The following is a 222,477-nucleotide window of genomic DNA, read 5'->3' as shown; positions in this document are numbered from 1 at the left end:
CGATCCGCAGGCGCTGAAGGAGTATCGCCAACAGATCGGCGCCCGCAAGACCTGGGCGGCGATCTCGACCTTCGACGGCGAGGAGGCCGCCGCCGGCGTCGTGCACCGCGCGCTCAAGGAGCGAACCGGCCTTCTGACGATCATCGTTCCGCGCCATCCCGATCGCAGCGACGCCATCGAGGCGGCGCTGACGGCCAAGGGGCTGAAGGTCGCCCGGCGCACGCGCCGCGATCCGCTGACGCCGGACGTCGATATCTTCCTTGGCGATACGATCGGCGAAATGGGCCTCTATCTTCGCCTGACCGAGGTTGCCTTCGTCGGCCGTTCGCTGTTTGCCGAAGGCGGCCAGAACCCGCTGGAGCCGGCGATGCTCGGCTGCGCCATCCTTTCCGGCGGCAACGTCCAGAACTTTCGCGAGACCTATCAGACGCTGGCCAAGAACGGCAGCGCCAAGATCGTGCGCGATGTCGAGATGCTGGCCAAGGGCGTCAACTATCTGCTCGCCAACGACGACATGCGTCGCTCGATGATCGATGCCGGCCTTGAAACCGTGCAAGAGATGCGCGGTGCCCTGTCGGCGACGATGAAGGGGCTCGAGCCCTATATCAATCCGCTCGTCGTCAAGGCGCGCCTCAACCCGCCGACCGACAACTGATCCACTAGGAGACGAAGCCTCGTCATGACCGCAGCCAAAGCCATCGCCGGCATCCTGTTCGACAAGGACGGAACTCTGCTCGACTACGCAAAGAGCTGGGTGCCGGTGAACTACGAACTGGCGCGGATCGCGGCAAAGGGTGACGTGACCCTGGCCCGAACGCTGCTTGCAGCCGGCGGCATGGATGCTGACACCGGTCACGTGCTGCCCGACAGCCTGCTGGCCGCCGGCAACACGGTCGAGATCGCGACCGGCTTCGTCGGCGCGGGCGCGCCCTTCACGATTGCCGAACTGACGTCCCTGCTTGACGGCCTGTTTGCGCGCTCGGCGGAATATGCGGTGCCTGTGACCGATCTCGGTGCTTTCTTCGCCGGGCTGCACGCCAAGGGCTACCGCCTTGGTGTCGCCTCCAGCGACAACGAGCGCTCGATCCGCGAAACCGCAAAGCGCTTCGGCTTCGAGAACTACCTGCACTATGTGGCGGGCTACGACAGCGGTTACGGCGTCAAGCCCGAGCCGGGCATGGTGCTTGGCTTTTGTGCGGCGACCGGCCTTGAGCCGCAGCAGGTGGTCGTCGTCGGCGACAACAATCACGACATGCACATGGGCCGCAGCGCCGGCGTCGGCATGACGGTCGCGGTCCTTACGGGCACCGGCTCGCGCCAGTCGCTTGCGGCGGCCTCGGACCATTGCCTCGCCGACATCACCGAACTGGAAGCTGTCCTCTAGATCGGGTTGTGGCAGCGGCTTGCCGCGATTGCCTTCGGTTGCGCACCGCGATCGGTCCGGTTCAGCGCCCCTGCCGTGGCTGCATCGGTCTCCATAGCTTGCGTTTTTTCCCGTTCTGACGTTTTTTGTCGCAATCCGCCGGTTTCGACCTGCGAACAAACCGTCCCTCCCGGAGAAGGAAGGACCTGAGCGGCCGGGAGGCCACGGAACGAAGATGGTATCGGAAGCGCCGCCATTCTGGTGGACCAAGGCGGATTGGCGTGCGCGCGCGTTGTGGCCGTTGTCATGGGTTTACGGACGGATCGCCGGCATGCGAATGGATCGCGCGCAGCGCGCCTCGGTGCCGGTCCCGGTCATCTGCGTCGGCAACTTCACCGTCGGCGGCGCCGGCAAGACGCCGACCTCCATCGCGCTTGCCCGCGTCATCCGCGAGAAGGGGCTGAAGCCCGGGTTCTTGAGCCGCGGTTATGGCGGCTCGCTCGACGTGACGACAGTCGTCGACCTGGAACATCACCGCGCCCGCGATGTCGGCGACGAACCGCTGCTGTTGGCGAAGGAAGCCTTGACCGTCGTCTGCCGCCGTCGCGTCGATGGGGCTCGTCGGCTGGTGAAGGAAGGCGTCGACATCATCATCATGGACGACGGTTTCCAGAGCGCGCGGTTGGCCTTCGACTTCGCGCTTTTGGTAATCGATTCCCGCCGCGGCATCGGCAACGGCTATCTGGTGCCGGCCGGTCCGGTGCGCGCGCCGCTGTCGAACCAGCTCCGCCATGCTACGGCCCTGCTCAAGATCGGCGACGGCACCGAAGCCGACGCCCTGATCCGTCGCGCCGCCCGCGCCGGCAAACAGATCTACGAAGCCGAGGTCATAAGGCACGACGACGGTTCGCTGAATGGCGTCAAGGTGCTTGCCTGGGCGGGCATTGCCGATCCGGAGAAGTTCTACCGCACCGTCCGGGAGACGGGCGCCGTCATCGAGGAAACCCGCAGTTTTCCCGACCATCACCATTTTTCCGAGGACGAGATCGCCGATCTGCTCGACCGGGCTGCAGCGCTCGGATGCCAGCTTGTCACCACCGCCAAGGATCTTGTGCGCCTGGAGCCCGGCCACGGCCGCGCCGCGGAGCTTGCCGCAGCGAGCAGGGTGATCGAGATCGACGTACGCTTCGACGACCCGATGGCGCCAAAAAAGATCATCGAGACGGCGCTTGCCGCGGCGCGTGCCCGCAAGCTGCGCGAAGGCGCGGCTAAGTAACGGCGCCTTTCGGGCCTTGGTGTGCCGGCGCTCGGGCTTGGTTAGCGGCGTTGGTTGGGCAGCGCGCCTGCGCGCTTTTCCGCCTCGAGCGAAGCTTCCGCGTCGACATAGGGCTCCTGCCGGGCGACGCTCCAGTAACGCAGTTCATCGACGGGGATGGTCTTGCCGGTCATCGCGCAGATCACGTGCGAGCCCGCAAGCACGATCTGAAAGTCGCCGTCGAGATAACGGATCTTCGCTTCGCGCGAAGCGCTTCCTTCAAACCGGTTCATCATGCTCGGCGCCTGTTTCCGTCTTCGTTATGGGTTCTCTGGTCTAGCTCGCCGCCCGGAAAAATGCCAGTCGCATTTCGCCGGACGGGAAGATCAGCTCCGGCCGAACAGCCGTTCGATGTCGGAGAGCTTGAGTTCGATATAGGTGGGGCGGCCGTGGTTGCACTGGCCGGAGCCGGGCGTCGCCTCCATTTGCCTCAAAAGCGCGTTCATCTCCTCTATTCGCATGCGCCGGCCTGAACGCACCGAACCGTGGCAGGCCATGGTCGCGGCGAGATATTCGAGCCGACTCGTCAGCCCGCTTGCCGTATCCCATTCGGCAAGCTCGTCGGCGAGCTGGCGCACGAGGCCGACGGCATCCATTTCGCCGAGCATGGCCGGCGTTTCGCGCACCGCGATCGCGCCCGGGCCGAAGCGCTCGATCGCAAGGCCCAGGCGGGAGAACTCCTCCGCATGGGTCATCAACCGGTCGCAGTCGTCTTCGGGCAGATCGACGATCTCCGGGATCAGCAGCGCCTGGGCGGCGACCGGCCGCGAATGCAGTGCCGTACGCATGGCCTCGAACACCAGCCGCTCGTGGGCGGCATGCTGGTCGACAATGACGAGGCCGTCATCGGTCTGGGCGACGATGTAGTTTTCGTGCAGCTGGGCGCGCACGGCGCCGAGCGGGAAGGACTGCGGCTGCGGCGGTTGCTGGACCTCCGGCGCCGGCACGGGCATTTCCCGCTCGAACGGGGTGGCAACACGCGCCGATGGGGCGGAAAACGCCGCAAAGCTAGCCTGCGGCTGCTCGCCGAGATGGCGCAGCATGGAGTCGAATTGTGTCGGCCGGGAAGGCGACATCTCGGCGCTCCAGGGCTGCGGGCGATAATCGCCGGAGCGGAACGCCTGCATCATGCCGCGGGCGCCCGTCGTTGCGGCGCGGTCGCCGTCGCGCGTCAGCGCCTGGCGGATCGCGCCGATGATCAGCCCGCGGATGAGGCCGGGGTCGCGGAAGCGCACGTCGGACTTTGCCGGATGCACGTTGACATCGACGAGCGCCGGGTCGAGCGTGATCGACAGCACGGCGACCGGATAGCGGCCGCTCGGGATCGTCTCGGAATAGGCGGCACGGATCGCCGACAGCAGCAACTTGTCCTGCACCGGACGGCCGTTGACGAAGACATATTGCTGCAGCGAGTTGCCGCGATTGTAGGTCGGCACGCCGGCAAAGCCGGTCAGTTCCACGTCTTCCCGCGCTGCATTGATCTCGATCGCGTTGTCGCGGAAATCCTTGCCGAGCACCTGCGCCATGCGCGCCAGCCGGTCGTCGCCGGTTGCCGGGAATTCGAGCGTCGAGCGGTCGCTGCCGGAGAGCACGAAACGGACCGCCGGAAACGCGATCGCCATGCGGCGCACCACTTCCGAAATGGCGGCCGCTTCTGCCTTCTCGGTCTTCATGAACTTCAGCCGGGCCGGGGTGGCGAAGAACAGGTCGCGTACCTCGACCACCGTGCCGGTATTGGCGGGCGATGGGCGCACCGGATCGGTCTTCCCTCCGGCAATGGCGATGATCGCTCCTTCGCTCGCGCCGGCCTTGCGTGTCGTGATCGACAGCCGGGCGACCGAACCGATCGACGGTAGGGCCTCGCCGCGGAAGCCGAGGGTGCGAATGTCGAACAGGCTGTCGTCGAGTTTCGACGTGCAGTGCCTTCGCACCGCCAATTCAAGGTCGCCAGGCGTCATGCCCGAGCCGTTGTCGGTGACGCGCAGCAGCGTCTTGCCACCGCCGGCGGTTGCGATCTCGATGCGGGTCGCGCCGGCGTCGAGCGCATTCTCGATCAGCTCCTTGGCGGCGCTGGCGGGACGTTCGATCACTTCGCCGGCGGCGATCTGGTTGATGAGGGTTTCTGAAAGCTGCTTGATGGCCATGCCCCATTTTCCGGGATTCGCCACGGAAACGGAAGGGGGGAACGATATCTCGTCCCCGGTCACGAGCGTCTGGTGCGGTTACCCTTGAAAAATGAGCGAGGGTTTAATGGGCCCTTAACACTCTGCTGCGATTTTCCACAACAACCTGAATGATCACGGGTTTTGTCTTTTGAGCCTTGCGGCGTAGCTGGACGCCGCACTCCCGCCGCTCGAAGAGACGCCTGCCAAGGCCACCCCAGCATGTCCCGAAATGAAACCGCCGTTGCAGCGCCGCGCGTCTTTGGAAAGACGCGGCAGGTCGTTGTGGCACTTTGAATGGCCGCCTGTTCTGCCTTGATCCAAAGGTGATCCAGGGACACATGCGGTAGGCGAGTGAGGACAGTGCGATGAGCGATGGGGCGCCCAACGGCGCGGACATCAACAGGGTCATTCTTGAGTCGAGTTGCGACGCACTCGGCATCGCTGTGCTTGTCTGCAGCCGGGACGATACCATTCTCTTTGCCAGCCGCACGATGCTGCAATTTTTCCCGGTGCCGGCGGAAGCCCTGATGCCGGGCACGCGGCTCCGCGATTTCCTCGGCGCCGTTTACGACACCGGCGTCCGTCCGGGCACCGTTCCGGAAAACAGCCGCCGGCGCACCAACCGCGAGGAATGGATTGCCGAGCATATGGCGCTGCATTGGCGCGAGCGCTACGAGAGCGTCGAGCGCGCCGGCCGCACCCGCTGGGTTTCCATGCGCAAGCGCCGTCTGTCGAGCGGCATGGGCATCCTGTCGATCAGCGACGTCTCCGACCAGAAGAAGCGCGACGAACAGCTCCAGACCGACCTGGAGCGGGTGGAGCTGACCGAGCAGATCCTCGACGCCCAGCCCAATCCCATCTGCGTCAAGGACCGCAATCTCAATTACATCGCGGTCAACAAGGCCTTCTGCCTGATCCATGACCTGGCGCAGGACGCCATTCTCGGCCGCTCGGCATGGGACCTGGTCGAGAGCGACCTGGCGGAGCGCTTCGAACAGTCCGATCGCATGGTGCTCGAAACCGGCAAGCCGTTTTCGCAGGCCGAGCACATCGTGCGTGCCGATGGCAGCGATCTCTGGGTGCTGACCCGCAAGTACCGCGTCGGCATGCCCGGTCGCCACTTCGTCGTCACCTGCATGAACGACGTGACCGATATTGCCGTCTGGTACCAGGGCGGCGAGGAGCCTTCGAGCGAGGCCACGCTGCAGATCCGCGATTACAGCATCTTCACTGCGGCGCAGAATTTCTACGATCCTTTCCGGGCGCTGAATGTCCAGCAGCTCGTCGAGGCGGGGTCGATGATCGAGACCTTGCCGGCGCGGGGCCTGCGGGTGCTTCTCGCCACCGACGACCGATCGCTGGAGGAGCGGCTTGTCGCCCGGCTGCGCGGCTCCGGGCTCGACGCCTGCGCGGTTCGCGATGCCGACGAATTGCACGCCTTCTGCGCGGCCGTCGACGAGGCGGGGCTGAAACTCGACATCCTCTTGCTCGACGCGGCTTTCCCGGAGCGGCGGAAGGTCGCCGCCGGCTGGCGCGACAGCCCGATCCTCCCGGTGTCTGAGGATCAGGACGGGGCGGCGGTGCTTGCGGAAGTCTTTCGCGTCTGCTCCGAGCGGGCTGGCGCCGCGCCGCAACAGGAATGGTCGCTGTCGTTCGAGGCCGAGGAGATCGCGCCGCCGCCGCCGGCGCCGCAGGTCGATGTGCTCGTTGCCGAGGACAACCAGATCAACCAGTTCGTCTTCACCCAGATCCTCGAAGGGCTCGGCGTTTCTCATCGGATCGCCGCCAACGGCCGCGAGGCCGTCGAACTCTGGCACGAACTGCAACCGGCCCTTGTGCTGATGGATGTGTCGATGCCGGTCATGAACGGCTTCGACGCCACCGTCGCGATCCGGTCGGCGGAGAAGGGACGCACACAGAAAACGCCGATCATCGGCGTTACCGCCCAGGCCCTGGATATCGACCTGCAGCAATGCAAGGCATCCGGCATGGACGACCACATCATGAAGCCGGTGAGCCCCGACATGATCGAGGCGGTGCTGAGAAAATTCATGCCGGTGAAGGCAGTACGAACGGCAGGTTGAGTAAAAAGGCGTGTCAACTCGCTAGAATTGGGGAGGCCAATGGCAAATCTTGGAGCGGCGCGATATCGGATTGTTAACCGCCGATTGCGATCGTCTGCACCGAATTGCCGCTAAAGTGTAGAGCCCCATCCGTATGCCTCGCATCCACCTCGTTGCCCAAGCCCCGGTCGTGTCGGAAGGACACAGCCGGTCTGCGTCGTGGCGCGGGCTGGCGGTACGGTCTATTGGGCATCGCCCCTGCCAGATGAATGGGGGACGGCGATGATGACGGCTGAAACGCCCTACCACCGCGTTGGCCGCGAGGTGTCTGCCACCTGGGGCGACGTCGATCCGCTGACCGGTCTCGGCAACGCCCGTTGCCTGCGCCAGAGCGTGCTTGACCTCGCTGAGGAGCGGGCCAGCGACCCGGCCCCGTTCACCATCGGCCTTGCCAATATCGACGGCTTCAAGCCGATCAATGACCTGTTCGGACCCGAGGCAGGCGACGAGATCCTCTGCCAGGTGGCCTATCGGCTGAAGGCCTGCGCGCCTGAAGGCGCCACCATCACCCGTTTCGACAGCGACGAATTCGCCTTCGTGTTGCCGCTGATCTTCGAGCGCAAGGGCGCCGAGAAGATCGGGCAGATGCTGAAGGAAGTGCTGTCTGCCCCCTTCGATCTCGGCGACCGCCATGTTCGTCTGTCCGCCTCGTTCGGCTTCGCCGTCTATCCCTTTGCGGGCGAGGTGTTCGAGGACCTCCTGAAAAGCGCCGACACTGCGCTTTATCGCTCGAAGCGCCGCGGTCGCGGGCAGATCACCGTCTATTCGCAGGAGATCGCCCAGGAGATGAAGCGCGCGACGCAGCTCGAACAGGCGCTGCGCAATGCCATCATCGCCAACGAGGTCGACGTGCACTTCCAGCCGATCGTCGATCTGCGCAACGACGCGGTTGTCGGCTTCGAGGCCCTGGCGCGCTGGTGCGATGCCGATCTCGGTTATGTCTCGCCGGCAGTGTTCGTGCCGCTCGCAGAAGAGCGCGGCTTCATCGATTCGCTCGCCGAGGTGCTGCTGCGCAAGGCGGCCCATGCCGCCCTTTCCTGGCCGAAAGAGCTCTTCCTCTCCTTCAATCTTTCCTCGGCGCAGCTGACGGATCCGACCACCAGCCGGCGCCTGTTGTCGATCATCAGCCAGATCGGCCTCGACCCGCGGCGGCTGGAGCTGGAGATCACCGAGACGGCCGTCATGGCCGATGCGGATATCGCCCAGAAGATCGTTGCCGAACTGCGCGCCGCCGGTGTCCGCGTCTCGCTCGACGACTTCGGCACCGGCCAGTCGAGCCTCGGCCGGCTGCGCGACTTTTCGTTCGACAAGGTGAAGATCGACCGGGCCTTCGTCTCGCGCATCTCGGCCGATCGCGCCTCGGAGCATATCATCAAGGCGATCGTGTCGATGTGCGAGGGGCTCGAGCTCGAAGTCGTCGCCGAAGGTATCGAGGATTTTTCCGAGGCCCTGAAGCTGAAGGCGCTCGGTTGCGGCCTGGGGCAGGGCTATTTCTACGGAAAACCTGCCGATGCGGTGGCAACGATGCGCTATCTTGCCGATCGCTACCGCGATCTTCCCGTCCAGGCCTGATCCGGGTTAGTCCTCGGTCCCGGACATCTCAGCGCGGTCGCGCCGTCCTTCATCCAGCAGCCAGTCACGCACCCTTTTGGCCTGCGCATTCAGTTCGCGCGATCGCGGCCAGACGACGTAGAAGGCAAGGCCGGTCTTCAGCACGTGCCCGGCGACCGGGACCAGCGCGCCCGAGCGGATCTGCGGATAGATCAGGTGTTCCCAGCCGAGCGCCACGCCTTCGCCGGACAGTACCGCCTGGATCACCAGGACATAGTCGTTGATCGAAAGCCGCCGAGCCTGCTTGGGATAGGCATGGCCGGCGCTCGCAAACCACTCGGTCCAATCGCAGGCGCGGCGCACCGGCTCTTCCAGGTGGATGAGATTGTGGTTGGGCAGGTCGGCGGCCGTCTTCGGCAGGCCATGCCGCTCGATGTAGGCGGGTGTGGCGACCGCGTTGACCACCTCGTCGGCGAGCAGGGCGGCATGGTAGCGCGGCCAATGGCTGGGGTCGCCGCCGCGGATGCCGAGCGGGATCGGCTCTTCTTCTAGGTCGAGGTCGCGCACGCTGGTCTGGATCCGGAGGTCGATTTCCGGCAGGTCCTCGCGCATGCGGTTGAGGCGGGGCAGCATCCACATCGAGGCAAAGGCGGTCGACGCCGCCAGCGTCACGTTGGTCTCGCGGCCCTTGGCGCGAATGTCTTCGGCCGACTTCTGGATGCGCGACAGGCCGACCGACACGTCGGCATGGAATTTTTCCCCCGCCTCGGTGAGTTCCACGGCGCGGTGCACGCGGTGAAACAGCGGCACGCCCAGCTGTTCCTCAAGTCCGCGCACGGCGTAGGAGACCGCAGCCTGGGTCATGCCGAGCTCGTTGGCAGCACGGGTGAAGTTCTGGTGGCGGCCGGCCGCCTCGAACACGATGAGGCTTGCGGCTGACGGAAGCAGGCGGCGCAGGTTTTCCATAAACCATGCTTATAGCATGGATCGAATTTTTCCAGCGTTACAATGGAATTTTTCGCCCATAGCATCACCTGAGATGATGGGAGGATACGCGCATGGATACGGCATTGGCAACGGATGCGGCGGCACCGAGACGGACGCGCGGCACACGGCCGAACCGGCGCGAGGGCGCGGGGCGCAGCCTTGGCGTTCCCTACATTATCCGCAACATTCCTACCTATGATATCCTTGGCGAGGAAAGCCTGCTTCGGATCGAGGCGGTCGCCGATCGCATTCTCGCCGAGGTGGGTATCGAGTTCCGCGACGACCCCGAAGCGCTCGACCACTGGAAGCGGGCCGGTGCGAAGGTCGATGGCGTCCGGGTGACCTTCGAGCCGGGCATGCTCAAGGAAATCGTCTCCTCGGCGCCGCGCCAGTTCACCCAGCATGCCCGCAATCCGGCCCGCAATGTCGAGATCGGCGGCAACAGCGTCGTCTTTTCGCCTGCCTATGGTTCGCCCTTCGTCATGGATCTCGACAAGGGGCGGCGCTACGGCACGATCGAGGACTTCCGCAACCTGATCAAGCTGGCTCAGTCGAGCCCCTGGCTGCACCATTCGGGCGGCACGATCTGCGAGCCGGTCGACGTGCCGGTCAACAAGCGCCACCTCGACATGGTCTACAGCCATATCAAATATTCCGACCGCGCTTTCATGGGCTCGATCACAGCGGAAGAGCGGGCCGAGGACTCGATCGAGATGGCGCGCATTCTCTTCGGGCGCGATTTCGTCGATCGCAACTGCGTCATCCTCGGCAACGTCAACGTCAATTCGCCGCTCGTCTGGGACGGCACGATGACGAGGTCTCTGCGCGCCTATGCGCGGGCAAACCAGGCCGCGGTGATCGTGCCGTTCATCCTCGGTGGCGCCATGGGGCCGGTCACCAATGCCGGCGCCATTGCCCAGTCCTATGCCGAGACGCTGGCCGGCTGTGCGCTGACCCAGCTCGAGCGCAAGGGTGCCCCGGTCATCTTCGGCAATTTCCTGTCGTCCATGTCGCTGCGTTCAGGCTCGCCCACCTTCGGCACGCCGGAGCCGGCGATCGGCAGCATGGTCGTTGGCCAGCTTGCGCGCCGGCTCGGCCTGCCGCTGCGCTGTGCCGGCAACTTCTCCAATTCCAAGCTGCCGGATGCGCAGGCGATGCAGGAAGGCGCGATGTCGATGCTGTCGGCGGTGCATTGCGGCGCCAACTTCATCCTGCACTCGGCCGGTTTCGTCGATGGGCTGCTCGCCATGTCCTACGAGAAGTTCGTCATGGACACGGACTTCTGCGGCGCGCTGCATTCCTATCTCGCCGGCGTCGTCGTCGACGACAACACGCTCGCCATGGACGCCTTCCTGCAGGTCGGTCCCGGTAGCCATTTCCTCGGCTGCGACCACACGATGCGCAACTACCAGACCGCCTTCTGGGACTCGGCCCTTTCGGACAACGAACCCTTCGAGAAATGGGTCGAGGAGGGCGAGACCGACATGGCGACACGCGCCAACCGCGCCTGGAAGAAGACGCTTGCCGAATATGAAGCGCCGCCGCTTGATGTGGCGCTCGACGAGGCGCTGATCGATTATGTCACGCGTCGCAAGGACAGCATGGCGGATGCTTGGTACTGACGAAGCCGGCATGCTCGGTCGCCTTTCAAGGAACAGGAAATGACATCGTCGAAAGACCCGCTGCTACAGCCTTACCGCCTGAAACACCTGACGCTCAAGAATCGGATCATGTCGACGTCCCATGAGCCGGCCTATTCCGAAGATGGCATGCCGAAGGACCGCTACCGGCTCTATCACCTGGAAAAGGCCAAGGGCGGCATGGCGCTGACGATGACCGCCGGCTCGGCGATCGTGTCGGAGGATTCGCCGCCGGCCTTCGGCAATCTCCACGCCTACTCAGACGAGATCGTGCCATGGCTGAAGAAGATCGCCGACGACTGTCATGAGCATGACTGCGCCGTGATGATCCAGCTTACCCATCTCGGCCGCCGGACCGGCTGGAACAAGGGTGACTGGCTGCCGGTGCTCTCCGCCTCGCCGGTGCGCGAGGCGGCGCATCGTTCTTTTCCGAAGGAGATCGAGGACTGGGACATCGAGCGCATCGTTAGCGACTATGCAGCGGCGGCAAGCCGCATGCAGGCCGCCGGTCTCGACGGTATCGAGCTGGAGGCCTACGGCCATCTGATGGACGGTTTCTGGTCGCCGGCAACCAACCAGCGCGACGATGCCTTCGGCGGCTCGCTCGACAACCGCCTGCGGTTCACCGACATGGTGCTCGACGCCATCCGCGCCTCCGTGGGCAAGGACTTCATCGTCGGCATCCGCATGGTCGCCGACGAGGATTGGGACAAGGGGCTTTCGAAGGAGGAGGGCGTCGAGATCGCCCGGCGGCTCGCGGGGTCCGGCAAGGTCGATTTCCTCAACGTCATCCGCGGCCATATCGATCACGACGCGCCGCTCACCAAGGTCATCCCGATCCAGGGCATGGCCGCGTCGCCGCATCTCGATTTCGCCGGAGAGGTGAGGGCGGCGACGAAGTTCCCGGTCTTCCATGCCGCCCGCATCGCCGATGTGGCCACCGCCCGCCACGCGATTGCCGAAGGCAAGCTCGACATGGTCGGCATGACCCGCGCCCATATCGCCGACCCGCACATCGTCAGGAAGATCGAGGAGGGCCGGGAGGCCCAAATCCGCCCCTGCGTCGGCGCCACCTACTGCCTCGATCGCATCTATGAAGGCGGCGGTGCGCTCTGCATCCACAATGCCGCTACCGGGCGCGAGGCGATCGTGCCGCATGTCATCCGCAAAAGCGAAGGGCCGAAGCGCAAGGCCGTGGTCGTCGGCGCCGGCCCGGCTGGGCTCGAGGCGGCCCGGGTGCTTGCCGAGCGCGGGCATCAGGTCGAGGTGCTGGAGGCGACCGGCGAGGCAGGTGGCCAGATCCTGCTCGCCCAGCGCAATCCACGCCGCCGCGAGCTGATCGGCATCGTCGACTGGCGGCTCTCCGAACTGGAGCGGCTCGGTGTGCCGATCCACTACAATGTCTTTGCCGGCGTGGACGACATTCAAGAGCGCGTCCCGGATCTCGTCGTCGTCGCGACCGGCGGCATTGCCCAAAATCCCACACTCGACAAAGGCGACGACCTCGTCGTGTCGAGTTGGGACATCATCGCCGGAACAGTGAAGCCGGAGGGGCCGGTGCTGCTCTATGACGACAACGGTGCCCACAGCGGCATGACGGCGGCCGAGCTGATCGCGCGTGCCGGCGTCGAACTCGAAATCGTCTCGCCCGAGCGGATGTTCGCGCCCGAGGTCGGGGGCATGAACCATGTGCCCTATGCCGCTGCCTTTGCCGAACACAATGTGCGGGTGACGATCAACACACGGCTGAAAACCGTGCGGCGGGAGGGCAACGGCCTGGTGGCGACGCTCGGTTCCGATTTTTCGGACAAGGCCACGGTCGAGAGACGTGTGGCGCAAGTGGTGGTCGAGCATGGCACGATGCCGATGGACGACCTCTATCGTGAACTGAAGCCGCTTTCGCGCAATCTGGGCGCCGTCGACTACAAGGCGCTGCTTCGCGGCGAGAACCCCATCCCGCAGAAAAACCCGGATGCCGGCTTCGACATGTTCCGCATCGGCGATGCGGTTTCGAGCCGCAACATCCATGCGGGGATCTACGATGCCTTGCGTTACGGCGTGCTCGTCTAAACACGGCAAGAGCGGCGGTGTGAACCGCCGCTCCCTGTGCACTCAACAACAACCTGATACCAATTACTGCTGCGGCTGAGCCGGTGCCGTGCTCGTCGAAGAGGTCGTCGATGTGTCAACCGGCTGGTTGGCGTTCTGCTCGGCGATCTTCTGCGACTTGGTCTTGAATTCCGGAGCCGCCTTCAGCGTATCGGCGGTTTCCGTCGTCGTCAGCTTCAGCTTGTCCGTGTTGGGCTGCTCGGCAATCGTGATGCGATCAAACGGAACCGCTACGTCCTTTTCACCGAGGCCCAGGAAGCCGCCGACACCGATCACGGCCGCTTCCACGCCGCCATCCTTCTTCATGATCAGGTCGTTGATCTCGCCGATGCTTTCGTCTCCGGCATTGTAGACGCTCTGGCCGATATAGGTGCTGGCCGCGATCTGGTCGCTCTCCTGCTCGGTCAGATAGGTAGCGTTCGATTGCGCCATATCAGCGGGCTTTGTTTCCGTGATCGGCGGCTTCGTTTCAGCCTGGTCGGCCGGGGCCGTGGCGTCCGGGGCAGGCTGCGCCGGCTGCATCGTCTGCGGCTGATCCATCGGCTTGGTTGCGTCCTGCGCGAAAGCCACCGGGGCGACAGTAAGACCCGCGAAGAGCGCGCCGGCTGCGACGGTTGTTACGAGTTTCTTGATCATCTCAAACTGCCTTTCCTTGACGTTTCGATCAGGGCGCGGGCCTGGCTTCTGCCGCCAGGTCCACCGCGCCGGTGATATGGTGTCAACGCCCGGGGGCGCGAACGGTTCCGGAAAAATACTCAAAGTTTCAGGGATGAAAGATCCGTTGCCGGTGAGCGTGGCCTTGGATCGCGATTTTCCAAGGATTGCCGGCAATCTCCTGCGGACATGTATTTCAGTCTTCGAATATATGTATTTTAGTGATCAATTACGTACTTCGCGCCATTCATGAATTCTTGAGTGTTCTTGCTGATACTTGTCCCATGGCAGGAAATAGCGCGCAGCGTCGTCACCCTGTTATCTCGGGATGGTTTTCACGATGTTCTTGCCGCGCCGCTTTCTTTCGATTTCCCTGCTCTCCGTTCTGGCGATGGCCGGCCTCGTTCTGATCGAGCGCAATCTTTTCGGCCTGCGCTATTTTTCGGAGCGGGTTCCCGGCGTCGAGCCCTACAATCTCTGGCATGCCTGGGTGGCGCTGAGCCTGTCGCTTGCGGCTGTTCAGGGATTTACCCGCGACGCCGCCTGGCTTGGCGCGCCGGAGCTGCGGCTGGCGTCCGGGCGTGAGCTTGGGCTTTGTGTCGCCAGCTGGATGCTCGCCGTGCTGATGGCGCTGGTGTTCGTTGCCGATCCCCTCGGCTTCAGCCTACTAGCGCGCGAAGACGGCCTGGTCGAATGGGCGTCTGCCCTGTTGATCTTCATCGCCAGCGGCTTCTTTGCATTTACCGCCGTCGGGCAACTGCGCGTGGCCCGTTCGGGAATGGGGCGCCGCGCCTGGATGGCCGCGGCGTTTGCAGCGCTTCTGGCGCTTTGCTTTTTCGTGGTCGGCATGGAGGAGATATCCTGGATGCAGCGCGTCTTCGGCATCGCCACGCCGGAGGGCCTGCTCGCGCTCAACAAGCAGCAGGAACTGAACCTGCACAACATCTCCACCGGCTTCTCGGAGCTGCTCTACTACACCGGCAGCTTCTTCCTTCTGACGCTGGCGCCCTTCGCCTGGCTCTATCTGCGCAAGAACGTCAGTCTTAGCCGGCTCGATGCCTTCGCCCCGAGCGTGCTGGTGCTGGTGGCAAGCGCCCCGATGGCCGCCTTCAACAGCGACAACTGGAGCATGCTGCCGACGCAGATGATGGTGATGATGACCGTGATCATACTGCTGGTGATCGCCGATATCGCACTGAGGGCGGGGCATTGGCGCGAGTTCATCGTGCTGACGGCCGGCGCCGTTCTCATCGTCGCGATCCAGGAGCTGTTCATCCTCCAGGCTTCCACGCTCGTGCGCCTTTGGGATGCGACCGAGTACAAGGAGTTTTTCATCGCGCTCGGGCTTGCCATCTACGGCTTTGAAACCTGGGCGCGGCTGCGCTCGCCGGCCTCGAGCCTTTCGCGATTGGGCTCCCGTCCTCTGGCCGGATAAAAATACCCCGCCGGACGGGCGGGGTACCTGAAACGCGTCTGCTTCGAAATGGGTCCGAAGCCGTCAGTGGCTTTCGCGCAGCACTTCGCTGCCGCTGGCGCCGACGAGGAAGTCGAGGTCAGCACCCTTGTCGGCCTGCAGCACCGTGTCCTGGTAGAGCTTGTAGTAGCCGCGGGTCCATTTTTGCGGCGGCGCCTGCCAGGCGGCCATGCGCGTCTGAAACTCTTCCTCGCTGATCATCAGGTTGAGTTCGCCCTTCATCGCGTCGAGGCGGATGCGGTCGCCGGTCTTGACGATGGCCAGCGGCCCGCCGGCATTCGATTCCGGGCTGACATGCAGGACCACGGTGCCGAAGGCGGTGCCCGACATGCGGGCGTCGGACACGCGCACCATGTCGCGCACGCCCTTTTCGACGAGGCGCCGCGGGATCGGCATGTTGCCGACCTCGGCCATGCCCGGGTAGCCCTTGGGCCCGCAGCCCTTGAGCACGAGGATCGTGTCTTCCGTGACCGGCAGGTCCGGATCGTCGATCTTCGCCTTCAGTTCCTCGATCGTCTCGAAGACATAGGCCGGGCCCTCATGCACCAAGAGATGCTCGCTGGCCGCCGACGGCTTGATGACGGCTCCGTTCGGCGCAAGGTTGCCCTTGAGCACGCGAATGCCGGCGGCTGCCCGCAGCGGATTGTCGAGCGGGCGGATCACGTCGTCGTTATAGACTTCGGCGTCTTCCCAATATTTGCTGATCGGCACGCCGAACACCGTCGGCGCGTCGGCGTGCAGCAGGTGCTGGATGCGGTTCATTACCGCCGGCAGGCCGCCGGCATAGGCGAGATCTTCGATCAGGTACTTGCCAGACGGCATGCAGTTGACGATGCAGGGCACCTGGCTGCCGACCCGGTCGAAATCCTCAAGACAGAGATCGACGCCGGCGCGACCGGCAATCGCCAGCATGTGAACGACGGCATTGGTCGAGCCGCCGACGGCGGCGTTGGCGATGATGCCGTTTTCGAAGTTCTTCTTGGTCAGCACCTTCGACAGGCGCAGGTCCTCGTGCACCATCTCGACGATGCGCTTGCCGGTCATATGCGACAGTGCCATGCGGCGAGCGTCGACGGCCGGCAGTGCTGCATTGGTCGGCAGCGACAGGCCCATGGCTTCGACGATCGAGGCCATGGTGGTCGCCGTGCCCATGGTCATGCAGACGCCCGGTGAGCGCGACATGCCGCTTTCGGCTGCCATGAACTCCTGCATGCTCATGTCACCGGCACGCACGGCCTCGGAGAACTTCCAGACATCCGTGCCGGAGCCGATGTCCTTGCCCTTCCACTTGCCGTTCAGCATCGGGCCGGAGGAAACGACGATCGTCGGCAGGTCGACGGAAGCAGCACCCATCAACTGGCCGGGTGTGGTCTTGTCGCAGCCGCCGAGCAGCACCACGCCGTCGATGCCATAGGCGCGGATCGCCTCTTCGACGTCCATGGCGAGCAGGTTGCGGAAGAGCATCGCGGTCGGGCGCATCTGCGTTTCGCCGAGCGAAGACACCGGGAACTCGACCGGAAAACCGCCGGCTTCCCACACGCCGCGCTTCACGCCCTCGGCGAGGATGCGCAGGTGGCTGTTGCAGGGGGTCAGTTCCGACCAGGTGTTACAGATGCCGATAATCGGGCGGCCATCGAAGACGTGGTCCGGAAATCCCTGGTTCTTCATCCAGGAACGATGGATGAAGCCATCCTTGTCGGTGCCGCCGTACCAGTGACGGCTGCGCAGTTCTTTCTTCTTGTCGCTCATGCGAGCTCCTCCTCACCATGCGATCTAACGCGTGGCTGAATTGTATGACTTTTTATTGGCGCTTCGCCAAGAGTCCCGTGGCCAGGAATTTCCGGTCAGAGACGGAAAGACGGCTCGAACCGGCCCTTGACGCTGATGCCGAGGTCGAAGGTCTTGCCGGCATGCGGGTCCGCCGCACGCGTTGCCTCGTCCATGTCCTGCCAGGCGGATGTCACCAGCATGCGGTCAGCCTTCGGCCCGATGAAGGCTGTGCAGCTGGGCTGCGTCGTCGGCATCGCGTAACGCGCGATGCGCGCGCCGTCGGGCCGGTAGACGTCGACCGTGCCGCTGCCCCAGCGGGCGTTCCAGATCAGGCCGTCGGCATCGCAGACGGAACCGTCGATGCCGCCAGCTTCACCGCTGCCATCGACGAGCAGGCTCGGTTCGCCCTTGGGCAGTCCCGTCTCGGCATCGATGTCGACGCGCATCAGGTGGTTGATGTCGGTGTCTACGAAATAGGCGACGGTTCCATCCGGCGAGAAGCAGATGCTGTTGGGAATGGTGATGGCGTCGTAGAGCTTCGTCACCCTGGTGCCGGCGACGTGATAGATCGCGCCCGATCCCTTTTCGGCGCTGCGACCCATGGTGCCGATCCACAGCGAACCGGACGCATGGACCCGGCCGTCGTTCGAGCGATTGATCGGCTTGTCCTCAAGCGTGGTGAGCACGCTGAGGGCGCCGGTCCGCGTATCCCTGACAAAGAGACCCTGGTCGGAGGCAATCAGTTGCCGGGCCGGATCGATGACGGCGAGCACGCTGCCGAGGAAGGGCAGGGCATGCACGGTCTTGCGCCCGCTTTCCAGGTGCAGTTCATGCAGTTCCTGACCCTTGATGTTGAACCACCAGGCGGTGCCGGTCGCCGGATCATAGGTCGGGCCTTCGCCGAGGATCGACGTCGCTTCGCAGAGAATGCTGCCGGCAAAGGGAATGGTGTCGCTCATCACTGTGCTCCGTAGACGGCGTCGTAGGCCTTGATGGTGGCAACGGCGCGCTCGCGGACTTCGGCCGCGCTCATGCCGGGCTTGTAGAGGCTCGATCCGAGGCCGAAGCTGCGGATGCCGGCCTTGGCATAGTCGCCGAAGTTCGCGTCCGAAACCCCGCCGACGGCAGCGATTTCCAACTCCGGCGGCAGGATCGCGCGGATGGCGATGATGCCCGACGGCCCGAGCACGCTTGCCGGAAAGAATTTGAGGCCGGTGGCGCCCGCTGCCGCGGCCGAAAGTGCCTCGGTCGGGGTCAGCACGCCCGGCATGGTAACCATGCCCTTCTTTGCGGCAAGCGAGATGACCGCCGGCTCGACATTCGGGCTCACCATCAGGCGGCCGCCCACATCGGCAAGCTGTTCCACCTGCGCCGTCGTCAGCACTGTGCCGGCGCCGATCAGGCAGCCCTCGGGCGCCATCTTCACGGCGGTCTCGATCGAGCGGAACGGATCGGGCGAGTTCAGCGGGATCTCGATCGCGGTGAAGCCGGTTTCGATCAGAGCGCCGACGACGCCTGCGGTTTCCTCGGGCTTGAGGCCACGCAGGATGGCGATCAGCGGGTACTTCATCGACGGAAAGGGAATGCGGGTCATGAGCGTGTCTTTCGTTCAGAGGGGCCAGATCGCCTGGGCGGCGGTCGAAAGGCCGGAGCGGACGGCGGTGTCGGCATCGACCACCTGGAGCGGGCAGTCGAGGCTTTCGAGCGCCGCCTGATAGAGCGTGCCGAGGGAACCGGCGGCGACGAGGCAGATGCTGTCGATCGTCTTGGCCGAAGCCAGTGCGCCGGCGATCTCAAGCCCGATCAGCGTGCCCGAAAGCAACGCCTTGGCGTCGGTCGCGCTTGCGCCGTGCAGCAGTTGGCCGGAGCGCGCGCCGAAGATCAGGCTGGTGGCAAGCGCCGGATTGGTGCGCGCCTCGGCAACCGCCGCCGCAAAGGCGGGGTGGTCGCCGGAAAACGCGTGCGCCTCGGCGATCGAGTGGCTGAGGATCGAGTGCTTGGAGATCACGTCGAACAATTCGCCGGTCATGAAAGTGGAGAAGCCGCTGACGGCGCCGTCTTCGAGCCGCACCCATTTGCTGTGCGTGCCCGGCATGCAGACGAGATGCCGACCGCGACCGAGATCGCCGGCCGCGCCGAGCAATTGCGTCTCCTCGCCGCGCATCACGTCCGGGTGCCGCCGGTCGCGTTGCGCGAGGCCCGGCAGGATGCGGATGTCGCGATCGAGATCCGGCACCGCCACGGCATGGGAGGCGATATCGGCGAGAGCGGCCGGCGTATCGAGATAGCCGGCTTCGACCCAGCCCTGCTTGGCGCCGGCCATGCCGCAGATGATCGCCGGCAGGTGGCCTGGCGCATCGACGGCGGCCAGGTGTTTTTCGAGGATCGCATGGAACCCGGTCTTGTTGGCGGTGGTCATGCCTTCGCCGCTTCGGCGTTCGGCGAGTACCGTGCCGTCTTCGCCGATGATCCACAGCCGGAAACTCGTCGTTCCCCAGTCGACCGCGGCATAATAGGCTGCCGTCATCACAGTGCGCCTCCATCGATGATCATTGTTTGCGCGGTCATGCCCGAGGAACACGCCGACGCGAGAAATAGGCAAGGGCCGACGAGATCGTCGGCGGTGAGGCTTCGCTTCAGGCACTGCCGTTCCTGCATACCGGCGATCGCCGCGTCGCTCAGCCACAGCCGCTTCTGTCGCTCCGTGACGATCATGCCGGGCAGGATCGCGTTGACGCGGATATTGTCGGGGCCGAGCTTTCCGGCGAGCGATTTGGTCAGGCCGACGATTGCGGCTTTCGCCGTCGCATAGGCCGGGATTTCGGCCATGTTGAGCAGATAGGCGATCGACGAGAAATTGACGATCGACCCGCCGCCGGCTTCGCGCATATGCGGCGCAACCGCCTGGCTCATGAAGAAGAGATGCCTGAGGTTGACCGCCTGGCTCTCGTCCCAGCTCTCTTCGGTTACGCTTTCCAGTGGCTCGCGATCGTCACGCGCGGCGTTGTTGACGAGCACATGGATCGCGCCGAGCGCGGTCGCCGCCGTCTGCGCGGCCTTCTTTACCGCGTCGATGTCGCGCAAGTCGGCGGGAATATAGAGTGGTGCCTTGCCGGCCCTGGCGGCGAGCCTTTCGACGAGGTCGAGACTTGCCCGTTCGTCGATGTCGATGAAGGCCACCCGTGCGCCCTGGTCGACGAAACCCTCGACAAGCGCTGCGCCAATGCCGGAACCGCCACCGGTGATCAGCACCGCGCGGTCCTTGAGATCATGAAACTGTGCCCTCGGCACCGGCATATTCCTGTATCCCCGATCAGTTTTGTGGCAAGATTATTGTTCCATTATTTGGAACTTGATTTTATTATATGGAATTATCGCGTTGAAGCGTCTACCTTGTCAAGGTCGCGCGCCGATCGCGCGACGGCAATCGGACACAAGCGAGCGACGATGACGAGCAAAGAGGCAGGCGGCGGGGACGAGGGGCGTGCGGAGGCTGGCACGGGCACGCTCGGCAAGGCGATCGCCGTGCTGGAAGCGGTGGTCACCTCCGACGGCCCGCAGCGCTTCACCGATATTCTCGCTCGATCCGGCCAGCCGCGTGGCACGTTGCATCGGCTGCTCAGTCACCTCGTCGAAGAAGGGCTGCTGATCCAGCGTCGCGACCTTTCCTATGAGCCTGGCCTTCGGCTGCTGACGCTTGCCTATCGCTCATGGTCTGCCAATCGCTTCCGCGATGTTGCCGAACCGCACCTGCAGCGCCTGCACGAGTTGACGGGCGAGACCGTGCATCTCGGCATCCTGCGCGAGACCGAGATCGTCTATGTCGACAAGGTCGAGAGCCGCCAGACGGTGCGCATGAGTTCGCAGATCGGCAAGGCCTCGCCGGCCTATTGCACCGGCATCGGCAAGGCGGCGCTGTCCCTGCTTGGGCAGCCGGCGTTGGAAGGCATTCTGGCTCGAACCGAATTTCACGCTTTCACGCCGCACACCCATCGCTCGGCCGCCACCTTGCTGGCGGAGATCGAGGAAATCCGGCGCGACGGACACGCTTTCGATCGCGAGGAGCATGAAACGGAGATCCGCTGCGTTGCCGCGCCCATCCTCATTCCCGGCAGCGAACTTGCGGCCGGCCTGTCGGTGACGGGCCCCGCCTACAGGGTCACCATGGAGCAATTGTCGGCCTGGGCGGCTGCGGTTCGGGCCGCGGCGCGAGCGGTTGGCGAGGACGCGGCGATCCGCCTCGGGCCCGGCCGTGGTGGACCTTGAATTCACTTTACGGTAAATTAGAAACATCGACTGGACGTGGCGCGTCTCGCTCGATAGCTTTAATATATCAGACTCAGGTTCGTGGATGGTCTTAGTCTGGTTCGTTTTTGGTATTGGTATAAATTTTTGACGTGATCTTCATGCGGCGTCAGCGGCCGGTTCCCGCATGGAACCGGATGTGGAGAAGGGCGGAAGATGATCGATTTCAGCGCGAATTTGTCGGCGTTGGCGCTTCCTGATGGGCGAACCATCCGTGGGCCGATTTGTTGTGAGGATGATATCAGGCGCGTGATCGCCCAGGTCGCGGATTCCTACGGTTTCCGTGGTTTCCTGGTGCTGGCCATTCCGGAGACGGAGAGCAACAGCCTGTCGGTCAGCGCACTGATGACGAACTACCCGGCTGCCTTTCTCAAGGGTTATGACAGCGCCGGCCTGATCAACGGCAGCCCGGTGATCCAGCGGCTGCGGCGCAGCACCATTCCCTTTACCTACGACGCGCACCAGCTCGCGCGCCGCCGTGCCGACGGCAAGGGCGACGCGGCGGTCTGCGTCTTCGAGCAGGCGAACATGCCGCGCGGCCTCTATCTGCCGGTGCACGATGCGAGCGGGCACCGCGCCGCGATCGCCTTTGGCGGCGACCGTCCTGTGGTCTCCAATGACGAGCTTCAGGAGCTCAATCTTTGGGCCGGCGTGCTCTACAGCAAATACATGGAGGTTCGCGATCGCGACAAGCGCGGTGCGGGAAGCCTTTCGCGCCGCGAGGTCGAATGTCTGCGTTGGGCGGCGGCCGGCAAGACCACCAGCGAAATGGCGAAAATTCTGGCGCTGTCCGAATATACGGTCAACCACTACCTCAACCGGGCAACGCGCAAGCTGGATTCGGTCAATCGCGTTCAGACCGTTGCAAAGGCCGTGCGCGCCGGGTTGATCAACTGATCGCCGGCACGCGTCGTACGCGAGGCTGGTGGCCATATCGGCCCTCACGAGGGGAAATACACAGACTTTTGGGTCGAGGCGGCAGGGATTTTGGATCATCTGTTGGCATTGGCAGGCTGCTCGGTCTATTTGATACGTGATGAATGCCATGGAACGCGCGAATGCAGGATACGATGACGACCGGGATGACTGAAGCAGATCTGCCCCGGGGCGGCGATTTCGCGTCCGAGATCGCAAAGCTTGAGACCCAGTTCGATATTATCCGCTACATGCGGCGGATCACGCAGGTCTTTGGCTTCAAGACGTTTCTGATCTGCTCGATCCCCTCGATCGACGTGGAGCGCCTTGCCGCGAGCACCGTCATCTCCAATATGCCGGCCGAACTGCTGAACAAGTATGATAGCCTGTCGATGCTGCGCTTCAGCACCGGCGTGCGCCGCCTGCGCGAGACGACGACGCCGTTCCAGGTGACGCTTGCGGCGTGGGAGGGCGAGGGCGGCAAGCCGGAAATGGCGGCCGAATACATCGCGATGCTGCGCGAAAACGGCATCTTCCAGGCTAGCTACTTCCCGGTGCATGACGCAGAGGGCGGCCGTGGCGCGGTCATCCTGATGGGCCCGCTGGTCGAACTGCCGATGACGGTGACCATGGAACTGCAGATGATTGCAATCCATGTCTATAACCGTCTCGCTGAAATTGGCTCCGTGTGGAAGAGCAGCGGCGCCGCACTATCCGAGCGCGAGATCCAGTGCCTGAGCTGGACGGCGGCCGGAAAGACCAGCGCCGAGATCGCCGGTATCCTCGGGCTCTCCGAACATACGGTCAACCACTACCTCAACCACGTGACCAAGAAGCTCGACGCCGTCAACCGCACCCAGGCGGTCGTGAAGGCGATGAAGAAGGGCTACATCAGCTAGCCCCAAGTCGGCCCTGCACCGCAAGCCTCTTCCTGAATGTCCTCGACCTGATGCGATCGAAAGAAGCTTGGGGAAGCCCGGCATGCTGTCGCCAAGGTTCCGTCATCCCGGCAATCTGCTCCATCATTGGACGATTTGCAGACGGTTGCTCAGAAACTGGGCATATGCCATCTCCGATCGATAAGCGGAGTATGAGTTTATCTTTTTGAAATTGCTGATTATTTTCGCCAGATGTGAATCTGGCACGCATCCTGCATCTCTATTGGCATGTCCAGAGGGGACTAAAAAGAAGACAGCGCCCACGAAGGTCGCGATGAAAAGGGCCACTGCCCGCTTAAAGGTGATCCCGGATGTACGGACACCGAGGCGGGTGGTGGCCCTTGCTTTTTCCGTTATGTCGCATTGGCGAAGCGCCTAGCCTCGACTATCTAAGAGATAACAAAAGAATGAGAGGGCGCGATGCCGGAAGTCACGAAAGAAGTGGTGCTTGAAAAACTGCGCACGGTGCGTGGCCCGGGCATGGAAGGCAACATCGTCGACCTCGGGCTTGTGTCTGACGTCTTCATCTCCGACGGCAAGGCCTATTTCTCGATCACCGTGCCGGCCGAACGCGCCAAGGAACTGGAGCCGATGCGGGCTGCAGCCGAGCGCGTGGTGCGCGACATTCCCGGGATCACCGCGGCAATGGTCGCTTTGACGGCCGACCGCAAGGCAGCTGCCGGCAGCGCGCCGGTGCAGCGCCCGCAGCCGCAGGCGCCATCCCATGCAGGCCATTCCCACGCTCCGCGTCCGGCTGGCGGACCGCCTGCCAAGGCGGGCATCCCCGGCGTCGGCGCGATCATCGCCGTCGCCTCGGGCAAGGGCGGTGTCGGCAAGTCGACCACCTCGGTCAATCTGGCGCTGGCGCTCAAGGCAAACGGCCTGAAGGTCGGCTTGCTTGACGCCGACATCTACGGCCCCTCGATGCCGCGGCTCCTGAAGATATCCGGCCGGCCGCAGCAGATCGAGGGCCGGCTCATCCGCCCGATGGAAAATTACGGTCTCAAGGTCATGTCCATGGGTTTCCTCGTCGATGAGGAAGTGGCTATGATCTGGCGCGGACCGATGATCCAGTCGGCGCTGCTGCAAATGTTGCGCGAAGTTGCCTGGGGTGATCTCGATGTTCTCGTCGTCGACATGCCGCCGGGCACGGGCGATGCCCAGCTCACCATGGCCCAGCAGGTGCCGCTGGCCGGTGCCGTCATCGTCTCGACGCCGCAGGACCTGGCGCTGATCGATGCCCGCAAGGGCCTCGCCATGTTCCGCAAGGTGGAAGTCCCGGTGCTCGGCATTGTTGAGAACATGAGCTACTTCATCGCGCCCGACACCGGAAATCGCTATGACATCTTCGGTCACGGCGGCGCCCGCGAGGAGGCAGAACGCATCGGCGTGCCCTTCCTCGGCGAAGTGCCGCTGACAATGGGGATTCGCGAAACGTCGGATGCGGGAACGCCGCTGGTTGCCTCCGATCCGGCCGGCGAGGTCGCGCGCGTCTATCGCGATATCGCGACCAAGGTCTGGGAGCAGGTATCTGCCATGCAGCAGGACAAGAGCCGCGCCGCGCCGAACATCGTGTTCGAGTGAAGTTGCCCACGGGAACTTTGGCTCTTCGCCCGGCGTAGTTTTGCCCTTGATTCGATTTTGATTTAGGCGAACATGGGATAGGGTGGCGCCGAACTGGCGGCGCATGCCCGCGTGCTGGATTGCAAGAGGGCATTGATTTTGCGTTTGCGTTGCGCCATATGCCTTGCCGCACTTGCGAAGGTGCCCAACTTGACGCCCTCTCGCCCGAGATCTTGGCCTCTCGCGATGACTGAGTTGAAGACTTCGTCCTGACTGGCGGAACGTTCCATCCGATGGATCTCTATTGTGGGTATTTTGTGGCGCACGACCTTTCGCCTCTTCCATTCGACCCCAAGGTTGGCATGACGAGGATGCTCGCATGATCACCGGCTATTGCGCCGATGGAACGGCCGTCGTCCTGACGCCCGCCGACCCGCCCGAGAGCTTGCGCCCGGACGTCATCTGGGTGGATCTGCTCGAGCCGAGCAAGGCCGAAGACCTGATGATGGAAAAGCTGCTCGGCATCTCCATCCCGACGCGCGACGACCTCAAAGACATCGAGCCTTCGAGCCGTCTCTATGTCGAGGAGAGCGCCGTGTTCATGACGGCGTCGCTGGTGTTTCGGTCGGAGACGGAGATACCCGGCCTGACCGACGTCGGCTTTATCCTGGCGGGTAGCCGGCTCGTCACCATCCGCTATGCCGAACCCCGGTCCTTTGCGCTCTTCAAGGCGTCGATGCACCGCTTCCCCGGAAACTGCCGCGACGGTGCGGTGGTTCTGACCCGGCTCCTGGAAACGATCGCCGACCGGACCGCCGAAATTCTCGAAGAGGCTGTGACCAAGATCGACGATCTGTCGATCGCCGTCTTCGGCGACAAGGCGGCGGGCAAGCGCCGCCCGCCGCATTTTCTCGAGGCGCGCCTGCGCGACGTCGCCGGGCATCATCGCCTGGTCGCCAAGACCCGCGACAGCCTTGCCTCGCTCTCGCGCCTGCTGACATTCGTTTACACGGTCCCGCAGGTGCAGGACGACAAGGAAACGCGCGAACTCTGCCGCTCGATTTCGCGCGACATCCAATCGCTGTCCGAACATGCCGGTTTCATTTCCGGCAACATTACCTTCCTGCTCGATGCATCGCTCGGCCTGATCAATGTCGAGCAGAACGCCATCATCAAGATTTTCTCGATCGCGTCGGTCGTGCTCCTGCCACCGACGCTGGTCGCTTCGGTCTATGGCATGAACTTCCGCGTCATGCCCGAACTGGAATGGCAATTCGGTTATCCCTGGGCGATCGCGGCGATGGTGATATCGGCCGTGATCCCCTTTTTCTTTTTCCGCTGGAAAGGCTGGCTTTGAACGCCAGTAGGTTTGCATGACCCAATCGCATGCCCCTTCCACTCAAGAGCCGAAGGACCTGCGCCGCCTGCTGGTCCTCGGGCTTGGTTCGATCGGTGTGGTCTATGGCGACATCGGCACCAGCCCGCTCTATGCCTTTCGCGAAGCGTTGCGCCCGGTCTCCCATGACGGTGTGACCGATGCGGAGATTATCGGCCTGATCTCGCTGATGATCTGGACGCTGACGATCATCGTCACGATCAAATACGTGCTGTTCCTTCTGCGCGCCGACAACCAAGGCGAGGGCGGCACGCTGTCGCTGCTGGCCCTGTTGATGAAGTCCGCCAACGGCCACGCGTCCATTCTCTTCTTCATGGGCATCGCCGGGGCCGCGCTCTTTATCGGCGACGCGATGATCACACCGGCGCTCTCCGTTCTTTCGGCGGTCGAAGGCCTGAAGCTGGTGACGCCGGCGCTGTCGGAATATGTCGTACCGATCGCGGTGGTCATCCTGCTCATGCTTTTTGCGGTGCAATCCAAGGGAACGGCGGCGGTCTCGAATTTCTTCGGTCCGATCACGCTCGTCTGGTTCCTGGTAATGGGCGGCATCGGCTTCGTGCACATCGCCGACGACCTGTCGATCTTCAAGGCCTTCAATCCCTATTACGCCGTGAGCTTCATGCTCAGCGAAGGCTATGTCGGCATCATCGTGCTCGGCGCCGTCTTCCTGACGGTGACGGGTGCCGAGGCGCTCTACGCCGACCTTGGCCATTTCGGCCGTCGGCCGATCCAGTGGGCCTGGTTCCTGATCGTCTTTCCGGCGTTGACCCTCAACTATCTCGGCCAGGGCGCCTTCGTCCTGAAGAACCCGGAGGCGATGTCGGATCCGTTCTTCCTGATGTTCCCGAAATGGGCGCTGCTGCCGGTGGTCATTCTGGCGACGGCGGCAACCATCATCGCCAGCCAGGCGGTGATAACCGGCGCCTTCTCACTGACGCGCCAGGCGATCCACCTCGGCTTCCTGCCGCGCATGGCGATCTTCCATACGTCGGAAACCCATACGGGCCAAATCTACCTGCCCAACGTCAACACGCTGCTGATGTTCGGCGTCATGGCTCTGGTCTTCGTCTTCGGTTCGTCCGAATCGCTCGCGACCGCCTACGGCATCTCGGTCACCGGCGCGATGGTGGTGACGACCGTGCTTTCCTTCGAGTTCCTGCGTATGCGCTGGAACTGGTCGGCGCTCGCGGCCGCCGCGGTGCTGCTGCCGCTCTTTGCGCTGGAGTTCATCTTCCTCGGCGCCAACATGCTGAAGATCCACGACGGCGGCTACGTTCCGGTGCTGATCGCCGCCACCTTCATTATCATCATGTGGACCTGGCGGCGCGGCACACAGATCCTGCACGCCAAGACGCGCCATATCGACATTCCGCTGGCAAGCTTCATCAAGTCGATCGAACGCAAGAGCGAACATGCGCCGGTGGCCGTGCCCGGAACCGCCGTGTTCCTGACGAGCGATCCGGAATCGACGCCGGCCGCACTGCTCCACAACATCAAGCACAACCACGTGCTGCACAATCAGAACTTCATTCTGACGATCCGCACGGCCAATACGCCGAAGGTGCCGAAGTCGGAGCGGGTGAGCATGCAGCCGTTGTCGGACCGCTTCACATTGCTCGAAATGCGCTTCGGCTTCATGGAAACGCAGAACGTCTCGCAGGCACTCGGCCTGTTCCGCAAGTCGGGCCTGAAGTTCGACATCATGTCAACGTCCTTCTATCTCGGCCGCCGCAAGCTCGTGCCCGATGCCGAGAGCGGCATGCCGCACTGGCAGGACCGGTTGTTCATCGCGCTTGCGAATGCGGCAATCGATCCGTCGGACTACTTCCGCCTGCCGACCAACCGCGTGGTCGAACTCGGATCGCACGTAATCATCTGACGCTCGGCCGTTCTCGGCTGATCGCGAGAAGCGCTGATCTGCAACAGAAGAAGCCGCCTTCCGACCGGAGGGCGGCTTCGTCGCGTTATGGGCATCCGCCTTTCAGCGATCGCGCATTAACCAAACATCAAGGTTAATGCTTCATTTTCAAAGCACGAACGGAGCGGTCCCGGCGAAGTGTCCGGCTGCTTGATTGTCTAATCTTCCCGCGCGGAATTCTCGACGCTGGCGCATAGCCGGCGCGGGCGAAGCCGTGCCGCCTGATAGCGTTGCGTGGAGTCGGTTGGTGCGTAAGAGTCGGAACCTGCATCTAAAGTCTCGCCTGAGCCCGTCTGCCTGGATGGCGCCCGCGATCATCGGCCTTGCACTGTATCTGGGCTTTCCCTCGGCTGCTGCCTATGCCGACCTTGCGACCTTCCTGTCCGGCATCAACCGGGGCGGCGAGCGCTGGCGCATGTATATGACCGCGTCGCCTGCCGGTTCGATCCATGAAGCCGAAATGGTGTTTGCCGATCCGGTCACCACGGGCGCGCTCGACGGCGGCGCCGGCATCACCATGCCCGATGGCAGCCGCGTCGCGCTGACCGCGGAAACCAAGCATGCGGGCACGCCCGACGAGGACCGCGTCAACCGTCAGGCCAAGAAGGGCCGTGTCGTCGCCGTGACCCCGGTAACGCCGCCCAAGGATTTCTCCGCCGGCTCCATCCTGCAGCGCACCAGCTCCCTGATGGAGCCAAGCCTGGGGGAGGGGGAGAAGATGGTCTTCGCCAAGTCCCGCATCAAGGGCAAGGAGATCGAGATCGCCACCGCCTTCTACCGGAAGACGCCGCCAAAGGCGGAGCCCGGCGTCTCGCCGATGCTGGCCAAGCTCGTTACGAACGATCGCTCCGACATTCTTGCGACTGCTTACGTCCGGCCCGAGCCGGACTATGCGCGTGAATCGCCCTTCGATTCGATTCTGCGCGAAGACAAGAACGCCGGTCGCTTCATTCCGGAGATCGCGCCGGACGACCACGCCTGGGCCGCCACCGCATTGCCGGGCTCGGTTTTCAGCAAGGAAGAGCAGACCTGTCTGGCCGAAGGCATCTACTTCGAAGCCCGCAGCGAGCCGCTCAAAGGCCAGGCCGCCGTCGCGCAGGTGATTCTCAATCGCGTGCGCAATCCCACCTATCCGAAGACCATCTGCGGCGTCGTTTACCAGAATAAGGCCTGGCGCAACCGTTGCCAGTTTTCCTTCGCCTGCGACATGATCCGCGACCTTATCTATTCCCGCTCGCACTGGAAGACGGCCAAGGAAGTTGCGATGGCCGTCACCGCCGGCAAGATCTGGCTGCCGGAAGTGGGCTCAGCCACCCATTACCATGCGACCTACGTCAATCCGCCGTGGGCGAAGACGATGAAGCGGGTCGGCAAGATCGGCATGCATATCTTCTACCGCACCTATGGCGGCGGCTGGAGCTGATCGGCGCCTGACGCGATTCCGCCGTCTTTCCTGCGCGCACGCAGAAGGGGAGATTCCCGCCGGTCTCTGGCCGGAATCCTGCCGCGACCTTGCTGCAGATCGATGAATGCGTGCTTAACCCATTGAATTTAATGGAAAAAATTGTCCACGATCAAGCGGCCCGCACGCCTTGACTATGCGGGTGCCTAAAACTATGTTGCGCGCGACTTCAAATGGGGCCGAAACGTGGCTTGTGCGAAGGCCTATTGTGTGACCGAAATCGCGGTCTGAGACCCGATAAGGACGACAAGGGAGTAGCCACGTGGCGGAGAAACCTGAAGAAAGTCTGGAAGCGCGGCTGAAGCAGCTCGGCGAAAAGATTGAGTCCAAGAGGCCCAATACGCCTGATGCAGCGGAAGCCAGAGCCGCCGAAAGCCGTAAAGGCTATGCGGCGGCGATGAAGCTCTCGAGCGAGTTCATCGCCGGCATCGTTGTCGGGGCGTTTCTGGGCTATCTTTTGGACCACTTTGCGGGTACAGGGCCGTGGGGATTGATTATCTTCCTGCTTCTCGGCTTCTGCGCTGGCGTGCTGAATGTGCTGCGCTCGGCCGGTATGGTGGCGACACCGGAAGCCGGAAGAGGCGGTTCTGGGAATGACAAGAAGGACGGCGACGCCCGCTGAGGCGTTGCCCCGAAGAAAACGGTTTCCGCTTCCGGGCGGGTAGAACGAAAGAGAAGCGCGGTGTCAAACGATCCGACCCACCAGTTCCTGGTCAATAAGATTGTCCCGATCGAAATTGGCGGAATGGACTTTTCCTTCACCAATGCGTCGCTGTTCATGGTTGCGACCGTAGGTGTTGCCGCAGGCTTTCTTTATCTGACGACGTCGCAGCGCGGTCTTATCCCGACCCGCATGCAGTCGGTCTCGGAAATGTCCTACGAATTCATCGCCTCGATGCTGCGCGAAGGCGCCGGCAGCGGTGGCATGAAGTTCTTCCCGATGGTGTTCTCGCTGTTCATGTTCATCCTGACGGCGAACCTGCTCGGCATGATGCCCTACTTCTTCACGGTCACCAGCCAGATCATCGTCACTTTCGCTCTGGCGCTGTTCGTTATCGGTACCGTCATTCTCTACGGCTTCTACAAGCACGGTCTCGGCTTCCTGAAGCTCTTCGTGCCGCATGGCGTTCCTGGCGTGCTTTTGCCGCTCGTCGTCGCGATCGAAGTCATCTCGTTCCTTTCCCGTCCCATCAGCCTTTCGGTCCGTCTTTTCGCCAACATGCTGGCCGGCCACATCACGCTGAAGGTCTTCGCAGGCTTCGTCACCTCGCTCAGCGCCCTCGGCGCAGTCGGCATCGGTGGCGCCATCCTGCCGCTCATCATGACCGTCGCCATTACCGGTCTTGAGTTCCTCGTCTGCTTCCTCCAGGCCTATGTCTTCGCGGTACTGACTTGCATGTACCTCAACGACGCTGTCCATCCCGGAAGCCACTAAGGAATAACAGTCGCTTGCTTCCGGCCGGTCCTCCGTCGGAAGCGCAATCCTAAGCCGCAACACCATTCGAAGGAGTTCACACATGGAAGCGGAAGCAGCAAAGTACATCGGCGCAGGTCTCGCTTGCCTCGGCATGGCCGGCACGGCTCTCGGCCTCGGCAACATCTTCGGCAGCTACCTCTCTGGCGCGCTGCGTAACCCGTCGGCTGCTGACGGCCAGTTCGGCCGCCTCGTATTCGGCTTCGCCGTTACGGAAGCTCTGGGCATCTTCTCGCTGCTCGTAGCCCTGCTCCTCCTCTTCGCCGTCTAATATCGGCTGGAGTTTCGGCCGCGACCCGTCAAAAGGTCGCGGCCGCGCATATTCTTGAGTGCACCTGGAGGTGAGCATGTTTGTGACCGCGGCTTATGCCCAGTCAACCACCACTGAAGGCGCCGAAGCACACGATGCCGCTGCGGCCGGTGAGGTGCACACCGAAACGGGTGTGGCTCACGAAGGCGAGGCTGGCTCCGGCGTGTTCCCGCCCTTCGATACGACCCATTTCGCATCGCAGCTGCTTTGGCTCGCGATCACGTTCGGCCTCTTCTATCTCCTGATGTCGAAGGTCATCATTCCGCGGATCGGCGGAATTCTGGAAACCCGTCACGATCGGATCGCTCAGGATCTCGATGAAGCGTCCCGCCTCAAGGGCGAAGCCGACGCTGCCATCGCTTCCTACGAGCAGGACCTGGCAACCGCCAAGTCCAAGGGTCACAAGATCGCCGACGACGCCCGCGAATCCGCAAAGGCCAAGGCCAATGCTGACCGCACCGCCGTCGAAGCCGACCTTGCCAAGAAGATCTCGGCTGCAGAAGACCGCATCGCCGACATCAAGGCAAAGGCACTGGCCGACGTCGGCGCCATCGCCGAGGAAACCGCAACGGCTGTCGTCAAGCAGCTGATCGGCGGAACCGTCACCAAGGCCGAGATCACCGCTGCCGTCAAGGCATCGGGTGGCAACTGAGGAGCACTGAACTATGCATCTTGATGCAACTTTCTATGCCTTCGTTGGCCTGATCCTGTTCTTCGTCCTGATTGCCTATCTCAAGGTTCCAGGCATGGTCGGCAAGGCGCTCGACGCCCGCGCCGAAAAGATCGGCAACGAGTTGACCGAAGCCAAGCGCCTGCGCGAAGAAGCTCAGGGCCTCGTCGCTGAGTACCAGCGCAAGCGCAAGGATGCGGAAGCGGAAGCTGCCGGCATCGTCGCTGCTGCCCAGCGCGAAGCCGAAATGCTGACCGCGGAAGCCAAGCAGAAGACCGAGGAATACGTCGCTCGTCGCACGGCTCTTTCGGAACAGAAGATCAAGCAGGCCGAAAGCGATGCGATCAACGCGGTTCGTTCCGCTGCCGTCGATCTCGCGATTGCCGCTGCCGAGAAGGTCGTTGCCGCCAAGGCCGACGCCGGCGCCCAGAACGATCTGTTCAAGAAGGCGCTTGGTGACGTCAAGGCGCGCCTGAACTAAGGTTCGGACATTCCGATTGAAAAAGCCCCGCATCGTGCGGGGCTTTTTTTATGCCTGTCTGTAGAGGCTGCATTGGCCCGAAGGATGAGGCGCCAAGCTCCGCCAGGATTTACGCAGGCGTCTCGCCTTCAGCTGCCGAAGCGAAGTAGTGCCAGTGTTCAAGGCCAAAGGTGGCGCACGGCAGCATGCGCGCCGCCGGATTGCTTCTGACGCGAGAAAAGCTGTTGGCGAGATATGTCGGAACCGAAACCGGAAGCGCCTGCGTGGCGCTCGCGACGCGGTTGCGCGCCGGTTAGTCGTCCTGGCGCAGTGGCCGGAAGCTCATGCGGTGCAGCGGGCAGGGGCCGTGGGTCTCAATGGCGCGACGGTGGGTCACCGTCGCATAGCCGGCATGGAGTGCAAAGCCGTAGCCGGGATGCGCAAGGTCGGCACGGGCCATCATGCGGTCGCGGGTAACCTTGGCGACGATCGAAGCAGCGGCGATCGACAGCGACCGCGCATCGCCCTTGACCACAGCCTTGGCGTGGCAGGAGAGGCCGGGCGGTACGTCACGGCCGTCGACGAGCACGAAGCGCGCGTTCGAGGGCAGGCCGGCAACGGCCCACCGCATCGCTTCGAGGCTTGCCTTGCGGATGTCGGTGGCGTCGATCGTGCCGGCCGACGCCGAGGCGATCGACACTTCGGATGTGGCGAGGATTTCTTCGAACAGTTTTTCGCGCGCCTGGGCCGTCAGCTTCTTGCTGTCGTCGAGTCCTGCGGGAATGGCGTCCGGATCGAGAATGACGGCGGCGGCAACCACCGGTCCCGCGAGCGGCCCACGACCGGCCTCATCCGCTCCGGCGACCGGCCAGAACCCATCGCCCTTGGCCGAAAGCTCGAAACTGAAATCGGGCGCTACGATGATATCGGGAAAAAGGGGAGAATCGGACGATCTGCGAGACATAAGTCTAGATCGCATGATCGACCGATTCTCTTCAAGCCCCCAGGTCCGAGTGCGGCGGCGGACGGGGGATCACCGGGGCCCACGGCGGGTAAGGGGGCACCGGAACTGCTATGTGGTCTCAGGCGCCCGCCATCGGGCTTGCCTGGCGGACAGGGCGATCATCTCTCGCCGTACGCCGATTATGAATTGCGGGACGGCTACCGAGACATCGGAAGGCCGTCAAAGAAGCGAGAGCTGCACCCCCGTTCCGAGCGGCGGCACGAAGAGATCGTCCCGCAGCTGCCGGCGCGTCGGGTTGAAGCCGAGACGCTTGACCGCCAGGTCGAAGCGGCGGCCGATCTGCCACGCATAGGGGCCGGCGCCCTTCATGCGCTTGCCGAACTCGGCGTCATAGTCCTTGCCGCCCCGCATGGAGCGGATGAGGGACATGACGTGCCGGTAGCGGTCCGGATAATTGCGCAGCAGCCAGTCGCGAAAAAGCGGGCTGACCTCGAGCGGCAGCCGCAGCAGCACATAGCTTGCTTCGGTTGCTCCGGCCGTCCTTGCGCCTTCGAGCACGCGCTCGATCTCGTGGTCGTTCAGCGCCGGAATGATCGGCGAAACGAGAACGCCGGCCGGGATTCCTGCTTCGGCAAGCATGCGGATCGCCTCCAGCCGCTTGCTCGGGGTCGAGGCCCGCGGCTCCATCGTGCGGGCCAACTTCCGGTCGAGCGTCGTGACGGAGACGCCCACGCGCACCAAGCCCTTTTCCGCCATCGGTGCCAGGATATCGATGTCTCGCGTGACCATCGCCGATTTGGTGACGATCATGACCGGATGGTTGGCGTCCCGCAGCACCTCGAGGATCTGGCGCATGATGCGCCACTCCTTCTCGATCGGCTGATAGGGGTCGGTGTTGGTGCCGATGGCAATCGGCCTAACCTTGTAGTCCTGCCGCGCCAGTTCGCGCTCCAGAAGCCGCGGTGCGTCCGGCTTGGCAAACAGCTTCGCCTCGAAATCGAGGCCGGCCGAGAGGCCCATATAGGCGTGCGTGGGCCGCGCGAAACAATAGATGCAGCCATGCTCGCAGCCACGATAGGGATTGATCGAGCGGTCAAAGGAGATATCGGGAGACTCGTTCCTGGTGATCACCGTGCGCGGCTTCTCTACCTGAACTTCGGTCTTGAAGGGCGGCAGATCCTCCAGGCTTTCCCAGCCGTCGTCGAACGTCTCGCGGCTGCGCGGTTCGAAGCGGCCGGACATGTTGATCCCGGCGCCGCGCCCGCGACGGCGATCGATATCGATCCGCAGGCCCGTTGCACTCATCATCGCTTCGGCCACATCTGCCGTATTGGCGGGCGCAAGCGCACCCTGCCTGATCTGAGACAGCTCGGTCATTGGAATCTCCCCGGAATCAGATATTTGATCCCGTTTTGTTCTGATTATTTTCGTATCGCGAATTGAGGAACAATTCAAGAACAAAAAATGGATTTTCGAATTTGCCGATCAAGGCGCCGCTGCGGGCCGTGTCCCGGATGTAGCAATTGCCGTGCCGATGCGTTACGAGAAACAATGCTCACGATCATCATGGAAACCCGCGACAACGAGGCCGAACTGGCGCAGACGCTTGCCGTGTTGGTGGCAGGCGCCGTGGAAGGCCTGGTCAGCGATGTGATCATCCTCGATCACGGCTCGAAGGACGGTTCGTCCGACGTGGCCGATGCCGCCGGATGCCGTTTCTGCCGGGATTGGGATCTCGCCGATGTGGTGGGCTCGGCGCGTGGCGAGTGGCTGATGTTGCTGGAGCCGGGCGCGCGCCCGATCGGCCGCTGGATCGATGAGTTGGCCGAGTACGTGTCGATGAACAAGGCACCGGCCCGTTTCTCCGGATCGAGACTGCATCGGAAGCCTTTCTTCCGCCGGCTGATCGGGCGTGGAAAGCCGCTGGAGACGGGATTTCTCCTGCGCAAGAACGATGCGCTTGCTGCCGCCCGTGGCAAGGCGGGCCTGGATGCCATGACGAATGTCCGCTCAGTCCGCAAGCTTTCGACCGAACTCGTTCCGGCCTGGGTCGCTGTCGAAGCCAGGCGGTAACGCCGGTTCCCGCGCGAAAAAATTAAAGGTGCCAGTCCCTTAGGGGACGGCACCTCCAAGCGGCTCTCAAATGACCTTGTTTGGAAGATTTCTGTCCGGGCAGCATTCTGGCTGCCCGTCGTATCCAACATTTCATTCCGCCTGGGGGACAGAGGCGGAAGGGTCTTGCGGTGCGAGGAACGGAACGTGCGGCGGTCGTTCCTCGCTGTGTCAACGCTTGAAAACTATCGGGAGGCGAAGCGAGCGTCAGTTACTAAGGTAACAGGTCGGCCGGGCCGGAACGGTCCATGCTCTTCAGCCGCGTTTCAGATGCTCGTCGAGCCGCGGCATGATCTCCACGAAATTGCAGGGCATGTGCCGGTAGTCGAGCTGCTGCTTGAGGATGCCGTCCCACGCATCGCGGCAGGCGCCGGGCGAACCCGGAAGGACGAATATGAAGGTGGCGTTGGCAACGCCGCCGGTTGCGCGCGACTGGATCGTCGACGTCCCGATCTTCTCGTAGGAGATACGGTGGAAGACCTCGGAGAACCCGTCCATGCGCTTTTCGAACAGGGGTTCCAGCGCCTCGGGCGTCACGTCCCGCCCGGTGAAGCCCGTCCCACCTGTCGTGATCACCACGTCGATGGTGGGATCGAGCGTCCAGGCCCTCACCTGGCCGTAGATCTTCGTCTTGTCGTCGGGAACGATGGCGCGCGCCTCAAGGCGGTGCCCGGCGTCACGCACCCGCGCTTCCAGCGTGTCCCCCGACTTGTCGTCAGCGCGCGTGCGGGTGTCTGAGACCGTAAGGATGGCGATCCCGACAGGAATGAAGGGGCGCTTTTCGTCGATGCCGGCCATGCTAATTCCCTTTGCCCACCGTCTTGCAGGCGAGAACGTACCACCCGCGGTAGGCCTCTGAAAGAGCGCGCGCTGTCGCAGTCGCGCTTGCCTCGCTGTCGAAAAGGCCGAAGCAAGTGGCGCCTGAACCGGACATGCGCGTGAGTGTCGCTCCGGCTTGCGTCAGTGCCTTGCAGACATCGCCGATCACGGGTTCAAGGCTCTCTGCCGGCGGCTGCAGATCGTTGCGCATCGTGGCGATGGCGGAAATCCACTCGGCCACAGTTCCGGCACCGTGAGGCGCAGCGAGCGGCGGGTTCGTTTTGTTGGAGAGCGTCCGAAACACGACCGGCGTCGAGACGGCGACGAGCGGATTGACCAGTACGATCGGCAGCGCGGGGAAATCGTCGATCGGCGTGATCTCCTCGCCGATGCCCTTTGCCAAGAGGGGCCTGCCGGCAAGGCACATCGGCACGTCCGCCCCGAGCCGCAGCGCGATGGCGCCGAGGCGGGAAGGTTCGAGCGTCGCGCGCCAGAGTTCGAGAAGCCCAAGAAGCGTCGCCGCAGCATCCGCCGACCCACCGCCGATGCCCGAGGCGAGCGGCAGGTTCTTTTCGAGATGCAGGTGAACCGGCCCGGCCGCGCCGGGGGCATACGCCCGCAGTTCGGTGCGCAGCAGGTCGCGCGCCTTCAGAACCAGATTGCCGCCCTCAGCGCCGGCATCCATCGGCAACGCGGCGGCAAACGCGCCCGAGACCGTGAAGCGATCCGCATCCGCCCGCGAGAGACCGATGCGGTCGCCGCGATCGGCAAAGGTGACGAGGCTTTCGAGAAGGTGGTGGCCGTCGGCGCGCTGGCCGACAACGTGAAGGGCCAGATTGATCTTGGCGGGGGCTGCGCGCGTCAGCGCGAGGCCCTCGATGTTACCGTCCGACATGGAACGATCAGGACTTCTTGTCCGGCGCCGGTGCTTCCGGGGTCACCTTCTTCGGCGCGGTTTCCTTGGCATCGGCCGAGGCGGGAACCGTTTCCTTGAGCGGCGGCAGCCCGTTCTCGATCTTCGCCTTGATCTTCGGGATCTCGGCTTCCTCGGGCTTCAGTTCGAGCGTCTGCGTCCACTGGAACACGGCCTCGAGCTTGCGGCCGACGCGCCAGTAGGCGTCGCCAAGGTGATCGTTGATCGTCGGGTCGCCGGCCATCAGTTCGGCCGCCTTCTCCAGCTCCACGACCGCGTCGTCGAAACGGTTCATGCGGAAATAGGCCCAGCCGAGAGAATCGACGATGTAGCCGTCATCCGGCTTCAGCTCGACGGCCTTGCGGATCATCTCCAGGCCTTCTTCGAGATTGATGTTCATGTCGACCCAGGAATAGCCGAGATAGTTCAGCACCTGCGGCTGGTCCGGATTGAGCTCCAGCGCCTTGCGGAAGTTCGGCTCGGCCTTGTCCCAGAGCTTCTGGCGCTCGTATGCGATACCGCGTTGGAAGAACACGGTCCAATCGCTGCGCGTCGGCACGGAGCCGATCTGCTCGACGGCGCGATCGTAGAGCTCGCCCATCTCCTTGTAGTCCTTGGCGTCGGAAAGCACGCTGCCATAGGCGAGATAGTTGCGGATGTTCTTCGGATCGACGTCGATCAGCGCCTTCAGGTGCTTCTTCGCCTCGTCGACCTTGCCGATGCTGGCGAGGCTGAGGCCAAGCTGCAGTTCCGAAACGCGCCGCATCGGCGAGGTCTCGGGAATGGCCTTGTAGAGTTCGATTGCCTCGTTCGGCTTCTTCAGGTTTTCGGCGATGCCGCCGAGCATGACCAGGATGTCGGCGCTGTCAGGGTCGAGCCGGCGCGCGGTCTGCAGGTAGAGCGAGACGATGTCTTCGGCGCCGTCGCGGTTGAGTGCGGCACCGATCGAAAACAGCACGGCCGCAGCGCCCTGGGTGGCGTTCTTGACCTGCTGTTCCTGCGGGACGCCGTTCTCGATCTCGGTCCTCAGCGCCTGCAGCGGCGTGTAGTTATTGACCATGTTTTCGCCGACGGCGACCGTGTCGAGCGCCTTCTGCTTGTTGCCTTCGCGCGCCTCGAAACGGGCGAGCGCTTCCACCGCACGCATGAAGGTGTCGGGAGCGGCACTTCCGCCCTCGCGGTCGAGAATGGCGTCGTTGAGCCTGGTGCGTGCCGTCTGCTTGTCACCCGCGGCAACCGCGATCGCGCCGGCATGGTAGTTCTTGAACACGCGGAACCATTCGGGACCATCGAGTTCCTTGATCTGGGCGAGCGCTTCCTTCGGCTTGCCCTGGCCGAATTTCGCCCAGGCAGAGAGCAGGCCGTTCATCAGCCGGTCGAGATCGTTCGGGCCCTGGTAGTTCAGAAGCTTCTGCGCGTTGCGATACTCGCGCTTGCGGATCGCTTCGATCGCGCGAATGACCGTCGTGATGCGCTCGACGGCCGGGTCGGACTTAAGCTGCTCGGCGATCTTCGCGCCTTCGTCGAACTGGCCCGCCATCAAAAGCGTGATCATCAGCCGCTGCTTGACGTCGTTGTTGTTCGGCTCGAACTGCAGCGCGATCCTGTAGAGCTCGGTGGCGGAAGCGAAGTCGCGGTCCGTATCGGCGGTGCGGGCAGCGAGAAACGCGCCGGAAAAGGTATTGACCGATTTGATGTCGAAGGGTTCGCTTTCCTCGGCGGCTGCGGCCTTCTCCTCGGCAAATGCCTGGTAGCCGCCGCTGACAGCAGCAAGAGCCAGCAGTGCTGCGCCGCTGAGGAGGCGGAGAATCGTCTTTTGCCGCATGTCAAACCTTTCGCGCCGATTGCTCGGCTTTCGCACCACTAAGGGTTGTTTCGGAGTCAGCCACATATTGCCCAACGCAACTCTTGAGGAACAGAATGGCTTTTTTGGCGCAACGCGGCAAGAAAATCCTGTCGTTCGTTCTGGCCTGCCCGGAGCCCGTCAGCTGACGCGATCGATGCAGAAGTCGATGACTTCCGTAAGCGCCGATTTCCAGGGTGACACCGGCAGCGGCGCCAGGGCGTCGCGGGCAATCGTGCCGTAGTGCTGGGCGCGCGCGATGGTGTCGCTCAAGCCGCCATAGCGCTTGATCAGGCCGAGCGCCTTGTCGAGGTTGGCGTCGCTGCTGTCGCCGCCTTCGATCGCCTCGCGCCAGAAGGCGCGGTCTTCCGCCGTCCCGCGGCGGTAGGAGAGGATCACCGGAAGGGTGATCTTGCCTTCGCGGAAGTCGTCGCCGACATTCTTGCCGAGGTCGCTCGACGAGCCGCCATAGTCGAGCACGTCGTCGACGAGCTGGAAGGCGAGGCCGAGGTTCATGCCGTAGGATTTCAGCGCGTTACGGTCGGATTTGCTGGTCTGGGCGACGATCGGGCCGACCTCGGCGGCAGCGGCAAAGAGCGCTGCGGTCTTGGCGCGAATGACCTGGAGATAGTCGTCCTCGGTCGTTTCCATGTTCTTGGCGACGGAGAGCTGCAGCACTTCCCCTTCGGCGATGACCGAAGCGGCGGTCGACAGCACGTCGAGCGCGTCGAGCGAGCCGACATCGACCATCATGCGGAAGGCCTGGCCGAGCAGGAAGTCGCCGACCAGCACGCTTGCCTGGTTTCCCCAGATCGTGCGCGCGGTGGACTTGCCGCGGCGAAGGTCGCTTTCATCGACGACGTCGTCATGGAGAAGCGTCGCCGTGTGCATGAATTCGACGCTGGTTGCGAGCTTGACGTGGGCGTCGCCCTCGTAGCCGAACATCGCAGCGGAAGCGAGTGTCAGCATCGGGCGCAGGCGCTTGCCGCCCGAGGAAATCAGGTGGTTGGCGACCTCGGGAATCATCTGGACGTCGGAGCCGGCCTTCGACAGGATGAGCTGGTTGACGCGCTCCATGTCCGCTGCTGTCAGGTCAACGAGCGGCTTTACGGACGCCTGTTTGTTTTTGCTGTCTTCCAGCGGTATCACTACGCCCACACCGGGACTCCTGTTTTCATTGTCGCTTTCGACAATAGGAAGGGGTGTCCCGTGCGGCAAGAGGCGAATTGTCCCGCTTGCTGAAATAGGACAGGAAAAACCGCCGGATGAAGGAATTGATCCGTACCAACGATGCCGTCCTGCTCTCCTTCGCCGAGAGCCTGATGAAAGACGCCGGCATCGCAAGCTTGATTGCCGATCAGGGGATGAGCATTCTCGAGGGCTCGCTTGGCCTCTTGCCCCGCCGCTTTCTGGTCGCCGAGGAAGACGCGGACGCCGCGCGCCGAATCCTGATCGACGCCGGGCTCGAGGCGGAGTTGCGATCGTGAGTTCGGCTCCGGCTCCGGCGGCCGCAACCGAGACCGTCGATGCCTTTCACCGCGGCAAGTTCCATGTCGTCCAGCCGCTCGGCCAGGGCCACCGGTCGGGCATGGACGCCATGCTGCTTGCGTCGCTCGTCGCATCGGATCGTCCCTGCCGCGTCGCGGATCTCGGCGCCGGCGCGGGCGCGGCCGGCATGGCGGTCGCTTCGCGGATCGACGAAGCGGAAGTGGTGCTGGTGGAACGCTCGCCGGTAATGGCGGAGTTTGCCCGCCGCAGCCTGACGCTCGCAGAAAATGCCCGCTTTGCGCAGCGGGTCTCGGTCGTCGAGGCCGACGTTTCGTTGACCGGCAAGGCGCGCGTCGCGACGGGTCTGGCGGATGAAAGCTTCGACCACGTGATCATGAACCCGCCCTTCAACGATGCCTCCGACCGCAAGACGCCGGATGCGCTGAAGGCCGAGGCCCATGCGATGAGCGACGGGCTGTTCGAGATCTGGGTGAAGACGGCAGGCGCGATCATGAAGCCGGGCGGGCAACTGTCGCTGATCGCCCGGCCGGAATCGATCGCCGAGATCATCGCCGCCTGTGGCCGCCGCTTTGGCGGTATCGAGATCACGGCGTTGCATCCGCGGGTGGGCGAAAACGCCGTGCGCATCCTGGTGACGGCGATCAAGCAGAGCCGCAAGCGACTGGTCTTCCGCGCGCCGCTCGTCATGCACGAGGAGGGGCATCGCTTCGCCGACCATGTCGACGACCTCAACAATGGCCGTGCCGCCTATCGCCGCCGTTGATTTACCGTATGCGGCATTGCGTTCGCCGCGTCAGTGCATACATGGCATGGAAGAGCCCCTGACGACGATCCGGGCAGGGGAGGCGAAGCGTTCCGCTTATCGCCGATGAGAAACGGTCAAGTCTATGATTCCCGGCCGTTCCGGCTCAAGATCAAGGCATGGCCCAGCAGGCAGGAGTTGAAATGAAGGCGTTCCTGAGACGGTTGTTGCCCAAGCGTTTTCGCAAGGAAGGCGTGACGATCCCCGTCGTCCGGCTCCACGGCGCGATCATGGCCGGCGGCGGTCAGTTCCGGCCGGCGCTCAACCTGGCAACGGCCGCCCCGCTTCTCGAAAAGGCCTTCGCCGTAAAGGAGGCGCCGGCGGTTGCGATCTCCGTCAATTCGCCCGGTGGCTCGCCCGTGCAGTCGCGGCTGATCTACCAGCGCATCCGTGATCTCGCCCTTGAGAAAAAAAAGCGCGTGCTGATCTTCGTCGAGGACGTCGCCGCATCCGGCGGCTACATGATCGCGCTTGCCGGCGACGAGATCATCGCCGATCCGACCTCGATCGTCGGCTCGATTGGTGTTGTCTCCGGCGGCTTCGGTTTTCCGGAACTCCTGAAGAAGATCGGCGTCGAGCGGCGTGTCTATACCGCCGGCGAAAACAAGGTGATGCTCGATCCGTTCCAGCCGGAAAAGGAAAACGATATCGCTTTCCTGAAGAACCTGCAGCTCGATATCCACGATACCTTCATCCAGATGGTCAAGGCCCGCCGCGGCCAATTGCTCGCCGACGATCCCGATATCTTCTCCGGTCTTTTCTGGACCGGCCGGCGCGGGCTGGAGCTCGGCATCATCGACGGTCTTGGCGATCTGCGCGGCGAGGTGAAGAAGCGCTATGGCGACAAGGCGCGGCTCGAACTCATCCAGCCGGTGCGCAGCCTTTTCGGCCGCCGGCAGAGCGGTGCGGCCGTCGCCGGCGCGATCGCCGCTCCATTGGCCGCTTCCGCAGCGGCGGGACTTGCCGAAGCCATCGAGGAAAGGGCATTGTGGGCCCGGTTCGGGCTTTGATGCCTGCCCGGCCTGACATGTCCTTGGAGGGAAAATGCCGCAACTCATCCTGCTCCTGATCGCAGGTTTCGTCTTCTGGCTCGGCTATCGCAAGTTCGTGGCGGATGCCCAGAAGCTGACGCGCCAGCGCGAGCGGGCGCGCCGCGAGGAGCAGACCGGGGCCCAGGGAACATTGGTAAAGGATCCGGAAACCGGCGAATACAGGCTGAAGCGCGACGGCGAGTGAGGGCGGTCTGAACGCGTCAGTGTGGCGGCGGTCTATTTGCCTGCCCGCTGCCGTAGCGCTTGACCCCTGTCATCAGGCGTGGCACCTGTCCGGCACATTTTCCAGAAGAAATCCGGACGCGATCCATGACCACTCTGCCTGATCATATGAACCCGAAGCGCTCGTTTCAGGCTCTGATCCTGACACTCCACAACTACTGGGCCGACAAGGGTTGCGCCGTGCTGCAGCCCTACGACATGGAAGTGGGTGCCGGTACCTTCCATCCGGCAACGACCCTGCGTGCGCTCGGCCCGCGTCCCTGGCGCGCGGCCTACGTCCAGCCGTCGCGTCGCCCGACCGATGGCCGCTACGGCGAAAACCCGAACCGCCTGCAGCACTACTATCAGTATCAGGTGATCCTGAAGCCGAACCCGTCCAACCTGCAGGAACTCTATCTCGGCTCGCTTGAGGCGATCGGCCTCGACCCGCTGCTGCACGATATCCGCTTCGTCGAGGACGACTGGGAGAGCCCGACGCTCGGCGCCTGGGGTCTCGGCTGGGAATGCTGGTGCGACGGCATGGAAGTGTCGCAGTTCACGTACTTCCAGCAGGTCTGCGGTATCGAATGCTCGCCGGTCTCGGGCGAACTGACCTACGGTCTCGAACGCCTGGCGATGTATGTGCAGGGCGTCGACAACGTCTACGACCTGAACTTCAACGGCCGCGAGGGTGCCGAAAAGCTCAGCTATGGCGACGTCTTCCTGCAGGCCGAACAGGAATATTCGCGCTACAATTTCGAATACGCCAATACCGCGATGCTGCATCAGCATTTCATCGACGCAGAGGCCGAGTGCCAGGCGTTGCTGGCTGCCGGCGCTCCCGGCGACCACAGCAACAACCACCTGCACAAGTGCGTCTTCCCGGCCTATGACCAGTGCATCAAGGCGAGCCACGTGTTCAATCTGCTCGATGCCCGCGGTGTGATCTCGGTCACCGAGCGCCAGAGCTACATCCTGCGCGTACGCACGCTCGCCAAGGCCTGCGGTGAAGCCTTCCTGTTGACCGACGCCGGTGGCGCGAACCTCAACCGGGACGCCGCTTGAGCGTCGAACCGTCCGGCCTTGTCGTTCATATCAACGGCTGGCCGGGCACCGGCAAACTGACGATCGCGCGCCAACTTGCCGAAAGGCTGGGCGCGCGGCTCGCCGACAATCACACGCTGATCAATCCGGCCGAGGCGCTGTTTGCGCGCGGCACGCCGCTCTACCGGTCGCTGCGCGCGGCGATCCGCGAAAGCGTGTTCGAGCACGTCGCCAAGGCGCCGGCCGAGCAATCCTTCGTCTTTACCGATGCTCTGTCCGACGATGCCGCCGATAGCCGCGCCTTCGAAGACTATGCAGCACTCGCGCAAAGACGGGGTGCGCGCTTCGTCGCGGTCGTCATCGATTGCGATCTTGAGGAAAACTTGAAGCGGCTGACGCGCGCCGGCCGGGCCAAGCAGCACAAGCTCACCGATCCCGAGGTGCTCCTCGGATTGCGGCGCGCCCACAGGCTGTTGCGCGGCAACGGCGACCTGCTGATCGAGATCGACGTCACTGCCCTAGGGGCAGATGAGGCGGCAGAAGCAATCGTGTCGCAGATCAAGGGGCGGTCGGCGGTCAGATGATCCGGGTGGCGCCGACGTCGTTCTTGCAGAACGGTTTCATCGTCGGGTAGGCGCCGGTATAGACTTGACCGGAATAGGTCTGCAGGGCGCGGCGAACTCCGGCCGGCCGTTCGGGCGAGTGAGCGCTCGCATAGGCAACGAAGAGCGCCGAAAAGGCGATCACGTTGATGAGAGTTGCGAGCGTTTTCATGGTCTTCACTTCGGTTCCGGGTTGTTCGATGAAACGACTATCGCCGATCGCCGGCGGGTCCGCCGTTACCATTGGAACAGGAATCGAGAGGTTTTCGCCTTGCGAGGCGTTGCTGCGGTGAACAGTGTGTTCACGCTGCAAGTCGCAATTGGGGAGGAGTGCGTTTCTCGGCCCGATTGCTGCAGAAAGCGCTATGAAGCTGAGAAGCGAATGCTAATCTCTGCGCGAGTTTTTTGGAGGGTGCCCTATGATCGGTCTGGCAATCGCCGTCGTCGTGATCCTGTATCTGGTTTTCGTCTATAACGGTCTCGTCAAGGCGCGGCAGATCGCCGAGGAGGCATGGTCCGGCATCGATGTGCAGTTGAAGCGCCGCGCCGATCTGATCCCGAACTTGATCGAAACGGTGAAGGGCTACGCCGCCCACGAAAAATCGACGTTCGAAGAAGTCATTGCCATGCGCAACCGCGCGCAGGCGGTGCCAGCAGGCGACGTCGAGGGGCGGGCCCAGGCGGAAGGCGCGCTCTCCCAGGCGCTCGGCAAGCTGTTTGCGCTGGCCGAAGCCTATCCGGACCTGAAGGCCAACGAGAATTTTGCCGAGCTGCAGCGCTCGCTGGAAACGATCGAGGGCGAGATCCAGATGTCCCGCCGCTACTACAACGGTGCGGCCCGTGACCTGAACGTCAAGGTCGAGAGCTTCCCGTCCAACCTGATCGCCAACGCCTTCCGCTTCGTCAAAGCCGGCTATTTCGAAATCACCAACGAGGCCGACCGCGCGGTGCCGCAGGTCAAGTTCTGACCGCCACGCTTCCCGAACATTCCTCGCCGCGGGATCCCGCCGCGGCGCCATTCGCATCAAGAGACCCATTCGATGACCTCCGATAGCATGAAAAAACTGACCATCCTTCCGACCGACCATCCGCTCCGCGGCCATGTTCGCCCGCCGGGCTCGAAGTCGATCACCAACCGGGCGCTGCTTCTGGCCGGCCTTGCAAAAGGCACGAGCCGGCTCACCGGCGCCTTGAAGAGCGACGACACCCGCTACATGGCGGAAGCCTTGCGCGCGATGGGCGTCGAGGTCAGCGAGCCGGATGAAACGACCTTCGTCGTCACCAGCACGGGCAAGTTGCTCCCGCCGGCAGCTCCCTTGTTCCTCGGCAATGCCGGAACCGCGACACGCTTCCTGACGGCGGCAGCCGCTCTCGTCGATGGCACTGTCGTGGTCGATGGCGACCAGCACATGCGCAAGCGGCCGATCAAGCCCTTGGTCGAGGCACTCGGAACGCTCGGCGTCGAAGTCACCTCCGAGACCGGCTGCCCGCCGGTCACCGTCAAGGGCACCGGCGGTTTTCCGGCCGGCCGCGTCGTCATCGATGCCGGCCTTTCGAGCCAGTATGTCTCGGCCCTGCTGATGGCGGCTCCCGGCGCAAAAGGTCCGGTCAGCATCGAGCTTGCCGGCGACGAGATCGGCGCGCGCGGTTACATCGACTTGACGGTCGCCGCCATGCGCGCCTTCGGCGCCGAAGTCGAGCAGGTGAGCCCGTCTGTCTGGCAGGTCGCGCCGACCGGCTACAAGGCAGCCGACTATGTCATCGAGCCGGACGCTTCGGCGGCCACCTATCTCTGGGCTGCGGAAGTCCTGACCGGCGGCGCCATCGATCTCGGTGTTCCGGCGGACGCCTTCTCGCAGCCGGATGCCCGCGCCCACGCGGTGATCGCAAGCTTCCCGAACCTGCCGGCCGTCATCGACGGTTCGCAGATGCAGGACGCGATCCCGACGATCGCCGTGCTTGCCGCCTTCAACAACACGCCGGTGCGCTTTGTCGGTCTCGCCAACCTGCGCGTCAAGGAATGCGACCGCGTGCGTGCCCTGTCGCTCGGCCTGACGGCGATCCGGCCGGATCTGGCGCATGAGGAAGGCGACAACCTGATCGTCTCCTCCGATCCCACGCTTGCCGGCCAGACCTTGCCTGCCTCGATCGACACCTTTGCCGACCATCGCATCGCCATGAGCTTTGCGCTTGCCGGCCTGAAGATCCACGGCATCACCATCGAAGATCCCGGCTGCGTCGCGAAAACCTATCCGGCCTATTGGGACGCGCTCGCTTCGCTGGGCGTCGAATTCAGCGGCGACCGGCCTTGATGCCGGGCGGGATGCGGGCCGCGTCCGCGGTTTCCGCGCGCATCCCGCTCTCTCACCCATAAGAATCGATCTCGTGCCTTGAACCTCAACCGGAAGAAAGCTTGATCCTTATGCCTCGTTTCGCTGCCGCATTTGCCGTTCTGGTGTTTTTGCTGGCAACGGCGGGGGTTGGTCGGGCGGAGGAGGTCTTCTCCGCCTATCGCTCCGTCGTCGATGTCGCCAAGGACGGCACGATGACGGTGACCGAGACGATCACGGCGACGGTCGAGGGCAACAAGATCCGCCGCGGCATCTATCGCGATATGCCTTTGACTTTCACGGACGCCAAGGGCAAGCGCAGCAAGGTCGATTTCAAGCTGCTCTCGGTGGAGCGTGACGGTGAGCAGGAACCTTACCGCACCGAGACGATCAGTGGCGGCATCCGCATCTATACCGGTTCGGCTGAGGTCTTTCTGGAGCGGGGCGAGCATACCTTCCAGTTCACCTACGAAACCGGCCGGCAGATCCGCTTCTTCGACGATCACGACGAACTCTATTGGAACGTCACCGGCACCGAGTGGGATTTCCCGATCGACGAGGCGAGCGCGACCGTGACGTTGCCGCAGGGCGTCAGGGCCGAAGCGCTCGACTACTTCACGGGCGGCTATGGCGCGACCGGCAAGGATGCGCGCGCCTCCAGGGATGGCAGTGAGATCTTCTTTGCCACCACCCGCCGTCTCGATCCCCGCGAAGGCTTGACGATCGCGATCAAGATGCCGAAGGGCAGCATCGACAGGCCCACCTCCAGCCAGGAGAATGCCTGGTGGCTGCACGACCATCTGGCGCTCGTTATCGCCGGTGCAGGCCTGGCCGTCGTCCTTCTCTACTATAGCCAGGCCTGGCTCAGGGTCGGGCGTGACCCGGACCGCGGCGTCATGGTGCCGCGCTGGGATCCGCCGGAGGGCATCTCGCCGGCGCTGGTCAACTATATCGACAACAAGGGCTTTTCCGGTGAGGGTTGGACGGCGCTGTCGGCGGCAGCACTCAATCTCGCGGTCAACGGCCACGTCGTTCTTGAAGACCTTAAGAACGCCATCGTCATTGCCGCCACCGGCAAGAAAGCCGACGAAAAGCTGTCGACCGGCGAGGCGGCGGTGATGAAGGCGGTCAATGCAGGCGGCGGCAAGCTCACCATCGACCGCGCGCATGGCACCCGGGTGCAGGCGACCGGCGCCGATTTCCGCAACGCTATGGAGCGCGAGCATCGCGGCAAGTACTACCACGCCAACAGCGGTTACATCGTCGCCGGCGTCATCCTGTCGGTATTGGCGGTTGCGGCCGTCTTCCAGTTCGGGGATCTCAGCGAGGACAGCCTGCCGCTCGTGATCGTTCCGGTTTTCATCGCTTTCTTCGTCTCGATCCTCGCCGTCTCCTTCGGCAAGTCGCTTCGTCGCGAGAGGAGCCTGATGAGCCGGATCATCTCGATCGTCGTGGTCGCCTTCATCGGTTTCGTCGCCTTCACCATCTTCTCGACCATCCTTGCGGCCGTCTTCTATTCGGCAGCCGAAACCGACGAATTGCCGCTGCTCTTCGTGATCGGCGCGATCGTGCTCATCAACGTGCTGTTCTTCTTCCTGATGGGTGCGCCGACGCCGCTCGGAACGCGGATGATGGATGGTATCGACGGGCTCCGGCAATACATGACGCTCGCCGAAAAGGACCGCATGAACATGCAGGGGGCGCCCGAAATGTCGCCCCGGCATTTCGAGACGCTGCTCCCTTACGCCGTGGCGCTCGGCGTCGAAAAGCCGTGGACCGAGACCTTCGATCGCTGGCTGCTGGCCGCGGCGGCTGGGGCGGCTGCGGCCGCCGCTTATCAGCCGAGCTGGTATCACGGTGACGGCTTCGGCTCGAGCACCTTCGGCGATCGCATCGGCGGTTTTGCCGGATCCATGGCCGACACGATGACGTCCTCCCTGCCGCCCCCGCCCAAGTCGTCATCGTCGGGCTTTTCGACCGGCGGCGGCTTCTCCGGCGGCGGCGGCGGCGGCGGCGGTGGCGGCGGCTGGTAAATCCGCCGCGCACTTGCCCTTGGAAAGCCAAATTCATCGCGGCGCTTGGTGACAATCTTGCCAGAGATTGCTAAGTCCGCCCAACCGTCAGGAACAGAAAAAGTCACTCCCATGCCCGATCTTCTTATCGAACTCCGCTCCGAGGAAATTCCTGCCCGCCTGCAGCGCAAGGCGGCCGGCGACCTCAAGAAGCTGCTGACCGATGCCCTGGTCGAGGCGGGTCTGACCTATGAGGGCGCGCGCGAGTACTGGACGCCGCGCCGGCTGACGCTCGACATCCGTGGCCTCAACGCCCGCTCGGCCGATGTTCGCGAAGAGCGCAAGGGCCCGCGCACCGACGCCAACGAGAAGGCGATCGAAGGTTTCCTTCGCGGCGCCGGCCTTTCCTCGATCAGCGAGGCGCATGTCCATAGCGACCCGAAGAAGGGCGACTTCTACGTCGCCCATATCGTCAAGCCGGGCCGCCCCGCCGAAGAGATCATCGCCGAGGCGATGCCGGATATCATCCGCAATTTCCCCTGGCCGAAGCCGATGCGTTCCGGCGTGGCCTCGGCCAAGCCCGGTGCCTTGCGCTGGGTCCGCCCGCTGCAGTCCATCGTCTGCACCTTCGGATCTGAAACCGAAGAGACCCAAGTGATTGCGTTTGAAGTCGACGGCATCGTCGCCTCCAACGTCACCTATGGTCACCGCTTCCATGCACCGGAAGCGATCACGGTTCGCCGCTTTGCCGACTATGCCGAGAAGCTGGAAAAGGCGAAGGTCGTTCTCGATGGCGAGCGCCGCAAGGAAATGATCCTTGCCGACGCGCGCAACGTCGCCTTCGCCAACGGCCTCGAACTCGTCGAAGACGAAGGCCTGCTCGAAGAAGTCTCCGGCCTCGTCGAATGGCCGCAGGTGCTGATGGGCAGCTTCGAAGAAGCCTATCTCGAAATCCCCTCGGAAATCATCCGGCTGACGATCAAGACCAACCAGAAGTGCTTCGTTACCCGCGCACCCGGTGCCGAGACGCTCTCCAACAAGTTCATTCTGGTCTCGAACATCGAGGCGAAGGACGGCGGCAAGGAGATCGTGCACGGCAACGGCAAGGTCGTGCGCGCCCGCCTGTCGGACGCAGCGCACTTCTGGCACCGCGACCAGGGCAACCTGCCGGACCTCGAAACGCTGGCAGCATCGGCGAAGACGTTCAATCTTGATCTCGCCAAGCCGCTCGACCAGCGCATGGCCAAGCTCGATGCGCTGAACGTCACCTTCCATGCCAAGCTCGGCACCCAGGGCGAGCGCGTCGCCCGCATTCGGGCGCTGGCCGGTGAACTCGCCAAGGTGACCGGTGCCGACGTGAAGCTCGTCGACCGCGCGGTCGTGCTCGCCAAGGCGGACCTGCGCACTGAAGCCGTCGGCGAATTCCCCGAACTTCAGGGCATCATGGGTCGCAAGTATGCATTGCTTCAGGGTGAAGACGACGCAGTGGCGACGGCGATCGAAGATCACTGGAAGCCGAACGGTCCCTCGGACCGCGCGCCGACCGATCCGGTTGCAGTGACCGTCGCGCTTGCCGACAAACTCGACACGCTCGTCGGCTTCTGGGCGATCGACGAAAAGCCGACCGGCTCGAAGGACCCCTTCGCGCTGCGCCGCGCAGCACTCGGCGTCATCCGTCTGATTCTGGAAGGCAAGGCGCGCCTGGCACTGTTGCCCGCTTTCGAAACGGCGCTCGCCGCCCTTCGCGCGCAGAAGCCGGCGCTTGCGGACGACGTTTCGGCCGATCTGCTCTCCTTCTTCCATGATCGCCTCAAGGTCTACCTGCGCGACCTCGGCGCCCGTCACGACCTGATCGACGCCGTGCTGACGCCGGACGCCGACGACCTGCTGATGATCGCCCGTCGCGTTGAAGCGCTGACCGCCTTCATCACCGACGAGGAAGGCCGCAACCTCTTGGCCGGCACCAAACGCGCCACCCAGATCCTGGCCGCCGAAGAGAAGAAGGGCACTGCCGTCGCCGACGCCGTCGATGCCGGCCTCTTCCGTCTCGATGCCGAAAAGGCGCTGCACCAGGCCGTCGAAATTGCTTCGGCTGAAGCACGCGATGCGATCGCCAAGGAAGACTTCCGTTCGGCCATGGAAGCGTTGGCCAAGTTGCGCGAACCGGTCGACCAGTTCTTCAACGACGTGCTCGTCAATGACGACGATGCGGCAATCCGCGCCAACCGCCTGGCGCTGCTCGGCCTGATCCGTTCGGCCACCGGCACGGTCGCGGACTTCTCGAAGATCGTCGGGTAAGGCGGAATCGCCGCCGGGAGACCGGCGGCATCACGCCCGCGCACAAACGTTCAAGCGGCTCGCTGCCCGGCGACCTATATCCTGTCTCCATCACACAAGATGGAGACAACCGATGACGATCGCGACGAAGACTTACAAGCCGATCAATTTCGCCGAAAAACTCTCGCTCTTCACAGATCAGTGGCAGCCGCGCGTCCTTGCCGAACTCAATGACTACCAGTTCAAGATCGTGCGCATCGAGGGCGACTTTATCTGGCACGATCATCAAGATACCGACGAAGCCTTCATCGTGCTCGAGGGCACGTTGCGCATCGACTTCCGCGACGGGGCTGTGACGCTCGGTCCCGGCGAAATGTACGTCGTGCCGAAGGGCGTCGAGCACAAGCCCTATGCGGAGCAAGAGGTGAAGATGCTCTTGATCGAGCCGCGCGGGACGCTCAACACCGGCCACGAGGGTGGCGAACGCACCGCGGAGAACGACCGCTGGATCTGATCCTTGTCCCAGGGCACCACGATCGCACTTGCTGACCGGCATGGCGCCGGGGTAGAGAGAGGCATGCCCGCAAAGATCCTCGTCAGCGCCTGCCTCATGGGCCATGCCGTTCGTTATGATGGCCAGTCGAAGCCGCTTGTTCATCCGGCGATCGACCGCTGGCGCGCGGAAGGCCGTCTCGTGACCATCTGTCCGGAAATGTCGGCCGGCATGCCGGTGCCACGCCCGCCGGCCGAGATCGCCGCCGGCGCCGTCGGCAAGGATGTGCTCGCCGGCAAGGCGAGGGTGGTGGAGATCAGCGGTGGCGATGTCACCGAGGGATTCATACAGGCGGCCGAGAACGCGCTTTCGCTTGCTAGGCAAGCTGACTGTCGCTTCGCGCTCTTGATCGATGGCAGCCCGTCCTGCGGATCGGGCTTCGTTTATGACGGCAGCTTTTCCGGCGCGCGCCATCCGGGTGAGGGCGTCACGGCCGCCCTGCTGCTTGCCAACGGCGTCGAAGTATATTCGGACAGGCAGATCGAGGCGCTGGTCGCGCGGATCGAAGAATTGGAAAGCCCGAAATAAAAAGATTGCGCCCCTGCTTCTCTCAGGGGCGCAATCTCTCGCTTTTGCAGCGATGCCCGTCAGCCATTTAGTGCAGGGGACGGCTGAGCGGGGCAGGGAACTTTCCCGATAGGCGATCAGTCTAGCCGAAGTTCGAGGGTGGACGGATCAAAATCCTGTGAGCCCTCGTTTGCCGCGGGGGTCGCCACCACGGACGCGCCGATCGGTGTCACCGCGGCGGTCTTTGCTGTCTGATCGATGGCAAGAAACTCCGGCTTGGAAACCTGCGGGTTCTGGTCGTTCGAAATGTTCGAGACGGTCACGGTTGCAGCGTCGCCGTCGGTTTCGGCCGTCTTGATCATCTCGTGAGACGGCTTGCTGACGAAGACCACCGGTGAACCACCGAGCCAGGCCTCGGTGCGCACCATCTTCATCTCGCCGTTGATTTTCTTAAGCTCGATCGTTTCGTCGCCAGTCGCAATCGTCGGCACGACATAGGTGACCTTCTTCCGCGATTGCAGCGGCGGGCAATCGGCGCAGGAAACCGTGGAGACGCTGGCATTGTCGGTCGTGCCGGAAGCGATCGCTTCGATCGACGACGCCGCGGCATTGCCAGCGGCAAGGCCAAGGACGGTGGTGATCAGCAACAGGCGCATCGTTTTTCTCCCGGATCGTTACCGGGGAGAATATGCGCGCTCCCTTACTTTCCCGTCAGGAGAATTGGTAAAAATAGAATGATCCGCGAATTGACCGGCTACCGGTCACGCCTTCTCGCGTGCGACCGCGCGCCAGCCGATATCGTGCCGGTAGAAGCCGTTGTCCCAGGAAACGGCCGAAAGGGCCGCATAGGCTCTGTCCTTGGCCGCGCCAGCGCTGGTTCCCGTCGCGGTGATGTTGAGCACGCGGCCGCCGGTTGCGACCAGGGCCCCCTCCTTCATCGCTGTGCCGGCATGGAACACCTTGGTGGTGTCGGACGCTGCGGGGAGAGCACCGATCGGCGTGTTTTTCGCGTAGCTGCCGGGATAGCCCTTGGAGGCCATGACGACGGTCAACGCCGTCTCGTCGCGCCACTCCACAGCCATGCCGGCGAGCGTGCCGGTCGCGGCGGCATAGAGCAGCGGCAGAAGATCGCTCTTCATCCGCATCATCAGCACCTGGCACTCCGGGTCGCCGAAACGGACGTTGTATTCGATGAGTTCCGGACCCTTGGCGGTGATCATCAGCCCGGCAAAGAACACGCCGGAGAAGGGATGGCCGCTTTCCGCCATGCCGCGCATCGTCGGCTCGATGACTTCCTTCATCGTGCGCTCGATCATCTCTGACGTCATGACCGGGGCCGGCGAGTAGGCGCCCATGCCACCGGTGTTCGGCCCCGTGTCGCCGTCGCCGACGCGCTTGTGGTCCTGCGCTGACGCCAGCGCCAGCGCCGTCTTGCCGTCCGAGAGGCAGAAGAAGCTTGCTTCCTCGCCGTCGAGATAGGCTTCCACCACCACCTCGGCGCCGGCGGCGCCAAAGGCACCGGCGAAACAATCGTCGACGGCGGCGAGCGCCTCGTCGAGCGTCATGGCGACGGTGACACCCTTGCCGGCGGCGAGGCCATCGGCCTTGATGACGATCGGTGCACCCTGTTCGCGCACATAGGCCTTGGCGCTCTCCGCATCGGTGAAGCGGCCATAGGCGCCGGTCGGAATGTCGTAGCGGGCGCAGAGATCCTTGGTGAAGCCCTTGGAGCCTTCGAGCTGGGCGGCGGCGGCAGAGGGGCCGAAGACGGCGATGCCGGCAGCGCGCAGCACGTCGGCAAGACCGGCGACCAGCGGTCCCTCAGGCCCGACCACGACGAAATCGATCGCTTCCTTGCGGCAGAAGTCGGCGACGGCCGCATGGTCGTCCGTGTCGAGTGCAACGATTTCCGCTTCTTCGGCAATGCCTGGATTACCCGGCGCGGCATAGAGCTTCGTCAGTTTCGGCGACTGCGCGATCTTCCATGCAAGGGCGTGTTCGCGCCCACCCGATCCGATCAGAAGAACCTTCATTGCAGCCCCCGATATCCCGAAAATGTTGCGCTGCGGTTAGGACGGCAGGGCGGCAAGGTCAAGGGAAAATGGGAGTTCCGGTGGCGATTCTCGCAATCGCCACCTCTCAGGCGATGGCCTGGCGGCTCTGTTGCTCGTCCAGCGCTTCGTCATGCGCGTAGCGCGCAGTGCGTGTCAGCGCCCAGATCGCCAGATCCTCGATCGGCAGCGGCTTGCTGATGAGGTAGCCCTGGAACAAGTCGCAGCCGGCCGCCGTCAGCATGGAGAGCTTCTCCGGCGTGTCGATGCCTTCGCCGACGACCGCGACGTCCTTGGCGTGGCAGAGCGCGATCAGCGCCTTCAGAACCGGCAGGGAATGCGACGCGGTGAGGTTCGATACCAGCGCCCGGTCGAGCTTGATGGTATCGGCGGTGTATTCGATGATCTGCTGCACGGACGTGTAGCCGGCGCCGAAGTCGTCGATCGAAAGCCGGAAGCCGTTCTGGCGGAGCGCGTCGATGTTGCGGCGAAGCTGGTCGCTGAACTTGACGGCAAAGGTTTCGGTCAGTTCGATCTCGATCGAGCGCGCCTCCAGCCCATGCCGTTGCAGGCAGTCGGCGAAGTGGTCGGCAATCGCCTTGGAGTGCAGTTCGGCCGAGGAAATATTGATGGCGAGCACGGTTTCGGGGCCGAACAGGGCCTTCAACTGGCCGCAGTCGGACATCGCCTTGTTGATCACCCACCAGTCGATCTTGGTGAAAAGCCCCGAGCTTTCGGCGATCGGCACGAATTCGTCCGGGGTGACGTTGCCGAGCACCGGCGAGTACCAGCGCAGCAGCGCTTCGCAGCCGGTGACCCGGCCTTCGGTATCGACCATCGGCATGTAGACGAGGTGGAACTGCTCGTCCGGATCGAGCGAGCGCAGTTCATCCTGGATCTGGCGCAGCCGCGTACGCTTGTCGTGAAGCGCGCGCGAGTAGCGGGCCGAGCGGTTCTTGCCGCTGGTCTTGGCCTGATACATCGCCGCATCGGCATTCGCGATCAGCTCGGTGAGGTTGGTGGCGTCATCCGGGCAGATCGCCGCACCGATGCTTGCGGTCACCGGATAGCGCTTGTCGGAGACTTCGAAGCCGTCCTCGAAAAGCGAGAGGATGGCGCCCGAGATTTCCCGGACTGTCCCGTCGCCCGGGCGCGAACGCACCAGCACGGCGAATTCGTCGCCCGAAAGGCGCGCGAGGATGGCCGGCTTCTGGCCGCGGCGTTCGGTAATCGCGTCGACCCGCTCGGCGATGCGGGTCGCCAAGGTCTTCAGGAGTTCGTCGCCGATCTCGTGGCCATGCTTGTCGTTGACGAACTTGAAGTTGTCGATGTCGATGAACAGCAGGCTGCACTTCTCGCCGGCCGCGATCGCCTCCCGCACGACGCCGGCGGCGAGTGCGTTGAAATGGCCGCGGTTGCTGATCCCCGTCAGCGTATCGGTCCAGGAACTGCGCTGCACGAGCTTCAGCGATTGCACCGACTGGCGGTGCAATTCGCGGATGTTTTCCGTGAGGCGCCCGATCTCGCCCTTTTCTTCCATGTCGCGGATTTCGTCGCGCGCACCGACCATCACCGCCATCACATTGGCGTCGAGGGTGGCGATCGGATCGGTGATGAAGCGGCGGATCAGCATGATGATCAGCCAGATCGAGAACAGGCTCATGGCGACGGCGCCGAGCGCCAGCAGGAACTTCTGCTGCGCCATCAGTGCATCGAAATGCTCGCTCGAAACGGTGAGCGTCGCATAGAGCGAGGGCCCGAGATGCACGCTTGCCGAAAGGTCGTCTGTGACGGCCAACGGCCAGGGCTGCAGTGCGATGTCGGAGCCGTATTCCTTCTTCAGTGCCTGCTGCATGTCGAGGAAGCGGTCGGGCTGGATCGCGACCTGCACGAGCAGGGCGTTCGATTTCTTGCTCGGCAACGGCCGGGTGAAGGCAATCGGGTCGAGGAAGAAGGAATAGACGATACGCGGTCTCTGGCCCGCTTCGTAGAGATAGGTCCAGTCGGCGAGCTTGTCTTCGCGGATCAGCCGGCGGGCGAGGTTGAGCTGCGCCTCGTCGATCTCGGCGAACGGATCCCAGCTGTTTTCGAAGTAGTATTCGGACTTGAGCTCCGAACTCAGAAGTGCAAGCGACACATAGCCCGTCGGATCGTCGAGCAGCGATTTGACGCTCTCCTGCAGCCGCACGCCGAGCGCATTGGCGCGATAGCTCGCATCTGTTTCGGAAACGTACTGGCGCAGCGAATTGCCGTTCAAGAGCGCATTGAGAAAGCCCTTGCTGCGACCGATCTCGTTCTGGAAGACGGCGGCCGCATGTTCAAGGCGCTGCGACAGCTTGGCATGCTCGAGCGCGCGAATGGAGCGGCTCTGCGTGACGTGGACCGAGATCGCCGCCAGCAGATAGCCGGCAAGCACCACGGGAAAAATCAGGATGAGCGCGCGTTTGCCGAGGTTCACTGGAAATTCGCCAATGTGCTGATGATCCGTCGGCGCAATTGCACCGATTCTGTGGACAGTTCCTGTTGATACTGGCTCTTGGCCAGAATGTCGGGCGAGGGGTAGATCGCCGGGTCGGAGCGGACCTCTTCCGGCAGGAGTGCGTGGGCCGCCCGGCTTGCCGTCGGCATGTTGAGTGCCAGCGCATTGGCGGCGGCACTCCCCGGCGAGCCGAGATAGTCGAGCAGCGCCAGCGCCCGATCCTTGTTTTGCGATTTGGCAACGACGGACATGCAGTCGAGCCAGGAGAGCGTGCCTTCCTTGGGAACCACGTAACGCCATATGCCAGGAGTGCCGGCCTTGGCATTGAGGACATGCTGGTCGCCGCTGTAGCCGAGCGCCATGTAGATGTCCTTGCTGACGGCAGGGTTCTGGATCGAGCTGATGACGTATTCGTAGGTGAGCACGGAAGGGGCCTGTTCCTTCATCAGCGTGAAGGCGGCCCTCAGCGTGCTGCTGTCATTGGTGTTAATCGATTGGCCGAGCAGCATCAACGGCGCGACGAAGGCTTCGTTGTGGTCGTCGTACATAGCCACATGCTTGGAAAGCGCAGGGGCAGGGCGCATCAGATCCTGCCAGGAGGTCGGTGCTTCGGATAACACGTCGGAGCGGTAGAGAATGCCCATCGTGCCCCAGAGATAGGGCAGGCCCCGGCCGGAGCAGCGCGTGCGCCAGCTTTCGTCGTAGTCCCTGAGCGAGGCGACGTTGGTCTCGTCGAGCTTTTCGAGAACGCCCTTGCGGCCGAAGAGGGCGGCACTGTTTTCGCCGGTTACCACCAGGTCGACGCGGCTGTTCGGATCGGCCAGCACCTCGTCGCGGGTATCGCCGCTGTCGTAATAGACCTGGTGCACCGCAACGCCCGTGATCGACGACCAGCGGTCGAGGATCTTCTGGTCGATATAGGATTCCCAGATGAGCAGGTTCAGGGTCTCGGCCGGTGCCGCCGTTGCGAATAGCAACGTCGCCAATAAGGCCGGAATCGCCGTTCGCCCCTGCATTGTATACCCCTGCCCAAGCCCGTCAGACGACCGTAGCGCGCAAAAATTTATGAATGATTACGTAGGGCTGCGCGCGGCCGCGGGGTGGCGATGGCTGTGTCTTTCGAGAAACGGAAACCGGGCGCCGCATGGCGGCGCCCGGTCCGATTTTCCAGGTCTTTCTGCCTGATCTTTTATCGTGCCGGGATCCTCGGCAGGAGGATGGTGAGCACGCCGAGCAGCGGCAGATAGGAGCAGATCGTGTAGACGAACTCGATGCCCTGCCGGTCGGCGAAGATGCCGAGTACGGCAGCGCCCATACCGCCGAAACCGAAGGCGAACCCGAAGAAGACGCCGGCAATCAGTCCGACGCGACCGGGAACCAGCTCCTGGGCGAAGACGACGATCGCCGAGAAGGCCGAGGAGAAGATCAGGCCGATAATGACGGAGAGCACGCAGGTCCAGAAGAGGTTCGCATAGGGCAGAATCAAGGCGAAGGGGATGACGCCGAGGATCGAGAACCAGATGACGAAGCGGGCGCCGTAACGGTCGCCGATCGGGCCGCCGAGGAAGGTTCCGGCTGCGGCAGCACCCAGGAACAGGAACAGCATCAGCTGCGCCTGCTGCACCTCGACGCCGAATTTCTCGATGACGAAGAAGGTGAAGTAGCTGGAGATGCTCGCCATGTAGACATTCTTGGTGGCCGTCAAAAGCACGAGCACGGCAACCGCCCACATCACCCGGCCCTTCGGCAGGGGCAGGGCCCGGCTCGGGGCTGCGCGGCTCATGGTCGTGCGGCGATGGCGGACATACCAGGTGCTGACCCAGGAGAGCACGAAGAAGCCGATGATCGCGACGATCGAGAACCAGCTGAGGCTCCCCTGGCCGAACGGGATGACGATGAAGGCGGCGAGCAGCGGACCCATGGCGCTACCGGCATTGCCGCCTACCTGGAACAGCGATTGGGCAAGGCCGTGGCGACCGCCCGAGGCAAGGCGGGCGATGCGGGACGATTCCGGATGGAAGATCGCCGAGCCGACGCCGATCAGGCTGGCAGCAACCAGAAGAACCCAGAAGTCATGGGCGTTGGCGAGCAGGATCAGGCCGCTGCAGGTCGAGAGCATGGCGAGCGGCAGGGAATAGGGCAGGGCCCAGCGGTCGGTGATGATGCCGACGGCCGGCTGCAGCATCGATGCCGTCAGCTGGAAGGTGAAGGTCAGGAGGCCGATCTGCACGAAGTCGAGCGAGTAATTCGCCTTCAGCAGCGGATAAAGCGCGGTCAGCAGCGACTGCATGATGTCGTTCAGCATATGGCAGAAGCTGACGGCGAGGATGACGGAGAAAGCCGTCTTCTCCGGGGAGATCCCGGAAGTTGAAGTCACGGTAGACATGGGTGATTCCTTGCCGTCTCGAAGGTTGTGTGCGGCGTGGCCCCATCTCTACTGAGGTTGCGATTGGCCTGCTTTTGTGATCTGGTCGATTTCTTTCGTGAGTGGGCCAAATGGCGATCCGTCGATATCCGCTACCGCAGCTTCCCGATGACGATCACTTCCGGAACCTCGACTGGGTCGAGACCGGAAACGCCCCGGTGCTCGCCCTCGGACGGGATTACAATGCCGGCCTCCTCGTGCCTTTTCACAAACACACCCGGACCCAGCTCTGGTGGGCGCGCGGCGGCGTCGTGCTGATGCGCACCGAGCGCGGGCGGTGGATGGTGCCGCCCGGCCACGCTCTTTTGATCCCGGCGGGCATGGAGCATTCGGCCGAGATGATCAGCGACGTGCGCATGCACTCGATCTACTTTGCGCCGGACCTTTTGCGCGCCGAGCGGCCGATGGTCATGGAAATCAATCCTTTGGCCGGCAGCCTCGTCGATGCCCTCGTCAGCGTCGAGAACGAGGCGATGTCGGAGCGGCGCGAACAATTGGTGACCGATCTGCTTCTGGAGGAAATCGGCCGCCTGCAGGAGCGCCCGCTCGGCCTGCCGTTCCCGCGCGACGAACGGCTTGCGGCGCTTTGCCGGCAATTTTTGCAGGCGCCATCGGCGGCCGCCAGCATCGACCAGTGGGCCGACAGGCTGGGTCTCAGCCGCCGCTCGTTCACGCGGCTGTTTCGCAACGAGACGGGCGTCAGCTTCGTCACCTGGCGTCAGCAGGCCTGCATCTTCGCCTCGCTGCCGCTTTTGGCCGACGGTGAGCCGATCATCAACGTGGCGCTCGATGCCGGCTATGAGAACGTCGCGGCCTTTACCACGATGTTCCGCCGCATGCTGGGCAGCCCGCCGAGCGTCTATCTGAAGACCTATCTCGGCCAGTGACTGTGGGCAGCTAAGCGCTCATGGGAAACGAAAGCTGAATTGACCTGGTTAACGGAATCGTAGGAACAAGGGCCAATAACTCGCCATGTGCCGTTCCTGCCCACTCCCTCCTTCGGCCCGACGGCACGGCCAATTTCGCCCCGGCGAATGCATCTTCCGGAGTTGTTTCTTGCGTATCCGTTCTCTTCTTCTCCTTTCTGGAACCCTTTTGCTGTCGGCAAATGCCGCCTCTGCCGGCGACGGCCAACATTTCTGGTCCGGCGACTGGTACCTGAAGGTCGGCGCCACCGGCTTCTACGGCCCGAAATACGAAGGCGCTTCCAAGCGCATGTTCCAGGCTGCCCCGCTGATCTCGCTCGGCAAGGCCGGCAGCACGGTCCGCTTCTCCTCGCGCAATGACAACATGTCCTATGCGCTCGTCGACCAGGGCAGCTTCCGCGCCGGTCTCGTCGGCAAGCTGATCTTCGAACGCGATTCCGGCACCTCCAGCGACCTCAAGGGTCTTGATCCGATCAAGTTCGGCGGTGAAGCCGGCGGCTTTGCCGAGGTCTACCCGACCGACTGGCTGCGCGTGCGCGCCGAGGTCCGCCAGGGCATTCGCAGTCACCACGGCGTCGTCGCCGATGTTGCGGCGGACGCCTTTGCTGATGTCAGCAGCAATGTCCGTATTTCCGGCGGCCCGCGCCTGTCGGCGGCCACCAGCGGCTACTACACGGCCTACTACGGTGTGAATGATCGCGAGGCGGCGGCCTCCGGTCTCAGCAACTATACCCCGCATGGCGGCGTCGGATCGGCCGGCGTCGGTGCCGCGATCACCTGGCAGGCAACCGAAAAGCTCGAGACGAGCGCCTATGCCGAATACAAGCGCCTGCTTGGTCCGGCAGCCGATTCCAGCCTCGTTCGCGAACGCGGCAGCCGCAACCAGGTTCTCGTCGGCCTGTCGGCAACCTACCGCTTCGATTTCACGCTTCCCTGATCAGGCGTTTTGCTCCCTTGGTCGGCGGCGATCTCGCCGCTTGACCGGTCGGGCCTGCGGCGTCAAACAGGGATATGAACACAATCTCTGCCGATTCCGGCCGCGTTCAGGACGCGCCATCCAACAACTGGGTCTATCGCGTGCTGCCGCGTGCGCTCTGGCCCTATGCGCAGCTCGCTCGTTGGGACCGTCCGATCGGCTGGCAACTGCTGCTGTTGCCGTGCCTCTGGTCCGTGGCCCTGGCGTCGGGCGCGGCGGCCAGCGCCGGTCAATTCTCCTTCGGCCGCTTCCTGTTCCATTGCTTCCTGTTCACTGTCGGCGCCATCGCCATGCGTGGCGCCGGCTGCACCTACAACGACATCGTCGATCACGACATCGACATGGAAGTTGCCCGCACCCGCTCGCGGCCGCTGCCGTCGGGCCGTGTTTCGCGCCTTCAGGCCAAGGTGTTCATGGTGCTGCAGGCGCTCGTCGGCCTTGTGGTGCTGTTGCAGTTCAACACCTTCTCGATCGTGCTCGGCATCCTGTCGCTGGCGATTGTCGCGATCTACCCTTTTGCCAAGCGCTTTACCGACTGGCCGCAGTTTTTCCTGGGGCTAGCGTTTTCGTGGGGAGCGCTGATGGGCTGGGCGGCCGAGTTCGGCACGCTCTCCTTGGCCGCCGTTCTGCTTTACGGCGCGGCGATCGCCTGGACGATCGGTTACGACACGATCTACGCTTACCAGGACAAGGAGGACGACGAACTGATCGGCGTGCGCTCGACGGCGCGGCGCTTCGGTGAAAACCCGCGCCCCTGGCTGATCGGCCTTTACGGCATCGCGACGCTGCTTGTCCTTCTGTCCTTCGTCGCAGCCGGCGCCGGCGCGGTTGCCTATGTCGGCCTTCTGATCGCAGCGGCGATGCTGACCTATCAGATCCTCGTCCTGAACATCCACGATCCCGCACAGTGCCTGGCGCTGTTCAAGTTCAACGGCATCGTCGGCTTGATCATCTTCGCCGGGCTGGTGCTGGCGCTCATTCTGCGCATGATATGAAAAATCCTCCGTTGTGGCGGAGGATCGTCTTCATTGCCCCATGGGTCGGCCCGCCCGTTGCGGGCCTGCAAAAATCTCAGGCCCAGCTGATGTCGCGGGCGGCCTTGCGCTTGCGTGCCTCGTGACGCGCACGGAAACTGGACAGGACGGCGGCAACGATTGAGGCGATGTGCTTGCGCATCGGGTTTCTCCTTCTTTCGTGGTCTTGGCTATGAAGCCCATATGGCACGAAGAAGGCGATGCGACTGTTTCCGGGGGAACATCCGGTAAATCGTCGGGGGAGGCGGCAACGCCGTCAGGGCAAGCGTGCCCGTAAGAAATATCCCGACAGATCTGACCGCACCAAACGCGACAGCCGGCCGCAGGGAACGGCCGGCTGTCGCGCTGGAGGTAGGCTCTGCAATTAGCTGCGGGCGATGATCTCGCGCCCGTCGATCTTCATGTGTACGCCAAGCGTGCCGGTGGAACGGCGCACGAGGAAGCGCGGGCGGCGCTCGGCGAAGAAGGAGTGGCGGCGGCGCGGCTTGACGGGCGCGGTGCGCACGTCGCCAAGGTGCTCTTCGAGCGGCCTTGCCACGCCATCCGCTTCGACCATCAGCATCGGAATGCGGTAAGCTTCTGCCCAGGCGCGCCAGTCGGCCGCGATGTCGGACAGGTCGTGTGCGACGAGCAGCGGGACACAGAGGTCCGGGTCGTCGTGATGAAGTTCCAGCGTCACTGTAACGTCTCCGTCGCCGTGATCGATCGCGCGAGCCGCGACCCCCTTGAATGCGCGCGCCGGCAGTGCGATCGAAAGCGGCAGGCCGCTCGATGGTAGCACCTTGCGCAGAACTGCGCCACGCTCGTCCAGGCTGATCGTGACATTACCGGTGTGACCGCGCAAAGCGTAGCTCGCCTGCTGTGGAAAGCGCTGCGGATCAAGACGGAGCGTGTTTTCGACCCATGCGGGTTGAGAGAGTGTGTTGCGCATTTCAATCGCCCTTGTTTTTCCTTGAGAGCCGGTTTCCGGTCTTCTCGTCGGGACTTTTTCGTCCTCTATGAGCAGGAGAATAGGCGGCGCCCTTTCCGAACGACTTAAAATTCGCGGTTAAGAAAACTTTGCGTTTTTCGATGGTTAGCAAAAGCCGACCGGTCAGGGTTTCCGTTTCGTCAACAGTGCGACTGCATTCGTTCCGATCAGGCGCACCTGCGCTGTCGTTCGAACTGCCGGAAAAGCCACACGCAAGCCAGCTCTGCAATCATGACGCGTCAGAATTCTATTTCGGGGCTCGGGTCCGGCCTGTCCCCATGGGTAACCGACGAGGCGCCAGGGCATGGTATCGACCTATCTCGACTACAGTCGCATCACGCGGGACATGAGGAGCAGCCTCAACCGCATTGCCCAGCAGCCGCAGATCGCGCGTGAAGCCGAATATTATAAAGAGAACATCGGCAGTGTGAAAACTGTCGAGGAGTTTCTGGACGACTATCGACTCTACTCATACGCGATGAAGGCACATGGCCTGGAGGACATGACCTATGCCAAGGCCTTCATGCGCAAGGTCCTGGAAAGCGACCTTTCGGACGAAAACAGCTTTGCCAGCCGTCTCACCGATGAACGCTACCGCAACTTCGCGCAGGCCTTCAACTTCAGCTCGTCGAAGCCGGTGGCTCAAACCAACGCACAGCAGGATGCGCTGATCGGTCTCTACAACGAGCGGATCGCTAGCCTCGACACGGTCATGCGCGGCGAGATGGCCTATTTTGGCGCGGCCATGGATCTGGTCACCGATGTCGACAAGTTTCTCGGCAACGAACGGCTGCGTTCGTTTGCCTTTACGGTCTTCGGGCTGGACACGAAGACATTCAACTACACTGAAGTGCGCAACGCCCTGACCAGTGACCCGGCCGCACTAACCGCAAGCCGCACGGCCGACATCACGAGACGGGATGAAGCGGTCAAGCTGCAGACGGACCTCGACACACGGAGGAAGTCTCTCGCGGCGATCGATGTGCTGACCGCCCAACTGGCTGAAGCACCCTCTGCGGACAAGCCGGCTATTCAAGCGAAGATCGACGAACAGAACGCGATCGTCGCGGATCTCGATGCCAAGCTGCCGCCACGCGATCAGGCTCCTGCGCTGATGACATCGCTCGGCCAGGAAATCAACCAGCTGAACGGGCGCATCCGCAGTTTCGCAACCTACATCAAGTTGGCGGAAACGTTCAACTTCAACGCCGACGGCACCGTTCCTGCCGGTGAGAAGGCGATCAGTGAAGAGAAGAAGACCGCGCTCAACAACATCTACGTCTTCGAAAAACCCGGCGATACCCCAATGGGCGGAACGCGCCTGACCGGTGCCGGGGCGCTGCTCAACAAGGAATACTACGAGCAGAAGATCGCCGGCATTACCAGCATTTCTGAGCTGACAAGCGATAGCCGGCTGTTCAATTACATCGTCACAGCCTTCGGCCTCAAGTCATCGACAACGGTGCCGTCGACGATCGAAAACATTCTCACCAGCGACATCAACGACCCGAACAGCTACGTCAACACACAGGGCGGCGAGTACAATGCCGCCTTCAAGGCGATGCACAAGGCCTTCAATTTCCAGGCCGACGGTACGCTGCAGCCCGGCAAGACGGCACAGAACGCAGATCAGTTGAAGACCACGTCCGACGGCTACATGGTGCGCTACAACGACAAGGGCGACGCCGAAGACGAAGCGATGGTCAAGAGCTTCAAGCTCTTGGTCAACACGATGGAATCGGTCGACAAGCTGCTTGCCGACAAGGGTGTGGTGACGTTCACGCTGCGCGCCTTCGGACTAGAAGAAGAGGGGCTGAGCACGCGTGAGCTGAGGCGCATCCTGACCAGTGATCTCAACGATCCCAAGAGCTATGCCAACACGCTGCGTGACGAGCGCTACGTCAAGCTCGTGAAGGCGTTCAATTTCAATCCCGACGGGACGCTCGGCGCGCCGAAGCTCGCGCAGAGCGACTCCGACATCATGAGCACGGCGAGGGACTACATCATCGCCAAGTCCCGCTTCGGGACCGATGACGAGAAGAAGGTCGCCAAGCAAAAGGCCCAGGACGAAGCCAAATACTACACCGCCGAGATCGCGAAGATCGAAACACTGGATGACTTTCTGAAGAACCGGCGACTGGTCGATCTGGTCCTTGTCGGCTCCGGTATCGACCCCGAGACGGTCAAGAGCGATTATCTCAGAGAGATGTTCACGTCGGATCTCGAAGATCCGAAGAGTTTTATCAACACCGATCCGAACGGGCTGAAATACCGCGAGATCGTCTCGTCCTTCAACTTCGACAAGGACGGCAAGATCGTCCGGGGCGAGGCAGGCCATATCCAGACCCGCCGCGGTCTCATCACCACGGTCGATCTCTTCCTCAACCAGTCGCTCGAAGAACGGGAAGGCGCCGACAACGGCGGCATTCGTCTTGCGCTCTACTTCAAGCGCAAGGCCCCGGAGATCAATACTGCATACGACATCCTGGCCGACCGCGCCCTGTTCGAGGTGATCAAGACCGCCTACAGCATGCCGGAGGGCTTGCAGAACGCCAAGATCGAAGCCCAGGCGGCCTATATCGAGCGCACGATCAACCTCAAGGAATTGCAGGAGCCCGGGAAGATCGACAAGCTGCTGCAGCGCTTCACGGCACTCTATGACGTCGAAAACAACCAGGACGTTTCGCCTGGTCTCGCGATCCTGACCGGCGGCGGGGGCGGCAGCGTCAGTGCCGAAACGCTGATGACGCTCTCGCAGCTACGCGCCGGCGGCCGCTGAGGCCTGCCGCCTGATGGCCGAGCTTCGGCTTGGCGGATGCATGGTAGCTCGCCGCGCGAGGCGGGCCGCCGTCATCGGTCAGCGCGCAACACCTTGTCGGGGTTCATGATGCCCGCGGGATCGAATGCGTGCTTGATGCGTTGCATCAGCTCGATTTCGATCGGGGCCCGGACCTCGGCGAGTTCGTCGCGCTTCAACTGGCCGATGCCGTGTTCGGCAGAGATCGAGCCGTTATACCCAAGCACGATGCCGTGGACGATGGCGTTGATTTCGCGCCAGCGGTCGAGGAAGGCCTGCTTGTCGGCGCCGACAGGCTGCGAAATGTTGTAGTGGATGTTGCCGTCGCCCATGTGGCCGAAGGAACAGATGCGCGCGCCGGGAATCGCTTTCATGACGGCGGCATCCGCCTCCTTCATGAAGGCCGGAATGCTGGAGACGGGCACGGAGACATCGTGCTTGATCGAGCCGCCCTCTGGCTTCTGCGCCGGTGACATGCTCTCGCGCATGTGCCACAGCGCCTTGGCCTGTGTCTCGTTGGCGGTAATTACGGCATTCTCGACGAGGCCGGCCGCATATCCCTGTTCCAGAAGATCCTGCACCATCCGTTCCGCGCTTTCGGCGCTATCGGATGTCGAGATATCGATCAGCGCGTACCAGGGATGGATCGTTGCCATCGGGTCACGAACGCCGGGGATGTGCTTGGCGGTGAATTCGACGCCGAGCCGCGGCATCAGCTCGAAGCCGGTCAAAGCCGCTCCACAAAGGCTGGAAGCTTTTTCGAACAAAGCGAGCGCTTGCTCGACGGTGCCGACCCCGGCAAAGGCGACCTGATGTCCGAGTGGCTTCGGGAAGAGCTTGAGCACGGCGCCGGTGATCACGCCGAGCGTACCTTCGGCACCGATGAAGAGATCGCGCAGATCGTAGCCGGTATTGTCCTTTTTCAACCGGCGCAGCCCGTCCCAGATTTCGCCGGTCGGCAGCACCACCTCGAGGCCGAGGCAGAGCTGGCGCATGTTGCCATAGGCAAGCACGGCGGTGCCGCCGGCATTGGTGGAGAGGTTGCCGCCGATGCGGGCCGAACCTTCCGAGCCGAGCGACAGCGGGAACAGGCGATTGTGCTCGTCCGCCGCCTTCTGGATGTCGGCAAGGATGCAGCCGGCATCGGCGACGATGACATTGCCGACCGGATCGATGTCGCGAATGCGGTTCAGCCGTTCCAGCGAAAGAACGATGTCCGCCTTGCCCTCCCGCGGGATCTGCCCGGCGACGTGGCCGGTGTTGCCGCCCTGCGGCACGATCGCCGTGCGGGTGGCGCTCGCAAGCTTCATGATGCGCGAGACCTCGTCGACGGAGCCCGGACGCAGCACCATCGGCGTCGTGCCACGGTAAAGTCCACGCGATTCGACGAGATAACGCGCCTTGTCCGGTTCGGCCGTCAACACGTTGGCGCTTCCGACGATGTCGGCGAAAGAAGCGATGAATTCGGGAGAGGGAAGGGTGGTCATGGGCCTCACTTCGCATTGCGCCTGCGCGCTATCGGATCGGTCGATCTGAGGATGTGATCCTCGGTTCCTGGTCGGCGGCGATCATAACCGCAATGGGTGCCGTTCGGTGAGGGCGGGTGCGCGGAAGATGCCGCACACTATCTTACCCTCGTGGTGCGGCTGCCCGCTGCAACCGATCGATGATGGCTTCCCCCAGCCCGTCCGAAGGGATAGGCCCGAAGGCGATGGTCTCTGCGCCGCTGGCATCCGCCCGTTTCATGTAGTCGAAGAGATTGGCGGCGGCTTCGCGCAGATTGCCGGTCGGGCTGAGGTCGAGAACGATGGCCGCCTGTTCCTCGCCGGCAATCCGATTGCCGCCGAAACGGATCAAGGCTTCGCCGGCATGCACCTCGGCGGCATCGAGCCGCACGGCAGCGCCGGGCGCATAATGCGAGGCAAGCATGCCCGGCGCCTCGATCGTCGCTCCCGCGGTCTCCGGCCGGATCACCGGACGGCCGAGCAGGCGTTCGATCTCGGCAGCATCGAGGCCACCCGGCCGAAGCAGCCGGATCTCGTCGCCATCGACCTTGATGATCGTCGATTCAAGGCCGATCTGGGCCTGGCCGGCGTCGAGGATCAGCTTCAGTTTTCCACCGAGATCGGCCTCGACATGGGCCGCACTGGTCGGGCTGATCTTGCCTGAAGTATTGGCGCTGGGCGCAGCCAATGGCCGTCCGAAGCGGGCGATGACCCGGCGCGAGAAACCGTCGGGCATGCGGATGCCGAGCGTGTCGAGGCCGGCGGACGCCAGCGCATGAACCGTGCTGTCGGCGCGCTGCCGAAGGATCAGCGTCAGCGGGCCGGGCCAGAAGGCTTCGGCCAGCTGCCGGGAAACCGGATCGAAGTGCACATGGGCTTCGGCCATCGCCATGTCGGAGACATGCGAGATCAACGGATTGAAGCGCGGGCGCCCCTTCATCTCGTAGATGCGGCTGATCGCATCAGGGTTGGTGGCGTCGGCGGCAAGGCCGTAGACGGTCTCGGTCGGAATGGCGACCGGTTCGCCTTCGGCGAGAACGTCGCAGGCACGCGCGATCGCGCGGTCCGGTTCCCTATCCGTATCGATGATCTCAGCCATGCCGTTTCCTTTCCGACGCTTCCTTAACGGACGCACCGGAAAAACAGAACGATTTTCTTTGAAGCAACCGGTTCGGCTCAGAGGCTGCGGATGATGCGGCGCAACGCGTCATCCTTGGCGCCGAGCATCAGCACGTTTTTCAGTGCGACCTTGGGATCGTCGGTGCGAAACAGCAGACCGTTGTCACGAAAATTGCGGTTGATGACCATTTGGCCGGCTTCCGCGCCCGGTTCGATGGCAACGGCGAAATACATGCGCGAATAGCCGGGCTGGATGCCTTCGAAAAAATGCGTCTCGTGGCCGAGGTCACAGTAGAAGTTGGCGAAGTAGAAGGACCAGGTGATGTCCTTGGAGGGAGTAACCGGCGTGCGCGCCGCCGTCACGTGACAGTAGCCGAGATGCGGCCGGCCGACGAGCGTGCGGTGGAAGATCATCTTCGGGAACTGGATCGAGGTGTGAAACCCGTTGATCCGCTTATGGGTCGTGTCGCCGGCGGTGTTGAGCTTCTTGCCCGTCCTGTCCGCAACTTCCTCATAGCTCAGGTAGCGCCGCTCGCTCGGCACCCATTGCCTGCGATTGATCCGGCCCGTGCGCAGGAATTCGGTATGAACCGCCATCTTCGGCGGGATTGTCGGCGGCGCCTCGGCTGCCGCGTCGTAGTATCTCAACTTTGCCATGATCGTCAGCGCGCCATCTGCCTGCCTGCAGGACCTCTCTCGTCCGCCGGCTAGGCTAGCGGCTCATGGTTAATGAATGATTGCCTCCTGGCTGCATCATGAGCGTTCCCCATCTGACCGGATGTCGCAAACGGGCGAAGCTTTCCCGCGTCTGCGCCGCCCGCGCCACAAAAGGCGGCAAATGCCCAAGACGTGGGCTATCTATATGTTTGTAGTGTAAAAATTCTAAGACAGGCGCCGTTGATGGCGGTTTTTCCCGTGTCGTCATTCTGGAATTGGATGTCGCTATCCGGCAGCTGCCAGGGCGGTTTCCGCGATTACATATCCCTACTCAAGGTGCCGTTTTCGAAGAGAAGGCGGAGAATTGGGAAGCCGGTCAAATCCCGGCGCTGCCCCCGCAACGGTGGTGGAGCGAAAGCCTCGGCAAAGGCCACTGGACGGTTCGTCCGGGAAGGCGCCGGGCTGGTCCGAACGGACGGCTCCTGAGCCCGGAAACCAGCCTTGACGGACATAACCGTAACGGGTTGCGGCGGGCAGCCGGATCGGAGCCGACAACGCATGGGCGTGCGCCCATGCGGGTTCCTGTCCTGCCTCTCCAAGACATGGCGCATGAGGACAGGACATGGAAACCAGAAACGATATGCTTCGAAAGCTGAAGGGCCGGCGCGACGGCTACAGCCTCGATCGGGCCTTTTATATCGATCCCGACTACTATCGGCAGGATCTGGAAAACATCTGGTACAAGGATTGGCTGTTCATCGGCCATGACTGCGAGATCCCGCGGGCCGGCAATTATTTCACCGTCCAGGTCGGCGACTACCCCGTTGTCATCACCCGCGATCGCCAGGGTGCCATCCGGGCATTGCACAACTCCTGCCGCCATCGCGGCTCGCGCGTCTGCACGCAACAGAAGGGCTCCTCGGCCAAGCTTGTCTGTCCCTATCACCAGTGGACGTACGAGCTCGACGGCTCGCTGCTCTTCGCCCGGCAGATGGGCGAGGATTTCGACAAGGCAGCCCACAGCCTGAAGCCGATCCATTGCGAAACGGTCGGCGGCTACATCTTCATCAACTTGTCGGAAAAGCCGATGGATTTCACGGCGTTCCGCGAGATGGCCTTGCCCTATCTCGCGCCGCACCGGCTCGGCGAAACCAAGGTCGCGTTCGAAAGCACCATCGTCGAGAAGGGCAACTGGAAGCTCGTCTGGGAAAACAACCGCGAATGCTACCATTGCGCCGCCAATCACCCGGAACTCTGCCGCACCTATCCCGAAGCCCCGACCGCGACCGGGGTGCAGGGCGCCAAGGATGATCCCGTGATTGCCGAACATTGGGCTAAATGCGAGGCCGAAGGCTTGCCGAGCGAGTTCAGGATGTCGCCGACCGGCCAGTTCCGCGCCGCCCGCATGCCGCTCATCGACAATGCCGAAAGCTACACCATGTCAGGCGCGCGCGCCGTGAAGAGGGCGCTTTCGGCCGATGTTTCCCAGAGCCAGATCGGCACGCTTCTGATGTTCCACTACCCGACCACCTGGAACCATGTGCTCGCCGACCACGCCATCACCTTCCGTGTGCTGCCGCTCGGGCCTGAACTTACCCAAGTGACGACGAAGTGGCTGGTCAACAAGGATGCGGTCGAAGGCGTCGATTACAATCTCGAGGAACTGACGCATGTCTGGACCGAGACCAACGATCAGGATCGCCAGATCGTCGAAGAAAATGCCTTTGGCATCCGCTCGCCGGCCTATGAGCCCGGCCCGTATTCGCCCGAGCACGAAGGCGGCGTGATGCAGTTCGTCGAGTGGTACTGCAAGTTCATGGAGCAGCGCCTTGCTGGCGACGCGGCTCCGCTTTCAAGGGTCGCCTGACATGCAGATGGCCCCTTCGTTTCACCATTTCGACGCGCTGCATGTCTGGATCGATCGGCAGCAGATGCTCGAATGCACATCGGCTGTCGTCGAGACCGCCGATGTCATGACCTTCACCTTCCGGGCCGAAAAGCCCGCCTGGTTCCGCTATCTCCCCGGGCAATTCGTAACGCTCGAACTGCCGGTCGCCGACGAGCCGGTCATGCGGACCTACACGCTGTCGTCGACGCCATCGCGGCCGCTTTCAATCGCGGTCACGGTGAAGGCGCAGGCCGACAGCATCGGCACCCGCTGGATGTTCGAGCATCTGAAGCCGGGCATGAAGCTCCGCGCCTTCGGTCCGCTCGGCGATTTCAGCTTCGTGCGCCATCCGGGCGACAAGTATCTGTTCATCTCGGCCGGCTCCGGCATCACGCCGATGATGTCGATGACGCGCTGGATGGCGGATTGCGTGCCCGAGACGGATGTGACCTTCATCTCCTGCGCGCGTCGTCCGGACGATCTGCTGTTCCGTTCGGAACTGGAAGTCCTGGCCACGCAGATGTCCGGGCTCAACCTCGGCTTCATCGTCGAGGGGCATGAGGCGCGCCACGGCTGGCACGGATTGCGCGGCCGCATCGACGGCGCCAAGCTGCCGCTGCTTGCGCCCGATTTCATGGACCGCACCGTCTTCTGCTGCGGGCCCGAACCCTTCATGCGCGGCGTGCGCGAGATGCTGAAATCGGCCGGTTTCGACATGGGCCGCTATCACGAGGAGAGCTTCCAGCCAGCGGCGGCACCCGCCGCGGAAGAGATCGCCGTGCGCGCCGGTGCCGGTGACGAGGGCGAGATCCAGGCGGCCAAGGTCGCCTTCACCATGAGCGGCAAGGAGGTCGAGGCCAAGCCCGGCCAGACGATCCTGCAGGCGGCGCGCGCCAACGGGGTGCGCATCGGCGCTGCCTGCGAAGGCGGCATCTGCGGCACCTGCCGGGTGATGAAGGTCGCGGGCGAGGTCGAGATGAACCACAATGGCGGCATTCTCGACGACGAGATCGACGAAGGCTACATCCTCGCCTGTTGCTCGCGACCACTTGGCGACGTCCAGATCGAAGCCTGAGGGCGTCGATGCATGTCGCGAGAAGTGCGCCGCGGTTTTGCAGCAGCGACGTGCATAAAGGATGAGAGCTTAAAGCCTGTCGCGAGATCCTTTTTCACGCGACAGGCTTAGGGCGCGTTGCAGGGGATCGGATTGGCCGAAACGCTTGCCGGGGCGTCGGTGCCGGTCGCCGTTTTCGGGCATGTGCCCTGGGCGGCTTCATTGCCGGCAATCGCCACCTGCAGGGCGCGCTCCTGGCGGGCGAAATCGATCGAGCCGGTCACCATCATGTCGACGCCGCTGCCGGCGCCGCTCGCAGCGTCGGCGCGGCTGACGAGCAGCGGCTCGCTAAACATCGCAGTCGCCCGTGCGACCGCCTGCATGCCCGTTCCCCGCTCGGCTTGGGCGACGAGCATTAGCGGTAGCGTCTTTTCCGGCAGCAAGGCGCCTTGTGCCCAGATCGCTTTCAGCGCCGGCGGCGACATCGCCGCCACATTGACGTCGATGTCGTCAAGCGTTCCCGGCACGCGGTAGGGGCAGCGGCGCTTTCCGCAGTTGATGCCCGAGGAGAACTGCCACAGCGCGTAACTGTCCCAGTTGCCCATCGGGAAGACCTGGCGGATATCCGGCTTGTAGCGGGCGTACCAGAGCGGCAGACGCGACAGCAGCCGGTGCTTGGCCCGGTGCGCGGCGATGTATTTGGCGGTGATGTGGTTGGTGTAGAGGATCGGGTAGCGCCCGGTCCGGGTCTTGATGTGCCCGGCGAAGATGGCGGCGTCCTCAAGCGACATGTACTTGTCCGGATCAATGCCTTCGAGATCGAGCACCATCAGTTCGTCGTCGCGCGGATCGGCGTAGTCGAGGAAATGGTTCGCCTGGTCGACGGGATTGCCCGGACGGGCGAGGTGGTAGGCGCCCCAGAGCAGCCCGTGCGAGCGGGCAATCATCCGGCGGGTCTGGTAGAGTTCGCGGCTGACGGCGTATTTGCGCCACATGGTCTTGCAGTGGTTGAAGGTGTCGCCGTTATGGTCGCCGGTGCAGGAGAAGCTTTCGGGCAGGCCGTCGGAGGCCTTGGCGATGAAGCCGGAAATGCGCTTGTCGCCAAGCATCGTTTCCCAGTCGATACTGTTCATCTCATAGGCGTCGACGATGATGGCGTTCGATTTGGTCTTCCAGGGCTCCAGTTCACCGGCGCGTGCGACAGCCGCCGCGAAAGCCAGACCGATGAAGGTCGCGAGGCGCAGAATCATCCCTGTCGTGGAGATACACCGCTTTGCCATTCTCTGAGATTGCCGACAGTATCGTTAACGCATCGTAAATCCCAGCCCCCGAGCGGACTGTGCGGGAGCGGCGCGCGAATGTATACCGACCTGCGGCTGTATATAAGTGATTGCTTTCATGGTCGCGACAGGTAGTCGATGATGCGGCAAAGCGCGCCACGGCAACGGGTGTCGGCCGCGCGAGCTGATCCCAAAGGACGCGGAAGATGGAACAAAACCGGTGACTTATGCGTTGTCGGTCGATTTCGGATTTCCCGGCTGAGGGACATCCCCGGATCGGCCTCGGTCGGGGTGAAATCATGGAAAAGGTTGAAATGTCGCGGCAACCCGAAGCCGGGGGCGCGCAACATGCTTTCGGTGATGGAGGGATTTGATGAAGAATGTGCTGAAGTCCGGGATGGGCCGGTGGTTTTCCGTGGCTGTTGCGGCGGCCGTGCTGGTGACGTCGGCTGCCCCGTCGCAGGCCTTCACGCCGACCCCGCCGCGCGTCGAGCGGCAGAACGATGTGGTCGATGTCCAGTATCGCAGACCGGGCATGGAGCGTCGCGGCGGCTATTACTACTACAACGGCTACCGCGGTTATAACTATCGCCGTCCTGGCTATCGCTACTACAATGGCTGGTGGTATCCGATGGCAGCCTTTGGCACCGGCGTCATTATCGGCGGGGCGATTGCCCAGCCGCCGCGCTATACCCGTCCGGCGCCCGTTTATGGCAGCCGCCATGTGCAATGGTGCTACGACCGCTACCGCTCGTACCGGGCCTACGACAATACCTATCAGCCCTATGGAGGTCCGCGCCGCCAGTGCTATTCGCCCTATAGCTAACGGGGAGGCAGGGCCGGGCGCTTCCGCTCCCGGCCTTTTTGCGTCCGGCTTCGCATGAGACCCGTCGCTGCGCGCGCTCTGGGACTGGCCGATAGCACCGTCGTGCCCGGCGAGAACTTGTCCCGCGGTGCTAAAGTTCTTGGGCGAGCCCGATGAGCAGACCTTCAGGCCCGCGGATGTAGCAAAGTCGGTAGGCGTCCTTGTACTGGACCACTTCGCCGACCAGCTGCGCGCCGCGTTTGCGGAGCCGCTCAAGCGTCTCGTCGACGTCGTCGACGGCGAACATGACGCGAAGGTAGCCAAGCGCATTGACCGGAGCCGTGCGGTGATCGGCGACCACCGGCGGCGCGAGGAAGCGGGAAAGCTCGAGCCTGCTATGGCCATCCGGCGTGCGCATCATGGCAATTTCGACATGCTGATCGCCAAGCCCGGTAACACGCCCGGCCCATTCTCCTTCGATCTCCGCCCGACCTTCGAGTTCAAGGCCAAGTTCACGAAAGAAATCGATCGTCCCTTCGAGGTCTCCGACGACGATACCTATGTTGTCCATTCGCTTGAGCGCCATGCTTCCAATCTCCACGGTGTCGTTCTGGCTGCTCTCTTCAACACCGAACGCTTGGTGAGGGTTCCGAGCGGCGTCTCAGAGAATGCCGATCCGCCGGAGAATCCACCAGGCAAATGCCATGGAGAGCGCGATAAACAGTGCTGCGTAAAGCGTGCCAGTGCCGTCGGCGAAGGGCAGCGCCCCGGTGTTCATGCCGAAGAAGCCGGTGACCAGCGTCGGCGGCAAGAGGAAGGCGGTCATCAGTGACAGGATGTAAAGATGCCGGTTGGTCTCCGAGGAGATCTTGCTGTCGATCTCTTCATGCAGCAGTCGTGCCCGCTCCTGCAGCGCAAAGACGTCGCGGTCGACCGCTTCGAGCCGGTCGGAAAGCCGCTCCGCTGCGTCGATGAAGCCTGGCGGCACCTCGTCCTCATCCGATGCGCCCGCACGCCGCAGCAAGGCGAGGATCGTGCGCAGGTGCCGGTGCAGCCGCACCACGGTCCTGCGCAGCGGCGCAAGCCCCGGCTGCTGCCGATGCCCGGCCTCGCCATAGACATGGTCCTCGATGACGTTCAGGTCCTCGGTCAACTCCAGAACCAGCGAAATCAGCGTGCGCTGGAATTCGACGACGATCATCTCGAAGAGGTCGATCGGCCGTGCGCATTTCGTGCTCTTCTCGACGGCCGCCTTGACTCGGTCGATGCTGCGCAGCGGATGCAGGCGGGTGGTGATGATAATGCGCTCGCTCACGGCGAAATGCAGCCAGCCGATCGTCTTCGTCACTGCGTCGAAGGTGCGCTCGAAGTCGACGAGCGTGCCGTGCACGATATCGTCTGAAACGGTGATGGCGGCCTGGGTGTCGTGGCTCGTCAGCGTGGCGACCGCGAGCGGCGGCAGGTTGCCGACCCGCTCGATGAGCGCAGGCGTTCGCGCGTCCGAGAGCGCCAGATGAACCCACACCCATCCGTCGCCTTCAAGCAGGCTGTCGATCGAGGCGTCGGTGGCGATCCGCTGGCAGCGGCTTTCGCCAGGCAGGAAACGATAGGCCCAGACGATGCCGGGTATTTCGGGGGAAATCAGGTTCATCTGAACGCCTTGTCCAGGGTGGGCTACCTGTTCCGATCCATGGCTGGCGATGGAAGGGCGGAACATGCAGCCATTCAAAGTGCTACAGTGACCGCCGCGTCTTCGACAACGTGCGGCACTGTCTGTCTTGGCTTCTATGCGCCGTTGATGACAGTTTTGTTACGGGTGGCCGAAGCCCGATGCTCGGGATGCCCACGGCAATTGACGTTGACGTTTACGTAAAAATCAATAGTGTTCGGCGCACAAGGCAGCGCCCGGCGCGACCTGGCTATCTGGGAGGATCATCATGTACAAGGCACCCGTCGACGAGATCGCGTTCACGCTGAAGCACGTGGCAGGCATGGGCGATGCGCTGCAATCGGGCGCGTTGGGCGATCTCGGCGAAGACCTGGTCGATGCTATTCTTTCCGAGGCCGGCCGGTTCGCGACGGAAGAGGTGGCGCCGCTTGGCGACATCGGCGACAAGCAGGGCTCGCGTCTTGTCGAAGGCAAGGTCGAGACCCCGGATGGCTGGCGCGACCTCTACCACAACTGGATCGCCGGCGGCTGGAACGGGTTGACCGCGCCGGAAGATTTCGGCGGCCAGAACCTGCCGCACATGCTGCACGTCGCCGCCATGGAAATGTGGAACGCCGGCTCCATGGCCTTCGCACTTGGCCCGACGCTCACGATGGGCGCCGTCGAGGCGCTGGAAAAACACGGCTCCGATCAACTGAAGGCCACCTATCTGCCGAAGATGGTTTCCGGCGAATGGACCGGCACGATGAACCTGACCGAGCCGCATGCCGGCTCCGACCTCGGTGTGCTAAAGACGCGCGCCGAGCGCCGCGACGACGGCACCTACCGCATCTTCGGCCAGAAGATCTTCATCACCTGGGGCGAACACGATTTCACCGACAACATCGTCCATCTGGTGCTGGCGCGGCTTCCCGATGCGCCGGCCGGAACCCGCGGCATCTCGCTCTTCCTCGTGCCGAAGTTCCTCGTCAATCCGGACGGTTCGCTCGGCGAACGCAACGATCTCTTCTGCCATTCGCTCGAACACAAGCTCGGCATCCATGGATCGCCGACCTGCACGATGATCTACGGAGACGGCAAGTTCGGGGCTGAAAAGGGCGCGATCGGCTATCTGATCGGTGAGGAAAACCGCGGTCTCGCCTGCATGTTCACGATGATGAACAACGCCCGTCTCGCGGTCGGCATGCAGGGTGTGGCCATCGCCGATGCCGCGACCCAAAAGGCGATCGCCTTTGCCAAGGAGCGCACCCAGGGCAAGGCGCCCGGATGGACGGGGCAGGGCATGAGCCCGATCATCGAGCACCCGGATGTCGCCCGCATGCTGCTGACGATGAAGGCGCTGACGCAGGGTTCCCGCGCAATCTCCTATGCCTGCGCCCACGCCGTCGACATGGGGCACACGGCTGAAAGCGAGAAGGCGAAGTTCTGGAAGGAGCGCTCCAGCCTGCTGACGCCGATCGCCAAATCCTTCTCGACCGATGCCGGCGTCGACGTCGCCTCGCTCGGCATCCAGGTCCATGGCGGCATGGGCTTCATCGAAGAAACCGGGGCCGCCCGCTACCTGCGCGACGCCCGCATCGCGCCGATCTACGAGGGTACCAACGGCATCCAGGCGATCGACCTCGTTACCCGCAAGCTGCCGCTCTCCGATGGTGGCCACGTGCGCGGCTTCATTGCCGAATTGCGCGAGATCGCAGCGGCCGTTCGCGCCTCGAACCGCGACGGTTTCGGCGAGACGGCCGCCCGGCTCGATGTGGCGCTGGACGATCTTTCGGCTGCGACCGAGTGGCTGATTGCGGCGGTTGCCGACGGCAAACTCGCAGAAGCGCTCGCCGGGGCCACCGCCTACCAGCGCCTCTTTGGCCTGGCGCTGACCGGCGCCTATCTCGCAAAGGGTGGTCTGGCGGAAGTGAGCGATGGCAAGGACGATCAGCGCATCGCACTCTGCCGCTTCACCGCTGAAAACCTGTTGGCCGAGACTGCCGCGCTGAAGGACCGTGTCGTCAACGGCGCCGACAGCCTCGCCGTCGCCCGCGCCGTTCTGGCTTGAAAGGACCCATCATGACCGACCACGTGCTCATCGAACGGCCGGAAGCGCACCCCGGCGTCCAGGTGATCCGCTTCAACCGGCCGGAAAAGAAAAACGCCATCACGCGCGAGATGTACGCGAAGATGACCAATGCGCTGACGGTTGCGTCGAGTGACCCGGCCGTGCGCGCCACCGCCTTTCTCGGCACGGATGGCTGCTTCTCCGCCGGCAACGACATGGCGGACTTCCTGGCCTTCGCCATGGGCGGCTCTATGGGCATGGAAGTAATCGAATTCCTGAAGGCGCTCGCGACCGCAACCAAGCCTGTCGTTTCGGGCGTCGATGGTCTGGCGATCGGCATCGGCACGACGATCCATCTCCATTGCGACCTGACTGTTGCCTCCGAGCGCTCGCTGTTCAAGACACCCTTCGTCGACCTGGCGCTGGTGCCGGAGGCGGCCTCCAGCCTGATCGCGCCGCGCATCATGGGCCACCAGCGCGCCTTTGCCCTGCTTGCCGCCGGTGAACCGCTCACCGCACGCGAGGCCGTCGACGCCGGGCTGATCTGGAAGGTCGTCGGCCAGGATGCAGTCGAGAGCGAAACGCTGGCGCTCGCCGCCCGGCTCGCCAAGAAGCCGCCGGAGGCGCTTCGCATCGCCCGCGATCTCGTGCGCGGCGACCGCAGCGACGTGCTGGCCCGCATCGACGAGGAAGCAAAACACTTCGCAGCGCAGTTGAAGAGCGCCGAAGCGCGCGCCGCCTTCGAGGCCTTCATGCGCCGCTAATCCAGCTTGGATTTCGTGAAGCACGAGACGGGTGCCGTCTGTGCACCCGTTTTGCATTCGGGGGCAAGCTCCTACCCGCCCGGCGGTAAAGATCCCGTTGCCGCCGCCATCGCGAACTTGCATATATCAATTTTAATTTCTTCTTAAATACCGGTCGCTAGCGTCCTGCGCGATAGGCCTATCCTCTTTTCGGGATGGCCCCAGCCGCATGAAGCAGGGCTGGCCCCGCCTTCTGGCATGTTCAACGTTTTCCCGTCAGCCTCTGCGCGCCGTCTTCACGGACGGACGATGGATGCTGCGCGAAAATCATCAAGAGCTCATGTCCGGCGGTCGCCGCCGGCACCCATTGGGAGCCCACCTTGTCCAAGCGATCGAACCTCATGACGCGCATCCTCGTTGCCGCGTCCTGTGTCGTCGTCGGCGCCTTCGCCGGCTTTTCCGTATACATCGACAGCCTGCAGCGCGACACGACCACCAATGCCGTCGAGGAGAACATTGCCTCCTCCGGCACCCAGGCCGCGCAGAGCGTCGCCAAGTGGCTGAACGGCCGCGTCACACTGACGGCGATGGTGGCTGATGCCACCGGCAACGTCGCGGATGACGGTGGGGTCCAGCCGATCCTGAAGAACGACGTTCTCACCAGTGAATTCATGTCGACCTATGTCGGCAACGAAAGCGGCAAGTTCATCACCTGGCCCGACAATCCGATGCCGGCCGGCTACGATCCGCGCCAGCGCCCCTGGTACCAGCAGGCCGTCAAGGCTGACGCTCGCGTGCTGACCGAACCCTATGTCGACGCGTCGAGCGGCGCTCTGATCATCAGTGCGGCCGTTCCGGTCAAGCGCGACGGCAAGCTCTATGGCGTTGCCGCCAGCGACTTCTCGCTCGAAACCCTGGTGACCATGATCAAGGGCGTCGACGTCGGCGGCGAGGGCTTTGCCTTCCTCGCGAGCAAGGACGGCCAGATCCTCGTCCATCCCGATGCCAAGCTGGTCACCAAGTCGCTTGCCGATGCCTTCCCGATCGACACGCCGGCAATCGGCACCGGCATCATGAACACCGAGCTCGACGGCAAGCCGATGCTGGTGAGCTTCGTTCCGGTTCAGGGCCTGCCCTCGGTCGAATGGTATATCGGCTTCGTCATCGACGCCGATGCCGCCTATTCGGCGATCGACCAGTTCCGCATTGCCGCGACCATCGCCACGATCCTCGCGGTCGGCGTGATGCTCGTCTTCCTCGCGACCTTCCTCAACCGCCTCGTCATCCGTCCCGTCACGGACATGACCGGCGCGATGGAAAAGCTCGCTTCGGGCAACCACAACGTCGAGATCCCCGGCGAAGAGCGGACCGACCAGATCGGCTCCATGGCCGCCGCCGTCGCCGTGTTCAAGGCCAACGCCGTCGAGCGTGCGCGCCTTGAGAGCGAAGCGGATGCGAACCGCTCGCTGTCGGAGCGCGAGCGTCTTGAGCGTGAGGCGCAGAAGGCGCGGGATGCGGCAGAGATCCAGCAGGCCGTCGATGGCCTCGCATCCGGCCTTGGCCGCCTTGCCGAAGGCGATCTCGCCTACCGCATCGACAACCCCTTCGCCGACCGTCTCGATCGCCTGCGCGCCGACTTCAATAACTCGGTCGCGAAGCTCCACGACACGCTTTGCGCCGTCGGCGCCAACGCCCGCGGCATCGATGCCGGCGCGACAGAAATCCGCTCGGCCGCCGACGATCTTGCCCGCCGCACCGAACAGCAGGCAGCCTCGGTCGAGGAGACCGCCGCAGCGCTCGAAGAGATCACCACGACCGTCAAGGACTCCGCCCGCCGGGCTGAGGAAGTCGGCGCGCTCGTCGCCCGCACCCGTGCCGGTGCCGAGAAGTCCGGCGAGGTTGTGGCGAACGCCGTAGACGCGATGCACGCGATCGAGAAGTCCTCTGGCGAGATCTCCAACATCATCGGCGTCATCGATGACATCGCCTTCCAGACGAACTTGCTTGCGCTGAACGCCGGCGTCGAGGCAGCCCGTGCCGGGGAAGCCGGTAAGGGCTTTGCCGTCGTCGCCCAGGAAGTCCGTGAACTCGCGCAGCGCTCGGCCAATGCCGCCAAGGAAATCAAGGCGCTGATAACCACCTCGGGCAATCAGGTCAGGAACGGCGTGACGCTCGTCGGCGATACCGGCAAGGCGTTGCAGACGATCGTTTCCGAAGTGCAGGAGATCAACAAGCACGTGAGCGCGATCGTGACCGCCACGCGCGAACAGTCGACCGGACTTCAGGAGATCAACACGGCCGTCAACACTATGGACCAGGGCACGCAGCAGAACGCGGCGATGGTCGAGGAACAGACGGCCGCCAGCCATGGTCTCGCGTCCGAAGCCGCCTCGCTCAACGCACTGCTGGCCCAGTTCAATCTTGGCGATACGCAGAGCGTATACGCATCGGCGACCAGCCACCGCCGCCGCGCAGCCTAGTCTTCGCCGACATTCGACAGCTAAAAGGCCCGGGAGACCGGGCCTTTTCTTTGCGCACTGCATCAGGATTCTCGCTTTTCACTGCAGGATCGCGAGTCATCCCCTTGTTTCTTAAGCTTTGATAAATCGGTCGCGCATACCGTTTCTTCGCCGCGAAATGACTTCGCCCGCACGTCGCCTCCAGCATTCATCATCGCGATGTGCTCCAGACATCTGTCCCAATGCTCAGCGTGCCCGTCACGCAATCGATGATTTGGCCGCGCACGACCGCAATGGCGGAGGCGCGAGGGGAGACATACGGTGATCCTAAAGACTGCAACGGCAAGAAATATGTTCGCCATCGTGATGACCGGCCTTCTGACCTCGATGGTCACCGCCGCCGTCGTCTTCTGGCTCTCCTATCAGCAATTGCGTGAGCGCAGCATCGCCGAGATGACCAATGCCGCATCCGCAAGCGCGCGCAGCGTCGAGACGAAGTTTGCCGAGGCAAAGACGCTCGCAAACAACATCCGCTCCGCTCTCTATGCGGTGAAGGGCACCGGCGAGCCCTCGCGCGCCGAAATCGAAACCCTGATGAAACGCTGGATCGTCGATAACCCGCTTGCCGTGGGGATGAGCACAGGCTGGGAGCCCAACGCCTTCGACGGCAAGGACGCCGAGTTCGTCGGCAAGCCAGGTCACGATGCGACCGGCCGCTTCGTTCCCTATATCGCCCGCTCCGGCGACAAGGTGATCCACGAGGCGCTGGCCGATTATGACAAGCCGGGCCCCGGCGACTACTACCAGATCCCGAAGAAGACCGGCCTCGATATGGTCACCGAGCCCTATGTCTACCCGATCAACGGCAAGGACGTGCTGATGACCTCGATCATGGTGCCGCTGAAGAAGGACGGCGCCTTCATCGGTGTCGTCGGCGTCGACATGGCGCTTGGCGAACTGTCGACCGAACTCGCCAAGCTGAAGCCCTTCGGCACCGGATTCGTCTCACTGCTCAGCAAGGACGGCAGCATCATCAGCCACCCCGATGCCAAGGTGCTCGGCAAGGTGCTGAAGGACACGCCGCTTGTGGGTGAGGGGTGGGGAGACCTCTTGAGCCACACCGGCCAGGCCTTCGCGCTGAAGCACACGGATGGCAGCGCGCATCTGGCCGTCGCCGTGCCGGTGAACCTGTTGCCCGACACGGAATGGTATGTCGTGGTCTCGGTTCCCGAAGCCACGGTCTTTGCCGGCCTTTCGCAGCTTGCGATGATCTCGATCGCCGTCATTGCCGTTGCTGCCGCGATCATGATCATCGTCGGCTGGACGCTGGCAAGCCGCTTCCGCAAGCGCGTCGCCAATGTCATCGGCGTCACCGGCCAGATCGCGGCCGGCGAGACCGACGTCGACCTGTCCGAGGCCGAGCGCAAGGACGAGATCGGCGATCTCGCCCGCTCCCTGCGGGTCCTGCGTGATGCGACGATCGCGAAGATGCACCTCGAAAGCGAAGCGGATGCGAACCGCTCGCTGTCGGAGCGCGAGCGTCTGGAACGCGAAGCGCAGAAGGCGCGGGATGCGGCCGAAATCCAGCAGGCCGTCAATGGTCTTGCGACGGGCCTTGGCCATCTGGCCGAAGGCGATCTTGCCTACCGCATCTATGACCCCTTCGCCGATCGCCTCGACAGTCTCAGAGCCGACTTCAACAACTCGGTCGCCAAGCTCCACGACACGCTTTGCGCCGTCGGCGCCAACGCCCGCGGCATTGACGCCGGCGCGACGGAAATCCGCTCGGCGGCCGACGATCTTGCCCGCCGCACCGAACAGCAGGCAGCGTCGGTCGAGGAGACCGCCGCAGCGCTCGAAGAGATCACCACGACCGTCAAGGACTCCGCCCGCCGGGCTGAGGAAGTCGGCGCGCTCGTCGCCCGCACACGTGCCGGTGCCGAGAAGTCCGGCGAGGTTGTGGCGAACGCCGTAGACGCGATGCACGCGATCGAGAAGTCCTCTGGCGAGATCTCCAACATCATCGGCGTCATCGATGACATCGCCTTCCAGACGAACTTGCTTGCGCTGAACGCCGGCGTCGAGGCAGCCCGTGCCGGTGAAGCCGGTAAGGGCTTTGCCGTCGTCGCCCAGGAAGTGCGTGAACTCGCGCAGCGCTCGGCCAATGCCGCCAAGGAAATCAAGGCGCTGATCACCACCTCGGGCAATCAGGTCAGGAACGGCGTGACGCTCGTCGGCGATACCGGCAAGGCGCTGCAGACGATCGTTTCCGAAGTGCAGGAGATCAACAAGCACGTGAGCGCGATCGTGACCGCCACGCGCGAACAGTCGACCGGACTTCAGGAGATCAACACGGCCGTCAACACCATGGACCAGGGTACCCAGCAGAACGCGGCAATGGTCGAGGAGCAGACGGCGGCAAGCCATGGGCTGGCGTCCGAAGCCGCCTCGCTCAACGCATTGCTTGCGCAGTTCAATCTGGGTGACGTTCAGATGGGCGGTGGTGGTCGTCGTCGCGCGGCCTGAGTGCGAGCGGATCGTCAAAACGCTGCAATAACAAGGTCATAGGGCGCTTGCCGTGAATCGAAATGGCAAGCGCTTCAAGCCTGACATGACAAAGGCCCGGGAAACCGGGCCTTTGTCATTGGTACGCCTCTTCTTCGTTCGCCGACTCCTCCACCTGTCATCCTCGGGCTTGACCCGAGGAGCCAGTGCGATGGAGTTCGAGGCTCGGAGATGGATGCTCGGGTCAAGCCCGAGCATGACGGAGGGAGCGGAATAGTCTGGGAAAGCTGAACAGCAGGCAGGCCCGGAAACCGGGCCTGTTCACTTCTCCAGCGTCACCACCGCCTCGACATGAGACGACCAGAGAAACTGGTCGATCGGCGTCACCGAGGTGATGCGGTAGCCGGCGGCCGTCAGGATCGAGAGGTCGCGCGCGAGCGTCACTGGGTTGCAGGAAACGGCGACGACCTTCTTGACACCGGAGCGGGCGATCTCGTGACACTGCGTTTCCGCGCCGGCCCGTGGCGGGTCGAAGACAATGGCATCAAACACCTTCAGTTCCTGCGCCATGACCGGGCGGCGGAAGAGGTCACGCTTCTCGACCGTCACCGGCTTCAGCCCTTGCGTATTGCGGGCGGCCACGTCGAGCGCCTTCAGCGCCTTGTCCTCGCCTTCGACCGCATGGACGCGTGCCTTGCGGGCGATGCGCAGCGCGAAGGTGCCGCAGCCGGCAAAGAGGTCTGCGACGCGCTTGGACTTGCCGAGATGGTCGAGCACCAGCTTCGCCATCGCTTCTTCGGCTTGTGCCGTCGCCTGCGTGAAACTGCCGGGCGGCGGCGAAACGGAAACGCCGCCGAAATCGATGACCGGCTTCACCGGCTCGACGATGATTTCGCCATTGAGGCTGACGCGCGCGATGCCGCGTTCGCCGAGCACGGCTTCGACCGTGCGGCGGCGCACGCTGTCGTCAAGCTTCTTGATGCCGTCGACGTTGAGATCGAGCCCGGAGAGCGTTTCGAGCACGGTGATGCGGAAGGGCTCGGCATTGACCGCCATCGCAGTGCCGATCCTGGCGATGGTTGCGAGCTTCGAGGCGATGCCCGGGCTCGCGATCGGACATTCCGAAATCGCGACGATGTGGTGGCTTTCCGCCTGGTTGAAGCCGAGCAGCAGGTCCTTCTCGGTCTTGCGCGCCGTGAAAACCGCACGCCGGCGCTGGCCCGGCTCGGCGGTGATGAGCGGCGCAACCTCGGGCGTCAGGCCTTTCGACTTCAGGGCGGCGATCACCAGATCGCGCTTGAAACCGTGGTAGAGCGTGTCCGAGGCATGCTGCATCGTGCAGCCGCCGCATGTGCCATTGACGCCATCCGGCCCGAAGTGCCGACAGTGCGGCTCGACACGTTCGGGCGAGGCTTCTCTCACCGAGATCAGCGTGCCGTGCGATCTGTTGACGGCGAGCGCGACGCTTTCGCCAGGCAGCGTGAAGGGCGCATAGATCGGTCCGTCCGGACCGTCGGCAATGCCGTCGCCTTGGGCGCCCAACCGTTTGACGGTGACGGCTTCGGTGGTCATGGCTTCTTGCCCGCGAGCAGGAATTCGACATTGCCGTCGCCGCCGGCAATCGGCGAGGGGATGAGCCCGAGGCTCTGCCAGCCCATGTCTTCGACGAGCCAGCGCTCGAGTTCGGCGGCAACATCCGGCGCGCTCTCGGGATCCTTGAGCAGGCCCGCCTTGCTGATCGCATCGCGACCTGCCTCGAATTGCGGCTTTACGAGCAGAATGCAGTGCGCGCCCGGCAAGGCCATGTCGAGTGCCGGCGGCAGGGCGAGCTTGAGCGAAATGAACGAGACGTCGGAGACGACGAAGGTGACGTCGCGGTCGTCGATGTCCTCCTCGGTCATCGCGCGGGCGTTGAGGCCCTCGATGCTGGTGACGCGTTCGTCGCCCTCGATGCGCGGATGGATCTGGCCATGGCCGACGTCGATCGCGACCACGTGCTCGGCTCCGCGCTTCAACAGCACTTCCGTGAAACCACCGGTCGAGGCGCCGATATCGACGCAGCTTTCGCCTGAGGGGTCGAGCCCGAAATAATCGAGCGCCGCGACCAGCTTCAGCGCGGCGCGCGAGACGTAGTCCTGCGCCGGGTCGTCGATGGTGATCGTCACGGTCTCGGCAAACATGGACGCTGCCTTGGTGACCGTGCGGCCGTCGACCTTGACGGTCCCGCGCTGGATTGCGTCACGGGCGCGCGCGCGGCTTGCGACGAGCCCCGAGTTCAGCAGCAACTGATCGAGGCGGACCCGGTTCTTGTGTTCTTCGTTCTGGCGATCTTCTGACATGTGCTTCTCATGGCGGCTTGCCGGCGCATTGGCAAGCCCCCGCATTCACGGCGATCGGAGGACACAGTTAGAAACCCCTAAAAAATAACTGAATATTCACCCAACCTTAAATGATGGATGCGACATAGTAGGGATGTCGCACCTGCATGACGCAGGACCTCCGCCGCAAGCCGGACCTCCCGACACAATCTGTTCTTCCCACCTGACGCCTCCGGGCGCAAGGAGTTGCTGCATGCCGCGTTTTCACCTCAGGATCTCCCATCGCATCGGTCTGCTCGTGCCGATCGCCGTCGCCGGTATCCTGGCGATTGTTGCAATCTTCGTCGTGGAGAAGGGCCTCGAGGAGGACTACCGACGGCAGGTGCAGGTGCATCGTGACGCGGAGCGCGCATTGCTGAGACTGGAGATACAGTTCCTGCAAAACCGCCGTGCCGAAAAGGACTTCCTGCTGCGCAGGGAAGATCGATATGCCGCGGCCCATGACGAAACCGCCGCAAAGGCGCAGGCGACGATGGCCGAGCTCGGCAAGCTGCTCGACAGCTCGTCGACACGGAGCGAGCTGCAGACGATTTCCGAGGGCTACGAGCGCTATCTGAAAGCCTTCTCGGCCGTTGCCGAGGCCAACCGTACGCTCGGTCTCGATCCAGCCGCCGGCAAAGAGGGCGCGATGCGAACCGCCGTCCATGCGGTCGAGGAGTTGTTGAAGCCGATCAAGGACAAGGGGCTCCAGGCGAGCATGCTGACGATGCGTCGCCACGAGAAGGACTTCATCATGCGGCGCGACCACAAATACGTGGAGAAGCACGCCGAGGAAGTGAAGGCTTTCACCGGCGCGCCGGCAGAGCTGTTCGGCGGTGCGGACCTGCAGGGCAAGGTCCTCGCGGCGCTCAAGGACTACGCGACCGCCTTCAACGACTACGCGGCTCTTGCGGAGAACGAGACGGCGCTGCGGGCGACGATGTCGAAGGCCTTTGCCGATGTCGAGCCGGTGTTCGAGCAGATGGCGGGCGCCATCGAAACGGAGAAGGTCAAGTCCGAAACCGAAAGTGCGTCCACCCAGAAGTCGCTCGAGGCGATCGCACTGGCGGCCGTTGTCGCGGCGATTGCTGTCATTGCAGCGACCGTCTTCCTCGTCGGGCGCACCATCTCGCGGCCGATCGTTGCCACCACCCGCTCCATGACCCGCCTTGCCGACGGTGATGTTGCATCGTCGATCCCCTATTCCGGCCGCAAGGACGAGATCGGCGAGATGGCCGGCGCGGTCGAAATCTTCCGCCAGGCGGCGATCGCCAACCGCAGGCTGGAGGCGGAGGCCGCTGAAAACCGCAAACGGGCCGAGGCCGAACGCATTCGCCTGCAAGAAGACGCCGAAGCCGCTGCACAGGCCCGCCTGATCCAGGCGACCTCCGGCCTTGCCGGCGGTCTCAAGCGCCTCGCCGCCGGCGATCTCGCCTTCCAGCTTAGCGAACCCTTTGCGCCCGATTTCGAGCAACTGCGCCACGACCTGAACAGCGCCGTCGCCCAGCTCGGCGATGCGCTGTCGGCGGTCGCCGACTCGAGCCGCTCGATCGACGGCGGCTCGCGCGAGATCAGCGAGAGCGCCGACGACCTGTCACGCCGCACGGAGCAGCAGGCCGCAGCCCTGGAAGAAACCGCGGCCGCCCTGGACGAGATCACCGCCAATGTCGCCAACTCGACGAAGCGCGCAGAGGAAGCCCGGCATGTCGCCGTCGAGGCCAACGCCAGCGCCGCCAAGTCCGGCAGCGTCGTTGCCGATGCGGTCGAGGCCATGCGCCGGATCGAGCATTCCTCCGGTCAGATCTCCAACATCATCGGCGTCATCGACGAGATCGCCTTCCAGACGAACCTTCTGGCCCTCAACGCCGGCGTCGAAGCGGCGCGTGCGGGCGAAGCCGGCAAGGGCTTTGCGGTCGTGGCCCAGGAGGTGCGTGAACTTGCACAGCGCTCGGCGCAGGCCGCCAAGGAAATCAAGGAACTGATCCGCAATTCGTCCGTCGAGGTCGAAGGCGGTGTCCGGCTGGTGCGCGACACCGGTGCGGCCCTACAGGCGATCGGCGACCATGTGGTCACCATCAACGAGCACATGAGCGCAATCGCCGTGTCCTCGCGAGAACAGTCCGTGGGCCTGACCGAGGTGAACACGGCGGTCAACCAGATGGACCAGGTGACGCAGAAGAACGCAGCCATGGTCGAGGAAGCCAACGCCGCAAGCGCCCAGCTTGCCAACGAGGCAGTCCGCCTGCGCGAACTGATTACCCGCTTCACCCTTCCGGGCCAGGCGCGCGCAGCAACGACCGCAGATCTGCGCACCGCCGCCCGCGCCATGGCGGCACCGGCAGCCACGCCCGCACAACGCTTCACACCCACCCGCCCGCTGTCACGCGGCAACGCCGCGGTGGCGCAGGACGATTGGCAGGAATTCTGATCGACTGATGCAGAACGCAAAAACCCCGGCGATGAGCCGGGGTTTCTGTTTCATGCTATGCGAGGACCTATCAGCCGGCAGCGCCGATCCCGATGTCCTGCTTCTGGCCGAGTGCCTTGAAGACGGTCGAGACGATACCGGCGCGGTCGAGGCCGGCGGCGGCATACATCGCCTCGGGTTTGGCCTGTTCCATCCAGACGTCGGGCATGACCATCGGGCGAACCTTGAGGCCGCCGTCGAGCAGGCCGTCCTCGGCCAGGAACTGCAGCACGTGGCTGGCAAAGCCGCCGACGGCACCTTCCTCGATGGTGATCAGCACCTCGTGGTTGCGGGCAAGCTCGCGGATGAGATCATGGTCGAGCGGCTTGGCAAAGCGCGCATCGGCGACCGTGGTCGAAAGCCCGGCGGCGTCGAGGTCTTCGGCGGCCAGCAGACAGTCGGCCAGGCGGGTACCGAAGGACAGCAGCGCCACCTTGGAGCCCTCCTTGACGATGCGGCCCTTGCCGATCTCGAGGATCTGGCCGCGCTCCGGCATCTCGACGCCCACGCCTTCGCCGCGCGGATAGCGGAACGAGATCGGGCCGGCGTCGTAGGCAGCGGCCGTGCGCACCATGTGCTTCAGTTCCGCCTCGTCGGCGGCCGCCATCACCACAAAACCGGGGAGGGTGGCAAGATAGGTCGTGTCGAAGGAGCCAGCGTGGGTCGGGCCGTCGGCGCCGACGAAACCGGCACGGTCGATCGGGAAGCGTACCGGCAGCCCCTGGATCGCCACGTCGTGCACCACCTGGTCGTAGCCGCGCTGCAGGAAGGTCGAATAGAGCGCTGCGAACGGCTTGTAGCCTTCGGCGGCAAGACCGGCGGCAAAGGTGACGGCATGCTGTTCGGCAATGCCCACATCGAAGCAGCGCGACGGATGGACCTTGGCGAACTTGTCGAGACCGGTACCCGAAGGCATCGCGGCGGTGACGGCGACAATCTTGTCGTCGAAACCGGCTTCCTGCGTCAGCGCGTCGGCAAAGACCGAGGTATAGGCGGGCGCGTTCGGCTTGGCCTTCGCCTGCGCGCCAGTGATGACATCGAATTTGTTGACGCCGTGGTACTTGTCGGCTGCGGCTTCCGCCGGCGGATAGCCCTTGCCCTTCTGCGTCACCACATGGATCAGCACCGGACCCTTGGCGTTGTCGCGCACATTGCGCAACACCGGTAGCAGATGGTCGAAGGAGTGCCCGTCGATCGGGCCGATATGGTAGAAGCCCATCTCTTCGAACAGCGTGCCGCCCGTGACGTAGCCACGGGCGTGTTCGACAGCGCGGGTGATCGCCCGGTCGACGGTCTTGCCGAGATAGGCGGTCAGTTTCTTGCCGACTTCGCGGATGCCCATATAGGTGCGGCCGGAGGCAAGGCGTGCGAGATAGGCGCTCATCGCGCCGGTCGGCGGCGCAATCGACATGTCGTTGTCGTTGAGGATGACGATCAGCCGCGCGTCGAGCGCGCCGGCATTGTTGAGCGCCTCATAGGCCATGCCGGCCGAAAGCGCACCGTCGCCGATGACGGCAATAACATTGCGGTTCTTGCCGTCGAGATCGGCCGCGACCGCCATGCCGAGGCCGGCCGAGATCGAGGTAGAGGAATGCGCAGCACCGAAGGGGTCGTATTCGCTCTCGGCGCGGCGGGTGAAGCCTGAGAGGCCGCCTTCCTGACGGAGCGTGCGGATACGGTCGCGGCGGCCGGTCAGGATCTTGTGCGGATAGCACTGGTGGCCGACGTCGAAGATCAGCCGGTCATGCGGCGTGTTGAACACCTTGTGGATGGCGATCGTCAATTCGACGACGCCGAGGCCCGCGCCAAGATGGCCGCCGGTGCGCGACACTGCGTCGATCATTTCCGCCCGGACTTCTCCGGCAAGCTGCGGCAGATCCTTGTCGTCGACCTTCTTCAGGTCGTCGGGATAAGTCACCTTGTCGAGCAAGGGAGTAGCCGGCATCGGATTGGTTGGCAGTTGTGTCACGCTGCATGCCTCATGCGCGCCCCAAAGGTCGGGCGCGCGATAGTTGGTGGGTACCGTCGAAGCGGCTCTTTAGACGCAATCGTTGCTGAATGCAAAATTAGGCGTTCCTGCGTCATCAACCAAGAGACTAGCGCATGATTCTGTGAATCGAAATCGATTCAAGCACCATGAGGCAATGTTGCGCGGTTTTCCGCACCCAGCCTGTGCCACTTTAGGTCGCGGTCAACCCTCGGGCAGCGGAACGAATTCCTCTTCGTCTCCGGGCACGATGTCGAAGCGTCCGCTGCGCCACTCTTCCTTGGCTTTCTCGATGCGTTCCTTGGACGAAGAAACGAAATTCCACCAGATGTGGCGGGACGATCCGAGCGCTGCACCGCCGAAAAGCATGACGTGACAGCCTTGCGGTCCGGCCTTGACCGTGATCTCGTCTCCGGCGCGGAAGACGAGCAACTGGTTGTCGGCGAAATGATCGCCGGCAATGATTGCCTCGCCGGAGAGGATATAGAGCGCGCGCTCTTCCCACTGCGCCGCAAAGGGGGCGCTCTTGCCGGGTGCGATATTGAGGTCGACATAGATCGTGTCGGTGAAGACCGAGACCGGCGACTTCGCGCCCTCGAAATTGCCGATCACCACTCGCGCCTTGATGCCGTTGTCGCTCATATGCGGCAGCATTCGCTCTTCGGTGTGGCTGAAGATCGGGTCGATTTCTTCCTTGTGGTCGGGCAGCGCCAGCCAGGTCTGCAGGCCCGAGATCGAGCGCTCATGACCGCGCTGGTTCTCCGGCGAGCGTTCGGAGTGCACGATGCCGCGGCCGGCCGTCATCAAGTTCACGTCGCCGGGGCGGATGACCATTTCGGTGCCGAGGCTGTCGCGATGCTTGATCTCGCCGTCGAAGAGATAGGTGACGGTCGACAGGCCGATATGCGGGTGCGGGCGCACGTCGATCGCCTCGCCGGCGCGCAGCAGCGCCGGTCCCATGCGATCGAAGAAGATGAAGGGGCCGACCAGGCGGCGCTTCGCCGTCGGCAGGGCGCGGCGAACCTGCAGCCCGCCGATGTCGCTGGTGCGCGGAACGATCAGATGTTCGATGGCGTCGCAGGCGGGCTTGTCGCCGGCGAGCGGGTCGGGGCCTGGAAAGAAAGACATGGCGCTTGCTCCCGTTTTTGCTGTCGCATCAAGTACTAACGCCTATGAAACCAGGCGGGTAGGGGCGAAGCCGGGACGCAGTGTTTCCGCGTGACGATCAATCCGATCTTGGCAATTCCGGGAAAAGCGTGAAGCGGTTTCCGTCCGGAATTGCGATGAGTGATCAGTCGGCGTCGAGCGGCTCCACGCCCTGCGGCTTGCCGGCGCGGTCGAGGCGGATCTTTTCGATGCGGTCCTCGGCTGCCTTCAGCAGTGCTTCGCAGTGCTTCTTCAGCGCTTCGCCGCGCTCGTAGATCTCGATCGATTTGTCGAGGGCGACATCGCCGCGCTCCAGCGCCGAAACGATCCGCTCCAGTTCTTCGACAGCCTGCTCGAAGGAGAGGGTGGAAACGTCCGGTTGCGTGGTGGTGTTCATCGTTACCCTCTCATCAGTCTCAAAATGTGCAGGCCGGCCGATTCGGCCAGTCCCTGAAGGTCATAGCCGCCTTCGAGCAGGCTGACCATGCGGTTGCCGGCGCTGCGATCGGCGATCTCGTGCAGGCGTCCGGTCGCCCAGTCGAAATCCTCGGCGACGAGATTGATCTGCGCCAGCGGATCGCGGTGGTGGGCGTCGAAGCCGGCGGAGATCAGGATGAAGTCCGGGCGGAAGTTTGTTAGCGCGGAAAGGATCCGGCTGCGGAACGCCTCACGGAAATGCTCGCTGCCCATATTCGGCGACAGCGGTGCGTTGACGATGTTGCCCTTGATGCCCGTCTCGTCCTTGGCGCCGGTGCCGGGATAGAGCGGCATCTGGTGCGTCGAGCAGAAAAGCACCGAGGGGTCGTCCCAGAAGATGTCCTGTGTGCCGTTGCCGTGGTGCACGTCCCAGTCGACGATCGCGACCCGTTCGGCGCCGTGGACCTTCTGGGCGTAGCGGGCGGCGATCGCCACCGTGTTGAAAAGGCAGAAGCCCATCGCCTTGTTCTTCTCGGCGTGGTGGCCCGGTGGTCGCGCCGCGACGAAGGCGTTGTCGGTCTCGCCGGTAAAGACGGCGTCGACCGCGGCGGTCGCCCCGCCGATCCCGGTCAGCGCCGCCTCGAGGCTCAAGGGGCTCGCGTAGGTGTCCGCCTCGAAATTGTTGAGGCCTTCTTCCGGAATGGCGCGCCTGACGGCAGCGAGATGCTCTTCCGGATGGGCGAGCAACACGAGGTCTTCGCTTCCCTTCTTCGCCTCGATCCGCTTGAGATCGGAGAAGTTCGGGTGTTCGAGCGCAAGGTTCAGCGCCTTCAGCCGGTCCGGCCGCTCAGGATGCTCCTCCGGAACCTCGTGTTCCAGAAAGACCGGATTTTCATAGAGGAACGTGGTCATGCCCGGAACCTAGTGCGCGCACCCCGCAAGGTCCATGGTGACGCAGCCGAAAGACAGATTTTTCAACAGCGCGGATCGAGCAGCAGCTTGCCGTCGCGGCCCGGATCCGCCTGATGCGCAAGCGCCGCGTCGAGCCGGCTCAGCGGATAGATTTCCGCGATGCGGCTGGAAAAGAGACCCGACCGCAAACCTTCGAAACTCTTGGCAAAGGCCGCCTCGATCGCCGGTCGCCCGGCCGAATGCACCCAGGTGCGCAGCCACAGGAAGGAGAAGCGGATATCCGGCCGCGCCTGGATGGTTGCCTGCGGCACCGGCACGCCGCTGAGCGCCCCGTACTGGATGAAGGCGCCGCCGGGGTTGAGCGTGCGCTGGATGAGATCGCCGGCATATGGGCCACCGACCGCGTCGATGATTGCATCGAGGCGAAGCTGCGGCACATGGCTCTCGTCGCCAAGCACGATGTGGCCGGGGACCTCGGTTGCCAGTCGTTCAGCGCTGCGTGCGCTTCGAACGATGCCGGTGGTATCAGCGCCTTCGCCGGCCAGCAGCTTCATCAGCATGCCGCCGATCGCCGAGCCTGCCGCGGTGACGCCGATACGGCGGCCATCGAGCGAGCCGAAATGCGTACGCAGCGCCTCGATCAGTTGCAGCGCCGTCAGCGGATTGACGTAGCAGGTAGCAGCATCGGTCTCGCCGATATCCTCGGGCACGGCGAAACACCATGCGGCCGGCCGGATCAGATACTCCTGCCACAGACCGCTGGCGCCGATCGGCACGACGCGGTCGCCGACTTTCAGCGTCGTGACGCCGGTGCCGATGCGCGTCACCGTGCCGAAGCCCTCGAAGCCGGGCGCGAAGGGCAGCGTGGTGCGGGCGCTATAGGCGCCGGTCACCGGGATGAGATCGGACGGGTTGATGGCGGCGAGCGACAGCGCCACCTCGACTTCGCCCGCCGCAGGCGCCACGCGTTCGGCGTCGACGAGCGCAATCACTTGCCGGGGATCGCCGAACTGGCTAACGAGGGTGGAGCGCATCGTCAGGGAGCCTCGCATGGACGGCAGGGAGCTGGAGAACGTCACGGAAATCCGCATTCCGTTTCGCGATATAGACATGCACGGCCACATGCACAATGCCGCCTATTATGCCCATGCGGAGGCGGCACTTTCCAGCCTCTGGCGCCACCGTCCGCATGTGGTGAACGAGCCGAGCTATCTCGTCCGTCGTTCGGCCTGCGTCTATCACCGTGGCCTGCGTTACGACGAGCCGGCCCGTCTTACCGTCAACGTGGCGAAGGTCGGCGGCAGCTCGATCAGCTTTGTCGTCAAGGTCGAAGCGCGCGGCCAGCTCGCGGCCGAAGTCGAGGTCGTCTGGGTCGCAGTCGATCCGCAGCGCCACACGCCGCTGCCGCTGCCTTCAGCGACGCGCGAATGGCTGGCGGCCTATTCGGTCTAGCCCAAGCAATTCCAGGAAAAGTGCGAAGCGGTTTTCCGTCCGGGATTGCGGACCAAGAAACCAATTCCAGGAAAAGTGCGAAGCGGTTTTCCGTCCGGGATTGCGGACCAAGAAACCAATTCCAGGAAAAGTGCGAAGCGGTTTCCGTCCGGAGTTGCGCCGCTTAAACCGGGTGGACCGAACGAAACAGCGCGATGATGCCCATGCCGCCGCCAACACCCATCATCGCCAGCCCTTCCGTGCCTTCCGGCGATGCCAGCATCTGCGAGAAGAGCCGAACCGTGAGGATCGCCCCGGAGGCGCCATAGGGATGGCCGAGCGCGATGGCGCCGCCGTCGAGATTGACCCTATCCGCGGCGATATCGAGCTGGTCGAGACTGCCGAGCACCTGCGAGGCGAAGGCCTCGTTGAATTCCATGAAGTCGACCTTTGCCGGATCCAGCGTCGGTTGTCGGGCTTTCAGCTTCTGCATCGCCGGAACCGGGCCGAGGCCGAGCAGGTTGGGATCGACGCCCGCTGTCGCGGCATCGACAAATTCGAGCGCGAACGGAATGCCAAGCCGTCGCGCTTCGGCAAGGCTCGTCACCAGGACCACAGCTGCGCCGTCGTTGATCGGGCAGGCATTGCCGGCCGTTACCGTGCCACCCTCGACGAAGACCGGTTTCAGCCTCTGCAGCGTTGCCATCGAGGCATTGGCGCGCGGGCACTCGTCGCGCGACACAGGGCCTGCCACCGTGTCGATCGCCACGATTTCGCGGGAAAACCGGCCGGCAAGATTGGCCTCGACGGCGCGGCGATGGCTTTGAAGCGCAAAGGCGTCCTGCCGTTCACGAGAGATCCCGCAGGCGGTCGCGACGTTTTCGGCGGCCATGCCCATGTCCGGGTCGCCGATCTCGTCCGGGGCCATGCGGGCACGCTTGACCGGCGCGAGCTCGCCGCCGCGCTCCAGCGGCGGCCTCAGGCGGATATGCGCGCGGCTGGCGCTCTCGGTGCCGCCGGCCAGATAGAACCGACCGGCACCCGCCTGGATCATCCGAGCCGCAAGGGTAATCGCCTCCAGCCCGGAACCGCATTGGCGGTCGACGGTGACGCCCGGTGTCGAGACCGGCAGACCGGCTTCGAGAGCGGCGAGCCGGGCGAGATTGCCGGCGCTGTTGGCGGCATTGCCGAGAATGACGTCGTCGATCTCGCTCGTCCTTGCACCGGTATCGCGGAGAATGCGGGAAATCAGCGGTGCCGCCAGTTGCGACGGTTCGATATCGCGAAGCGTGCCGTTGACGCGGCCGATAGGCGTGCGGAGCGCGGCGATGATGACAGGTATGCGTGCCGGGTCATTCGATGAGGTCGAGGGCATCGTTTCCATCCGCGATCCATTGCCTGAGCGTGCCTACCGCTACCTTGCCCGACTGCGTCATCGGCATATTCAGGCAGAGCCAGATGCGACGTGGATGCTTGTAGCGCGGCAGCTGGGCGGCGAGATGACGATCAAGCGCCTCCCGATCGAACATACCACCTTCCGGCTCAATGACGGCGACCAGTTCGCTGCCGAGATCCGGGTGATCGAGGCCAAGCGCGAGTGCCGAGTGAACGCCGGCATCGGCGACGAGGACCGCTTCCACTTCCTGCGGGTAGATGTTGTTGCCGCCCGAAAGCACCATGCCACCAGCGCGGCCGAGAAGATGCAGGGAGCCGCATTCATCGAGGAAGCCGACATCGCCGACCGTCGCCAGCGACCCAAGGCGACGGAACCCGGCGCCGTCGGCGCCGCCGACATAACCGTCGGAGATGAGGGCGCTGTCGACGAAGATCGTGCCCGTCTCACCGGTCGGCAGCTCGTCCCCCTTGTCGTCGCGAATGCTGAGCGTGACGCCGGGAAAGGCGCGGCCGACGGCGGTGGCCGAAGCGGTGTCGCCCTTGGTCGCAACGCTGATGAAGCCCAGTTCAGAGGCGCCGTAGTATTCGATGATATCGGCTTGCGGAAATGCGAGCGCCGCGGTTTCGCGATCGTTTTCGGTCAGCTTGGCGCCGGCGACGGTGATCTGTTTGACCGACCTTTGCGGCCGGCCGGCGGCTGCCGCGCAGAGCCGCCGCAGCACCGTCGGCACCAGCGCCAGTCGCTGGACCGCTTTCGCCTCGATAACGGACATTGCCCGGGATGCCTCGAAATGTGTGGCCCCGATGAATTCGGCGCCGGCGACGAGGGTTTCTGCAAGCGCATAAAGCGTCAGCCCGTGCGCGAGCGGACCGGGGGCAAAGGTGCGGGTGGCGCGGCCGATGCCGAAGAAGGGCTCGCCTGTGGCCAAGCTTCTGCGCCACGAGCCGCGATCGCGGATGATGGCTTTCGGCGTGCCCGTCGTGCCCGAGGTGAAGACGATGAGGAACGGCTCGCTGTCTTCGCCGACTGCGAGCAGCTTTCGCTCGTTGCCATCGGTCTCGCGGAAGGTTCGCGTTTTGCCGCTTGCGGGCGCATGGAGCGAGAGGTTGGCGCCATCGGCCCTGACAATGAGATCGGGCGAAAGGCGATCGTGCATCGTCTGGCGCGTCGCCTCCGGCAGATGCGGATCGATCAGCGCGACGCAGTTGCCGCCGCTGGTGGCGGCAAGGAAGGCAGCGGCGAAGAGCGGATGATTGCCCGTCTCCAGTGCGATCAGGCGAGAGCGGTCGCCGAGCACGCTGCGTCGTTCGGCAATCCCAACCAAGTCTCCGAAACGTTCGGTAAGTGCGCCGGCGATGCGTGTGAGGTCACCAAAAGTGAAAACCCGGCCCTCGATTTGGAAGGCCGGGGCATGCGGATGGTCTTCCGCGTGGCGATGGATCGCGGCGGCAAACGGCATTGGTTCAGGCGCGGGCCGGCAGCAGCGGATAGCCGGCGTAGACGGCGCGTGCGGCAAGCGTCGCGATCGCAGCCTTCAACAGGTCACCCGGAATGAAGGCGAGCGAGCCGGCAGCAACGGTCATGAGCGGGGTGCCGGTGACGGCGGAAACCCAGGGCATGCCGATCGCGTAGAGCACAACGATACCGCCGAGGACGGAGGCAAGGAAGAAACCGACGAACTGGCGCGTTTCTGCCTGGCCTTCACGCACGGCGCGCTCGGCGATCAGGCCGGTGACGAAGGTGGCGATAACCCAGCCGATGATGAAGCCGCCCGACGGGCCGGCAAAGACTGCAAGGCCGCCGCGGCCGCCCGAAAGCACCGGCAGGCCAATGGCGACCAGCAGCAGGAACAGCAGGAAGGCGAGCGCGCCGCGCTTGGCGCCGAGGATGCAGCCGGCCAGCATGACGCCCATGGACTGCGCGGTGATCGGGACCGGAATGAAGCCGAGCGTGATCGGCGGGATGAGGCCGAGCACGACGACGATCGCGGCGAAGAGGGCGATGAGCACGAGATCTCTGGTATTCATGTAGTTCCGGTTCCCTGTCTTTTAGAATTCGCGAATTTATTGACGGCGAAATCCGCGCGCGTCAATCGCCGCGGCAATCGTATCGGCATCCTTCAGCGTCAGGATGATGAGCGGCCCGATGATCGTCAACGGCCGGACAGGCAGTCCGCGGGCGCGATGGGCTTCGCGGATCGCCTGATAGCGCGCAAAGATATCGGGAACGAAGCGCAGCACCAGCCCGAGCGCCAGGCTGACATCGGCCGCCTTCAGCCAGCCAAGCCGCTCGAGCGGGCTCAGGAGAATGGTGATCTCGTCCATGAAGGCGCTGATCGTTGTTGTCGCCGTGACGGCGGCAGCGAAAAGAACCAGCGCCATCAGCCGCAAGGCCAAAGTCGCGACCTCGGAAACCGAGAGGTAAAAGAGATTGACAGCCGCCAGAAAGAGGATCGTCAGGAAGACGAAGCCGACGCGCTTCAGCGCTTCCTTGGGCGAGAGACCGACGGAGAGATAGAGAGTGGCGGCAACGACGAAGGCGATCGCCTGAACCGCGAGTGAGGCGCTCAGAAAAAGCCCGATGCTCGACGCCACGAGTGCAATCAGCTTGACCCTGACCGGCAGCCGGTGGAGCAGGCTGTTGCCCTCGATATGCAGGCTCGTCAGCATCCGGCGATCTCGTGATAGTGGCGGATCGCCTCTTGCGGGTTGCCGTCGAAGGCAAGTCGGCCCTCATGGAAGAGCAGCAGCCGTTCGACAGTCTCGACGAGCCCGAGATCATGGGTGATCACCACCGTATCCTCCGGCAGGTCATCGATCGCCGTGGCGACACGGCGCCGGTTCTTCAGGTCGAGCTGGTTCGTCGGCTCGTCAAGGATCAGGATCTTCGGATCGGTAACGACGACGCTCGCCATGGCGACGAGCTGTGTTTCTCCGCCCGAAAGCTCATGCACGCGCCGCCTTGCCAGGTGTTCTATGCCGAAGCGCGAAAGTGCCGCCTGCATCCGGCGATCGATCTCGTCGCGCGAAAACCCACGGTTCTTCAGCCCGAAGGCGATGTCCTCGGCAACAACAGGCATGATCAGCTGGTTGTGCGGATTCTGGAAGATGAAGCCGGCTTCGGAAAGCACGGCGCGATCGTCTTTGACCGTGTCGAGCCCGTTGACCGTGACGCCGCCGGAGGAGGGCTTCACCAGGCCGTTGATCAGGCGCGCGAAGGTCGTCTTGCCGGAGCCGTTGAGGCCGATAATGCCGATGCGTTTTTCGTTGAGCGTGAGCGTCAGGGGGTGCAAAGCCACCCGCTCGCCGAAGCGGACCGCGCAATCGGTAAAGCGGATGTCCATTCCGTTCCTCGCTGTCTCCGGCCCGCGCCGTTTTCGGGTTGCTCTATAGGCCAAGTGCGACAACAAGGGCAATGCGGTCCAGGGATCGATGCTCTATTTGAATTATGGGAATATAAGCCTATTCTCCTCGCCATGACGATTCGCCTTTCCAACAGCGACGCCCGTCGCATCTTCCTCGCCAAGCAGGGCCTTTCAGGCGCGCCCAACCGCGCGCTCGGCAAGGAGGGCCTGCTGAAGCTCATCCACGACATCGGCTTCGTGCAGGTCGACAGCATCGCCACGGTGGAGCGTGCTCACCACCAGATCCTGTTTTCCCGCAACCAGACCTATCGTCGGGAACATCTGACGGCGCTTCTGGAGGACGATCGCGACCTCTTCGAGCATTGGACCCACGATGCCTCGATCATTCCCAGCAGCTTCTTCCGCTATTGGAAGCATCGCTTCAAGTGGGAAGGCGAGACGATCGTCGAGCGCTGGAAGGCGTGGCGAGGCGAGGGTTTCGAGAAAGGCTGCGACGACACCTATCAGCGGATTGCCGAAGGCGGCCCGGTGCTTGCCCGCGATCTGAAGGAAGCCGAGCACCAATCCGGTGGCTGGTGGAACTGGCATCCGTCGAAGACGGCGCTGGAAGTGCTGTGGCGCACAGGCAAGCTTGCGATCGCGCGGCGCGAGAATTTCCAGAAGGTCTACGATCTCACGGAAAGAGTGATCCCGCCGCACCACAACGAGGGTGACGTCAGCCATCCGGAATTCATCGACTGGGCCTGCCGCAGCGCGTTGGAGCGTCTCGGCTTTGCCACCCATGGCGAGATCGCCGCCTTTTGGGATCTGGTATCGCCCGAGGAGGCGAAGACCTGGGTGGCCGAACATCGCGACGAACTCGTGGAAGTGCAGATCGAAGCGATCGATGGCGGACGTCCGCGTGTCTCCTACGCCTTCGCCGGGTTTCCGGAAGCACTCGGGGATATCCCCGAGCCGCCCGGCCGGGTGCGCGTGCTCAGCCCCTTTGACCCCCTCTTGCGCGATCGCAATCGCACGGAACGGCTCTTCGGCTTCTTCTATCGCATCGAGATCTTCGTCCCCGAAGCCAAGCGCGAATATGGCTATTACGTCTTCCCGTTGATCGAGGGCGACCGGCTGATCGGCCGCATCGACATGAAGGCGGACCGCAAGCGCGGCAGCCTCGATGTCCGCAGGCTCTGGCTCGAAAAGGGCGTTCGCGCCTCGGCCGGACGCCTGGAGCGCATCGATGCCGAGCTCGATCGGGTTGCCCGCTTCGCTGGCGTCGAGCGCGTGGAACGGCTCGATGGCTGGAACGCGTCGCTATAGCGACCTAAACCGCCGCATGTTTGCGTCGATCGGTGCGGATCAGGGAAACATGCAGTTGGTGATATTTTCCTTGGCTTGAACCCGCCGCCTTCCTAAATGGAGGCGATAGAAATTCCTGACGCGGGAGCGTGCCACTATGAACACCGATCTGATGAGCCTCTTCGATGCCGACGAGGCAACGGTCCGCAAGGTTCTCTCGGAAACGCTCGCCGGTGCCGACGACGGCGAACTGTTCCTCGAACATGCCCAGGCAGAGGTGCTGTCCTTCGACAATGGCCGGCTCAAGGGCGGCAGCTTCAACACCGACCAGGGCTTCGGCCTTCGCGCCGTTGCCGGCGAAGCGGTCGGTTATGCCCATTCCGGCGAGCTTTCCCTGTCGGCACTGCGCCGCGCCTCCGACGCGGTGGCGCAGGTGACGCGCGGCTATGCCGGCTCCTACGCCGCAGCCCCGCAGCGCACCAACAAGAAGCTTTATGGCGACGAAAACCCGATCGGCGCGCCCAGCTTCGAGGCGAAGGTCGCGCTGCTTCAGGAAATCGACGCCTATCTGCGCGCCAAGGACCCCAAGGTCCGCCAGGTGACGGCGACCATCGCGGCAAGCTGGCAGGTCGTCGATATCCTGCGCGCCGACGGTCATCGTGTCCACGATGTCAGGCCGATGACGCGCATCAACATCTCCGTCGTGACCGGCGATGGCGACCGCCAGGAAAGCGGCTCCTTCGGCACCGGCGGGCGTCGCGGCTTCGGCGATTTCGTCACCGAGGAAAATTGGAAGATGGGCGCCGACGAGGCGCTGCGCCAGGCGCTCGTCAATCTCGAAGCGATCGACGCGCCGGCCGGCACTATGGATGTGGTGCTTGCCTCCGGCTGGCCGGGCGTCATGCTTCACGAGGCCGTCGGCCATGGTCTTGAAGGCGACTTCAACCGCAAGAAGACTTCGGCGTTTGCCGGCCTTCTGGGCGAGCAGGTGGCTGCCAAGGGCGTCACCGTCGTCGACGACGGCACGATCGAGGCGCGCCGCGGCTCGATCTCGATCGACGACGAGGGCACGCCGTCCGGCTACAACGTGCTGATCGAGGACGGCAAGCTCGTCGGCTACATGCAGGACCGGCAGAACGCCCGGCTGATGCGCATGCAACCCACCGGCAACGGCCGTCGCCAGGGTTATGCCCATGTGCCGATGCCGCGCATGACCAATACCTACATGCTCTCGGGCGACAGGACGCCGGAGGAAATCATCGCCTCGGTGAAGAAGGGCATCTATGCCGTCTCCTTCGGCGGCGGCCAGGTGGACATCACGTCAGGCAAGTTCGTCTTCGGCTGCACTGAGGCCTACCTGATCGAAAACGGCAAGATCGGCGCGCCGGTCAAGGGCGCCATGCTGATCGGCAACGGTCCGGACGCGATGAAGCGGGTGACCATGGTCGGCAACGACACCAAGCTCGATACCGGCATCGGCAATTGCGGCAAGGCCGGCCAATGGGTGCCGGTCGGCGTCGGCCAGCCGCATCTGCGCATGGACCAGATCACGGTGGGCGGCACGCAGGCGTAAGTTCCGGTGGCGGTCTTCGTGCTTTCGTTCCTGTCGCCGGAGACCGCCACGCCCAGCCACGAACTGCGGTTCGATGGCGATCCGGGAGACATCGCGCGTGCCCTGGACCTGGACGGCGGCGCCATTGCCGACCATGCCTGTTACCTGCTTGACCGCAAGGATCTGACTGCGCTTGCCTCGGCGCTCGGGTTTGCCTTGCCGGATACGGGGGAGGAGGCCCTGCTTCGCCGGCCGCACCGGATCGATACGACGCCATACCTCGTCCATACCGGCTACGAACTTCCGCTGATGCTGGAAGGGCGCAAGCCCTTTGCCTATTTCGACGACGATCCGGCGTCACCTTGGCTCGAGGAAACCAAGGCGCTCTTTGCCCCGTATGTCGCCGCCGGAGTGCTGGTGCTGGACACGTTCGAGCTGGCAAAGATGTGCCCGACGACCACGGGAAGCGAGAAAGAGGAGCGGGTCCGTTATCTCGCCTTTGCGCTGCCGGGCGAGACCTGGCGCTTCGAGCGGTTCAGGACGCGCTGCGACCAGCTCTTCTACAATTGGCGTCCATGGACGGATGAAGATGAGCGCGAGGAGGGGCGGCTTCTCGGCTACAGCGAAGAGCAGTGCGACTGGTGGATGGCCAATCGCGCCCACAGAGCCGCAAGCGCGTGAAGCTGCGGCGAACCGCTGCCGTCAGCCGCGCGACGGCAGCATCATGCAGTCGTAGGAGCGCTGCTTGAGCGCGTCACAGGCGGCCGCGGCCGCATCCTTGCTCGAAAAGCCGACGAAGCGGGCGCGGTAGATCGCCTTGGCACCCTTACCGACGGCTTCCGTATAGGGCGTGGCGCCTGCGAGCGGCGCACCGGCCTCCGAGCGCGCCTGCGCCAGCAGCATGCGCGCAGCCTCGGCCGAAGGTGCGGCCGAAATCTGGATCTGCCAGCCGCCTGATGCAGCCGGAACCGCAGCGGTCGTTTCGATCTCGGCAACCTCGGTCGGGCGTTCCGCGGGGATCGCGGTCGTCGACGTTGCCGCAATCAGGGCAGCAACCGAATCCTGCTTGGCCCGCTGCGGTGCGGCATAGGGCATCGGAACCTCGGATGTTGCGACCGCGGCCACTTCGACGGGGGCTTCTACCGTCTTGCCGCCGCGCGTCGACGCCACGAGCTGCCGTCCACCCTTGGCCGCCTTGCCAACGTGACGATCGAGAAGGGCCGCCATCTTGGCGTCGCGGCTGCGCGCCGTCTTGCCGCCGAGCACGACGCCGACCACCCGGCGATTGCCGTCCTTGACGGCGCTGACCAGGTTGAAGCCGGAGGCGTTGGTGTAGCCGGTCTTGATGCCGTCCATGCCGTCGTAGCGATACATCAGGTTGTTGTGACCCCGCACCTTGCGGCCGCGGAAGTTGAAGCTCTCGGTCGCAAACAGCCGGTACTCCCTGGGGAAGTCGCGCATCAGCGCCACGGCAAGCGTCGACATTTCACGCGCAGTCGTCACCTGCTTGCTGGCCGGCAGGCCGGAAGCATTGATGAAGATGGTCTTGCTCATGCCAAGCTGCCGCGCCTTGGCGGTCATCATCCGGGCGAAATTCGCCTCGGAGCCGCCGAGCTTCTCGGCCATGGCGGCCGCCGCATCGTTGCCCGAGCGCACGATCATGCCGAGGACCGCCTCGCGCACCGTGATCGTCATGCCGGACTTGAGGCCGAGACGCATCGGCGGCTTGGCGGCCGCCGCCTTCGAAACCTTGATCTTGCTGTCCCAGGAAAGCTTGCCGCTCTTCAGCGCCTCGAAGGCCATGTAGACCGTCATCATCTTGGTCAAGGAGGCCGGATGGTTGAGGACATCGGCGTTTTCGGACGAGAGGACCTTACCGGTGCGCGCATCCAGAACCAGCGAGGCGCTTCCGGCGACGGCGGTCGCCGTCCCGAGCGCCAGTGCGAAGGTCGCCAGCAGGAGGCAGCGCAGAGTTTTCATGTCGATCCCCGTCGAAAGGCGCCCGCGGTCAGGCGCAAAGCTGTTTCGTTTTGTGACAAGATCCGTGTCTTTGCTGCAACTTTAGGGCGGAATGTGGCAAGCCGACCTTGTTTTCGGGGTTGTGGTAAATGGCCGATGAACGCTCTCCCCGTTCAACAAGGTTTAACGCCCTCGCCGTTAACTTTCCAGGCTTGCAGGCCGTGCGGGGAGCGCTTGGGCCAGATTTTGGGGGCGACCATCAAGGGCATCATCAGGACAATTGTTCGCCGCGCCGCAATTGCCGGCGGGCTGGAAGTCGCCGGGGGCCTGAGCCGCGCCGGGCTGATGGCCGGCGCGCGCGGGCAGGGGGCGGTCTTTACGCTGCACCATGTCCGGCCGAAGCTTGCCCGTGCCTTCGATCCCAACGCCCATCTGGAGATCACGCCGGAATTTCTCGATGTCGCGCTGCGGACGCTGAAGCGCGGCGGCTATCGCTTTGTCCCGCTCGAACACTTGCCGCAGGCCTTGGCCGCCAAGGGCGAACCGGTGGCCTGCTTTACCCTCGACGACGGTTACAGCAACAATCTCGAGCACGCGTTGCCGGTCTTCGAGCGCCACCAGGCGCCGTTCACGGTGTTCGTTGCCGGCGGTTTCGTCGACCGCACCCATACGCTTTGGTGGGAAACGCTCGCCGATATGCTCGAAACGAACGAGACGCTACACTTTGACTTCGGCGGCGGTGTAGAAACACTGCAGGCGTCGACAACGGCCGAAAGACAGGCCGTTTTCAATCGTATCGCGGCGTTCATTCACGGCCATAACGAGGCAACGGCGATCGCTTCCTTGAACGCTGCCGCTCGTGACCGCGGCATCGATCCCCTGGCGATCACCGAAAAGCTGACACTGGACGAGGCCGGGTTACGGCGCCTGATCGAAAGTCCTCTGGCGAGCCTCGGCGCCCACACGATCAGCCACCGCGCGATCGCGCGCCTGTCGGATGCCGAGGCGAAGCGAGAGATCGAGGGATCGCTGCGGCGCGTCGAGGCGATTACCGGTCGGCGACCCCAGACCTTTGCCTATCCCTATGGCGACGCGCCGGCGGTATCCGTACGCGACCATCGCATCGTCGCCGATCTGGGTCTTACCTTGGCCGTCACCACCCAACCCGGAACGCTCACGGTGCGGACGCAATCCAGCCCTTATGCGCTGCCGCGCATTTCGCTGAACGGCCATTTCCAGCGCGCCCGCTATGTCTCGGCGCTGGCATCCGGCATCCCTTTCCGCCTGGCGGCCGGGTAGAAAAAGCGAGTTGGAAAGCCGAGCGCTTCGGCGTCAATTGAAGGCAAAAGCCATGAGAATGCTGTCCTGGTAAACGCCGTCGTGTTTCCAGTCGCTGATGCGGCGGCCTTCGATTTGGAAGCCGAACTGCGCATAAAGCGCCCGGGCCGCAACATTGTCATGAAGAACGGAGAGCTCGATGCGTTCCAGCCCCCGTTCGCGGGCGCGCTGCATCGCCAGTCGCAGAAGCCGGCCGCCGATTCCCTTGCCGCGATATGTGGCGAGGAGCCCCATGCCCAAGGTGCCGACATGCGCGCGAACGGGCGAAGCATCCAGCCGGATATCGCACCAGCCGACGACGTGATCGTCGACCGCAACGATCTGGGGCGCCCGGGCGCGATACAGGTCGGTCATGTATGCGGCAAAGCCGTCGAAGGGTGGAGCGCTCAGCCGTGAAAGCCAGCGGCCTTCCTGGGCGACCTCGTCAAGGCAGCGGTGACAGCCGGCGACATCGTCGAGCGTCGCGTCACGAACATCGATCGTCATCAAAAGGCACTCGATGAAAACGCCCGGCTCAAGCCGGGCAAAGGATAATATCCGCTCGGCCACCTGCATGGCCGGGCGTCGTCATTGCATCTGGCGTCTCTCTTGAAAGAGACAGGCAGGCTACGGGTACATACGTACCTTTTCCCAGCCGCCTTCGGGCGTTTCGCGGCGAAACTCCATCCGGTCATGCAGCCGGAACGGGCGGTCGTGCCAGAATTCGATCGACGTCGGGCGGATGCGGAAGCCCGACCAGTAGCTCGGGCGCGGGATTTCGCCGAGGGCGTGGCGTGCGGTGTATTCGGCGACGGCCTTCTCCAGCGCGAAGCGGCCTTCGAGCGGTCGCGACTGCTTCGAGGCCCAGGCGCCGATGCGGCTGCCGCGCGGCCGGCTCTTGAAGTATTCGTCCGCCTCTTCGTCGGTGACGATCTCGACCGGGCCGCGCACGCGCACCTGCCGACGGAGCGATTTCCAGTGAAAGCACATCGCCGCCTTGCGGGCGCCGAGGATCTCCTCACCCTTCTGGCTTTCGAAATTCGTGTAGAAAACGAAGCCGCGTTCGTCGAAGCCCTTGAGCAGAACCATGCGGACATTCGGCAGCCCGTCGGCATCGACGGTCGCGAGCGCGACCGCGTTCGGGTCGTTGATCTCGCTGCCTTCCGCGTCCTTCAGCCATGTGCCAAACAGGGAAAAGGGTTCATTTGATTCGGTGAAGTCACCGCTTGTTAACTCATTCGCCGCCATTATTGCGTTCCAATGCCGTGATGTCTGGCGCGGAAATGCTTCGGGATGAGCCCGACCTGTGTTTCCGCATCGAAAATGTCGGAGCCTGTATGTTGACCTTGTCGAGAAACGTGCGGCTCCAGCGAGTCTGACAGGATTGCCGTGCAAGACATAGCAAAGTGGATCGACGCCAAGAAGGGGTATTCCTTCGCCTTGCTACGTAGCGCGGCAGTTTGCCTGCCGGTCCTGGCGCTGTCCGGCTGCATGGGGGCTGGCCTCGACCTTTTCGGCAGCGGTGTCGACCGCACGGTTTCGACGGGCACCGTTCCCGTCGCCAAGACCTCCGATGGCCTTTCCGACGCTGTGATGGTTCGCAATGCCGTGACGTCGGCCGAGCTCAACAGCGGCGCCATCAACCCTATTCCCTGGGCCAATGCGACCTCCGGCAGCGCCGGCGTCATCAGCAGCATCCAGGAAGACCGCGCCAGCGGCATGCTCTGCCGCCGCTTCACGACGACGCGTCATTCTTACGAGGGCATCGCCAAGTTCGACGGCAGCACCTGCCAGGGCGGCGACGGCGCCTGGTATCTGACGAGCTTCGGCCCGCGCGCCTGAGCGGCGCCCGACCCAAGTCGTTGAAATCGGTGGTTAACCACGTTTCGGCAAATGCGCGCATGACGGCCCACGATGCCGTCCCAATGCCCGCATGAGGACCCGTGGCTAACCACTATTTAGCAACTTCTCCTGATCATCGGCATTCAACGGACGGGCGACGATGGCGCCCGCAATCGGGGCAAAGGCGGGCGTCAGGGAGCGGCCGCCGATCAGAGAAGATGGTAAAACCATGCGTGATCCCTATGTGATCCTCGGGGTACGGCGCAACGCCGGGCAGGATGAAATCAAGGCCGCCTGGCGTTCGCTGGCAAAGGCCGTGCATCCGGACCACAACCAGGACGATCCCAACGCCGCCGAGCGTTTTGCCGAGGCCGGCAAGGCCTACGAGTTGTTGCGCGACCCGAAGCTCAGAAGCCGCTACGATTATGCGCGCCGCGAGGCCGAACTTCGTCGCATGGAGGCGATGAAGGCGAAGATGCGGCCTCAGGAAGAGGCGCCGGTCGACGCCGAGACCGCCGAGGACGCCATTTCACAGATTTTCGGTGCGGAGACCCGCACCAAGTCGGCCCGGCCCTCGCCAAAGCCGACGCCGAAACCGGCACCCAAGCCCGCTGCGGCGGCGAAGGAGCCGGAGCGTCCGGCCCAGGCTTTTGAAAGCAAGCCGGAACCAACGCCCGAGCCCCAGCAGGAAAGCGTGCTCAGGACCGAGGCGCCGCTGATGCAGCGCGCAGCCGCACCAGCGGCGGAACTTGTGGCGGCGATCGTCCGGCGCATCCGGGGGCGCGCGGCAAAGACGGCCGAGAAGGTACCTGATCTTCCCGTCGATCTCGCTGTCAGCATCGACGACCTGATCAGCCGCCAGCGCCTCTCCGTCGAGCTTCCTGACGGCGAAAGCCTGAAGGTGCAGATCCCACCGGGCGCCGTCGACGGTCAGAGCATTCGTCTGGCGGAGCAGGGCTATCGGGTGACCGGGATGACCCGGGGCGACGTCGTCGTCACGCTCAGGGTCGATCAGGGCGGGACGTTCCGTACCCGCGGGCTCGATCTGATGACCACCTTGCCGGTCGACCTGCAGGGCGCTGTGCTCGGTTGCGAACAGGTGCTCGAAACTCCAGTCGGGCAGGTTACCGTGGTCGTTCCGGCCTGGTCCGGCTCGGACAAGGTCATCCGTCTTGCGGGCAGGGGGATGCCCGGCGCTTACGGTACGCATGGCGACCTGCTGGTCGAATTGAGACTGGTTCTGCCCGAAGCGCCCGACGACAAGATCACCGATTTGATGAAGTCGCAACGCGACGGCCTCTATCTGTGACAGGCCATTTGTGACAGTTCGCTGACACACTGACCCAATATTACGGGGACTAACAGTTCCTGATCTCAGCCGCGCTTGAACCACCCTTGCGGCTATGCCATAGGCAATTCTCGACATTTTGCCGCACCCGTTCTCGTGGGGCGTCTTTGACATTTTTGATCTTTGGCACCGGCGCCCGCCGATGCTGGAATAGTATTGGGGACTTACCATGGCTCAGGCATCCGGTCTGATGAAGGGCAAGCGCGGCGTCATCATGGGCGTTGCAAACAACCGTTCCATCGCATGGGGCATTGCCAAGGCCATCCACGCGCAGGGTGGTGAGGTTGCGTTGACCTATCAGGGCGACGCTCTGAAGAAGCGCGTCGAGCCGCTGCTTGCGGAAATCGACGGCTTCATGGCCGGCCATTGCGACGTCAGCGACGAAGCCTCCATCGATGCCGTCTTCGATACGCTCGAGAAGCAGTGGGGCAAGATCGATTTCGTGGTGCACGCGATCGGCTTCTCCGACAAGGACGAACTGACTGGCCGCTACGTCGATACCTCGGCCGACAACTTCGCCAAGACGATGCAGATCTCGGTCTACTCCTTCACCTCGGTTGCTCGTCGCGCTGAAAAGCTGATGACGGACGGCGGCTCGATGCTGACGCTGACCTATTACGGCGCCGAGAAGGTCATGCCGAACTACAACGTCATGGGTGTCGCCAAGGCTGCTCTCGAAGCAAGCGTCAAGTACCTCGCTGTCGACCTCGGCCCGAAGAACATCCGCGTCAACGCGATTTCCGCCGGCCCGATCAAGACGCTGGCTGCCTCCGGCATCGGCGACTTCCGCTATATCCTCAAGTGGAACGAGTACAACGCGCCGCTGCGCCGTACCGTCACCATCGAGGAAGTCGGCGACGTCGGCCTCTATATGCTTTCGGACCTGTCGCGCTCGGTCACCGGTGAAGTGCACCACGCCGACAGCGGCTACCATGTCGTCGGCATGAAGGCAGTGGACGCGCCCGATATCTCCGTGATCAAGGACTGACCGAACCGCAAAGTCGGATTCGGCAGCCTGCTGCCCGGAGACATGTTGTGCTGATCTATGTGATCCGTCACGGACAGACCGACTGGAACGCCGAAAGCCGGCTCCAGGGGCAAAAGGATATCCCTCTCAATGACTTCGGTCGCCAGCAGGCGACCGGCAACGGCGTGGCGCTTGGGGGCATCCTCGGCGCCGACGCCCGGCATTTCGACTTCGTCGCCAGTCCGCTCGGTCGCACCCGCGAGACCATGGAGCGCGTCCGGCGGGCCATGGGGCTCGATCCGGAGGCCTACCGCACCGACGAGCGGCTCAAGGAAGTCTCCTTCGGCGATTGGGAAGGGCACACGCTGCCCGAACTCAAGCGCTCGGCGCCGCAGCGGATCGCCGAGCGGCGCGCCGTGAAGTGGGACTTCATTCCCCCCGGTGAGGACGCCGAGAGCTACGAAATCCTGTCCTGGCGCATAGCCGCCTGGCTCAGGGACGTGACGAAGCCGACGGTCTGCGTCAGTCATGGCGGCGTCATTCGTGTGCTGTTCAAGCTTTTCGGGGAAATGGAAGCCGAGGAGGCCGCGACCGCGGCGATCCCGCAGGACCGCCTTCTTCGGATCTCCGGCAACGCCATTGGCTGGGTCTGAAGCCTAGGGCGTAGTTTGGCGCGGTGGCGCGCAATGCGCTTCACATGTATGCCCGCGTGCGGGGCATCCGAGAAACCTGTTTCCAGAAATGTGAAAATCGGCTCGTCCGAACCGTGCAGTGGCCGCTAGGAAAGGCCGCGCTTTGTTATTGAACGATTTCGAGGTCGTTGATGACCCGCTTGCCGTCCACTTCCGTGTAGAAGACGAGAACTTTTACGCCGGCCTTCAGGCCTTCGAAATTGAATTCCTCGGGCGCCTGGTAGTTCTTGCCGTCGTCAAGCGACAGGCTCAGCCTATCGGTATCAACACCCGTAATGGTAGCTTCAACGTCGGCGCTTTCGGCCAGGGCGGACAAGGGGGAGAGCAGCCCTGCGGTGGCCATGAGTGCGGCAATAACAAAACGCATTCTTCTTGCCCTCTTCAACGTTTCTGCGAACATTCTCGTCACTCCCTTTGATCCCCGATTGTGGCAAAAATTGCCTTGCGGCGTGGCTTTTGGCCGGACGCCCCGCTTTTTTGATGGTCTATCCGAACTCTGGAGACTGGACGGCGATACCGTATTTTTCAAGCGGGCAGGGGCCGAACTCCGGGTATCGGCGGGGTGGTTTCCCCATGAATTATAGGGTTTGCCAAGGAATTGTGACGAAAGCCAATCTTAAGACTCGCTCGCTACCTTTGGTTGGGGATCGAGGGGAAGAGATTGAAGATCATCGACGTTCTGCGCCAGCGCATTCGGGCCGCCGCCAGATTTGCGAAACCGTCGCTCATTCCGGCGGCGATCGCTGGCCTTGTCGTTTTTACGGGCGGGCATGTCTATGAGCGACAAAATCGCGAGAATTTCCAGAACGACCTTAGCATCGACGTCGAGAACGAACTGAACCTCATTGCCAACCGGCTGCAATCGGAGGTTAATACCAGCATTGCCGCGTTGAACGGTTTTGCCAACAGCATCGGCGTCCATCCGGCCATGACGTCAGACGACTTCACTGTCATGGCGACGAAGCTCCTCCTGCAGAACCCACAGATGGTGCGCGCTTCGGCAGCGCCCGGCGGCGTGGTGCGGATCGCCTTTCCGCGCGAGAGCCAGCAATGGTTCGTCGGCAGCGACTTCAACCGATTCGGCGCGACAAGACACGCCATCGAGCGCGCGTCCTCGACGGTCAGGCCGGTGATGATCGGCCCGATCCGGCTGCCGAGCGGCCGCAATGGTTTCGAACTGTTCCTGCCGGTCTTCTCCAAGATCCAGGGCCGCATGGAGCGTTGGGGCTATGTCGAGGCCATACTCGACGAGAAGGCGCTTTACCGCGCGGCACGCCTGCTCGAGTCGGGCGGCGAAGCGCCGGAGCTGGCCCGGGATCACCGCCACATCGACGTTCATCTGGCGATCCGCGACATTTCCGAGCCGGAGCGCATACAGGATGCGTTCTACGGCGACGACGCTCTCTTTCGCGCCGCGCCGGTCAAGCGTCGGCTGGAGCTCGCCGGCGGCGTGTGGGAGCTTGCGGCCATGCCCGTCGGCGGATGGAAGCAGCTCCCCGAAAACAGCAGCTTCATCCAGATGGCGATCGTTGCCGCCGTCACGGTGGTGGTCATCCCGATCCTCCTGGCCGGCGGCCTCGTCAACGAGCGACAGCGCAACATCGCCAAGCTGAAGGCGCGGGAAGGGGAGGTGATGACGCTGTCTCATCGCCTGAACCTGGCGCTCGACGCGTCGAAGATCGGGATATGGGAGATCGACGTAGAGAGCCAGCAGCGCTCCTGGGACGACCGGATGTTCCATCTGCACGGGCTGGAGGCCCATGTGGAAGAGCCGACATACGACGAGTGGCGCGCGACGGTACATCCCGATGATGTCTGTATTGCCGCCAACGCGCTCTTCCGCAGCCTGGACGATGGCCTGGAATACCGGTCGCAGTACCGTGTCATCCTGACTGACGGGACGATGCGCCATATCCGTAATGTCGGATCCAGCTACCGAGGCGCCGATGGACGCGCAAAGGTCACCGGCATTAGCTGGGATGTCAGCGACGATGTGCTGAGAAATGAGCGGCTGAGCGCGGCCAAGGCGCAGGTCGATCAGCAAAACCATGAGCTCGAGCAGGCGCTGAAGGGGCTCTACGAGCGCGAGCAGGATCTCGAACTGCTTTCGCGCCGGCTCGACCTGGCACTCGATTCCTATCGTTGCGGTATGTGGGAGGCAGATCTCGACAAGAACGTCGCCTATTGGGACGAGCGCATGCACCAGCTTTACGGACTGGTCTACTCCGACGGGGCCACAAACGAAAAAATATGGCTTACCACGCTTCATCCCGATGATCGCGAAGCGGCTCTGGAAGCGGTCAATCGCGCCATTGCCGCCAACGAAACCTATGTCCATCAGGCTCGCGTCGTCCTTTTGTCCGGTGGTGTCCGTCACATCCGCTCCGTCGGCAAGCTGCATGTGGCGCCCGACGGCGCGCGAAAGTTCGTGGGCATGGCGCTCGACGTCACCGACGACGTCGTGATGACCGAGCAGCTGCGTGCGGCAAAGGCGATGGCAGATGCAAAGAATGCTGAGCTGGAGCAGGCGCGTGTGCGCATAGAGCACAATGCGCTTCACGATCCGCTGACCGGGCTCGGCAACCGCCGCATGCTCGACAAGGCGCTGGAGCGCCTGACGTCGTCGCCCGACGGTGATCGGGAAGACATCGCCATCCTTCATATCGACCTCGACAGGTTCAAGCAGATCAACGATACGCTCGGCCATGCCGCCGGCGACGCCATGCTGGTTCATGCCTCCGAGATCCTCAGGGCGAACACCTCGCCCGCCGATATCATCGCGCGCATCGGCGGCGACGAATTCGTGGTGGCCGTGACCGGGGCTGTCGGCGAGGCCGCACTTGCGCCGCGCTGCGACCGCATCATCGCCGCCATGCGGCAGCCGGTCGATTACAACGGCTTTCCCTGCCGCTTCGGTGTCAGCATCGGTGTCGCGGTCGGAGAGGGCCCGGAAATCGACGCGCGCAAGCTGCTGGTCAACGCTGACATCGCGCTCTACCGCGCCAAGGAAGCTGGCCGAAACCGCTACCAGTTCTTCACCGAGACGCTGCAGGCGGAGGTGGTGACCGCCAAACGCATCGCCGATGAAATTCTCGAAGGCATCGAGCGGGACGAATTCGAACCCTGGTACCAGCCACAGTTCGACGCGACCTCGCTTGCGCTTTGCGGCGTGGAGGCGCTGGTGCGTTGGAAACATCCGCGCGAGGGTATCCTGACGCCGGACCGTTTCCTCGGGATCGCCGACGAACTCAACGTCACCGCTGCGCTCGACCGGCTGGTTCTGGAGAAAGCCCTCAAGGACCAGATGCGCTGGGCCGCCGCCGGCGTGCGCGTTCCCAAGATTTCGGTCAACGTCTCGGCAAAGCGGCTTCAAGACGACGATCTGCTGCTTTCGCTTGAAGGACTGAGCATTGCGCCCGGCCAGATCTGTTTCGAGCTGGTGGAATCGATCTTCCTCGATGAGAGCGACGATATCGTCGCGACCAACATCGAGGGTATCAAGCGACTGGGTATCGACATCGAGGTCGACGATTTCGGTACCGGGCACACCTCGATCGTCAGCCTGTTGAAGATCAAGCCGAAGCGGCTGAAGATCGACCGCCAGCTTGTGGTCCCGGTCTTGAGCGCACGCAGCGAACAGGCGCTGGTTCGCTCGATCATCGAGATCGCACGCTCGCTCAACATCGAGACGGTGGCCGAAGGTGTCGAGACGATGGCGCATGCCGAAATGCTCGGCATCCTCGGCTGCGACGTGCTGCAGGGCTACGCCTTCGCGAGGCCCTTGAGCTCCGAGAAGTTTCTCGCCTTCGCGACCGAGCGGGGTCTGCGCCTGGCATCGTGACGGAGGACATCGCGCTGGATTGCAAAAGTCTTTCCCGTCTTCGGCTTTCCACTATAGCGCCGCGCGTCTTTTAAGACGCGCTAAGGCCGCCGTAGCACTCTGAAGCGCTGCATAATTTTGTCCTTAAATCGATATCGATTTGAAGAATTATGCAGTAAGAGAGGGCATCCGCGTACAAACGTACGGCCGTTGCTTGCTTAGGGTCGGTTGCCTTCATGTCGCATAACACTTTCGGTCATCTCTTCCGCGTAACCACCTGGGGCGAAAGCCACGGGCCGGCGCTCGGCTGCGTCATCGACGGCTGCCCGCCCGGCATCCGTTTCACCCTCGCCGAGCTCCAGGTCTGGCTCGACAAGCGCAAACCCGGCCAGTCGCGTTTCGTGACGCAGCGCCGCGAAGACGATCTGGTCAAGGTGCTCTCGGGCGTCATGTTCGACGAGGACGGCGAGACGATGATCTCGACCGGAACCCCGATCTCGATGCTGATCGAAAATACCGACCAGCGCTCGAAGGACTATTCCGAGATCGCCAAGCGCTACCGTCCCGGCCACGCCGATTACACCTACGATCTGAAATACGGCATCCGCGACTATCGCGGCGGCGGGCGTTCGTCGGCGCGCGAAACGGCGGCACGTGTGGCTGCTGGCGGTGTCGCTCGCAAGGTCGTGCCGGGGCTCGTAGTGCGCGGCGCACTCGTGCAGATCGGCAAGCACAAGATCAACCGCGCCAACTGGGACTGGGCCGAGGTCGACAACAACCCCTTCTTCGCGCCGGATCCGGAGATCGTGCCGGTCTGGGAAGAGTATCTCGACGGCATCCGCAAGTCGGGATCCTCGATCGGTGCCGTTGTCGAAGTGGTGGCCGAGGGCGTGCCCGCCGGCATCGGTGCGCCCATCTATGCCAAGCTCGACCAGGACATCGCCTCGAACCTGATGTCGATCAACGCCGTCAAGGGCGTCGAGATCGGAAACGGCTTCGGTGCGGCCGAAATCACCGGCGAGGAAAATGCCGACGAGATGCGCATCGGTGCCGATGGCAAGCCGGTCTTCCTGTCGAACCATGCTGGCGGTATTCTCGGTGGCATCGCCACCGGCGAGCCCGTAATCGCGCGTTTCGCCATCAAGCCGACCTCGTCGATCCTCACCGAACGGCGCTCGGTCGACAGCGACGGCAACGAGGTCGACGTGCGCACCAAGGGGCGCCACGATCCGTGCGTCGGCATCCGTGCCGTGCCGATCGGCGAAGCGATGCTTGCCTGCACGATCGCGGATCACTACCTGCGTGACCGCGGCCAGACCGGCCGCCTCAAGTAATTCGGCTTCAGCCGGCCCAGTCAAATTCGGGAAGAACACCATGTCCTATGATCAGAAGCGTGTCGTCGATGCCATCCGCGCTTTCGAGGCCGGCGAAATCGTCGTCGTCACCGATGACGACGGCCGCGAGAACGAGGGTGACCTGATCGTCGCGGCGGTGCATTGCACGCCGGAAAAGATGGCCTTCATCGTGCGCCACACCTCGGGCATCGTCTGCACGCCGATGCCGCGCGATGAAGCCAAGCGCCTGAACCTCAACGCCATGGTGGCCGAAAACGATTCCGCCCATACGACGGCCTTCACCGTCTCGGTGGATTTCAAGCACGGCACGACGACCGGCATTTCCGCCGACGACCGCACGCTGACGGTTCGCAACCTCGCCAATCCCAATGTCGGCCCGACGGATTTCGTTCGCCCCGGTCACATCTTCCCGCTGGTCGCGCGCGAAGGCGGCGTTCTCATGCGTTCCGGCCATACGGAAGCTGCCGTCGACCTCTGCAGGCTCGCCAGCCTTCCGCCGATCGGCGTCATCTGCGAACTCGTCAATGACGACGGCACGGTCATGCGCGGGCCGCAGGTGGCGAGCTTTGCCGACACCCATGGCCTGAAGCAGGTGTCTGTCGCCGACCTCATCGCCTACCGCCAGCGCAAGGAAACGCTGATCGAGCATGGCGGTTCCTTCGATATCGAGACGCCCTATGGTGCGGCCAAGGGGCATTCCTATGCGCTGCCCTGGGATCCGATGCAGCATCTCGCCGTCGTCTTCGGTGATATCCGTGACGGCGTCGACATCCCGGTTCGCCTGCATCTCGAAAATGTCGGCGCCGACGTCTTCGGCAAGGATTGCCAGATCGACCGCATCATGAAGCGCATTGCCGACGAAGGCAGGGGTGTCATCGTCTATCTGCGCGAAGGCTCGGTTGGCGTCGGCGTGTCGCAGACGGCGCGCAAGGGCAAGCACGACCGCGAGGCCCACGACGAGGCCCAGGCGCGCGAAAACGAGTGGCTGGAAATCGGCCTCGGCGCGCAGATCCTGAGGGATCTCGGCATCAGTTCCATCAGGCTGCTCGCTTCGCGCGAACGCCACTATGTCGGCCTCGAGGGCTTCGGCATCAACATCGTCGGGACCGACATCATCTAAAGACGCGTCGCTCTCGCCATGCTTCGGGCCCGGATCATCGATCCGGGCCTTGTCTTTTATGCTCGCCAACAAAAAAGCCGCGCTCGAAGCGCGGCTCTTGTTTGTCTTTGAATATGTAGCCGATCAGGGCAGCGCGTCGTAGCCTTCGCCGAAACCCTTGAGGTCGACGGGAATGCCGATGCCTTCCTCGGGCGACTGGAAGACGATGAAGGTCGCGGTTGCGCCGGAGCGGAAGGTCTTCAGGAGTTCGTCCTCGAGCACGACTTCCGCGTAGCAGCCGTCGGAGAAGCAGCGCACGAAATAGGCGCGGCCGATATCCTTGCCGTCGACATTGAGGCCGAGGCCGTTCGGCAGAAGCACGCCGAGCGGGGCGAGCACGCGCAGGATCTTGGCCTTGCGATCCGCCGTCTTCAGAACGACCACCGAGAGGCCGACTTCCGGCCGGTCTTCGGCGATGACGTTTTGCATCAGCGCGCACTGGTCAGCGGAAGCGCCCGGCGGCTGATCGCAGACGATCGACCACGCGCCATGGTTGGACTTGACCGTGCCGGGTGTTCCGGCGGGCTGCTGGGCCAGGCTCTGAGCCGGGAGAGCGAGAACGGCAAGGCCGAAGGCGGCGAAGGCCGACAGTCGGGAAAAGAGGGGCAGGCCCATGTAAACCTCAAAACGTCGAATCATCAGGGCTATTCTTGAAGTGCGCAGGAATAAATGAAAAGCCCTGCGGGGCACATTCCAGCGCCATATGGCGGAAATTGGGCGGGTTCGACGCCCTATCCGGCGCGCCGCCGTCAAAGCGCTGTGCAATCTGATCGCCAAGCGCGCAGAACAGCCCCTATAGGTGGTTTCGCCACGGGTTTCGAGGGGTGCCTGTGTGAAAAGCAACGTTTGTGCAAAAATGCCGCACGGGGTTGATTGGTCAGATGTTGCGGCATCGGACAAACTGTGGTTTGAAGCGCAGCAGTATCGCAGGGATTCTGCGTTCCGGTTTGATCCTGATCAAGCGCATTGGGGAGACACATTGTGAAAAACAAGGCTTATGCAGTTCTGGCAGCGCTTGCCTGTCTGCTTTTTGCTTCGAGCGCCTTTGCTGACAAGCCTGTCGAATGGCAGACGAACTTTCAGTCGGCCGCTACGGGCATCATGGAAGAAATCACGTGGTTTGAACATTATACCCTGTGGTTCATCATTCCGATTACACTTTTCGTTCTCCTCCTTTTGATCATCGTTGTGATCAAGTTCCGCGAAAGCGCGAACCCGGTTCCGTCCAAGACCAGCCACAACACCGCGATCGAAGTCGTCTGGACCGTCGGTCCGGTCGTCATCCTTCTCTTCCTTGCGATCCCGTCGTTCCAGCTCCTGACCGCGCAGCTGACGCCGCCGGCCAATCCGGACCTGACGCTCAAGGCGACCGGCAACCAGTGGTACTGGTCCTACGAGTATGAAGTCGGCGAAAGCCCGCTCACCTTCGACAGCATCATGATGAAGGAAGAAGATCGCGCGGCGCTCGGCAAGGAAGACAAGAAAGAATATCCGCGCCTGCTCGCCGTCGACAACGAAGTCGTCGTGCCGGTCGGCAAGACGGTTCGTGTTCTCGTCACCGCTGCTGACGTGATCCATGCATTTGCAATGCCTGCCTTTGGCGTGAAGATCGACGCCGTTCCCGGCCGCCTGAACGAAACCTGGTTCAAGGCCGAGCGCGAAGGTCTTTACTACGGCCAGTGTTCCGAGCTCTGCGGTAAGGACCACGCTTACATGCCGATCGCCATCCGCGTGGTTTCGCAGGAAAAATACGACACCTGGCTCGCAGCCGCCGCAACGAATGTTGGCGATGCGAACAAGGCGCTCATGGCGTCCATCGACTCGGCCAAGACCGTCGACGTCGCCGCTAACGCCGCACAGTAATCGGAAGGGGAGCTCGACCCATGGCTGGAACAGCCGTTCATCAAGACCAACGCCATGATCACTCCGATCATGGCCACGCAGACCATGCGCACAAGCCTTTGAGCTTCTTCCAGCGCTGGTTCCTGTCGACCAACCACAAGGACATCGGCACGCTCTACCTGATCTTCGCGATCTTCGCGGGCATCATCGGCGGCACGCTGTCCATCTTCATGCGTGCCGAGCTCCAGGAGCCGGGCATCCAGATCTTCCATGGTCTGGCGCAGATGGTTTACGGCTTCGAGGGCGATGCTGCCATCGACGGCGGCAAGCACATGTTCAACGTGTTCACGACCGCGCACGCGCTCATCATGATCTTCTTCATGGTCATGCCGGCGCTGATCGGCGGCTTCGCCAACTGGATGGTTCCGATCATGATCGGTGCACCGGACATGGCGTTCCCGCGCATGAACAACATCTCCTTCTGGCTGATCATTCCGGCCTTCCTGCTCGTGCTGCTTTCGATGTTCGTCGAAGGTCCGGCCGGTGCCTATGGCGCAGGGGGAGGGTGGACGATCTATCCGCCATTCTCGACATCGGGCATGCCAGGACCGGCGATGGACTTCGTCATCCTCGGCCTGCACATTGCCGGCGCGTCCTCGATCCTCGGTGCGATCAACTTCATCACCACGATCCTGAACATGCGCGCTCCGGGCATGACGCTGCACAAGATGCCGCTCTTTGCCTGGTCGGTTCTGATCACCGCGTTCCTGCTTCTGCTCTCGCTGCCGGTTCTGGCAGGCGGCATCACCATGCTGCTCACCGACCGCAACTTCGGCACGGCCTTCTTCGCGCCTGAAGGCGGCGGCGACCCGATCCTGTTCCAGCACCTGTTCTGGTTCTTCGGTCACCCGGAAGTGTACATCCTGATCCTGCCGGGCTTCGGCATTGTCAGCCACATCGTTTCCACCTTCTCGCGCAAGCCGATCTTCGGCTACCTCGGCATGGCCTACGCCATGGTCGCGATCGGCGCCGTCGGCTTCATCGTGTGGGCACACCACATGTACACCGTCGGCATGTCGCTCGACACGCAGCGCTACTTCGTCTTCGCGACGATGGTGATCGCTGTTCCGACCGGCGTTAAGATCTTCTCGTGGATCGCGACGATGTGGGGTGGTTCGATCCGCTTCACGACCCCGATGGTCTGGGCGATCGGCTTCATCTTCCTGTTCACCGTCGGTGGCGTTACGGGCGTTCAGCTCGCCAACGCCGGCCTCGACCGCTCGCTGCACGACACCTACTACGTGGTTGCTCACTTCCACTACGTTCTGTCGCTCGGCGCCGTCTTCGCAATCTTCGCGGCCTGGTACTACTGGTTCCCGAAGATGACCGGCTACATGTACTCCGAGTTCGTCGGCAAGCTGCACTTCTGGGTCATGTTCATCGGCGTGAACCTGATCTTCTTCCCGCAGCACTTCCTCGGACTCGCAGGCATGCCGCGCCGTTACATCGACTATCCGGATGCCTATGCCGGCTGGAACATGGTTTCGTCCTACGGCTCCTACGTCGCAGCCGTCGGCGTCCTGATCTTCCTCTTCGGCGTCTTCGAAGCCTTCGCTAAGAAGCGCGTCGCTGGCGACAATCCGTGGGGCGAGGGTGCGAACACTCTGGAATGGCAGCTGTCTTCGCCGCCGCCGTTCCACCAGTGGGAACAGCTCCCGCGCATCAAGTGACGGGCAACGAACAGAAGCCGCCGGTTCCGGCGGCTTCACCCCGCCGGGAAACCGGCGACACACGGCCCTTGCGGCCGGGACTTTTGCAGGGACAAGACATGACGGTCATCGACAATCACGAAGCAGTCGGCATGGAAGGCGTACCGCGTCTATCCGAAGCCTCTGCGCGCGATTACTTCGAGCTTCTGAAGCCGCGTGTCATGTCCCTGGTCGTCTTCACGGCGTTCGCCGGGCTGGTGCTCGCACCAGGACACATCAATCCTTTCATCGGTTTCATCGCCATCCTGTGCATCGCCGTCGGCGCTGGCGCCTCCGGCGCGCTGAACATGTGGTATGACGCCGACATCGACGCGGTCATGACCCGTACCGCCAAGCGCCCGATCCCGGCCGGCAAGATCCTGCCGCAGGAAGCGCTGGCGTTCGGTCTGACGCTGTCTGCCTTTTCCGTGATCATCCTCGGGCTCGCCGTCAATTGGCTCGCAGCCGGGTTGCTCGCTTTCACCATCTTCTTCTACGTGGTCATTTACACGATGTGGCTGAAGCGTTCGACGCCGCAGAACATCGTCATCGGCGGTGCTGCCGGCGCTTTCCCGCCGATGATCGGCTGGGCCTGCGTGACCGGCGCCGTGTCGGTCGAAAGCATCGTTCTCTTCCTCATCACCTTCCTGTGGACCCCGGCGCACTTCTGGGCGCTCGCCCTCTTCAAGATGGGCGACTACGGCGCCGTCGGTGTGCCGATGATGCCGAATGTCTGCGGCCAGGCGACCACCAAGAAGCAGATCGTCATCTACGCCGTGCTGACCGCGCTGATCGGCATCTGTCCCACCTTGCTCGGTTTTGCGAGCATCGGTTACGGCGCAGTCGCAGCAGCCCTCGGCCTCGGCTTCGTGTGGTACTCGATCGGCGTGCTGCGCATGCCGGAAACGGACGAGCGCATGCTGCCGGCCAAGAAACTCTTTGCCTTCTCGATCATGTATCTTTTCGTGATCTTCTCCGCCCTGATGGCGGATCACCTGATCGTCAATATCTGGCTGAATGCCGGGAGTATTGCCTGATGGAAACCGTCAAGCTCACTGATGCCCAGAAGAAATCGCGCCGCGGCCGCAACATCGCGCTCGGCTTCGTCCTCTTCGGGCTCGTCGTCCTGTTCTACATCGTCACGCTGATCAAGTTCGGCAACGGCATGGTCAACTGAGGCGGGATGGCATGACGAATTCACCGCAGACCACAAGCTCGCAGCGCTCCAACCGCGTCGTCGTCGGCACTTGCCTGGCCTTCGTTGGCGGCATGGTCGGCATGGCCTATGCGGCCGTGCCGCTTTACGACATGTTCTGCCGCGTCACCGGCTACAACGGTACCACGCAGCGCGTCGAGCAGGCGTCCGACGTCATCCTGGAAGAGAAGGTGAAGGTCACCTTCGACGCGAACACCTCGGGCGGCCTGCCCTGGGAGTTCAAGCCGGTCCAGCGCGATATCGACATCCGCATCGGTGAAACGGTGCAGGTGATGTACAAGGCGAAGAACCTGTCGTCGAAGCCGACGACGGGTCAGGCGACCTTCAACGTCACGCCGATGCAGGCGGGCGCCTACTTCAACAAGGTACAGTGCTTCTGCTTCACCGAGACGACCTTGCAGCCGGGAGAGGAGATGGAGATGCCGGTGGTATTCTTCGTCGATCCGGACATGGTCAAGGCGGTGGAGACCAAGGACATCAAGACGTTGACGCTTTCCTACACCTTCTATCCGCGCGAACCGTCAAAGCCGGTCGCGCAGGTGAAGACGGAAGAGAACAAACTTTGACTGGAGGTCCTTTTCGGCTATGCCGGAAGGGCGACGAGAGAGAGACATTTCGGGGATTACTGACATGGCCGGTGCGCATCAGAAGAATCACGACTACCACATCATTGACCCAAGCCCCTGGCCGCTGCTTGCCTCGATCGGCGCCTTCGTCATGGCGTTCGGCGGCATCTGCTACATGCGCTATCTGTCGGGCAGCTCGCTGAAGATCTTCGGCCTAGAGTTCGCGAACGTCTGGATCCTGCTCGCAGGCCTCATCATCGTTCTCTACACCATGTACGGCTGGTGGTCGGACACGGTGAAGGAAGCCCACGAAGGTCACCACACGCGCGTCGTTGCCCTGCACCTGCGCTACGGCATGATCATGTTCATCGCTTCGGAAGTGATGTTCTTCGTCGCCTGGTTCTGGGCCTATTTCGATGCCAGCCTGTTCCCGGGCGAAGCCATCCAGGCAACCCGCACCGCCTTCACCGGCGGTGTCTGGCCGCCGAAGGGCATCGAGGTTCTCGATCCCTGGCACCTGCCGCTCTACAACACCGTCATCCTGCTTCTGTCCGGCACGACGGTCACTTGGGCGCACCACGCGCTGCTGCACAACGACCGCAAGGGCCTGGTCAACGGTCTGGCGCTGACGGTCGCGCTCGGCGTACTGTTCTCCTACGTCCAGGCTTACGAATACGCTCACGCTCCGTTCGCCTTCAAGGACTCGATCTACGGCGCGACCTTCTTCATGGCGACCGGCTTCCACGGCTTCCACGTCCTGGTCGGCACGATCTTCCTGCTCGTCTGCCTGATCCGTGCGCTGCGTGGCGATTTCACCCCGAAGCAGCACTTCGGTTTCGAGGCGGCCGCCTGGTACTGGCACTTCGTCGACGTTGTCTGGCTGTTCCTCTTCTTCTCCATCTACATCTGGGGTGGTTGGGGCGCGCCTGTCGCTCACATGTAAGCGAATAGAGCCTACGCTCGTTTCGACAAGGCGGTTGCAGTCATGCAGCCGCCTTGTTCTTTTGGTGGTGTGCCCACAGGACGGCTCGAGGGGTGACGGATATGAGGTTGGGCTTGGTGGCGGCGGCGCTTGTGGTATGCGGCTGTTTGCCCGCCGTGGCCGCCGATAGCGCAGACAGAGTGGTCGTGCACAAGGAACGGCGGCTGTTGCAGCTCTTCCAAGGGGACCAGGTGATCCGTGAATACACGGTTGCGCTCGGCGGCAACCCCATTGGCCACAAGCGCCAGGAGGGCGACCAGAAGACGCCGGAAGGGCTCTATTCGCTCGACTGGCGCAATCCCGGCAGCGGCTACTACAAGTCCATCCACGTCTCCTATCCGGCGCCGGCCGATGTCTCTGCCGCCGCCGCAAGCGGCGTCGATCCCGGCGGCATGATCATGATCCATGGCCAGCCCAATTATTTCGGCTGGCTGGCCTTTTTGACGCAGCGCTTCGATTGGACGAATGGCTGCATTGCCGTTACCAATGCTGAAATGGAAGAAATCTGGGCCATGGTGCCCAACAACACGCCAATCGAGATCAAGCCGTGAGTGAAGACAAGGCACATTTCCCGCCGGTTGACCCGGTGATGACCGGGATCAAGGGGCTTTGCCCGCGCTGCGGCCAGGGCAAGCTTTTCGACGGGTTTCTGAAGGTCAAGCCGTCCTGCGCGAGCTGTGATCTCGACTACAAGTTCGCCGATGCCGGCGATGGCCCTGTCGTGTTCGTGATCCTGATCGTCGGCTTCATTGTCGTCGGCGCGGCGCTTTGGGCTGAGGTCAACTTCAACCCACCGCTCTGGCTACACTTCATCCTGTGGATCCCGCTTGCGGTGATCTTCAGCCTCGGCCTGACGCGGATGCTCAAGGGCATCCTGATCAACCTGCAATTCCGCAACAATGCGCGTCCGGGCGAGATCGACCGTGGCTGAGATCGCGACCAGGAAAAAGGGCGGCCTGATCGGTCGCATCGGCACGTTGCTGCTGCTCGTCGCGACATTTGCCATTCTCGTCTCGCTCGGCACCTGGCAGATGCAGCGGCTGCACTGGAAGGAAGGCCTGCTTTCGGCCATGGCCGAGCGCAGGTCCGCACCACCGGCGACACTTGCCGAGATCGAGAAGATCCTCGCCGATGGCGGCGACATCGACTACCGCACCGTCACGGTGACTGGCGGGTTCGATCATACCAAGGAGCGGCACTTCTTCGCGACGTTCAATGGCCGCACCGGCTATTACGTCTTCACGCCGCTACGGTTGGACGACGGCCGCTTTCTCTTCGTCAATCGCGGTTTCGTGCCTTTCGAGCAGAAGGATTCCTCGACCCGGCTTGCCGGCGAGCTTCCCGCCTTCGTCGGCATTCATGGTCTTGCAAGGCCGAAGCTTGACGGCAAGCCATCGTCGCTCGTTCCGGACAACGACCTCGCCAAGAACATCTTCTACTGGAAGGACCTCGACACGATGGCGTCTTCGGTCGGCCTTCCGGCCGACAAGGTCGTGCCGCTGTTCGTCGATGCCGATGCGACGCCCAATCCGGGCGGTCTGCCGATTGGCGGTGTCACCCAGTTCGACCTGCCCAACAACCACCTGCAATATGCGCTCACCTGGTACGGGCTGGCAGCGGCACTGGTGCTGGTCAGCGGCCTCTATGCAATGCGGCGCGGGCGATAGCCGCGGGTTTACCGTCATGCTAACCGTGTGGGACGAACGGCAGCGGGGGCCACGATGACGATCATCGCGAACACACTGATTGCTTTGACCGGCTTGCTGCATATTGGTTTTCTGGTGCTGGAAATGTTCCTTTGGACCGGGCCGAAGGGAAGGGCCGTGTTCCGTATGACGGCCGAGCAGGCCGAGACGACACGGGTGCTCGCGGCCAACCAGGGGCTCTACAACGGCTTTCTTGCCGCCGGCCTGTTCTGGTCGTTGATCCAGGCTGAAGCCGCCTTTGCCATCCAGCTGAAGGTGTTCTTTCTTGTGTGCGTGGTCGTTGCCGCTATATATGGCGCGTGGTCGGTCAAGCTGCGTATCCTCCTCATCCAGGGCGGCCCGGCGATCGCAGCGCTCGTTTTCCTTCTAATGGCATCCTGATCCATGGCATCATCAGCGGCAGAAAAATCCCCGATCACCATCCGCCTTTGCGGCCCGCGCGGCTTCTGCGCCGGCGTAGACCGGGCGATTCAGATCGTCGTCCTGGCGCTGAAGGAATTCGGCGCGCCGGTCTATGTCCGCCATGAGATCGTCCACAATCGCTACGTCGTCGAAGGCCTCGAAGCCAAGGGTGCGATTTTCGTTGAAGAGCTCGACGAGATCCCGCCGGAACACCGCAAGCAGCCGGTCGTCTTTTCGGCGCATGGCGTGCCGAAGTCGGTGCCCGCCGACGCGGATGCCCGCAACCTGTTCTATCTCGACGCCACCTGTCCACTGGTCTCCAAGGTCCACAAGCAGGCGATGCGCCACAATCGTCTCGGCCGCCACGTCGTCCTGATCGGTCATGCCGGCCATCCGGAAGTGATCGGCACCATGGGCCAATTGCCGCAAGGCACGGTATCGCTGGTCGAGACCGTCGAGGATGCCGACGTCTACCAGCCGCCGGACCCGGACAACCTCGGCTTCGTCACTCAGACGACGCTATCGGTCGACGACACCGCCGGCGTCATCAAGCGGCTGCACGAGCGTTTTCCGAACCTCACGGCGCCCGCCGCTGATTCGATCTGCTACGCCACCACCAACCGCCAGGAAGCGGTGAAGCAGGCAGCCCCCGGCTGCGACCTGTTCCTCGTCGTCGGCGCGCCCAACTCGTCCAATTCCAAGCGCCTCGTCGAAGTGGCGCTGAGAGCCGGCGCGAAAAAATCCGTGCTGGTCCAGCGGGCGTCGGAAATCGACTGGGACGAAATCGGCGACATCTCTACGGTAGGCCTGTCGGCCGGTGCGTCTGCGCCGGAAGTGATCGTCAACGAGATCATCGAGGCGTTTCGCGAACGCTATGACGCTTCGGTGGAACTCGCCGATACGGTCGAGGAAAACGAGAACTTCCTCGTCAACCGCGAGATCCGCCACGTGCCGCTGACGGCTGCCGACATGGCCTTCGTCAACGGCGAATAAGCCGCATTTCCTGCCCGCATTTTCTTGAGAGTGGACACCCTTGGCCGTTTACACCGATATCACGGAAGACGATCTCGCCCGTTTTCTCACCGCCTATGACGTCGGCCAGCTGACCTCCTACAAGGGGATCGCCGAGGGCGTCGAGAACTCCAATTTCCTGCTGCACACGACCAAGGGCTCCTACATCCTCACGCTCTACGAAAAGCGCGTGAACGCCGGCGACCTGCCGTTCTTCCTGGGCCTGATGCATCATCTGGCCGATCGCGGTCTGTCCTGCCCGCTGCCGCTACCGCGTTCCGACGGCGAGCTGCTCGGCGAACTTTCCGGTCGCCCTGCCGCCGTCATCTCCTTCCTTGAAGGCATGTGGCTGAGAAAGCCCGAAGCCAGACACTGCCACGAAGTGGGCAAGGCGCTGGCGGCCATGCATGTCGCCGGCGAGGGTTTTGCGCTGAAGCGCACCAATGCGCTCTCCGTCGGCGGCTGGCGGCCGCTCTGGGTCAATTCCGAAGCGCGCGCCGACGAGGTGCAGGCAGGGCTCAAGGACGAGATCTCGGCCGAGCTCGAACATCTGGAGCGCCATTGGCCGAAATCGCTGCCGGAAGGCGTCATCCACGCCGATCTCTTCCCGGACAACGTCTTCTTCCTCGGCGACCAGCTGTCCGGGCTCATCGACTTCTACTTCGCCTGCAACGACTATCTCGCCTATGACGTCGCCGTCTGCCTCAATTCCTGGTGCTTCGAGAAGAACGGCTCCTATAACATCACCAAGGGCATGGCGATGCTTTCGGGCTATGAGAGCGTGCGCAAGCTGACGCCGGCCGAGGTCGACGCCCTGCCGCTGCTGTGTCGCGGCTCGGCGCTGCGCTTCTTCCTGACGCGCCTCTACGACTGGCTGATGACGCCTGCGGGCGCGCTCGTGGTCAAGAAGGATCCGCTCGAATATCTGACGAAGATCCGCTTCCACCGCGCGATTGCGTCCAGTGCCGAATATGGCCTGCGCCGCGACGGAGGCCAGGCATGAAACATATCGATATCTTTACCGACGGTGCCTGTTCGGGCAATCCTGGACCGGGCGGCTGGGGCGCTGTGCTGCGCTATGGCGAGGTGGAAAAGGAGCTGTCCGGCGGTGAGGCTGAAACCACCAACAACCGCATGGAGCTGCTGGCGGCGATATCGGCGCTCGACGCGCTGAAGAGCGCCTGCGAGGTCGATCTCTACACCGACAGCAAATATGTGATGGACGGCATCTCCAAGTGGATCCACGGCTGGAAGAAGAACGGCTGGAAGACTGCGGACAAGAAGCCGGTGAAGAACGGCGAACTCTGGCAGCGGCTGGACGAGGCCAACCGGCGGCACAAGGTGACCTGGCACTGGGTCAAGGGCCATGCCGGCCATCCGGAGAACGAGCGCGCCGACGAGCTCGCTCGCAAAGGCATGGAACCCTACAAGAAGAAGCGTGGCTTGGGCTCACTTCTGGTGAAATGAAAAACGGGCCGTAAGGCCCGTTTCCATGTGCACTTGCTTCTGTGCTCAGAGCTGCTCGAGCATCGCGGCAGCGCCGGAAACGGTCGCCTGGCCGGGGCTTTCCTCAAGATTAAGCGACTTTACCACCCCGTCTTCGACGAGCATCGAATAGCGCTTGGAGCGCACACCGAGCGTGCCGGCCGACAGGTCGATATCCATGCCGAGCGCCTTGGTGAAGGCGGCGTTCCAGTCCGAGAGGAAGTGGATCTTGCCCATGCCGCCCGAGGTGGTTGCCCAGGCGCCCATCACATGCAGGTCGTTGACCGAGACGACGGCGATGTCGTCGACGCCGCGGGCAAGGATCGCGTCGCGGTTTTCGAGATAGCCGGGCAGGTGGTTAAGCGAGCAGGTGGGCGTGAATGCGCCCGGGACGGCGAAGAGCACGACGCGCTTGCCGGCAAAGAGCTGATCGGTGGTGACCTCGACGGGACCGTCGGCGGTCTTTTCCTTGAAGGTTGCGGTTGGCAGCTTGTCTCCGACGGCAATGGTCACGGCACTCTCCTTGCGTTGCTTGCGTCTCGCTTCTCCGCACTCGTCGGAGAACTCGGCGGACTATAGATGCGCCCTAATCAAAGGCAAGGGTCGTCTCCATGCTGCGGCCCTGGGCGCGCACAGTCAAAACGATCGGCTTGCCTTTGAGTTCCCTGTCCTTGCCCGTGAGCCTCACCGGAACGGCTGCGTTCAACGCCCTGTCGCCGGCAGGCTGGATCTCGGGCTTGCCGAACGAAATACCCGAAGGCCCGGCGAGGAAGACTTCCGGATCCTTGTCGTCGGCGGGTAGGCGAACCGACAGATGCATCATTGCCGTGTCGGCGTCGTAGCGGCTCGCGGTGACTGTGAAATCCGTGGACGGCGCCTCCGGCAGTGCAGCCACGGCATCGTCGATCCGCGCGCCGTCGAGCGGATTGTCGAAGCCGCCTTGCTTGATGGCGAGCGTGAGCTCGCCCTGCACCGGGATGCAGATGTCCTCACAAATGCCGAGGAAAACGGAGGCGCGAATGGTTACGTCGCCGCTGCCGTGGAGGCGCTTCAATGTCAGCGGGAAGGCGACCGGCTTGTCATAGCCGATATAGCGCACGACGCCGTCGTCGAACGTCTTCGGCACCGGGAAGCCGATTTTTTCCAGCTCCACGCCGCCTTTCGGGTCGAGCGTCACCTGTGGGGGAATGCCGCTTGCACCGGGCTCGCGCCAATAGGTCTTCCAGCCAGGGTTGAGCTTGACCTCCAGCGTCGCCGGGATCGTGCCGTCCCCTTTGGGCTGGGCGGCGACCAGACGGATCATGCCGCCGGGGGAGGTGACCCACTCGCTGGTGGCCGCGTTGGCGCCGAAGGGGAGAAAAAAACAGCCAGCCAGGCTTGCCGCGCCGATGAGCTGGGCCATTTTCTGGTGTGTGAAGCACTGGATCATACGGCAAGCAATATCGCTTTTGCCAGACGCGCTCCAGACGCTGCGACGGAAGCAACGATCATAATTGCTTGATCGGACACGGCGAAGTGAACGCCGTGCGTGCAATAATTATGGGCCGCGACGCTGAGGCGCTTTTCATTTCGCGGCGAATTGATAGGCTGTTCGCATGATGGCTACTCCGATGGCGCAAAAGAGACGCGAGCGAGGCTTTCTTGACGGTCAGTTCCTGATCGCCATGCCTGGAATGTTTGACGCCAATTTCGCCCGTACGGTCATCTTTATCTGCGCCCATTCCGACGATGGCGCCATGGGCTTCATTCTCAACCGGCCGCAACAGCTGACCTTCCCGGATGTGCTGCTTCACCTCGATCTTCTCGATGAGGATGAGGCGATCCGGCTTCCCCAGGTAACACGGGATTTCCAGATCCAGGCGGGCGGTCCGGTCGAAACCGGGCGCGGCTTCGTGTTGCATTCCGACGATTATCTGAGCGACTCCAGCATTCCCGTCAGCGACGATATCTGCCTTACGGCGACGCTCGACATCGTCCGTGCCATATCGCGTGGGCAGGGGCCCGTGCGCGCGACGATGATGCTCGGCTACGCCGGGTGGGGGCCGGGGCAGTTGGAAGCGGAAATCACCCAGAACGGCTGGCTCACATGCCCGGCACGCGACGAGCTGATCTTCGACAAGGCGCTCGACGACAAATACGATCGGGCGCTGGCGCTGATGGGTGTTTCGGCCGCGATGCTCTCCATGGATGCCGGCCACGCCTGATTGACGGCGCGCCCGCTCTCTTCCAGATCCTTGACGCAGAAACGAAAAGCCCGCCGGATTGTTACCGACGGGCCTGAAGACGCTGGCCTGCGCGCCGAGCAGCGTCGCCTTGGCGATTACGCCCGCTTCATCAGCGGAAAGCGTTCCTTCAGCAGTCGCTGGATCGATTCCGAGCCGATCGGCGGACCGAAGAGGAAGCTCTGTCCGTAGTCGCAGCCCATCTGCGACAGTTGGATCGCGTCGTCCTCGGATTCGATGCCCTCGGCCACCACTTGCATGTCGAGCTCGCGCGCCATGGTGATGACGGAGCGCAAGAGGATGCCGCGCTTGTCGCTCGGATCACGCACCAGCGCCTTATCGATCTTGATCGTGTCGAAGGGGAAGCGGGTGAGGTAGGAGAGCGACGAGTGGCCCGTGCCGAAGTCGTCGAGCGCGAGCTTGAGACCGGCCTCTTTCAACTTTTCGAGGACGAGGCGGGCCTGCTCCGGATTCTCCATCACAAGCGATTCCGTCAGCTCCATCTTCACCTTGCCCGGATCGCAGCGGTTCTTGGTGAGGATGGCGCGAACGTCGTCATAAAGCTCGTTGTTGAGCAACTGCGCGCTCGAAAGGTTGATCGAGACGAAGATCGGCAGCTCGCCGGTCTGCAACTGCCATTCCGTCAGGTCGCTCGTTGCCCGATCGAAGGCGAACATGCCGAGCTGGTTGATGAGGTCGGAATTCTCGGCGATCGGGATGAACTCGGTCGGCGAGATGTTGCCGCGCTTGGGGTGATCCCAGCGCATGAGGGCCTCGAAGCCGGCGATCTCGGCATCGTTCAGCCGCACGATCGGCTGGTAGACCAGCGAAAGTTCCTTGCGCTCGATTGCCTTCTTCAGATCGGCTTCGAGCTGCATGCGGTCCGAACCGGAGGTGCGGAAGGCCGGGCGGAACGGCTCGACGCGGTTGCCGCCTTCCTTCTTGGCCCGGAACATGGCGAGCTCGGCATCATCGAGAAGCCCGGCCGCACTCTGTTCCTGGTCGAGCCACGAGACGAGCCCAATGGATGCCGTCAGGTTGATTTCGCGGTTGCCGTAGTTGAGCGGCACCATGATTGCCTTGCTCACCGCGTCGGCGAAATCGGCAACCTTGGCGGGATCGCGCTCGGACATCAGGATCAGGCCAAACTGGTCGCCGCCGAGGCGGGCCAGCGTGTCCTGCGGGCGCAGCAGCCGGCGCAGGCGCCGCGTCAGTGCGATCAGGATGTTGTCGCCGGCGGCGATGCCCAAGAGATCGTTGACCTGCTTGTAGCGGTCGATGTCGATCGCAAGCACCGTCGGGCGCACGGAATTGCTGCCGTCGGCCATCAACAGCATCGCCTGCAGCCGGTCGAGGAAGACCTGACGGTTCGGAAGGCCGGTCAGGTTGTCGAGAAGCGCGTTGTGGAGCAGCCGTTCGACCGAATTGCGCTGTTCGGTGATGTCGATGATCGTGCCGACGCAGCGGATGATTTCGCCGTTGGCGCCAAGCACAGGGCGGGCGCGGATAGAGAGCCAGTGATAGTGGCCGTCCTCGGCGCGCACGCGGAATTCATGATTGAGCTTGCCGCGGCGGCGCTCGAGGAGCACGTCGAGCGTGGCGCGGAAGCGGTCGCGATCGTCGGGATGCAACCGTGGCAGCCAGTTGCGCAAGGGTCCGTGCATGCTTCCGAGCGACAGGCCGAGCTGGGTCGAGATATCGGGCATGGTCACCACACGGTCGCGCGCGACGTCCCAGTCCCAGACGGTGTCGCCGGATCCGGTGAGGGCCAGCGACTGGCGCTCGAGATCGGAGAACAGGCCCTGCTGGTAGCCGCTGCCGGCAACGGCATGCTGCATGACGGTGAAGCCGATCAGGAGCACGATCAGCACGAGACCGCCGCCGAGTGCCGGCTGTACGATGTCGTTGGCGAGCTGACCGGTGACCGTCAGCCAGGCGCCGAACAGCCAGACGAGGATCAGCAGCCAGGCGGGAACGAGCAGGATCGCCCGGTCATAGCGGTTGAAGCCGAGATAGGCGATCAGCACGATGCCGACGGTGCCTGTCAGCGCAAAGGAAAGTCGGGCGATGCCGGCCGCGATCGCCGGGTCGTAGACGGCGACGCCGAAGAGCAGGCCGAGGCCGAGGATCCACGCGAGCGTGGCATAGCCCAGATGCTGGTGCCAGCGGTTGAGATTGAGGTAGGTGAACAGGAAGATCACGAGGCCGGCCGCGAGGAAGACCTCGGTGCCCGCTCGCCATATTCGCTCGTCCCCCGCCGTCACGCTGATGAGCTTCGACAGGAAGCCGAAGTCGACGCAGATATAGGCAAGCACGGCCCAGGCAAGTGCCGCCGTCGCCGGCAGCATCGAGGTGCCCTTGACGACGAAGAGGATGGTCAGGAACACCGCAAGCAGGCCGGCGATGCCGAGCACGATGCCGCGATAGAGCGTGAAGGCGTTGACCGTGTCCTTGTAGGAGTCCGGCTCCCAGAGGTAGATTTGCGGCAGGTCCGGTGTCGCAAGCTCGGCGACGAAGGTAATGATGACGCCCGGCGCCAGCGAGACGCGGAAAACGTCCGCCTCGTCGCTCGGTTCGCGGGTGAGCGCGGAGCCTTCGCTCGGCGTGATAGAGAGCATGCGCTTGGAGCCGAGGTCCGGCCAGAAGAGCTTGGAATTCACCAGTCGGAAATGCGGCGCGACGATCACGCGCTCGAGCTGTTCGGCCGAAACGTTGGCGAGCGCGAACACCGCCCAGTCGCCCTGGTGGCCTTCGCTGTTGGAGCGCACTTCGATTCGTCGCACGATGCCGTCGGTGCCGGGTGCTGTCGAAACCTGAAAGGCTTCGTTGCGGCCGCTGTAGATTTCGGTCGTCGCCGTCAGGTCGAGCGCCGTGTCTTCACGCGAAATCTTGACCGGCTCCAAAGCCTGGGCCGCGCCGCCGAGCGCACAGAAAATCGTCGTGAGCGTTATCAGAAACGCTGCCAGCTTGGAGGCTGACCAGGCGAAGGGCGAGCGGGCTAGAGGCATCAAAGGGGCATATTCCTGTTCGGTACGGCATCGTCGGACAGGAGAGAAAAGAGCAGATGGTCTCGCCACTGGCCGTTGATTCTCAAGTACTGTCTTAAATAGCCTTCACGCTCAAAACCGGCCTTTTCAAGGAGCCGGATGCTTCTTGAGTTGTCCGGAATACAGGCTGCTTCAATACGGTGCAACTCAAGGGTCGAAAAGATGTAGGGGATCGCGAGCTTGAGGGCCGCAAACATGTGGCCTTTGCCGGCGTGGCGCGCGCCCATCCAGTAGCCGATCATGCAGTTTTGCCCGGCGCCGCGGCGAATGTGGCCGATGGTCAGTCCGCCGAGCAGGATCTCGCCTGGCTTGTGGAAAAGGAAAAGCGGCACCGCCTGGCCGGAGGCATATTCCTGCTCGTTGCGGATGACCCGGCTGCGAAAGGCGCTCTCGGTCATTTCGTCGGTGCGCCAGGTCGGTTCCCACGGCTCCAGGAAGGTGCGGCTGTCGCTTCTGAGCTGATACCACTGGCGGTAATCGGAATAGCGGGGGAGGCGGAGCAGGTAATTCTGGTCGGCGATTTCGATCGTCTCCGGCTGCCGCGACAGGAACCGAAAAACCGATCGTGTCATAGCTGCCTCCGAGGCCGTTCCGTTTACGCGCGAGGACCTTGTACCATCCGCCCGACGGCACGCCTTTGCGCCATCACAAATCGAAACGTTGCACAACTTTGCGCGCAAATCGAATCCGATTTTGCGAAAAGGCGCAAAGACTTCACCATTCGCACACGCTGTCGTCATCCGCGGCGCGCCGGCTGGCTGAACGCAGTTTTACGGGCGGCGCTTGAAAGCGCCTCCCGTGCAAAATTGCTCACTGTTTGGGAGGCCGGGATCGCTTCATTCATTCTGATGAAGCGGAGCCCGGCCGTTAAGCCTTCGGCTTAGCTTGCGACGGCGTGCGGAACGGCGGCCTTGCCGGTCAGCGACGACAGAATGTCGCCCATCGGGGCAAGCTGATCGAGCGGGCCGATCGCCGAAAGCGTCGGTATCGTGTCGAAGAACAGCCGGCCGGCAAGGTCGGTCAGGCGCTCGATGGTAATGCCGGAGAGGCGCTCCATCAGTTCCTCGTTGGGGATCGGGCGACCGTAGAGCATCATCTGGCGGGCGATCTGGCCGGCGCGGGCCGCCGGGCTTTCCTGGCCCATCAGAAGCTGTGCACGGATCTGGGCGCGGGCGCGCTCGATTTCCTGCTGCTCGATGTTCATCGAGGATTTGCGCAGCTCGTCGACGATGACGGGCATCAGTTCCGGCAAGTTCTCGCCGCCTGTTGCGGCATGCACGCCGAAGATACCGGTGTCGGAAAAGCCCCAATGGAAGGCATAGACCGAATAACAGAGGCCGCGATGCTCGCGTACTTCCTGGAAGAGGCGGGAGGACATGCCGCCGCCGAGGATGTTGGCGAGGATCTGCGAACAGTAGAAATCGCGGGCGTGGTACGCCTTGCCTTCAAAGCCGAGCAGCACCTGCGCGTCCATCAGGTCGCGGGTTTCGCGGCTCTCGCCGCCGGTGTAGAGGGCAGTTTCGAGCACGGGCGTTGCGATCGGTGTGCGCGGCAATGACGAGAAGCGTTCTTCGACCTGGCGAACAAAGGATTCGTGTTCGACGGCGCCGGCGGCGACCACGAACATGCGGTCGGTCGTGTAGTTGCGGCCGAGATAGTGCCGGATCTGGTCGGCGGAGAACGACATGACCGTGTCCGGCGTGCCGAGGATCGGCCGGCCGACGGTCTGGTTGCGATAGGCGGTCTCGGCGAAGCGGTCGAAGACGACATCGTCGGGTGTGTCGTCGGCAGCGCCGATCTCCTGCAGGATCACGTGCTTCTCACGGCGCAGTTCTTCCTCGTCGAAGCTGGACTCGGTCAGAATGTCGGCGAGAATGTCGACCGCAAGCGGCACGTGGTCCTTGAGAACCCGGGCATAATAGGAGGTCGTCTCAGTGGAGGTGGCAGCATTGACCTCGCCACCGACGTTTTCGATCTCTTCGGCAATCTGGCGGGCGGTGCGCCGCGCGGTGCCCTTGAAAGCCATGTGCTCGAGCAGATGGGCAATGCCATGTTCGCCGAGGGTTTCATTGCGCGAACCGGACTTGATCCACACGCCGAGCGCCACACTTTCAAGATGCGGCATCTGCTCGGTTACCACCGTCAACCCGGAAGGGAGCCGGGTGCACTCAACTTTCATCATACGTTTCTTCTCGTTCTTACCCCCGGAGGCGGGTCCGCTCGCCGATAAAGGTCTCGACGGTTTTCAGGTCCGGATCCAGGATATCGAAACGCTCCTCCCTGTTCATCAGGTCAGCAAGCCACGTCGGAAGCGCCGGGTCAATACCACTTGCCGATTTTACCGCGTCCGGGAATTTCGCCGGATGGGCGGTCGCAAGGGTCACCATTGGAGCGGACGCCTTCTCGTGTTTGGCGGCGACGAAGACGCCGACGGCGCTGTGCGGATCGAGCAGATAGCCCGTGTCGGCAAGCGTCCTTGCAATCGTCTTGGCGACGTCCTTCTCCGAGGCGCGACCGGCGCGGAACTCCTTGCGGATCGCCTTCAGCGCCTTCTCGCGGATGGTGAAGGAGCCGGACTGCTTCAGCCCGTCCATCGCCGAGCGGATTTCGCCCGGGTCGCGGTCGTTCGCCTCGAACAGAAGCCGTTCGAAGTTCGACGAAATCTGGATGTCCATCGACGGTGCGGTGGTCGCCTTGACGTCGCGCATCTCGTAGCGGCCGGTCTTCAGCGTGCGGGCGAGAATGTCGTTTTCGTTGGTGGCGATGATCAGCTTGTCGATCGGCAGGCCCATGCGCTTGGCGACGTAGCCAGCGAAGATGTCGCCGAAATTGCCCGTGGGAACCGTGAAGGAGATCTTGCGGTCCGGCCCGCCGAGCGCGACCGCCGTGGTGAAGTAATAGACGATCTGGGCCATTATGCGCGCCCAGTTGATCGAGTTGACACCCGAAAGCTTGACGCGATCGCGGAAGGCGGCGTCGTTGAACATCGCTTTGACGAGGTTCTGGCAATCGTCGAAGTTGCCGTTGACGGCGATGGCATGAACGTTGGATGCGGTCGAGGTCGTCATCTGCCGCTGCTGTACCGGCGAGACCTTGCCGTGCGGGAAGAGAATGAAGATGTCGGTACGCTCACGACCGGCGAAGGCGTCGATGGCTGCACCACCGGTGTCGCCCGAAGTCGCGCCGACAATGGTGGCGCGCTCGCCGCGTTCGGCAAGCACATAGTCCATCAGCCGCGCGAGCAGTTGCATCGCTACGTCCTTGAAGGCGAGCGTCGAGCCGTGGAAGAGCTCCATGACGAAGGCGTTCGGTCCGGTCTGCACCAGCGGCGCCACTGCCGGATGGCGGAAGGTGGCGTAGGCCTCGTCGATCATTTCGCGGAACTTGGCCGCCGGGATCTCGCCATTGATGAAGGGCTCGAGCACGGTGAAGGCAATGTCCTGGTAGGATTTGCCGCGCAGGCCGCGGATTTCCTTCTTGGAAAAGGTCGGCCATTCCTTGGGGAGATAGAGACCGCCATCGCGCGCAAGACCGGCAAGCAGCGCATCGCAGAAGCCGAGAGGAGCGGCTTCGCCGCGCGTCGAGATATACTTCACCATCTTTGTCCTTCGTCCCACCTCAAGGGTTGCGGCGACCTTGGGAAACGTCGTCGCGACACGCTCGTCTTATTGCGTCAGTCCTTGACAAAGTCTGCATCTATTCTTGTCACCGACCCAATTTCCGGTCGCAAAACTAGCTTCGGAAAATTCGGAAGGGACGGACTGACCCAATCGATTTTTCAGTTTGTCGCTGCTATAGACGATGCCCGAAGGCCATGAAAGGTCTTCCGGCCGAGATTTCGGTCAAGGAGTTTCAACCGGTCCAGCAGAGGTTGTTCAACGTGTTTGGCAAAGTATCCCGGCCTGTTCTCGCAATATCTTTTCTCGCGGTCCTAGCCGGCTGCAATCAGACTCAATCCGGTGGGGCGATCGACGCAGGCGGCAGTGCCGCTGCTCCGACGCCGGCCGTCGTTCAGGCCGCGTGCCCGCAGGTCATCCTGCGTGACGGCACGTCGGTCTTCACCAGCTACGCCAAGGGTGCCAAGAACGACCCGACCAAGGTCGTCTACCAGGCCTCTCTTGCCGACACCACGCGCCAGTGCGTCCAGAGCGAGAACTCGCTGACGATGACTGTGGTGGTTCAGGGACGCGTGGTCAGCGGACCCGCGGGCGGCCCCGGCAAGGTCACGATGCCGATCCGCGTTGCGGCGACCGATGAGGACAAGACGCTCTATTCCGAGCTGACGCAGCATGCCGTCGAGATCCCCTCGACCGGCTCTGGCCAGTTCGTCTTCACTAAGGCTAACGTGACGCTGCCGGCCGGCGCCGGATCCAACGTCACCGTCTATGTCGGCTTCGACGAAGGCCCGCCGGCCAAGGGCAAGAAGAAATAAGCAGCGGCCCATGCCGCATAAAAAACGCCGGGGCTTGCCCCGGCGTTTTCATTTCCATTGTGTGCGACTTATTCAGCCGGAACGCTCTTGCCGCCTTCCCACTTGTAGAGCGAGAAAGCCTGCGAGGTAAGGTCGCCGGCTTCGCTGTAGGTCAGCTTGCCGAGAACCGTGTCGATGGCGTCGCCCGACTTGATCGCGGTTGCAACCGCAGTCGCGTCCTCAGCGGAGCCCGCCTTCTCGATGCCGGCCTTCAGCACCTGGACGGCAGCATAGGCGTTCAGCGTGAAGGCTTCGGCCGGGATGTTCTTCGCCTTCAGCGCTTCGACAGCCGGAGCGGAGGCTGGGTTGCTGGTCGCGTCGCTGGCATTGGTGTAGACCGTGCCGGTCGCAGCTTCGCCGCCGATTGCCCAGAACTCGGTGTTGGACAGGCCGTCGCCGCCGAAGATTTGCGCCTTCACGCCCTGGTCGTGCATCTGGCGCGCCAGCAGGCCGCCTTCCGGATGGTAGCCGCCGAAGTAGACGACATCGACGTTTTCGGCCTTCAGGCGGGTGACGATGGCGCTGAAGTCCTTGTCGCCCGGGTTCAGGCCTTCATAGACGACTTCGGTGATGCCGCCAGCGTTGATCGCCTTCTTGAAGCCGTCAGCGAGGCCCTTGCCGTAAGGCGCCTTGTCGTGCAGCACGGCGACCTTCTTGTCCTTGAGGTTCTTGAGCACATAGGCGGCCGCAACCTCGGCCTGCTGGTCGTCGCGGCCGCAGGTGCGCAGCACGTTCCAGAGACCGCGGGTGGTGAGGTCAGGCGTGGTTGCCGTCGGCGTCACCATCAGGATGCCGTTTTCGGCAAGGATGTCCGAAGCCGCCATCGAGGTGCCGGACAGAACCGGACCGACGACGTAGCGGATGCCTTCACCGGCAGCCTGGTTGGCAACCGAAACGGCCTGCTTCGGGTCGCCGGCGTCGTCGAGCATCTTCAGCACGATCTTCTCGCCATTGATGCCGCCAGCCTTGTTGATCTCGTCTGCAGCCGTTTCCGCGCCGTTTTTCACCTGCTCGCCATAGGCCGCGACCGGGCCGGTAAGCGGCGTGATCACGCCAATGGTGATGTCGGCGAAGGCGAGCGGGCCGAAGGCGACGCTGGCTGCCAGGGTCAGGCCGGTCAACATTGAAAGACGCATTGTGTTTCCTCCTAAAAATACCCCGTTGGGGCTTGCTTGGTACGGCCCTCGTGCGCGGCTCCTCGAAAACCGGGAAGATTTTCTAGGGGACGTGACGCCACTGCAATGTGTCATCATGTCCCTCGGCGTCTAATTGGACGTCTGCCGTGTTGGCCGAAGGCTTCTTTCCCGCTCCGGCCGAAAGCCGGAGCGAAAGGGGCATGGCGGTGCGCAACCGCCTGCGGCCAATTAGGCCGTCATCGACTCCGACCATGCGGAAAGGGCCGCGATCACGCCCGGCAGCGCCGTCATGCGCGAAATCACCGTTTCCGCACCCGCTTCGGTCAGCTGGTCGGCATGCGAGGGATGGGTGTGCGAACCGCCGGTGAAGCCGACGACGCGCATGCCGGCGGCACGTGCACCGTGGATGCCGTGGACGGAATCCTCGATCACCAGCACCCGCGACGGGCCGACGCCCATCTGCTTGGCGCCGTGCAGGAAGATGTCCGGCTTCGGCTTGACGCGGTCGGCGCCGAGGTCGCGCGCCGAATAGATACGGCGGCCGAAATGGTCCTTGATGCCGACCTTGCCGAGCATCATGGCAAGCCGCGCCGAGGTCGAGTTGGAGCAGATGCAGTGCGGCAGCGTCAGTTGCCCCAGCATCGGCTTGACGCCGTCGATGATGTTGAGGTCGCGGGCCAGACGCTCGTCGAGGATGGTGTCGACCTTGCTGATGAGCTGGGCCGAAAGCGGAATGCTTGCTTCCTTCTCGATCTGCAGCAGCGTGTTGTGCCAGGTCATGCCTGCAAAACGCTCCGCCATTTCCTCGACGCTGATCGGGTAACCCGCTTCTGTCAGCAGTGCTGCTTCGACTTCCGACGCGATGATTTCGGAATCGACGAGAACGCCGTCGCAATCAAAAATGATGAGATCGATACCGGTCATATGGAACAGTTCCCTGGGAGGAGAGGCGCCGCAGGCGGGGGGAGGAATGTTCGCGCGGCGCGGGGCTTTCGTACGGCAGAGCTTTTATACGATGGTAGGCCAAAGCTCAACCATTGGAAATTATCGAAACCGCCCGTGCGCTTGCTCGACAGCATTGTTTCGCGGCTCTATCAGTAGGCGATGGAAAAGCAGCAGGACGATACGCTCGCAAGTCGCATCAGCAAGGCCCTGGCCGAGCGGATCATCTCCGGCATGTTGATGCCGGGGGAGCGCTTGCGGCAGGATCATATCGCCGAGGAATTCGGTGCGAGCCATGTACCCGTCCGCGAAGCCTTTCGGCGGCTGGAGGCCCAGGGCCTGGCCGTCAGCGAACCGCGCCGCGGCGTTCGCGTCGCCTCCTTCGACCTGAAGGAGGTGAGGGAAGTCGCCGAGATGCGCGCGGTGCTGGAGGTCCTGGCGCTTCGCCATGCCATCCCGCATTTGACGCCGGCGATCCTCGATCGGGCCGAGATGGCCACGGCCGCTGCCGATACATCACGCGACGTGCGCTCCTGGGAGGCGGCAAACCGCGCCTTCCACCGGCTGATCCTCGAACCTTGCGGCATGCCACGGCTGCTTGCGGCGATCGACGATCTGCATGCGGCGAGCGCCCGCTTCCTGTTTTCCGCCTGGCGCACGAGCTGGGAGGCGCGCACCGACCACGATCACCGCGCGATCCTGGCCGCCTTGCGCGAGGGCCGGGGCGACGAGGCGGCAAAGATCCTCGAACGGCATGTGGGCTGGATCGGCAAGACGCCGGTCAGGACCGCCGCGGGCGAAACCCGTGAGGCCTTTTCCATCGTTGGCTAAAGTGGCTGGCAGCAGCTACTGCGGAAACAGCTCGGAGAAAGCCTTCTCGCCATTGGCGGTGAAGCGGATGACGCGGCTGTTCGCCTCGCGCTTGGCCCAGCCCTTGTCGATGAACAGCGTCAGCAGCGCTTCGCCAAGCGAGCCGGCCAGGTGCGAACGGCGCTCGCTCCAATCGAGGCAGGTGCGGCAGATCGGGCGGCGGGATTTTTTCAGCGCTGCATAGTCGATGCCGAGCGCCTCGATCCGGCTTTGCCCGTCGGGCGTCAGCGCCAGGTCGTCGCCGGTGACTTCGATCTGCTTTTCGGCGATCAGGCTGTCATACATGCGCACGCCATAGTCGCCGGCCAGATGATTGTAGCAGACGCGCGCCTTACGCAGTGCCGGATCTTTCGGCCCGGGACGGTGGCGGGTCATGCCGCGGCCGGCGGCAAAGCCCATCAGGTTCTCGAGCATCAGCCCGACTTCGTCTTCTGCCAGCTGAAAATAACGGTGGCGCCCCTGCTTGCGTTGGCTGAGCAGGCCGCCGGCCTCGAGTTTGGCGAGATGGGAGCTGGCGGTCTGCAGCGTGATACCGGCATGGGTGGCAAGCTCGGTTGCGGTCAGCGCGCTGCCGCCCATCAGCGCCGTCAGCATGTTGGCGCGGGCGGGATCGCCGATCAGCGAACCGATGAGAGCGATGTCTGGACCTTCCTTCATACTTCGATCGTAATCGAAGCATTCTCGACAGACAAGCGGGCATAGTCACCTCATCGAAGACCGGGCGAAAGGCCCCAAGGACCTGGAGATGACGATGATCACCTGTTTCATCCGCTACGAAATCGATCCCTTCAAAAAGGACGAGTTCGCCACCTATTCGCGCAATTGGGGCGAGGTCATTCCGCGCTGCGGCGCCGATCTCATCGGCTATTTCGGTCCGCACGAGGGATCGGCGACGACGGCTTACGGCGTTTACAACATCGAGAACCTCGCGGCCTACGAGGCCTATCGCGCCCGGCTTGCTGCCGATCCGCTCGGCCGGGAAAATTATGCCTTTTCCCGCCGCGAGCGGTTTATCCTGAAGGAGGATCGGATTTTCCTGAAGAACGTCTCGATGCCAACAGGAGGAAAGTGAACCATGATTGCCGTCATCTTCGAAGTCCTGCCGGCCGAGGGCCGGCGTGACGCCTATCTCGGCATTGCCGCCGACCTGCGGCCGCTTCTCGACGACATCGATGGTTTCATCTCGATCGAACGGTTCCAGAGTCTCGCCAATCCCGGCAAGCTGCTTTCCCTATCTTTCTGGCGCGACGAGGAGGCGGTGAAGGCGTGGCGGAACGGCGCCGAACATCGTGCCGCCCAGGATGCCGGGCGCCACGGCGTCTTTGCCGACTACCGCCTGCGCATCGCCTCCGTGATCCGCGACTACGGGCTGAACGAGCGCCATGAGGCACCCTCGGACAGCCGCGCCTTTCACGACAACAGATGAAACGCGTCCGAGACGCCTAAACGCTGCGGCGGGAGGCGGGTGAACACCCGTTCCCGCCTTGCCTGTTCACTCCAGAAGACCTCTCTAACATAGCGTGACTACGCACTTTTTCGAAACGGCCTTCAGGCTTTGGTAACCATCTTCGGTAACCATACGCTCCATGATCCGTTCCGAGTAAGCGTATTTGCGAGTTGTCCATGTCTTCAGTTGTTTCGCTTGCCGAAGTCTCCCGCTCCGCCCGTCCGCAGGGCTGGCTAGACACCATCATCAAGGGTGACTGCGTGGCCGCGCTCAATGCGCTTCCCGACAATTCGGTCGACGTCGTTTTCGCCGACCCGCCCTATAACCTCCAGCTCGGCGGCATGCTGACCCGTCCCGACCAGTCGGTGGTCGATGCCGTCGACGACGAGTGGGACCAGTTCGCTTCCTTCGAGGCCTATGACGCCTTCACCCGCGCCTGGCTGCTCGCCTGCCGCCGCGTGCTGAAGCCGACCGGCACCCTCTGGGTGATCGGCTCCTACCACAACATCTTCCGCGTCGGCGCGATCCTCCAGGACCTGCACTTCTGGATCCTCAACGACATCATCTGGCGCAAGACCAACCCGATGCCGAATTTCAAGGGCCGCCGGTTCCAGAACGCCCACGAAACGCTGATCTGGGCGACGCCGAACGCCAGCGCCAAGGGCTACACCTTCAACTACGATGCGATGAAGGCGGCCAATGACGACGTGCAGATGCGCTCCGACTGGCTGTTCCCGATCTGCTCGGGCCACGAGCGCCTGAAGGACGACGACGGCAAGAAGGTGCATCCGACCCAGAAGCCGGAAGCGCTGCTTGCCCGCATCATGATGGCCTCGACCAAGCCTGGCGACGTGATTCTCGATCCCTTCTTCGGTTCCGGCACGACCGGCGCCGTCGCCAAGCGCCTCGGCCGCCATTTCGTCGGCATCGAGCGCGAGCAGGATTACATCGACGCCGCATCGGCGCGCATCGACGCCGTCGAACCGCTCGGCAAGGCGATGCTCTCGGTCATGACCGGCAAGAAGGCCGAGCCGCGCGTCGCCTTCAACACGCTGATCGAAAGCGGGCTGATCAAGCCCGGCACGGTTCTGACGGACGCCAAGCGCCGCTACAGCGCGATCGTCCGCGCCGACGGCACGGTCGCTTCCGGCGGCGAAGCCGGCTCAATTCATCGCCTGGGCGCCAAGGTCCAGGGGCTTGATGCATGCAACGGATGGACATTCTGGCACTTCGAAGAGGGGAACACCCTGAAGCCCATCGACGAACTCAGAACCGTCATTCGAAATGATCTGGCAAAACTGAACTGATCAACCAGTTCCGCCGGATCCTTCGAAAAGCGCTCCGACCGGTTTTTGTACCTTCAGTCCCGGAAAGAGAGCTTTAAATGCCCGGAACCCTCGATGTGAGGATTCCGGGCATTTGTATGTCCGGGCCATAGGACCGAGCGTATGAAGCAACCGGCCAGACCCTGAGGCCGATTGCCAATCTACGCATCCGCCAATAGGGTTCAGGCAGACCAGCTTTCATCCGAACAAGAGTGTCATCCGCATGGCCTTGCCCGATCGTCTCCAGCGCGTGAAGCAATGGGCGCGGCAAATCAAACGGGACGTCGTTGCACTCTGGTTTGCTGCGCGAGATCGTCGAACGCCGCTTTCGGCGAAAATCGTTGCCGGCGCTGTGGCGGCCTACGCACTCTCGCCGCTCGACCTGATCCCGGACTTCATTCCGATACTCGGATACCTCGATGACCTGGTCCTCGTTCCGCTCGGCATCCTCCTGGCGGTGCGTCTGGTGCCGCCGGCGCTGATGGAAGAATTCCGAGAGCGGGCGACGACACTGGAAGGACGCCCGTCCAGCCGAAGCGGCCTTTTCGCGATCATGAGCATCTGGTTCGTGGCCGCGGTCGTTGCGGCCTGGCTGGTATGGCGCTTCATCGCGGCCAGGCCCTGACAATGCGCGGCGGCGACCCGTGCCGCCGCGTCGCGTTCAATGGCGGATACGCCGCCTTCAGAGAACCGGCGCTCCCTCTGGGCGCAAATGGAAGAGCGTCCGCGGGCCTTTGTCCTCAAAGCCGCAACTGGCGAGCACAGGCTCGAGGCGTGCTCTTTCGTTTTCCTGTAATTCGACCGTGGCAACCCTGGTATTGGGGTACGCTGCGGGAATGCGCTGAAGAAGGGTGGAAATCAGGGCAATCATCCCGACAGAAGGTGCCTGGTGTTCGGTGATGTCGATCATCATTTCATCGCTCCAGACAAAGGCGTAGGCCTCGGCGACGACGAGGTCGTCACGCTCCAACATCTGCATAAGCAGCCCGTTCTCATCCCAGTCCGCGATACGTTGGGCGACGGCGTCCGCCTCCCAGGTCGTGGTGCAGGTTTCTCCACTGCAGTTCGATATCCCCGCGCGTGTAAGGAAGTCCACGAACTTTGCGAGAAGATCTTCCGGTAGAGGCGCGTGGACGGCGTAAACGACGGCATCGTCCTTGGGTTTTGCGATTGCGGCTGGCCAGCGCTCAGATGGCGCCTGCCAGGTCCTGAACAGATCCCGAAGCGCGGTCGCGCCGGTCATTTCGACGACCTGCTGGTTGAGAGGGGTTGTTCGGGAGTGCCAGATGATGCCCTCTGAACCGACCTCTACCGCTGCAAGCCGAAAGAGCTGCGCCAGAATTTCGGCGTTCTGCAGATCGTGCGACGGCATGGCGTGCCAGCCTCGATCGGCCGCTCTCTCGTCGTCGCCTTCAATCGGCGGTCGAAGGCTGAGCCAGCCCGCCAATTTGGCATCGCGTCTGGCGACCACGAAACGGGTCTCTGAATACCGTTCACTGAATTCTTGTCGAGAGACCTCGTCGCGAAAGCTGGCCTCGGTCGTCGCGTAGAGCTCGTCCACGAAGGCGTCCTTGGCGACGCCGTCTCGAGCTACCGAAAATTCTAAACTATTCATATACTACCTCTGCGGTTACGCAATCGCAGGTGGTAGGTATGAATCGTGGCGGAATCGTGCCGCCACGAACAGGAGCCATCGGCTATCGGCAGTCCCACCCAGCCTACGGATGAATGCCGTAGCCGGCGAGATCGGCCTTCAGTTTTTCCGGGTCGACGAAATGCACCGCGTGCCAACCGGCAAGCCGCGCGGCTTCGACGTTGGGCACGCTGTCGTCGATGAAGAGCGTCGCCGACGGGTTGAGATCGAAGGTCCGCGTGTGCGTCTCATAGATGGCGATATCGGGCTTGATGAGCTTGACGTCGCCCGAAACGGTAACGCCGCGCGGCAAGGTCAGGAAGGGGTAGAGGAGCTGTGCCTCGCGGAACGTATCGGAAGCGAAGTTGGTCAGCATCGTCACGTCGCGCCCTTCGGCGATCAGTCGCTCCATGAGCGATACCGTCTCGACATAGGCGTGCGGCACCATCTCCTGCCAATATTTGCGGAAGGCGCGGATCTGTTCTTCGCGCTCGGGGAAGTCCTTGATCAGCAGCGTTTCGGCTTCTTCCCAGGAGCGGCCGCGGTCCTGCTCGATGTTCCAGTCATGGGTGCAGACATTGGCAAAGAACCACTCGCGCTCGGCCTCATCGGGGATGATGCGGCTATAGGGCAGGTTGGGGTCGTAGTGGATCAGCACCTTGCCGATGTCGAAGACGATGTGACGGATCTCGATGCTGCTCATGAACGAATTCCCTGCTTGAATTTTCGGAGTTGGAGCGGGACGGGTGCCCCCGTACCGCGCTAGCGTTCCGCCTTGAAGGCATGCGGGATCGCCTGGGCGATCGCCTTCTTCATCACCGTCGGCAGCGCCTGGGCGCTCAGCGAGTGGACCGGTTCCCACCAGCCGTTGCCCTGCGTTCCGGTGCGCGCGACATTGGCGCGGTAGACCGAGAGACGCAACTCGAAATGCGTGAACACGTGGCTGATGGTGCCGCAATCTTCCCAGGCGGCCGCAAAGGGTTGCGAGGCAAGCGAGGTGTCGCCGTCCTGCCGCGACGTCCAGTCGGTGCCGGGCACTTCGGTCATGCCGCCAAGCAGGCCCGTCTCGGCCCGCTTGCGCAGATAGACCGCGTTGTCGCCGTCGATCGCGACGAAGGCAGCACCGCGCCGAAGCGGCTTGTCCTTCTTCTGTGCCTTGCGCGGAAAGGTTTCCGGGTCTGCTACGGAAAGCGCACGACAGTGGGCGCGGAAGGGACAGAGCGAGCAGGCGGGGCGCTTCGGCGTGCAGATCGTCGCGCCGAGATCCATCATCGCCTGGGCGAAGTCGCCCGGGCGCTCGCCGGGGGTGAGCGCGGCGACGCGGCCCCGCATTTCGGGCTTTGCAGCCGGCAGCGGCGTCTCGATCGCATAGAGGCGCGAGATCACCCGCTCGACATTGCCGTCGAGAACGGCGCTTTTGCGGTTGAAGGCAATTGCCGCAATCGCGGCGGCGGTATAGTCGCCGATGCCGGGAAGGGACTTCAGCCCGTCTTCCGTATCGGGAAAACGGCCGCCGTGATCGTTCGCGACGGCCTCGGCGCATTTCTTCAGGTTGCGGGCGCGGGCATAGTAGCCGAGCCCGGCCCATGCCTTCATCACGTCCTCATTGTCGGCCTGTGCCAGATCCTCGACGGTCGGCCACAGCGACAGGAACTTTTCGAAATAGGCCTTTACCGCCTGCACCGTCGTCTGCTGCAGCATCACTTCGGATAGCCAGACGTGATAGGGATTGGCGACGATGCCTCGGCGCGCCATGGGCGGCGAAACCCGCCAGGGCAGGTCGCGATGGTGCCTGTCGTACCATTCCAAAAGCAGGGGTGCGGCGTCCGCCGCCGGTATCGTATCGTGCATGATTTGCCGGAAGTTCCTTTTCCGGCCTATACTTGGCGAAGCGGAGCCGCAGCATCAAGGCTCAATCGACGTTGCCTACAGAAAGTCCATACGTGAGCGAGCAGAAGTCCCGGAAGGGCGTTGTCCAGATCAGCGAAGTCGCGAATGGCCTGATCGACCCGGTGCTCGCCAAGCGCGCGGGCATCAACACCATGCTGCTCGGCTCCTGGGACGAAATCGCCGGCGAAGACTTTGCCGATTGCACGCGACCCGAAAAGATCGCCTGGCCGCGGCGCGCCTCCGAGATCATGGGCGAGGGCGGCCATCAGCCGGGCGTGCTGACGGTTGCCTGCGAGGGCGCGCGCGCCCTGTTTTTGACCCATGCCCAGGGCGAGCTGATCCAGCGCATCAACGGCTTCTTCGGATTTTATGCCATCGGCCAGCTGCGCATCGTCCAGAAACCCGTCTCGCAGCAGCCGAAACACCGCGGCAAGCCGAAGCCGCTTTCGGGCGAGCCCGCGCGCCGGCTCGAAACGATGGTCGAAGGCATCGAAAGCGAAGAGCTGAAGGCGGCCTTGCGTCGGCTGGGCACCGCTGTACTCAACCCACGCCGCCGCTAAAGCATGTCGCGCAAAACTCTCCAGCGGTTTGCGGCGACGGCATGCGAAAACCAGAGGCCTAAAGCGCAAGGCGCGGATATCCAGGTCGAACTGCGCTTCCGGGCAGCCATCGGTCGGTCACAATTCTTTGAATTCTGTTGACGCCGCGCCACTTGCCGCCCTGCGCGCGGCAAGATATCGAATCCGCACCGCAATTCCCTCCGAACACGGGTCAAATCATGTCCGCTTCCGCAATGAACCTTACCAAGCGCCTGCTCAGCGGTGCCGCCATCGCAACCGTCGCCCTGGTGCTTGCTGCCTGCAGCGACGAAAAGAAGGAAACGGCATCGACCGCCCCGGCCGCAGCCACCGAGACGGCAGCGAAGACCGAAACCAAGCCGGCAACGGACGCAACGACCACCGCATCGACGACCGCGACGCCGGCCACCGCCGAAGCCAAGCCTGCTGCCGGCACCGAAGTCGCGCAGACGACCGCCGCGCCCGTCAAGGTCGAGCTTCCTTCGTCGGAAGGTTCCGTCGACGTCGCCAAGCTGATGGAGCCGGGTGCTCTGCCGGAAATGGCGATCGGTGACGCCAACGCGCCGGTGACCATCGTCGAATACATGTCGATGACCTGCCCGCACTGCGCCGCCTTCCACAACAACACCTTCGAGGCGATCAAGACCAAGTATGTCGACAGCGGCAAGGTCCGCTTCGTGCTGCGCGAATTCCCGTTCGACCCGCGCGCTGCGGCCGCCTTCATGCTGGCGCGCTGCGCTCCGGAAGGCCAGTACTTCCCGATGATCTCGATGCTCTTCAAGCAGCAGCAGCAGTGGGCCGCAGCCCAGAATGGCCGCGACGCCCTGCTGCAGATGTCCAAACTCGCCGGTTTTACACAGGAGAGCTTCGAGGCCTGCTTGACGAACCAAAAACTTCTGGATGATGTGAACTCTGTTATGCAACGGGGCGCCAAGGAATTCGGGGTTCAGTCGACGCCGACCTTCTTTGTCAATGGCGAGCACTATTCGGGGGACATGTCGGTTGACGTTATGTCGGCCCTCATCGACAGCAAGCTCTGATCCTTCGCTTTTCCTGAAAACGGGCGACGGCAGCAGCCGTGCGCCCGTTTTTCTTGTCTGGGCTGATGGCAAAGGGGGGCACCTCGTAGCCCCGGTGTCCGTCCCATGAAGTTCAACAAGCTTCGCCTGCTCGGCTTCAAGTCCTTCGTCGAACCGACCGAATTCATCATCGAGCGGGGGCTGACCGGCGTCGTCGGACCGAATGGTTGCGGCAAGTCGAACCTCGTCGAAGCATTGCGCTGGGTGATGGGGGAGAACTCCTACAAGAACATGCGCGCCTCCGGCATGGACGACGTGATCTTTTCCGGATCCGGCAACCGTCCTGCGCGCAACACGGCCGAGGTCGGCCTCTATCTCGACAATAGCGACCGCACGGCGCCGGCCGCCTTCAACGACAGCGACGAGATCCAGGTCAGCCGCCGCATCGAGCGCGAGCAGGGCTCGGTCTACCGGATCAACGGCAAGGAAGCGCGCGCCAAGGACGTGCAGCTTCTTTTCGCCGATGCGTCGACTGGCGCACGCTCGCCGTCCATGGTCGGGCAGGGGCGAATCGGCGAACTGATTGCGGCAAAGCCGCAGGCCCGTCGCCAGCTCCTGGAAGAGGCGGCCGGCATCTCCGGCCTGCATTCACGCCGCCATGAGGCGGAGCTTCGCCTGCGGGCGGCGGAGACCAATCTCGAGCGCCTCGACGACGTCACCTCGCAGCTCGAAAGCCAGATCGAGAGCCTCAAGCGCCAAGCCCGCCAGGCCAACCGCTTCAAAATGCTCTCGGCCGATATCCGCAAGCATGAGGCGATCCTGTTTCATATCCGCTGGGTGCAGGCCAAGGAGGCCGAGGCCGAGGCGACGAGCCAGCTCAATCAGGTGACGGCGCTGGTTGCGGAAAAGGCGCAGCAGCAGATGCAGGCGGCCAAGGACCAGGCGGTCGCCAGCCTGAAGCTGCCGGAGCTGCGCGAGAACGAAGCGAAATTCGCCGCCGCCCTCCAGCGCCTGCAGATCGCCCGTTCGCAGCTCGAAGAAGACGCCGGCCGCATCCTCAGACGCCGCGACGAGTTGCAGCGCCGGCTGACGCAACTGGCCGAGGACATCGCCCGCGAAGAGCGCCTTGTCGTCGACAATGCCGGCATTCTTTCGCGCCTCGACGAAGAGGAAGCCGAACTCAGCGATATGCTCGCCGAGGCCGACGACCGTGCGACGGAAGCGCGCGAGCGCCTCGAAGAGGCGAACGAAAAACTCGTCGGCAGCGAGGCATTGTTGGCGCGGCTGACGGCCGAACGTGCCGAGGCGCAGGCCGGCCGCAACCAGCTGGAGCGCACGCTGCGCGACCTCTCTGAGCGCCAGGCGCGCCTTGCGCGACAACTTGGCGATCAGTCGCGCGATCTCGACGAACTCGACCGCCAGATGGCAGCCCTTCCTGATCCGCACGAAAAGCAGGGCCAGGTCGAGGTCGCAGAAGCTGCGCTGGAAGAAGCCGAAAGCAATGTGATCGCCATTGAAGAGTCGCTCGCCGAGGCGAGGCACATGGAAGTCGAGGCGCGTCAGCCCGTCGATCGGACGCGCGCGACGCTGAACGGCATCGAGACCGAAGCGCGCACCATCCGGCGCATGCTGGAGGCAGTGGCCGGTGGCGCCTATCCCGCCGTCGTCGAGGAGATGAAGGTCGACCGAGGCTTCGAAACAGCCCTCGGCGCCGCACTGGGCGACGACCTCGACTCACCGCTTGAAACCGATGCGCCCGCCCATTGGCGCGAACCGGGGGACCATGCCGGCGACGCCGATTTGCCGGAAGGCGTCAGCCCGCTGATTGCGCATGTGAAGGCGCCTGACACGCTGACCCGTGCCCTGAAGCAGATCGGCATCGTCGCAAACGAGGCGGACGCCGAACGGCTGTTGCCCCTGCTGAAACCTGGCCAGAGCCTTGTCACCAAGCAGGGCTCCGTCTGGCGCTGGGACGGCCACGTGACCGGCTCCGAGGCGCCAAGTGCTGCCGCCTTGCGGCTGGCGCAGAAGAACCGGCTGGCCGAACTGGATGCAGAGGCCGAGGGGGCCGCTGAGGCGCTACGGTTCGCCGAGGCCGAACTTGCCGCCGCTGGTAGCCGGATCCGCGCCGAGGACGAAAGGCTGCGGCTTGCGCGCGACGCGCAACGCATGATCACCCGACAGCTTGCCGAGGCCCGTGACGCGCTTGCTGCGGCCGAACGCGCCTCCGGCGACCTTGCACGCAGGCGGGCGGTGCTTGCCGAATCGCGCAGCCAGATCGAAGCGCAGGTCGAAGAGGTGGCCGAGCAGATCGAGACGGCCAACGACGCGCTGGCGGACGCGCCCGATCTCTCCGAACTGGAACTGAAGCTGCGGACGCAGACGGCGGATGTCGCTGCCGATCGCGCCGCCGTCGCCGAGGCCCGCGCCGCTCATGATGGCCTGGCGCGCGAGAACGAGGCTCGCCAGCGTCGCATTGCCGCGATCGGGGTGGAACGGCAGACCTGGAAGGCCCGTGCCGCCAGCGCCGAGGAACATATCGCCACCCTGCGTGACCGCGAAGCGGAAGCCCGCGACGAGGTGGAAGAGCTGATCGATGCGCCCGACGAGTTCGAGGACAAGCGCCGGGCGCTGATGAACGAGTTGCAGAAGGCGGAAGCGTCGCGGCGTGAAGCGGCCGATCTGCTTGCCGAGGCCGAGAACCGCCAGCGCGAGGCCGACCGCCTGGCCGCAACCGCGCTGTCCGAACTGGCCGAATCGCGCGAAAAGCGCGGCCGCGCCGAGGAGCGCCTGGTCTCCGCCCGTGAACGCCGCGTCGAGATCGAGGCGCGTATTCAGGAAGCGCTCTCCTGCCCGCCGCACGAAGTGATGCGATTGACGGGACTTGCCGTCGACGAGGCGCTGCCCGACATGCGCAATGTCGAGCGCGAGCTCGAACGGCTGAAGATCGAGCGCGAGCGGCTCGGTGCCGTCAACCTGCGCGCCGAAGAGGAGCAGAAGGAGCTTTCGGAAAAGCTCGCCCTGCTGCTGCGAGAGCGCGACGACGTCATCGAGGCGATCCGCAAGCTGAGGAGCGCCATCCAGAACCTGAACCGCGAGGGCCGCGAACGCCTGATCGCCGCATTCGACGTCGTCAACGTGCAGTTCCAGCGGCTGTTCACCCACCTCTTCGGCGGTGGCACGGCCGAGCTGCAACTGATCGAGAGCGACGATCCGCTGGAAGCGGGCCTTGAAATTCTCGCCCGTCCGCCGGGCAAGAAGCCGCAGACGATGACGTTGCTATCGGGCGGCGAGCAGGCGCTGACGGCGATGGCGCTGATCTTCGCCGTGTTCCTCACCAATCCGGCGCCGATCTGCGTGCTCGACGAAGTCGACGCCCCGCTCGACGACCACAATGTCGAGCGCTACTGCAACCTGATGGACGAGATGGCGGCCTCGACCGAGACACGCTTCATCATCATCACCCACAATCCGATCACCATGGCGCGCATGAACCGCCTGTTCGGCGTGACCATGGCCGAGCAAGGCGCCTCGCAGCTCGTCTCTGTCGACCTGCAGACCGCCGAGCGCCTGCGCGAAGTCGTCTGATCGTTCATTCGAACTCCGGCGATGAAACCCGAGACCGGCCGCGATGGATCGCGCGCCTCCCAGGTGTCGACGTAGGCTGACAGGGGAACCTTGTTGGCCCGATAGGCCGCGTAAAAGCGTCAGCTTCGGCAGATGGTTCAGGCGGCCGCCGGAAAAGGCAGGGGCGGCAACGCCCGACGGCAAAAGGGACGATCACGACCGACAGCAGCCGGGATGTGATCAACATGCGCCATTTCATGACTGCCCTCCGAGCCCCCTGAGCCGGAAACGGATTGTCTGAGCCGGGGCCTCTTCATTCGAATTCGAGCACGACGCTGACGGCCGAGTTGCCTGGCCCCATATCGTCCCATGTGTCGAGATAGGTGTTGGTCAAATCGAGCCGACCTTCCCGGTGAAGGTAATACATTGCGGTATCGTCGCCCGGCCTGCTCTCGTTCGGCATCCCCGGAAACCACTTCGAATAGGTCAGTGCCTCGCCATTGTCCCACCGCCAGCCGCCTTTCGGCTCCTTGCCCTGCGGGTCCTGGACGAGTCCGATCCATGGCCCGATCTTGTAGCTGATGTTGTCCGGCGGGTAGTAACCCGTGTCGATAAAGGTCGGGTCCGCGTTGAAGAGCGAAGCGATGAAGCTGTTTTCCGCCTGAGATGAGATCGACGCGACGTGGGTGCCGCAGTTCTTGGCGAGGAGTTCGGCATAGAAGGCACGGGCTGGTCCGGTCCTTGCGACGACGTAGAGATGCCCTTCGAAGGCGCCGTAGACAGTTGGGGACCCGCCGAGGCACTTGATGGCGGTAAGGACGCGCGGGTCTGTCTCCAGCCCCTTGAGGTCGTTTATGTCGTAGACGCGCGCCGTCTTGGCGCTGTAGAGGCCTTCGGCTGCGCTGTTGACTTTCACGCCGAGCTTTTCGGCCGTCTGTTCGGTGACAAAGCCCGTACCGCTCTGGCTGTTGGCGCCCTGGAAACGCTTGATGGCGTCGCGCGTCTGCCCGCCGAAAACACCGTCGGCAGTACCGACGTCAAAGCCTCTTGCCGTCAGCGCCAACTGGATATCACGTCGCCGACCCTTGTCCGGCAGCAGCCGCGCCTCGACGGCTTGCGGCAGATGCGACTGGTTGCGCACGGCCGCCGGTTCGATCTGCTCCAGCGTCCGGCGTGCGAGTTCGGCATATTCGCCAGTACGGTGCTTTTCGACGTAGAAGCGCCAGATCCGCGGCGTTCCGATCCTCAACGCCTTCTTGAAATCGACCTCCGCCACGAGTGCGGCGGGATCGGCGGCCGGCACCGCGAGTGTCGGCTGGACGGCCTCAGGTTGCGGCTGCGGCGTTGCGGTTTCGGGCCCGAAATAGAACTCGAGTGACAGGGAGGACAGGATCTGCGGTTGCTGCTTGCCCTGCGTCTCCTTGCGCACGTCGCGCACGACCCGCTTGAAGGCGGTGCCGACTTCGAGACCGGCGCCGGAGAGATTGGCGATCAGCGCCCGGGTAAAGGGCGAATGCCCGTCGGTGCCGTCGGCGGCGACCTGTCCCGGGGCTGCGGCAAAGGCGACGAGCGTGCCGCCGCTCTGTGTTTCGATCGGCGCCAGTCCTCTCGTCGCAGCACCGCGGGTCGCGCCCTCGACTTCGCGCGTCAGCCGCTCGGCGAGCGGATTGTTGCGGCAGGCATCAAGAAAGACCATCGAGATGCGGGCGCGCTTTTCCATCGCGCCGATGATCTCGGACAGTGCCACGGTCTCGGCCGGCACGTCGAATTCGCTTTCGAGCTTGGCATCGGTGCCGACAAGGAAGTTCTCGCCGTGCAACTGCATGCCGTGACCGGCGTAGTAAAACAGGGCGGTATCGTCTGGCCCGATCTTGCGCGAAAACTCTGAGAGCGCACCGGCAAGGCCGCGGCGATCGGCGTTGAGCACCAGGTTCGTTTCGAACCCTTGGCCTTTCAGGAATGCGTCGAAGGCTTCCGCATCGCGCGCGGCATTGGGCAGCGTTCCGGCGAGCACGTAGTTGCTCATGCCGACGACGAGCGCCAGCCGCTTGCCGTTTCCTTCGGCAAAGGCATTGCCGCTTGCGAGCGGAACCGAAAGGGCAAGCAACAGCAGCATCACACGCCATTTCATGAGCGGCCCTCCTTGCGCTCCGTTCAACGGCGCGGTCGCGCCTGATCGTTCTTTCACTCGAATTCAAGAATGAGACCGGCCGTGCCATCGCTGGGTCCCATGTCGTCCCAGGTGTCGACATAGAGGGACTTGGTGTCGGACCGGCCATTGCGATGGGCGTAGTACATGCCGATGTCGTCGCCCTTCTTGTCTTCGTTCGGCATGTCCTGAAACCATTTCGTGTAGGTCATCGGCGCGCCGTTATCCCAGTGCCAACCGCCCTTCGGCTCCTTGCCCTGCGGGTCCTGTGTCAGGCCGATCCATGGTCCCATCTTGTAGCTGACGTTTCCTCTCGGGTCGTATCCGGTCTCAAAGAAGCTCGGGTCGGAATTGAAAAGCGATGCGACGAACGCGTTTTCTTCCGGAGATGAAATCGAGGCGAGGTGGGCGCCGCAACCGCCTGCAATTCCCCGCGCATAGACGGCCAGGATCGTACCCGTGTGAACGGCGACATAGAGGTGCCCTCCGAACACGCCGTAGACGGTCTCGAAGTGGCGCAGGCAGGTCAGCGCCCGCAGGACGGTCTGATCGGTTTCCAGCCCCTCGAGGTTGGCGACGTCGTATCGCCGCGCTTTCGTCGCGCTGTAGATGCCTTCGGCACGGGCGTTGACCTTTATGCCGAGGGCGGCCGCCGTGTTCTCGGTGATGAAGCCGCTCGCCGGCTGCTGGTTGGTGCTCTGGAAGCGTTTGATGGCGTCCCGGGTCTGTCCGCCGAAGACGCCATCGGCCGTACCTGCTGCAAATCCCCGTGAGGCAAGCGCCAGCTGAATGTTTCGTCGTTGGTCCTTGCCGGGCAGGAGCTGCGCTTCGACGGCTTGCGGCAGATGCGCCTCGTTGCGCATGGCCGCCGGTTCGATCTGGGCCAGCGCCTGCCGTCCGAGGTCGGCATATTCGCCTGTTCGGTGCTTTTCGACGAAGAAGTGCCAGATGCGTGCCGTGCCGATCTTCAGCGCTTTCTTGAAGTCCTTCTCCGCTTCGAGCGTTTCGGGGTCGATGGCTGGCACGGTGAGTGCCGGCTGGACCGTCACGGTCTGTGGCACGGTCGTCTGGACCGCAGGGGTCTGCACCACGGGGGTCGGCGGCGTTGCGGTTTCCGGCCCGAAATAGAACTCCAGTGACAGGGAGGACAGGATCTGCGGTTGCTGCTTGCCCTGTGTTTCCTTGCGCACGTCGCGCACGACCCGCTTGAAGGCGGTGCCGACTTCGAGACCGGCGCCCGAGAGATTGGCGATCAGCGCCCGGGTAAAGGGCGAATGCCCGTCGGTGCCGTCGGCGGCGACCTGTCCCGGGGCTGCGGCAAAGGCAACGAGCGTGCCGCCGCTCTGTGTTTCGATCGGCGCTAGTCCTCTCGTCGCCGCACCGCGGGTCGCACCCTCGACTTCGCGCGTCAGCCGCTCGGCGAGCGGATTGTTGCGGCAGGCATCAAGAAAGACCATCGAGATGCGGGCGCGCTTTTCCATCGCGCCGATGATCTCGGACAACGCCACGGTCTCGGCCGGCACGTCGAATTCGCTTTCGAGCTTGGCATCGGTGCCGACAAGGAAGTTCTCGCCGTGCAACTGCATGCCGTGACCGGCGTAGTAAAACAGGGCGGTATCGTCAGGACCGATCTTGCGCGAAAACTCTGAGAGCGCACCGGCAAGGCCGCGGCGATCGGCGTTGAGCACCAGGTTCGTTTCGAACCCTTGGCCTTTCAGGAATGCGTCGAAGGCTTCCGCATCGCGGGCGGCATTGGGCAAGGTTCCAGCGAGCACGTAATTGCTCATGCCGACGACGAGCGCCAGCCGCTTGCCGTTTTCCTCGGCAAAGGCGTTTCCCATGGTGAAAAGGACCATGAGCGCCGCCGAAAGGAGCCAGGTTGTCGGATCTGCACGCCACCTCATGACCGACCCTCCGAGCCATCGAGACGGAAACGGATTGCCATGACGGGATATTCCTGGATGCACCCCCATCGCGCATCTGTATATTAGATAACTGTTATGTTTCGGGCAATGTCGGATCGGCTGGCGTTGCGCAGCCCTTTCAGGAATTTCGGCTGCAATTTAATGCTACCGACACGTTTTGTGAGAAGTGAAGCGCGATGTGTAGCAATGTTACAGAAAATGATGCGCTGCAGCATAAATCTTCGCCGGGTGCATTTTCAGCCTGAAGCATATACTGTAAATCGTCATTAAAGACTGTTTCTGGGTGGAGAGCAGGCATGACGAAATGGGTTTACACCTTCGGTGGGGGCAAGGCCGAGGGACGTGCGGGTGATCGTGAACGCTTGGGCGGCAAGGGTGCCAACCTTGCCGAAATGTGCAATCTCGGGCTGCCGGTTCCGCCGGGCCTGACGATCATCACCGATGCCTGCAACAGCTTCTTCGACAATGAAAGGCAGATGCCGGATGGCCTGCGCGACCAGGTGCGCGAGGGGATCAGCCGGATGGAAGAGGTGACCGGCCGCGTCTTCGGCGACACCGCCCGGCCGCTGCTGCTTTCGGTTCGCTCGGGCGCACGCGCGTCCATGCCGGGCATGATGGACACGGTTCTCAACCTCGGTCTCAACGATCAGTCGGTGCATGCGCTCGGTCACGACGCCGGCGACGCGCGCTTTGCCTGGGACAGCTATCGCCGCTTCATCCAGATGTATGGCGACGTCGTCATGGGCGTCGACCACGACGTTTTCGAGGAAATCCTCGAGGACGAGAAGGCGCGTCTCGGGCATGAGCAGGATACCGAGCTTTCGGCTGTCGAGTGGCAGAGCGTCATCGCCCGCTACAAGGAAGCGATCGAGGAAGCGCTCGACGAACCCTTTCCGCAGGACCCGGAAGTGCAGCTCTGGGGCGCGATCGGCGCCGTGTTTTCGAGCTGGATGAACCCGCGGGCGATCACCTATCGCCACCTGCACGCCATCCCCGCCGCCTGGGGCACCGCCGTCAACGTCCAGGCGATGGTCTTCGGAAATCTCGGTAATTCCTCGGCGACCGGCGTTGCCTTCACCCGCAACCCGTCGACCGGGGAGAACGAGCTTTATGGCGAGTTTCTGGTCAACGCGCAGGGCGAGGACGTCGTTGCCGGCATTCGCACGCCGCAGAATATCACTGAAGCCGCGCGCATCGGTTCCGGTTCCGACAAGCCGTCGCTGGAAAAGCTGATGCCGGAGGCCTTCGCCGAGTTTCGCTCGATCTGCGATACGCTGGAGCGCCACTATCGCGACATGCAGGATCTCGAATTCACCATCGAGCGCGGCACGCTCTGGATGCTGCAGACGCGCTCCGGCAAGCGCACCGCCAAGGCGGCGCTGAAGGTCGCGGTCGATATGGCGGAGGAGGGGCTGATCTCCGAACAGGAGGCCGTTGCTCGCATCGATCCCGCCTCGCTCGACCAGCTGCTGCACCCGACGATCGATCCGCATGCGCGCCGCGACATCATCGGCTCGGGCCTTCCGGCCTCGCCGGGGGCTGCGACGGGCGAGATCGTCTTTACCTCGGAGGAAGCGGTGCAGGCCGACAAGGAAGGCCGCAAGGTCATCCTCGTCCGTGTCGAGACCAGCCCTGAAGACATCCACGGCATGCATGCCGCCGAGGGCATTCTGACGACCCGCGGCGGCATGACCAGCCACGCCGCCGTCGTTGCCCGCGGCATGGGCACCCCTTGCGTTTCGGGCGCCGGCAGCATTCGTGTCGACCTTCGCAACGAAACGCTGACCGCCGGCGGCGTAACGCTCAGGAAGGGCGACATCATCACCATCGACGGCTCGTCCGGCCAGGTGTTGAAGGGCGCGATCGCCATGTTGCAGCCGGAACTTTCCGGCGACTTCGGCAAGATCATGGCCTGGGCGGACGCGACGCGCCGCATGACGGTCAGAACCAATGCCGAAACGCCGGCGGATGCACGCGCCGCACGCTCCTTCGGTGCCGAAGGCATCGGCCTCTGCCGCACGGAACACATGTTCTTCGAGGACGACCGTATCAACGTCATGCGCGAGATGATCCTCGCCGACGACGAAGACGGTCGCCGTGCGGCGCTCGCCAAGCTCCTGCCGATGCAGCGCTCGGATTTCGCCGAACTGTTCTCGATCATGCACGGCCTGCCGGTGACGATTCGCCTGCTCGACCCGCCGCTGCACGAGTTCCTGCCGAAGACCGATGAGGAGATCGCCGACGTTGCCGGCGCGCTCTCGCTCGATGCGTCGGAACTGCGCCAGCGTGTCGACGAACTGCACGAATTCAACCCGATGCTCGGCCATCGCGGCTGCCGGTTGGCGATTTCCTATCCGGAGATCGCCGAGATGCAGGCGCGAGCCATCTTCGAAGCGGCTGTCGAAGCGGCGCACGAGACCGGAGCGGCCGTCGTTCCCGAAATCATGGTGCCGCTCGTCGGCCTCAAGGCCGAGCTCGATTACGTCAAGGCGCGCATCGATGCGGTCGCCAAGGAAGTGATCGGCGAAGCCGGCATCGGCATCGACTATCTGGTCGGAACGATGATCGAATTGCCGCGCGCAGCCCTGCGCGCCGGTGTGATTGCCGAAGCGGCCGACTTCTTCTCCTTCGGCACCAACGACCTGACGCAGACGACCTTCGGCATCTCCCGCGACGACGCCTCGCAGTTCCTGGCGACCTATCAGCAGAAGGGCATCATCGAGCAGGATCCCTTCGTCTCGCTCGATTTCGATGGCGTCGGCGAACTGATCCAGATCGCCGCCGAGCGTGGTCGTCGCACCAAGAACGGCCTGAAACTCGGCATCTGCGGCGAACACGGCGGCGACCCGGCCTCGATCCGCTTCTGCGAAGACGCCGGCCTCGACTACGTCTCCTGTTCACCCTTCCGCGTGCCGATCGCCCGGCTCGCAGCAGCCCAGGCTGCCATCAACGGCAAGGGGTGAAGGCGCTCTCCGCCTGTTGCTGTGATGCAACGGGCGGACGCTGTATTGTCGGTGAGCTGAATTCCTGGTTGCAGGCAGCGCGCGGATGATGCATCAGCATCTCGCTCGCGCTGTATCGGCACGAGCGATTATTGGTCATGCATGGGCATGATGTTTCTTCAGAACGGGAGCGGAAAATGATGCAGTGCGTTTCCACACGCCCCTTGGGGCTTCGCGGCTAATCAGCGTTGATGCGCTGAAAGAGCCCGTTCCGCCGACAACTGTACGCGCGTCCTGAAAGGTACGAAGCCTGCGGTGTGTCGGCCGTTTGACCCTGTTCTGGATTATTTTCATGGGCAATCATTGTTCCGGGGACTTCGTCCCCGAAGTCGGTGATGGTGCGCGCAAGGCGGCCATCACGCATTTTTTCACTGCCGGCAGCTGGATCGAAGGCACGGCAGTACAACAGCTGGAGGAGACCGCCGGTCTCCCCGGCATGATCTCGGTCGCAGGTTTTCCGGACCTGCACCCGGGCAAGTATGGCCCCGTCGGTATGGTGGCGTTTTCGCAACGGCTCTATCCGCAGTTGATCGGCAACGACATCGGCTGTGGCATGTCGTTCTTCGAACTTTCCCTGCCACTGCGCAAGTTCAAGGTCGACAAGGCGGCCGAACAACTGCGCGGGCTGGAGCAGATTGATCTCGGCGACATGGCGGCCCGGCTTGCGGAGCACGATCTTTCGCCTGACATGTGCCCGCAGTCGCTCGGCACGATCGGTGGCGGCAACCATTTTTGCGAGCTGCAGGCCGTGGACGACGTGTTCGAGGAGGGCGTCGCTGATCGGCAGAAGCTCTATCTGCTGGTTCATTCCGGTTCTCGGTCGGCGGGTGCAGACCTTTTCGGTCTGACGCTCGGCGGCGAGGAACGCTTCCAAGACGGCCTGGCTGCCGACGCTGCTGCGGCCGTCGAATGGCTCGCCAGGAGCGGGGAATGCGTTCGATGGGCGTCGCTCAACCGGCAAATGGTTGCCGAGCGAGCGGCCCGGGTGCTTCGTGCCGATCTGTCACTCGTCTCCGATGTTCCGCACAACCTGGTGCGGGCTACGACGTCCGGCTTCCTGCACTACAAGGGTGCGGCCGCCGTTGGAGAAGGTGTCGTTGCTCCGGTCGCAGGGTCGCGGGCGACGCGAAGCTATCTGGTGCGGGCGCTGGCCGGTGCGGAGCGATCGCACTGGGCCATCTCTCACGGTGCGGGACGCAAATACGACCGCAAGGCCATGCACGGTCGCGTCGGTAGTACGCGTTCCGAGCGCGACGCCTTGCGGGTCAACCCCTGGGGTGGCGTCGCGATCTGCGAAGATCGCAACCTTTTGATCGAGGAAGCCGCAGGCGCCTACAAGGATGCGGCGAAGGTCATCGCCGACCTTGCGGCGTTTGGGCTCGTGCAACCGATCGCGGCGATGAAACCGCTCGTCACCTACAAGAACGCCCAGCCGCAGGAGCGGGTGCGCGCAAAGGCGAAGTGGGAGCGGACGACGATCAGGAGGATGCGCCATGGCTGAGGTGACACTGTTCTTGACCTCCGGCAACGGCCCGGTGGAATGCCGCATCGCCGTTGCTGCGCTGATCGAGATTCTCAACAGGGAAGCGACGGGCCATGGCTGCAGCTTCGACCTGGCGCTTGGCGGACAGCCGGATGCCTTCGGCCCGAAATCAGCTGTTGTAACGATGGCAGGCAGCCGATGCGAGGATGTGGCGAGGGACTTTTGCGGAACCATCCGCTTCGTCTTCAAAAGTCCTGTCCGCAAAGGGCACCAGAGGCAGAATTGGTTCGTTGGTGTGCAGCAGGTGGACCTTTCGGCTGGCAGCGTTGCCACGTCGATCGATCCGACAGACCTGCGGTTCGAAACCATGCGGGCGGGCGGGCCGGGAGGTCAGCACCAAAACACCACCGACAGCGCCGTGCGTGCAACGCATTTGCCCACCGGGGTTACCGTCGTTTGTCGGGAGGACCGGTCGCAGCATCGCAACAAAGCGGCGGCCATACGAAGGCTTCAGGCGATACTTGACCTCATCGCCGTCGGGCGTGAGAAGCAGGAGAAAACCGCCTTGTTCATGGCCAGCAAGGAGCTGGAGCGTGGCAACGCGGTGAAGACTTTCCGACTGTAAGTTTCGCTCACGCCCCCAGGCCACAATTAGCGGCAACGGGTAACAAGCCAAGAGCCAGCGCCGCCCAAGCGGCGTTGGCTCGGCCGTGATCGCCTCATTTGGCCTGGACGATCACCGGGCGCGAGACGATGACGGGGCGGTCCCAGCCCCACATCATCATGTCGTTCTGATAGCGGAAGGCGCGCGATTCCGCGCGGCGGTCGAGCTCGATCCGCTGCAGGCAGGTGGCAAACGCATCGGTGCCGCGGCGGAAGCCGTAGGATGCGCAGGTGTTGCCGTCGGCGATGCGCCTTTCCTCCGGCGTCATCGTCTGGCACGCCGTCAGAAGAAGTGCAACTGCGATAAGGATGGACAATCGGGTCATCATGGTTCTCGCGCCTCCTGGGCACAACCGGGTCGTGTGAAGCCGTAGCGGTGTGCGTTCGCCGTGAGCAATCGAGCGGCACGGCGCCAAAGCCTCGAATCACAATCAATATAGGGACTTGTATCGAGAATCGGAACGAGTGGCGGCGATTCTATGTCGAGTTCGCGGTTGTACGCGAAACGGCGTCACCGACCGGTTGTTGCCCTGTAAGGTGGGCCTATCGGAAGAGTGTGGGAAAAGATCTCTGCGCGGCGGCCTGGTCGTGCTTGCGCCGCCGACGGGAAGACTTCCCGACAACTCGCGAGCGCGCCGGGCCTGAATGGGATGCCCCAATCTTTTCCGTGCGGGCAGTCGCGTTACATGCGTTCGAGCACGCCGACAAAGGACTCTGCAAAGCGCTCGAGGTCGCGCGTGCTGTCGCTTGGATGTTCGATGCGGACGGCTCGGCCTTGTTGGTCGAGGCAGGCGAACAGGATCGAAGCATCGCCTCCCACGTCAGCCATACGGAGCACGGCAATGCTCCGGCAGTCTTCGATCAGATCGCAGGCGGGCAAGGCAAAGAGAAACTCGCCGCCGGCGTTGTCCGCGACGGTGCGGACGAAGCTGGTGAAATCGGCATTGTTGCCGGAAAAACCATCGAGGGAGAGTTCGAGCTCAAGGAGCCCCATGGGGATGCCGCCGTCTCCGGCCGGAAGGGCAGAGGGGGTGGCGATGGCCACGGCTGCTTGCGATGCGCCCATTGTCGGTTCTCCGTCGATTGCCGAGCGCCCTCGTTTGATGCCGTGCGCCGGCCGTTGCCTCCGATTGAAACGCCGCGTGCCCTTCGAATCCCGGGCGCGCGGGCACATTCCCATGTGTTGATAGGTGGTTAACGAGAATGGCGATTTTGCGGCGAAGCGTAAGGGAGGCCCGGCGCGCGGTGTCGGACTGCCGCATTGCCTGTTTCCTCGGCACGGGGCATGGTCTAAGAATGCGGTCTGTTTCGCGGCAGGGAATTGATTCAACTACATGATGGTCCGGTATGAGCGCCCCTATTCCTTTGCCGCCCATTGGGCGCGCCGCTTCGCCCGTGTCTCCTTCCTGCTCTTTGTGTTCTCGCTGCTGGCGCATCGCTTCGGACCGCTGACGACGCCGCATTTTCTCGCCCTTATCGGTCTCGCCGGCATCTTTGCCCTCTTAGGCGTGCTGTTCGCCGTCGTCGGGCTGGCGCGCCTGTGGCAGGTTGCGGCGATCGGTGGTCTGGCGTCTGCTGCAGCCCTTGTCTATGCCGCGCCGGCGCTCGGCTTCATCGGCTATGGCGTTGTCCAGTATCTGACCCGCCCGGAGATCTACGACGTCAGCACGGATACCGTGACGCCGCCGCCGTGGCTCAAGGTGCCGCAGGCGGAGGAGAGCTGGCTGAAGCGCAAGGCGGCGGTAACGCCTCAGGACCGCGAAGCGCAGATCCTCGCCTATCCGGCCCTGACCGGCCGGCGCTATGACGGCGCGCTCGACCGCGTCTATCAGGGGGTGCGCAACGTCATCGAACAGAACCGCGTCGGCATCACCGAGGAGCTTGGGGTCGAGAATGCCCGCGCCGATCTGGAGGATCTCGCAGTGCGGCCGAATGCGGGCGCGGACACGAACGCCGAGCCGGAAAACGTACCCGTTCCGGCGGCCCGTCCGGAGATGGCTCTCGAAGGCGCGATTGCCGGCCGCCGCGCCAGCGATGTCGTGCTGCAGGGCGAATGGCGCACGCTGATTGCCGGCTTCCGCTTCGATGTGTTGATCCGGCTGCGCGAAGAGGCGGAGACCACCTTCGTCGACCTGCGGGTCGCCTCGCGCTACGGGCCTCATGATCTCGGCATGGGCGCCGCCTTCGCCGATCAGTTCCTGCGCGGGCTCGATGCCGAGTTGCTGGGCATTGCCGGCGACTGACCGGCGAAAGCCCGTCAGAAAACATCATTCTTTTGCGAAGGCTTCGCGACCTCTAAGTCGTCCGTCGGCTCGCCCGCTGGTCGTACCCAGCCGCGATAACGCACGATCAGGCCGGTCAACGGGCTTTCGACCTCCACGTGGAAATGAAACAGGCCGTCGCGATCTTCCTCGAAAGTCCGGCCACCGGGCGCAAACAGCAGAGGGAGCGGAAGGTCGAGGAAGGACCAGGCGCGCACCGAGAGGTGCAGGCGGGTTTCCCTGGGCTCCAGCGCGCAGAGGACGCGGAACGGTCCGAAATCTTCCGCGAGCAGTTCCTCGTTCCGCCGTTTGGCCTCTTGTTGCGAACTGCGCAGGATTTTCCCACCGAAACGTCGGGTCCAGACTTCCTGACCCTTGCCGCATCATACGAAGTGGATTTCGACCGGAACGTCCGCGCCCGCGCGGGGAAAGCCGAGCAGAAAGGCTACAAGGCGCGCTCCTATCGAGGCGCCGCGCTCGATGACCGCGCGCCCGCGAAAGGTGGCATGCCCCTCTGGCCGGCCATGCAGGGCGCGGATCGATGCGGGCACGTCGTCCCACCGCCGGCCTAAGATCTGGCGGTAGAGGCTTTGTTCCTGGGCCATGTCTTCCGTCGTCATGCGATGAAGCGTCCGCGCTCCTCGCGGGTCGGCACCATGCAGGTCTGGCGGCGGCAGGCGATGCGGTAGCGGTTTCTCGCCACGAGATCATAGAGCGGATCGCGAAGGGCAGCGGGCAGGATGCGGAAAATGTTGGCGAGCGACCACGGCAGGCCCAGCCGCGCAAGCGTGCGGATCGACCCGTCGGACTTGAAACGGGCGACGCCGTCCTCGATCAGCATGTTGCTCTCGAAGCGGACGGTATCGAGCCCGTAGTGCCGGTAGAGCGCCTGGCCAAGCGGCGACTGGGCGGTGAGGTAGCGATATTGCGCATGCCGGTCATGGCGAAGCAGGAAGCGCACCCAGCCGGAACAGAAGATGCATTCGCCGTCGAAGACGATTACCGGCTTGTCGTCTGCAAAGGCGGGCACGGAAGCATCGTTGCGATAGCTGTAAGCCTCGCGCCGCATGATCAGCCGGCTCCGCCGGGCGCCAGCCGGTAGGCGCCGAGAAGCGAGGGCGGACCATCGGTCTCGATCCGCCCCTGCTCGATCAGGTCTTCGAGATGGGCGAGCACCGAAAGTGCCGCCGCCCCATGCAGCCGCACGTCGGTGGAAGCATAGATGACCTTGACCATGTCGGGGATATGGCTGTCACCGGCGCGGATGCGTTCGAGCACGGCGCGCTCGCGCATCTTGCGGTGGGCGCGCAGGCCCCGCAGGAAAGAGGCAGGCTCGCTTACCGGTCCGCCGTGGCCGGGGAGGTAGAGACGTTCGTCGCGGGAAAGCAGCTTTTCGAGCGAGGCCATGTAGTCCGCCATGGCCCCATCCGGCGGCGCGACGATCGTCGTCGCCCAGGCCATGACATGGTCGGCGGAAAAGAGAATACCGGTGCCATCGAGCGCGAAGGCCATGTGGTTGGCCGTATGGCCGGGCGTGGCAAGCCCCGTCAGGCTCCAGCCGTCACCCTCGATACGCCCGCCGTCGGCAAGCACGAGATCGGGGACGAATTCCATATCCGAACTCTCGGCGAAGGGATTGCTCTCGCCCGCATGCAAGGGACGGGCGGAGCGGTGTGGGCCTTCGCCGACGATCACCGCACCTGTGGCAGCCTTCAACCGGCGCGCCAGCGGCGAGTGGTCGCGATGCGTGTGGCTGACGGCAATATGGGTGACCTCGCGGCCGGCGAGCGCCGTCATCAGCGCCTGGAAATGTGCCTCCTCATCGGGACCGGGATCGATGACGGCAACGGAGCGCTTGCCGACGATGTAACTGTTGGTGCCGTGAAAGGTGAAAGGACCGGGATTGTTGACGGTGACGCGCTGCACGTCGTCGGCGACTGTCACGGCCTCGCCATGGGCCGGCTTGAAATCGAGATCGAAATCCGGGCCCTGCATGCGTTTCTTCCTGGATTTCACTTGTATTCGATCTCGATGAACGACATCGGCTCTTTGCCGGCATTGACGACGTTGTGAGCCATGCCCGCCTCACGGCGGTAGGCGGCCCCCTTGGCGATATCGACCCGCCGGCTGCCTGCCTCTTCCTCGAGCAGGAACTGGCAGTCGGTCATCGGCACCACCACATAGCCGAGCCCGTGCACATGGTGACCGGTGTCGGCGCCGGGCTCGAAATCCCAACGGGTGACCCTGACGACCGCGTCGTCGACGAGAACGGTTGGAACGGCAGGGGGACGGGCGCGAAACTGGCTCATGAAAGTCTCCATTTGCCGGGACAATAGGAGGTACGGCAAGCGAAGGAAAGGGTACATCCGGTACCCGCCGTGAGCACCGTTCTGCGTCGTCGCCAACAAATCCGCCGAAAATTCAACTTAGTGCCAACTTAGTGATTGTGACGGGCGGCGAGCTTTGATAATCAGGCGCTCGATTTGGCGGACGTATCGTCCCGTCAATCCGTTGGGGCGTCGCCAAGCGGTAAGGCACCGGTTTTTGGTACCGGCATTCCCAGGTTCGAATCCTGGCGCCCCAGCCACATTTTTCCAGGCAGTTGATCCATTGGGCGGGCGATCGCGCGCGCCGGATTTGCATGCACTCTTGTCAAGTCATCTTGCAACTGACACGCTAGTTTCGTTGATTCCAACATGTGTGAGGGAGAAGATGGCTCACAAATTCGAAATCTACAAAGACAAGGCTGGCGAGTTCCGTGTTCGCTTCAAGTACAACAGCGAAGTGATGTTCTCGACCGAGGGCTACAAGACCAAGGCCAGCGCGCAGAACGCCATCGACTCGATCAAGAAGAACGGTCCCGACGCGCCCGTCGAGGACAACAGCGCCGGCTGAGTTCGACGCAATTCCCTAGAAAAAACCCGCCGATTTTCACCGGCGGGTTTTTTGTTTGTTGGTTTAGCCTGCAGTTGCCGCCGGCTTGGTCTGGGCTGGGGCGCCGAGGAACTCTTCGCACCAGCTCGGGCCTTCGGCACGCTTGCGGTCGCCGGCAATGTGGATCGAGCGGATGACGTAGTCGGACGAGACGGTCAGTTGCACCGCGCAGCTCAGATACTCGGTGCGCGCCGAGGAAATGCGCTTGCCGCGCTTGCCGTCCTTGGTGGTTTCGTACTGCGCAGGGATCTTGCGGGTCTTGTAGCCGCCCTTCCAGCTATAGACCGTGGAGCTGCCGCTTTCGACGTCGGAGATCGGCGGACCGTATTGGGCGAAGAAGCCGCCGGCCGGCTGGCCGAGCCAACGGGCCTCGACCGCGTTCCTGGAAATCCCCGTTCCGGTCGTCGTGCAGCCGGCGAGCACGAGCGCGAGGCCCGCCACCGTCATCATGCGGAAGTTCATGTTTCTGCCCCTTTGGCTCTCGTTCTGAAATAGGCATGGCGCGCAAACCCGTGTCCCCTGGTTTTCCGCGCTTTCCGTTGAGCCTCTAGCGCCAAAAGAGACGAAAGGAAATGCACGCAACGGCTCCTGTTCCAGGAAATTATGAAGCGTTGCAGAAAGTCCCTATCGCGCGGTCTGCCGGGCGCTGTCGGCGCAGACAAGGGCCATTCTCCGCCTCCGTTTTCCACCGTCACAAATTTTTTGAGAAAGGCGCAATGTTTTTCGAGATAGGCGCTTGTGAAATCAAAATGCCTGTTCTATAGAGGCGCCGCTGGTCACGGAGTGTAGCGCAGTCTGGTAGCGCACCACGTTCGGGACGTGGGGGTCGCAAGTTCGAATCTTGCCACTCCGACCAGCCAAATCAATTGCTTAGTCGATCTTTCCCGAAATATACGCCAGTGCGCGGATCGACTGCAGGCCGCTTCAATCACCACCGTTGGAACGTATTCGCCGTTTGTGTCGCGTGTTTCTGTGGTTTTGGACGCAAGGGCAGATTGCGTCATTTTTTCATCGGCAAGCGCCGGCTGGCCAACCAAAACGGCCTTGCACGGTTTGCTTCAGTCAGTTGAAAAGGCTTGAAACGCTTTGCTCGCGGGTGGTGCGGGCGAGGGCCTCGCCCAGAAGCGGCGCAACGGTGATCCGGCGGATATTGGCGGTCTCGCGCTGCGCATCGGTGTCCTGAATGGAATCAGTCAGCACCAGTTCCTTGAGGTTGCTGGCACCAATGCGCTCGCAGGCTCCCCTGGAGAGCACGCCATGGGTGATGTATGCCGAGACCTCTCGTGCACCCGCCTCCAGCAATGCGTCAGCCGCATTGATCAAGGTCCCGCCGCTATCGATGATGTCGTCGATCAAAAGGCAGGTCTTCCCGGAGACGTCACCAATGATGTTCATGACCTCCGACACGCCGGCGCGGGGGCGCCTCTTGTCGACGATCGCAAGATCGGTGCCAATGCGCTTGGCGATGCCGCGCGCCCGTGCCACGCCGCCCACATCTGGCGAAACGACCATGAGATTTCCGACGTCGTAGCGCTCCTTGATATCGCGCGTCATCACCGGCGCCGAATAAAGGTTGTCGGTCGGTATATCGAAAAAGCCCTGAATCTGATCCGTGTGCAGGTCCAGCGTCATAACCCGGTTGACACCCGCACCGGCGATCATGTTGGCGACCAGCTTGGCTGAAATCGGCGTGCGGCCAGTGGCCCGGCGGTCCTGGCGGGCATAGCCGAAGTAGGGGATGACGGCGGTGATCCGGCGCGCAGACGAACGGCGCAGCGTATCCGTCAGGATCAGGAGTTCCATGAGGTTGGCGTCGGCGGGCGTGCTCGTCGACTGGAGGATATAGACGTCCTCGCCGCGCACGTTCTCGTGGAGCTGAACGTTGACTTCCTGGTCGGCGAAGCGCTCGACCGTACAGTCCGTGAGGGGAAGATTGAGGTATCTGGCAATGGCTTCGGCAAGGGCGCGGTTGGAGTTACCGGTCACCAGCTTCATGAGCGCAATCCTGTGTCAGGGAGCCTTCGAGCCAGCTTTAGAGCCTCACTGACGGATTCACAACCAGCGCGGCACATTTTTGTGATGCACCCGGTTTGGGTTGACGGTGAAGGCTCTTCCCGTTGCTGCAGTTCGGTGCCGTTCGTCGCCCCTTCCAAGCCGTTGGTCGAATAGAGGTGTATTTGCAGCCGGGTCACTCTGTTGGTCCAGCGGCGAAGTCTCTAGCGTTCCGCCATTCGATGCTGACGACGAGGAACGGACATGTCGATCAAACACCTATCCATTGCGGCGGTTCTGCTGGTGGCCGGCCATTCGGTGGCGGCGGCGCAGAGCTGCGAGAAGAATTTCAAGGCAAACGGCGTGCCGCTGGTGACGCCGGTCTTCTACAAGACCTGGCAGGAATTCCCGAAGCTGAAGCCCGAGACCGCCCTGCAGCGAATGGCGCGGGGCGTCGCGGCGGAAGGCTTTTCCGGGATCGAGATCAACAAGGCACTCGGAACGATCGAAGCTTACCAGGATACGGCAGGCTCCGGGCGGCTGCAGACATTGCGAGTCGTCGCCCGCAAGCGCGGTTCAGGCACGCGGGTTGATGCGATGTTTGATATTCAGGTGGGGCAGGTGGCCACCAAGCAGGTGGTGCAGGAAGGGCTTTGCAACATCATCCGGTCCGCGACCGAATAGGTGCCGCGCGCAGGTCTTCTACACGATCTGCGCGAGATTCTGCGGACAAACAACTATTATCTGCTCTGCCCACTTGACGCGGAAGCATGGTGTGCGAAGTCATTCGCCATGAAGAGAAGCACACCAGTGCATCCGCGTGTTTTCGGGTAAGAGATGACCTATTAATTTCATTGATACTTCCGTCGCATATTGCGCGACACCATGAGCGTGGCCCTCGCTTGGCGAGGGTCACGCCATTTCAAATGAAAGCAATCAAAGCATCTACCGGTATGTCCGGTCGAGCGAGATCTTGCTTTTGGCCTGGACACTGCATGCGGCCCTGTGGCGACGCGTTGCATTGCTGAAATTGACTTTAAATGATTGTTGCATGCTCGATCGACAGGCGCTTCGCGGAACTCGCGGGTGTCATGCTTTACTCGCTCGAAAAGAACGGTGGCATTCCAGATGCGCAGGTCACTATCCTAGGTGACGGGCTGCGGGCGTCCGACAAGGAAATGCTGCAAGCCTGCGCGAAACGGAAGCTGTGCTTCATCGATGTCGAAGGCGACATTCTCTCAAAAATCTCAGGCCTGAAGACGACGAGCTACTGGAGCCGCGCTACCTACGCACGATTGTATCTGCCGGAATTGCTAGCCGACCGACACGACCGTCTGCTCTACCTGGATGCTGACACGCTGATCAAAAAGAGCCTGGCACCACTGGCGGATCTGTCGTTTGAGGGCAGGGCCGTTGCAGCCGTTCCCTATGATGACCCGACGCGTTTCAATCCGTCGCTCGGCCGAGAGGCGAACACACCCTACTTCAACGCGGGAGTCCTGCTGGTCGATATCGACGCCTGGAACGCGCAGGACTACACGGCTCGCATTGCCAGGCTGCTTCAGGCGCGTTCGTTCGATTTCTTGGATCAGGACGTACTGAACCTTACGACCGAAGGGAATTTCGTTCATCTTCCCGGCCACTGGAATGCGCAGAAGGGATGGGAAGACTTTTCCCAAGCTTCCATTGTGCACTTCACGCACGCCAAGCCGAACACGAAAGAATGCGAGCACCCGGAGAAGGCGACGTTTCTGGAGTACCGGAAACAAACGCCCTGGCGTTCGGCGCGACTTATCACGAATCGCGACCGGCGCATTCGCACGCTGCTGCTATCGATCAGAAAGAAGTGGCAGTGGCTCTCGGCGTTTGCTCGGTGACGGCACACGAGCAGCGCCGCTAGCGATGCGGCCGGTCAGCCCTGCTTTTCGAGCGCCTTCAGCGCAGTTTGGGCAACGGCCTGCGCCTGCAGCATCGAGGTGAAATTGCCCTGTGCGGGGTAGGTGACGCCGCGATGCTTGATGACGAAGCACCATTTGCCGTTCTGGCGCTTTTCCACCGTCACGCTCGTCTCCGGCTGGTTCGTCATCGTCGTCTCCCTCAAGATCCGGTGCTTTCGCTCTGCTTGATCTGCCTGATATCCCCAGGACGTGGTCGCTGTCCATATGCGTCGCATTTATGTCGGTTGCTCCGGTTTCATCGACACAAAGTTGCGGCAGGCGGCGTTTTTTTGTTCGAAGCGTGTTGAAGCCGCCCGCGTGCGGGCCTAGACAGCGGCCATCACGCAAGGAGTAAGGTTTTGAAGGCCGTTGCATCGTTTTCCCAGTTTGTCGGACGCACATTCGCGCTCTGGGTCATTGTTTTCGCCATTCTCGGGTTCGTCTTCCCGGATATTTTCAAGCAGGTCACGCCCTATATCGTCACCCTGCTCGGCATCATCATGTTCGGCATGGGTCTGACCATTTCGCTCGACGACTTCAAGGAAGTCGCCAAGCGTCCGTTTGAGGTCGGTATCGGCGTGGTCTCGCAGTTCCTCATCATGCCGCTGCTCGCGGTTCTGCTGACGGCCGTCATCCCGATGCCGCCGGAGGTGGCTGCCGGCGTGATCCTCGTCGGTTGCTGCCCGGGCGGCACCTCGAGCAATGTCATGACTTATCTTTCCAAGGGCGATGTCGCACTGTCGGTCGCCTGCACCAGCGTCACCACGCTGCTTGCGCCGATCGTCACGCCGTTCCTCGTCTGGACCTTTGCGAGCCAATATCTGCCTGTCGATGCGACCGCGATGTTCATGAGCATCGTCAAGGTGGTGTTGCTGCCGCTGGCGCTGGGCTTTTTCCTGCAGAAGCTGTTGCCGGGTCTGGTCAAGGCGGCGGTGCCTGCGCTGCCGCTCGTCAGCGTCGCGGGCATCGTCTTGATCGTTGCGGCCGTCGTCGGAGCCAGCAAGAGCGCGATCGCCAGCTCCGGGCTGCTGATCTTCGCCGTTGTCGTCCTGCACAATGGCCTCGGCTATCTGCTGGGCTTCTTCGCCGCCAAGGCGGCCGGGCTGTCACTTGCCAAGCGCAAGGCGATCGCCATTGAGGTTGGTATGCAGAACAGTGGCCTCGGCGCGGCCCTCGCCAATACCTATTTTTCGCCGGTGGCAGCGGTACCGAGCGCGATCTTCAGCGTATGGCACAACATTTCCGGTGCGCTCCTTGCCAATTATTTCGCAAGCCGCACGGAAGACGAAACGACCGAGCCGGTGGTCAGCACTCGCTGACTGGGCGTTGGAGACGTGACAGCAGGAGAGGGCCCGCAGCGGCCCTTTTTTGTTTGGCCTACCGCACCTGACGGTCAGGCGGACTGTCCCACGACGTTCGGAAACGGTGAAACAGCCCTGTCGATCCTCATGATCGATGCGCCAAATTACGAATGCGAAACCGGATTGGAAGGCTCGGTTGTGGCGACCTCGTGCAAAGGTGAAGCATTCGTCAGTCCTGTCCCGGAATGGGTCAGTCTCGTGCATGCGGACAAGCTTAGAAGACGGCGGCCGAACGCTTGGGCCCGACAGCGTAACGTCGTCGGTGACAGCGCTATCGTTCACATGGAAACACGGCGTTCATCAAACGCTGTCTTATCAGTGTGAACAATAGGGGCGATATTTCCATCAACACTTGTCTTTTCCCGAGAGGCCCGGATGTTGAAGGAACCGATTTTCACCTTTCGCGAGATCGCCATTTGGTCCGCTATCCTTGGCTGCGTGGTCGGCTACCAGCTCTGGCAGCATGCCGATCCTGCGCCGCTGACGATCACTCTGCCCGCGATCGAGCAGCAGCTTTGAGACGATGGCGCCGGTAGGTGCTACGCCGCCGGCACTTCATAGAAAGGCGCGCCGGCAGTGATCGCCGACGGATCTCAAGCGCCCAAGTAAACAAAAAAGGGGGCCGTTCTGGCCCCCTTTTTGCTGTGTGTGATGTCGCTCAACCGTCGATGTCGTCGATGATCTCGACGGCGCGGCCGGCGCTCACGCGTCGGACTTCGGCTTCCTCGCGGCGGCCGGCGAAGAGTTCGGTCGCCATCAGCTGGTCGGCAAGGTCGGCCGGCAGAGAGAGGATGACGCGGGCATCTTCCGTGTGGATGCCGCCGAGCGCCGAGCGCTTGGCGGTGATCATGCCGCCGGCCACCGTGTTGTTGGTGTCCGGGTCGATCAGGATGAAGGCGCCGGTGGTGCGGTTCTGCTCGTAGGTGTCGAAGATCGCCTGCTCGTCGAAGGCGAGGTGCACCTTGCCGATGGCGTTCATGGGCAGCTGGTCGGCCTGGTTCCACTTGCCGGTCTGCAGATCGAGCTGGCTTGCTGGCTGCACCTGGACGCGCTGGCGGCGGCTGCCGCTCTTCAGCCAGTAGCGCTTGCCGGGCTGGATGCCCTCGGCCTGCAGCGCGACGAGCTGGGCGTCAAAGGAAAGACCGGTCAGCGGCTGGCTGTCGATCGCGACGATCATGTCGCCGCGCGAGACATCCACCTGGCGGTCGAGCACGAGCGTGATCGCGTCGCCGGCGACCGCCGCGTTGCGCACCAGGTCGAAGGTGACGATCTTGGTGACGTTGGCGACCATGCCCGAGGGCAGGATGACGACGCTGTCGCCGGGCTTGACCGAGCCGCCGGCAACCGTGCCCTGATAGCCGCGGAAGCTTTCGCCCGGACGCGAGACGCGCTGCACCGGCAGGCGGAAACCGACCGTCTGGGCTGAACGGGTCGTCGCCAGTTCCAGCACTTCGATCAGCGTCGGGCCGTCATACCAGGGCATGGAGGCGCGGCCGTCATAGACGACGTTCTCGCCCTTCAGGGCCGAGACCGGGATGGCGGTGACCTGGCGTACGCCGAGCGACAGCGCCAGTTCGCGGAACTCGTGGCTGATCTCTTCGAAACGGGCGCGGTCGTAGTCGGTCAGGTCGATCTTGTTGACCGCCAGGACGAACTGCTTGATGCCCATCAGCGTCGCGATCGTCGCATGCCGGCGGGTCTGTTCAAGCAGGCCGACGCGAGCATCGACGAGCAGCACGGCGAGATCGGCGGTCGAAGCGCCGGTCGCCATGTTGCGGGTGTATTGCTCGTGGCCGGGTGTGTCGGCGACGATGAAGGAGCGCTTGTCGGTCGAGAAATAGCGATAGGCGACGTCGATGGTGATGCCCTGTTCGCGCTCGGCCTGGAGGCCGTCGAGCAGCAGCGCGAAATCGGGCAGGCCGAGGTCGTTCTGCTTGCCTTTGGAATCACGCTGCAGCGTTGCCGCCTGGTCTTCCTTGACCGCCTTGGTATCCCAGAGCAGGCGGCCGATCAGCGTCGACTTGCCGTCGTCGACCGAGCCGCAGGTGATGAGCCGAAGCGGACGGCTGTCACGGGTGGCGCGCGCCGGCTCCTGCGCCGGAAAGGCCAGAACCTCGCCGGCTTGAGCGTGCTCAACGGCATTCGCGGTTGCGGTTGCGGTCATCAGAAATATCCTTCGCGCTTCTTCTTTTCCATCGAGCCGGACTGGTCACGGTCGATGGCGCGGCCCTGGCGTTCGGAAACGGTCGCGGTTTCGAGTTCGGAGATGATGTCGTCGAGCGTCGTCGCGTTCGAGCGGATGGCGCCGGTCAGCGGGAAGCAGCCGAGCGTGCGGAAGCGGATCACTTCCTCGCGCTTGGTCTCGCCCGGCAGAAGTTCGAGGCGCGGATCTTCGGCGAGGATCATCATGCCGTCGCGTTCGACGACCGGGCGCCTTTCAGCAAAATAAAGCGGAACGATCGGAATGTCTTCGGCCTGGATATAGCGCCAGATATCGACTTCGGTCCAGTTGGACAGCGGGAAGGCGCGCACGCTCTCACCCTTGCGGATCATGCCGTTGTAGACGTTCCACAGTTCCGGGCGCTGGTTGCGCGGGTCCCAGCGGTGGTCCGGCGTGCGGAAGGAGTAGATGCGCTCCTTGGCGCGGCTTGCCTCTTCGTCGCGACGCGCGCCGCCGAAGGCGGCGTCGAACTGGCCGGCGTCGAGCGCCTGGCGCAGCGCCTCGGTCTTCATGATGTCCGTATAGAGCGCCGAGCCGTGGGTGAAGGGCGTAACGTTCTCGGCGGCACCGCGCGGATTGACGTGCTCGATCAGGTCGAGGTCGTAGCGCTCTACGATCTCGTTGCGGAACGCGATCATCTCGGAGAATTTCCAGCCGGTGTTGACGTGCAGCAGCGGGAAGGGCACGCGGCCGGGATAGAAGGCCTTGCGCGCGAGATGCAGCAGTACGGAAGAATCCTTGCCGATCGAATAGAGCATGACCGGGCGTTCGAACTCGGCGGCCACTTCGCGGAAGATGTGGATCGCTTCGTTTTCCAGCGCCTTCAGATGCGGATCGAGCGGCGGCTTGGCGCTCTGCGGGTTATGCAGTTCCGTTTCCGGATGGATATGGGGCATTTCAGTCTCCGGGAGGATTTGTCTTCGGACGAGCGCGCCAGCTTCAGGCGGCGCTGCTCGAATTGGGGATGATGGAGCTTGCGGCGGCTTCCGGAACGTGCAGACCACATTCGCGCTTCTCGTCGTTCTCCCACCACCAACGGCCGGCGCGTTCGGGCTCGCCGGGCTTGATGGCGCGGGTGCAGGGCTCACAGCCGATCGACGGATAGCCGCGGGCGTGCAGCGGGTTGACCGGAACGGCATGGGTGGCGACGTAGCTGTTGATGGTCTCGATGTCCCAGTCGGCCAGCGGATTGATCTTGATCAGGCCGCGTTCGGCATCGGCCTCGGCAAAGGGTGTGGAGGCGCGGTTGCCCGACTGGCCGCGACGCAGGCCGGTGATCCAGAAGCTTGCCCCTTCGAGTGCGCGCGCAAGCGGCTTCAGCTTGCGCACGTCGCAACAGGCATGTCGTGCTTCGACGCTTTCGTAGAAGCCGTTGAGGCCGTAACGCGCTGCGTAAGCGTCGATGTCGGCCTTTTCCGGATGGTAGCGCCTGATCAGGATGTCGAAGGCTTCTTCCGTCTTGTCGATCAGCGCTGCGGTCTCATTGAAGAGGCGGCCGGTCTGAAGCGTAACGACATCGACGGAGAGCTTGTTCTTGCCGATCGCGGCGGTAATCACCTGGTCCTCGATGCCGAGCGAGGTCGTGAAGACCGCCCGCCCTTCAAGGCTTGCGACGAGCGCCAGCCGCCCGGCGAAATCGAGGCCTTCGAGCCTCTCGTTCAGTGCCTTGGCGGTGGTCTCGAGGGATGACGTGGTCATGGCTGCGTCCTGTTCCAACTTGGGCGGAATATCGCAGCCGAACAGGTCAATGGACAGAAATAGCGGTTTCTAATGCTGTTTGTTTGGAGCAAATCTGCCTCTCAGATCGAAAAGCAGCGAAAAACCGAATATAGACTAGTAATTTACTAGATTTAATACTGTACTGCTTGCGGCTGCTGTGTCGTAAAAAAGAAAAAGGCGCGAACCCTGCTGTCCGCGCCTCCCTGGTTGGCAGTTGACTGGATCGTCAGAACTCCGCCCAGCCGTCCTCCTGTGGCCGTGCGCTGCCGCGATAGGCGCTTGCGAGCTTGCGGGTCAGGGCCCGTGCGGGCGAGGGGGCTGCACTTTCCGTGGAAGCACTTGCCACGCGGCGAGGCGCGGCCGAAGCGCCATTGCCGGTCCTGAAGCGCATCAGGAGGTCGTTGAGCGCGCCGGCCTCGCGGGCAAGACTGTGGCTGGCGGCGGTCGATTGCTCCACCATGGCCGCGTTCTGCTGCGTTCCCTGGTCGATGGCGTTCACCGCCGTGTTGATCTGCTGGATGCCGGCTGCCTGTTCGCGGGCGCTTTCGACGATCGCCGTCACGTGGCTGCTGATCTCCTTGACCTCGACGATGATGCTTTCGAGCGCCGCGCCGGTCTCGCGCACCAGAGTGACGCCGGATTTGACCTGCTGGCCGGATGTGGCGATCAGCACCTTGATCTCCTTGGCGGCCTGGGCCGAGCGCTGAGCGAGCTCACGCACCTCCTGGGCGACGACGGCAAAGCCCTTGCCGGCCTCACCCGCCCGAGCCGCCTCGACGCCGGCATTGAGCGCGAGCAGGTTCGTCTGGAAGGCGATATCGTCGATGACGCCGATGATGCTGGATATTTCCCGCGACGAGGCCTCGATGCCGCTCATGGCCGTGACGGCATTGCCGACGATTTCGCCCGATTTCTCCGCAGCACCACGGGTGCGGGTCACGAGCGTGCCCGCCTCTTCTGCGCGCCGGCTGGCATCGGCGACAGTGGTGGCGATTTGGTCGAGAGCGGCGGCTGTTTCCTCGACCGAGGCAGCCTGCTGTTCCGTGCGCTTGGAGAGGTCGCCCGCCGCCGAACGGATTTCGCTGGCGCCGGCATTGATGCTGCGGGCGTTCTCGCCGACCGATCGCAATGCATCCTCCAGATTGGTGACGGAACTGTTGAAATTGGTGCGCAGCGCGTCGAGCCGTTCGGCAAGCGGCGTTTCGATCCGGAAGGTGAGGTCGCCTTCGGCAAGGCGATCGAGGCCAAAGCCAAGCGCACTGACCGCCGTTTGAACCTCCGCGGCCTCTTTGGCCTTCTGCGCTTCGCGCTGCTCGCGCTCGCGCTCCGACAGCGAACGGCCGGCCTCCGCCTCCTGCTCCAGCCGCTGGCGTTCCAACGCATTGTCGCGGAAGACGGCGACCGCGCCGGCCATCTGGCCGATCTCGTCGCGGCGCCCTTCGCCGAAGATCAGTGTCTTGAGATTGCCCGCGGCCAGCTGGCGCATGGCTTCGCGCAGCTTCGCCAGTGGGCGCAGCAGGCCGGCAATGATGAACCAGACGGTCGCGCCGAGCATGAGCAGGGCGAAACCGGCAATGACGCTTTGCCAGAGTGTGAGGTTGTTCTTCTCGGCCTTCGCCGCTTCGAGCTCGGCGTTGGCCTCCGAAAGCTGCAGCTTGATCAGGTCGCTGATCGGCGCAGCGAGGGGATCGACGGAGGAGTAGAGTTTGGTATCGACGAAGCGTTCGAGTTCGGCCTTGTCCTGACGCTGCATGATCTGCACGAGATCACGGATCGACGCATCGCTTGCGATGCGCGCCTGGTCGAAAATCTCGGTCAGCTTCTTCTCTTCGGGCGTCAGCCGCGTGGCCTCATAGGTGCGCCAGCGCGTGTCGATGGTTAAGAGCGCCAGGTCGATCGCCTTTGCTCCGGCCGCCCAGTCCAGGGCGCCGCTGCGAACCTTGTGGGTGGTATCGACGATTTCGACCGCATACATGTCGGACACCGTTTTCAGATGATCGACCGGCAGCAACCGGTCGGCGACAATCGATTCGGTGCGTTTGGAGATGGAAGTCATCGCACTGAAGGCCGTGACGATCATGACCAGCATGGCGACGGCGAGCAGGGACAGACACACGAGCAGGCGTGCTTTGATTGTCATGAATAACGCTCCGCGGTTGCCCGCAAGGCAAATCATCCTCGGCCGATGCCGCGGGGATGGCCGCAAAGGCACCGGTAAGCGAGCTCGCCTTGGCAGGGGAGTGATGTCGATGATGGGATGGAGCACGCGATATTGCGCGGCGAAACTGCCGTCATGGCACGTTCGCCCAGCGTTCACTCCGTCTCATATAGACATAACAACCGGAGATTAAGAATGGCTAAATTTAAAGCTGTTCATGAATTCACCATGCAACTTTCGGTCACAGTGTTTATTGCCGCGCCGGACAAGGTCGGCGCCCTTCTCTTCAAGAAGTGTTGAACGCTCAGCGCTTCCGTCAACGGCTGTTCAGGTCCAAGCTTGCGGCTTCCCCTAGGCAAACGAAGGAGCAGGTCGATGCTGGATGCCATTTCACGCAGAGGTTTAGCTGGCGTTGTGATCGCCGCCGTGCTGGCCACCGGCGCTTATGCCCATCACGGCTGGTCTTGGGCCGAGGCCGACCAGATCGAGCTCAAGGGCACGATCCGCGAAATCTCCATGGCACCGCCTCATCCGACGCTTCAGGTCGAATCGACCACGGACGGGACCTGGCACGTTGAACTCGGCAATCCCCGCCAGACGGAACGTTCAGGCTTTATCGAGGGGTCGGCCAAAACTGGCGACGAGGTCGTTGTACTCGGCAATCGCTCGCTCGACCCGAACGAAAAGCGCATGAAGGCCGTGCGGATCACGGTCGCGGGCAAGACCTATGACATCTATCCGGAACGCATCCGGGCTGGGGGATGAGTCCGGCCGAGCTTGCCGAATGGGTCTCCGGCTGGCCGGTAGGGGCAGCACTCAGGCGCTCGGCGCTGCTCTATCTCGTGGTCAACGCGGCCCACATCCTGGCGATCGGGCTCTTGATCGGCGCGATCGTGCCGCTCGACCTGCGGCTGCTCGGGCTCGTCGGACATGCGCCGGTCGACGTGCTCGGCCCGTTCCTTACGCGCGCCGCCGCCATCGGCCTCCTGCTGGCTGTCGCCACCGGGTTCTGCCTCTTCAGCGTCAGGCCCGCGGCCTATCTCGCCAATCCGGCATTTCTGGCGAAGCTCGCATTGCTGGCGCTTGGCGTCCTCAATGCGCTGTCGCTGCGCCTGGGTACGGCCTGGCAGACCGTCTTGGCGGGCGGCATGATAGCCCCCCGTCTGCGGCTGCAGGCGCTCGTTTCGCTGTCCCTCTGGCTCGCCGCGGTGCTCGCCGGCCGCTGGATCGGCTTCATCGGATAGCGGGTTACCGGTCGCTGACCTGCCAGCGCGGGTTGATCCAGGGCTCCTGGTTGGAGCGGGCGAGCGGCTGCTTGCCAAGAATATGGTCGGCCGCTTTCTCCCCGGTCATGATCGAGGGGCTGTTCAAGTTGCCGTAGGTCACGTGCGGGAAGATCGAGCTGTCGGCGACACGCAAGCCATCGACGCCGATGACGCGGGTCTCGGGATCGACCACCGCCATCGGATCGTCCTTGGCGCCCATCCGGCAGGTGCCGCAGGGGTGGTAGGCGCTTTCCAGGTGCTCGCGCAGGAACGCGTCGATCTGTTCGTCCGACTCGACGTTCTCGCCCGGCTGGATCTCCGGGCCGCGGTATTGGTCGAAGGCCTTCTGGCCAAAAATCTCGCGGGTGAGGCGCACGCAGTGGCGAAACTTCTCCCAGTCCTCCGGGTGGCTCATATAGTTGAAGCGGATGACCGGATCGGCCATCGGGTCGGAGGAACGCAGCGTGACGTTGCCGCGTGACTTCGACAGGTTGTAGCCGACATGCACCTGGAAGCCGTGCGTGTTGGCGGCAGCCTTGCCGTCATAGCTGATTGCCACCGGCAGGAAATGGTACTGGATATCCGGCTGCTTGACGCCGGGGGCCGAGCGCAGGAAGGCGCAGGCCTCGAACTGGTTGGAAATGCCGAGGCCCTTCTTGAAGAACAGCCACTGCGCACCAGCAACGCCCTGCCAGAACCAGGGCAGCCAGGAATAGAGCGACACCGGCTTGGTCGAGACCTGCTGGAAATAGAACTCCATATGGTCCTGCAGGTTTGCGCCGACACCCGGCCGATCGACCTTCACCTCGATGCCCATGTCCTTCAGGTGCTGGGCCGGGCCGATGCCCGAGAGCATCAACAGTTTCGGCGAATTGAACGAGGAGGCGGAGACGACAACCTCGCGGTTGGCCTTGACGATCTCGATCTTGCCGGCGCGCTCGATCTCGACACCGGTCGCCCGGCCGTTCTCGATGACGATGCGGCGGGCAAAGCAGCGCACCAGAGAGACGTTCTGCCGTTTCATCGCCGGCTTCAGATAGGCGTTTGCCGCCGACCAGCGCCGGCCCTGCCAGACGGTCTGTTCCATCAGCCCGAAGCCTTCCTGCTTCGAGCCGTTGTAATCGTCGGTTACTTCAAAACCGGCCTGCTGGCCCGCTTCGATGAAGGCATGGAACAGCGGGTTGTGCACCGGCCCGCGCTTGACGTGCAGCGGTCCGTCGGTGCCGCGCCAGCCGGCTTCGCCGCCGTGACTGTTTTCCATACGCTTGAAATAGGGCAGCACATCCGCATAGGCCCAGCCGCGTGCGCCGAGTTCTTCCCACCGGTTGAAGTCCTCGGCATGCCCGCGCACATAGACGAGACCGTTGATCGAGGAGGAGCCGCCGATCACCTTGCCGCGCGGCGCGGTGATACGCCGGTTGTTGAGGTTCGGCTCGGGTTCGGAGAGGTAGCCCCAGTTGTAGCGCTTCATGCTCATCGGCCAGGCAAGTGCTGCCGGCATCTGGATGAAGGGGCCTGCATCCGTGCCGCCGTATTCCAGCACCAAAACGGTATTCTTGCCGTCTTCCGAGAGACGATAGGCGAGCGCCGAACCGGCGGAGCCGGAGCCGATGATGATGTAATCTGCCTGCATAAGCGTGGTCTTTCTCTAGCGTCTCTAGAACCGGCTGATCTTGCGCTGCTATTTCGGCCCCCCATTCCTGTGCCCGTGACAGGAATCCAGCCAAGCGACGTCTTTCGCTTGAAGACTGTTGTGCGCCACCGACCGGCGCTGCTGGATCCCCGGAACGCGCTACGCTCGCCCGAGGATGAGGGAGATAAAACGGCCGCCTCTCAAGAAGCGGCCGCAGCCCTATCTCAATAGGGTGACTGCACCGGCCCCATGCCGACATAGACGGTCTTCAACTCGCTGTAGTGGTTGAGTGCCGCGACCGAATTTTCGCGGCCGAAGCCTGACTGTTTCGAGCCGCCGAAGGGGATTTCCACCGGGCAGAGATTGTAGGTGTTGATCCAGAGCGTACCGGCTTCGATCTGGTCGACGACACGGTGGGCGCGGGTGATGTCGGCGGTGAAGACGCCGGCGGAAAGACCGAACTCGGTCGCATTGGCGCGGGCGATCACCTCCGCCTCGTCGTCGAAATCGAGCACGCACATGACAGGCCCGAAGATCTCTTCGCGGGCGATCGTCATGTCGTCGGTGACGTCGGCAAAGACGGTCGGCTGGATATAGGTGCCCTTGGCGTTGACGGCGTTCGGGATGCCGCCGCCGGTCACGAGGCGCGCGCCCTCGGCCTTGCCCTTCTCGATGTAGGAGAAGACCTTGTCGCGCTGCGGCGCCGAGACCATCGGCCCGAGCTGTGTCGCGTCGTCCATGGGGTCGCCGATGACGATCGCCTCTGTGCGGGCCTTCAGCCGCGTCAGGAACTGTTCCTTGATGCCCTTCTGCACGAAGACGCGGGTGCCGTTCGAGCAGACCTGTCCGGTCGAATAGAAATTGCCGAGCATGGCGCCGCCGATGGCGCTTTCGAGATCGGCGTCGTCGAAGACGATCAGCGGCGACTTGCCGCCGAGTTCCATGGTGACGTGCTTGAGTTCGGCCGCGGCCGCGCCGGCCACCTTCTTGCCTGTTGGCACCGAGCCGGTCAGCGACACCTTGGCGACGTCAGGATGATTGACGAGCAGCGGGCCGGTTGTGCGGTCGCCTTGGATGACATTGTAGAGGCCCTTCGGCAGGCCGGCCTCGACGAGGATCTCGGCGATCTTCAGCGCGCCGAGCGGCGTGTTTTCCGAGGGCTTGAAGACCATGGCGTTGCCGGCGGCAAGCGCCGGGGCGCCTTTCCAGCAGGCGATCTGCTGCGGATAGTTCCAGGCGCCGATTCCGACACAGACGCCGAGCGGCACGCGCTTGGTATAGGCGAAGTCGCCGCCGAGCGGGATGTAGTCGCCGTTAAGGGCGGTGGCGATGACGCCGCCGAAGAACTCGAAACTGTCGGCGCCCGAGGTCGGGTCGGCGACGATCGTCTCCTGGATGGGCTTGCCGGTGTCGAGCGTTTCAAGCTCGGAGAGCTCGCGGTTGCGCGCGCGCATGATCTCGGCGGCGCGCTTGAGGATACGGCCGCGGGCGGTCGGGCTCAGCGCTGCCCATTCCGGCTGGGCGCGCTTGGCCGCCGCAATCGCCTTTTCGACGATGGCGGGCGTTGCGGCGTGCAGCCGCGCGATGACTTCGCCGGTCGCCGGGTAGATGCTCTCGATGACGGTACCGGCGATGTCCTCGACATATTCGCCGTCGATGAAGTGCGAGGCTTGCGGTTGGGCTTTCATCTTATTCTCCTCGCGGATAGCGTTTGGATTCCTCGAGATTGTCGAGGTTCATGTGGTTGCGCATGTAGCGCTCGGATGCCTTCTGCAGCGGCTGGTGATCCCATGGATAGTAGGCGCCGTTTCGAAGCGCCTCATAGACCACCCAACGCCGGGCCTGGCTTTCGCGCACGGCGGCGTCGAAGGCCTCCATGTCCCAGTGGGCGGCGCACATGTCGCGAAACGCCTGCAAGGTCGCGGCCTGGACCGGCGTCTCTGGATCGGCAGCCAGATTCTTCAGTTCCAGCGGGTCGGCTTCGAGATCGTAGAGCTGGTCGGGATCGAGCGCGCAGTGGATGTACTTCCACTTGCCTTCGCGAATGGCGACGAGTGGTGCGTAGGAGGCCTCTGCCGCATACTCCATCAGCACCGGCTCTGAGCGCTCCTCGCCGTTGATCATGGACACAAGGCTGATGCCGTCGGTCCAGGGCTTGACCTCATCCATCGAAATGCCGGCGAGATCGGCAAGCGTCGGCGCCACGTCGACATTGGAGGTCGGCGCCAGATGCAGGCCGGGCGCGACGCCGGGGCCGGCGACCATCAGCGGTACGCGGGCCGAACCCTCGAAGAAGTTCATCTTGAACCAAAGGCCGCGCTCGCCGAGCATGTCGCCGTGATCCGAGCAGAAGAGGATTAGCGTGTCGTCGAGCATGCGGGTGCGCGTCAGCGTGTCGATCAGCTCGCCGACCTTCTCGTCGAGATAGGAGATGTTGGCGAAATAGGCCCGGCGCGAGCGACGGACATTGTCTTCCGTCAAGTCGAAATTGACATAGTCGCAGGAATGCATGATGCGCTTGGAATGCGGATCCTGCCGATCCTCCGGCAGCATGCCGATCTCGGGCAGCAGGTGCTCGCAACCCTCGTAGAGATCCCAGAACTTCTTGCGCGCCACGTAAGGGTCGTGCGGATGGGTGAACGAAACCGTCAGGCACCAGGGGCGGCGTTCCGTATCGTCGTTCTCGCGCGAAAGCTGGTAGAGCTTCTGGTTGGCGAGGAAGGCGACCTCGTCGTCATATTCCATCTGGTTGGTGATCTCGGCGACGCCGGCGCCGGTGACCGAGCCGAGATTATGATACCACCAGTCGATGCGCTCGCCGGGCTTGCGATAGTCCGGGGTCCAACCGAAATCGGCCGGGTAGATGTCGGTCGTCAGCCGCTCCTCGAAGCCGTGCAACTGATCCGGCCCGACGAAGTGCATCTTGCCCGACAGTGCCGTGTAATAGCCGGCACGGCGCAGGTGGTGTGCATAGGTCGGGATCGAGGACTGGTACTCGGCGGCGTTGTCGTAGACGCGGGTGCGGCTCGGCAATTGCCCGGCCATGAACGAGGCGCGGGCAGGGGCGCAGAGCGGCGACGAAGTGTAATTGTTGCGGAAGCGGGCCGAACGGGCCGCGAGCGCTTTCAGGTGTGGCGCATGCAGGAACGCGGCCGGTCCGTCCGGAAAGAACGTTCCGTTCAGCTGGTCGACCATGATGATCAGGATGTTCGGTCTTGCGGTCATGCGGCCGTTCCCCGGTATGTGAGCCGATCGATGTGCGAGGTGACGTAGTCTTCGGTGAGCGCGATCGAGGCTTCGATGCTGATCGGCGCGGAGCGCAGACTCTGGCGGATATAGAGCCCGTCGATCATCGCAGCTGCGCCTTCGGCGATGCGTTCCGCGTCATCGTCGGCACAAAGCGTCTTGAGGCTCGCCAGCAAATTGGAGCGCAGCCGCCGGGCATAGACCACGAGCAGCCGCCGCACCTCTTCCGAGCGCTGCGCTTCCGAGTAAAAGGCAAGCCATGCGGCGATCGTATCAGGGGCGAACTGGCTTGCCTGGAAGGAGACGCGGATGAGCGCGCTCAGTCTTTCGCGCGGGCTCACGACTGCGCGGAGCGCCGTCACCGTGTCGTCGCGCAATTGCCGTAGAAGGCTGCGGATGGTCTCGATCAGCAATTGTTCCTTGCTGCCGAAATAGTGGTGGGCAAGGGCAGGGGAAACGCCGGCGTGACGGGCGATTTCGGACATGGTGACGGCAAGCGTGCCCTGGTCGCCGATCACGCGTAGCGCTGCGTCTACCAGCGCCTTGCGGCGCACCGGTTCCATCCCGACCTTCGGCATCCGTCTCTCCCTTGACGATGATCAGTCTATTTTTGATTGACTCATCAATCAATAAAAATCAGCAGTGTTTTCGCTTTCCTTTTGTGCAGAAATCCGGCTCAATCCCCGCGTTAGCGATCTCGCGTTGCAAAGGGCTGGAGGTTGAGATGACCCACGCATTCGATCGAGCCGACAAGTCAGCGGTTGCCGGTAAATGGGGGTGGTTCGTCGCCCTCGGCGTGCTGTTGATCATGTGCGGCGGCCTTGCCTTCGGCAATCTGCTGATGGCGACGGTCGCGTCCGTCTATTATGTCGGGATCATCATGCTGGTCGGCGGGCTGTTCAATCTCGCCCATGCCTTTCAGGTGAAGGGCTGGGACAGCGTGCTCTACTGGGGCCTGAGCGGTGCCTGCTACACGATCGCCGGCCTCTTTGCCTTCATCAACCCCGTGCTTGCCTCGTCCTTCCTCACCTTTATCATGGCGGTCGCCTTGATCGTCGCCGGATGCTTTCGCATTTGGGTCGGCCTGAAGCTCAGGCCGCTGCAGGGCTGGGGATGGGTGGCGCTTGGCGGCCTGGTCACGCTTGTGGCCGGCCTGATCATCGCCGCTGGCTGGCCGGTCAACAGCCTCTGGATCCTCGGCCTGTTCCTCGCCGTTGACCTTGTCATGCAGGGCCTGTCTCTGATCGCCTTCGGCGTTCTGGCCAAGGGTGGAGTTTAGCGCGGGGTGCTGCTGCCAAGCAGCGCCTCGAGCAGCCGGAGCAGGTCGCCGCGAAGATCGGCAAGGCCGCTCGCGGCGAGTGCCTCAAGCCCGATCAGCGCGCCATAGAGCGCGCTGGCGCCGCTGCGGCTCTCATCTGACGAAAATCCGCAATCACCGAGCAGGACGGCAATGTAGCCGAGGCGGCTTTCGTCGACGGACTTAAGGGTCGTCGCGGCCATGGCGTCGAAGCGCGCCCATTCGCGGACCGCGCCGTCCGTCAGCAAGCCGCCATAGGGAAGGCTGCGTTCGTCGGTTGCGGCATGTACCAGCAACCGCAATCGCTCTTGCGCCGGTACTTCCAAGGCTTCGATTTCCGCGATGATCGCGTCTGTCGCTTCGCGCGCCCAGTGGGCAAGCATCTTTGCCTTCAGGTCGGGCACATCCTTGAAATGCCAATAGAAGGAACCCTTGCTGACCTTCAGGTCGCGGGCAATCGCCTCGGCGCGGATCGCCTGCACGCCGCCCGTCGTCAGTGCGCGGAAGGCAGCCTTGATCCAATCATCGCTCGTCAGGGTGTTTTTTGTTGCCATATGATTCCATACGCCACCGTATTGACGGATGCAACCAGGTGGCGTACATACGCTACCGTATGGCGACAATTGGAGGCGAACGCATGAGCAAATGGCTTCTGGCAGCGGGCACCCTGTCCCTGGCGACAACGGGCATTCATCTCTTTGCCGGCGGACCGGAGGTGCATGTGCCTCTGCTTGCAAGCAGCCCGTCGGCGCTGCTTAAGACCTATGTCTCGCTTCTCTGGCACGCGACGAGCGCCATCCTCCTGATCAACAGTCTCGCCCTACTGTTTGCCGGCGTGAACGGACGTTACCGTGTGCCGCTCGCCGCTGCGGTGATCGTGCAATATCTCGCCTATGCGGTGCTCTTCATCGGTTACGGCCTTGCCTATCTCGGCTCTCTCTCGACCACGCCGCAATGGGCGGCCTTTCTCCTCATGGCCGCGCTCGCGGCGATCGGCGTGCGCTCGGACAAAGGGTCTCCGTCAACCATGGCCGCCTGAGGCGGTTCGCCGACAGGCAAGCAAGGAACCCATCATGTCGACGGCAATCGCGATCCTGCTTTTCCTCGTCCTTTCCGGTATCGCCGGGCTGCATGCCTACTGGGCGTTCGGCGGACTTTGGCCCTGTGACGACGAGGAGACGCTGGTGCGCACGGTGGTCGGCACGAAGCACCGGACGGTGATGCCGCCGGCCTGGCTGACGCTGGTCGTCGTCGCACTGCTCTTTGCGGCAGCGATCCTGCCATTGTCGGTGACACCCGTTTCTGCCGACATGTTGCCACCGGTCCTTGCCTATGGCGGCCTTGCGGGGCTTGCCGCCGTCTTCGTCGCCCGTGGTCTCCTGGCCTTCACCACCGCCTTTCACCAGCGCCACGGCACGGAGCCCTTCGTGACGCTCGACCGTCGCATCTACGGTCCGCTCTGCCTTGTTATCGGTGCCGGATACCTGGCATTGCTCGTTCTCGGCTGATGCCATCCTGGCTCGACGGTCAACATTGCGCAGATGGCCGACCGATCACAGGACTTGCTCATGAAACTACTGATTTTATTAGAGTGTTCGCATCTGATTGGCGCAGTTGCCGCTTCACATAGCTTTCATCAAAGCTTCATAATGGGGAAAGACTTCGTTGACGCTTGCTGGCCATGCTGCCGGCGTTCGACCGTCCGTCCCATATTTCTGGAGCCCGGCATGTCCGCCGCCCCCGCCGAAATTCTCTCGTTGCGCCGGTTCGGCGACGACCAGATCGTAACGCTCGCCAAGCTGGTGATCGAAACCGCCTTCCAGCCGATCGCAGAAGCGGCGACCGGCACCGTCTTCGGCTACGAATCCCTGATGCGCGGCTTCCAGAAACTCGGCTTTGCCTCGCCGCTGGAACTGCTCGACAAGGCGGAAGAAGAGGGGCAACTGCTGGCGCTCGAGCATATGATCAACAGTCGCGCCGTCGCCGGCTTTGCGACGCTGCCGGATCATTCCGCCCGCACGCTCTTTCTCAATTTCGACTCGCGCCTTGTCGGCGGCGAAGGCGACATTGTCGAACGCCTCGTCAACCACCTGAAGCGTGCCAACATCGCCCCGTCGGCACTCTGTTTCGAGCTTTCCGAGCGCTTCGATGGCGGCAAGATGCCGGATTTCTCGGCCCTCGTGCGCGATCTCCGCCTTGCCGGCTTCAAGCTGGCGATTGACGATTTCGGCGCCGGCTTCAACGGGCTGAAGCTGCTCTGCGACCAGCCGGTCGATTATGTGAAGATCGACAGGCATTTCATCTCCGGCATCGAGGCCGATGCCCGCAAGCGCCATCTGGTCCGCCACACGGTCAACACCGCCCATGTGCTTGGCACGCGGGTGATTGCCGAAGGCGTCGAGACCGAGGCGGAATTCCTCACCTGCCGCGACCTCGGCTGCGATCTGGTGCAGGGCTATTACGTTGCTCGGCCGACGACGCATCTGAGCGAGCTTCTGCCCGCCTATCCGCATCTCGATCAGAGCGTTGTCAGCCGGCGGTCCTCGTCTTCGCTCGACGGTATCCTGATCCGCAAGCAGATCGAGCAACTGCCGACCGTTCGCGAGAGCGACGAGCTCGATTCCGTCTTCGATCTCTTCCGGCGCAATCCGCGCCAGGGCTTCTTCCCGGTCCTGAATGCCAATGGCGAGCCGCGCGGCATCCTGCACGAATATCACGTCAAGGAGCTGATCTATCACCCTTTCGGTCGTGATCTTCTCAAAAACCGGATCTACCAGCGGCGGATCTCGCATTTCGCCAGCCCGGCGCCCATCGCCGACCTCGACACGCCAGCCGATGAGATGCTGAAGATCTTCGCCGGCATGGACGGCAGCGATTGCCTGATCCTGACGGAGAACATGCGCTACGCCGGCACGCTTTCGGCCTCGTCGCTTCTGAAGATCATCAACGAAAAGCAATTGAAGATGGCGCAGGAGCAAAACCCGCTGACGGGCCTGCCCGGCAACCGCGCCATCCGCGACTATGTCCAGGACGCGATCCTCGACGGCGATCATGCCCGCTATTTCTGCTATTGCGACTTCGACGACTTCAAGCCCTTCAACGATACCTACGGCTTCCAGAAGGGCGATCTCGCCATCACGCTCTTTGCCGCCCTTCTCAGGCGCCATTTCATCGGTGAGGAGAAATTCCTCGGCCATGTCGGCGGCGACGACTTTTTCGTCGGCGTCAGCGGCTGTTCGGTGGAGGAACTGGAGGCGGTTCTGAACCGCCTGCTCGACGATTTCCGCTCCGACGTTTGTCAGCTCTATTCGCCGGAACACCAGGCGGAGGGGCGCATCAGCGGCCACGGCCGCGATGGTGCGCCGAAGGAATTTCCGCTGATGCGCTGTTCGATCGCCGTCCTCGGGCTGCCGGAAGGCTTCGTCTTCTCCGACGCCCAGGCCGTCAGCGCCCGCATCGCCGAAATCAAGTCGCGCGCCAAGGCGAGCGAGACCGGTCTGGTGATGGACGCGATCGGCGGCTGAGTAGCGCCCTCGACGACCGGCCGCGCGACAATCAGCCTTTTCGCCTCGCGTTTCCGGCGCTACCTATGCGCCTTGAGAATTCGCGAGGTAATGCCATGTCTCTTCCATCGGAAATGCAATTCGTCGACCTCCCGGCCCCGGGCGGGCCGGAAAACATGATCCTGAAGAAAGGACCGTTGCCGGAGGTCAAGCCGGGCGACATCCTCGTTCGGGTGGAGGCGGCCGGCATCAACCGTCCGGACGTTTTGCAGCGCAAGGGCGACTATCCGCCGCCGCCCGGCGCAAGCCCGATCCTCGGACTGGAAGTGGCAGGTGAAGTCGTGGCGCTCGGCGAGGGGGCACAAGGGTTCCGGATCGGCGACAAGGTCTGCGCGCTCGCCAATGGCGGCGGCTATGCGGAATACACGGCAGTGCCCGCGAGCCAGGCGCTTGCCTGGCCCAGGGGTTATGACGCCGTGAAGGCGGCCGCCCTGCCGGAAACCTTCTTCACGGTCTGGGCCAATGTCTTCGACATGGCCGGCCTGAAGGCGGGTGAGACGATCCTCATCCATGGCGGTTCCAGCGGCATCGGCACGACGGCGATCCAGCTTGCCAAGGCCTTCGGCGCCGAGGTCTTCGTCACCGCCGGGAGTGCCGAGAAATGTCGGGCCTGCGAAGCGCTCGGCGCCAGGCGGGCGATCAACTATCGCGACGAGGACTTCAAATCGGTCGTACTCGAAGAGACCGGTGGGCGCGGCGTCGATGTCATTCTCGATATGGTCGGCGGCCGCTACTTCGACCGCAACATCGGCTCGCTCGCCAAGGACGGCCGCCTGTCGATCATCGCTTTCCTCGGCGGCGCCAAGGTCGAGGCGGCGAACATCGCGCCAATCCTGACCAAAAGGCTGCATGTCATGGGTTCGGCCCTGCGCCCGCGCACGGCGGCGGAAAAGCAGGCGATCCGCGACGGCTTGGTGGAAAAGGTTTGGCCATTGCTGGAAACAGGCAAGGTCGCGCCAGTCATCCATTCCGTCCTGCCCTTCAGCGCGGTTGCCGACGGCCATCGACAGATGGAGGAGGGCGACCATATCGGCAAGATCATCATGTCCCTGTGATCCCTCGGACCATCAGCCCGCAATTCGCGGTGCGACGAGAAAACGATCTTCGACCATCGTCGCCCTTGTAATCGCTGACGGATCGCTTACCTTCAAATCATCAGCAACGAGCAGAAAGGAAGGTGGTCCAATGTCTAATGAGATTTCGGTCTTGGTGAAGGGCATGGAAGAGGTGAAGGTGTCGAGGCAGCCCTCGGCGTAATCCCCGCCTTCCTTCGGGTTTAACAGCCCGGGCCAGTCATACGGCCAAAACTCATGGAAGGGTCGCCTCGCGCGGCCCTTTTCCATTTTCGGGACTTGCTCAGGACCAAGCCTCGCCTAACCGGCCGACCCGGCCGGCGCTGTGTCTTGGATCAGCAGCCAGGGGTTCGGTTCATTACCGATGAACTCGTCCCGGACATGCTTCAGCACTTTCCTCTGCCCGGCAAAGGGCACCATCTGGAGCGCTTCGTCAAAGCTTGCCCAGCGAAAGTCGCTGTGTTCGGCATTGAGCCGGACCGTGGCGCCCTCAGCCGCAAAGCCGACGAAGACGGGCAGCAGGCTGATGGCATTGCGGTCGGCCTCGTAAAACTGCTCGCAGATGTCGGCGGAATAGAAACGGTCGGGCCGCAGCCCCGTTTCCTCCTCGACTTCGCGCAGGCCCGCCTGCCAGGCCGTTTCATTCGCTTCGATCGCGCCGGCGACTTGGCACCAGGTTCCCGCAAGTGTTCCGGTGCGCTTGAGAAGGAGAACCTCGAAGGTGCTCCCGGCCGGGCGGAGAACGACAACCGAAACAGCAAAGCTCCTGATCGGTATTTCATGCATGCGGGCGCGTCCTCCTGATTCGACCGGCGGACCATGCAACGCAAACCGCCGGCGCTCAACTTAAGCGATGGCCCGTCGAACCAACACCATCATATGCCGATGCGTCCGATCGCCGGGACCTTGATACCGGGATTGGCGAAGTCGAAGCCTGCGACCAGGCCGAAGAAATGCAGCTCAAGGCCGCTGCGAACACCCGCCGAGATGCCGGCCAGGCCATAGAGCGTGGCGTGCAGGTCGCGCCCGTCGGCATCGATCTGGAACAGCTTGCCCTCCGGCAGATAGTCGCGGCCGACGGCATCCGGCGGCAGAACAGCGCCGAGTTCCGGTACGGAGCGCAGCACGTGGGCGACGAAGGTGTTGGAGTTCGGGCCGGGCCAGATCCGGTAGCCGCCGGGCGAAGCATAGGGGTAGCTGGCGATTGCCGCCTCGATCTTCGGGATCAGCCGCGTGGCGTCGGCACCGGTCACCGAGACGACCAGCCGCGGCTCATTCGAGTACCAGCGTGCATCCGCCGGATAGCCGTTCTTGCGGATTGGTTTGCCCCAGCCGACCTTGTCGTAGCGATCATAGGCGGTGGCACCCTGATCCTTGGTCACGATCCAGGCGTGGCTCGCGACAGCGCCCTTCATGCCGCCCGTGGTTGCCGAGAACACGTAGATTGCCGCGTCCGGGCTTTCTGCCGCTTTCGGCAGGATGCCGGCCGAGGACCAATCGGCGTCGCGCCAGCTTTGCGGCCGGTCCTGCATGTACCACCAGCCGGCCGAGGCCAGTGCCGGCAGCAAGTAGATCACGAGAAAGGCGGCGGCCAGCCTGCGGGCGAATTTCATGAAAACTCCGTTTCTTGCCGGTAAAATCCTGCTAAATGCACGGAGCAATTTCGGATATTTGAGGGCAAGGCATGTCAAATCCCGTTCTCGTCGAAGTTACCCGCGGAAACCTCGTCGAAAGCCGCCACCGCGGCGTGGTCATTGCCGTCGATGGCGACGGCCGGACGGTCTTTTCGCTGGGCGAAACCGACAGCGCCGTCTTCCCGCGTTCGGCCTGCAAGGCGATGCAGGCGCTGCCGTTGATGGAAAGCGGCGCGGCCGACGCTTACGGCTTCGGCAACCGGGAACTGGCGCTTGCCTGTTCCTCCCATTCCGGCGAGCCGGAACATGTGGAACTGGCCGCCAAGATGCTGGCCGCTGCCGGCCGCGATGTCTCGGCGCTCGAATGCGGCGCCCATTGGTCGTCCGACCAGAAAACCCTGATCGGCCAGGCCCGCAGCCTGGAAGCGCCGACGGCGCTGCACAACAATTGCTCCGGAAAACATTCCGGCTTCATCTGCGCCTGCTGCCATTCGGGCACCGAGGTGAAGGGGTATGTCGGCTACGACCATCCGCTGCAACGCGAAATCCGCGGCGCAATGGAAAGCCTGACGGGCGCGATCCTCGCCAAGGACAATTGCGGCGTCGACGGCTGCTCGATCCCGACCTATGCGGTGCCGCTGAGGGGGCTCGCACACGGTTTCGCGAAGATGGCGACCGGTGTCGGCCTCGAAGCCGAACGTGCCCGCGCCTCGAAGCGGCTGATCGATGCCTGCATGGCCGAGCCCTTCTATGTTGCCGGCACCAAGCGCGCTTGCACACGACTGATGAAGACGGCGCCCGGACGTATCTTTGCCAAGACCGGTGCGGAAGGCGTGTTCTGCGCCGCCATTCCGGAAAAAGGCATCGCCATCGCGCTGAAGTGCGAGGATGGTACGACCCGGGCTGCCGAAGCCATGGTCGCGGCAACGCTTGCCCGCTTCTTCCGGGACGAGCCCGAACTGCACGCGGCGCTGATGGCGCAGGCCAACCATTCCATGCACAATTGGAACGGCATCCATGTCGGCGACGTCAGGGTGACGGACGCTTTCGCCGCCTGAGCCGCTGCGGGGCGGGCCGTTTCGGCCCGCTCAATTTTCCGACGGTCCGCCCGTTGGCGCCGCGCCGCCATCAAGCGCCGATGATCGCAACGTCCGTGCCGTCATAAGGGGCGAGCATGCCGTCGCTGATCTCGTTGGGAACGATGAAGCCCGCGAGCTCAGGTATCGCGGCCACGTGGTGCGGCGAGACCGCATCGAATTTTTCCACCGTTGCGAGCACGTAGGTTTCCGCGGCCTGGCCGAGGATCGCCCGCTTGACGGCCGCCTCCTCGAAGTCGCCGGTTGAAACACCGTGGGCCGGGTGAATGGCGGTGACGCCGAGGAAGAACAGGTCGGCTCGGATGCCGGCAATCGCTGCAACCGCTGCGGCTCCCGTCGCGACCATCGAATGCTTGTAGAGCCGGCCGCCGATCAGGATCACCTCCGCCTCGTGGCGCTCGAGTTCGGCGGCGATCGTCGGGCTGTGGGTGACGACGGTCAGCCGCATGTCGCGCGGCAGCGCCCGGGCAATCTCTGCATTGCTCGTGCCGCCATCGAGGAAGATCGTCTGACCGGCCTCGATCATCGCAGCCGCCTTTTGTCCGAGCCGGCGCTTGACGTCGCCGGCAATCTCCTGACGCGCCGCAAAGTTGGGCAGCGGCGGCACCAGGGGCAGCGCGCCGCCATGCACGCGCTTCAGCAACCCCTCCGCCGCCATTTCGCGCAGATCGCGCCGGATCGTGTCTTCGGACAGGTTCAACTCGTCGGCCATACGCTTTGCGACGACCTCGCCGTCTCGTGCCAGCCGCGCCGAAATCAAAGCCCGCCTCTGTATCGTCAGCATGAAATGTCTCCTTGATTCTTCAAGATATTGCACGAAATATCATGAATATTCCAGAATAATCTGGATCGTTCATCGCATCTCGGGAGAGAAAAATGCTGATCTTGATCGCAGGCCCCTATCGTTCTGGAACCGGGGACGACCCGGCCAAAATGGCCGCCAATCTGAAGCGGCTGGAAGAGCCGTCCTATGCGCTGTTCAAGGCGGGCCATGTGCCTGTCATCGGCGAGTGGGTGGCGCTGCCGGTCTGGCATGCGGCCGGCGGGGCGCGGATCGGCGACGACCTCTATGAGGAGATTTTTCATCCGGTGGCGGGCCGGTTGCTGGCGCTCTGCGATGCGGTTCTGCGCCTGCCGGGCGACAGCAAGGGGGCGGACAACGACGTGCGCATCGCCCGTGAGCGCGGAATTCCCGTCTACTATCGCCTGGAGGACGTGCCCGGCTGCAGCGAGCCGCTGGTCGCGTGAACGTGCAAGGCCCGGCAGCTGTAGCCTGCCGGGCACCCTAACGACGGCGGACGACGGCGATCCTTCGCCGCCTTGCCACTTCTGCTTGTCAATCGAGGTGACTTCCTTTCTTCTGCGGCCGGTCTTTGCTCTGGAGCGACACGGCAGGAAGCGTACGGTTCTCCGTTGCATGCCGCTTCGACCCACCGCAATTGACAGAGCCGGATCGGTTGATCGACATCACGTAAACCGATCCGCATGATCGCAGAGGAGAACTTAAAGTGTTGAAACTGTTCTACGCCCCCGCAACCTGTTCATTGGCCTCGCATATCGCGCTGGAAGAAGCGGGCGCCGAGTATGAGGCGCGCCGTGTCGATTTTTCGACAGCCGAGCAGACCAAGCCCGACTATCTCGCGGTGAACCCGAAGGCGCGGGTCCCCGCACTCCTGACCGACCGGGGCGTCATCACCGAAACGCCGGCGATCCTGACCTATATCGCGCAGGCCTTTCCGGCCGCGAAACTCGCCCCGGCGAACGACGCCTTTGCCTTCGCGCAACTGCAGTCGTTTCTGAATTACCTCTGCTCGACGGTGCACATCGCCCACGCCCATGGTCGCCGCGGTGCACGCTGGGCCGACGATCCGGCCGCGCATGAGGCGATGAAGGCCAAGGTCGCCTCCAACATGACCGCCTGCTACGAACTGATCGAAAGCAAGATGTTCGAAGGGCCGTTCGTTTTTGGCGAGAGCTATTCGATCGCCGATCCCTATCTTTTCACCGTCGCCGGCTGGATCGAGCCCGATGGTGTGGATCCCGTGCGCTTCCCCAAAATCGTCGATCATCGCAACCGCATGACCGCACGCCCGGCCGTCGCCCGGGTGCTGGCAGCGCTTAAGATCTGAACCATCGAGCCTGCGGCTACATCAGGATGTAGTTCTTCGGCTGCGGTAGAGGCGGAAGGTTGGTCTCGCCGAGCGCCTCGCGCAGATTGATTTCGATCGTTTCGGCAAGAGCGACGATCGGGAGGTCGTTCGGCAACACGCCGAACGGCTCCTCCAGCTCGTCGCCGAGCGCGTCGAGGCCGAAGAAGGTGTAGGCGACGAGCGCTGTGACAAACGGCGTCGCCCAGCCGAGCGCATCGGCGAAGCCGAAAGGCAGCAGGAAGCAGAAGAGATAGGCTGTGCGGTGCAGGAGCAGCGTATAGCCGAACGGCACGGGGGTGTTGCGGATCCGCTCGCAGGCCGCGAGCATGGCCGACATCCTGCCGAGCGTGCAATCCAGCTGTGCCCACTGAAAGTCGCTGATCGTTCCGGTTCCCCGCAGGCCGGCGAGAATGCGGCCCATTTCGCGCAGCAGAAAATCCGGTCCGTTGCGGCTGGCCTTGTAGCCCGCAGCAAGATCCGCCGGCAACCGCGCCAGCGGCCTGCCGACATCGCTTCCAGGCCGCAAATGGCAGACCAGTGCGTGGGCAAAGGCGATCGTGATATCGAGCAGCCGCTGCCGCTCGGCCTCGGCAAGGATCAGCGTCTGGCGGGCGAGGTCGCGCGCGGTAAAGATCAACTGTCCCCAGTCCTTTCGCGCCTCCCACCAGCGGTCGTAGCAGGCATTGTTACGGAAGCCGAGAAACACGGAGAGTGCGATACCGAGCAGCGCGAAGGGGCCGCTGTTGACGCTCGGCACGAGGCCTGGATCGACGCGGTGCGCCCAGACGACGAGGGCGGAGAGGGCAAAGACGAAAAGCACTTGCGGAAAGATCCGCTGAATGACCGACCCTCGGAGGATGAAGAAGAGTTTCAAAAGGGTAGGGCGGTTGCGAACGATCATGGGAATACCTGTCCGGCTGTTCGCTTAACCGGTATAGGCGCAGGCTTCGAAATGGAAGGGCCGTCCGTTCGGTGACGTTCCCCGCATAGCCAGGATTATTTTGCCTGTGATGTCGGGCGTTCTCTCTGCCGCTCGTCCTTGGCGTGTAACGCCAACAGGGAGGCAATGACGATGCGCAAGGTGGTTGCAGGCATGCAGATGTCCATCGACGGTCTGATCGATGGGCCGGATGGCTATACGGATTGGGTCGAGTCCTGGTCGGATACGTTCGACCTCCTGCCCGAGATCGACGCCTGCGTCCTTGGGAACGGCATGTATTCGGGCTACGAGCAATATTGGACCGCGATCAAGCGCGACCCGCATGCGCCGCTGGAATTCACCGGCCAGCTTCCGACGTCCGAAGAAATCGAATATGCGGACTTCGCACTTGGCACGCCGCATTACGTCCTCTCGAAAACCCGCTCCGACGTCGATTGGGAAAACGCCAGGATCGTACGCGACGCCTCCGAAATCGCGGCGCTCAAGCGGGCGCCGGGCCGCACCATCTATGTCGTCGGCGGCGCGCGCACGGTGTCGAGCCTGATGGATCACGGCCTGATCGACGAGCTGCGGCTCACCATCCACCCGCTCGTGGTCGGCAAGGGGAAAGCGCTGTTCGACACCGTGGCCGCGCGTCATCACGTGCAGCTCGATGACGTGAAGCGGCTGGATGGCGGCAGGGTCTGCCTGATCTACGGGGTCGGCGGCGGAGCCTGACCGGCATCGAGGAAGCTCGCGGCGAGCCGCTTCGGCGCCTTTTCGCGCCAGGCGGCAACCAGTCGCCCGGTGAGGCTTTGGTCGTCGATCTCCGCGAGCCGCACTAGCATGGCGGGCCAGCCCTTGTAGTGATCCGTTTGAAAGTAGAGCCTTGGGTCGAGCTCCAGCAGCATTTCCTTTTCTTCGAGCGCGCACATGACGACCAGCGTCTCGCCATCCTTCATGCGCACAAAACTCTTGTCCTTCACCAGCAGCGCCGGCGTGCCGTAGGACGTGCCGACCGTTACTTCGGGCAGGCCGGCGGCCTCCGCCAGCCTGACGACACGGATGAAGTTGCGCTCGAGATCGTCGCTCATCCGGCCAGCATATCACGTCGCGGCTGCAAAGCCGCAGGCCCTAGAGGCGGCCGCCGGTGCACTCCGCCGCGCGAGGCCACGGCCAGCCCGGGAAGGGCAGGTCACCGAGTTCACGCTCATCCATCCGCTCGAGATCCGGATGCTGCAGCGGATCGCGCGCCCAGGCGAGCGGCGCATCGTCCCTTCGGTTGTCGGAAGTTTTGAGCGGCGTCAGTTTCGAGAGAAGCCTAAACATGGCGGACCATCCTTTCGATGCTTGGATGATCCGCCTGTCCTGTCATCTTTTCAATTGAGAATGGCAGAGATCGCGTTTAGAAAAACTATATGAGAGATCTGAATTCCGTACATTTGAACGGGCTGCGCGCCGTCGAGGCTGCCGGCAGGCTGGGCTCGCTGGCTGCCGCAGCCGAGGAATTGGGCGTGACCCCAGGCGCCGTCAGCCAGCAGATCGCCAAGGCCGAGGCTCAGCTTGGACGCGTCTTGTTCGAGCGCACCCCGCGCGGCCTCGTGCCGACCGATTTCGGCCAACGCTTCCTCGCGCGCATCGGCAACGCCTTTCACGAACTGGCGGAGGCCGTGGCTTCGGCGCGTCGCCGAGACGAGTCGGTGCTGACGATCTCGGTCGCGCCGGTCTTTGCCGCCCGCTGGCTGGTCTATCGGCTGAACCGTTTTGCCGAGCGCCATCCCGACATTCGCCTGCGCATCGACGCGACGACCAAGCTCGTCAATCTCGACACGTCGGACGTGGATGTCGGCATCCGCGTCGGTACGGGGGAATGGCCGGGGGTGAAGTCCGAGCCTCTTCTGCAGCAGGAGGTTTTTCCGGTCTGTTCGCCGGCGATGGCCGAAGGGCTTCGGAAGCCTGCAGATATTCTAAAACTGCCGGCCGTTATCGACGGCCATTCGATGTTCAGCTGGGAGGTGTGGCTCCGTGAAGTCGGGCTCTCGGGCGCGGAAATGAACGTGCGCCACACCTTCAACGAGGCGTCGCTGGTGCTCGATGCGGCGATCTCGGGGCAAGGGGTAATGCTCGCCTGGCAGACGCTCGCCGGTTTCGCGATCGCGCAGGGCAGCCTTGTGGTGCCGTTCGGCATCCGGGTGCCTACGGGCTTTGGCCACTACTTCGTCAGCGCGCCGTCACGGCGCGAGAGCAAGGCCGCCAAGGCGTTCAAGCGCTGGGTCCGCGACGAGGTGGAGGAGGGTATGCGCCTGCTCGACATCAAGGCGCCGCGTGTTGGCTTTAACGCGGCGACCATGGGCTGATTGTCGGAAACGCCTCTTGGCGATGGCTTAACCCGCCGGCTCTTTCAGCCGTTCTTCCATCATCGCCTTGAAGGCCGGGCGGGCGTGGCAGCGGGCGAGCCACGCCGAAACCCGCGGATATTTCTTAAACAGCTGCGTCTGGCTCATGGCGTAGCGGAAGACCTCCGCGAGATTGAGGTCGGCGACGGTGAAGCGATCGCCGACGAGATAGTCGCGTCCGTCGAGGTGGCTTTCCATGCGGGCAAAGACTTTGTCGAGCGACGTCACGCATCTGGCGATCGTCGCCTTGCCTTCGTCGGTGTTCTCGGCGCCGTAGTCGTAGGTCAGGATGATCTCCACGGCGTGCGGCTCGACCTCGGTCGCCGCCCACATCGTCCAGTTGCCGACCAGGCCTTCCTCGGCGATATCGGCAGGCGCAAGTGGCCCGCCGTGTTTGCGCGCGAGATAGAGATTGTTGGCAAGCGATTCCGTCAGCACCACGCCGTCATCCTCGATCGCGGGGATCAGCCCCATCGGGTTGACGGCGAGGAAAGCGGGCGACTTGGTGTTGATCGGCGCATCGGCAGCCAGAGGATCGGCGACACGGCGCGCCTGGATGACTGGCACCGATTGGAAAGGGATGCCGAGCTCCCGCGCCATCCAGTAGTTGCGCGATGCGCGCGAGCGATAGACCCCATAGATCGTCAGCATGTCGATTTCCTCCCGTCCTGCGTTGTCGTCTGTCTTAGGCAAGCGCCGGGGGCGACGGAAGCGGGCGGCGCTGATAGCACACATGAAATCTTTTGATGCGCCGTGCGGCGCTTTGCCGGCTTGCCTTTGCGGCCGCGGATCTTTAGCTGTCGCTGGTCGGTTTGGGGATAGATTTGGCAGGGATTTTGGGGGATCGGTTGACGAACTTGGCGGCGCGCATGCTTTGCGCGCTGGTTCTCGTCGTTTCGGCCTTGATCCAGCAGCCGGCCGCCGCCATGCCGCGGTCGCCGGATGCGACCGCCTACGTGCTCCCCGATGGCAGCCTTGCCGATCTTTGCCTCTCTGGCCACGATGACCCCGATGGAAAAGGTGGCGCTAAGGGGCATGGGTGCCAGTCCTGCTGCCTGGTTGCGCCCGCCGACCTGCCGGCGCCTTACCCGATCGCCTTGCCGTCACAAGCCCGGACGGCTCCACTTTCCGCTCCGGCCGGCGATTTCGGCTTCGTTCGCTCGGTGCTCTTGACCGGAGCGGGGCCAAGGGCGCCACCAACGGTTTTCTCCGCCTGATACGCGCTTGAACGACAGCTGATCGGCCCATGGGCGTCACTCTTCGACGCGCGTTGCCGCGATCGGCAGTCGTCCCGATCACCAAGAGGCGAAGCCGTGCAAACGGTCTTTCCCGGAGAAAACCATGACAACCGCATCCTTCACCAGTGCCGTGGACAGCCCCGCGGCCACAGAGCGCGGCATCTCGCTCTACCGTGCCATCTGGCGCTGGCACTTCTTTGCCGGCCTGCTCGTCATCCCCTTCATGATCAGCCTGGCCCTGACCGGTGGGCTTTATCTCTTCAACGACGAGATCGACGATACCGTTTTTGCCTATCGCAACGTCGTGCCCGCGGGCACGGAGCGGATGTTACCCTCCGCAATCGTCGCCACCGCCGTCGAGTCCGTGCCCGGCAGCGCGCCCGTCTCCTACCGCACACCGGCGGGTGCGGATCGTTCCGCACGGGTCACGGTCGGCATCGGCAAGGCCCGCATGCTGGTCTTCGTCGATCCCTATACTGGCGCCATTCTCGACCGGGTCGCGCCATCGGAGGAATTCAACCAGGTGGTCGAGGACCTGCACAGCCTCGACTATTTCGGCAAGTCGGTCGAAACGATCATCGAGATCGTCGCGGGCTTTGCCATCCTGTTGGTCTTCACCGGCATCTATCTCTGGTGGCCGCGCCAGCAGACCGGCGGTGTTCTGACCGTGCGCGGCACGCCGGCGCGTCGCGTCTTCTGGCGCGATCTCCATGCCGTGACTGGTATCGGGGCCGGCCTGCTGATCGTCTTTCTCGCCTTTTCGGGGCTTTTGTGGTCGGGCTATTGGGGTGCGACTGTCAATGGCAAGCTGACGGCGATGGGGCTCGGTTATCCGGCAGTGCTTTGGGATGAGGTTCCGACCTCCAGCAAGGTGTCGACCGACGTGCTGCCCAAGGCCAATTGGCTGATGGAGAACGCGCCGGTTCCGGCCTCCAGCGGTGCTACGGGTGAGCCGGTCGGGATCGATCGCGCCGTCGCCATCGCGGATGCTGCGGGCATGCTGCCCGGCTACGAACTGGCGATCCCGCTCGACGAGACCGGGGTCTATACGGCAGCGATCTTTCCCGCCGACCTTGCCCGGGAGCGCACGATCCATATCGATCAATATTCCGGCAAGCCGCTCGTCGACATCGCCTTTGGCGATTACCCTGCGCTCGGCAAGGCGATCGAGTGGAGCATCAACGTGCACAAGGGGCAGGAGTGGGGACGTTTCAACCAGCTGCTGATGCTGGCCGCCTGCATTTCCATCGTGCTGGTTTCCCTTTCCGCCGTCGTCATGTGGTGGAAACGCCGCCCGGCAGGGCGCATCGGCGTGCCCCCTATGCCGCCGCAGCGCAGCGTCTATGTGGGATTGTGGCTCATGGCGATTGCCTTCGGGTTGGCGTTTCCGTTGACCGGCATTGCGATCGTCGTCATGGTGATTGCCGATCAATTGCTGATGCGCGTTGCGACGGTGCGCCGGCGGCTGTCCTGAACGAACAACAAGGGGTGGCGTCGTCCACCCCTTCTATCGCCCGCTGCAACTTGGCCGTTGCAACCTCTACACGATTTTTCTACAGTTATTTAGGAAGAGCTAACTCTTGCTCGTCTAACGTGAAGTGGGGAAAGATCGACCAGCGACGCGACGAAGAGCGTCGGGAGGCCTTGCTTGGCGAAGAACACGTCCCGCAATCCGCGATATGCCGCTCTCAATGCTGGCGGCAACGAGGAAACGCGCCGCCTGATCGATGCCAGCAATCGGCTGGCCGAGGAGGTCGCGCGCATCTTTCCGAGCGAACCCGACATTGCCGACCGGCACTACTGGTTGGAGACGATGATCAACCATGTGCCCGACTACATCTACGCCAAGGATGTCGAGGGGCGGTTCCTGATCGCCAATCAGGTGACGGTTGCCGACAACGGGCTCGAAGCCTTGAAGGATATCGTCGGCAAGACCGATTTCGATCTCCATCCGCCGCAGATGGCCAAGGCGATCGCCGACATCGAGCGTCGCGTCATCGAAACCGGCGAGCCGATCTTCGGCATCGAGGAACGAGCCATCGTCAGCAAGGGCCGCGATCGCTGGCTGATGACCTCCAAGGTGCCGCTGCGCAACAAGAGCGGCAAGATCGTCGGCATCGTCGGCGTCTCGCGTGACATCTCCGACCGCAAGGCGGCCGAGCGGCTGCTCGAAGGGCAGGCGCGCCTGCTGGAAATGATCGCCAACGGCCGGCCGCTCGACGCCTTCTTCCGCGACATGATCCTCTTGATCGAAGCCTTGATGCCGGGCATCAAGGGCTCGGTGCTGCTGCTGTCGGCCGATGGCCGCTATCTCTTCCACGGCGCAGCGCCAAGCCTCGACGAGGCCTATTGCGCGACCATCCACGGCGTCGAGATCGGCCCGCGCATGGGCTCCTGCGGCACGGCCGCCTGGCGCGGCGAGCAGGTGATCGTCTCGGACATTATGATCGATCCGCTCTGGGACGATTATCGCGAGCTGGTGGTTCCCTACGGTTTCCGCGCCTGCTGGTCGACCCCGATCCATTCGCGCGAACGCAAGGTGCTCGGCACTTTTGCGCTGTACTCCGAATCGGTCGGCGTGCCCGACGACGGACAGAAGGAACTGATCGCAATGGCGGCGCATCTCGCCGGCATCGCGATCGAACGCAAGCAGGCCGAAGATCGCATCAGCTTCATGGCGCACCACGACGCGCTGACCGGTCTGCCGAACCGTGCGCTGTTCGAGGAACAGGTCGCCGAGGCGCTGGAAGCCTTGCGTGGCAGTGGCCAATGGGCCGTGCTCGCCTTCCTCGATCTCGACAATTTCAAGCTTGTCAACGACACGCTCGGCCATGCCGCCGGCGACGAACTCCTGAAGGTCACGGCCTCGCGCATGCGGGCTTCTGTGCGCAAGTCCGACATGGTCGTGCGGGTCGGCGGCGATGAGTTCATTCTGCTTTTGAACGGGCTTCCCTGCGAACGCGACATCGTGCTGACTCGGCTCGAGGATATCCGGCGGGCGATCGCAGCGCCGATGCAGATTGAGGGCCGCAGCCTGCAGGTCACCTGCAGCATGGGGGTCGCCTGTTTTCCCAATCAGGGCAAGACGGTCGGCGAATTGCTCGCCAATGCCGACATGGCGATGTACCGGGCCAAGGAGCTTGGCCGCAACAACCTGCAGGTCTTCACCGAAGAGATGGCCGCCAAGGCCCATGAGAAGCTCAAGCAGCAGGAAGAATTGCGCCAGGCGCTCGCGCGCGACGAGTTCTTCCTGCAGTTCCAGCCGCAGATGAATCTGGCGAATGGCCGCGTGTTCGCCGCCGAAGCCTTGCTGCGCTGGCGTCACCCCGAACGCGGCACGGTCTCGCCGGCGGCCTTCATTCCACTCGCCGAGGAAACCGGGCTGATCGTGCCGATCGGTGACTGGGTGCTGCGCGCCGCCTGCCGCCAGGCCAGGGCCTGGCAGGACGCCGGCCTGCCGCCGCTGATCATCAGCGTCAACGTTTCGGCGCGCCAGTTCCGCGAGCGCAACTGGGCCGCCCACGTTGCGGCAATTCTCGCAGAGACCGGGCTTGACCCGTTCTGTCTCGAATTGGAACTGACCGAGAGCCTGATCATGCAGGACGTCCCGGGCGCGATCGCCACCATGCACGAGCTGCAGGCGATCGGAGTGCATCTGGCGATCGATGATTTCGGCACCGGCTATTCGAGCCTCAGCGCGCTGAAGCGCTTTCCGGTGCGCCGCCTGAAGATCGACCGGTCCTTCGTCGCCGACATCCCGACGGATCTCGACGACAACGCCATCACCGCCGCGATCATTTCGCTGGCCCGGAACCTCGGCCTGCGTGTCATTGCAGAGGGTGTGGAAAACCAGGCCCAGGTCGAATTTCTACGCCAGAGCGGTTGCGACGAGATCCAGGGCTACTTCTTCAGCCGGCCGCTCTCGGCTCCGGATTTCGAGGCGCTCATGCTTCAGCCCCGGTTCAGTATCCACAGCGTTTGAGCCCTGCCGCCCGCGCGACGCAAGCCTCGTTCCAGCCGTAAATGCAAGCATCGCCCCTATCCGTGGGGGCTGTGCGTAGCATTTCGTTAAGCAAATTCATGCAGCACTCCTCATGCCGCACTCAAGCCCCCAGAGTTCGATGTCCTCTTCAGTCCTTTTCTCCCGTCGCCAGTTTCTTCGCACGTCCGGTGTGGCGCTCGCCTCCGCCGGTCTTGCAAGCTGCACTTCGTCGATGAACACGGATGTCTTTCGCTATGAGACGGCGCCGGTGTTCCGCAATCCAGCGGTCGAGGGACGTTTTACCGATCCGCGCGCCGAAGGCATCTATGAGAGGCAGGATGGCCCAGGGCCGATTCCGACCGGTCTGCCGCCGCAGGGCCTCTATGTCTCGGATATCTATGCCTCGGTGAGCGACAGCGGCTATCAGGTGCCGGAGGTGCCGTTCCGTCAGATCGACGCGCGCTTCTATCGCCAGGAGGTCAGCGACCCCTTCGGCGAGCAGCCGGGCACGATCGTCGTCGATACCGGCGACCGTTACCTCTACCTGATCCAGCCGGGCGGCCGGGCGCTGCGTTACGGCGTCGGCCTCGGTCGCGAGGGTTTCGCCTGGTCCGGCCGCGGCGTCATCCAGTGGAAGCAGAAGTGGCCGCGCTGGACCCCGCCCGACAGCATGGTCGCGCGTCAGCCCCAGCTAAAACCCTATTCGGCCAAGAACGGCGGTATGGCCCCGGGCCTCAACAACCCGCTCGGTTCGCGGGCGCTCTACATCTTCCAGAACGGCCAGGACACGCTTTACCGCGTCCACGGTACGCCCGAATGGAAGTCGATCGGCAAGGCGGTCTCGTCCGGCTGCGTGCGCATGCTCAACCAGGATGTGATGGATCTCTACGATCGCGTCCGCGGCAAGGCGCCGATCCTCGTCATCTGATGACGGGCAGGGGCGGAATCCGCCCCTCTCATTAATGCGCGGCACCTTCTACGTGGAGCGGAAGGCAAGCCGGTCACTCTTCGCCCGGGCCGGCATTGAGCTGTCGCGTCAGCTGATGCAGCGTCTCGCGAATGTCTTCTGCTTGCTTCAGGCTGCATCCCGAAGCCTTGCTGATGCCCGCCAGGATGCCGAAGGCCTCGTTCTTCAGGTCCTGGCCCTTGTCCGTCAGCCGCACGATCACCTGTCGTTCGTCGCTCGGATCGCGCTGGCGGCCGACATACCCGGCTGCCTCCAGGCGTTTGAGAAGCGGCGACAACGTTCCTGAATCCAGTCCGATCTCCTCGCCGATCCGCTTGACGGTCATTTCGTCCTGTTGCCAGAGCGCCAGGAGCACGAGATATTGGGGATAGGTGAGGCCGAAACGATCGAGCAGCGGCTTGTAGGCGCGGTTGAATGCGTGCGCCGCAGAATAGACCGCAAAACACAGCTGCTTGCCGAGCGCGAGTGCTTCCTCGGGAATAGTGTCGCCATGTGCCGCCTTGTTCGCCATGCGCCATTGTCGCAAAAAGACGCCCGAAATGCAATTTGCAAAATTAATTTGCGTACAATTGAATTTTGCGCTATCTAAATCGCATTCACTCAGGAAACGCAAAGGAGACCCCGCCAATGCCCATTCTTTACCGCACCACAGCGTCCGCAACCGGTGGCCGCGCCGGCCAGGCCAAGAGCGCCGACGGCGTGCTCGACGTCACGCTCACCGTTCCGAAGGAACTCGGCGGCGATGGCGCCCGCGGCACCAATCCCGAGCAGCTCTTTGCAGCCGGCTACTCGGCCTGCTTCCTCGGCGCGCTGAAATTCGTGGCCGGCAAGGAGAAGGTAAAGCTTCCGGAAGACACCACGGTGACGGGAACCGTCGGCATCGGTCCGCGCGAAGATGGCACCGGCTTCGGCATCGACGCCGCACTCGAAATCTCTTCGCCGGGCGTCGACAAGGCCGTGCTCGAAGATCTCGTCCAGAAGGCGCATATCGTTTGCCCCTACAGCCATGCGACCAAGGGCAACATCGACGTGAAGCTCACCGTCGCCTGAGTTTCCTCAGATACCCTATTGAAAGAAGCCCGGCGGTCTCCGCCGGGCTTCTTCTATTTCTGGCATGCTTCGTGCCGGTCTACTGCAGAACCTCGATGACCCGCCTGCTTTGCGGGTCGACCAGCACCCTTTGCTGGTTCACGACCACATAGCCGTAGGTTGGCTGCTGCGGGATCGGGTAGACCTCGACCGTGTCGGGCAGGGGCTCGCCCACCACGACGGTGCCGTCATAGGTCACCGATGGGCTGGTTTGCTGAAGGACGTAGGTCTTGACCTCGCCGGGAACGACGACCGTCGTGGTCTGAGCCAGGGCGACGCCGGAAAAGGCAAGGCTCGCTACAAAACTGGCTAGGATGATTTTCTTCATGACAGCACCTCCTGTCCCTAGCCAACGGCCCGGCGACCGATTGGTTCCCCTTGCACGGTGTTGGGCGGTGCTCGAACCGAGGCTTCGGCTGGGCGTTGCTGGAACCTATGGTCCGGCTGGGCGTTGATGAGCAGGAGGTAAAATAGGATGATCGCCAGGCCGAAAACCAGAACCTGCACACTCGCCCAGCGCGAGCTCGAATGCGGAGCCGCGTTGCGCGAGGAGTTCGAACTGCTGACGGATCTCGCCGAGCGGGCAGGGTGGCATTGGGACGAGATCGCTCTGGTTCTACTGGAGCTGACGGACGAATACGCCGCCACACAGCGCGCCGCCGTCGCGGTGAGCGGGCGTCGCCTGAGCGCAGTCACCGTCCCCAAGACGCGGCATTGATGGCGGCACGGCAGGCCGTCGGGCAATGTCACCGCGCCGTTCCGGCACCCCGCGTTGGACTTAAGCTTTCTTCAGAAATTCGGTGCGACGACGCGCCCTGATGGGGTCAGGGCGCGTGGGAATGGATGGGCCGCGTCGGCCGGCCTTGGTTAGCGCCGGCTGAGGCTGCCGAGGATGCCGCGCACCAGGGCGCGGCCAACCTGGGTCGCGACCGTGCGGGCGACCGATTTCATTGCCGCTTCGACGACCGTCTCACGTTGGTAGCCGGAGCTGCGCGGACGCGCCTGCTTGCCGGCCGGTGCCGGCTGATCGTCGTCGCCAAAGCCCGGCAGCGTCCAGCGGCTGCCGCCGGTGCTCGCCTCGCTCGTCTGCTGACCTGCCTGAGCCTGGGCTTCGGCCTGCGCGTCGGACGCCTTCTTGGCGCGTGCTGCCAGGATCTCGTAGGCCGATTCACGGTCGAAATCCTCGTCGTAAAGACCGCGGACCGGGCTGACGTCCATGACCTTCTTTCGCTCGGCCTCGGTCAGCGGGCCGACGCGCGACTGCGGCGGGCGCACCAGCGTGCGCTCGACCATCGAGGGTGCGCCCTTGCCTTCGAGCGTGGAGACGAGAGCCTCACCGGTGCCGAGATTGGTGATCACCGTGGCGCAGTCGAAATCCGGGTTCGGGCGGAAGGTGTCGGCGGCGGTCTTCACCGCCTTCTGGTCGCGCGGCGTGTAGGCGCGCAAGGCATGCTGGACGCGGTTGCCGAGCTGGCCGAGAACCGTGTCCGGCACGTCGAGAGGGTTCTGGGTGACGAAATAGACACCGACGCCCTTGGAGCGGATCAGGCGCACGACCTGTTCGACGCGCTCGATCAGTGCCTTCGGCGCGTCGTTGAAGAGCAGGTGCGCCTCGTCGAAGAAGAACACGAGCTTCGGCTTGTCCGGGTCGCCCACTTCCGGCAGTTCCTCGAACAGTTCGGACAGCAGCCAGAGCAGGAAGGTGGCGTAGAGCCGCGGGTTCATCATCAGCTTGTCGGCGGCAAGCACCGAGATCGCGCCGCGACCGTCATTGGTGGTGCGCATGATGTCGGAAATCTTCAACGCCGGCTCGCCGAAGAAATGTTCGGCACCCTGCTGTTCGAGGATCAGCAGCTCCCGCTGGATCGAGCCCACCGAGGACTTGGAGATGAAACCGAACTGGTTGGAGAGCGCGCTGGCATTGTCGCCCATGTAGTTGAGCAGCGCCTGCAGATCCTTGAGGTCGAGCAGCGGCAGTCCGCCCTCGTCGGCGATCTTGAAGGCGATGTTGAGCACGCCTTCCTGCGCGTCGGTCGCATTCATCAGCCGCGACAGCAGCAGCGGGCCCATCTCCGACATGGTGGTGCGGACGCGGTGGCCCTTTTCGCCGTAGAGATCCCAGAAGATGACCGGGAATTCCTGAAACTCGTACGGGTTTGTCGGCAGGCCGATCTGTTCGGCACGCTTCAAGATGAAATCCTTGGCCTCGCCGATCGCGCCGATGCCGGAGAGGTCGCCCTTGACGTCGGCGCAGAAGACCGGGACGCCGGCGTTGGAAAAGCCTTCGGCGAGCACCTGCAGGGTGATCGTCTTGCCGGTGCCGGTGGCGCCGGTGACCAGGCCGTGGCGGTTGCCGAACTTGAGCTCCAGGTACTCGCCCTTGTTGATCGAATCATCAGGCTTGCGGCTGGTGCCGATAAAGAGCTTGCCTTCTTCCAACATGTGGGCTTCATCTCCGTTTCATCAATGAAAGCGGGCGGTTCGCAGTGTCGCAGGGGCGCGCCGTCATCGAATTGTGCCTGGATTTCTGTTATAGGTGGTGCGGTTGCGCCCGGCAACAAGGCTGTGCCCATCCGCGACCGGAAAGCGGCGATATCGACGGGTCGATAGTCACGGCTCACGGCTTGTTATTTGATGAGCGATCATTTACCTTGACGTCAACGTCAAAAATCCAAAATGAGGGAGTTTCTCCATGAATGAACTGGTCACGCGCGTTGCTGAAAATGTCGGCATCGAGCCGGCAACGGCCGAAAAGGCTGTCGGCATGATTCTCGGCTTCCTGCAGCGCGAAGCCGCCGACGGTCCGGTTGCCCAGATGATCGAAGCGATTCCCGGCGCGTCCGAGCTGATCGCGCAGTACAACGGCGAAGGCACCGGCGGCGGCGGACTGCTCGGCGGTCTGATGTCGGCGATCGGTGGCGGCGGCGTCATGGCGCTTGGCCAGCAGCTGATGAGCCAGGGCCTCGGCATGGGTGAAATCACCGGGCTTGCCAAGGAAACCATCGCATTCGCCAAGGAGAAGGCTGGCGCCGACGTGGTCGACGAAGTCGTCGCTTCGGTTCCGGGTCTCAGCCAGTTCGTCTGATACGGGCGTCTCGACTGCAAAAACAAAACCCACCGGCATCTGCCGGTGGGTTTTTTGTTGACTGCCGCTGGTGTCAGCGTTCGGGTCTGCTTTCCCGTAGCGTCCGTTCGAGTGTGGGCGCCAGCGCGATGCAAAGAACGGCGCCGGCGCCGATGAAGACCGCCCCTGAAGCCCATCCGTAGTGTTCGATTGCGGTTCCGACCGCAACAGGGCCGATGAGCTGCCCGAAGTTGCTGCCCTGCATCAGCAGGCCCATCGCCATTGGCGCAAGCGCCGGACGCGGCGACAGGAGCGGCACCGAAGAGATCAGCGTCGCTGGGATGAGCCCGCCGATCGCGGAAAACAGGATGCAGAGCGCCAGAATCAGATGTCCGCCTGACGGGCTCAGGAAAATCCAAAGGCCGGAGACGCCGGTCAAGAGTGCGGCGCTCGCGACCAGCCTGCCGCGGGCGAAACCGCGGGACAGAAGATGGCCGGCGGCCAGATTGCCGAAGACGTTCACCAGCGTGATGACGGCGCTCAGGAGGCCAACGGTTCCAAGCGAGACCTGCAGGCGCTCGATCAGCAGGATCGGCAGAAAGCTCGAAAGCGTGAAGCTCATCAGGCTGTAGAGCGAGAATAGCACGAAGAGCAGCACGGGGCCGCGGCTCGTCAGCGTTTCCGCGGCATCGTCCCTGAAGCGGGTGGTGACACGCGATGCTTGCCGGGACGGCGAAACGGCGAGGAAGATGGAGGCGAGGCTCGCAAGCGTGAGCAAGCCGTTGCTCCACCAGATCGCCGGCCAGTCGGCAAAGGCGGGCCCCGTCAGCATGGCGATCGCCATGCCCGCGGGCATGAAACAGCTCCAGAGCGCAAAGACGAGGTCGCTGCGCTCCTGCGTCGCCAGGCGCATGAGGATGGCGGGGCCGGCGACGACGACAAGCAGAAACCCGAAGCCCTCGATGATGCGCGACAGTAGAAGCAGCGTGAATGCTGGGCTCGCCGCGCCGGCAAAGGAACCGAACGCCAGCAGTGCCATGCCGATGCCAAGCAGGCGCCGGTCGCCGGCCGCTGTGACGAACGCGCCGGCTGCCATGCCCCCGACGACGCCAACGATGGCGAAGACGGAGGTGATCCAGCCGAGGGCAGAAAGGTTGAGCTCAAGATCGGGCTGAAGCAGCGGGCCGGCAATCAGCCCCTTGCCCACCTGCATCGCCGCGACCACGCCGGCCGCAACAACGGTCATCACGCCCGACCAATCGGTTCTTTCGCGAACAAAGGCTGCGGCCGTGGCCATCAGGCGATCTCCCCAACGCGGGTGCGTCCGGCAACCAGCGCTGCCGCCAGTTCCGCCACGTGGCGCCCCTGGAAGCGTGCGCCTTCCAGCTCGTTGGCGCTCGGCTGCCGGTCGCCGCCATTGCCGTCGTCGGCCAGCGTCGAGGCGCCATAGGGTGATCCGCCGGTGATTTCGTCCATGCGCATCTGGCCTTTGAAGCTGTAGGGAAGGCCGGTGATCACCATTCCGAGATGCAGCAGTACGGTATGCGTGGCGAGTATCGTCGATTCCTGGCCACCATGCTGGCTTCCGGTCGAGGTAAAAACGCTGCCGATACGCCCGACCAGGGCATCGCGCGCCCAGATCCCACCCGCCTGGTCGAGAAAGTTCTTCATCTGGGCGGCCATGTTGCCGAACCGCGTCGGCGTGCCGATGATGATCGCGTCATAGTCGGGCAGTTCGGCGACAGTTGCCACCGGCGCATCGTGGTTGCGCTTGTAGCCGGCCTTGACGGCCACGGCTTCCGGGACGATTTCCGGCACGCGCTTGAGCGCGACGGTGGCGCCGGCGGTGCGCGCACCCTCGGCGACGGCCTTCGCCATGGTCTCGATGTGGCCGTAGGAGGAATAGTAGAGCACGAGCACCTTGGTCATTTCGGTTTCCTTTTTGTGGGCGGCATTGCCGTTCACAGAAAAGATGGGTGCTTTTCTCGATCTATTGGAGTGATATAATTTTCATCAAGATGATCTATGGAATCGATCATGCTCGATGCGCTCACTCTCGATCAGATGCGGACCTTCGTGACCGTCGCCGAAAGCGGAAGCTTCCGGGCCGGTGCCGCCAGGCTCTCACGGGTGCAGTCGGCCGTCAGCCACGCCATCGCCAACATGGAGGCCGAACTCGGTGTCGCCCTGTTCGACCGTTCCGGCCATCGGCCGGTCCTGACGGCGGAAGGGCAGGCGCTGCTCGCCAACGCCCGCGACATCCTGCTCAGAGTGGACGCCATGCGCGCCCGGGCACGCGGGCTCGGCGAAGGCATCGAGCTTGAGCTTTCGCTGGTCGTCGATACGCTGTTTCCGATCGAGACCGTCGGCCTGGCGTTGAAGGAGATGCGGGGCGCCTATCCGGATGTGTCCATCCGGCTTGCGGTCCTGCCGCTCGGCGGGCCGGTCGATGGCCTGGTCGATCGCCGCTTCACGCTCGGCATCACCGTCGGCGAGGATTTCCGCGATCCGGCGATCGCCCGCCGGGCGCTTGCGACGGTCGAACTCGTCGCGGTCGTCGCTGCAAATCATCCCTTGGGCCTGCGCGCAGGGGGAGATGCGCTCGACACTGCCGAGCTTGCGGACCATCTGCAGATCGTCCTGTCGGATCCGTCGCATCGTACGGTCGGGCGCGACTTCGGCGTGCTCTCGCCGCAAACCTGCCGCGTCAGCAGCCAGGACACGAAACATGCGATGATCCGTTCGGGCCTGGGCTGGGGTCGGTTGCCGTTCTGGCAGGTGGAGCGCGACCTTGCCGAAGGCCGGCTCGTGCGCATGCCGACGGCCGCCCTCGGCCGCAACAGCCAGGTGGGGGCCGAAGCCTATCTCGTTCACCGGATCGACGAGCCGCTCGGGCCGGCCGCCCGCGTCTTCAACGAGGCTCTCGCCCGGATCTGCGCGGAGGGCTAGCGTCGGCCGTTGAGCGCGAAGGCAAGCGTGAAGACCACCAGCACGACGCCCACGCCGATCGGGCCAGCGATCGGGTTGATAAAGTTCATCAGCGCGCCGGTCGCGCCGGAGCCAGCGGCACTGCCGGCGGCATAGGCGAGCGAAAAGGCGGCACTGCCGGCAACCAGCATGCTGCCGCGATACTCTTCCCCGAGCATGGTGAGTGCTGCCGTATAGAGCGCGAAGCTCGCCGCGCCGATGAAGGCGAAGGTCAGAAGCAGAGCGATATCGGACGACAGCAACGGCACGAGCAGATAGCCGCTGGCAGCGACCGCGGCCGCCGAGATCGCCACCCGGCGGCGCGGCAGCCGGTCGAGAAGCACACCGATGAAAGGCTGCGCGAGTGCCGTCGGTATCGCCAGCGCCGTGACGCTGAGCGCGGCAAAGGCCTGGCTGTGGCCCGTCTTGACGAAATAGACAGGCATGGCCGAGATCGCCGCGATATCGGCAAAACCGAACATCAGCACCATGAGGATCAGGATTGGCGCCTTCTTGAAAAAGGCAAAGAGGTCACGCGTCGAGGTGGGTTCCGGCCGGGTGCGGGCGCCCATGGTCAGCAGCCCGGTGAGGAACGCGACCAGCGCGATGTAGATCGCCAGGAGGGCAAAGCCGAGACCGCCGCTGGTGCCAAGCAGGGGGATCGCCAGCGGACCCGCGGCAAAGCCGCCGCACATGCCGGCACCATAGAGGCCGGAGACGCGGCCGCGCAGCCGGTCCGGGCAGGCGGTGTTCAGCCACGCTTCACCGAGCATGAAGACCATGCTGACGAAAAAGCCGAGCGCAAAGCGGGCGATAAACCAGATGACGAGTTCCGACGTCGAGGCCAGCGTCGCGAGACAGATAGAACAGCCAATCAGGCTGGCGATGATCAGCTTGTCGGCGGAGGCGAACCGGGTCAGCCGGCCGAGAATGAGGGTCGCAACGCCGAGACCGGTGGCAAAGCCCATGGCGTTAAGGCCGATCATGCCGGCCGAGACGCCGCGGCTCTCAAGCGAAAGCGAGATCAGCGGATAGGTGAGCCCCTGCGCTACCGAGAAGGCGGTGACACCAAGAACGACGGCGATGATCGCCGGCCAGTCGGGAGCAAAATCGCTCGCCTGCGCCTCATGCAACGACATCGCCCCCCCCCTCTGATCGGTGTCTTCAAGGCGATGTCCATATCGTATCCGCCGCCGGCAGGGAATTGGCTGGCGGCGAAATGATTGCGTTCGTTAAGCAGCCTTGTCCCAGACGGGGGCAAGGCCTTCCGGGTTGACGATGCGGCCGTCGGCACGCGCAAGCGCGTGGATCTCTGCCATTTCGCCGTCGCCGAGCGCGAAGTCGAAGATCGCGAAGTTTTCCTTCAGGCGATCGATCGTCGCGGTCTTCGAAAGCGTGATCACGTCCTTCTGCTGCACCAGCCAGCGCAGCGCGACTTGCGCGGCGGTCTTGCCGTGGCGGGCGCCGATCTCCTTCAGGAGCGGATCGTTCGGCACCTTGCCGTTCGCCATCGCGTAATAGGCGGTGATCGACATGCCGTGCTTGCGGGCGGTCTGGAGCACCTTGGTCTGGTCGAGATAGGGGTGGTACTCGACCTGGTTGGTGGCAACAGGCGCGTCGCTGAGCTTCACGGCCTCTTCCATCTGCGCCGTGTTGAAGTTGCTGATGCCGATATGGCGGACCTTGCCGGCCTTGTGCACGTCGTTGAGGGCGCCGATGCGCTCGGCCATCGGCACGTCGCTGCCGCCCGGCCAGTGCAGGAGCAGCAGATCGACACGGTCGGTCCTCAGCTTCTTCAGGCTTTCGTCGACCGAAGCGAGGAAGTCGCGATGGGCATATTTGTCGACCCAGACCTTGGTGGTGAGGAAGATATCGGCACGGGAGACACCGGAATTCTGGATCGCTTCGCCGACTTCGGCCTCGTTGCCGTAGATCTGTGCGGTGTCCACGTGGTGGAAGCCGAGCTTCAAGGCTTCCGGCAGAACGCGCAGCACATCGGCGCCGGGCATGCGGAAAGTGCCGAAGCCGAGCGCCGGAATGTTGGCGCCGTTGGAATTGACGGAATGCATGGCTGGTAACTCCTTGTACTTGGCATGTCATGCTTGATGCGCGCCCGGCCGCTTGGCCGGGCGAAAAAGGAATGAGGCTATAGGTGGTCCTCGGGAACGGCGGTTCAAGCCGTTTGGTAGGCCGCCCCGGTGCGACGATCAAGGGCGCCGCTGAGTAGCGTCAAAAGCAGGGCTGCGGCGACGAGCAGGGCACCGATGACGGGCGTCATGCCGAGGCCGAGCGGCGAGGCGACGATCACGCCACCGAGCCAGGCACCGACGGCGATGCCGAGGTTGAAGGCCGCGATGTTGAGCGCCGAGGCGACATCGACGGCGCCGGGACGGTGTTGCTTGGCAAGCTGTACGACATAGAGCTGCAAGCCGGGCACATTGGCAAAGGACAGGAAGCCGAGGGCTGCAAGCGTCACCAGCGTCAGCACCGGCGAGGGGGCGGTAAAGGTGAAGAGCACGAGCACGGCCGCCTGCGCCAGGAAGAGGCCGATCAGCGCCTTCACCGGGTCGCGGTTGGCGATCTTGCCGCCGGCAATGTTGCCGATGGCGATCGTGATCCCGTAGAGCACCAGGATCAGGCTGACGGCGCTTTCCGAAAAGCCGGTGATGTCCTGCAGGATCGGCGCGAGGAACGTGAAGGCGACGAAGGTGCCGCCGTAACCGAGCGCGGTCATGGCAAAGACGATCAGCAGGCGGCCGGAGCCGAGCACGCGGACCTGGTCGATGAGCTTTGCCGGCGGGGCCTTGGAGAGCGTGTTCGGCAACAGGGCCGCGATCGCGACAAGAGCGACGACGCCGAGACCGGTCACGGCCCAGAAGGTGGCGCGCCAGCCGAAGGTCTGGCCGATCCAGGTGCCGAGCGGCACGCCGGTGACGATCGCGACCGTGAGGCCCATGAACATCATGGCAATGGCCGAGGCGCGGCGGTCTTCCGGTACCAGGTCGGCGGCAATGGTCGAACCGACCGAGAAGAATACGCCATGGGCAAAGGCGGAAATGACGCGGGCGACGAGCAGCGGTTCATAGCTCGGCGACAATGCGGCGGCGGCATTGCCGACGATGAACAGCGCCATCAGGCCGATCAGCAGCGGCTTTCGCTCGATCCGCCCGGTGAGGGCGGTCAGCACCGGCGCGCCGAAGGTGACGCCGAGCGCATAGACGCTGACGATCAGGCCGGCGAGCGGCAGGGTGACATTGAGGTCGGTGGCGACAGTCGGCAGCAGGCCGACGATCACGAATTCCGTGGTTCCGATCGCATAGGCCGCGATCGTCAGCGCAAGTATGGCAATGGGCACGACGAGACCTTTCCCACCCGGCTGGGAGCACCGGGCGTATGGCTGTTGTTGAAGTCGGGCGGAATATGAGCCTTTGCACTCATCGCGATAATACGCATAATCAGACAAACGTTTGTGAATTCAGTTCAAAGGACGAGCATGGACAACCGGGCGGGTGAGATGGAGGTTTTTGTCGCCGTGTCGGAGACCCGCAGCTTTTCTGCTGCGGCGCGGCGTCTGAAACTGTCGCCGTCGGCGGTCAGCAAGCTGGTGACCCGCATCGAGGATCGGCTCGGCACGCGTCTTCTCGTACGCTCGACCCGCACCTTGCAGCTCACACCGGAGGGCGAAGTCTATTTCCAGCGGGCGCAACGGATCCTCGGAGATATTGCCGAGACCGAGCATGTCGTCGCCGCCGGCGGACGCATGGCGCCGCGCGGGCTCTTGCGGGTGAACGCCGCCGTCGGCTTCGGCGAGCGCTACATCATGCCGCTCGCGCCGGAGTTCCTGGCGCGATACCCGGAGGTCCAGCTCGACCTGACGCTGACCGATAGCATGATCGATGTGGTGGGCGAACGCACGGACGTGGCGATCCGCACCGGACCGCTGCGCGACTCATCCCTGAAGGCGCGCAAGCTGATGGAAACCCGGCCGGTGGTGATCGCCTCGCCCGCCTACCTGGAAAAGCACGGGATCCCGAAAACCCCTGACGATCTCGACGGCCACAACTGCATTCGTTTCAATTTCCGCCGCAGCGTCGACGAATGGGCGTTTCACATGCCCGGCCAGTCTCAGATCGAGCACCGAATGGTCTCCGGCAATATGCAGGTTTCGAGCGGCTCGATCGTCCGCCAGCTCTGCCTTGCCGGGGTCGGCATCGGCCGGATCGGCCGGTTTCATGTCGAGCCGGATTTCGAGGCCGGAACGCTGGTTCCGCTGCTCGAGGACTATCAGTCAGGTGATATCGAGACGGTCTATGCAGTCTATGCGGGCCACGAGCATCTCGCGGCCCGCATCCGCGCCTTCATCGATTTTCTCGCCGAGCGCATGTAAGCGCCCGGCGGGCAACGAACTCAGGCCGCCTTGACCGCCAGGATGAAGAACCGCGGAAAACGCAGGAGCACCTTGCCGTCGCTCGTCGCCGGATAGGCTGCGCGTATCCTGTCGGTGTAGTCGGCGAGAAAGCCGCTCCGCCGGCCCTCGGGCAGGGCGTCGAGATAGGGTCTAAGGCCGGTCCCCTTCACCCATTCGACGATCGCCTCCGCATTGGCGAGGCGATGATAGTAGATCGTGTGCCAGACCTCGATACGCGCGGCCCATGGCGCCAGGCATTCGACATAGGTTGCCGGCGGCGGCATTGGGTTACGGCGGATGGTCTTGCCGGCAAAGGCCTCAGCGAAAGCCGGGCTGCGCGCGGTCTCTTCCATCAGCACGTGGCTCGGCTCTGCGAGATTGTCCGGCATCTGCACCGCGAGCGTGCCGCAGGAGGCGAGCGCCTTCATCAGCCTTTCGAAGATCGTGAGATGGTTCGGAAGCCATTGGAAGACGGCGTTGCCGTAAAACAGCGAGGCGCCGGTGGGGGGAACCCAGGTCGCAAGATCCGCCTTTTCGAAGGATACTCCGGGCAATCGCTTGGCGGCGGCAACGAGCATGTTCTCGTCGCTGTCGAGGCCTGAAAGTGTGCTCCAGGGAAACCGGTCGCGGATGAGTTCGGTGGAGTTTCCCGGGCCGCAGCCGAGATCGAAGGCGAGGCCTTCCGGCAGGTCGGGCACTTGGGCGAGAAGGTCTCTGGCTGGTCGAGTACGTTCGTCTTCGAACTTCAGATACTGCGCGGGCGACCAGGCCATCGGGAACTCCTTCAGATACCGAATTGCAGACTTTCGAGAGAGGGCAGGATCAAGGCAGGCCCGTGATCGCGATATTCGTCCGGCATGTCCGCCCTATTGATCCACACGGTGCGGAAGCCGAACTTCGTTGCCCCGGCAATGTCCCAGCGGTTAGACGACTGGAACGACACGGCGTGCGGGTAGAGCCTGTAGCTGGTGGTGACGAGATCGTAGACGGCAGGCGCCGTCTTGAACGCCTTGACCGCGTCGACCGAAAAGACGTCGTCGATGACGATATCGAGTGCGGCGTTGCGCACGGCTGACGCGAGCATGGCCGGCGAACCGTTGGAGAGGATGGCGATCCGCGCCCCGCGCTCCTTGAGGCCTTTCAGAACTGCCGGCACTTCCGGATAGCAATCGAGCGTCCAGTAAGCGTCCAGCAACCGCTTGCGCAGCTTCGGGTCGGCGGAGGGAAAGCGCGCGAAGGCAAAGTCGAGCGCCTGTTCGGTCAGCTTCCAGAAATCCTGGTAGCTGCCCATCAGCGAGCGTACCCAAGAATATTCGAGTTGCTTGGCGCGCCAGAGTTCGGAAAAAGCCTGCCCGTCCGGACCGATCTCCTCAGCGTGGCGCCTGACGGCCGCATGCACGTCGAAGAGCGTGCCGTAGGCGTCAAACACATAGGCCGCGTGGGACATCGTTTCCTCCCGTCTGTTGTCTTCGGCGCTGGCCGACAGGGCACACATGCCGCGTCAAAGCCCATCCGAAAACAAAGGCTTACAGCATCATGCCCGATCGGGCAGCACGCTGTCACCGTTCTTTACGCGGATCATGTCAAATATTTGTGCATCGCACAACGGTTGGCCGCTCGAAGGCAGGCTTCCTGCCTCAGGCTTTGGCCGGTTTCCAGACTTTCGCCGGGAAGCGCAGCGCCTGCTTGGCGAGTTTGCCCTTGAGCCCGAGCGCCGTGTCGCAAAGGTTGACCACATGCCGGTTCGGCTTGGCCTCCGGTCGCAACGCATGCAGGGCTGCGGCCGCGTCTTCCGGCGGCATGTAGCGCGCCAGAATGCCCAGCGTCAGCGCCGTCGCGCGGCCGATGCCGCGCAGGCAATGGATGAGCAGATGCGCGTCCTCGGGCAGACGGTCGACGAAAGCGAAGGCGGCGTCGATCGCCTGCGGGCGTGCCGCATCCGGCTCGTCTGGATCGGTCGTGTCGCCGAAAAACAGTTCCAGGTGCTTTTCCGGCGGCAGCTCGATCATCGACAGAAGCCGGCTGCCGGGCGCACGGATGGAGATCAGGTGCGTCGGCGCCCAGATCGCGCGATTGTGCCGCGCTTCGGTCTGCGAGCTGACGATGACCCGGATCGGCCAGCCGGACGGATGCGCCGGATTGGAATTGAGGATGGGATGGTAAAGTTCATCCGCAGTAACGGCTGCCGCAAGCGCCATGGCAGGACCTCGCTCGTGATTCTTCAGCGCGGATTTTGCCCTGAAACCCGTCCGGGCTTAAGGGTAAAATCTTGGGGGGAGGCGAAAAGCTGTGGCCGGAGCGGGATCAGCCCGGATGGATGTAGCGCTTCGACCAGCGCGACGGCACCAGGATGGTGGCCAGCGTGAGCCCGGCGCTAAGCGCGAAGGAAGCCCAAAGAGACGCCGGGCCGAAATGGCGCTGCAGGACGGCGCCGGCGACAGCGCCAGAGAACATGCCAAGCCAGGGCACGATCTGCATGAGCCATTGGCGGTTGGTGTTGCCGAGCAGCCAGCGGCCGAGGCCGCGCCCGAAACGGGAAAGGGCACCAGTCACGTAGGTGAGCCCGATCGGCAGGCCCTCGATGTGCTCGACGGCGGCATTGACCAGGCCCATGGCAAGCACGATGCCGTAGAAATAGAAGGGCTTTGGCATCGAGGTTCCGAAGCCGGCGCAGAGCATTAGCACCAAACTGACCATCGAGAGGACGCCGACGACGCCGAGGCGTGCGGCCGCAATCACGCCGAGCGCGTTGCCGATGATGAACGCTCCAAGCGCGCCGACGAGCAGCAGGGCGCCGGTGAGGTCGCCGTCGCCGAGCGCGATCGCCGCCCGGGTCGTGTTGCCGCTCATGAACGAAACGAAGTCGCCGATGCTCAAGAGCCCGATCGCGTCGGTCATCCCGGCGAGAAACGAGATCGTCGCGGCGACGGCCAGCGCCGTGCCGGTGCGCTGCCGCTTGATCAGTCTTCGCCGTCTCGCAATGGTCATCTGCCTTGCCCCCGATTGGAGGCAAGGCTAGCGCATGCGGATGGTGAGTCGGAATGGGCGAGTATCATATTGCCTTCCGACGTTTCTGGCCCGCTATCAGAAACGCGTGATGACGCTGATGCCGAGATCGGTGGCGCGGTCCATGGCGACGAGGGCAGGGATCGCCTCTTCAAGAGAAATTTCCCGGCCGATCAGTTGCTGCGGCTTCAGCTTGCCGTCGGCGATCATCGCCAGCATGGCGTCGTAGCGCCAGGCCTGCATGCCGTGGCTGCCATAGATTTCGAGTTCGTGGCCGATCACCTGCGCCATCGGGATCTGCGGCGTCGCCTGGTCGCCGAGCATCAGGCCAACCTGGACGTGGCGGCCGCGCCGGCGCAAGTTCTTGATCGAGTTGAAGCAGGTCACCGGATTGCCGAGCGCGTCGATCGAGACATGGGCGCCACCGCCGGTGATATCCTTCACAGCCGCTGCCACGTCCTGCACGTCACGGCCATTGATGACAGCGACCGCGCCGAGTTTTTTGGCGAAGGCGAGCTTGTCTTCGGCGATGTCGATCGCGATCGGCTGGGCGCCGAGGGCCGCCGCGATCATGATTGCCGAGAGGCCGACGCCGCCGCAGCCATGCACCGCCACCCACTCGCCGCCCTTGACCTTGGCCTGGTCGGCGATGGCGCGGAACGACGTTGCGAAGCGGCAGCCGAGGCTCGCAGCCGTGGTGAAGTCCATGCTTTCGGGCAGATGCACGAGGTTCTGGTCGGCAAAGTCGAGCGCGACATATTCGGCAAACGAGCCCCAATGGGTAAAGCCCGGCTGGAACTGCGCCTCGCAGACCTGCTGGTTTCCCGAGCGGCACTCGCCGCAACGGCCGCATCCGGAAACGAAGGGGACGGTCACCCGATCGCCGACCTTGTAGCGCATGACGCCGCGGCCGGTGGCGGTCACCACGCCCGCCAGCTCATGGCCGGGCACATGCGGCAGGCGGATATCGGCGTCATGGCCCATCCAGCCGTGCCAGTCGGACCGGCAAAGCCCAGTTGCCTCGACCTTGATGACCACGCCGTTCTCCGTCGGTGTCGGATCGGGAAGGGTGCGGATTTCCGGCATCTTCTCGAAGGCCTCGTAATACATGGCTTTCATCGGGTCGCTCCTTGCAATGTCTCAATGGGTGGGGCGCGGCCGTCGATGTGGCGCGCCATCAGAAATTCGTCGACCTCCCGGTCGCCGTCGCGCATGCCGCCGGGAACGTGCCCGATCTTGTAGAAACCCGCACGTTCATAAAAGCGGATCGCCGTCGGATTGTCGGCACGCACCACGAGTTCGAGCAGTCGGATGCCGGCCGAGCGCGCATGGTCGGTCAGTTGCGCAAGCAGCTGTCGCGCCACGCCGGACCCGCGGGCCTCGTCGCGCACATAGACCATGATGATCGTGCCCCGATGCGCCAGCCGGCTCGCACGCTCGCGCATCAGGCCCATGATGCCGACCGGCTCATCGCTGTCGAAGGCCACGAATACGGCGTTGGCGGTCAGCCGCGTCCGCCATTCCTCCGTTGAAAGCCGCTCCCAGTCGGCCGCCGTCGAGGCGAAGGCATCGGGGTCGCGGTTGAGCGCTTCCAGCCTGATGCGGCGGAAGATGTCCACGTCGTCTGCGTCGAGATGCTTGATGCGCACGGCTTTCCCTTTCTTTGCCGAGGAGACTAAGCGAGAGGCCGTCGCGGTACCAGAACGGTCGCCATGACATTTTTTGATAGACCCATTCACCCCGATGCTGTTTTTTCGGGGTATGCGGAAAGACTAGAATAAAAACCTCAAGGAGACGCAGATGGCCGTCGATACATCCCCCCGCTCAGTGACCTGGACCTATGTCGATGGTGAATGGCTCTCGGGCAATCCGCCGCTGATCGGCCCGACCTCGCACGCGATGTGGCTGGGCTCGACGGTATTCGACGGCGCCCGCGTCTTCGACGGTGTCGCCCCCGACCTCGACCTTCATTGCCAGCGCGTCAACCGTTCGGCGACCGCACTTGGCCTGAACCCGACGATGGCGGCGGAAGAGATCGAGGCGCTGACCTGGGAAGGCGCCAAGAAGTTCGACGGCAAGACAGCACTTTACGTGAAGCCGATGTACTGGGCCGAGCATGGCGCAGCCGGCGTCGTCGCCATCGATCCAGAATCGACCCGTTTTGCGCTTTGCCTGTTCGAGGCGCCGATGGGCAACGGCCATAGCGGCTCGTCGCTGACGCTCTCGCCCTTCCGTCGGCCGACGCTGGAATCGATGCCGACCGACGCCAAGGCAGGTTGCCTCTATCCGAACAACGCGCGCATCCTGACCGAGGCCCGTTCGCGGGGCTTCGACAATGCGCTGGTGCGCGACATGCTCGGCAACATAGCCGAGACCGGCTCGTCCAACGTCTTCCTGGTCAAGGACGGCGTCGTCTTTACGCCGGCTGCCAACCGCACCTTCCTTGCCGGCATCACCCGCTTCCGCGTCATGACGCTGCTGCGCGAAGCCGGTTTCGAAGTGGTCGAGGCAACGCTGACGATGGCCGACTTCGAAGCGGCCGACGAGATCTTCACGTCCGGCAATTACTCCAAGGTTCTGCCGGTGACACGCCTTGAAAGCCGCGACCTGCAGGCCGGCCCGGTCGCCGCCAAGGCGCGCGATCTCTACATGGACTGGGCGCGCGCGGCCCGCGACATCTGACGCAGCCGGGGCCCTCATCAGCGTGCGGCCGGGGCCGCCACGCTGGTGAACGCGCGGTCAACGACCTTTACCGGACACTCAGTGCGAGCGCGGAGCGCGCGCCGTGGCTGCGGCGCGCCTGTGGATCAGGTAGGCCTGAACGGAAAGGCCGGACAGGAAAATCATCAGCCAGACAAGCAGTGTTGTTTGCACGATCGGCGATTCCGGCCCGCTGGCAAGCGGTTGCGAGGCGGGCAGGCGCTTCAGCGTTTCTGCGATCGCCGGCACGATCAGCAGGAAGTAGCTGAACGAGAGACCCAGCGCCGTGAGGTACGGCTTCAGGCGTCCGACGAAGGCGAGCCTGTCGACAGCAAGGCTTCCGGCGACCACTGCCAGCGTGACGAGGCCCAGCGCATGCCCCGCGTTGAACCCCCCGGTGCTAGAAAGTCCGGCAGAGGTCAGAACCGCAAGAATGAGCGTGGCGAGGTAGATCTTGCCGGATCGGGTGGAAGGGACAATCGCGCCGTAGCGTCCAAAGCCGTAGAGGCCGGCGGCGACAGGGGCGAGACTGATTGCGGTATGGACGATGCCGAGCGTGGAAAGTGGATTTGCCATGAACTTGCTCCTTCAAGTCTCGACCGACTAGTTGGTCGGCACGGTTGTCAAAAGAAAACGCAATGGTCCCGTTGCCATCGCGTCCGTTACGTCAATTTCTAGCGCCGGCGGCTCAAGCCTGCCGTTCCCACGGGAACACCGCGCTGCAAATGGGCGTTTCACCGCCGCTATTTTTCCGCCAGTCGGTCAAGCTCCGACCACCAGACGATCCAGTGCCGGCCGGGCGATTGCGGAAAACACCGCCGGATCGGAGCCAGCAACGCGTGCGGCGAGCATCGCGCCGTGAACGGTGGCCATGAGGGTCTCGGCCTCCGCCTTCGGTCCATGCGCAGCCTTCAGGTGGCCGCTGGTCACTCCGTCTTCAATCACTGCGCCGAGCCACCCGGAAAGGTCGGAAAAATGGCCGCGCACCTGCGCGACGACACTATCGGGCAAGGCGGGGATCTCCGAGGCGAGAAGGGCGCCGATGCAGAAGGGCGTATGCTGCTTGGCGATACAGTCTTCCCAGTAGCCGACATAGGCTTCGAGCCGGGCGACCGGATCGCTGACGGCGGCAAACAGTCCCTCGACGCTGCGGCGATTGTTCTTGCGATAGCGGGCAAGCACGGCGGTTGCGAGGTCGGCCTTGGTCGGGAAGTGATGGTGGATGGTCGCCTTGCCGACGCCCAGTTCGGCGGAGATGTCGGCATAGCTGAACGCATTGTAGCCCCTCGACACCATGAGGCGCTCGGCTGCGTCCAGGATTCTCTCGTGGGTATCGCTTACCATGACCAAGATCTATCAACGGCGCTGTTGAAGCTCAAGCGACAAGACATGTCCGCAAGGCGGCTGTGTCGCGGTCGTCGGGGCAGGCAGCCACGTCCAGCCGGGCTGCTTGACCGGCTGGACGTCGATGGGGGTCGATGCGGCCGCTGGCCTATCGGCCCTGCAGGATCTTGATGAGGTTCACCGTTGGCCCTTGGTTGCTCGTGAGCTGCCGGACGTCGGCATATTTCAGCCGGCCGGACGCCATGGCATTAACGATGCGC

212 protein-coding genes, 2 tRNA genes, 1 pseudogene and 1 riboswitch (2 of these 216 only partly in view) are annotated in these 222,477 nt (G+C 63.4%); of the genes and pseudogenes, 113 read left to right on the top strand and 102 right to left on the bottom strand.

Translation table 11 applies throughout. The features are described from left to right. The 3 genes from waaA to lpxK all read left to right on the top strand — a co-directional run. Positions 1-655, top strand: the 3' portion of a protein-coding gene (gene waaA / locus JVX98_RS18275) for a lipid IV(A) 3-deoxy-D-manno-octulosonic acid transferase (RefSeq protein ID WP_043620982.1). The gene continues 659 nt to the left of window position 1, outside the view; the window shows 655 of its 1,314 coding nt (coding positions 660-1,314); the start codon falls outside the window, past its left edge; the stop codon is at positions 653-655. Between the two features lie 24 nt (positions 656-679). Continuing rightward, on the top strand, positions 680-1,384 hold the full coding sequence (locus JVX98_RS18270; RefSeq protein WP_205239395.1) for an HAD family hydrolase: 705 nt from the start codon (positions 680-682) through the stop codon (positions 1,382-1,384). Between the two features lie 214 nt (positions 1,385-1,598). Beyond that, positions 1,599-2,639, top strand: coding sequence for a tetraacyldisaccharide 4'-kinase (gene lpxK / locus JVX98_RS18265; RefSeq protein WP_205239394.1), 1,041 nt, complete (start codon positions 1,599-1,601; stop codon positions 2,637-2,639). 41 nt (positions 2,640-2,680) lie between these two features. Here lpxK and JVX98_RS18260 read toward each other — a convergent pair whose 3' ends face one another. Together JVX98_RS18260 and mutL are read right to left on the bottom strand one after the other, a co-directional pair. Continuing rightward, a complete protein-coding gene (locus JVX98_RS18260) occupies positions 2,681-2,914 on the bottom strand; it encodes a DUF2093 domain-containing protein (RefSeq protein ID WP_053250845.1) in 234 nt (77 codons plus the stop codon). Between the two features lie 90 nt (positions 2,915-3,004). Next, positions 3,005-4,822, bottom strand: a complete 1,818-nt coding sequence (gene mutL, locus JVX98_RS18255) for a DNA mismatch repair endonuclease MutL (RefSeq protein WP_205239393.1) — start codon at positions 4,820-4,822, stop codon at positions 3,005-3,007. A gap of 386 nt (positions 4,823-5,208) precedes the next feature. On the opposite strand from mutL, the gene JVX98_RS18250 reads away from it, so the two are divergent. Further along, positions 5,209-6,927 (top strand): response regulator, encoded by a 1,719-nt coding sequence (locus JVX98_RS18250; RefSeq protein WP_205239392.1) that lies wholly within the window; start codon positions 5,209-5,211, stop codon positions 6,925-6,927. A gap of 264 nt (positions 6,928-7,191) precedes the next feature. Further along, complete coding sequence (locus tag JVX98_RS18245; protein WP_246765058.1) at positions 7,192-8,538, top strand: bifunctional diguanylate cyclase/phosphodiesterase; 1,347 nt, start codon at positions 7,192-7,194, stop codon at positions 8,536-8,538. 6 nt (positions 8,539-8,544) lie between these two features. Here the strand turns inward: JVX98_RS18245 and JVX98_RS18240 are convergent, their stop codons facing one another. Further along, positions 8,545-9,483 carry a LysR substrate-binding domain-containing protein gene (locus tag JVX98_RS18240; protein ID WP_205239391.1) on the bottom strand — a complete coding sequence of 313 codons (939 nt, stop codon included), beginning with the start codon at positions 9,481-9,483 and terminating at the stop codon, positions 8,545-8,547. Positions 9,484-9,575: 92 nt separating this feature from the next. Here JVX98_RS18240 and JVX98_RS18235 point away from each other — a divergent pair, with 92 nt between their 5' ends. Both JVX98_RS18235 and JVX98_RS18230 read left to right on the top strand, forming a co-directional pair. Then, on the top strand, positions 9,576-11,126 hold the full coding sequence (locus JVX98_RS18235; protein ID WP_205239390.1) for a trimethylamine methyltransferase family protein: 1,551 nt from the start codon (positions 9,576-9,578) through the stop codon (positions 11,124-11,126). A gap of 39 nt (positions 11,127-11,165) precedes the next feature. Next, positions 11,166-13,214 (top strand): NADH:flavin oxidoreductase, encoded by a 2,049-nt coding sequence (locus JVX98_RS18230; RefSeq protein ID WP_205239389.1) that lies wholly within the window; start codon positions 11,166-11,168, stop codon positions 13,212-13,214. A 63-nt stretch (positions 13,215-13,277) separates the two neighbouring features. Here the strand turns inward: JVX98_RS18230 and JVX98_RS18225 are convergent, their stop codons facing one another. Further along, positions 13,278-13,889, bottom strand: coding sequence for a PRC-barrel domain-containing protein (locus tag JVX98_RS18225; protein WP_192447652.1), 612 nt, complete (start codon positions 13,887-13,889; stop codon positions 13,278-13,280). A gap of 358 nt (positions 13,890-14,247) precedes the next feature. Here JVX98_RS18225 and JVX98_RS18220 point away from each other — a divergent pair, with 358 nt between their 5' ends. Further along, positions 14,248-15,342, top strand: a complete 1,095-nt coding sequence (locus JVX98_RS18220) for a hypothetical protein (protein ID WP_205239388.1) — start codon at positions 14,248-14,250, stop codon at positions 15,340-15,342. 63 nt (positions 15,343-15,405) lie between these two features. Here JVX98_RS18220 and JVX98_RS18215 read toward each other — a convergent pair whose 3' ends face one another. From JVX98_RS18215 to JVX98_RS18195, 5 genes are all read right to left on the bottom strand, one after another. Continuing rightward, entirely contained in the window at positions 15,406-17,130 is a 1,725-nt protein-coding gene (locus JVX98_RS18215; RefSeq protein WP_043620951.1) for an IlvD/Edd family dehydratase, read from the bottom strand. 95 nt (positions 17,131-17,225) lie between these two features. Further along, positions 17,226-18,110: an SMP-30/gluconolactonase/LRE family protein gene (locus JVX98_RS18210; RefSeq protein ID WP_205239387.1), complete on the bottom strand. Its 885-nt coding sequence runs from the start codon at positions 18,108-18,110 to the stop codon at positions 17,226-17,228. Next, complete coding sequence (locus JVX98_RS18205; RefSeq protein WP_205239386.1) at positions 18,110-18,745, bottom strand: 2-dehydro-3-deoxy-6-phosphogalactonate aldolase; 636 nt, start codon at positions 18,743-18,745, stop codon at positions 18,110-18,112. The genes JVX98_RS18210 and JVX98_RS18205 overlap by 1 nt, the downstream gene beginning before the upstream one ends. A gap of 15 nt (positions 18,746-18,760) precedes the next feature. Continuing rightward, a complete protein-coding gene (locus JVX98_RS18200) occupies positions 18,761-19,678 on the bottom strand; it encodes a 2-dehydro-3-deoxygalactonokinase (protein ID WP_205239385.1) in 918 nt (305 codons plus the stop codon). Continuing rightward, positions 19,678-20,448: an SDR family NAD(P)-dependent oxidoreductase gene (locus tag JVX98_RS18195; protein WP_205239384.1), complete on the bottom strand. Its 771-nt coding sequence runs from the start codon at positions 20,446-20,448 to the stop codon at positions 19,678-19,680. Before JVX98_RS18195 ends, JVX98_RS18200 begins: the two co-directional genes overlap by 1 nt. A 150-nt stretch (positions 20,449-20,598) precedes the next feature. Between JVX98_RS18195 and JVX98_RS18190 the strand changes: the two genes are divergently transcribed. From JVX98_RS18190 to JVX98_RS18135, 12 genes are all read left to right on the top strand, one after another. Continuing rightward, positions 20,599-21,417 carry an IclR family transcriptional regulator gene (locus JVX98_RS18190; RefSeq protein WP_205239383.1) on the top strand — a complete coding sequence of 273 codons (819 nt, stop codon included), beginning with the start codon at positions 20,599-20,601 and terminating at the stop codon, positions 21,415-21,417. 195 nt (positions 21,418-21,612) lie between these two features. Beyond that, positions 21,613-22,353 carry a LuxR family transcriptional regulator gene (locus JVX98_RS18185; RefSeq protein WP_192447645.1) on the top strand — a complete coding sequence of 247 codons (741 nt, stop codon included), beginning with the start codon at positions 21,613-21,615 and terminating at the stop codon, positions 22,351-22,353. Positions 22,354-22,496: 143 nt separating this feature from the next. Further along, on the top strand, positions 22,497-23,270 hold the full coding sequence (locus JVX98_RS18180) for a LuxR family transcriptional regulator (protein ID WP_371826554.1): 774 nt from the start codon (positions 22,497-22,499) through the stop codon (positions 23,268-23,270). A gap of 459 nt (positions 23,271-23,729) precedes the next feature. Continuing rightward, on the top strand, positions 23,730-24,893 hold the full coding sequence (locus tag JVX98_RS18175; RefSeq protein WP_205239381.1) for an Mrp/NBP35 family ATP-binding protein: 1,164 nt from the start codon (positions 23,730-23,732) through the stop codon (positions 24,891-24,893). A 358-nt stretch (positions 24,894-25,251) separates the two neighbouring features. Further along, a complete protein-coding gene (locus JVX98_RS18170; protein WP_205239380.1) occupies positions 25,252-26,229 on the top strand; it encodes a magnesium transporter CorA family protein in 978 nt (325 codons plus the stop codon). 16 nt (positions 26,230-26,245) lie between these two features. Beyond that, positions 26,246-28,147, top strand: a complete 1,902-nt coding sequence (locus JVX98_RS18165; protein WP_205239379.1) for a potassium transporter Kup — start codon at positions 26,246-26,248, stop codon at positions 28,145-28,147. A 340-nt stretch (positions 28,148-28,487) separates the two neighbouring features. Further along, positions 28,488-29,609 carry a cell wall hydrolase gene (locus JVX98_RS18160; RefSeq protein WP_205239475.1) on the top strand — a complete coding sequence of 374 codons (1,122 nt, stop codon included), beginning with the start codon at positions 28,488-28,490 and terminating at the stop codon, positions 29,607-29,609. A gap of 301 nt (positions 29,610-29,910) precedes the next feature. Beyond that, entirely contained in the window at positions 29,911-30,270 is a 360-nt protein-coding gene (locus JVX98_RS18155) for an AtpZ/AtpI family protein (protein WP_192447641.1), read from the top strand. A gap of 60 nt (positions 30,271-30,330) precedes the next feature. After that, complete coding sequence (locus tag JVX98_RS18150; RefSeq protein WP_043620932.1) at positions 30,331-31,083, top strand: F0F1 ATP synthase subunit A; 753 nt, start codon at positions 30,331-30,333, stop codon at positions 31,081-31,083. 82 nt (positions 31,084-31,165) lie between these two features. Next, on the top strand, positions 31,166-31,393 hold the full coding sequence (locus JVX98_RS18145) for a F0F1 ATP synthase subunit C (protein WP_025426100.1): 228 nt from the start codon (positions 31,166-31,168) through the stop codon (positions 31,391-31,393). 76 nt (positions 31,394-31,469) lie between these two features. Further along, positions 31,470-32,084, top strand: a complete 615-nt coding sequence (locus tag JVX98_RS18140; RefSeq protein WP_192447640.1) for a F0F1 ATP synthase subunit B — start codon at positions 31,470-31,472, stop codon at positions 32,082-32,084. Positions 32,085-32,097: 13 nt separating this feature from the next. Further along, on the top strand, positions 32,098-32,583 hold the full coding sequence (locus JVX98_RS18135; protein WP_043620926.1) for a F0F1 ATP synthase subunit B: 486 nt from the start codon (positions 32,098-32,100) through the stop codon (positions 32,581-32,583). A 292-nt stretch (positions 32,584-32,875) separates the two neighbouring features. Here the strand turns inward: JVX98_RS18135 and JVX98_RS18130 are convergent, their stop codons facing one another. Both JVX98_RS18130 and JVX98_RS18125 read right to left on the bottom strand, forming a co-directional pair. Continuing rightward, the gene (locus tag JVX98_RS18130; RefSeq protein ID WP_205239378.1) at positions 32,876-33,526 is read right to left on the bottom strand and encodes a ribonuclease HII; all 651 of its coding nucleotides are present in this window, start codon (positions 33,524-33,526) and stop codon (positions 32,876-32,878) included. A gap of 219 nt (positions 33,527-33,745) precedes the next feature. Continuing rightward, positions 33,746-34,903: a PA0069 family radical SAM protein gene (locus tag JVX98_RS18125; protein WP_192447638.1), complete on the bottom strand. Its 1,158-nt coding sequence runs from the start codon at positions 34,901-34,903 to the stop codon at positions 33,746-33,748. A gap of 174 nt (positions 34,904-35,077) precedes the next feature. Here JVX98_RS18125 and JVX98_RS18120 point away from each other — a divergent pair, with 174 nt between their 5' ends. Beyond that, entirely contained in the window at positions 35,078-35,599 is a 522-nt protein-coding gene (locus JVX98_RS18120; protein WP_205239377.1) for a glycosyl transferase, read from the top strand. Positions 35,600-35,893: 294 nt separating this feature from the next. Here JVX98_RS18120 and moaB read toward each other — a convergent pair whose 3' ends face one another. From moaB to JVX98_RS18100, 4 genes are all read right to left on the bottom strand, one after another. Further along, positions 35,894-36,436, bottom strand: a complete 543-nt coding sequence (gene moaB / locus JVX98_RS18115) for a molybdenum cofactor biosynthesis protein B (RefSeq protein ID WP_192447636.1) — start codon at positions 36,434-36,436, stop codon at positions 35,894-35,896. A 1-nt stretch (position 36,437) separates the two neighbouring features. Continuing rightward, the gene (locus JVX98_RS18110) at positions 36,438-37,352 is read right to left on the bottom strand and encodes a 4-(cytidine 5'-diphospho)-2-C-methyl-D-erythritol kinase (protein ID WP_205239376.1); all 915 of its coding nucleotides are present in this window, start codon (positions 37,350-37,352) and stop codon (positions 36,438-36,440) included. A 7-nt stretch (positions 37,353-37,359) separates the two neighbouring features. Further along, positions 37,360-39,195, bottom strand: a complete 1,836-nt coding sequence (locus tag JVX98_RS18105) for a tetratricopeptide repeat protein (protein WP_205239375.1) — start codon at positions 39,193-39,195, stop codon at positions 37,360-37,362. Positions 39,196-39,354: 159 nt separating this feature from the next. Then, a complete protein-coding gene (locus tag JVX98_RS18100) occupies positions 39,355-40,371 on the bottom strand; it encodes a polyprenyl synthetase family protein (RefSeq protein WP_192447633.1) in 1,017 nt (338 codons plus the stop codon). Positions 40,372-40,478: 107 nt separating this feature from the next. Between JVX98_RS18100 and JVX98_RS18095 the strand changes: the two genes are divergently transcribed. From JVX98_RS18095 to JVX98_RS18070, 6 genes are all read left to right on the top strand, one after another. Continuing rightward, complete coding sequence (locus JVX98_RS18095) at positions 40,479-40,700, top strand: DUF2007 domain-containing protein (protein ID WP_043620908.1); 222 nt, start codon at positions 40,479-40,481, stop codon at positions 40,698-40,700. Then, positions 40,697-41,485, top strand: a complete 789-nt coding sequence (locus JVX98_RS18090) for a tRNA1(Val) (adenine(37)-N6)-methyltransferase (protein WP_205239374.1) — start codon at positions 40,697-40,699, stop codon at positions 41,483-41,485. The genes JVX98_RS18095 and JVX98_RS18090 overlap by 4 nt, the downstream gene beginning before the upstream one ends. Before the next feature lie 182 nt (positions 41,486-41,667). Next, positions 41,668-42,534 carry a S49 family peptidase gene (locus JVX98_RS18085; protein WP_205239373.1) on the top strand — a complete coding sequence of 289 codons (867 nt, stop codon included), beginning with the start codon at positions 41,668-41,670 and terminating at the stop codon, positions 42,532-42,534. 34 nt (positions 42,535-42,568) lie between these two features. After that, positions 42,569-42,760, top strand: coding sequence for a hypothetical protein (locus JVX98_RS18080; RefSeq protein WP_192447629.1), 192 nt, complete (start codon positions 42,569-42,571; stop codon positions 42,758-42,760). A 125-nt stretch (positions 42,761-42,885) separates the two neighbouring features. Beyond that, positions 42,886-43,842, top strand: coding sequence for a glycine--tRNA ligase subunit alpha (locus JVX98_RS18075; protein ID WP_205239372.1), 957 nt, complete (start codon positions 42,886-42,888; stop codon positions 43,840-43,842). Next, positions 43,839-44,405, top strand: coding sequence for an AAA family ATPase (locus JVX98_RS18070; RefSeq protein ID WP_205239371.1), 567 nt, complete (start codon positions 43,839-43,841; stop codon positions 44,403-44,405). Before JVX98_RS18075 ends, JVX98_RS18070 begins: the two co-directional genes overlap by 4 nt. Here the strand turns inward: JVX98_RS18070 and JVX98_RS18065 are convergent. Then, positions 44,398-44,595: a hypothetical protein gene (locus JVX98_RS18065; protein ID WP_043621007.1), complete on the bottom strand. Its 198-nt coding sequence runs from the start codon at positions 44,593-44,595 to the stop codon at positions 44,398-44,400. The two genes, JVX98_RS18070 and JVX98_RS18065, sit on opposite strands and share 8 nt — an antisense overlap. A gap of 247 nt (positions 44,596-44,842) precedes the next feature. Between JVX98_RS18065 and JVX98_RS18060 the strand changes: the two genes are divergently transcribed. The 6 genes from JVX98_RS18060 to JVX98_RS18035 all read left to right on the top strand — a co-directional run bounded on the left by JVX98_RS18060 (position 44,843) and on the right by JVX98_RS18035 (position 52,123). Continuing rightward, entirely contained in the window at positions 44,843-45,391 is a 549-nt protein-coding gene (locus JVX98_RS18060) for a LemA family protein (RefSeq protein WP_034801085.1), read from the top strand. 72 nt (positions 45,392-45,463) lie between these two features. Next, on the top strand, positions 45,464-46,735 hold the full coding sequence (locus tag JVX98_RS18055) for a 3-phosphoshikimate 1-carboxyvinyltransferase (RefSeq protein WP_205239370.1): 1,272 nt from the start codon (positions 45,464-45,466) through the stop codon (positions 46,733-46,735). Between the two features lie 110 nt (positions 46,736-46,845). Then, complete coding sequence (locus JVX98_RS18050; protein ID WP_205239474.1) at positions 46,846-48,786, top strand: DUF2207 domain-containing protein; 1,941 nt, start codon at positions 46,846-46,848, stop codon at positions 48,784-48,786. Positions 48,787-48,897: 111 nt separating this feature from the next. Then, the gene (glyS, locus tag JVX98_RS18045; protein ID WP_192447624.1) at positions 48,898-51,063 is read left to right on the top strand and encodes a glycine--tRNA ligase subunit beta; all 2,166 of its coding nucleotides are present in this window, start codon (positions 48,898-48,900) and stop codon (positions 51,061-51,063) included. A 112-nt stretch (positions 51,064-51,175) separates the two neighbouring features. Further along, a complete protein-coding gene (locus tag JVX98_RS18040) occupies positions 51,176-51,556 on the top strand; it encodes a cupin domain-containing protein (RefSeq protein WP_192447623.1) in 381 nt (126 codons plus the stop codon). A gap of 63 nt (positions 51,557-51,619) precedes the next feature. Further along, entirely contained in the window at positions 51,620-52,123 is a 504-nt protein-coding gene (locus JVX98_RS18035; RefSeq protein ID WP_205239369.1) for a DUF523 domain-containing protein, read from the top strand. Between the two features lie 116 nt (positions 52,124-52,239). Here the strand turns inward: JVX98_RS18035 and JVX98_RS18030 are convergent, their stop codons facing one another. The 5 genes from JVX98_RS18030 to JVX98_RS18010 form a co-directional block, all read right to left on the bottom strand. Further along, the gene (locus JVX98_RS18030) at positions 52,240-52,758 is read right to left on the bottom strand and encodes a plant virulence effector HPE1-like domain-containing protein (RefSeq protein ID WP_192447621.1); all 519 of its coding nucleotides are present in this window, start codon (positions 52,756-52,758) and stop codon (positions 52,240-52,242) included. Positions 52,759-52,863: 105 nt separating this feature from the next. Next, positions 52,864-54,135, bottom strand: a complete 1,272-nt coding sequence (gene purD / locus JVX98_RS18025; RefSeq protein WP_192447620.1) for a phosphoribosylamine--glycine ligase — start codon at positions 54,133-54,135, stop codon at positions 52,864-52,866. A 106-nt stretch (positions 54,136-54,241) separates the two neighbouring features. Beyond that, positions 54,242-56,611 (bottom strand): bifunctional diguanylate cyclase/phosphodiesterase, encoded by a 2,370-nt coding sequence (locus JVX98_RS18020; RefSeq protein ID WP_205239368.1) that lies wholly within the window; start codon positions 56,609-56,611, stop codon positions 54,242-54,244. Beyond that, positions 56,608-57,648: a spermidine/putrescine ABC transporter substrate-binding protein gene (locus JVX98_RS18015; RefSeq protein ID WP_192447618.1), complete on the bottom strand. Its 1,041-nt coding sequence runs from the start codon at positions 57,646-57,648 to the stop codon at positions 56,608-56,610. Before JVX98_RS18015 ends, JVX98_RS18020 begins: the two co-directional genes overlap by 4 nt. A 173-nt stretch (positions 57,649-57,821) precedes the next feature. Further along, positions 57,822-59,018 carry an MFS transporter gene (locus JVX98_RS18010; RefSeq protein WP_043625948.1) on the bottom strand — a complete coding sequence of 399 codons (1,197 nt, stop codon included), beginning with the start codon at positions 59,016-59,018 and terminating at the stop codon, positions 57,822-57,824. Between the two features lie 110 nt (positions 59,019-59,128). Here JVX98_RS18010 and JVX98_RS18005 point away from each other — a divergent pair, with 110 nt between their 5' ends. From JVX98_RS18005 to ubiA, 3 genes are all read left to right on the top strand, one after another. Then, positions 59,129-59,944, top strand: a complete 816-nt coding sequence (locus JVX98_RS18005; protein ID WP_192447617.1) for a helix-turn-helix domain-containing protein — start codon at positions 59,129-59,131, stop codon at positions 59,942-59,944. Between the two features lie 169 nt (positions 59,945-60,113). Continuing rightward, entirely contained in the window at positions 60,114-60,920 is an 807-nt protein-coding gene (locus JVX98_RS18000) for a MipA/OmpV family protein (RefSeq protein WP_192447616.1), read from the top strand. 74 nt (positions 60,921-60,994) lie between these two features. Continuing rightward, positions 60,995-61,954 carry a 4-hydroxybenzoate octaprenyltransferase gene (gene ubiA / locus JVX98_RS17995; protein WP_205239366.1) on the top strand — a complete coding sequence of 320 codons (960 nt, stop codon included), beginning with the start codon at positions 60,995-60,997 and terminating at the stop codon, positions 61,952-61,954. A 403-nt stretch (positions 61,955-62,357) separates the two neighbouring features. On the opposite strand, the gene JVX98_RS17990 is transcribed toward ubiA, so the two are convergent. Then, positions 62,358-62,924: a DUF6101 family protein gene (locus JVX98_RS17990; protein ID WP_034801118.1), complete on the bottom strand. Its 567-nt coding sequence runs from the start codon at positions 62,922-62,924 to the stop codon at positions 62,358-62,360. Positions 62,925-63,267: 343 nt separating this feature from the next. Here JVX98_RS17990 and JVX98_RS17985 point away from each other — a divergent pair, with 343 nt between their 5' ends. Further along, a complete protein-coding gene (locus JVX98_RS17985; protein WP_192447614.1) occupies positions 63,268-65,742 on the top strand; it encodes a DUF1217 domain-containing protein in 2,475 nt (824 codons plus the stop codon). Positions 65,743-65,813: 71 nt separating this feature from the next. On the opposite strand, the gene JVX98_RS17980 is transcribed toward JVX98_RS17985, so the two are convergent. The 3 genes from JVX98_RS17980 to JVX98_RS17970 all read right to left on the bottom strand — a co-directional run bounded on the left by JVX98_RS17980 (position 65,814) and on the right by JVX98_RS17970 (position 69,041). After that, the gene (locus JVX98_RS17980) at positions 65,814-67,247 is read right to left on the bottom strand and encodes an FAD-binding oxidoreductase (RefSeq protein ID WP_205239365.1); all 1,434 of its coding nucleotides are present in this window, start codon (positions 67,245-67,247) and stop codon (positions 65,814-65,816) included. A 142-nt stretch (positions 67,248-67,389) separates the two neighbouring features. After that, on the bottom strand, positions 67,390-68,364 hold the full coding sequence (locus JVX98_RS17975) for an L-threonylcarbamoyladenylate synthase (RefSeq protein WP_205239364.1): 975 nt from the start codon (positions 68,362-68,364) through the stop codon (positions 67,390-67,392). A gap of 77 nt (positions 68,365-68,441) precedes the next feature. Next, complete coding sequence (locus JVX98_RS17970) at positions 68,442-69,041, bottom strand: DUF6656 family protein (protein ID WP_205239363.1); 600 nt, start codon at positions 69,039-69,041, stop codon at positions 68,442-68,444. Between the two features lie 317 nt (positions 69,042-69,358). Next, a riboswitch (cobalamin riboswitch) is annotated at positions 69,359-69,560 on the top strand. A 103-nt stretch (positions 69,561-69,663) separates the two neighbouring features. Here JVX98_RS17970 and JVX98_RS17965 point away from each other — a divergent pair. Together JVX98_RS17965 and JVX98_RS17960 are read left to right on the top strand one after the other, a co-directional pair. Continuing rightward, a complete protein-coding gene (locus tag JVX98_RS17965) occupies positions 69,664-70,908 on the top strand; it encodes an aromatic ring-hydroxylating dioxygenase subunit alpha (RefSeq protein WP_205239362.1) in 1,245 nt (414 codons plus the stop codon). Position 70,909: 1 nt separating this feature from the next. After that, positions 70,910-72,004, top strand: a complete 1,095-nt coding sequence (locus tag JVX98_RS17960; RefSeq protein WP_192447610.1) for a hybrid-cluster NAD(P)-dependent oxidoreductase — start codon at positions 70,910-70,912, stop codon at positions 72,002-72,004. A 221-nt stretch (positions 72,005-72,225) separates the two neighbouring features. Here the strand turns inward: JVX98_RS17960 and JVX98_RS17955 are convergent. Next, positions 72,226-73,263 (bottom strand): annotated as a pseudogene (locus JVX98_RS17955) (glycoside hydrolase family 25 protein); the annotation flags it as partial. 373 nt (positions 73,264-73,636) lie between these two features. Between JVX98_RS17955 and JVX98_RS17950 the strand changes: the two are divergent. Then, entirely contained in the window at positions 73,637-74,089 is a 453-nt protein-coding gene (locus tag JVX98_RS17950; RefSeq protein WP_371826553.1) for a BA14K family protein, read from the top strand. 130 nt (positions 74,090-74,219) lie between these two features. On the opposite strand, the gene JVX98_RS17945 is transcribed toward JVX98_RS17950, so the two are convergent. Next, positions 74,220-74,654 carry a VOC family protein gene (locus JVX98_RS17945; RefSeq protein ID WP_205239360.1) on the bottom strand — a complete coding sequence of 145 codons (435 nt, stop codon included), beginning with the start codon at positions 74,652-74,654 and terminating at the stop codon, positions 74,220-74,222. Positions 74,655-74,729: 75 nt separating this feature from the next. After that, positions 74,730-75,719 carry a transporter gene (locus JVX98_RS17940; RefSeq protein WP_205239359.1) on the bottom strand — a complete coding sequence of 330 codons (990 nt, stop codon included), beginning with the start codon at positions 75,717-75,719 and terminating at the stop codon, positions 74,730-74,732. A 286-nt stretch (positions 75,720-76,005) separates the two neighbouring features. Between JVX98_RS17940 and JVX98_RS17935 the strand changes: the two genes are divergently transcribed. From JVX98_RS17935 to JVX98_RS17920, 4 genes are all read left to right on the top strand, one after another. Then, positions 76,006-77,787, top strand: a complete 1,782-nt coding sequence (locus tag JVX98_RS17935) for an acyl-CoA dehydrogenase (RefSeq protein ID WP_205239358.1) — start codon at positions 76,006-76,008, stop codon at positions 77,785-77,787. A gap of 11 nt (positions 77,788-77,798) precedes the next feature. Then, positions 77,799-78,551: a crotonase/enoyl-CoA hydratase family protein gene (locus JVX98_RS17930; protein ID WP_192447606.1), complete on the top strand. Its 753-nt coding sequence runs from the start codon at positions 77,799-77,801 to the stop codon at positions 78,549-78,551. Between the two features lie 380 nt (positions 78,552-78,931). After that, positions 78,932-81,010, top strand: coding sequence for a methyl-accepting chemotaxis protein McpU (mcpU, locus tag JVX98_RS17925; protein ID WP_246765057.1), 2,079 nt, complete (start codon positions 78,932-78,934; stop codon positions 81,008-81,010). Between the two features lie 330 nt (positions 81,011-81,340). Continuing rightward, the gene (locus tag JVX98_RS17920; protein WP_246765038.1) at positions 81,341-83,515 is read left to right on the top strand and encodes a methyl-accepting chemotaxis protein; all 2,175 of its coding nucleotides are present in this window, start codon (positions 81,341-81,343) and stop codon (positions 83,513-83,515) included. A gap of 300 nt (positions 83,516-83,815) precedes the next feature. Here the strand turns inward: JVX98_RS17920 and JVX98_RS17915 are convergent, their stop codons facing one another. After that, complete coding sequence (locus tag JVX98_RS17915) at positions 83,816-85,066, bottom strand: class I SAM-dependent RNA methyltransferase (protein ID WP_205239356.1); 1,251 nt, start codon at positions 85,064-85,066, stop codon at positions 83,816-83,818. Further along, a complete protein-coding gene (locus JVX98_RS17910; protein ID WP_205239355.1) occupies positions 85,063-85,833 on the bottom strand; it encodes a TlyA family RNA methyltransferase in 771 nt (256 codons plus the stop codon). The genes JVX98_RS17915 and JVX98_RS17910 overlap by 4 nt, the downstream gene beginning before the upstream one ends. 232 nt (positions 85,834-86,065) lie before the next feature. On the opposite strand from JVX98_RS17910, the gene JVX98_RS17905 reads away from it, so the two are divergent. Beyond that, positions 86,066-88,279 (top strand): methyl-accepting chemotaxis protein, encoded by a 2,214-nt coding sequence (locus JVX98_RS17905; RefSeq protein WP_205239354.1) that lies wholly within the window; start codon positions 86,066-86,068, stop codon positions 88,277-88,279. A 70-nt stretch (positions 88,280-88,349) separates the two neighbouring features. Here JVX98_RS17905 and dxs read toward each other — a convergent pair whose 3' ends face one another. The 5 genes from dxs to JVX98_RS17880 form a co-directional block, all read right to left on the bottom strand. After that, the gene (gene dxs / locus JVX98_RS17900; protein WP_034801149.1) at positions 88,350-90,263 is read right to left on the bottom strand and encodes a 1-deoxy-D-xylulose-5-phosphate synthase; all 1,914 of its coding nucleotides are present in this window, start codon (positions 90,261-90,263) and stop codon (positions 88,350-88,352) included. 246 nt (positions 90,264-90,509) lie between these two features. Further along, complete coding sequence (locus JVX98_RS17895; RefSeq protein WP_205239353.1) at positions 90,510-91,433, bottom strand: pirin family protein; 924 nt, start codon at positions 91,431-91,433, stop codon at positions 90,510-90,512. A gap of 163 nt (positions 91,434-91,596) precedes the next feature. Beyond that, positions 91,597-91,848, bottom strand: a complete 252-nt coding sequence (locus JVX98_RS17890) for an exodeoxyribonuclease VII small subunit (protein ID WP_173515809.1) — start codon at positions 91,846-91,848, stop codon at positions 91,597-91,599. A 2-nt stretch (positions 91,849-91,850) separates the two neighbouring features. Further along, a complete protein-coding gene (locus JVX98_RS17885) occupies positions 91,851-92,780 on the bottom strand; it encodes a histone deacetylase family protein (protein WP_205239352.1) in 930 nt (309 codons plus the stop codon). A 62-nt stretch (positions 92,781-92,842) separates the two neighbouring features. Next, positions 92,843-93,814: a zinc-dependent alcohol dehydrogenase family protein gene (locus JVX98_RS17880; RefSeq protein WP_205239351.1), complete on the bottom strand. Its 972-nt coding sequence runs from the start codon at positions 93,812-93,814 to the stop codon at positions 92,843-92,845. Positions 93,815-93,830: 16 nt separating this feature from the next. On the opposite strand from JVX98_RS17880, the gene JVX98_RS17875 reads away from it, so the two are divergent. Beyond that, a complete protein-coding gene (locus JVX98_RS17875) occupies positions 93,831-94,232 on the top strand; it encodes a thioesterase family protein (RefSeq protein ID WP_043619822.1) in 402 nt (133 codons plus the stop codon). Positions 94,233-94,395: 163 nt separating this feature from the next. Here the strand turns inward: JVX98_RS17875 and JVX98_RS17870 are convergent, their stop codons facing one another. The 5 genes from JVX98_RS17870 to JVX98_RS17850 are packed head-to-tail and all read right to left on the bottom strand — an operon-like array spanning position 94,396 to position 98,950. Continuing rightward, positions 94,396-95,586, bottom strand: a complete 1,191-nt coding sequence (locus JVX98_RS17870; RefSeq protein WP_205239350.1) for a thiolase family protein — start codon at positions 95,584-95,586, stop codon at positions 94,396-94,398. Then, on the bottom strand, positions 95,564-97,066 hold the full coding sequence (locus tag JVX98_RS17865) for a class I adenylate-forming enzyme family protein (protein WP_205239349.1): 1,503 nt from the start codon (positions 97,064-97,066) through the stop codon (positions 95,564-95,566). Before JVX98_RS17865 ends, JVX98_RS17870 begins: the two co-directional genes overlap by 23 nt. 4 nt (positions 97,067-97,070) lie before the next feature. Then, positions 97,071-97,634, bottom strand: a complete 564-nt coding sequence (locus tag JVX98_RS17860; protein WP_205239348.1) for a biotin transporter BioY — start codon at positions 97,632-97,634, stop codon at positions 97,071-97,073. A gap of 36 nt (positions 97,635-97,670) precedes the next feature. Then, on the bottom strand, positions 97,671-98,276 hold the full coding sequence (locus JVX98_RS17855; protein WP_205239347.1) for an energy-coupling factor transporter transmembrane protein EcfT: 606 nt from the start codon (positions 98,274-98,276) through the stop codon (positions 97,671-97,673). Beyond that, positions 98,270-98,950, bottom strand: a complete 681-nt coding sequence (locus JVX98_RS17850) for an energy-coupling factor ABC transporter ATP-binding protein (RefSeq protein WP_192447595.1) — start codon at positions 98,948-98,950, stop codon at positions 98,270-98,272. Before JVX98_RS17850 ends, JVX98_RS17855 begins: the two co-directional genes overlap by 7 nt. Positions 98,951-99,082: 132 nt before the next feature. On the opposite strand from JVX98_RS17850, the gene JVX98_RS17845 reads away from it, so the two are divergent. From JVX98_RS17845 to JVX98_RS17835, 3 genes are all read left to right on the top strand, one after another. Then, positions 99,083-100,279: a winged helix-turn-helix domain-containing protein gene (locus tag JVX98_RS17845; protein WP_192447594.1), complete on the top strand. Its 1,197-nt coding sequence runs from the start codon at positions 99,083-99,085 to the stop codon at positions 100,277-100,279. 136 nt (positions 100,280-100,415) lie between these two features. Then, on the top strand, positions 100,416-101,831 hold the full coding sequence (gene tldD, locus JVX98_RS17840) for a metalloprotease TldD (protein WP_205239346.1): 1,416 nt from the start codon (positions 100,416-100,418) through the stop codon (positions 101,829-101,831). Positions 101,832-101,837: 6 nt separating this feature from the next. Then, positions 101,838-102,491 (top strand): hypothetical protein, encoded by a 654-nt coding sequence (locus tag JVX98_RS17835; protein WP_205239345.1) that lies wholly within the window; start codon positions 101,838-101,840, stop codon positions 102,489-102,491. A gap of 21 nt (positions 102,492-102,512) precedes the next feature. On the opposite strand, the gene JVX98_RS17830 is transcribed toward JVX98_RS17835, so the two are convergent. After that, positions 102,513-103,790 (bottom strand): D-alanyl-D-alanine carboxypeptidase family protein, encoded by a 1,278-nt coding sequence (locus JVX98_RS17830; RefSeq protein ID WP_082006094.1) that lies wholly within the window; start codon positions 103,788-103,790, stop codon positions 102,513-102,515. 135 nt (positions 103,791-103,925) lie between these two features. On the opposite strand from JVX98_RS17830, the gene JVX98_RS17825 reads away from it, so the two are divergent. Continuing rightward, a complete protein-coding gene (locus JVX98_RS17825; protein ID WP_205239344.1) occupies positions 103,926-105,068 on the top strand; it encodes a polysaccharide deacetylase family protein in 1,143 nt (380 codons plus the stop codon). A gap of 33 nt (positions 105,069-105,101) precedes the next feature. Here the strand turns inward: JVX98_RS17825 and JVX98_RS17820 are convergent, their stop codons facing one another. Both JVX98_RS17820 and pdxH read right to left on the bottom strand, forming a co-directional pair. Then, the gene (locus JVX98_RS17820) at positions 105,102-105,662 is read right to left on the bottom strand and encodes a GNAT family N-acetyltransferase (protein ID WP_205239343.1); all 561 of its coding nucleotides are present in this window, start codon (positions 105,660-105,662) and stop codon (positions 105,102-105,104) included. Positions 105,663-105,713: 51 nt separating this feature from the next. Further along, a complete protein-coding gene (pdxH, locus tag JVX98_RS17815) occupies positions 105,714-106,334 on the bottom strand; it encodes a pyridoxamine 5'-phosphate oxidase (RefSeq protein WP_043619841.1) in 621 nt (206 codons plus the stop codon). A gap of 141 nt (positions 106,335-106,475) precedes the next feature. Between pdxH and JVX98_RS17810 the strand changes: the two genes are divergently transcribed. The 4 genes from JVX98_RS17810 (at position 106,476) to JVX98_RS17795 (ending at position 109,896) form a co-directional block, all read left to right on the top strand. Next, positions 106,476-106,928 (top strand): RT0821/Lpp0805 family surface protein, encoded by a 453-nt coding sequence (locus JVX98_RS17810; RefSeq protein WP_205239342.1) that lies wholly within the window; start codon positions 106,476-106,478, stop codon positions 106,926-106,928. 229 nt (positions 106,929-107,157) lie between these two features. Then, positions 107,158-108,237 carry a DnaJ C-terminal domain-containing protein gene (locus JVX98_RS17805; protein ID WP_205239341.1) on the top strand — a complete coding sequence of 360 codons (1,080 nt, stop codon included), beginning with the start codon at positions 107,158-107,160 and terminating at the stop codon, positions 108,235-108,237. Between the two features lie 208 nt (positions 108,238-108,445). Continuing rightward, positions 108,446-109,264, top strand: a complete 819-nt coding sequence (gene fabI, locus JVX98_RS17800) for an enoyl-ACP reductase FabI (protein WP_043619845.1) — start codon at positions 108,446-108,448, stop codon at positions 109,262-109,264. 47 nt (positions 109,265-109,311) lie between these two features. Next, entirely contained in the window at positions 109,312-109,896 is a 585-nt protein-coding gene (locus JVX98_RS17795; protein ID WP_192447588.1) for a histidine phosphatase family protein, read from the top strand. Positions 109,897-110,041: 145 nt separating this feature from the next. Here JVX98_RS17795 and JVX98_RS17790 read toward each other — a convergent pair whose 3' ends face one another. After that, entirely contained in the window at positions 110,042-110,302 is a 261-nt protein-coding gene (locus JVX98_RS17790; protein WP_043619849.1) for a DUF1344 domain-containing protein, read from the bottom strand. Between the two features lie 294 nt (positions 110,303-110,596). On the opposite strand from JVX98_RS17790, the gene JVX98_RS17785 reads away from it, so the two are divergent. The 3 genes from JVX98_RS17785 to ribB all read left to right on the top strand — a co-directional run bounded on the left by JVX98_RS17785 (position 110,597) and on the right by ribB (position 116,230). Further along, positions 110,597-113,776 (top strand): EAL domain-containing protein, encoded by a 3,180-nt coding sequence (locus JVX98_RS17785; protein WP_205239340.1) that lies wholly within the window; start codon positions 110,597-110,599, stop codon positions 113,774-113,776. A 215-nt stretch (positions 113,777-113,991) separates the two neighbouring features. Next, on the top strand, positions 113,992-115,089 hold the full coding sequence (gene aroC / locus JVX98_RS17780) for a chorismate synthase (protein WP_205239339.1): 1,098 nt from the start codon (positions 113,992-113,994) through the stop codon (positions 115,087-115,089). A 40-nt stretch (positions 115,090-115,129) separates the two neighbouring features. Beyond that, positions 115,130-116,230: a 3,4-dihydroxy-2-butanone-4-phosphate synthase gene (gene ribB / locus JVX98_RS17775; RefSeq protein WP_205239338.1), complete on the top strand. Its 1,101-nt coding sequence runs from the start codon at positions 115,130-115,132 to the stop codon at positions 116,228-116,230. A gap of 123 nt (positions 116,231-116,353) precedes the next feature. Here the strand turns inward: ribB and JVX98_RS17770 are convergent, their stop codons facing one another. Then, positions 116,354-116,884, bottom strand: a complete 531-nt coding sequence (locus JVX98_RS17770; RefSeq protein WP_034801218.1) for an invasion associated locus B family protein — start codon at positions 116,882-116,884, stop codon at positions 116,354-116,356. Positions 116,885-117,250: 366 nt separating this feature from the next. On the opposite strand from JVX98_RS17770, the gene coxB reads away from it, so the two are divergent. The 13 genes from coxB to rnhA all read left to right on the top strand — a co-directional run bounded on the left by coxB (position 117,251) and on the right by rnhA (position 127,209). Beyond that, positions 117,251-118,132 carry a cytochrome c oxidase subunit II gene (gene coxB, locus JVX98_RS17765; RefSeq protein WP_192447584.1) on the top strand — a complete coding sequence of 294 codons (882 nt, stop codon included), beginning with the start codon at positions 117,251-117,253 and terminating at the stop codon, positions 118,130-118,132. Positions 118,133-118,152: 20 nt separating this feature from the next. Further along, entirely contained in the window at positions 118,153-119,841 is a 1,689-nt protein-coding gene (gene ctaD / locus JVX98_RS17760; protein WP_043619858.1) for a cytochrome c oxidase subunit I, read from the top strand. 98 nt (positions 119,842-119,939) lie between these two features. Continuing rightward, entirely contained in the window at positions 119,940-120,896 is a 957-nt protein-coding gene (locus JVX98_RS17755) for a heme o synthase (RefSeq protein WP_192447583.1), read from the top strand. Continuing rightward, the gene (locus tag JVX98_RS17750; RefSeq protein ID WP_043619862.1) at positions 120,896-121,036 is read left to right on the top strand and encodes a hypothetical protein; all 141 of its coding nucleotides are present in this window, start codon (positions 120,896-120,898) and stop codon (positions 121,034-121,036) included. Before JVX98_RS17755 ends, JVX98_RS17750 begins: the two co-directional genes overlap by 1 nt. A gap of 11 nt (positions 121,037-121,047) precedes the next feature. Beyond that, positions 121,048-121,641: a cytochrome c oxidase assembly protein gene (locus tag JVX98_RS17745; protein WP_192447582.1), complete on the top strand. Its 594-nt coding sequence runs from the start codon at positions 121,048-121,050 to the stop codon at positions 121,639-121,641. A gap of 64 nt (positions 121,642-121,705) precedes the next feature. Then, entirely contained in the window at positions 121,706-122,584 is an 879-nt protein-coding gene (locus tag JVX98_RS17740) for a cytochrome c oxidase subunit 3 (protein ID WP_043619866.1), read from the top strand. Positions 122,585-122,685: 101 nt separating this feature from the next. Next, entirely contained in the window at positions 122,686-123,174 is a 489-nt protein-coding gene (locus JVX98_RS17735) for a murein L,D-transpeptidase family protein (protein ID WP_205239337.1), read from the top strand. Next, positions 123,171-123,554, top strand: coding sequence for a DUF983 domain-containing protein (locus JVX98_RS17730; protein WP_043619869.1), 384 nt, complete (start codon positions 123,171-123,173; stop codon positions 123,552-123,554). Before JVX98_RS17735 ends, JVX98_RS17730 begins: the two co-directional genes overlap by 4 nt. Continuing rightward, the gene (locus JVX98_RS17725; protein WP_192447579.1) at positions 123,523-124,290 is read left to right on the top strand and encodes an SURF1 family protein; all 768 of its coding nucleotides are present in this window, start codon (positions 123,523-123,525) and stop codon (positions 124,288-124,290) included. Before JVX98_RS17730 ends, JVX98_RS17725 begins: the two co-directional genes overlap by 32 nt. 54 nt (positions 124,291-124,344) lie before the next feature. Beyond that, the gene (locus JVX98_RS17720; RefSeq protein WP_205239336.1) at positions 124,345-124,710 is read left to right on the top strand and encodes a DUF1304 domain-containing protein; all 366 of its coding nucleotides are present in this window, start codon (positions 124,345-124,347) and stop codon (positions 124,708-124,710) included. Positions 124,711-124,713: 3 nt separating this feature from the next. Beyond that, positions 124,714-125,724, top strand: coding sequence for a 4-hydroxy-3-methylbut-2-enyl diphosphate reductase (gene ispH / locus JVX98_RS17715; protein ID WP_205239335.1), 1,011 nt, complete (start codon positions 124,714-124,716; stop codon positions 125,722-125,724). A 40-nt stretch (positions 125,725-125,764) separates the two neighbouring features. Next, on the top strand, positions 125,765-126,745 hold the full coding sequence (locus JVX98_RS17710; protein ID WP_205239334.1) for a homoserine kinase: 981 nt from the start codon (positions 125,765-125,767) through the stop codon (positions 126,743-126,745). Beyond that, positions 126,742-127,209, top strand: coding sequence for a ribonuclease HI (gene rnhA / locus JVX98_RS17705; RefSeq protein ID WP_043619877.1), 468 nt, complete (start codon positions 126,742-126,744; stop codon positions 127,207-127,209). Before JVX98_RS17710 ends, rnhA begins: the two co-directional genes overlap by 4 nt. Positions 127,210-127,254: 45 nt before the next feature. Here rnhA and JVX98_RS17700 read toward each other — a convergent pair whose 3' ends face one another. Together JVX98_RS17700 and JVX98_RS17695 are read right to left on the bottom strand one after the other, a co-directional pair. Beyond that, the gene (locus tag JVX98_RS17700; RefSeq protein WP_192447575.1) at positions 127,255-127,740 is read right to left on the bottom strand and encodes a peroxiredoxin; all 486 of its coding nucleotides are present in this window, start codon (positions 127,738-127,740) and stop codon (positions 127,255-127,257) included. A 73-nt stretch (positions 127,741-127,813) separates the two neighbouring features. Next, positions 127,814-128,629: a protein-disulfide reductase DsbD domain-containing protein gene (locus JVX98_RS17695; protein ID WP_371826552.1), complete on the bottom strand. Its 816-nt coding sequence runs from the start codon at positions 128,627-128,629 to the stop codon at positions 127,814-127,816. 196 nt (positions 128,630-128,825) lie between these two features. Here JVX98_RS17695 and JVX98_RS17690 point away from each other — a divergent pair, with 196 nt between their 5' ends. Beyond that, positions 128,826-129,431: a YqgE/AlgH family protein gene (locus JVX98_RS17690; RefSeq protein WP_043619926.1), complete on the top strand. Its 606-nt coding sequence runs from the start codon at positions 128,826-128,828 to the stop codon at positions 129,429-129,431. A gap of 116 nt (positions 129,432-129,547) precedes the next feature. Here JVX98_RS17690 and JVX98_RS17685 read toward each other — a convergent pair whose 3' ends face one another. The 4 genes from JVX98_RS17685 to thrC all read right to left on the bottom strand — a co-directional run bounded on the left by JVX98_RS17685 (position 129,548) and on the right by thrC (position 136,095). Beyond that, positions 129,548-132,457 carry an EAL domain-containing protein gene (locus JVX98_RS17685; protein ID WP_192447573.1) on the bottom strand — a complete coding sequence of 970 codons (2,910 nt, stop codon included), beginning with the start codon at positions 132,455-132,457 and terminating at the stop codon, positions 129,548-129,550. Then, positions 132,457-133,068 (bottom strand): GNAT family N-acetyltransferase, encoded by a 612-nt coding sequence (locus JVX98_RS17680; RefSeq protein ID WP_192448298.1) that lies wholly within the window; start codon positions 133,066-133,068, stop codon positions 132,457-132,459. The genes JVX98_RS17685 and JVX98_RS17680 overlap by 1 nt, the downstream gene beginning before the upstream one ends. Before the next feature lie 308 nt (positions 133,069-133,376). Continuing rightward, positions 133,377-134,678 carry a pitrilysin family protein gene (locus JVX98_RS17675; RefSeq protein ID WP_205239333.1) on the bottom strand — a complete coding sequence of 434 codons (1,302 nt, stop codon included), beginning with the start codon at positions 134,676-134,678 and terminating at the stop codon, positions 133,377-133,379. A gap of 16 nt (positions 134,679-134,694) precedes the next feature. After that, positions 134,695-136,095 (bottom strand): threonine synthase, encoded by a 1,401-nt coding sequence (thrC, locus tag JVX98_RS17670; protein ID WP_205239332.1) that lies wholly within the window; start codon positions 136,093-136,095, stop codon positions 134,695-134,697. A gap of 281 nt (positions 136,096-136,376) precedes the next feature. Here thrC and JVX98_RS17665 point away from each other — a divergent pair, with 281 nt between their 5' ends. After that, the gene (locus tag JVX98_RS17665) at positions 136,377-136,928 is read left to right on the top strand and encodes a hypothetical protein (protein ID WP_043619928.1); all 552 of its coding nucleotides are present in this window, start codon (positions 136,377-136,379) and stop codon (positions 136,926-136,928) included. Between the two features lie 68 nt (positions 136,929-136,996). Here JVX98_RS17665 and JVX98_RS17660 read toward each other — a convergent pair whose 3' ends face one another. Then, positions 136,997-138,103: an ABC transporter substrate-binding protein gene (locus tag JVX98_RS17660; protein ID WP_043619889.1), complete on the bottom strand. Its 1,107-nt coding sequence runs from the start codon at positions 138,101-138,103 to the stop codon at positions 136,997-136,999. A 228-nt stretch (positions 138,104-138,331) separates the two neighbouring features. Next, a complete protein-coding gene (locus JVX98_RS17655) occupies positions 138,332-139,027 on the bottom strand; it encodes an HAD family hydrolase (protein ID WP_192447570.1) in 696 nt (231 codons plus the stop codon). Positions 139,028-139,207: 180 nt separating this feature from the next. On the opposite strand from JVX98_RS17655, the gene JVX98_RS17650 reads away from it, so the two are divergent. Beyond that, the gene (locus JVX98_RS17650) at positions 139,208-139,876 is read left to right on the top strand and encodes a GntR family transcriptional regulator (protein WP_034801282.1); all 669 of its coding nucleotides are present in this window, start codon (positions 139,208-139,210) and stop codon (positions 139,874-139,876) included. A 15-nt stretch (positions 139,877-139,891) separates the two neighbouring features. On the opposite strand, the gene JVX98_RS17645 is transcribed toward JVX98_RS17650, so the two are convergent. Beyond that, entirely contained in the window at positions 139,892-140,572 is a 681-nt protein-coding gene (locus JVX98_RS17645; RefSeq protein WP_192447568.1) for a helix-turn-helix transcriptional regulator, read from the bottom strand. 94 nt (positions 140,573-140,666) lie between these two features. Here JVX98_RS17645 and JVX98_RS17640 point away from each other — a divergent pair, with 94 nt between their 5' ends. The 4 genes from JVX98_RS17640 (at position 140,667) to JVX98_RS17625 (ending at position 143,312) form a co-directional block, all read left to right on the top strand. Next, entirely contained in the window at positions 140,667-140,987 is a 321-nt protein-coding gene (locus JVX98_RS17640) for an NIPSNAP family protein (protein WP_043619930.1), read from the top strand. 3 nt (positions 140,988-140,990) lie between these two features. Further along, positions 140,991-141,341, top strand: coding sequence for an antibiotic biosynthesis monooxygenase (locus tag JVX98_RS17635; RefSeq protein ID WP_205239331.1), 351 nt, complete (start codon positions 140,991-140,993; stop codon positions 141,339-141,341). 197 nt (positions 141,342-141,538) lie between these two features. Then, positions 141,539-142,669 (top strand): site-specific DNA-methyltransferase, encoded by a 1,131-nt coding sequence (locus JVX98_RS17630; RefSeq protein ID WP_043619897.1) that lies wholly within the window; start codon positions 141,539-141,541, stop codon positions 142,667-142,669. 241 nt (positions 142,670-142,910) lie between these two features. Beyond that, the gene (locus tag JVX98_RS17625) at positions 142,911-143,312 is read left to right on the top strand and encodes a YkvA family protein (protein WP_205239330.1); all 402 of its coding nucleotides are present in this window, start codon (positions 142,911-142,913) and stop codon (positions 143,310-143,312) included. Positions 143,313-143,369: 57 nt separating this feature from the next. Here the strand turns inward: JVX98_RS17625 and JVX98_RS17620 are convergent, their stop codons facing one another. From JVX98_RS17620 to mutY, 3 genes are all read right to left on the bottom strand, one after another. After that, positions 143,370-144,302 (bottom strand): hypothetical protein, encoded by a 933-nt coding sequence (locus JVX98_RS17620; RefSeq protein WP_205239329.1) that lies wholly within the window; start codon positions 144,300-144,302, stop codon positions 143,370-143,372. Between the two features lie 103 nt (positions 144,303-144,405). Continuing rightward, positions 144,406-145,023 carry an HAD family phosphatase gene (locus JVX98_RS17615; RefSeq protein ID WP_205239328.1) on the bottom strand — a complete coding sequence of 206 codons (618 nt, stop codon included), beginning with the start codon at positions 145,021-145,023 and terminating at the stop codon, positions 144,406-144,408. 59 nt (positions 145,024-145,082) lie between these two features. Next, positions 145,083-146,171: an A/G-specific adenine glycosylase gene (gene mutY, locus JVX98_RS17610; RefSeq protein WP_210335825.1), complete on the bottom strand. Its 1,089-nt coding sequence runs from the start codon at positions 146,169-146,171 to the stop codon at positions 145,083-145,085. 92 nt (positions 146,172-146,263) lie between these two features. Between mutY and JVX98_RS17605 the strand changes: the two genes are divergently transcribed. From JVX98_RS17605 to JVX98_RS17595, 3 genes are all read left to right on the top strand, one after another. After that, on the top strand, positions 146,264-146,770 hold the full coding sequence (locus JVX98_RS17605; protein ID WP_043619908.1) for a DUF721 domain-containing protein: 507 nt from the start codon (positions 146,264-146,266) through the stop codon (positions 146,768-146,770). Positions 146,771-146,988: 218 nt separating this feature from the next. Further along, the gene (locus tag JVX98_RS17600) at positions 146,989-147,828 is read left to right on the top strand and encodes a DsbA family protein (protein ID WP_205239327.1); all 840 of its coding nucleotides are present in this window, start codon (positions 146,989-146,991) and stop codon (positions 147,826-147,828) included. Positions 147,829-147,933: 105 nt separating this feature from the next. Beyond that, entirely contained in the window at positions 147,934-151,395 is a 3,462-nt protein-coding gene (locus tag JVX98_RS17595; protein WP_205239326.1) for a chromosome segregation SMC family protein, read from the top strand. Positions 151,396-151,687: 292 nt separating this feature from the next. Here the strand turns inward: JVX98_RS17595 and JVX98_RS17590 are convergent, their stop codons facing one another. Together JVX98_RS17590 and JVX98_RS17585 are read right to left on the bottom strand one after the other, a co-directional pair. Further along, the gene (locus JVX98_RS17590) at positions 151,688-153,505 is read right to left on the bottom strand and encodes a caspase family protein (RefSeq protein WP_205239325.1); all 1,818 of its coding nucleotides are present in this window, start codon (positions 153,503-153,505) and stop codon (positions 151,688-151,690) included. A gap of 53 nt (positions 153,506-153,558) precedes the next feature. Next, on the bottom strand, positions 153,559-155,427 hold the full coding sequence (locus JVX98_RS17585) for a caspase family protein (protein ID WP_205239324.1): 1,869 nt from the start codon (positions 155,425-155,427) through the stop codon (positions 153,559-153,561). Positions 155,428-155,744: 317 nt separating this feature from the next. On the opposite strand from JVX98_RS17585, the gene ppdK reads away from it, so the two are divergent. The 3 genes from ppdK to prfH all read left to right on the top strand — a co-directional run bounded on the left by ppdK (position 155,745) and on the right by prfH (position 160,558). Then, positions 155,745-158,411: a pyruvate, phosphate dikinase gene (ppdK, locus tag JVX98_RS17580; RefSeq protein WP_192447559.1), complete on the top strand. Its 2,667-nt coding sequence runs from the start codon at positions 155,745-155,747 to the stop codon at positions 158,409-158,411. 331 nt (positions 158,412-158,742) lie between these two features. Then, the gene (locus JVX98_RS17575) at positions 158,743-159,951 is read left to right on the top strand and encodes an RNA ligase RtcB family protein (RefSeq protein ID WP_192447558.1); all 1,209 of its coding nucleotides are present in this window, start codon (positions 158,743-158,745) and stop codon (positions 159,949-159,951) included. After that, entirely contained in the window at positions 159,944-160,558 is a 615-nt protein-coding gene (prfH, locus tag JVX98_RS17570; RefSeq protein ID WP_192447557.1) for a peptide chain release factor H, read from the top strand. The genes JVX98_RS17575 and prfH overlap by 8 nt, the downstream gene beginning before the upstream one ends. Positions 160,559-160,652: 94 nt before the next feature. On the opposite strand, the gene JVX98_RS17565 is transcribed toward prfH, so the two are convergent. After that, positions 160,653-160,925: a hypothetical protein gene (locus JVX98_RS17565; protein WP_205239323.1), complete on the bottom strand. Its 273-nt coding sequence runs from the start codon at positions 160,923-160,925 to the stop codon at positions 160,653-160,655. Between the two features lie 353 nt (positions 160,926-161,278). Further along, positions 161,279-161,662, bottom strand: a complete 384-nt coding sequence (locus tag JVX98_RS17560; protein WP_205239322.1) for a hypothetical protein — start codon at positions 161,660-161,662, stop codon at positions 161,279-161,281. A gap of 268 nt (positions 161,663-161,930) precedes the next feature. On the opposite strand from JVX98_RS17560, the gene JVX98_RS17555 reads away from it, so the two are divergent. Then, on the top strand, positions 161,931-162,839 hold the full coding sequence (locus JVX98_RS17555) for a DUF1499 domain-containing protein (protein ID WP_205239321.1): 909 nt from the start codon (positions 161,931-161,933) through the stop codon (positions 162,837-162,839). 14 nt (positions 162,840-162,853) lie between these two features. Here JVX98_RS17555 and JVX98_RS32705 read toward each other — a convergent pair whose 3' ends face one another. From JVX98_RS32705 to JVX98_RS17530, 4 genes are all read right to left on the bottom strand, one after another. Next, on the bottom strand, positions 162,854-163,192 hold the full coding sequence (locus JVX98_RS32705) for a DUF4166 domain-containing protein (RefSeq protein ID WP_371826567.1): 339 nt from the start codon (positions 163,190-163,192) through the stop codon (positions 162,854-162,856). A 281-nt stretch (positions 163,193-163,473) separates the two neighbouring features. Then, positions 163,474-163,926, bottom strand: coding sequence for a thiol-disulfide oxidoreductase DCC family protein (locus tag JVX98_RS17540; protein WP_205239319.1), 453 nt, complete (start codon positions 163,924-163,926; stop codon positions 163,474-163,476). 2 nt (positions 163,927-163,928) lie between these two features. Beyond that, positions 163,929-164,852, bottom strand: a complete 924-nt coding sequence (locus JVX98_RS17535; RefSeq protein ID WP_192447553.1) for an MBL fold metallo-hydrolase — start codon at positions 164,850-164,852, stop codon at positions 163,929-163,931. A 17-nt stretch (positions 164,853-164,869) separates the two neighbouring features. Continuing rightward, positions 164,870-165,166 (bottom strand): cupin domain-containing protein, encoded by a 297-nt coding sequence (locus JVX98_RS17530; protein WP_205239318.1) that lies wholly within the window; start codon positions 165,164-165,166, stop codon positions 164,870-164,872. A 203-nt stretch (positions 165,167-165,369) separates the two neighbouring features. On the opposite strand from JVX98_RS17530, the gene JVX98_RS17525 reads away from it, so the two are divergent. Beyond that, a tRNA-Gln gene (locus tag JVX98_RS17525) sits at positions 165,370-165,444 on the top strand. A gap of 125 nt (positions 165,445-165,569) precedes the next feature. Then, complete coding sequence (locus tag JVX98_RS17520) at positions 165,570-165,752, top strand: YegP family protein (protein WP_034801332.1); 183 nt, start codon at positions 165,570-165,572, stop codon at positions 165,750-165,752. 63 nt (positions 165,753-165,815) lie between these two features. Here the strand turns inward: JVX98_RS17520 and JVX98_RS17515 are convergent, their stop codons facing one another. Then, positions 165,816-166,253: a hypothetical protein gene (locus JVX98_RS17515; RefSeq protein ID WP_034801335.1), complete on the bottom strand. Its 438-nt coding sequence runs from the start codon at positions 166,251-166,253 to the stop codon at positions 165,816-165,818. Between the two features lie 317 nt (positions 166,254-166,570). Between JVX98_RS17515 and JVX98_RS17510 the strand changes: the two genes are divergently transcribed. Then, positions 166,571-166,647 (top strand) — tRNA-Pro (locus tag JVX98_RS17510). Between the two features lie 206 nt (positions 166,648-166,853). On the opposite strand, the gene JVX98_RS17505 is transcribed toward JVX98_RS17510, so the two are convergent. Then, on the bottom strand, positions 166,854-167,786 hold the full coding sequence (locus JVX98_RS17505) for a ribose-phosphate pyrophosphokinase (RefSeq protein WP_305877691.1): 933 nt from the start codon (positions 167,784-167,786) through the stop codon (positions 166,854-166,856). Between the two features lie 267 nt (positions 167,787-168,053). Here JVX98_RS17505 and JVX98_RS17500 point away from each other — a divergent pair, with 267 nt between their 5' ends. Together JVX98_RS17500 and JVX98_RS17495 are read left to right on the top strand one after the other, a co-directional pair. Continuing rightward, the gene (locus JVX98_RS17500; protein WP_043616768.1) at positions 168,054-168,467 is read left to right on the top strand and encodes a hypothetical protein; all 414 of its coding nucleotides are present in this window, start codon (positions 168,054-168,056) and stop codon (positions 168,465-168,467) included. Between the two features lie 356 nt (positions 168,468-168,823). Then, positions 168,824-169,660 carry a glycosyltransferase family 8 protein gene (locus JVX98_RS17495; protein ID WP_205239317.1) on the top strand — a complete coding sequence of 279 codons (837 nt, stop codon included), beginning with the start codon at positions 168,824-168,826 and terminating at the stop codon, positions 169,658-169,660. Positions 169,661-169,695: 35 nt separating this feature from the next. Here the strand turns inward: JVX98_RS17495 and JVX98_RS17490 are convergent, their stop codons facing one another. After that, positions 169,696-169,869, bottom strand: coding sequence for a hypothetical protein (locus tag JVX98_RS17490; protein ID WP_192447550.1), 174 nt, complete (start codon positions 169,867-169,869; stop codon positions 169,696-169,698). 210 nt (positions 169,870-170,079) lie between these two features. Between JVX98_RS17490 and JVX98_RS17485 the strand changes: the two genes are divergently transcribed. Together JVX98_RS17485 and JVX98_RS17480 are read left to right on the top strand one after the other, a co-directional pair. Beyond that, a complete protein-coding gene (locus tag JVX98_RS17485) occupies positions 170,080-171,039 on the top strand; it encodes a bile acid:sodium symporter family protein (RefSeq protein WP_205239316.1) in 960 nt (319 codons plus the stop codon). Positions 171,040-171,456: 417 nt separating this feature from the next. Beyond that, a complete protein-coding gene (locus tag JVX98_RS17480) occupies positions 171,457-171,600 on the top strand; it encodes a hypothetical protein (protein ID WP_205239315.1) in 144 nt (47 codons plus the stop codon). A 139-nt stretch (positions 171,601-171,739) separates the two neighbouring features. On the opposite strand, the gene cysN is transcribed toward JVX98_RS17480, so the two are convergent. The 4 genes from cysN to JVX98_RS17460 all read right to left on the bottom strand — a co-directional run bounded on the left by cysN (position 171,740) and on the right by JVX98_RS17460 (position 177,161). Beyond that, positions 171,740-173,245 (bottom strand): sulfate adenylyltransferase subunit CysN, encoded by a 1,506-nt coding sequence (cysN, locus tag JVX98_RS17475; RefSeq protein WP_192447548.1) that lies wholly within the window; start codon positions 173,243-173,245, stop codon positions 171,740-171,742. Beyond that, entirely contained in the window at positions 173,245-174,198 is a 954-nt protein-coding gene (gene cysD / locus JVX98_RS17470) for a sulfate adenylyltransferase subunit CysD (RefSeq protein WP_192447547.1), read from the bottom strand. The genes cysN and cysD overlap by 1 nt, the downstream gene beginning before the upstream one ends. A 43-nt stretch (positions 174,199-174,241) precedes the next feature. Continuing rightward, a complete protein-coding gene (locus JVX98_RS17465; protein ID WP_205239314.1) occupies positions 174,242-175,000 on the bottom strand; it encodes a phosphoadenylyl-sulfate reductase in 759 nt (252 codons plus the stop codon). A gap of 247 nt (positions 175,001-175,247) precedes the next feature. Then, complete coding sequence (locus JVX98_RS17460; protein WP_205239313.1) at positions 175,248-177,161, bottom strand: methyl-accepting chemotaxis protein; 1,914 nt, start codon at positions 177,159-177,161, stop codon at positions 175,248-175,250. Positions 177,162-177,554: 393 nt separating this feature from the next. On the opposite strand from JVX98_RS17460, the gene JVX98_RS17455 reads away from it, so the two are divergent. Both JVX98_RS17455 and JVX98_RS17450 read left to right on the top strand, forming a co-directional pair. Further along, on the top strand, positions 177,555-177,944 hold the full coding sequence (locus tag JVX98_RS17455) for a DUF6152 family protein (protein ID WP_192447544.1): 390 nt from the start codon (positions 177,555-177,557) through the stop codon (positions 177,942-177,944). Further along, entirely contained in the window at positions 177,941-178,423 is a 483-nt protein-coding gene (locus JVX98_RS17450) for a DUF2214 domain-containing protein (RefSeq protein ID WP_205239312.1), read from the top strand. Before JVX98_RS17455 ends, JVX98_RS17450 begins: the two co-directional genes overlap by 4 nt. 4 nt (positions 178,424-178,427) lie before the next feature. Here JVX98_RS17450 and betA read toward each other — a convergent pair whose 3' ends face one another. The 4 genes from betA to betI all read right to left on the bottom strand — a co-directional run bounded on the left by betA (position 178,428) and on the right by betI (position 183,901). Next, positions 178,428-180,077 (bottom strand): choline dehydrogenase, encoded by a 1,650-nt coding sequence (betA, locus tag JVX98_RS17445; RefSeq protein WP_205239311.1) that lies wholly within the window; start codon positions 180,075-180,077, stop codon positions 178,428-178,430. A gap of 224 nt (positions 180,078-180,301) precedes the next feature. Beyond that, positions 180,302-181,765 carry a betaine-aldehyde dehydrogenase gene (gene betB, locus JVX98_RS17440; protein WP_205239310.1) on the bottom strand — a complete coding sequence of 488 codons (1,464 nt, stop codon included), beginning with the start codon at positions 181,763-181,765 and terminating at the stop codon, positions 180,302-180,304. Between the two features lies 1 nt (position 181,766). Continuing rightward, positions 181,767-183,302, bottom strand: a complete 1,536-nt coding sequence (gene betC / locus JVX98_RS17435; RefSeq protein ID WP_205239309.1) for a choline-sulfatase — start codon at positions 183,300-183,302, stop codon at positions 181,767-181,769. Beyond that, positions 183,299-183,901 carry a transcriptional regulator BetI gene (betI, locus tag JVX98_RS17430; RefSeq protein WP_192447539.1) on the bottom strand — a complete coding sequence of 201 codons (603 nt, stop codon included), beginning with the start codon at positions 183,899-183,901 and terminating at the stop codon, positions 183,299-183,301. The genes betC and betI overlap by 4 nt, the downstream gene beginning before the upstream one ends. 146 nt (positions 183,902-184,047) lie before the next feature. Between betI and JVX98_RS17425 the strand changes: the two genes are divergently transcribed. Then, complete coding sequence (locus tag JVX98_RS17425; RefSeq protein WP_192447538.1) at positions 184,048-184,602, top strand: HdeD family acid-resistance protein; 555 nt, start codon at positions 184,048-184,050, stop codon at positions 184,600-184,602. Here the strand turns inward: JVX98_RS17425 and JVX98_RS17420 are convergent. Further along, entirely contained in the window at positions 184,599-185,174 is a 576-nt protein-coding gene (locus JVX98_RS17420) for a TetR/AcrR family transcriptional regulator (RefSeq protein ID WP_192447537.1), read from the bottom strand. The genes JVX98_RS17425 and JVX98_RS17420 overlap by 4 nt on opposite strands. Before the next feature lie 83 nt (positions 185,175-185,257). On the opposite strand from JVX98_RS17420, the gene JVX98_RS17415 reads away from it, so the two are divergent. The 4 genes from JVX98_RS17415 to JVX98_RS17400 all read left to right on the top strand — a co-directional run bounded on the left by JVX98_RS17415 (position 185,258) and on the right by JVX98_RS17400 (position 189,238). Continuing rightward, on the top strand, positions 185,258-185,659 hold the full coding sequence (locus JVX98_RS17415; RefSeq protein WP_205239308.1) for a hypothetical protein: 402 nt from the start codon (positions 185,258-185,260) through the stop codon (positions 185,657-185,659). 34 nt (positions 185,660-185,693) lie between these two features. After that, the gene (locus tag JVX98_RS17410; protein WP_205239307.1) at positions 185,694-186,128 is read left to right on the top strand and encodes a DUF3995 domain-containing protein; all 435 of its coding nucleotides are present in this window, start codon (positions 185,694-185,696) and stop codon (positions 186,126-186,128) included. Positions 186,129-186,347: 219 nt separating this feature from the next. Continuing rightward, a complete protein-coding gene (locus JVX98_RS17405; protein WP_205239306.1) occupies positions 186,348-188,144 on the top strand; it encodes a GGDEF domain-containing protein in 1,797 nt (598 codons plus the stop codon). 95 nt (positions 188,145-188,239) lie between these two features. Continuing rightward, positions 188,240-189,238: an NAD(P)H-quinone oxidoreductase gene (locus tag JVX98_RS17400; RefSeq protein ID WP_192447534.1), complete on the top strand. Its 999-nt coding sequence runs from the start codon at positions 188,240-188,242 to the stop codon at positions 189,236-189,238. A gap of 12 nt (positions 189,239-189,250) precedes the next feature. Here the strand turns inward: JVX98_RS17400 and JVX98_RS17395 are convergent, their stop codons facing one another. From JVX98_RS17395 to JVX98_RS17385, 3 genes are all read right to left on the bottom strand, one after another. Then, on the bottom strand, positions 189,251-189,526 hold the full coding sequence (locus JVX98_RS17395; RefSeq protein WP_205239305.1) for a hypothetical protein: 276 nt from the start codon (positions 189,524-189,526) through the stop codon (positions 189,251-189,253). Between the two features lie 30 nt (positions 189,527-189,556). Continuing rightward, complete coding sequence (locus JVX98_RS17390) at positions 189,557-190,042, bottom strand: NUDIX pyrophosphatase (protein ID WP_205239304.1); 486 nt, start codon at positions 190,040-190,042, stop codon at positions 189,557-189,559. 89 nt (positions 190,043-190,131) lie between these two features. Further along, positions 190,132-190,869: a DUF3750 domain-containing protein gene (locus tag JVX98_RS17385; RefSeq protein ID WP_205239303.1), complete on the bottom strand. Its 738-nt coding sequence runs from the start codon at positions 190,867-190,869 to the stop codon at positions 190,132-190,134. Positions 190,870-190,940: 71 nt separating this feature from the next. On the opposite strand from JVX98_RS17385, the gene JVX98_RS17380 reads away from it, so the two are divergent. Next, the gene (locus JVX98_RS17380) at positions 190,941-191,948 is read left to right on the top strand and encodes an asparaginase (protein WP_205239302.1); all 1,008 of its coding nucleotides are present in this window, start codon (positions 190,941-190,943) and stop codon (positions 191,946-191,948) included. Positions 191,949-192,018: 70 nt separating this feature from the next. Here the strand turns inward: JVX98_RS17380 and JVX98_RS17375 are convergent, their stop codons facing one another. Continuing rightward, complete coding sequence (locus tag JVX98_RS17375; RefSeq protein ID WP_205239301.1) at positions 192,019-192,771, bottom strand: DeoR/GlpR family DNA-binding transcription regulator; 753 nt, start codon at positions 192,769-192,771, stop codon at positions 192,019-192,021. A 92-nt stretch (positions 192,772-192,863) separates the two neighbouring features. Between JVX98_RS17375 and JVX98_RS17370 the strand changes: the two genes are divergently transcribed. After that, positions 192,864-193,235, top strand: a complete 372-nt coding sequence (locus tag JVX98_RS17370) for an NUDIX hydrolase (protein ID WP_043620043.1) — start codon at positions 192,864-192,866, stop codon at positions 193,233-193,235. Positions 193,236-193,495: 260 nt separating this feature from the next. Next, positions 193,496-194,116 carry a glutathione S-transferase family protein gene (locus JVX98_RS17365; protein WP_205239300.1) on the top strand — a complete coding sequence of 207 codons (621 nt, stop codon included), beginning with the start codon at positions 193,496-193,498 and terminating at the stop codon, positions 194,114-194,116. A 16-nt stretch (positions 194,117-194,132) separates the two neighbouring features. Here JVX98_RS17365 and JVX98_RS17360 read toward each other — a convergent pair whose 3' ends face one another. Continuing rightward, positions 194,133-195,038, bottom strand: coding sequence for a bestrophin family protein (locus JVX98_RS17360; RefSeq protein WP_205239299.1), 906 nt, complete (start codon positions 195,036-195,038; stop codon positions 194,133-194,135). Positions 195,039-195,209: 171 nt separating this feature from the next. Here JVX98_RS17360 and JVX98_RS17355 point away from each other — a divergent pair, with 171 nt between their 5' ends. Further along, complete coding sequence (locus JVX98_RS17355; RefSeq protein ID WP_205239298.1) at positions 195,210-195,794, top strand: dihydrofolate reductase family protein; 585 nt, start codon at positions 195,210-195,212, stop codon at positions 195,792-195,794. On the opposite strand, the gene JVX98_RS17350 is transcribed toward JVX98_RS17355, so the two are convergent. Together JVX98_RS17350 and JVX98_RS17345 are read right to left on the bottom strand one after the other, a co-directional pair. After that, positions 195,770-196,150 (bottom strand): MmcQ/YjbR family DNA-binding protein, encoded by a 381-nt coding sequence (locus JVX98_RS17350; RefSeq protein WP_205239297.1) that lies wholly within the window; start codon positions 196,148-196,150, stop codon positions 195,770-195,772. The genes JVX98_RS17355 and JVX98_RS17350 overlap by 25 nt on opposite strands. Before the next feature lie 40 nt (positions 196,151-196,190). Continuing rightward, positions 196,191-196,385, bottom strand: coding sequence for a hypothetical protein (locus tag JVX98_RS17345; protein ID WP_205239296.1), 195 nt, complete (start codon positions 196,383-196,385; stop codon positions 196,191-196,193). An 89-nt stretch (positions 196,386-196,474) separates the two neighbouring features. Between JVX98_RS17345 and JVX98_RS17340 the strand changes: the two genes are divergently transcribed. Continuing rightward, complete coding sequence (locus JVX98_RS17340) at positions 196,475-197,413, top strand: LysR substrate-binding domain-containing protein (protein ID WP_205239295.1); 939 nt, start codon at positions 196,475-196,477, stop codon at positions 197,411-197,413. 27 nt (positions 197,414-197,440) lie between these two features. On the opposite strand, the gene JVX98_RS17335 is transcribed toward JVX98_RS17340, so the two are convergent. Beyond that, entirely contained in the window at positions 197,441-198,103 is a 663-nt protein-coding gene (locus tag JVX98_RS17335; protein ID WP_205239294.1) for a glutathione S-transferase family protein, read from the bottom strand. A 197-nt stretch (positions 198,104-198,300) separates the two neighbouring features. On the opposite strand from JVX98_RS17335, the gene JVX98_RS17330 reads away from it, so the two are divergent. From JVX98_RS17330 to JVX98_RS17315, 4 genes are all read left to right on the top strand, one after another. Further along, positions 198,301-198,669, top strand: a complete 369-nt coding sequence (locus JVX98_RS17330) for a hypothetical protein (RefSeq protein WP_205239293.1) — start codon at positions 198,301-198,303, stop codon at positions 198,667-198,669. Between the two features lie 124 nt (positions 198,670-198,793). Further along, a complete protein-coding gene (locus JVX98_RS17325; protein ID WP_205239292.1) occupies positions 198,794-200,164 on the top strand; it encodes a PepSY domain-containing protein in 1,371 nt (456 codons plus the stop codon). Between the two features lie 174 nt (positions 200,165-200,338). Beyond that, complete coding sequence (locus JVX98_RS17320; protein ID WP_205239291.1) at positions 200,339-202,672, top strand: bifunctional diguanylate cyclase/phosphodiesterase; 2,334 nt, start codon at positions 200,339-200,341, stop codon at positions 202,670-202,672. A gap of 139 nt (positions 202,673-202,811) precedes the next feature. Further along, positions 202,812-203,600 carry a L,D-transpeptidase family protein gene (locus JVX98_RS17315; RefSeq protein ID WP_205239290.1) on the top strand — a complete coding sequence of 263 codons (789 nt, stop codon included), beginning with the start codon at positions 202,812-202,814 and terminating at the stop codon, positions 203,598-203,600. Between the two features lie 73 nt (positions 203,601-203,673). Here JVX98_RS17315 and JVX98_RS17310 read toward each other — a convergent pair whose 3' ends face one another. Then, entirely contained in the window at positions 203,674-204,150 is a 477-nt protein-coding gene (locus JVX98_RS17310) for a MarR family winged helix-turn-helix transcriptional regulator (RefSeq protein WP_205239289.1), read from the bottom strand. A 116-nt stretch (positions 204,151-204,266) separates the two neighbouring features. Between JVX98_RS17310 and JVX98_RS17305 the strand changes: the two genes are divergently transcribed. Then, positions 204,267-204,689 (top strand): organic hydroperoxide resistance protein, encoded by a 423-nt coding sequence (locus tag JVX98_RS17305; RefSeq protein WP_043610962.1) that lies wholly within the window; start codon positions 204,267-204,269, stop codon positions 204,687-204,689. 79 nt (positions 204,690-204,768) lie between these two features. Here the strand turns inward: JVX98_RS17305 and JVX98_RS17300 are convergent, their stop codons facing one another. Continuing rightward, complete coding sequence (locus JVX98_RS17300; RefSeq protein WP_192447517.1) at positions 204,769-205,056, bottom strand: DUF1236 domain-containing protein; 288 nt, start codon at positions 205,054-205,056, stop codon at positions 204,769-204,771. Between the two features lie 147 nt (positions 205,057-205,203). On the opposite strand from JVX98_RS17300, the gene JVX98_RS17295 reads away from it, so the two are divergent. Continuing rightward, positions 205,204-205,446 carry a hypothetical protein gene (locus JVX98_RS17295; protein WP_205239288.1) on the top strand — a complete coding sequence of 81 codons (243 nt, stop codon included), beginning with the start codon at positions 205,204-205,206 and terminating at the stop codon, positions 205,444-205,446. A gap of 149 nt (positions 205,447-205,595) precedes the next feature. Here JVX98_RS17295 and JVX98_RS17290 read toward each other — a convergent pair whose 3' ends face one another. After that, positions 205,596-207,170, bottom strand: a complete 1,575-nt coding sequence (locus tag JVX98_RS17290; protein ID WP_192447515.1) for a helicase HerA-like C-terminal domain-containing protein — start codon at positions 207,168-207,170, stop codon at positions 205,596-205,598. 250 nt (positions 207,171-207,420) lie between these two features. On the opposite strand from JVX98_RS17290, the gene JVX98_RS17285 reads away from it, so the two are divergent. Beyond that, a complete protein-coding gene (locus JVX98_RS17285; protein WP_034789243.1) occupies positions 207,421-207,813 on the top strand; it encodes a hypothetical protein in 393 nt (130 codons plus the stop codon). A gap of 73 nt (positions 207,814-207,886) precedes the next feature. On the opposite strand, the gene JVX98_RS17280 is transcribed toward JVX98_RS17285, so the two are convergent. Both JVX98_RS17280 and wrbA read right to left on the bottom strand, forming a co-directional pair. After that, positions 207,887-209,089, bottom strand: coding sequence for a CynX/NimT family MFS transporter (locus JVX98_RS17280; RefSeq protein ID WP_205239287.1), 1,203 nt, complete (start codon positions 209,087-209,089; stop codon positions 207,887-207,889). Continuing rightward, positions 209,089-209,721 (bottom strand): NAD(P)H:quinone oxidoreductase, encoded by a 633-nt coding sequence (gene wrbA, locus JVX98_RS17275; protein ID WP_090294816.1) that lies wholly within the window; start codon positions 209,719-209,721, stop codon positions 209,089-209,091. The genes JVX98_RS17280 and wrbA overlap by 1 nt, the downstream gene beginning before the upstream one ends. Before the next feature lie 108 nt (positions 209,722-209,829). Here wrbA and JVX98_RS17270 point away from each other — a divergent pair, with 108 nt between their 5' ends. Continuing rightward, positions 209,830-210,741, top strand: coding sequence for a LysR family transcriptional regulator (locus JVX98_RS17270; RefSeq protein WP_205239468.1), 912 nt, complete (start codon positions 209,830-209,832; stop codon positions 210,739-210,741). On the opposite strand, the gene JVX98_RS17265 is transcribed toward JVX98_RS17270, so the two are convergent. From JVX98_RS17265 to JVX98_RS17255, 3 genes are all read right to left on the bottom strand, one after another. Then, on the bottom strand, positions 210,738-211,898 hold the full coding sequence (locus JVX98_RS17265; protein WP_205239286.1) for an MFS transporter: 1,161 nt from the start codon (positions 211,896-211,898) through the stop codon (positions 210,738-210,740). The two genes, JVX98_RS17270 and JVX98_RS17265, sit on opposite strands and share 4 nt — an antisense overlap. 93 nt (positions 211,899-211,991) lie before the next feature. Continuing rightward, complete coding sequence (locus JVX98_RS17260) at positions 211,992-212,828, bottom strand: aldo/keto reductase (protein ID WP_205239285.1); 837 nt, start codon at positions 212,826-212,828, stop codon at positions 211,992-211,994. 104 nt (positions 212,829-212,932) lie between these two features. Beyond that, positions 212,933-214,114, bottom strand: coding sequence for an MFS transporter (locus JVX98_RS17255; RefSeq protein WP_205239284.1), 1,182 nt, complete (start codon positions 214,112-214,114; stop codon positions 212,933-212,935). 138 nt (positions 214,115-214,252) lie between these two features. On the opposite strand from JVX98_RS17255, the gene JVX98_RS17250 reads away from it, so the two are divergent. Beyond that, positions 214,253-215,146 (top strand): LysR family transcriptional regulator, encoded by an 894-nt coding sequence (locus tag JVX98_RS17250; RefSeq protein WP_205239283.1) that lies wholly within the window; start codon positions 214,253-214,255, stop codon positions 215,144-215,146. Positions 215,147-215,166: 20 nt separating this feature from the next. On the opposite strand, the gene tam is transcribed toward JVX98_RS17250, so the two are convergent. From tam to JVX98_RS17220, 6 genes are all read right to left on the bottom strand, one after another. Next, positions 215,167-215,940, bottom strand: a complete 774-nt coding sequence (gene tam / locus JVX98_RS17245) for a trans-aconitate 2-methyltransferase (protein WP_205239282.1) — start codon at positions 215,938-215,940, stop codon at positions 215,167-215,169. Between the two features lie 11 nt (positions 215,941-215,951). Next, positions 215,952-216,614, bottom strand: a complete 663-nt coding sequence (locus JVX98_RS17240; protein ID WP_034789254.1) for a haloacid dehalogenase type II — start codon at positions 216,612-216,614, stop codon at positions 215,952-215,954. Positions 216,615-216,804: 190 nt separating this feature from the next. Next, positions 216,805-217,365 carry a phosphatase gene (locus JVX98_RS17235; protein ID WP_192447507.1) on the bottom strand — a complete coding sequence of 187 codons (561 nt, stop codon included), beginning with the start codon at positions 217,363-217,365 and terminating at the stop codon, positions 216,805-216,807. A 106-nt stretch (positions 217,366-217,471) separates the two neighbouring features. Then, positions 217,472-218,155, bottom strand: coding sequence for a YoaK family protein (locus JVX98_RS17230; protein ID WP_134886146.1), 684 nt, complete (start codon positions 218,153-218,155; stop codon positions 217,472-217,474). A gap of 96 nt (positions 218,156-218,251) precedes the next feature. Then, positions 218,252-219,292: a zinc-dependent alcohol dehydrogenase family protein gene (locus JVX98_RS17225; protein WP_205239281.1), complete on the bottom strand. Its 1,041-nt coding sequence runs from the start codon at positions 219,290-219,292 to the stop codon at positions 218,252-218,254. Beyond that, on the bottom strand, positions 219,289-219,822 hold the full coding sequence (locus tag JVX98_RS17220; RefSeq protein WP_192447505.1) for a GNAT family N-acetyltransferase: 534 nt from the start codon (positions 219,820-219,822) through the stop codon (positions 219,289-219,291). The genes JVX98_RS17225 and JVX98_RS17220 overlap by 4 nt, the downstream gene beginning before the upstream one ends. A 151-nt stretch (positions 219,823-219,973) precedes the next feature. On the opposite strand from JVX98_RS17220, the gene JVX98_RS17215 reads away from it, so the two are divergent. Then, complete coding sequence (locus tag JVX98_RS17215; RefSeq protein WP_205239280.1) at positions 219,974-220,855, top strand: branched-chain amino acid aminotransferase; 882 nt, start codon at positions 219,974-219,976, stop codon at positions 220,853-220,855. A 78-nt stretch (positions 220,856-220,933) separates the two neighbouring features. Here JVX98_RS17215 and JVX98_RS17210 read toward each other — a convergent pair whose 3' ends face one another. From JVX98_RS17210 to JVX98_RS17200, 3 genes are all read right to left on the bottom strand, one after another. After that, positions 220,934-221,449, bottom strand: a complete 516-nt coding sequence (locus JVX98_RS17210; protein ID WP_205239279.1) for a hypothetical protein — start codon at positions 221,447-221,449, stop codon at positions 220,934-220,936. Positions 221,450-221,635: 186 nt separating this feature from the next. Then, positions 221,636-222,217 carry a TetR/AcrR family transcriptional regulator gene (locus JVX98_RS17205; protein WP_205239278.1) on the bottom strand — a complete coding sequence of 194 codons (582 nt, stop codon included), beginning with the start codon at positions 222,215-222,217 and terminating at the stop codon, positions 221,636-221,638. A gap of 148 nt (positions 222,218-222,365) precedes the next feature. Next, positions 222,366-222,477, bottom strand: the end of a protein-coding gene (locus JVX98_RS17200) for a hypothetical protein (RefSeq protein WP_192447501.1). The gene runs 230 nt beyond the window's last position; only the last 112 of its 342 coding nucleotides appear in the window; its start codon lies beyond the right edge, outside the window — the gene reads right to left on this strand; its stop codon occupies positions 222,366-222,368.

The organism is Ensifer sp. PDNC004 (assembly GCF_016919405.1).
Lineage (GTDB): Bacteria > Pseudomonadota > Alphaproteobacteria > Rhizobiales > Rhizobiaceae > Ensifer.
This window is presented reverse-complemented; position numbering and strand designations above follow the sequence as displayed.

What these genes read in the sequence shown, in the direction of transcription:
- JVX98_RS18195 (WP_205239384.1), bottom strand. Translation starts at nt 20,448, where the DNA reads ATGCCGGTGCCGAGGGCACAGTTTCATGATCTCAAGGACCGCGCGGTG.
- JVX98_RS17870 (WP_205239350.1), bottom strand. Translation starts at nt 95,586, where the DNA reads ATGCCCTCGACCTCATCGAATGACCCGGCACGCATACCTGTCATCATC.
- rnhA (WP_043619877.1), top strand. Translation starts at nt 126,742, where the DNA reads ATGAAACATATCGATATCTTTACCGACGGTGCCTGTTCGGGCAATCCT.
- JVX98_RS17690 (WP_043619926.1), top strand. Translation starts at nt 128,826, where the DNA reads ATGGCTACTCCGATGGCGCAAAAGAGACGCGAGCGAGGCTTTCTTGAC.
- JVX98_RS18220 (WP_205239388.1), top strand. Translation starts at nt 14,248, where the DNA reads ATGTTCTTGCCGCGCCGCTTTCTTTCGATTTCCCTGCTCTCCGTTCTG.
- JVX98_RS17935 (WP_205239358.1), top strand. Translation starts at nt 76,006, where the DNA reads ATGTACAAGGCACCCGTCGACGAGATCGCGTTCACGCTGAAGCACGTG.
- JVX98_RS17630 (WP_043619897.1), top strand. Translation starts at nt 141,539, where the DNA reads ATGTCTTCAGTTGTTTCGCTTGCCGAAGTCTCCCGCTCCGCCCGTCCG.
- JVX98_RS18165 (WP_205239379.1), top strand. Translation starts at nt 26,246, where the DNA reads ATGACCCAATCGCATGCCCCTTCCACTCAAGAGCCGAAGGACCTGCGC.
- JVX98_RS17285 (WP_034789243.1), top strand. Translation starts at nt 207,421, where the DNA reads ATGAATGAACTGGTCACGCGCGTTGCTGAAAATGTCGGCATCGAGCCG.
- JVX98_RS17640 (WP_043619930.1), top strand. Translation starts at nt 140,667, where the DNA reads ATGATCACCTGTTTCATCCGCTACGAAATCGATCCCTTCAAAAAGGAC.
- JVX98_RS17865 (WP_205239349.1), bottom strand. Translation starts at nt 97,066, where the DNA reads ATGCCGTTTGCCGCCGCGATCCATCGCCACGCGGAAGACCATCCGCAT.
- tam (WP_205239282.1), bottom strand. Translation starts at nt 215,940, where the DNA reads ATGGCCTGGTCGCCCGCGCAGTATCTGAAGTTCGAAGACGAACGTACT.
- JVX98_RS17695 (WP_371826552.1), bottom strand. Translation starts at nt 128,629, where the DNA reads ATGGCCCAGCTCATCGGCGCGGCAAGCCTGGCTGGCTGTTTTTTTCTC.
- JVX98_RS18130 (WP_205239378.1), bottom strand. Translation starts at nt 33,526, where the DNA reads ATGTCTCGCAGATCGTCCGATTCTCCCCTTTTTCCCGATATCATCGTA.
- JVX98_RS17960 (WP_192447610.1), top strand. Translation starts at nt 70,910, where the DNA reads ATGCAGATGGCCCCTTCGTTTCACCATTTCGACGCGCTGCATGTCTGG.
- JVX98_RS17355 (WP_205239298.1), top strand. Translation starts at nt 195,210, where the DNA reads ATGCGCAAGGTGGTTGCAGGCATGCAGATGTCCATCGACGGTCTGATC.
- JVX98_RS17390 (WP_205239304.1), bottom strand. Translation starts at nt 190,042, where the DNA reads ATGCATGAAATACCGATCAGGAGCTTTGCTGTTTCGGTTGTCGTTCTC.
- JVX98_RS18235 (WP_205239390.1), top strand. Translation starts at nt 9,576, where the DNA reads ATGGATACGGCATTGGCAACGGATGCGGCGGCACCGAGACGGACGCGC.
- JVX98_RS17945 (WP_205239360.1), bottom strand. Translation starts at nt 74,654, where the DNA reads ATGGCGCTCAAGCGAATGGACAACATAGGTATCGTCGTCGGAGACCTC.
- JVX98_RS17420 (WP_192447537.1), bottom strand. Translation starts at nt 185,174, where the DNA reads ATGGCAACAAAAAACACCCTGACGAGCGATGATTGGATCAAGGCTGCC.
- JVX98_RS17480 (WP_205239315.1), top strand. Translation starts at nt 171,457, where the DNA reads ATGTTGAAGGAACCGATTTTCACCTTTCGCGAGATCGCCATTTGGTCC.
- JVX98_RS17540 (WP_205239319.1), bottom strand. Translation starts at nt 163,926, where the DNA reads ATGCGGCGCGAGGCTTACAGCTATCGCAACGATGCTTCCGTGCCCGCC.
- JVX98_RS17575 (WP_192447558.1), top strand. Translation starts at nt 158,743, where the DNA reads ATGGGCAATCATTGTTCCGGGGACTTCGTCCCCGAAGTCGGTGATGGT.
- JVX98_RS17845 (WP_192447594.1), top strand. Translation starts at nt 99,083, where the DNA reads ATGACGATTCGCCTTTCCAACAGCGACGCCCGTCGCATCTTCCTCGCC.
- JVX98_RS17825 (WP_205239344.1), top strand. Translation starts at nt 103,926, where the DNA reads ATGAACGCTCTCCCCGTTCAACAAGGTTTAACGCCCTCGCCGTTAACT.
- moaB (WP_192447636.1), bottom strand. Translation starts at nt 36,436, where the DNA reads ATGGCCGGCATCGACGAAAAGCGCCCCTTCATTCCTGTCGGGATCGCC.
- JVX98_RS18105 (WP_205239375.1), bottom strand. Translation starts at nt 39,195, where the DNA reads ATGCGGCAAAAGACGATTCTCCGCCTCCTCAGCGGCGCAGCACTGCTG.
- ispH (WP_205239335.1), top strand. Translation starts at nt 124,714, where the DNA reads ATGGCATCATCAGCGGCAGAAAAATCCCCGATCACCATCCGCCTTTGC.
- JVX98_RS17620 (WP_205239329.1), bottom strand. Translation starts at nt 144,302, where the DNA reads ATGAATAGTTTAGAATTTTCGGTAGCTCGAGACGGCGTCGCCAAGGAC.
- JVX98_RS18110 (WP_205239376.1), bottom strand. Translation starts at nt 37,352, where the DNA reads ATGTCGGACGGTAACATCGAGGGCCTCGCGCTGACGCGCGCAGCCCCC.
- JVX98_RS17635 (WP_205239331.1), top strand. Translation starts at nt 140,991, where the DNA reads ATGATTGCCGTCATCTTCGAAGTCCTGCCGGCCGAGGGCCGGCGTGAC.
- betB (WP_205239310.1), bottom strand. Translation starts at nt 181,765, where the DNA reads ATGAAAGCCCAACCGCAAGCCTCGCACTTCATCGACGGCGAATATGTC.
- JVX98_RS17305 (WP_043610962.1), top strand. Translation starts at nt 204,267, where the DNA reads ATGCCCATTCTTTACCGCACCACAGCGTCCGCAACCGGTGGCCGCGCC.
- JVX98_RS17395 (WP_205239305.1), bottom strand. Translation starts at nt 189,526, where the DNA reads ATGGAAAAGGGCCGCGCGAGGCGACCCTTCCATGAGTTTTGGCCGTAT.
- dxs (WP_034801149.1), bottom strand. Translation starts at nt 90,263, where the DNA reads ATGCCGGCTACTCCCTTGCTCGACAAGGTGACTTATCCCGACGACCTG.
- JVX98_RS18135 (WP_043620926.1), top strand. Translation starts at nt 32,098, where the DNA reads ATGCATCTTGATGCAACTTTCTATGCCTTCGTTGGCCTGATCCTGTTC.
- JVX98_RS17595 (WP_205239326.1), top strand. Translation starts at nt 147,934, where the DNA reads ATGAAGTTCAACAAGCTTCGCCTGCTCGGCTTCAAGTCCTTCGTCGAA.
- JVX98_RS17590 (WP_205239325.1), bottom strand. Translation starts at nt 153,505, where the DNA reads ATGAAATGGCGTGTGATGCTGCTGTTGCTTGCCCTTTCGGTTCCGCTC.
- JVX98_RS18010 (WP_043625948.1), bottom strand. Translation starts at nt 59,018, where the DNA reads ATGTCTACCGTGACTTCAACTTCCGGGATCTCCCCGGAGAAGACGGCT.
- JVX98_RS17295 (WP_205239288.1), top strand. Translation starts at nt 205,204, where the DNA reads ATGATCGCCAGGCCGAAAACCAGAACCTGCACACTCGCCCAGCGCGAG.
- JVX98_RS18185 (WP_192447645.1), top strand. Translation starts at nt 21,613, where the DNA reads ATGATCGATTTCAGCGCGAATTTGTCGGCGTTGGCGCTTCCTGATGGG.
- JVX98_RS18005 (WP_192447617.1), top strand. Translation starts at nt 59,129, where the DNA reads ATGGCGATCCGTCGATATCCGCTACCGCAGCTTCCCGATGACGATCAC.
- JVX98_RS17400 (WP_192447534.1), top strand. Translation starts at nt 188,240, where the DNA reads ATGTCTCTTCCATCGGAAATGCAATTCGTCGACCTCCCGGCCCCGGGC.
- JVX98_RS18080 (WP_192447629.1), top strand. Translation starts at nt 42,569, where the DNA reads ATGCCGCAACTCATCCTGCTCCTGATCGCAGGTTTCGTCTTCTGGCTC.
- fabI (WP_043619845.1), top strand. Translation starts at nt 108,446, where the DNA reads ATGGCTCAGGCATCCGGTCTGATGAAGGGCAAGCGCGGCGTCATCATG.
- JVX98_RS17375 (WP_205239301.1), bottom strand. Translation starts at nt 192,771, where the DNA reads ATGCTGACGATACAGAGGCGGGCTTTGATTTCGGCGCGGCTGGCACGA.
- cysD (WP_192447547.1), bottom strand. Translation starts at nt 174,198, where the DNA reads ATGCCCCATATCCATCCGGAAACGGAACTGCATAACCCGCAGAGCGCC.
- JVX98_RS17950 (WP_371826553.1), top strand. Translation starts at nt 73,637, where the DNA reads ATGAAGAATGTGCTGAAGTCCGGGATGGGCCGGTGGTTTTCCGTGGCT.
- JVX98_RS17370 (WP_043620043.1), top strand. Translation starts at nt 192,864, where the DNA reads ATGCTGATCTTGATCGCAGGCCCCTATCGTTCTGGAACCGGGGACGAC.
- JVX98_RS17885 (WP_205239352.1), bottom strand. Translation starts at nt 92,780, where the DNA reads ATGACCACGTTCCTCTATGAAAATCCGGTCTTTCTGGAACACGAGGTT.
- JVX98_RS17325 (WP_205239292.1), top strand. Translation starts at nt 198,794, where the DNA reads ATGACAACCGCATCCTTCACCAGTGCCGTGGACAGCCCCGCGGCCACA.
- wrbA (WP_090294816.1), bottom strand. Translation starts at nt 209,721, where the DNA reads ATGACCAAGGTGCTCGTGCTCTACTATTCCTCCTACGGCCACATCGAG.
- JVX98_RS17415 (WP_205239308.1), top strand. Translation starts at nt 185,258, where the DNA reads ATGAGCAAATGGCTTCTGGCAGCGGGCACCCTGTCCCTGGCGACAACG.
- JVX98_RS17410 (WP_205239307.1), top strand. Translation starts at nt 185,694, where the DNA reads ATGTCGACGGCAATCGCGATCCTGCTTTTCCTCGTCCTTTCCGGTATC.
- mutL (WP_205239393.1), bottom strand. Translation starts at nt 4,822, where the DNA reads ATGGCCATCAAGCAGCTTTCAGAAACCCTCATCAACCAGATCGCCGCC.
- JVX98_RS17905 (WP_205239354.1), top strand. Translation starts at nt 86,066, where the DNA reads ATGCCGCGTTTTCACCTCAGGATCTCCCATCGCATCGGTCTGCTCGTG.
- JVX98_RS17495 (WP_205239317.1), top strand. Translation starts at nt 168,824, where the DNA reads ATGATTGTTGCATGCTCGATCGACAGGCGCTTCGCGGAACTCGCGGGT.
- JVX98_RS17230 (WP_134886146.1), bottom strand. Translation starts at nt 218,155, where the DNA reads ATGACCATTGCGAGACGGCGAAGACTGATCAAGCGGCAGCGCACCGGC.
- lpxK (WP_205239394.1), top strand. Translation starts at nt 1,599, where the DNA reads ATGGTATCGGAAGCGCCGCCATTCTGGTGGACCAAGGCGGATTGGCGT.
- JVX98_RS17565 (WP_205239323.1), bottom strand. Translation starts at nt 160,925, where the DNA reads ATGATGACCCGATTGTCCATCCTTATCGCAGTTGCACTTCTTCTGACG.
- JVX98_RS17910 (WP_205239355.1), bottom strand. Translation starts at nt 85,833, where the DNA reads ATGTCAGAAGATCGCCAGAACGAAGAACACAAGAACCGGGTCCGCCTC.
- ctaD (WP_043619858.1), top strand. Translation starts at nt 118,153, where the DNA reads ATGGCTGGAACAGCCGTTCATCAAGACCAACGCCATGATCACTCCGAT.
- JVX98_RS18175 (WP_205239381.1), top strand. Translation starts at nt 23,730, where the DNA reads ATGCCGGAAGTCACGAAAGAAGTGGTGCTTGAAAAACTGCGCACGGTG.
- JVX98_RS17750 (WP_043619862.1), top strand. Translation starts at nt 120,896, where the DNA reads ATGGAAACCGTCAAGCTCACTGATGCCCAGAAGAAATCGCGCCGCGGC.
- cysN (WP_192447548.1), bottom strand. Translation starts at nt 173,245, where the DNA reads ATGACCGCAACCGCAACCGCGAATGCCGTTGAGCACGCTCAAGCCGGC.
- JVX98_RS17205 (WP_205239278.1), bottom strand. Translation starts at nt 222,217, where the DNA reads ATGGTAAGCGATACCCACGAGAGAATCCTGGACGCAGCCGAGCGCCTC.
- prfH (WP_192447557.1), top strand. Translation starts at nt 159,944, where the DNA reads ATGGCTGAGGTGACACTGTTCTTGACCTCCGGCAACGGCCCGGTGGAA.
- JVX98_RS17745 (WP_192447582.1), top strand. Translation starts at nt 121,048, where the DNA reads ATGACGAATTCACCGCAGACCACAAGCTCGCAGCGCTCCAACCGCGTC.
- JVX98_RS17310 (WP_205239289.1), bottom strand. Translation starts at nt 204,150, where the DNA reads ATGGCGAACAAGGCGGCACATGGCGACACTATTCCCGAGGAAGCACTC.
- JVX98_RS17725 (WP_192447579.1), top strand. Translation starts at nt 123,523, where the DNA reads ATGCGCGTCCGGGCGAGATCGACCGTGGCTGAGATCGCGACCAGGAAA.
- JVX98_RS17965 (WP_205239362.1), top strand. Translation starts at nt 69,664, where the DNA reads ATGGAAACCAGAAACGATATGCTTCGAAAGCTGAAGGGCCGGCGCGAC.
- ubiA (WP_205239366.1), top strand. Translation starts at nt 60,995, where the DNA reads ATGAACACAATCTCTGCCGATTCCGGCCGCGTTCAGGACGCGCCATCC.
- ribB (WP_205239338.1), top strand. Translation starts at nt 115,130, where the DNA reads ATGTCCTATGATCAGAAGCGTGTCGTCGATGCCATCCGCGCTTTCGAG.
- JVX98_RS18050 (WP_205239474.1), top strand. Translation starts at nt 46,846, where the DNA reads ATGCCTCGTTTCGCTGCCGCATTTGCCGTTCTGGTGTTTTTGCTGGCA.
- mutY (WP_210335825.1), bottom strand. Translation starts at nt 146,171, where the DNA reads ATGCACGATACGATACCGGCGGCGGACGCCGCACCCCTGCTTTTGGAA.
- JVX98_RS18180 (WP_371826554.1), top strand. Translation starts at nt 22,497, where the DNA reads ATGCCATGGAACGCGCGAATGCAGGATACGATGACGACCGGGATGACT.
- JVX98_RS18210 (WP_205239387.1), bottom strand. Translation starts at nt 18,110, where the DNA reads ATGAGCGACACCATTCCCTTTGCCGGCAGCATTCTCTGCGAAGCGACG.
- JVX98_RS17970 (WP_205239363.1), bottom strand. Translation starts at nt 69,041, where the DNA reads ATGGCAAAGTTGAGATACTACGACGCGGCAGCCGAGGCGCCGCCGACA.
- JVX98_RS17855 (WP_205239347.1), bottom strand. Translation starts at nt 98,276, where the DNA reads ATGCTGACGAGCCTGCATATCGAGGGCAACAGCCTGCTCCACCGGCTG.
- JVX98_RS18120 (WP_205239377.1), top strand. Translation starts at nt 35,078, where the DNA reads ATGCTCACGATCATCATGGAAACCCGCGACAACGAGGCCGAACTGGCG.
- JVX98_RS17675 (WP_205239333.1), bottom strand. Translation starts at nt 134,678, where the DNA reads ATGATGAAAGTTGAGTGCACCCGGCTCCCTTCCGGGTTGACGGTGGTA.
- JVX98_RS17975 (WP_205239364.1), bottom strand. Translation starts at nt 68,364, where the DNA reads ATGGCTGAGATCATCGATACGGATAGGGAACCGGACCGCGCGATCGCG.
- JVX98_RS17405 (WP_205239306.1), top strand. Translation starts at nt 186,348, where the DNA reads ATGTCCGCCGCCCCCGCCGAAATTCTCTCGTTGCGCCGGTTCGGCGAC.
- JVX98_RS18075 (WP_205239372.1), top strand. Translation starts at nt 42,886, where the DNA reads ATGACCACTCTGCCTGATCATATGAACCCGAAGCGCTCGTTTCAGGCT.
- JVX98_RS17340 (WP_205239295.1), top strand. Translation starts at nt 196,475, where the DNA reads ATGAGAGATCTGAATTCCGTACATTTGAACGGGCTGCGCGCCGTCGAG.
- JVX98_RS17585 (WP_205239324.1), bottom strand. Translation starts at nt 155,427, where the DNA reads ATGAGGTGGCGTGCAGATCCGACAACCTGGCTCCTTTCGGCGGCGCTC.
- JVX98_RS18215 (WP_043620951.1), bottom strand. Translation starts at nt 17,130, where the DNA reads ATGAGCGACAAGAAGAAAGAACTGCGCAGCCGTCACTGGTACGGCGGC.
- JVX98_RS17820 (WP_205239343.1), bottom strand. Translation starts at nt 105,662, where the DNA reads ATGCAGGTGGCCGAGCGGATATTATCCTTTGCCCGGCTTGAGCCGGGC.
- JVX98_RS18225 (WP_192447652.1), bottom strand. Translation starts at nt 13,889, where the DNA reads ATGATCAAGAAACTCGTAACAACCGTCGCAGCCGGCGCGCTCTTCGCG.
- JVX98_RS17360 (WP_205239299.1), bottom strand. Translation starts at nt 195,038, where the DNA reads ATGATCGTTCGCAACCGCCCTACCCTTTTGAAACTCTTCTTCATCCTC.
- JVX98_RS18160 (WP_205239475.1), top strand. Translation starts at nt 28,488, where the DNA reads ATGGCGCCCGCGATCATCGGCCTTGCACTGTATCTGGGCTTTCCCTCG.
- JVX98_RS18085 (WP_205239373.1), top strand. Translation starts at nt 41,668, where the DNA reads ATGAAGGCGTTCCTGAGACGGTTGTTGCCCAAGCGTTTTCGCAAGGAA.
- JVX98_RS17920 (WP_246765038.1), top strand. Translation starts at nt 81,341, where the DNA reads ATGTTCGCCATCGTGATGACCGGCCTTCTGACCTCGATGGTCACCGCC.
- JVX98_RS17655 (WP_192447570.1), bottom strand. Translation starts at nt 139,027, where the DNA reads ATGACCGGTATCGATCTCATCATTTTTGATTGCGACGGCGTTCTCGTC.
- JVX98_RS17555 (WP_205239321.1), top strand. Translation starts at nt 161,931, where the DNA reads ATGATGGTCCGGTATGAGCGCCCCTATTCCTTTGCCGCCCATTGGGCG.
- glyS (WP_192447624.1), top strand. Translation starts at nt 48,898, where the DNA reads ATGCCCGATCTTCTTATCGAACTCCGCTCCGAGGAAATTCCTGCCCGC.
- JVX98_RS17225 (WP_205239281.1), bottom strand. Translation starts at nt 219,292, where the DNA reads ATGAAAGCCATGTATTACGAGGCCTTCGAGAAGATGCCGGAAATCCGC.
- JVX98_RS17505 (WP_305877691.1), bottom strand. Translation starts at nt 167,786, where the DNA reads ATGAAGCTGGTGACCGGTAACTCCAACCGCGCCCTTGCCGAAGCCATT.
- JVX98_RS17455 (WP_192447544.1), top strand. Translation starts at nt 177,555, where the DNA reads ATGCTGGATGCCATTTCACGCAGAGGTTTAGCTGGCGTTGTGATCGCC.
- JVX98_RS17790 (WP_043619849.1), bottom strand. Translation starts at nt 110,302, where the DNA reads ATGCGTTTTGTTATTGCCGCACTCATGGCCACCGCAGGGCTGCTCTCC.
- betA (WP_205239311.1), bottom strand. Translation starts at nt 180,077, where the DNA reads ATGCAGGCAGATTACATCATCATCGGCTCCGGCTCCGCCGGTTCGGCG.
- JVX98_RS18240 (WP_205239391.1), bottom strand. Translation starts at nt 9,483, where the DNA reads ATGGAAAACCTGCGCCGCCTGCTTCCGTCAGCCGCAAGCCTCATCGTG.
- JVX98_RS18245 (WP_246765058.1), top strand. Translation starts at nt 7,192, where the DNA reads ATGACGGCTGAAACGCCCTACCACCGCGTTGGCCGCGAGGTGTCTGCC.
- JVX98_RS18035 (WP_205239369.1), top strand. Translation starts at nt 51,620, where the DNA reads ATGCCCGCAAAGATCCTCGTCAGCGCCTGCCTCATGGGCCATGCCGTT.
- JVX98_RS18230 (WP_205239389.1), top strand. Translation starts at nt 11,166, where the DNA reads ATGACATCGTCGAAAGACCCGCTGCTACAGCCTTACCGCCTGAAACAC.
- JVX98_RS18055 (WP_205239370.1), top strand. Translation starts at nt 45,464, where the DNA reads ATGACCTCCGATAGCATGAAAAAACTGACCATCCTTCCGACCGACCAT.
- JVX98_RS17805 (WP_205239341.1), top strand. Translation starts at nt 107,158, where the DNA reads ATGCGTGATCCCTATGTGATCCTCGGGGTACGGCGCAACGCCGGGCAG.
- purD (WP_192447620.1), bottom strand. Translation starts at nt 54,135, where the DNA reads ATGAAGGTTCTTCTGATCGGATCGGGTGGGCGCGAACACGCCCTTGCA.
- JVX98_RS17240 (WP_034789254.1), bottom strand. Translation starts at nt 216,614, where the DNA reads ATGTCCCACGCGGCCTATGTGTTTGACGCCTACGGCACGCTCTTCGAC.
- JVX98_RS17860 (WP_205239348.1), bottom strand. Translation starts at nt 97,634, where the DNA reads ATGAATACCAGAGATCTCGTGCTCATCGCCCTCTTCGCCGCGATCGTC.
- JVX98_RS18260 (WP_053250845.1), bottom strand. Translation starts at nt 2,914, where the DNA reads ATGATGAACCGGTTTGAAGGAAGCGCTTCGCGCGAAGCGAAGATCCGT.
- JVX98_RS17215 (WP_205239280.1), top strand. Translation starts at nt 219,974, where the DNA reads ATGGCCGTCGATACATCCCCCCGCTCAGTGACCTGGACCTATGTCGAT.
- JVX98_RS17385 (WP_205239303.1), bottom strand. Translation starts at nt 190,869, where the DNA reads ATGAAATTCGCCCGCAGGCTGGCCGCCGCCTTTCTCGTGATCTACTTG.
- JVX98_RS17490 (WP_192447550.1), bottom strand. Translation starts at nt 169,869, where the DNA reads ATGACGAACCAGCCGGAGACGAGCGTGACGGTGGAAAAGCGCCAGAAC.
- mcpU (WP_246765057.1), top strand. Translation starts at nt 78,932, where the DNA reads ATGACGCGCATCCTCGTTGCCGCGTCCTGTGTCGTCGTCGGCGCCTTC.
- JVX98_RS17685 (WP_192447573.1), bottom strand. Translation starts at nt 132,457, where the DNA reads ATGCCTCTAGCCCGCTCGCCCTTCGCCTGGTCAGCCTCCAAGCTGGCA.
- JVX98_RS17895 (WP_205239353.1), bottom strand. Translation starts at nt 91,433, where the DNA reads ATGTCTTTCTTTCCAGGCCCCGACCCGCTCGCCGGCGACAAGCCCGCC.
- JVX98_RS17650 (WP_034801282.1), top strand. Translation starts at nt 139,208, where the DNA reads ATGGAAAAGCAGCAGGACGATACGCTCGCAAGTCGCATCAGCAAGGCC.
- JVX98_RS17615 (WP_205239328.1), bottom strand. Translation starts at nt 145,023, where the DNA reads ATGAGCAGCATCGAGATCCGTCACATCGTCTTCGACATCGGCAAGGTG.
- JVX98_RS17260 (WP_205239285.1), bottom strand. Translation starts at nt 212,828, where the DNA reads ATGCATTCCGTCAATTCCAACGGCGCCAACATTCCGGCGCTCGGCTTC.
- JVX98_RS17265 (WP_205239286.1), bottom strand. Translation starts at nt 211,898, where the DNA reads ATGTCGTTGCATGAGGCGCAGGCGAGCGATTTTGCTCCCGACTGGCCG.
- betC (WP_205239309.1), bottom strand. Translation starts at nt 183,302, where the DNA reads ATGACCGCAAGACCGAACATCCTGATCATCATGGTCGACCAGCTGAAC.
- JVX98_RS17880 (WP_205239351.1), bottom strand. Translation starts at nt 93,814, where the DNA reads ATGCGCTCCACCCTCGTTAGCCAGTTCGGCGATCCCCGGCAAGTGATT.
- JVX98_RS17290 (WP_192447515.1), bottom strand. Translation starts at nt 207,170, where the DNA reads ATGTTGGAAGAAGGCAAGCTCTTTATCGGCACCAGCCGCAAGCCTGAT.
- JVX98_RS17380 (WP_205239302.1), top strand. Translation starts at nt 190,941, where the DNA reads ATGTCAAATCCCGTTCTCGTCGAAGTTACCCGCGGAAACCTCGTCGAA.
- JVX98_RS17460 (WP_205239313.1), bottom strand. Translation starts at nt 177,161, where the DNA reads ATGACAATCAAAGCACGCCTGCTCGTGTGTCTGTCCCTGCTCGCCGTC.
- JVX98_RS17990 (WP_034801118.1), bottom strand. Translation starts at nt 62,924, where the DNA reads ATGCGCAACACACTCTCTCAACCCGCATGGGTCGAAAACACGCTCCGT.
- JVX98_RS18205 (WP_205239386.1), bottom strand. Translation starts at nt 18,745, where the DNA reads ATGACCCGCATTCCCTTTCCGTCGATGAAGTACCCGCTGATCGCCATC.
- JVX98_RS17915 (WP_205239356.1), bottom strand. Translation starts at nt 85,066, where the DNA reads ATGACCACCGAAGCCGTCACCGTCAAACGGTTGGGCGCCCAAGGCGAC.
- JVX98_RS18040 (WP_192447623.1), top strand. Translation starts at nt 51,176, where the DNA reads ATGACGATCGCGACGAAGACTTACAAGCCGATCAATTTCGCCGAAAAA.
- JVX98_RS17740 (WP_043619866.1), top strand. Translation starts at nt 121,706, where the DNA reads ATGGCCGGTGCGCATCAGAAGAATCACGACTACCACATCATTGACCCA.
- JVX98_RS17425 (WP_192447538.1), top strand. Translation starts at nt 184,048, where the DNA reads ATGACCCACGCATTCGATCGAGCCGACAAGTCAGCGGTTGCCGGTAAA.
- JVX98_RS17530 (WP_205239318.1), bottom strand. Translation starts at nt 165,166, where the DNA reads ATGAGCCAGTTTCGCGCCCGTCCCCCTGCCGTTCCAACCGTTCTCGTC.
- JVX98_RS18060 (WP_034801085.1), top strand. Translation starts at nt 44,843, where the DNA reads ATGATCGGTCTGGCAATCGCCGTCGTCGTGATCCTGTATCTGGTTTTC.
- JVX98_RS18065 (WP_043621007.1), bottom strand. Translation starts at nt 44,595, where the DNA reads ATGAAAACGCTCGCAACTCTCATCAACGTGATCGCCTTTTCGGCGCTC.
- JVX98_RS17680 (WP_192448298.1), bottom strand. Translation starts at nt 133,068, where the DNA reads ATGACACGATCGGTTTTTCGGTTCCTGTCGCGGCAGCCGGAGACGATC.
- ppdK (WP_192447559.1), top strand. Translation starts at nt 155,745, where the DNA reads ATGACGAAATGGGTTTACACCTTCGGTGGGGGCAAGGCCGAGGGACGT.
- JVX98_RS17850 (WP_192447595.1), bottom strand. Translation starts at nt 98,950, where the DNA reads ATGGACATCCGCTTTACCGATTGCGCGGTCCGCTTCGGCGAGCGGGTG.
- JVX98_RS17270 (WP_205239468.1), top strand. Translation starts at nt 209,830, where the DNA reads ATGCTCGATGCGCTCACTCTCGATCAGATGCGGACCTTCGTGACCGTC.
- JVX98_RS17645 (WP_192447568.1), bottom strand. Translation starts at nt 140,572, where the DNA reads ATGAAGGAAGGTCCAGACATCGCTCTCATCGGTTCGCTGATCGGCGAT.
- JVX98_RS17335 (WP_205239294.1), bottom strand. Translation starts at nt 198,103, where the DNA reads ATGCTGACGATCTATGGGGTCTATCGCTCGCGCGCATCGCGCAACTAC.
- JVX98_RS17280 (WP_205239287.1), bottom strand. Translation starts at nt 209,089, where the DNA reads ATGGCCACGGCCGCAGCCTTTGTTCGCGAAAGAACCGATTGGTCGGGC.
- aroC (WP_205239339.1), top strand. Translation starts at nt 113,992, where the DNA reads ATGTCGCATAACACTTTCGGTCATCTCTTCCGCGTAACCACCTGGGGC.
- pdxH (WP_043619841.1), bottom strand. Translation starts at nt 106,334, where the DNA reads ATGGCGGCGAATGAGTTAACAAGCGGTGACTTCACCGAATCAAATGAA.
- JVX98_RS18250 (WP_205239392.1), top strand. Translation starts at nt 5,209, where the DNA reads ATGAGCGATGGGGCGCCCAACGGCGCGGACATCAACAGGGTCATTCTT.
- JVX98_RS18095 (WP_043620908.1), top strand. Translation starts at nt 40,479, where the DNA reads ATGAAGGAATTGATCCGTACCAACGATGCCGTCCTGCTCTCCTTCGCC.
- JVX98_RS18145 (WP_025426100.1), top strand. Translation starts at nt 31,166, where the DNA reads ATGGAAGCGGAAGCAGCAAAGTACATCGGCGCAGGTCTCGCTTGCCTC.
- JVX98_RS17770 (WP_034801218.1), bottom strand. Translation starts at nt 116,884, where the DNA reads ATGGGCCTGCCCCTCTTTTCCCGACTGTCGGCCTTCGCCGCCTTCGGC.
- JVX98_RS17720 (WP_205239336.1), top strand. Translation starts at nt 124,345, where the DNA reads ATGACGATCATCGCGAACACACTGATTGCTTTGACCGGCTTGCTGCAT.
- JVX98_RS17345 (WP_205239296.1), bottom strand. Translation starts at nt 196,385, where the DNA reads ATGTTTAGGCTTCTCTCGAAACTGACGCCGCTCAAAACTTCCGACAAC.
- JVX98_RS17930 (WP_192447606.1), top strand. Translation starts at nt 77,799, where the DNA reads ATGACCGACCACGTGCTCATCGAACGGCCGGAAGCGCACCCCGGCGTC.
- JVX98_RS17890 (WP_173515809.1), bottom strand. Translation starts at nt 91,848, where the DNA reads ATGAACACCACCACGCAACCGGACGTTTCCACCCTCTCCTTCGAGCAG.
- JVX98_RS17980 (WP_205239365.1), bottom strand. Translation starts at nt 67,247, where the DNA reads ATGACCACCCTTCCCTCTCCCGAATTCATCGCTTCTTTCGCCGACATC.
- JVX98_RS17755 (WP_192447583.1), top strand. Translation starts at nt 119,940, where the DNA reads ATGACGGTCATCGACAATCACGAAGCAGTCGGCATGGAAGGCGTACCG.
- JVX98_RS17625 (WP_205239330.1), top strand. Translation starts at nt 142,911, where the DNA reads ATGGCCTTGCCCGATCGTCTCCAGCGCGTGAAGCAATGGGCGCGGCAA.
- JVX98_RS17350 (WP_205239297.1), bottom strand. Translation starts at nt 196,150, where the DNA reads ATGAGCGACGATCTCGAGCGCAACTTCATCCGTGTCGTCAGGCTGGCG.
- JVX98_RS18125 (WP_192447638.1), bottom strand. Translation starts at nt 34,903, where the DNA reads ATGACCGAGCTGTCTCAGATCAGGCAGGGTGCGCTTGCGCCCGCCAAT.
- JVX98_RS18170 (WP_205239380.1), top strand. Translation starts at nt 25,252, where the DNA reads ATGATCACCGGCTATTGCGCCGATGGAACGGCCGTCGTCCTGACGCCC.
- JVX98_RS17560 (WP_205239322.1), bottom strand. Translation starts at nt 161,662, where the DNA reads ATGGGCGCATCGCAAGCAGCCGTGGCCATCGCCACCCCCTCTGCCCTT.
- JVX98_RS17940 (WP_205239359.1), bottom strand. Translation starts at nt 75,719, where the DNA reads ATGAACCTGATTTCCCCCGAAATACCCGGCATCGTCTGGGCCTATCGT.
- JVX98_RS17210 (WP_205239279.1), bottom strand. Translation starts at nt 221,449, where the DNA reads ATGGCAAATCCACTTTCCACGCTCGGCATCGTCCATACCGCAATCAGT.
- JVX98_RS17315 (WP_205239290.1), top strand. Translation starts at nt 202,812, where the DNA reads ATGTCCTCTTCAGTCCTTTTCTCCCGTCGCCAGTTTCTTCGCACGTCC.
- JVX98_RS17520 (WP_034801332.1), top strand. Translation starts at nt 165,570, where the DNA reads ATGGCTCACAAATTCGAAATCTACAAAGACAAGGCTGGCGAGTTCCGT.
- JVX98_RS17735 (WP_205239337.1), top strand. Translation starts at nt 122,686, where the DNA reads ATGAGGTTGGGCTTGGTGGCGGCGGCGCTTGTGGTATGCGGCTGTTTG.
- JVX98_RS17830 (WP_082006094.1), bottom strand. Translation starts at nt 103,790, where the DNA reads ATGAAAACTCTGCGCTGCCTCCTGCTGGCGACCTTCGCACTGGCGCTC.
- JVX98_RS17235 (WP_192447507.1), bottom strand. Translation starts at nt 217,365, where the DNA reads ATGGCGCTTGCGGCAGCCGTTACTGCGGATGAACTTTACCATCCCATC.
- JVX98_RS18200 (WP_205239385.1), bottom strand. Translation starts at nt 19,678, where the DNA reads ATGACGGCAGCCTATTATGCCGCGGTCGACTGGGGAACGACGAGTTTC.
- JVX98_RS17660 (WP_043619889.1), bottom strand. Translation starts at nt 138,103, where the DNA reads ATGCGTCTTTCAATGTTGACCGGCCTGACCCTGGCAGCCAGCGTCGCC.
- JVX98_RS18030 (WP_192447621.1), bottom strand. Translation starts at nt 52,758, where the DNA reads ATGCGCCTGTTGCTGATCACCACCGTCCTTGGCCTTGCCGCTGGCAAT.
- JVX98_RS17515 (WP_034801335.1), bottom strand. Translation starts at nt 166,253, where the DNA reads ATGAACTTCCGCATGATGACGGTGGCGGGCCTCGCGCTCGTGCTCGCC.
- JVX98_RS18015 (WP_192447618.1), bottom strand. Translation starts at nt 57,648, where the DNA reads ATGCAGGGGCGAACGGCGATTCCGGCCTTATTGGCGACGTTGCTATTC.
- tldD (WP_205239346.1), top strand. Translation starts at nt 100,416, where the DNA reads ATGAACACCGATCTGATGAGCCTCTTCGATGCCGACGAGGCAACGGTC.
- JVX98_RS17465 (WP_205239314.1), bottom strand. Translation starts at nt 175,000, where the DNA reads ATGACCACGTCATCCCTCGAGACCACCGCCAAGGCACTGAACGAGAGG.
- JVX98_RS17875 (WP_043619822.1), top strand. Translation starts at nt 93,831, where the DNA reads ATGGACGGCAGGGAGCTGGAGAACGTCACGGAAATCCGCATTCCGTTT.
- JVX98_RS17600 (WP_205239327.1), top strand. Translation starts at nt 146,989, where the DNA reads ATGTCCGCTTCCGCAATGAACCTTACCAAGCGCCTGCTCAGCGGTGCC.
- JVX98_RS18190 (WP_205239383.1), top strand. Translation starts at nt 20,599, where the DNA reads ATGACGAGCAAAGAGGCAGGCGGCGGGGACGAGGGGCGTGCGGAGGCT.
- JVX98_RS17985 (WP_192447614.1), top strand. Translation starts at nt 63,268, where the DNA reads ATGGTATCGACCTATCTCGACTACAGTCGCATCACGCGGGACATGAGG.
- JVX98_RS17250 (WP_205239283.1), top strand. Translation starts at nt 214,253, where the DNA reads ATGGACAACCGGGCGGGTGAGATGGAGGTTTTTGTCGCCGTGTCGGAG.
- JVX98_RS17535 (WP_192447553.1), bottom strand. Translation starts at nt 164,852, where the DNA reads ATGCAGGGCCCGGATTTCGATCTCGATTTCAAGCCGGCCCATGGCGAG.
- JVX98_RS17300 (WP_192447517.1), bottom strand. Translation starts at nt 205,056, where the DNA reads ATGAAGAAAATCATCCTAGCCAGTTTTGTAGCGAGCCTTGCCTTTTCC.
- JVX98_RS17450 (WP_205239312.1), top strand. Translation starts at nt 177,941, where the DNA reads ATGAGTCCGGCCGAGCTTGCCGAATGGGTCTCCGGCTGGCCGGTAGGG.
- JVX98_RS18270 (WP_205239395.1), top strand. Translation starts at nt 680, where the DNA reads ATGACCGCAGCCAAAGCCATCGCCGGCATCCTGTTCGACAAGGACGGA.
- JVX98_RS18140 (WP_192447640.1), top strand. Translation starts at nt 31,470, where the DNA reads ATGTTTGTGACCGCGGCTTATGCCCAGTCAACCACCACTGAAGGCGCC.
- betI (WP_192447539.1), bottom strand. Translation starts at nt 183,901, where the DNA reads ATGCCGAAGGTCGGGATGGAACCGGTGCGCCGCAAGGCGCTGGTAGAC.
- thrC (WP_205239332.1), bottom strand. Translation starts at nt 136,095, where the DNA reads ATGGTGAAGTATATCTCGACGCGCGGCGAAGCCGCTCCTCTCGGCTTC.